This window comes from Lysobacter niastensis (genome assembly GCF_031457115.1).
GTDB classification, from domain to species: domain Bacteria; phylum Pseudomonadota; class Gammaproteobacteria; order Xanthomonadales; family Xanthomonadaceae; genus Lysobacter_J; species Lysobacter_J niastensis_A.
Window position 1 is genome coordinate 1,629,110 of sequence record NZ_JAVDVY010000001.1, and the last position, 229,968, is coordinate 1,859,077.

The 229,968-nt window shown below is 65.7% G+C and carries 207 protein-coding genes, 1 tRNA gene and 2 pseudogenes (2 of these 210 only partly in view); 105 read left to right on the forward strand and 105 right to left on the reverse strand.

Going from position 1 to position 229,968, the window contains the following annotated elements:
* From J2X06_RS07420 to J2X06_RS07430, 3 genes are all read left to right on the forward strand, one after another.
* A protein-coding gene (locus tag J2X06_RS07420) for a TonB-dependent receptor (protein ID WP_310060290.1) crosses the window boundary here: on the forward strand, nt 1-65 show its end. Its footprint begins 2,191 nt before the window's first position; 65 of the gene's 2,256 nt are visible here — the last part of the coding sequence; its start codon lies beyond the left edge, outside the window; it ends in the stop codon at nt 63-65.
* A gap of 399 nt (nt 66-464) precedes the next feature.
* Complete coding sequence (locus tag J2X06_RS07425; protein ID WP_310060292.1) at nt 465-3,068, forward strand: NEW3 domain-containing protein; 2,604 nt, start codon at nt 465-467, stop codon at nt 3,066-3,068.
* A gap of 110 nt (nt 3,069-3,178) precedes the next feature.
* Nucleotides 3,179-6,541, forward strand: coding sequence for a hybrid sensor histidine kinase/response regulator (locus J2X06_RS07430; RefSeq protein ID WP_310060295.1), 3,363 nt, complete (start codon nt 3,179-3,181; stop codon nt 6,539-6,541).
* A gap of 41 nt (nt 6,542-6,582) precedes the next feature.
* On the opposite strand, the gene J2X06_RS07435 is transcribed toward J2X06_RS07430, so the two are convergent.
* On the reverse strand, nt 6,583-7,248 hold the full coding sequence (locus tag J2X06_RS07435; protein WP_310060296.1) for a response regulator transcription factor: 666 nt from the start codon (nt 7,246-7,248) through the stop codon (nt 6,583-6,585).
* 97 nt (nt 7,249-7,345) lie between these two features.
* On the opposite strand from J2X06_RS07435, the gene J2X06_RS07440 reads away from it, so the two are divergent.
* The 8 genes from J2X06_RS07440 (at nt 7,346) to J2X06_RS07475 (ending at nt 14,362) form a co-directional block, all read left to right on the forward strand.
* Nucleotides 7,346-9,169: a 3-hydroxybutyrate oligomer hydrolase family protein gene (locus tag J2X06_RS07440; protein WP_310060298.1), complete on the forward strand. Its 1,824-nt coding sequence runs from the start codon at nt 7,346-7,348 to the stop codon at nt 9,167-9,169.
* Nucleotides 9,170-9,467: 298 nt separating this feature from the next.
* Entirely contained in the window at nt 9,468-10,082 is a 615-nt protein-coding gene (locus J2X06_RS07445; protein WP_310060301.1) for a CDP-alcohol phosphatidyltransferase family protein, read from the forward strand.
* 72 nt (nt 10,083-10,154) lie between these two features.
* Nucleotides 10,155-11,237, forward strand: coding sequence for a class III poly(R)-hydroxyalkanoic acid synthase subunit PhaE (phaE, locus tag J2X06_RS07450; RefSeq protein WP_310060304.1), 1,083 nt, complete (start codon nt 10,155-10,157; stop codon nt 11,235-11,237).
* A complete protein-coding gene (locus J2X06_RS07455; RefSeq protein ID WP_310060306.1) occupies nt 11,238-12,323 on the forward strand; it encodes a class III poly(R)-hydroxyalkanoic acid synthase subunit PhaC in 1,086 nt (361 codons plus the stop codon).
* 191 nt (nt 12,324-12,514) lie between these two features.
* Entirely contained in the window at nt 12,515-13,204 is a 690-nt protein-coding gene (locus tag J2X06_RS07460; RefSeq protein ID WP_310060309.1) for an SGNH/GDSL hydrolase family protein, read from the forward strand.
* A gap of 7 nt (nt 13,205-13,211) precedes the next feature.
* Nucleotides 13,212-13,589 (forward strand): DUF5329 domain-containing protein, encoded by a 378-nt coding sequence (locus tag J2X06_RS07465; protein WP_310060314.1) that lies wholly within the window; start codon nt 13,212-13,214, stop codon nt 13,587-13,589.
* A gap of 99 nt (nt 13,590-13,688) precedes the next feature.
* Complete coding sequence (locus J2X06_RS07470) at nt 13,689-13,886, forward strand: PspC domain-containing protein (RefSeq protein ID WP_310060316.1); 198 nt, start codon at nt 13,689-13,691, stop codon at nt 13,884-13,886.
* Nucleotides 13,887-13,915: 29 nt separating this feature from the next.
* Entirely contained in the window at nt 13,916-14,362 is a 447-nt protein-coding gene (locus tag J2X06_RS07475; protein ID WP_310060319.1) for a hypothetical protein, read from the forward strand.
* A 130-nt stretch (nt 14,363-14,492) separates the two neighbouring features.
* Here J2X06_RS07475 and J2X06_RS07480 read toward each other — a convergent pair whose 3' ends face one another.
* Nucleotides 14,493-15,326, reverse strand: coding sequence for an NRDE family protein (locus J2X06_RS07480; protein WP_310060322.1), 834 nt, complete (start codon nt 15,324-15,326; stop codon nt 14,493-14,495).
* Nucleotides 15,327-15,566: 240 nt separating this feature from the next.
* Between J2X06_RS07480 and J2X06_RS07485 the strand changes: the two genes are divergently transcribed.
* The 17 genes from J2X06_RS07485 (at nt 15,567) to J2X06_RS07565 (ending at nt 30,017) form a co-directional block, all read left to right on the forward strand.
* Nucleotides 15,567-15,773 (forward strand): hypothetical protein, encoded by a 207-nt coding sequence (locus J2X06_RS07485; RefSeq protein ID WP_310060325.1) that lies wholly within the window; start codon nt 15,567-15,569, stop codon nt 15,771-15,773.
* Between the two features lie 163 nt (nt 15,774-15,936).
* A complete protein-coding gene (locus J2X06_RS07490) occupies nt 15,937-17,022 on the forward strand; it encodes an NAD(P)H-dependent flavin oxidoreductase (RefSeq protein WP_310060329.1) in 1,086 nt (361 codons plus the stop codon).
* Between the two features lie 138 nt (nt 17,023-17,160).
* Entirely contained in the window at nt 17,161-18,072 is a 912-nt protein-coding gene (locus J2X06_RS07495) for a LysR substrate-binding domain-containing protein (protein WP_310060332.1), read from the forward strand.
* A 144-nt stretch (nt 18,073-18,216) separates the two neighbouring features.
* The gene (locus J2X06_RS07500; RefSeq protein ID WP_310060335.1) at nt 18,217-18,927 is read left to right on the forward strand and encodes an SDR family NAD(P)-dependent oxidoreductase; all 711 of its coding nucleotides are present in this window, start codon (nt 18,217-18,219) and stop codon (nt 18,925-18,927) included.
* A 42-nt stretch (nt 18,928-18,969) separates the two neighbouring features.
* On the forward strand, nt 18,970-19,200 hold the full coding sequence (locus tag J2X06_RS07505) for a tautomerase family protein (protein WP_310060338.1): 231 nt from the start codon (nt 18,970-18,972) through the stop codon (nt 19,198-19,200).
* 432 nt (nt 19,201-19,632) lie between these two features.
* Nucleotides 19,633-20,301 carry an HvfX family Cu-binding RiPP maturation protein gene (locus J2X06_RS07510; RefSeq protein WP_310060341.1) on the forward strand — a complete coding sequence of 223 codons (669 nt, stop codon included), beginning with the start codon at nt 19,633-19,635 and terminating at the stop codon, nt 20,299-20,301.
* A gap of 101 nt (nt 20,302-20,402) precedes the next feature.
* Nucleotides 20,403-20,867, forward strand: coding sequence for an HvfA family oxazolone/thioamide-modified RiPP metallophore (locus J2X06_RS07515; protein ID WP_310060345.1), 465 nt, complete (start codon nt 20,403-20,405; stop codon nt 20,865-20,867).
* A gap of 85 nt (nt 20,868-20,952) precedes the next feature.
* A complete protein-coding gene (locus J2X06_RS07520; protein WP_310060347.1) occupies nt 20,953-21,438 on the forward strand; it encodes an HvfA family oxazolone/thioamide-modified RiPP metallophore in 486 nt (161 codons plus the stop codon).
* 66 nt (nt 21,439-21,504) lie between these two features.
* Nucleotides 21,505-22,365 carry an HvfB family MNIO-type RiPP peptide maturase gene (locus J2X06_RS07525; protein WP_310060349.1) on the forward strand — a complete coding sequence of 287 codons (861 nt, stop codon included), beginning with the start codon at nt 21,505-21,507 and terminating at the stop codon, nt 22,363-22,365.
* The gene (locus J2X06_RS07530; RefSeq protein ID WP_310060353.1) at nt 22,355-23,125 is read left to right on the forward strand and encodes an HvfC family RiPP maturation protein; all 771 of its coding nucleotides are present in this window, start codon (nt 22,355-22,357) and stop codon (nt 23,123-23,125) included. Before J2X06_RS07525 ends, J2X06_RS07530 begins: the two co-directional genes overlap by 11 nt.
* Complete coding sequence (locus J2X06_RS07535; RefSeq protein ID WP_310060356.1) at nt 23,115-23,783, forward strand: ferric reductase-like transmembrane domain-containing protein; 669 nt, start codon at nt 23,115-23,117, stop codon at nt 23,781-23,783. The genes J2X06_RS07530 and J2X06_RS07535 overlap by 11 nt, the downstream gene beginning before the upstream one ends.
* Entirely contained in the window at nt 23,784-24,206 is a 423-nt protein-coding gene (locus J2X06_RS07540; protein WP_310060360.1) for an organic hydroperoxide resistance protein, read from the forward strand.
* 41 nt (nt 24,207-24,247) lie between these two features.
* The gene (locus J2X06_RS07545) at nt 24,248-24,766 is read left to right on the forward strand and encodes a thioredoxin family protein (protein WP_310060363.1); all 519 of its coding nucleotides are present in this window, start codon (nt 24,248-24,250) and stop codon (nt 24,764-24,766) included.
* Between the two features lie 86 nt (nt 24,767-24,852).
* Complete coding sequence (locus tag J2X06_RS07550; RefSeq protein WP_310060368.1) at nt 24,853-25,593, forward strand: response regulator; 741 nt, start codon at nt 24,853-24,855, stop codon at nt 25,591-25,593.
* Entirely contained in the window at nt 25,590-26,936 is a 1,347-nt protein-coding gene (locus J2X06_RS07555; protein WP_310060370.1) for a sensor histidine kinase, read from the forward strand. The genes J2X06_RS07550 and J2X06_RS07555 overlap by 4 nt, the downstream gene beginning before the upstream one ends.
* A 131-nt stretch (nt 26,937-27,067) precedes the next feature.
* Complete coding sequence (locus J2X06_RS07560; protein ID WP_310060373.1) at nt 27,068-28,279, forward strand: class I SAM-dependent methyltransferase; 1,212 nt, start codon at nt 27,068-27,070, stop codon at nt 28,277-28,279.
* A gap of 256 nt (nt 28,280-28,535) precedes the next feature.
* Complete coding sequence (locus tag J2X06_RS07565; protein ID WP_310060375.1) at nt 28,536-30,017, forward strand: arylsulfatase; 1,482 nt, start codon at nt 28,536-28,538, stop codon at nt 30,015-30,017.
* Nucleotides 30,018-30,146: 129 nt separating this feature from the next.
* Here J2X06_RS07565 and J2X06_RS07570 read toward each other — a convergent pair whose 3' ends face one another.
* Nucleotides 30,147-31,565: a PLP-dependent aminotransferase family protein gene (locus tag J2X06_RS07570; RefSeq protein ID WP_310060378.1), complete on the reverse strand. Its 1,419-nt coding sequence runs from the start codon at nt 31,563-31,565 to the stop codon at nt 30,147-30,149.
* 145 nt (nt 31,566-31,710) lie between these two features.
* On the opposite strand from J2X06_RS07570, the gene J2X06_RS07575 reads away from it, so the two are divergent.
* The 6 genes from J2X06_RS07575 (at nt 31,711) to J2X06_RS07600 (ending at nt 34,904) form a co-directional block, all read left to right on the forward strand.
* Nucleotides 31,711-32,052, forward strand: coding sequence for a hypothetical protein (locus J2X06_RS07575; RefSeq protein ID WP_310060381.1), 342 nt, complete (start codon nt 31,711-31,713; stop codon nt 32,050-32,052).
* 50 nt (nt 32,053-32,102) lie between these two features.
* Nucleotides 32,103-32,309: a twin transmembrane helix small protein gene (locus tag J2X06_RS07580; protein WP_310060385.1), complete on the forward strand. Its 207-nt coding sequence runs from the start codon at nt 32,103-32,105 to the stop codon at nt 32,307-32,309.
* Nucleotides 32,310-32,445: 136 nt separating this feature from the next.
* Nucleotides 32,446-33,255: a transporter gene (locus J2X06_RS07585; protein WP_310060387.1), complete on the forward strand. Its 810-nt coding sequence runs from the start codon at nt 32,446-32,448 to the stop codon at nt 33,253-33,255.
* A gap of 61 nt (nt 33,256-33,316) precedes the next feature.
* Nucleotides 33,317-33,688, forward strand: coding sequence for a DUF1622 domain-containing protein (locus J2X06_RS07590; RefSeq protein ID WP_310060389.1), 372 nt, complete (start codon nt 33,317-33,319; stop codon nt 33,686-33,688).
* Entirely contained in the window at nt 33,685-34,170 is a 486-nt protein-coding gene (locus J2X06_RS07595; protein ID WP_310060391.1) for a YidH family protein, read from the forward strand. The genes J2X06_RS07590 and J2X06_RS07595 overlap by 4 nt, the downstream gene beginning before the upstream one ends.
* 20 nt (nt 34,171-34,190) lie before the next feature.
* The gene (locus tag J2X06_RS07600) at nt 34,191-34,904 is read left to right on the forward strand and encodes a MarC family protein (protein ID WP_310060392.1); all 714 of its coding nucleotides are present in this window, start codon (nt 34,191-34,193) and stop codon (nt 34,902-34,904) included.
* Nucleotides 34,905-34,987: 83 nt separating this feature from the next.
* On the opposite strand, the gene J2X06_RS07605 is transcribed toward J2X06_RS07600, so the two are convergent.
* On the reverse strand, nt 34,988-36,157 hold the full coding sequence (locus J2X06_RS07605) for a c-type cytochrome (RefSeq protein ID WP_310060395.1): 1,170 nt from the start codon (nt 36,155-36,157) through the stop codon (nt 34,988-34,990).
* Between the two features lie 195 nt (nt 36,158-36,352).
* On the opposite strand from J2X06_RS07605, the gene J2X06_RS07610 reads away from it, so the two are divergent.
* Genes J2X06_RS07610 through J2X06_RS07620 form a run of 3 tightly spaced genes read left to right on the forward strand, consistent with a single transcriptional unit; the run spans nt 36,353 to nt 37,567 of the window.
* Complete coding sequence (locus J2X06_RS07610; protein ID WP_310060398.1) at nt 36,353-37,036, forward strand: GIY-YIG nuclease family protein; 684 nt, start codon at nt 36,353-36,355, stop codon at nt 37,034-37,036.
* Nucleotides 37,011-37,229, forward strand: coding sequence for a hypothetical protein (locus J2X06_RS07615; RefSeq protein WP_310060400.1), 219 nt, complete (start codon nt 37,011-37,013; stop codon nt 37,227-37,229). Before J2X06_RS07610 ends, J2X06_RS07615 begins: the two co-directional genes overlap by 26 nt.
* Entirely contained in the window at nt 37,226-37,567 is a 342-nt protein-coding gene (locus J2X06_RS07620) for a cupin domain-containing protein (RefSeq protein WP_310060404.1), read from the forward strand. Before J2X06_RS07615 ends, J2X06_RS07620 begins: the two co-directional genes overlap by 4 nt.
* On the opposite strand, the gene J2X06_RS07625 is transcribed toward J2X06_RS07620, so the two are convergent.
* The 3 genes from J2X06_RS07625 to J2X06_RS07635 form a co-directional block, all read right to left on the reverse strand.
* Nucleotides 37,510-38,955 (reverse strand): PQQ-dependent sugar dehydrogenase, encoded by a 1,446-nt coding sequence (locus J2X06_RS07625; RefSeq protein WP_430539518.1) that lies wholly within the window; start codon nt 38,953-38,955, stop codon nt 37,510-37,512. The two genes, J2X06_RS07620 and J2X06_RS07625, sit on opposite strands and share 58 nt — an antisense overlap.
* Nucleotides 38,956-39,067: 112 nt before the next feature.
* Nucleotides 39,068-40,063, reverse strand: a complete 996-nt coding sequence (locus tag J2X06_RS07630) for a BON domain-containing protein (protein WP_310060407.1) — start codon at nt 40,061-40,063, stop codon at nt 39,068-39,070.
* A gap of 148 nt (nt 40,064-40,211) precedes the next feature.
* On the reverse strand, nt 40,212-40,397 hold the full coding sequence (locus J2X06_RS07635) for a hypothetical protein (protein ID WP_310060410.1): 186 nt from the start codon (nt 40,395-40,397) through the stop codon (nt 40,212-40,214).
* A gap of 217 nt (nt 40,398-40,614) precedes the next feature.
* On the opposite strand from J2X06_RS07635, the gene J2X06_RS07640 reads away from it, so the two are divergent.
* The 5 genes from J2X06_RS07640 (at nt 40,615) to J2X06_RS07660 (ending at nt 45,105) form a co-directional block, all read left to right on the forward strand.
* Nucleotides 40,615-42,291 carry a putative bifunctional diguanylate cyclase/phosphodiesterase gene (locus tag J2X06_RS07640; RefSeq protein ID WP_310060413.1) on the forward strand — a complete coding sequence of 559 codons (1,677 nt, stop codon included), beginning with the start codon at nt 40,615-40,617 and terminating at the stop codon, nt 42,289-42,291.
* A 228-nt stretch (nt 42,292-42,519) separates the two neighbouring features.
* The gene (locus J2X06_RS07645; protein WP_310060416.1) at nt 42,520-42,735 is read left to right on the forward strand and encodes a hypothetical protein; all 216 of its coding nucleotides are present in this window, start codon (nt 42,520-42,522) and stop codon (nt 42,733-42,735) included.
* A gap of 160 nt (nt 42,736-42,895) precedes the next feature.
* Entirely contained in the window at nt 42,896-43,174 is a 279-nt protein-coding gene (locus J2X06_RS07650) for a hypothetical protein (RefSeq protein WP_310060419.1), read from the forward strand.
* Between the two features lie 206 nt (nt 43,175-43,380).
* Nucleotides 43,381-44,577, forward strand: a complete 1,197-nt coding sequence (locus J2X06_RS07655) for a KamA family radical SAM protein (protein WP_310060422.1) — start codon at nt 43,381-43,383, stop codon at nt 44,575-44,577.
* A 303-nt stretch (nt 44,578-44,880) separates the two neighbouring features.
* Nucleotides 44,881-45,105 (forward strand): hypothetical protein, encoded by a 225-nt coding sequence (locus J2X06_RS07660; RefSeq protein WP_310060426.1) that lies wholly within the window; start codon nt 44,881-44,883, stop codon nt 45,103-45,105.
* 34 nt (nt 45,106-45,139) lie between these two features.
* Here the strand turns inward: J2X06_RS07660 and J2X06_RS07665 are convergent, their stop codons facing one another.
* The 7 genes from J2X06_RS07665 to J2X06_RS07695 form a co-directional block, all read right to left on the reverse strand.
* The gene (locus J2X06_RS07665; RefSeq protein WP_310060429.1) at nt 45,140-45,715 is read right to left on the reverse strand and encodes a hypothetical protein; all 576 of its coding nucleotides are present in this window, start codon (nt 45,713-45,715) and stop codon (nt 45,140-45,142) included.
* Complete coding sequence (locus J2X06_RS07670) at nt 45,712-46,344, reverse strand: SCO family protein (protein ID WP_310061319.1); 633 nt, start codon at nt 46,342-46,344, stop codon at nt 45,712-45,714. Before J2X06_RS07670 ends, J2X06_RS07665 begins: the two co-directional genes overlap by 4 nt.
* Before the next feature lie 2 nt (nt 46,345-46,346).
* A complete protein-coding gene (locus J2X06_RS07675) occupies nt 46,347-46,874 on the reverse strand; it encodes a c-type cytochrome (RefSeq protein WP_310060432.1) in 528 nt (175 codons plus the stop codon).
* Nucleotides 46,875-46,891: 17 nt separating this feature from the next.
* A complete protein-coding gene (locus tag J2X06_RS07680) occupies nt 46,892-47,095 on the reverse strand; it encodes a hypothetical protein (RefSeq protein WP_310060433.1) in 204 nt (67 codons plus the stop codon).
* A complete protein-coding gene (locus tag J2X06_RS07685; protein WP_310060435.1) occupies nt 47,095-47,751 on the reverse strand; it encodes a cbb3-type cytochrome c oxidase subunit II in 657 nt (218 codons plus the stop codon). The genes J2X06_RS07680 and J2X06_RS07685 overlap by 1 nt, the downstream gene beginning before the upstream one ends.
* Before the next feature lies 1 nt (nt 47,752).
* Nucleotides 47,753-49,393, reverse strand: a complete 1,641-nt coding sequence (locus J2X06_RS07690) for a cbb3-type cytochrome c oxidase subunit I (protein ID WP_310060438.1) — start codon at nt 49,391-49,393, stop codon at nt 47,753-47,755.
* Between the two features lie 169 nt (nt 49,394-49,562).
* A complete protein-coding gene (locus J2X06_RS07695; RefSeq protein ID WP_310060440.1) occupies nt 49,563-50,390 on the reverse strand; it encodes an alpha/beta fold hydrolase in 828 nt (275 codons plus the stop codon).
* 506 nt (nt 50,391-50,896) lie between these two features.
* On the opposite strand from J2X06_RS07695, the gene J2X06_RS07700 reads away from it, so the two are divergent.
* Nucleotides 50,897-51,586, forward strand: coding sequence for a hypothetical protein (locus J2X06_RS07700; RefSeq protein ID WP_310060442.1), 690 nt, complete (start codon nt 50,897-50,899; stop codon nt 51,584-51,586).
* Here the strand turns inward: J2X06_RS07700 and J2X06_RS07705 are convergent.
* The 4 genes from J2X06_RS07705 to J2X06_RS07720 form a co-directional block, all read right to left on the reverse strand.
* The gene (locus J2X06_RS07705; RefSeq protein WP_310060445.1) at nt 51,532-52,485 is read right to left on the reverse strand and encodes an RNA polymerase sigma-70 factor; all 954 of its coding nucleotides are present in this window, start codon (nt 52,483-52,485) and stop codon (nt 51,532-51,534) included. The two genes, J2X06_RS07700 and J2X06_RS07705, sit on opposite strands and share 55 nt — an antisense overlap.
* Before the next feature lie 113 nt (nt 52,486-52,598).
* Nucleotides 52,599-53,009, reverse strand: a complete 411-nt coding sequence (locus J2X06_RS07710; RefSeq protein ID WP_310060449.1) for a cupin domain-containing protein — start codon at nt 53,007-53,009, stop codon at nt 52,599-52,601.
* Between the two features lie 22 nt (nt 53,010-53,031).
* Entirely contained in the window at nt 53,032-53,445 is a 414-nt protein-coding gene (locus J2X06_RS07715) for a cupin domain-containing protein (RefSeq protein ID WP_310060452.1), read from the reverse strand.
* Nucleotides 53,446-53,543: 98 nt separating this feature from the next.
* A complete protein-coding gene (locus J2X06_RS07720; RefSeq protein ID WP_310060454.1) occupies nt 53,544-54,023 on the reverse strand; it encodes a carboxymuconolactone decarboxylase family protein in 480 nt (159 codons plus the stop codon).
* Nucleotides 54,024-54,233: 210 nt separating this feature from the next.
* Here J2X06_RS07720 and J2X06_RS07725 point away from each other — a divergent pair, with 210 nt between their 5' ends.
* The 6 genes from J2X06_RS07725 to J2X06_RS07750 all read left to right on the forward strand — a co-directional run bounded on the left by J2X06_RS07725 (nt 54,234) and on the right by J2X06_RS07750 (nt 59,571).
* Nucleotides 54,234-54,470, forward strand: a complete 237-nt coding sequence (locus tag J2X06_RS07725) for a sigma factor-like helix-turn-helix DNA-binding protein (RefSeq protein WP_310060456.1) — start codon at nt 54,234-54,236, stop codon at nt 54,468-54,470.
* A gap of 5 nt (nt 54,471-54,475) precedes the next feature.
* Nucleotides 54,476-55,522, forward strand: coding sequence for a LysR family transcriptional regulator (locus tag J2X06_RS07730; protein WP_310060458.1), 1,047 nt, complete (start codon nt 54,476-54,478; stop codon nt 55,520-55,522).
* Between the two features lie 134 nt (nt 55,523-55,656).
* Complete coding sequence (locus J2X06_RS07735; protein WP_310060461.1) at nt 55,657-56,427, forward strand: SDR family oxidoreductase; 771 nt, start codon at nt 55,657-55,659, stop codon at nt 56,425-56,427.
* A gap of 112 nt (nt 56,428-56,539) precedes the next feature.
* Nucleotides 56,540-57,052, forward strand: coding sequence for an Ohr family peroxiredoxin (locus J2X06_RS07740; protein WP_310060464.1), 513 nt, complete (start codon nt 56,540-56,542; stop codon nt 57,050-57,052).
* Between the two features lie 32 nt (nt 57,053-57,084).
* On the forward strand, nt 57,085-58,092 hold the full coding sequence (locus J2X06_RS07745; RefSeq protein ID WP_310060466.1) for a bestrophin family protein: 1,008 nt from the start codon (nt 57,085-57,087) through the stop codon (nt 58,090-58,092).
* A 54-nt stretch (nt 58,093-58,146) separates the two neighbouring features.
* Nucleotides 58,147-59,571 (forward strand): nicotinate phosphoribosyltransferase, encoded by a 1,425-nt coding sequence (locus J2X06_RS07750; RefSeq protein WP_310060469.1) that lies wholly within the window; start codon nt 58,147-58,149, stop codon nt 59,569-59,571.
* Between the two features lie 16 nt (nt 59,572-59,587).
* On the opposite strand, the gene J2X06_RS07755 is transcribed toward J2X06_RS07750, so the two are convergent.
* From J2X06_RS07755 to J2X06_RS07790, 8 genes are all read right to left on the reverse strand, one after another.
* Complete coding sequence (locus tag J2X06_RS07755; RefSeq protein ID WP_310060472.1) at nt 59,588-60,511, reverse strand: TIR domain-containing protein; 924 nt, start codon at nt 60,509-60,511, stop codon at nt 59,588-59,590.
* A gap of 240 nt (nt 60,512-60,751) precedes the next feature.
* On the reverse strand, nt 60,752-61,693 hold the full coding sequence (locus J2X06_RS07760; RefSeq protein ID WP_310060475.1) for an MBL fold metallo-hydrolase: 942 nt from the start codon (nt 61,691-61,693) through the stop codon (nt 60,752-60,754).
* A gap of 60 nt (nt 61,694-61,753) precedes the next feature.
* Nucleotides 61,754-64,393 (reverse strand): LuxR C-terminal-related transcriptional regulator, encoded by a 2,640-nt coding sequence (locus J2X06_RS07765; RefSeq protein WP_310060478.1) that lies wholly within the window; start codon nt 64,391-64,393, stop codon nt 61,754-61,756.
* A gap of 108 nt (nt 64,394-64,501) precedes the next feature.
* Nucleotides 64,502-65,032, reverse strand: coding sequence for a hypothetical protein (locus J2X06_RS07770; RefSeq protein ID WP_310060481.1), 531 nt, complete (start codon nt 65,030-65,032; stop codon nt 64,502-64,504).
* Nucleotides 65,033-65,080: 48 nt separating this feature from the next.
* Nucleotides 65,081-65,578, reverse strand: coding sequence for a hypothetical protein (locus tag J2X06_RS07775; protein WP_310060484.1), 498 nt, complete (start codon nt 65,576-65,578; stop codon nt 65,081-65,083).
* A complete protein-coding gene (locus tag J2X06_RS07780) occupies nt 65,575-66,795 on the reverse strand; it encodes a TIGR03032 family protein (RefSeq protein WP_310060487.1) in 1,221 nt (406 codons plus the stop codon). The genes J2X06_RS07775 and J2X06_RS07780 overlap by 4 nt, the downstream gene beginning before the upstream one ends.
* 158 nt (nt 66,796-66,953) lie before the next feature.
* Complete coding sequence (locus J2X06_RS07785; RefSeq protein WP_310060489.1) at nt 66,954-74,789, reverse strand: hypothetical protein; 7,836 nt, start codon at nt 74,787-74,789, stop codon at nt 66,954-66,956.
* Between the two features lie 96 nt (nt 74,790-74,885).
* Nucleotides 74,886-76,421, reverse strand: a complete 1,536-nt coding sequence (locus J2X06_RS07790; protein WP_430539547.1) for a M4 family metallopeptidase — start codon at nt 76,419-76,421, stop codon at nt 74,886-74,888.
* 353 nt (nt 76,422-76,774) lie between these two features.
* On the opposite strand from J2X06_RS07790, the gene J2X06_RS07795 reads away from it, so the two are divergent.
* Nucleotides 76,775-76,981, forward strand: a complete 207-nt coding sequence (locus tag J2X06_RS07795; RefSeq protein ID WP_310060497.1) for a DUF2092 domain-containing protein — start codon at nt 76,775-76,777, stop codon at nt 76,979-76,981.
* A gap of 36 nt (nt 76,982-77,017) precedes the next feature.
* Here the strand turns inward: J2X06_RS07795 and J2X06_RS07800 are convergent, their stop codons facing one another.
* Nucleotides 77,018-77,821, reverse strand: coding sequence for a DUF5694 domain-containing protein (locus J2X06_RS07800; RefSeq protein ID WP_310060500.1), 804 nt, complete (start codon nt 77,819-77,821; stop codon nt 77,018-77,020).
* Nucleotides 77,822-79,305: 1,484 nt separating this feature from the next.
* Between J2X06_RS07800 and J2X06_RS07805 the strand changes: the two genes are divergently transcribed.
* The gene (locus tag J2X06_RS07805; protein ID WP_310060503.1) at nt 79,306-80,571 is read left to right on the forward strand and encodes a M24 family metallopeptidase; all 1,266 of its coding nucleotides are present in this window, start codon (nt 79,306-79,308) and stop codon (nt 80,569-80,571) included.
* 90 nt (nt 80,572-80,661) lie between these two features.
* Here J2X06_RS07805 and J2X06_RS07810 read toward each other — a convergent pair whose 3' ends face one another.
* The 6 genes from J2X06_RS07810 to J2X06_RS07830 form a co-directional block, all read right to left on the reverse strand.
* Nucleotides 80,662-81,987 carry a DUF1254 domain-containing protein gene (locus J2X06_RS07810; protein ID WP_310060506.1) on the reverse strand — a complete coding sequence of 442 codons (1,326 nt, stop codon included), beginning with the start codon at nt 81,985-81,987 and terminating at the stop codon, nt 80,662-80,664.
* A 125-nt stretch (nt 81,988-82,112) separates the two neighbouring features.
* On the reverse strand, nt 82,113-82,373 hold the full coding sequence (locus tag J2X06_RS18030) for a DUF1214 domain-containing protein (RefSeq protein WP_430539548.1): 261 nt from the start codon (nt 82,371-82,373) through the stop codon (nt 82,113-82,115).
* Nucleotides 82,370-83,257: a DUF1254 domain-containing protein gene (locus tag J2X06_RS07815; RefSeq protein ID WP_310060509.1), complete on the reverse strand. Its 888-nt coding sequence runs from the start codon at nt 83,255-83,257 to the stop codon at nt 82,370-82,372. Before J2X06_RS07815 ends, J2X06_RS18030 begins: the two co-directional genes overlap by 4 nt.
* Nucleotides 83,199-83,504, reverse strand: a complete 306-nt coding sequence (locus J2X06_RS07820) for a hypothetical protein (protein WP_310060512.1) — start codon at nt 83,502-83,504, stop codon at nt 83,199-83,201. Before J2X06_RS07820 ends, J2X06_RS07815 begins: the two co-directional genes overlap by 59 nt.
* Before the next feature lie 373 nt (nt 83,505-83,877).
* The gene (locus J2X06_RS07825) at nt 83,878-84,912 is read right to left on the reverse strand and encodes an aldo/keto reductase (protein ID WP_310060515.1); all 1,035 of its coding nucleotides are present in this window, start codon (nt 84,910-84,912) and stop codon (nt 83,878-83,880) included.
* Between the two features lie 51 nt (nt 84,913-84,963).
* The gene (locus J2X06_RS07830) at nt 84,964-85,875 is read right to left on the reverse strand and encodes an alpha/beta fold hydrolase (RefSeq protein ID WP_310060517.1); all 912 of its coding nucleotides are present in this window, start codon (nt 85,873-85,875) and stop codon (nt 84,964-84,966) included.
* 203 nt (nt 85,876-86,078) lie between these two features.
* On the opposite strand from J2X06_RS07830, the gene J2X06_RS07835 reads away from it, so the two are divergent.
* Nucleotides 86,079-86,951, forward strand: a complete 873-nt coding sequence (locus J2X06_RS07835; protein ID WP_310060520.1) for a LysR family transcriptional regulator — start codon at nt 86,079-86,081, stop codon at nt 86,949-86,951.
* A gap of 64 nt (nt 86,952-87,015) precedes the next feature.
* On the opposite strand, the gene J2X06_RS07840 is transcribed toward J2X06_RS07835, so the two are convergent.
* Nucleotides 87,016-88,440 carry a PLP-dependent aminotransferase family protein gene (locus J2X06_RS07840; RefSeq protein WP_310060522.1) on the reverse strand — a complete coding sequence of 475 codons (1,425 nt, stop codon included), beginning with the start codon at nt 88,438-88,440 and terminating at the stop codon, nt 87,016-87,018.
* Nucleotides 88,441-88,528: 88 nt separating this feature from the next.
* Here J2X06_RS07840 and J2X06_RS07845 point away from each other — a divergent pair, with 88 nt between their 5' ends.
* The 3 genes from J2X06_RS07845 to J2X06_RS07855 all read left to right on the forward strand — a co-directional run bounded on the left by J2X06_RS07845 (nt 88,529) and on the right by J2X06_RS07855 (nt 90,458).
* A complete protein-coding gene (locus J2X06_RS07845; protein WP_310060524.1) occupies nt 88,529-89,191 on the forward strand; it encodes a YczE/YyaS/YitT family protein in 663 nt (220 codons plus the stop codon).
* 107 nt (nt 89,192-89,298) lie between these two features.
* Entirely contained in the window at nt 89,299-90,093 is a 795-nt protein-coding gene (gene bla, locus J2X06_RS07850) for a subclass B1 metallo-beta-lactamase (RefSeq protein ID WP_310060525.1), read from the forward strand.
* Between the two features lie 143 nt (nt 90,094-90,236).
* Nucleotides 90,237-90,458, forward strand: coding sequence for a hypothetical protein (locus J2X06_RS07855; protein ID WP_310060527.1), 222 nt, complete (start codon nt 90,237-90,239; stop codon nt 90,456-90,458).
* Between the two features lie 218 nt (nt 90,459-90,676).
* Here the strand turns inward: J2X06_RS07855 and J2X06_RS07860 are convergent, their stop codons facing one another.
* From J2X06_RS07860 to J2X06_RS07880, 5 genes are all read right to left on the reverse strand, one after another.
* Complete coding sequence (locus J2X06_RS07860; protein ID WP_310060529.1) at nt 90,677-91,567, reverse strand: AraC family transcriptional regulator; 891 nt, start codon at nt 91,565-91,567, stop codon at nt 90,677-90,679.
* Between the two features lie 357 nt (nt 91,568-91,924).
* Nucleotides 91,925-92,818: a patatin-like phospholipase family protein gene (locus J2X06_RS07865; protein WP_310060532.1), complete on the reverse strand. Its 894-nt coding sequence runs from the start codon at nt 92,816-92,818 to the stop codon at nt 91,925-91,927.
* Nucleotides 92,819-92,936: 118 nt separating this feature from the next.
* Nucleotides 92,937-93,890, reverse strand: coding sequence for an MBL fold metallo-hydrolase (locus J2X06_RS07870; RefSeq protein ID WP_310060536.1), 954 nt, complete (start codon nt 93,888-93,890; stop codon nt 92,937-92,939).
* A gap of 29 nt (nt 93,891-93,919) precedes the next feature.
* A complete protein-coding gene (locus J2X06_RS07875) occupies nt 93,920-94,888 on the reverse strand; it encodes an alpha/beta fold hydrolase (protein ID WP_310061322.1) in 969 nt (322 codons plus the stop codon).
* Nucleotides 94,889-95,298: 410 nt separating this feature from the next.
* A complete protein-coding gene (locus J2X06_RS07880) occupies nt 95,299-95,604 on the reverse strand; it encodes a tautomerase family protein (RefSeq protein ID WP_310060539.1) in 306 nt (101 codons plus the stop codon).
* Between the two features lie 312 nt (nt 95,605-95,916).
* Here J2X06_RS07880 and tehA point away from each other — a divergent pair, with 312 nt between their 5' ends.
* Complete coding sequence (gene tehA / locus J2X06_RS07885) at nt 95,917-96,897, forward strand: dicarboxylate transporter/tellurite-resistance protein TehA (protein ID WP_310060542.1); 981 nt, start codon at nt 95,917-95,919, stop codon at nt 96,895-96,897.
* Nucleotides 96,898-96,974: 77 nt separating this feature from the next.
* Here tehA and J2X06_RS07890 read toward each other — a convergent pair whose 3' ends face one another.
* Nucleotides 96,975-97,904: an AraC family transcriptional regulator gene (locus tag J2X06_RS07890; RefSeq protein WP_310060543.1), complete on the reverse strand. Its 930-nt coding sequence runs from the start codon at nt 97,902-97,904 to the stop codon at nt 96,975-96,977.
* Between the two features lie 100 nt (nt 97,905-98,004).
* Here J2X06_RS07890 and J2X06_RS07895 point away from each other — a divergent pair, with 100 nt between their 5' ends.
* The 4 genes from J2X06_RS07895 (at nt 98,005) to J2X06_RS07910 (ending at nt 101,694) form a co-directional block, all read left to right on the forward strand.
* A complete protein-coding gene (locus J2X06_RS07895) occupies nt 98,005-98,457 on the forward strand; it encodes a nuclear transport factor 2 family protein (protein WP_310060546.1) in 453 nt (150 codons plus the stop codon).
* The gene (locus tag J2X06_RS07900; protein WP_310060549.1) at nt 98,454-99,545 is read left to right on the forward strand and encodes a Gfo/Idh/MocA family protein; all 1,092 of its coding nucleotides are present in this window, start codon (nt 98,454-98,456) and stop codon (nt 99,543-99,545) included. Before J2X06_RS07895 ends, J2X06_RS07900 begins: the two co-directional genes overlap by 4 nt.
* Before the next feature lie 39 nt (nt 99,546-99,584).
* On the forward strand, nt 99,585-100,553 hold the full coding sequence (locus tag J2X06_RS07905; RefSeq protein ID WP_310060551.1) for a quinone oxidoreductase family protein: 969 nt from the start codon (nt 99,585-99,587) through the stop codon (nt 100,551-100,553).
* A 130-nt stretch (nt 100,554-100,683) separates the two neighbouring features.
* The gene (locus J2X06_RS07910; RefSeq protein ID WP_310060553.1) at nt 100,684-101,694 is read left to right on the forward strand and encodes a zinc-dependent alcohol dehydrogenase family protein; all 1,011 of its coding nucleotides are present in this window, start codon (nt 100,684-100,686) and stop codon (nt 101,692-101,694) included.
* 128 nt (nt 101,695-101,822) lie between these two features.
* On the opposite strand, the gene J2X06_RS07915 is transcribed toward J2X06_RS07910, so the two are convergent.
* Nucleotides 101,823-102,257: a DsrE family protein gene (locus tag J2X06_RS07915; protein ID WP_310060556.1), complete on the reverse strand. Its 435-nt coding sequence runs from the start codon at nt 102,255-102,257 to the stop codon at nt 101,823-101,825.
* 344 nt (nt 102,258-102,601) lie between these two features.
* Between J2X06_RS07915 and J2X06_RS07920 the strand changes: the two genes are divergently transcribed.
* Nucleotides 102,602-103,528, forward strand: coding sequence for an SDR family NAD(P)-dependent oxidoreductase (locus J2X06_RS07920; RefSeq protein ID WP_310060558.1), 927 nt, complete (start codon nt 102,602-102,604; stop codon nt 103,526-103,528).
* A 103-nt stretch (nt 103,529-103,631) separates the two neighbouring features.
* Here J2X06_RS07920 and J2X06_RS07925 read toward each other — a convergent pair whose 3' ends face one another.
* Nucleotides 103,632-104,060 (reverse strand): hypothetical protein, encoded by a 429-nt coding sequence (locus J2X06_RS07925; protein ID WP_310060560.1) that lies wholly within the window; start codon nt 104,058-104,060, stop codon nt 103,632-103,634.
* Between the two features lie 37 nt (nt 104,061-104,097).
* On the opposite strand from J2X06_RS07925, the gene J2X06_RS07930 reads away from it, so the two are divergent.
* Complete coding sequence (locus tag J2X06_RS07930) at nt 104,098-104,964, forward strand: pyridoxal-phosphate dependent enzyme (protein WP_310060562.1); 867 nt, start codon at nt 104,098-104,100, stop codon at nt 104,962-104,964.
* 211 nt (nt 104,965-105,175) lie between these two features.
* Here J2X06_RS07930 and J2X06_RS07935 read toward each other — a convergent pair whose 3' ends face one another.
* Nucleotides 105,176-106,942, reverse strand: coding sequence for a hypothetical protein (locus tag J2X06_RS07935; protein WP_310060564.1), 1,767 nt, complete (start codon nt 106,940-106,942; stop codon nt 105,176-105,178).
* A 340-nt stretch (nt 106,943-107,282) separates the two neighbouring features.
* On the opposite strand from J2X06_RS07935, the gene J2X06_RS07945 reads away from it, so the two are divergent.
* On the forward strand, nt 107,283-107,402 hold the full coding sequence (locus J2X06_RS07945; RefSeq protein ID WP_310060566.1) for a DNA cytosine methyltransferase: 120 nt from the start codon (nt 107,283-107,285) through the stop codon (nt 107,400-107,402).
* A 1,017-nt stretch (nt 107,403-108,419) separates the two neighbouring features.
* Here the strand turns inward: J2X06_RS07945 and J2X06_RS07950 are convergent.
* The 21 genes from J2X06_RS07950 to J2X06_RS08045 all read right to left on the reverse strand — a co-directional run bounded on the left by J2X06_RS07950 (nt 108,420) and on the right by J2X06_RS08045 (nt 124,959).
* Nucleotides 108,420-108,860, reverse strand: coding sequence for a DUF4265 domain-containing protein (locus tag J2X06_RS07950; RefSeq protein WP_310060568.1), 441 nt, complete (start codon nt 108,858-108,860; stop codon nt 108,420-108,422).
* A gap of 114 nt (nt 108,861-108,974) precedes the next feature.
* Entirely contained in the window at nt 108,975-109,547 is a 573-nt protein-coding gene (locus J2X06_RS18035; RefSeq protein WP_430539519.1) for an HGGxSTG domain-containing protein, read from the reverse strand.
* Nucleotides 109,544-109,858 (reverse strand): hypothetical protein, encoded by a 315-nt coding sequence (locus J2X06_RS07955; RefSeq protein WP_310060570.1) that lies wholly within the window; start codon nt 109,856-109,858, stop codon nt 109,544-109,546. The genes J2X06_RS18035 and J2X06_RS07955 overlap by 4 nt, the downstream gene beginning before the upstream one ends.
* 226 nt (nt 109,859-110,084) lie before the next feature.
* Complete coding sequence (locus J2X06_RS07960; RefSeq protein ID WP_310060572.1) at nt 110,085-111,605, reverse strand: YfjI family protein; 1,521 nt, start codon at nt 111,603-111,605, stop codon at nt 110,085-110,087.
* Nucleotides 111,602-112,141 carry a hypothetical protein gene (locus J2X06_RS07965; RefSeq protein WP_310060574.1) on the reverse strand — a complete coding sequence of 180 codons (540 nt, stop codon included), beginning with the start codon at nt 112,139-112,141 and terminating at the stop codon, nt 111,602-111,604. Before J2X06_RS07965 ends, J2X06_RS07960 begins: the two co-directional genes overlap by 4 nt.
* A gap of 407 nt (nt 112,142-112,548) precedes the next feature.
* Nucleotides 112,549-113,121, reverse strand: a complete 573-nt coding sequence (locus J2X06_RS07970) for a hypothetical protein (RefSeq protein WP_310060575.1) — start codon at nt 113,119-113,121, stop codon at nt 112,549-112,551.
* 92 nt (nt 113,122-113,213) lie between these two features.
* Nucleotides 113,214-114,425 (reverse strand): tyrosine-type recombinase/integrase, encoded by a 1,212-nt coding sequence (locus tag J2X06_RS07975; protein ID WP_310060576.1) that lies wholly within the window; start codon nt 114,423-114,425, stop codon nt 113,214-113,216.
* 177 nt (nt 114,426-114,602) lie between these two features.
* A tRNA-Leu gene (locus J2X06_RS07980) sits at nt 114,603-114,689 on the reverse strand.
* Between the two features lie 48 nt (nt 114,690-114,737).
* Entirely contained in the window at nt 114,738-115,190 is a 453-nt protein-coding gene (locus tag J2X06_RS07985; protein ID WP_310060577.1) for a DUF2214 family protein, read from the reverse strand.
* Nucleotides 115,191-115,538: 348 nt separating this feature from the next.
* Complete coding sequence (locus J2X06_RS07990) at nt 115,539-116,135, reverse strand: cysteine dioxygenase family protein (RefSeq protein ID WP_310060579.1); 597 nt, start codon at nt 116,133-116,135, stop codon at nt 115,539-115,541.
* Nucleotides 116,136-116,325: 190 nt separating this feature from the next.
* Nucleotides 116,326-117,462 carry a homoserine O-acetyltransferase MetX gene (gene metX, locus J2X06_RS07995; protein WP_310060581.1) on the reverse strand — a complete coding sequence of 379 codons (1,137 nt, stop codon included), beginning with the start codon at nt 117,460-117,462 and terminating at the stop codon, nt 116,326-116,328.
* A gap of 65 nt (nt 117,463-117,527) precedes the next feature.
* Nucleotides 117,528-118,520 carry a tetratricopeptide repeat protein gene (locus J2X06_RS08000; protein WP_310060584.1) on the reverse strand — a complete coding sequence of 331 codons (993 nt, stop codon included), beginning with the start codon at nt 118,518-118,520 and terminating at the stop codon, nt 117,528-117,530.
* The gene (locus tag J2X06_RS08005; protein WP_310060586.1) at nt 118,520-118,984 is read right to left on the reverse strand and encodes a cytochrome c-type biogenesis protein; all 465 of its coding nucleotides are present in this window, start codon (nt 118,982-118,984) and stop codon (nt 118,520-118,522) included. Before J2X06_RS08005 ends, J2X06_RS08000 begins: the two co-directional genes overlap by 1 nt.
* Nucleotides 118,981-119,553: a DsbE family thiol:disulfide interchange protein gene (locus J2X06_RS08010; RefSeq protein ID WP_310060587.1), complete on the reverse strand. Its 573-nt coding sequence runs from the start codon at nt 119,551-119,553 to the stop codon at nt 118,981-118,983. The genes J2X06_RS08005 and J2X06_RS08010 overlap by 4 nt, the downstream gene beginning before the upstream one ends.
* Entirely contained in the window at nt 119,550-121,499 is a 1,950-nt protein-coding gene (locus J2X06_RS08015; RefSeq protein WP_310060588.1) for a heme lyase CcmF/NrfE family subunit, read from the reverse strand. Before J2X06_RS08015 ends, J2X06_RS08010 begins: the two co-directional genes overlap by 4 nt.
* A complete protein-coding gene (gene ccmE / locus J2X06_RS08020) occupies nt 121,500-121,964 on the reverse strand; it encodes a cytochrome c maturation protein CcmE (RefSeq protein ID WP_310060590.1) in 465 nt (154 codons plus the stop codon).
* The gene (locus J2X06_RS08025; RefSeq protein ID WP_310060591.1) at nt 121,961-122,140 is read right to left on the reverse strand and encodes a heme exporter protein CcmD; all 180 of its coding nucleotides are present in this window, start codon (nt 122,138-122,140) and stop codon (nt 121,961-121,963) included. Before J2X06_RS08025 ends, ccmE begins: the two co-directional genes overlap by 4 nt.
* Complete coding sequence (locus J2X06_RS08030) at nt 122,137-122,889, reverse strand: heme ABC transporter permease (RefSeq protein ID WP_310060593.1); 753 nt, start codon at nt 122,887-122,889, stop codon at nt 122,137-122,139. The genes J2X06_RS08025 and J2X06_RS08030 overlap by 4 nt, the downstream gene beginning before the upstream one ends.
* A 112-nt stretch (nt 122,890-123,001) precedes the next feature.
* Nucleotides 123,002-123,694: a heme exporter protein CcmB gene (gene ccmB / locus J2X06_RS08035; RefSeq protein ID WP_310060596.1), complete on the reverse strand. Its 693-nt coding sequence runs from the start codon at nt 123,692-123,694 to the stop codon at nt 123,002-123,004.
* Nucleotides 123,691-124,359: a heme ABC exporter ATP-binding protein CcmA gene (gene ccmA / locus J2X06_RS08040; RefSeq protein ID WP_310060598.1), complete on the reverse strand. Its 669-nt coding sequence runs from the start codon at nt 124,357-124,359 to the stop codon at nt 123,691-123,693. The genes ccmB and ccmA overlap by 4 nt, the downstream gene beginning before the upstream one ends.
* Before the next feature lie 42 nt (nt 124,360-124,401).
* Complete coding sequence (locus J2X06_RS08045) at nt 124,402-124,959, reverse strand: DUF3293 domain-containing protein (RefSeq protein WP_310060601.1); 558 nt, start codon at nt 124,957-124,959, stop codon at nt 124,402-124,404.
* Nucleotides 124,960-125,063: 104 nt separating this feature from the next.
* On the opposite strand from J2X06_RS08045, the gene J2X06_RS08050 reads away from it, so the two are divergent.
* The 8 genes from J2X06_RS08050 (at nt 125,064) to J2X06_RS08085 (ending at nt 135,255) form a co-directional block, all read left to right on the forward strand.
* Nucleotides 125,064-126,212 (forward strand): pyridoxal phosphate-dependent aminotransferase, encoded by a 1,149-nt coding sequence (locus J2X06_RS08050; RefSeq protein WP_310061325.1) that lies wholly within the window; start codon nt 125,064-125,066, stop codon nt 126,210-126,212.
* Between the two features lie 16 nt (nt 126,213-126,228).
* Nucleotides 126,229-127,026, forward strand: coding sequence for an amidohydrolase (locus J2X06_RS08055; RefSeq protein WP_310060604.1), 798 nt, complete (start codon nt 126,229-126,231; stop codon nt 127,024-127,026).
* 375 nt (nt 127,027-127,401) lie between these two features.
* Nucleotides 127,402-128,040, forward strand: a complete 639-nt coding sequence (locus tag J2X06_RS08060) for an OmpA family protein (RefSeq protein ID WP_310060607.1) — start codon at nt 127,402-127,404, stop codon at nt 128,038-128,040.
* 223 nt (nt 128,041-128,263) lie between these two features.
* Nucleotides 128,264-128,728 carry an aminoacyl-tRNA deacylase gene (locus J2X06_RS08065; RefSeq protein ID WP_310060610.1) on the forward strand — a complete coding sequence of 155 codons (465 nt, stop codon included), beginning with the start codon at nt 128,264-128,266 and terminating at the stop codon, nt 128,726-128,728.
* A gap of 147 nt (nt 128,729-128,875) precedes the next feature.
* On the forward strand, nt 128,876-131,125 hold the full coding sequence (locus J2X06_RS08070; protein ID WP_310060611.1) for a hypothetical protein: 2,250 nt from the start codon (nt 128,876-128,878) through the stop codon (nt 131,123-131,125).
* A 22-nt stretch (nt 131,126-131,147) separates the two neighbouring features.
* Nucleotides 131,148-132,899, forward strand: coding sequence for a mechanosensitive ion channel family protein (locus J2X06_RS08075; RefSeq protein ID WP_310060612.1), 1,752 nt, complete (start codon nt 131,148-131,150; stop codon nt 132,897-132,899).
* 71 nt (nt 132,900-132,970) lie between these two features.
* Nucleotides 132,971-134,467 carry an NfeD family protein gene (locus J2X06_RS08080; RefSeq protein WP_310060615.1) on the forward strand — a complete coding sequence of 499 codons (1,497 nt, stop codon included), beginning with the start codon at nt 132,971-132,973 and terminating at the stop codon, nt 134,465-134,467.
* Nucleotides 134,468-134,490: 23 nt separating this feature from the next.
* Entirely contained in the window at nt 134,491-135,255 is a 765-nt protein-coding gene (locus J2X06_RS08085; protein WP_310060618.1) for a slipin family protein, read from the forward strand.
* A gap of 90 nt (nt 135,256-135,345) precedes the next feature.
* On the opposite strand, the gene J2X06_RS08090 is transcribed toward J2X06_RS08085, so the two are convergent.
* From J2X06_RS08090 to J2X06_RS08100, 3 genes are all read right to left on the reverse strand, one after another.
* Nucleotides 135,346-137,052, reverse strand: coding sequence for a pseudouridine synthase (locus tag J2X06_RS08090; protein ID WP_310060621.1), 1,707 nt, complete (start codon nt 137,050-137,052; stop codon nt 135,346-135,348).
* Nucleotides 137,045-137,986, reverse strand: coding sequence for an SMC-Scp complex subunit ScpB (scpB, locus tag J2X06_RS08095; RefSeq protein WP_310060624.1), 942 nt, complete (start codon nt 137,984-137,986; stop codon nt 137,045-137,047). The genes J2X06_RS08090 and scpB overlap by 8 nt, the downstream gene beginning before the upstream one ends.
* Before the next feature lie 134 nt (nt 137,987-138,120).
* Entirely contained in the window at nt 138,121-139,050 is a 930-nt protein-coding gene (locus J2X06_RS08100) for a segregation and condensation protein A (protein ID WP_310060626.1), read from the reverse strand.
* A gap of 405 nt (nt 139,051-139,455) precedes the next feature.
* Here J2X06_RS08100 and J2X06_RS08105 point away from each other — a divergent pair, with 405 nt between their 5' ends.
* From J2X06_RS08105 to J2X06_RS08145, 9 genes are all read left to right on the forward strand, one after another.
* The gene (locus J2X06_RS08105) at nt 139,456-139,755 is read left to right on the forward strand and encodes a YciI family protein (RefSeq protein WP_310060629.1); all 300 of its coding nucleotides are present in this window, start codon (nt 139,456-139,458) and stop codon (nt 139,753-139,755) included.
* Complete coding sequence (locus J2X06_RS08110) at nt 139,752-140,048, forward strand: BolA family protein (protein WP_310060632.1); 297 nt, start codon at nt 139,752-139,754, stop codon at nt 140,046-140,048. The genes J2X06_RS08105 and J2X06_RS08110 overlap by 4 nt, the downstream gene beginning before the upstream one ends.
* Before the next feature lie 161 nt (nt 140,049-140,209).
* On the forward strand, nt 140,210-141,232 hold the full coding sequence (locus J2X06_RS08115) for a LacI family DNA-binding transcriptional regulator (RefSeq protein WP_310060634.1): 1,023 nt from the start codon (nt 140,210-140,212) through the stop codon (nt 141,230-141,232).
* An 81-nt stretch (nt 141,233-141,313) separates the two neighbouring features.
* The gene (locus J2X06_RS08120) at nt 141,314-144,352 is read left to right on the forward strand and encodes a TonB-dependent receptor (protein WP_310060637.1); all 3,039 of its coding nucleotides are present in this window, start codon (nt 141,314-141,316) and stop codon (nt 144,350-144,352) included.
* Between the two features lie 72 nt (nt 144,353-144,424).
* A complete protein-coding gene (locus J2X06_RS08125; protein WP_310060640.1) occupies nt 144,425-146,050 on the forward strand; it encodes a glucoamylase family protein in 1,626 nt (541 codons plus the stop codon).
* Nucleotides 146,047-147,375 (forward strand): sugar ABC transporter substrate-binding protein, encoded by a 1,329-nt coding sequence (locus tag J2X06_RS08130; protein WP_310060643.1) that lies wholly within the window; start codon nt 146,047-146,049, stop codon nt 147,373-147,375. The genes J2X06_RS08125 and J2X06_RS08130 overlap by 4 nt, the downstream gene beginning before the upstream one ends.
* Nucleotides 147,375-148,253, forward strand: coding sequence for a carbohydrate ABC transporter permease (locus J2X06_RS08135; RefSeq protein WP_430539549.1), 879 nt, complete (start codon nt 147,375-147,377; stop codon nt 148,251-148,253). The genes J2X06_RS08130 and J2X06_RS08135 overlap by 1 nt, the downstream gene beginning before the upstream one ends.
* A 7-nt stretch (nt 148,254-148,260) precedes the next feature.
* Nucleotides 148,261-149,082: a carbohydrate ABC transporter permease gene (locus J2X06_RS08140; RefSeq protein ID WP_310060649.1), complete on the forward strand. Its 822-nt coding sequence runs from the start codon at nt 148,261-148,263 to the stop codon at nt 149,080-149,082.
* A gap of 2 nt (nt 149,083-149,084) precedes the next feature.
* A complete protein-coding gene (locus J2X06_RS08145) occupies nt 149,085-152,225 on the forward strand; it encodes a discoidin domain-containing protein (protein ID WP_310060651.1) in 3,141 nt (1,046 codons plus the stop codon).
* A 6-nt stretch (nt 152,226-152,231) separates the two neighbouring features.
* Here J2X06_RS08145 and pgl read toward each other — a convergent pair whose 3' ends face one another.
* The 3 genes from pgl to J2X06_RS08160 form a co-directional block, all read right to left on the reverse strand.
* The gene (gene pgl / locus J2X06_RS08150) at nt 152,232-152,972 is read right to left on the reverse strand and encodes a 6-phosphogluconolactonase (protein WP_310060654.1); all 741 of its coding nucleotides are present in this window, start codon (nt 152,970-152,972) and stop codon (nt 152,232-152,234) included.
* A gap of 56 nt (nt 152,973-153,028) precedes the next feature.
* The gene (glk, locus tag J2X06_RS08155; protein WP_310060659.1) at nt 153,029-154,030 is read right to left on the reverse strand and encodes a glucokinase; all 1,002 of its coding nucleotides are present in this window, start codon (nt 154,028-154,030) and stop codon (nt 153,029-153,031) included.
* Nucleotides 154,031-154,234: 204 nt separating this feature from the next.
* Nucleotides 154,235-155,611, reverse strand: a complete 1,377-nt coding sequence (locus J2X06_RS08160; RefSeq protein WP_310060661.1) for a GH1 family beta-glucosidase — start codon at nt 155,609-155,611, stop codon at nt 154,235-154,237.
* A gap of 131 nt (nt 155,612-155,742) precedes the next feature.
* Between J2X06_RS08160 and J2X06_RS08165 the strand changes: the two genes are divergently transcribed.
* The 9 genes from J2X06_RS08165 to gyrA all read left to right on the forward strand — a co-directional run bounded on the left by J2X06_RS08165 (nt 155,743) and on the right by gyrA (nt 170,897).
* Complete coding sequence (locus J2X06_RS08165) at nt 155,743-156,912, forward strand: ABC transporter ATP-binding protein (RefSeq protein WP_310060662.1); 1,170 nt, start codon at nt 155,743-155,745, stop codon at nt 156,910-156,912.
* Nucleotides 156,913-157,068: 156 nt separating this feature from the next.
* Nucleotides 157,069-160,572 carry a chromosome segregation protein SMC gene (gene smc / locus J2X06_RS08170; RefSeq protein ID WP_310060663.1) on the forward strand — a complete coding sequence of 1,168 codons (3,504 nt, stop codon included), beginning with the start codon at nt 157,069-157,071 and terminating at the stop codon, nt 160,570-160,572.
* Nucleotides 160,573-160,743: 171 nt separating this feature from the next.
* Nucleotides 160,744-161,487 (forward strand): cell division protein ZipA, encoded by a 744-nt coding sequence (gene zipA / locus J2X06_RS08175; RefSeq protein WP_310060665.1) that lies wholly within the window; start codon nt 160,744-160,746, stop codon nt 161,485-161,487.
* A 171-nt stretch (nt 161,488-161,658) separates the two neighbouring features.
* Nucleotides 161,659-164,136, forward strand: a complete 2,478-nt coding sequence (ligA, locus tag J2X06_RS08180; RefSeq protein ID WP_310060666.1) for an NAD-dependent DNA ligase LigA — start codon at nt 161,659-161,661, stop codon at nt 164,134-164,136.
* Complete coding sequence (gene epmA / locus J2X06_RS08185; RefSeq protein ID WP_310060667.1) at nt 164,133-165,119, forward strand: EF-P lysine aminoacylase EpmA; 987 nt, start codon at nt 164,133-164,135, stop codon at nt 165,117-165,119. Before ligA ends, epmA begins: the two co-directional genes overlap by 4 nt.
* Nucleotides 165,120-165,298: 179 nt before the next feature.
* Nucleotides 165,299-165,988: a DUF3011 domain-containing protein gene (locus tag J2X06_RS08190; RefSeq protein ID WP_310060670.1), complete on the forward strand. Its 690-nt coding sequence runs from the start codon at nt 165,299-165,301 to the stop codon at nt 165,986-165,988.
* Between the two features lie 124 nt (nt 165,989-166,112).
* Nucleotides 166,113-166,904, forward strand: coding sequence for a DUF3011 domain-containing protein (locus J2X06_RS08195; protein ID WP_310060672.1), 792 nt, complete (start codon nt 166,113-166,115; stop codon nt 166,902-166,904).
* A gap of 70 nt (nt 166,905-166,974) precedes the next feature.
* Entirely contained in the window at nt 166,975-168,033 is a 1,059-nt protein-coding gene (gene mtnA, locus J2X06_RS08200) for an S-methyl-5-thioribose-1-phosphate isomerase (RefSeq protein ID WP_310060675.1), read from the forward strand.
* Nucleotides 168,034-168,281: 248 nt separating this feature from the next.
* Entirely contained in the window at nt 168,282-170,897 is a 2,616-nt protein-coding gene (gene gyrA, locus J2X06_RS08205) for a DNA gyrase subunit A (protein WP_310060677.1), read from the forward strand.
* Between the two features lie 120 nt (nt 170,898-171,017).
* Here gyrA and J2X06_RS08210 read toward each other — a convergent pair whose 3' ends face one another.
* Complete coding sequence (locus J2X06_RS08210) at nt 171,018-171,497, reverse strand: peroxiredoxin (RefSeq protein ID WP_310060680.1); 480 nt, start codon at nt 171,495-171,497, stop codon at nt 171,018-171,020.
* A 145-nt stretch (nt 171,498-171,642) separates the two neighbouring features.
* Here J2X06_RS08210 and J2X06_RS08215 point away from each other — a divergent pair, with 145 nt between their 5' ends.
* Complete coding sequence (locus J2X06_RS08215; RefSeq protein ID WP_310060683.1) at nt 171,643-172,521, forward strand: DnaJ C-terminal domain-containing protein; 879 nt, start codon at nt 171,643-171,645, stop codon at nt 172,519-172,521.
* 74 nt (nt 172,522-172,595) lie between these two features.
* Here the strand turns inward: J2X06_RS08215 and J2X06_RS08220 are convergent, their stop codons facing one another.
* The 11 genes and pseudogenes from J2X06_RS08220 to purB form a co-directional block, all read right to left on the reverse strand.
* Nucleotides 172,596-172,961, reverse strand: a complete 366-nt coding sequence (locus J2X06_RS08220; protein WP_310060686.1) for a response regulator — start codon at nt 172,959-172,961, stop codon at nt 172,596-172,598.
* 72 nt (nt 172,962-173,033) lie between these two features.
* Complete coding sequence (locus J2X06_RS08225) at nt 173,034-174,050, reverse strand: YhdH/YhfP family quinone oxidoreductase (protein ID WP_310060689.1); 1,017 nt, start codon at nt 174,048-174,050, stop codon at nt 173,034-173,036.
* A gap of 121 nt (nt 174,051-174,171) precedes the next feature.
* Nucleotides 174,172-174,765: a TIGR00730 family Rossman fold protein gene (locus J2X06_RS08230; RefSeq protein ID WP_310060691.1), complete on the reverse strand. Its 594-nt coding sequence runs from the start codon at nt 174,763-174,765 to the stop codon at nt 174,172-174,174.
* Between the two features lie 123 nt (nt 174,766-174,888).
* Nucleotides 174,889-175,647 (reverse strand): annotated as a pseudogene (locus tag J2X06_RS08235) (class I SAM-dependent methyltransferase); the annotation flags it as partial.
* A gap of 81 nt (nt 175,648-175,728) precedes the next feature.
* The gene (gene lpdA / locus J2X06_RS08240; RefSeq protein WP_310060695.1) at nt 175,729-177,171 is read right to left on the reverse strand and encodes a dihydrolipoyl dehydrogenase; all 1,443 of its coding nucleotides are present in this window, start codon (nt 177,169-177,171) and stop codon (nt 175,729-175,731) included.
* A gap of 149 nt (nt 177,172-177,320) precedes the next feature.
* The gene (sucB, locus tag J2X06_RS08245) at nt 177,321-178,541 is read right to left on the reverse strand and encodes a dihydrolipoyllysine-residue succinyltransferase (protein WP_310060697.1); all 1,221 of its coding nucleotides are present in this window, start codon (nt 178,539-178,541) and stop codon (nt 177,321-177,323) included.
* A gap of 60 nt (nt 178,542-178,601) precedes the next feature.
* Entirely contained in the window at nt 178,602-181,436 is a 2,835-nt protein-coding gene (locus tag J2X06_RS08250) for a 2-oxoglutarate dehydrogenase E1 component (RefSeq protein ID WP_310060699.1), read from the reverse strand.
* Between the two features lie 231 nt (nt 181,437-181,667).
* Nucleotides 181,668-182,594, reverse strand: a complete 927-nt coding sequence (locus J2X06_RS08255) for a GNAT family N-acetyltransferase (protein ID WP_310060701.1) — start codon at nt 182,592-182,594, stop codon at nt 181,668-181,670.
* Nucleotides 182,591-183,889: a JmjC domain-containing protein gene (locus J2X06_RS08260; RefSeq protein ID WP_430539521.1), complete on the reverse strand. Its 1,299-nt coding sequence runs from the start codon at nt 183,887-183,889 to the stop codon at nt 182,591-182,593. Before J2X06_RS08260 ends, J2X06_RS08255 begins: the two co-directional genes overlap by 4 nt.
* Nucleotides 183,890-184,046: 157 nt before the next feature.
* Nucleotides 184,047-184,451 (reverse strand): VOC family protein, encoded by a 405-nt coding sequence (locus tag J2X06_RS08265; protein ID WP_310060703.1) that lies wholly within the window; start codon nt 184,449-184,451, stop codon nt 184,047-184,049.
* 93 nt (nt 184,452-184,544) lie between these two features.
* Nucleotides 184,545-185,921 (reverse strand): adenylosuccinate lyase, encoded by a 1,377-nt coding sequence (gene purB / locus J2X06_RS08270; RefSeq protein ID WP_310060705.1) that lies wholly within the window; start codon nt 185,919-185,921, stop codon nt 184,545-184,547.
* A 174-nt stretch (nt 185,922-186,095) separates the two neighbouring features.
* Here purB and J2X06_RS08275 point away from each other — a divergent pair, with 174 nt between their 5' ends.
* The gene (locus J2X06_RS08275) at nt 186,096-187,529 is read left to right on the forward strand and encodes a class II fumarate hydratase (protein WP_310060707.1); all 1,434 of its coding nucleotides are present in this window, start codon (nt 186,096-186,098) and stop codon (nt 187,527-187,529) included.
* Nucleotides 187,530-187,557: 28 nt separating this feature from the next.
* Here the strand turns inward: J2X06_RS08275 and J2X06_RS08280 are convergent, their stop codons facing one another.
* The 6 genes from J2X06_RS08280 to J2X06_RS08305 all read right to left on the reverse strand — a co-directional run bounded on the left by J2X06_RS08280 (nt 187,558) and on the right by J2X06_RS08305 (nt 191,914).
* Complete coding sequence (locus J2X06_RS08280) at nt 187,558-188,241, reverse strand: hypothetical protein (RefSeq protein WP_310060709.1); 684 nt, start codon at nt 188,239-188,241, stop codon at nt 187,558-187,560.
* A gap of 41 nt (nt 188,242-188,282) precedes the next feature.
* Nucleotides 188,283-189,101 carry a GIN domain-containing protein gene (locus tag J2X06_RS08285; RefSeq protein ID WP_310060710.1) on the reverse strand — a complete coding sequence of 273 codons (819 nt, stop codon included), beginning with the start codon at nt 189,099-189,101 and terminating at the stop codon, nt 188,283-188,285.
* A 78-nt stretch (nt 189,102-189,179) separates the two neighbouring features.
* A complete protein-coding gene (locus J2X06_RS08290) occupies nt 189,180-190,223 on the reverse strand; it encodes a hypothetical protein (RefSeq protein ID WP_310060712.1) in 1,044 nt (347 codons plus the stop codon).
* The gene (locus J2X06_RS08295) at nt 190,220-191,119 is read right to left on the reverse strand and encodes an ABC transporter ATP-binding protein (protein WP_310060714.1); all 900 of its coding nucleotides are present in this window, start codon (nt 191,117-191,119) and stop codon (nt 190,220-190,222) included. Before J2X06_RS08295 ends, J2X06_RS08290 begins: the two co-directional genes overlap by 4 nt.
* Nucleotides 191,116-191,496, reverse strand: coding sequence for a GntR family transcriptional regulator (locus J2X06_RS08300; RefSeq protein ID WP_310060716.1), 381 nt, complete (start codon nt 191,494-191,496; stop codon nt 191,116-191,118). The genes J2X06_RS08295 and J2X06_RS08300 overlap by 4 nt, the downstream gene beginning before the upstream one ends.
* Before the next feature lie 4 nt (nt 191,497-191,500).
* Nucleotides 191,501-191,914: a hypothetical protein gene (locus J2X06_RS08305; RefSeq protein ID WP_310060718.1), complete on the reverse strand. Its 414-nt coding sequence runs from the start codon at nt 191,912-191,914 to the stop codon at nt 191,501-191,503.
* A gap of 138 nt (nt 191,915-192,052) precedes the next feature.
* Between J2X06_RS08305 and J2X06_RS08310 the strand changes: the two genes are divergently transcribed.
* The 6 genes from J2X06_RS08310 (at nt 192,053) to J2X06_RS08335 (ending at nt 196,925) form a co-directional block, all read left to right on the forward strand.
* Nucleotides 192,053-192,601, forward strand: coding sequence for a glutathione peroxidase (locus J2X06_RS08310; protein WP_310061330.1), 549 nt, complete (start codon nt 192,053-192,055; stop codon nt 192,599-192,601).
* A gap of 104 nt (nt 192,602-192,705) precedes the next feature.
* Entirely contained in the window at nt 192,706-193,641 is a 936-nt protein-coding gene (locus J2X06_RS08315; protein WP_310060720.1) for an FKBP-type peptidyl-prolyl cis-trans isomerase, read from the forward strand.
* A gap of 123 nt (nt 193,642-193,764) precedes the next feature.
* The gene (locus J2X06_RS08320) at nt 193,765-194,559 is read left to right on the forward strand and encodes an FKBP-type peptidyl-prolyl cis-trans isomerase (protein WP_310060721.1); all 795 of its coding nucleotides are present in this window, start codon (nt 193,765-193,767) and stop codon (nt 194,557-194,559) included.
* 79 nt (nt 194,560-194,638) lie between these two features.
* A complete protein-coding gene (locus J2X06_RS08325; protein WP_310060723.1) occupies nt 194,639-195,988 on the forward strand; it encodes a UDP-glucose dehydrogenase family protein in 1,350 nt (449 codons plus the stop codon).
* Between the two features lie 13 nt (nt 195,989-196,001).
* On the forward strand, nt 196,002-196,232 hold the full coding sequence (locus tag J2X06_RS08330) for a SlyX family protein (protein WP_310060725.1): 231 nt from the start codon (nt 196,002-196,004) through the stop codon (nt 196,230-196,232).
* Between the two features lie 9 nt (nt 196,233-196,241).
* Nucleotides 196,242-196,925 carry a DUF2058 domain-containing protein gene (locus J2X06_RS08335; protein WP_310060726.1) on the forward strand — a complete coding sequence of 228 codons (684 nt, stop codon included), beginning with the start codon at nt 196,242-196,244 and terminating at the stop codon, nt 196,923-196,925.
* Nucleotides 196,926-197,038: 113 nt separating this feature from the next.
* Here the strand turns inward: J2X06_RS08335 and metH are convergent, their stop codons facing one another.
* The 3 genes and pseudogenes from metH to J2X06_RS08350 all read right to left on the reverse strand — a co-directional run.
* Nucleotides 197,039-199,726: a methionine synthase gene (gene metH, locus J2X06_RS08340; protein WP_310060728.1), complete on the reverse strand. Its 2,688-nt coding sequence runs from the start codon at nt 199,724-199,726 to the stop codon at nt 197,039-197,041.
* A complete protein-coding gene (locus J2X06_RS08345; RefSeq protein ID WP_310060730.1) occupies nt 199,723-200,826 on the reverse strand; it encodes a homocysteine S-methyltransferase family protein in 1,104 nt (367 codons plus the stop codon). Before J2X06_RS08345 ends, metH begins: the two co-directional genes overlap by 4 nt.
* Nucleotides 200,827-200,896: 70 nt before the next feature.
* Nucleotides 200,897-201,823, reverse strand: a pseudogene (locus J2X06_RS08350) (ArsR/SmtB family transcription factor); the annotation flags it as partial.
* A gap of 152 nt (nt 201,824-201,975) precedes the next feature.
* Between J2X06_RS08350 and J2X06_RS08355 the strand changes: the two are divergent.
* From J2X06_RS08355 to J2X06_RS08365, 3 genes are all read left to right on the forward strand, one after another.
* On the forward strand, nt 201,976-203,136 hold the full coding sequence (locus J2X06_RS08355; RefSeq protein ID WP_310060732.1) for an acyl-CoA dehydrogenase family protein: 1,161 nt from the start codon (nt 201,976-201,978) through the stop codon (nt 203,134-203,136).
* A gap of 251 nt (nt 203,137-203,387) precedes the next feature.
* Entirely contained in the window at nt 203,388-208,421 is a 5,034-nt protein-coding gene (locus J2X06_RS08360; protein WP_310060734.1) for an NAD-glutamate dehydrogenase domain-containing protein, read from the forward strand.
* A gap of 101 nt (nt 208,422-208,522) precedes the next feature.
* Nucleotides 208,523-209,296 (forward strand): NAD kinase, encoded by a 774-nt coding sequence (locus J2X06_RS08365; RefSeq protein WP_310060736.1) that lies wholly within the window; start codon nt 208,523-208,525, stop codon nt 209,294-209,296.
* Between the two features lie 6 nt (nt 209,297-209,302).
* Here J2X06_RS08365 and J2X06_RS08370 read toward each other — a convergent pair whose 3' ends face one another.
* The gene (locus tag J2X06_RS08370) at nt 209,303-210,418 is read right to left on the reverse strand and encodes an alpha/beta fold hydrolase (protein ID WP_310060738.1); all 1,116 of its coding nucleotides are present in this window, start codon (nt 210,416-210,418) and stop codon (nt 209,303-209,305) included.
* A 176-nt stretch (nt 210,419-210,594) separates the two neighbouring features.
* Between J2X06_RS08370 and J2X06_RS08375 the strand changes: the two genes are divergently transcribed.
* Entirely contained in the window at nt 210,595-211,500 is a 906-nt protein-coding gene (locus J2X06_RS08375) for a 5'-nucleotidase (RefSeq protein WP_310060740.1), read from the forward strand.
* Nucleotides 211,501-211,519: 19 nt separating this feature from the next.
* On the opposite strand, the gene J2X06_RS08380 is transcribed toward J2X06_RS08375, so the two are convergent.
* The 6 genes from J2X06_RS08380 to J2X06_RS08405 form a co-directional block, all read right to left on the reverse strand.
* Nucleotides 211,520-212,050 carry a CHRD domain-containing protein gene (locus J2X06_RS08380; RefSeq protein WP_310060742.1) on the reverse strand — a complete coding sequence of 177 codons (531 nt, stop codon included), beginning with the start codon at nt 212,048-212,050 and terminating at the stop codon, nt 211,520-211,522.
* Nucleotides 212,051-212,212: 162 nt separating this feature from the next.
* Nucleotides 212,213-212,776, reverse strand: coding sequence for a DUF2939 domain-containing protein (locus J2X06_RS08385; RefSeq protein ID WP_310060743.1), 564 nt, complete (start codon nt 212,774-212,776; stop codon nt 212,213-212,215).
* A 34-nt stretch (nt 212,777-212,810) separates the two neighbouring features.
* Nucleotides 212,811-213,977 (reverse strand): MFS transporter, encoded by a 1,167-nt coding sequence (locus tag J2X06_RS08390; RefSeq protein WP_310060745.1) that lies wholly within the window; start codon nt 213,975-213,977, stop codon nt 212,811-212,813.
* Between the two features lie 86 nt (nt 213,978-214,063).
* Nucleotides 214,064-215,203, reverse strand: coding sequence for a HupE/UreJ family protein (locus tag J2X06_RS08395; protein WP_310060747.1), 1,140 nt, complete (start codon nt 215,201-215,203; stop codon nt 214,064-214,066).
* Nucleotides 215,173-216,300, reverse strand: a complete 1,128-nt coding sequence (locus J2X06_RS08400; RefSeq protein WP_310060750.1) for a tetratricopeptide repeat protein — start codon at nt 216,298-216,300, stop codon at nt 215,173-215,175. Before J2X06_RS08400 ends, J2X06_RS08395 begins: the two co-directional genes overlap by 31 nt.
* Before the next feature lie 75 nt (nt 216,301-216,375).
* Nucleotides 216,376-217,767: a DUF4331 domain-containing protein gene (locus tag J2X06_RS08405; RefSeq protein ID WP_310060751.1), complete on the reverse strand. Its 1,392-nt coding sequence runs from the start codon at nt 217,765-217,767 to the stop codon at nt 216,376-216,378.
* A gap of 351 nt (nt 217,768-218,118) precedes the next feature.
* On the opposite strand from J2X06_RS08405, the gene J2X06_RS08410 reads away from it, so the two are divergent.
* From J2X06_RS08410 to J2X06_RS08420, 3 genes are read left to right on the forward strand one after another with little or no spacing between them, the layout of a single operon-like run.
* Entirely contained in the window at nt 218,119-218,694 is a 576-nt protein-coding gene (locus J2X06_RS08410) for a sigma-70 family RNA polymerase sigma factor (protein ID WP_310060754.1), read from the forward strand.
* Nucleotides 218,691-219,473, forward strand: coding sequence for an anti-sigma factor (locus tag J2X06_RS08415; protein ID WP_310060756.1), 783 nt, complete (start codon nt 218,691-218,693; stop codon nt 219,471-219,473). Before J2X06_RS08410 ends, J2X06_RS08415 begins: the two co-directional genes overlap by 4 nt.
* Nucleotides 219,474-219,505: 32 nt before the next feature.
* Complete coding sequence (locus tag J2X06_RS08420) at nt 219,506-219,892, forward strand: RidA family protein (protein ID WP_310060758.1); 387 nt, start codon at nt 219,506-219,508, stop codon at nt 219,890-219,892.
* A 28-nt stretch (nt 219,893-219,920) separates the two neighbouring features.
* On the opposite strand, the gene J2X06_RS08425 is transcribed toward J2X06_RS08420, so the two are convergent.
* From J2X06_RS08425 to J2X06_RS08450, 6 genes are all read right to left on the reverse strand, one after another.
* Nucleotides 219,921-220,607, reverse strand: coding sequence for a DUF2461 domain-containing protein (locus tag J2X06_RS08425; protein WP_310060761.1), 687 nt, complete (start codon nt 220,605-220,607; stop codon nt 219,921-219,923).
* Nucleotides 220,604-222,058 carry an exodeoxyribonuclease I gene (gene sbcB / locus J2X06_RS08430; RefSeq protein WP_310060764.1) on the reverse strand — a complete coding sequence of 485 codons (1,455 nt, stop codon included), beginning with the start codon at nt 222,056-222,058 and terminating at the stop codon, nt 220,604-220,606. Before sbcB ends, J2X06_RS08425 begins: the two co-directional genes overlap by 4 nt.
* Before the next feature lie 104 nt (nt 222,059-222,162).
* Nucleotides 222,163-223,536: an FAD-dependent oxidoreductase gene (locus J2X06_RS08435; RefSeq protein ID WP_310060767.1), complete on the reverse strand. Its 1,374-nt coding sequence runs from the start codon at nt 223,534-223,536 to the stop codon at nt 222,163-222,165.
* Nucleotides 223,537-223,619: 83 nt separating this feature from the next.
* A complete protein-coding gene (gene kynU, locus J2X06_RS08440) occupies nt 223,620-224,891 on the reverse strand; it encodes a kynureninase (RefSeq protein WP_310060769.1) in 1,272 nt (423 codons plus the stop codon).
* A gap of 4 nt (nt 224,892-224,895) precedes the next feature.
* The gene (locus tag J2X06_RS08445) at nt 224,896-225,264 is read right to left on the reverse strand and encodes a 5-carboxymethyl-2-hydroxymuconate Delta-isomerase (RefSeq protein WP_310060773.1); all 369 of its coding nucleotides are present in this window, start codon (nt 225,262-225,264) and stop codon (nt 224,896-224,898) included.
* Nucleotides 225,265-225,280: 16 nt separating this feature from the next.
* Complete coding sequence (locus J2X06_RS08450; protein ID WP_310060775.1) at nt 225,281-226,291, reverse strand: amidohydrolase family protein; 1,011 nt, start codon at nt 226,289-226,291, stop codon at nt 225,281-225,283.
* A 684-nt stretch (nt 226,292-226,975) separates the two neighbouring features.
* Here J2X06_RS08450 and J2X06_RS08455 point away from each other — a divergent pair.
* Nucleotides 226,976-227,890 carry a transporter gene (locus J2X06_RS08455; RefSeq protein ID WP_310060777.1) on the forward strand — a complete coding sequence of 305 codons (915 nt, stop codon included), beginning with the start codon at nt 226,976-226,978 and terminating at the stop codon, nt 227,888-227,890.
* 73 nt (nt 227,891-227,963) lie between these two features.
* Here the strand turns inward: J2X06_RS08455 and J2X06_RS08460 are convergent, their stop codons facing one another.
* Nucleotides 227,964-229,968 carry the 3' portion of a hypothetical protein gene (locus J2X06_RS08460; protein ID WP_310060779.1) on the reverse strand. The gene runs 446 nt beyond the window's last position, so only the last 2,005 of its 2,451 coding nucleotides appear in the window; its start codon lies beyond the right edge, outside the window; the stop codon is at nt 227,964-227,966.

Consider the following 229,968-nt stretch of genomic DNA (forward strand, 5'->3'; position numbering starts at 1 on the left):
GCGTGTTGACCGGGTTTTATGGCGCGCCGCGGCAGTACTCGCTGGCGGTGCGTTACGAGTTCTGAGCGGGAAAACGCAGGGGCGACCGGTTTTCATCAAAACGCTCCACCGGGCGTTTCCCGGCGGCCAGGAAAACAACGGCGGGCTTCGGCCCGCCGTTTCCTTTTGTCGCCGATGCGGTTCGAAGCCCCGATTCGCGATGGCGGGCAACTGCGCTTCGCGCAGTTCCTATTTCTGCCCCACGAAGTGAGCACTTTTCTCAGACTTTTCTTATGGTTGGGGAGCACGAAAGCTGTGATTTCTGAACCTCTGTTATTGATGAATAGCGGTTTTTCGAACGCGATTTTTTCATCAGCAGGTTCTGTGACGCGCCACCCAAAACACATCCAAGCCGATTCCTAGCATGCGCTCCGGCTCAAGAGGGGACTGGGCCACTTCTTTTGGCTCATCCGGAATCCGCATCCATGTCTTTCGTTGTTTCGCGTCGCCTGCTTACCCAGTCCGTCCTCTCCCTGTTGATCGTGCCGGCCGGATTCGCCATCGGCTCGGCGCAGGCTGCCACCAACTTCTACGTCCGCACCGACGGTGGCGATGCCACCCAGTGCAACGGCCGCGCCGACGCCCCGTATTCCGGCAGCGGCACCGCGCAGAACTGCGCGTGGAAGCATCCTTACTACGCCCTGCCGAGCAGCGGCACCGCGCGCATTGCCGGCGGTGACACGCTGATGATCGGCTCGGGCGAATACATGATCGGTTACGGCGCGCCCGGCATGGCCGGCACCTGCGCCTCCGGCGACCGCAGCGCGTGCGCGCTCGGCAAGATCCCGAGCGGTACCGCATCGGCCCCGACCCGCATCCTGGGCAACAGCGCCAAGCCGCCGAAGCTGTGGGGCGCCGAGCGCGCCAACAGCGTGCTGAACCTGGTCGGCAGCAACAACGTCGAAGTCGGCTATCTGGAGCTCACCGACAAGAGCAACTGCATCTCGGGCCATACCACGGCTTCGGCGGCGTGCAACAAGACCTCCGCGCCGTACGGCAACTGGGCTCGCGCCGGTATCCAGGCGAGCGCTTCCAGCAACGTGTGGCTGCATGACCTGAACATCCATGGCCTGGCGGCCTACGCAATGAACGCCGGTGGCCTGTCCAACTGGACCATGGAGCGCGTCAAGATGAACGCCAACGGCTGGGCCGGCTGGGACGGCAACGTCGGCACCAGCGCAAGCTCGAACAGCGGTCAGATGATCCTGCGCCAGGTCGAGATCGCGTGGAACGGTTGCGCCGAAGACTGGCAGACCGGCGCGAAGATCAACTGCTGGGCGCAGAAGGCCGGCGGTTACGGCGACGGCATGGGCACGTATTACACCGCGGGCCAGTGGCTGATCGAGGACTCCGAGGTCCACCACAACACCTCCGACGGCGTCGACCTGCTGTATCTCGACGGTGCCGCGGGCACGACGCTGACCGTGCGCCGCCTGCATTCGTATGCGAATGCCGGTAACCAGCTCAAGACCAACGGCAACGCCACGATCGAGAACTCGGTCCTGAATGGCTATTGCAGCTACTTCGCCGGCAAGGACTTCATGCAGGCGGGCGACCAGTGCCGCGCCAACGGCAATGCGCTGTCGATCTCGATGAAGGACGGCAACGTGGTGAACGTGCGTCACAACACGATCATCAGCGAGGGCCAGGGCGCGATCATGAACACCGGCGGCACCGCGTCGGCCAAGCTCACGATCCAGAACAACGCCATCGTCGGCAAGCCGTACTATCTGGCTCCGAGCGCGCTGTCCATCGGCCACATCGTGTACAACAGCACGGCGACCGTGAGCTACTCGGGCAACCTGTTCTGGAACGTCAAGAACAGCCAGTGCCCGTCCGGCAGCGTCTGCCAGGATCCGAAGCTGACCAACGCCAGCCTGGCGACGTTCGATGCGCAGCCGCAGGCCGGCAGCCCGGTGATCGACAAGGTTCCGGTCGTCAGCGGCGTGACCACGGATTTCGTGATGGCTCCGCGTCCGTCGGGTGCACAGGCTGACATCGGTGCGTACGAGGTCCAGACCGCACCGGCTCCCGTCTGCACCGCGGCTGCGCCGACCGTCACCATGACGGGATCGAGCGCCGCCGTGGCCGCCGGCAGCACCGTCAGCTACACCGTCAACGTCCGCAACAACGACAGCGCCCAGTGCGGCAACACCAGCTTCAACCTGGCCCGCACGGTGCCGACCGGTTGGACCGGCGCGCTTTCGGCGGCCAGCATCGCGTTGGCTCCGGGTGCCTCGGGTTCGGCCACGTTGCAGGTGACCTCGGCGGCCTCGGCCGCGCAGGGCAACTACGGCGTCGGCACGGGCATCAGCAGCAGCGTCGGTGGCACGCACACCGCCAGCGCTTCGGCCACCTACGCGGTCGCCGCGCCGGCTCCGGTGTGCTCCCGTGCTGCTCCGACCGTCAGCCTGTCCGGCTCGACCGCCGCCGTGGCTGCGGGCAGCACCGTGAGCTACACCGTCAATGTCCGTAACAACGACAGCGCGCAGTGCGCCAGCACCAGCTTCAGCCTGGCGCGCACCGTGCCGACCGGTTGGACCGGCACGCTTTCGGCGGGCAGCATCGCGCTGGCTCCGGGTGCCTCGGGCACGGCCACGCTGCAAGTGATCTCGCCGGCTTCGGCCGCGCAGGGCAGCTACGGCATCGGCTCGGGCGTCAGCAGCGCTGTCGGCGGCACGCACACCGCCAATGCTTCGTCGACCTATTCGGTCGCGGCTCCGGCCGGCCTGACCGAGACTCTGTCCACCGACAAGACGAGCTATACCCGCGGTTCGACCGTGTCCATGACCTCACGCGTGCTCAATGCCGGCAAGGCGGTCAGCGGTGCCAGCGTGAAGTTCACCGCGGTCAAGCCTGACGGCATCACCAAGATCGTCAGCACGGTCACCACCGACGCCAACGGCTATGCGCGCTGGAACTTCGTCAGCGGCACGGGCCCCAGCTCGATCGGCACCTACAAGCTGTCGGCGCTCGCCACCAGCGGTACGTCGACCACCACGGCCAACACGACGTTCCAGGTCAACTGAACATCGCACAAGCGTCACCCTGAGAGCGCCCGGGAAACCGGGCGCTCTTTTTTTGGCTATCCTGCGGTGGGGTAGGGGCGAATGACGATGGGCGCGATGCACGGTCAAGCATGTTGAGTCTGGCAGTCGTCGCTGTCGCGGGCATCGCATGGCTCGCGCTGATGTTCGGCACGGCGCTTTACGCCGAACGCCAGCCCGCCGCACTGGCGCGACATTGGCGCCACATCTACGCGCTGTCGCTGGCGGTGCACTGCACGTCGTGGACGTTCTACGGCACCGTGACCCAGGCTGCGCGCTACGGCTGGCCACTGCCGCCGACCTTCCTCGGCGCGATCGTGCTGTACGTGCTGGCGTACGGCTTCATGATGCAACTGGTGCGGCTGTCGCGCGAAAGCAATGCGACCTCCCTGGCGGACCTGATCGCCACGCGGCTGGGCAAGGACGCATGGCTGGCCGCCACCGTGACGCTGGTCGCCGCACTCGGGCTGATCCCGTACATCGCGCTGCAGCTGAAGGCCGTGGCGATGAGTTTCGCGATGCTGACCACGCGCTCGCTGGACGAAGCAGCCTCACCATGGTGGCGCGACAGCGCGCTGTACGTGGCGATGGCGATGGCGCTGTTCGCGATGCTGTTCGGCACGCGCCGCGCCCGCGCCGCCGAACACAACCGCGGGCTGGTGCTGGCGATGGCGTTCGAGTCGCTGTTCAAGCTGGCCGCGATGCTGGCACTGGGCGCCTTCGTCTGGTTCGGCCTGGACGCCTTGCCCGAGCCGGCAGCAGCGGCACCGCCGCGCTCGTCGGGCGGATTCGCGCCGCTGGTGCTGCTGGGCGCGCTGGCGATGTTCATGCTGCCGCACCAGTTCCATGTCGGCGTGGTCGAGTGCCGCGACGAGAAGCATGTGCGCACCGCGCGCTGGCAGTTCCCGCTGTACCTGGTGTTGATCGCGCTGCCGTTGCTGTCGCTGGCCAAGGCCGGCGACGCGCTGCTGGGGGCCAGCGGCGTGCCGTCCGATCTGTACGTGCTGGCGCTGCCGCTGTCGCAGGGGCAGCACGCGCTGGCGCTGTTTGCGTTCCTCGGCGGGCTGAGCGCGGCCACCGGCATGGTCGTGGTCAGCACGCTGACGCTGAGCCTGATGATCGGCAACCACTGGTTCGCGCCGGGCCTGTTGCGCGGCGCGTGGTCGCGCGACGACGGCAGCGACCTGCGCGGTCGCGTGCTGCTGCTGCGTCGCGCCGGCATCGTCGCGATCATGCTGCTGGCCTGGGCTTACAGCCGTCTGGTGGTCGGCAACGACGCACTGGCCGACGTCGGCGCGGTGTCGTTCTCGGCGCTGGCGACGCTGGCACCGGCGCTGGCGTTCGCGGTGTGGCGGCCGCAGACGCCGCCGCGCGCGGCGGTGGCGGGCATCCTCGCCGGTTTCGCAGTGTGGGCGTGGATCCTTCTGGTGCCGATGCTGGCGGCGGCGCGCGGCATCACGCCGCCGTGGCTGCAGGAGGGGCCGCTGGGATGGTCGTGGCTGGCGCCGGAAGGCATGTTCGGCCTGACCGGCTGGAGTCGTCTGGGCCGTGCGGTCGGCGCGAGCCTGTTCGTGGGCACGCTGGTCACGGTATTGGTCGCGATCTGGCGACGGCCCGTGCCCAATCGCAGCGATCGCGGCCTGGACGCGCGCACGCTACGCGCCGCCGGCCTGCGCTTCCTGCCTCGCGAACGCGTGACCGAAGTGTTGCGCGATGCACCGGCGAGCGGGGCGGTGACGCCGGTGACCGAGGCCGCCCTTGAGCGCGAACTGGCCGCCGTGCTGGGATCGGCCTCCGCGCGCGTGCTGCTCGACGCCGCGCGTCGCGACACCGGTCGCGACCTGGACACCATCGCCTCGATCGTGGGCGAGGCCACCGCCGATTTCCGCTTCAACCAGCGCGTGCTCGAAGCCGCGTTGCAGAACATGAGCCAGGGCATCAGCGTGGTCGATGCGCAGTTGCGGCTGGTGGCCTGGAACCGGCGCTATGCAGAGCTGTTCGGATTCCCACAGGAGATGCTGCAGGTCGGGCGACCGATCGCCGACCTGGCGCGCTGGGCGCTGCAGCGCCTGCCGCCGCTGGCGTATGGCGACCTCGAGCGTGGCCTGGAGCGACGACTTGCCTACATGCGCGCCGGCACCGCGCATCTGTCCGAGCGCGTGCTGCCCGACGGCACCATCATCGAAATCCGGGGCAATCCGATGCCGGGCGGCGGATTCGTCGCCACCTTCACCGACGTCACCGCGTTCCGTCGCGCCGAGGCGGGCCTGATCCAGGCCAACGAAACGCTGGAGCACCGCGTCGTCGAACGCACGGCGGCACTGGAGATCGCCAAGCGCGAGGCCGAGCGCGCCAACGAGGCCAAGAGCCGCTTCCTGGCGGCGATCGGACATGACCTGATGCAGCCGTTGCACGCCGCGCAGTTGTTCACCGATGCGTTGTCGCAGCAGATTGAAAGCGACCAGGCCGTGGCGGGTCCGCAGCGCGAGACCGTGGTGCAGATCGCCGGCGCATTGGATTCGACCAGCGATCTTCTGACCGGCCTGCTCGACATGTCGCGACTGGAGGCCGGCGGCCTGGTACCGCAGCCGCGTGATTTTCCGCTGGCCGAAGTGCTGGAGCCGCTGGCGTCGGAGTTCGGTGCGATCGCCTCCGCACGTGGCCTGGATTTCCGCTTCGTGCCCAGCAGCGCCTGGACGCACAGCGATCCACAACTGTTGCGCCGCGTGCTGCAGAATTTCCTTGCCAATGCCGTGCGCTATACCGGCCACGGTGGGCTGTTGCTGGGTGTTCGCCAGCAGGGCGATTGCGTGCGGATCGAGGTGCTGGACACGGGCCCGGGTATTGCGCCGGACCAGCAGCAAGCGATCTTCGAGGAATTCCGCCGTGGCGAGGACGCTCCGGGGCAGGGACTGGGGCTCGGTCTGTCGATCGCCGACCGCATTGCTCAGTTGCTGGACGCGCCGCTGACGCTGCGCAGCCGCCTGGGCCACGGCACGACCTTCGCCGTGTGCTTGCCGAAAGTCGTGCGGCAGGCCGTGGCGCTGTCGACGCCCTCCGCCAAGCCTGGCTTGGCCGGACGGCGCGTGCTGCTGGTCGACAACGACCAGGTGGCGCTCGCATCGCTGGCGTCGTTGTTGCGCGGCTGGGGCTGCGAAGTCGCCATGGCGCACGCTGGCACGCAGGCGGAAGCGGCGATGCAGGCCGCAACAGCCGAGTTGTGGCTGTTCGATTACCACCTGGACGACGGCGATACCGGCGTGGCCCTGGCGCAGCGCCTGCGCGAGCGTTTCGGTGCGCAGCCGACGCTGATCCTCAGCGCCGACGGCGGCGAGGCGGTGCGTCGCGACGTGCTCGAAGCGGGGTTATCGCTGCTGGGCAAACCGGCCAAGCCGTTGGCGTTGAAGTCGGTGCTGGATCGGCTGCTCGCTGCGCGGGAATTGCAGCCTGCTTGAGGGCAGGGGGCGCCGGGAATTCCTGCGGGTGCGTCAGCCCATCAACCCGCAAGCTGCCGCGCCGGATCCACCAGTTCCAATTCGCGCAGGACCACGCTGGCCTGCGTGCGGTTGCGCACGCCCAGGCGATCGAAGATCGCCGACAGATGCGCCTTGACCGTGCGCTCCTGCACTTCCAGGCGGTCGGCGATCTGCTTGTTGAGCAGGCCTTTGGCGACCAGCGTCAGCACGCGGAACTGCTGCGGCGACAGACTCGCCAGGCGTGCGGCCAGGTCGGCATCGCCGCTGGCGCTGTGCGTGCGCGCCACCGCGGCGCGCAACGATGACGGCAGCCATTGCTCGCACGCCAGGACCGCGCGGATGGCATCGCGCAGTTCGTCCAGCCCGGAGCTCTTGGGCAGATAACCAGCCGCGCCGTGGTCCAGCGCGCGCCGCACCACGCGCGGGTCGTCGTTGGCCGAGACCACCACCACGGCCACACCCGGATATTGCGCGCGGATCGCAGCCAGTCCGGCCAGCCCGTGGTTGCCGGGCATGTGCAGGTCGAGCAGGACCAGATCGATTCCGGGGTCGGCCTCCAGCGCCGCCAGCACGCCTTCGAGCGTGTCGGTCTCGCTGACGCGCGTGTCGGCCACCGCGTCGGCCGCGGCCTGTCGCAGCGCAGCGCGGAACAGCGGATGGTCGTCGGCGATGAGCAGGGTGGGCATTGGCGCTAGCCTAGCAAGCGCATCGTGGCAGGTGGGGGTCCGCGCACTCGTACCAAAGTACGATGAGACCACGGCCCGCCCTTGCTAGGCTGCGGCCATGATCCATCATCCGTTTCGCATCGCCGCCTCCACGGCGGTCCTCGCCCTCGCGGCCTGTGCCTCGCACACCGCCAAGGAGTCCACCGTGATGTTCAAGGACGTGCGCGTCACCGAGCATCGCGGCAACGACGACCTGCTCACCGCCGGATTGGGCATCGCCGGCCTTCGCGCCATGACGCCCCCGGCGCTGGCCGATGCCGAGCATCCGACGCCCACTGAGCTTCGCCGCCGCGCGCTGTGGAGCAACTGGCGCGGCATTGCCGACCTGGCGCCGGGCGGTGGCTATGGCGAGCTTTACGGAAGCACCGCGGCAGTGCCCGGCCGCGAATTCGGTGCGATGGCGACCGTGCCCGGTGCGGGCCAGCCGCATCGCGTGTTGGCGCAGGTGCCCGATGCGTTCGATACCGGCAAGCGTTGCGTCGTGGTGACGGCTTCGTCCGGTTCGCGCGGTATCTACGGCGCGATCGCCGTGGCGGGCGCGTGGGGCCTGCCGAAGGGGTGTGCCGTGGCCTACACCGACAAGGGCGCGGGCACCGACTACTTCGACCTCGATGCCGGGCAGGGCGTAACGGCCGACGGTACCGTGGCCGCTGCCGACGCGGCCACGCTGGCGTTTGCTCCCGACGTGGCGGTGGGGGAGGCCGGCGTGCGCGGCGTGGCGTTCAAGCACGCGCACTCGCGCGACAATCCCGAAGCCGACTGGGGACGTCATGTAAAGCAGGCCGCGCAATTCGCCCTGCAATCGCTCGACGCTGCATTCCCGCAGGCGGCGCCGTTCACCTTCGACAACACACGGGTGATCGCAGTCGGCATCTCCAACGGCGGGGGTGCGGTGCTGCGCGCGGCCGAGCTCGATGGGGACTGGCTGGACGCGGTGGTCGCCGCCGAGCCGAATATCTACGTCGAAAGCGAGGGCGGCCGAGCCCTGTACGACTACACCACGCAGGCCGCGCTGCTGATGCCGTGCGCGCTGCTGCACATGCAGGGCTTGCCGCAGCCGCCTTTGAGCGCCCAGGTGGCACCGCTGTGGGCGCAGCGCTGCGTCGTGCTGAAGGAGGCAGGCCTGATCGAGGGCAGCGATGCCGCCACGCAGGCGAAGTCGGCCCACGACCTGATGAAGGCCAGCGGATGGAGCGACGAAGCGCTGCGTGCCGGCGCCCTGTCGGTCGGATTCGATCTGTGGCGCGCGGTGGCGGTGCCGTATGCCTCGGCCTACGGCCGGTACATGTTCGGTGAATCCCCGTGCGGCAATCGTTATGCCGCGCTCGATACCAATTTGAGCCCCCGCGTCGCGACCAACGCGGAACGCGCGGCGTGGTGGTCCGATGCCAGCGGTATTCCGCCGGGCGCTGGCGTCAACATCGTCGAGGAACATCCCACCTCGCCGCTGCAGACGCTGCGCTGCCTGCGCGACCTGTGGCAGGGCGGCAGCGCCGACGCGCAGCGCGTGCGCAAGGGCATCGCCGAAACCCGTGCCGGGCTGCCACGCAGCGGGCTGCCGATAGTGGTGATCCACGGTGCTGACGACGGCCTGATACCGATGGCCTTCAGCAGCGCGCCGTACGTCAAGCAGGCGAAGGCGGGCGGACGCGACGTGCGTTACTGGCAGGTGCGCAACGCCCAGCATTTCGACGCATTCCTCGGACTTCCCGATTACGGCGCGCGCTATCTGCCGTTGCTACCGTATGTGTACGAGGCGCTGGATCGGGTCGATGCGCATCTGGACGGATCCGGAGCGTTGCCGGTCGATGCGGTGATCTCGACCACGCCGCGTGGGGCAGGGGCGTTGCAAGCGGGGAATCTGGCGATGCCGGGGCGTTGAGGGTTCGGCGCTGCGGGCTGCCCTCACCCAACTCCTCTCAACTCTGGACACCCTTCGGGCACAGCAGGCGGGAGAGGTCTAAATTCTCGCAGCCGGGTGGAATCGCTCTCCTGCTGCCGGAACCTTCCCTTCTCCCACTCGCGGGGGAAGGCCTGTCCTGAGCCTGTCGAAGGAGGGGCCGAAGGGCGGATGAGGGCGGTTTCCGAAGCGAGATGCCGCCCGCAGATCACCACAACCCTCTTGCCGGTTTAACACCACGTTTGGCAGGCTGTCGCATTCGACGGGCCCGGAGCGCCGCATGTCACGCCACTTCTCGATGCTGCGCGGCTTCCACCTCGCCGACTGGTTCACCCTGGGCAACGCCTTCTGCGGCACCGGCGCGATCTTCGCGGCGATGCGCTTCCTGCAGGACGGAGTGGTGCGCGACCTGCTGATTGGCATGGCGCTGATCCCGTTGGCCTTCATCTTCGACGCGCTCGACGGTCGTGTGGCGCGCTGGCGCAAATCCGCCTCCACGCTCGGTCGTGAACTGGACTCGCTGGCCGACGTGATCTCCTTCGGCGTCGCTCCGGCATCGCTGGCCTACGCCTGTGGCCTACAGGGCGGTTGGGACTGGGCGGTGCTGAGCTACTTCGTCGGTTGCGGCGTCAGCCGCCTGGCGCGCTACAACGTGACTGCCGAGCAGCTCTCCGGCGGAGACGACAAGGTGAAGTATTTCGAAGGCACGCCGATTCCGACCAGCCTGGTGCTGGTGGTGGTGCTGGCCATCGCGGCGTGGCAGGGCGCGATCGGCGACCAGCTGTGGTTCGGCATGGTCAAGCTCGGCCCCTGGCAGTTCCATCCGCTGGTGCTGATGTTCGCGCTGTCGGGCTCGCTGATGATCAGCAAGACGCTGCACGTTCCCAAGCCCTGATCGGGCCACCCGCGGCCGTCGCGGCGCCGCAACACCAGGTTGCTACCATGGCGCCACCAAGTGGAGGCAGCGATGGCGAATCAGGGAATGGACGATTTCGAGGCCTGGACCCGGCGTTACTGGAACGCCTGGGGCGAGGCGCTGCGCGCGGCGCCGATGGCGACGCCAAGCCCGTCCACCGGCGTCCCCGGGTGGAACGAGGCGATGAAGTGGTGGTCGCAATTGGCCCAGGGCGGGGCACAAGGCGTGCCGGGCCTGGGCAACGAGGCGGTGTCGCGGTTCACGGCCCAGGCGCAGGGCTGGTTCGGCCAGATGCAGAAACTGGCGGCGCAGTTCGCCGGCCAGAACGCCAGCGCCGCCGACATCGCGTCGGCCTGGAAACAGGCGCTCGGTGGCGCCGCCGCCAATCCGTTCGCCGACATGCTGGGCACGATGCCCGGAAGCGCACAGACCGATCCGTCGCAATGGTTCGAGCAACTCGCTCCCTGGCTGCAGCAGTGGCTGCAGCAGGGTCAGCAACGGGGGCGCTCCTTACTGGGACTGCCGGCGTTCGGCTTCGCCCGTGAGCACCAGGAACGCTGGCAGCAACTGGCGCAGGCGCAGCTCGACATGCAGCAGCAGAGTCAGGCCTACCAGAAGCTGATGGCCGAAGCCGCACAGGATGCATTCGTCCGCTTCGAGCGCAAGCTGTCCGAGCGCAGCGAGCCGGGGCGTCAACTCGAATCGGTGCGGGCGCTGTTCGACCTGTGGATCGATGCCGCCGAGGAGGCGTATGCGGATATCGCGTTGTCGCCGCGTTTCCGCGATGCCTACGCGGCACTGGTGAACGCGCAGATGACGCTGCGTGCGCGTGTGCAGAAGGAGGTCGAGCAGGCCAGCGCGCAGTTGGGCGTGCCCACCCGCACCGAGATCGACTCCGCGCACCGCAAGATCGTCCAGCTCGAACGCGAACTGCGGCGCCTGCGCGACGCCATGCAGGCCAACGCCGCGCGCAAGGAAAGCGCATCGGCGTCCCGACCGGAGCCACGGGCGGAACGGCCGCAGCCGACGCGCCCCTCGAACAGGGCCTCCGCGCGCCCCGCATCGAAGACCACGGCGAAACCTGCAACCCCGGCTGCGCGCAAGACCGCCAAGCCCACGAAGGAGAAACGCTGAGTGGACGGGTTCAATCCGCAAGGCCCGCTGGCCTTCACTGTCGAATCGCTGGCGCAGGAATCCATGCGCTTCCAGGCCAAGCTGCGCGCCGGCCTGGACACATTGCGCCAGGTCGAGGACGTCGATTACGGCGCGACCACGCGCGAGGAAGTGTGGCGCGACGGCAAAACCGTGATGTACCGCTTCCGCGGTGACCGTGCCGCGACCGCGCGCGTGCCGTTGCTGATCGTCTATGCGCTGGTCAACCGGCCGTACATGGTCGACCTGCAGGCGGACAAGTCGATCGTGCGCGGACTGCTGGAGCGCGGCGAGGACGTCTACATCCTCGACTGGGGCTATCCCGACCGCTCCGACCGCTATCTCGAACTGGAGGACTACATCCAGCGTTACATCGGCGGGGCGGTTGACCACCTGCGGCACGAATACCGGCTCGACGCGGTCAACGTGCTCGGCATCTGCCAGGGCGGCGCGTTCTCGTTGTGCTACAGCGCGCTGAACCCGGACAAGGTCCACAACCTGATCACGATGGTCACGCCGGTGGATTTCCACACCGGCGACAACATGCTGGCCAACTGGACGCGAGGCCTGGACGTCGACCTGTTCGTCGACACGCTCGGCAACGTGCCGGCCGACGTGATGAACTGGTGCTACCTGACGCTGAAACCGTGGCGGCTGTTCGTGCAGAAGTACGTCGGGCTGGTCGACCTGCTCGACGATCGCAAGGCGCTGGAGGATTTCCTGCGCATGGAGAAGTGGATATTCGATTCTCCCGACCAGGTCGGCGAGGCGTTCCGCCAGTTCGTCAAACAGTTCTACCAGGGCAACGGTTTCGTCAAGGGCGGCATCGATATCGGCGGGCGTGCGGTCGACCTGCGCAATATCGACATGCCGGTGCTGAACATCTATGCCGAGCAGGACCATCTGGTGCCACCGGATGCTTCGCGCGCTCTGGCCGACCTGGTCGGCACCGACGACTACAGCGAGCTGTCGTTCAAGGGCGGGCACATCGGCATCTACGTGTCCAGCCGCGCCCAGCGGGAAGTGCCGGGTGCGATCCATGACTGGCTGACGCAACGCGCGCGATAAAGCACGTTTCGATAGTTGTCGTGACTCTGGCCGGCCCTGAATTCTGCCGGTCGCTGAGCCTATCCGCCCCTGAACCGTCATCCTCGCCTTGGCGGGGATGACAATCGACAGTCGCCTCACGACCAGGCACTCGCGCACGGAAGCCTTCGGCACGAAGTGTCAGAATTCCTCATCCCCCAGCGGAATTCCCCGTGCCCAAGTTCTTCCTGGCGTTCTGCCTCGCCTTGCTCACCGCCTGCGCTTCCGCGCCGGCGGCAACCGCCGATACGAGTTCCCCGCAGGCCAGCGACTCCGCGCAGTTCGAGCCCGAGATTGCCGCCTTCGAGCAGGCCGACAGTGTCGTGCGGCGCAGGCCGGGAAGCGTGGTGTTCGTCGGCAGTTCGTCGATCCGGCTGTGGGATTCGATGACGGACGATTTTCCCGGTACGGCCGTGATCAACCGTGGCTTCGGCGGCTCACGCCTGCGCGATGCCACGTACTTCGCCGACCGCATCGTCTTGCCGTACCAGCCGCGCGCGGTCGTGTTGTATGCCGGCGACAACGATCTGGCCGAGGGGCGGACGCCGCAGCAGGTCAGGGACGATTTCGCCGCGTTCGTCGCCAAGGTGCGCGCGTCGCTGCCGCAGGTGCGCATCGCCTTCGTGTCGATCAAGCCCAGCCCCGCGCGCCAGGCACTGCTGCCGAAAGCACGCGAGACCAATAACCTCGTGCGTGCATGGGCAGGCCGGCAGAAAGGCGTGGATTACCTGGACGTGTTTACGCCGATGCTGGCCAAGGGCCAGCCTCGCGGCGAGTTGTTCGTGGAGGACCGCCTGCACATGAACCGCAGCGGTTACGCGATCTGGGCGGGTGTGGTCGGACCCTGGCTGGCTGCGCTGTAATCCGGCCATGAACCGCCTCCTTTGTCTCGCCGCCAACGTCGTTCTGGCCGCGGCCGCCGTGCCGGCCCTGGCCGCGCCGCCTGCCCAGGCCCAGCGCGAGATCGATCGCCTGATCACGGCCCTGGGCCAGTCCGGCTGCCAGTTCCAGCGCAATGGCAGCTGGTACGACGCCAGCGCTGCCCAAGCGCACCTGCGCAAGAAATACGACTGGCTGGTCAAGCGCGACATGGTCGCCAGTGCCGAGCAGTTCATCGAGCGCGCTGGCAGCCAGAGCAGCATCAGCGGCAAGCCCTATCAGGTGCGTTGTGCGGGCCGGCCGGCGGTCACGTCGGCGTCGTGGCTGAACGCCCGGCTCGCGGAGATCCGACGCGCGCCGACACCTTGACGCCGCCCTGTCGCCGCCCTGTGGCATGACCGGTGTCACAGCGCGCCCCGACCCGCGACGGTCTAGACTGAAACTGTCCGCCATCAAGGATCGATCCGCATGAATGCACCGCGTCCCTTCACCCGTTCGCGACACGACCGCATGATCGCCGGCGTCATGGGCGGGATCGCCCAACGCTACGGCTGGAACTCGACGCTTGTGCGGGTGCTCTTCGTCATCGTCTCGATCGTATCGGCGGCCTTTCCGGGCATCCTCGTCTACCTGATCCTGTGGTTGTTGATGCCGGAAGGCGACTGAAGCGCTCGCAAGCACGCAAGACCCACGCCATGCGTCCGTTCCTGATGCGATTGCTGATCGTGCTCGGTGGCCTGTGGACGCTGCCCAACACGGCCATCGGCCTGTTGCTGGGCGCGATAGGCCTGCCGTTCGGCGCGCACGCGCACTGGCGCCGCCGCGATCTTGCGCTCGTGTTCCATCGCTGGCCCTGGGGGCCGGGTGGAGCGATCACGTTCGGCAATGTGATCCTGCACACCGGCGACAACCTGGATTCGCCGTGCGTGACCTATGCGCACCGTGCCGGCCATGGCGACGAACCGGCGATCATGCTCGCCGACCACGAGCGTGCCCACGTCTACCAGTACCTGGTGCTCGGCCCGTTGTTCCTGCCGCTGTACCTCGTGTTCGGCGGTATCAGCGTGCGCAACCGCTTCGAACGCGCGGCCGACCGCTATGCCCGCACCGGTCGCGGCTGGTGGCCATTCAGCGAATCTTGACCGTGCTCTAACGCGTGTTGCGATAGCTTACGACCGTCGGAGAAGGTATAGACGCCAACGTCTTTTACGCTCCGATACGGAAGGCTCAGCCGCTAGAGAGGTGTCATACCTCGCGAAGACTGAGCCTTCTCTATGTCCGGGCCCCGGGGGATCGGACGACTGACTCGGAAGGCGGTGCCAGTCGCAGCGTGGCGGCGGTTTCGCCCAATGGCACTGCATCCGGGCCGAAGCGCCGCTCGACGAAGGTGATCTCGCCCTCGTCGATCATGACCACGCTGCTGCAACGCGTTCCGTAACGGGCGCTGCGTACGAACGGCGGCGACAACGCGCGCTCCATGTCCAGTCCGACGCCGGTGTCAGGCAATTCGGCATCCGGTGCGGGCGTGGTGTCGGCGAGGGCTTCGAACAGCGGCGCTACATCGGCCGGCGCAATATCGCTCGCCGTGTCTTTCCCGGATCTTCGCAGCCACGCATCCAGCGATTGCATCGCCCGCCCGCTCTTGGGCCAGGCGGCGTCGAACGCGCCGTTGGACATCGCGTGCAGGCCCGACGCGACCGAATGCGTCGTGTAATGGGGATGGTTGCCCGCGAATCGCAGCGACTGCCCATCCCATACCAGCAGGTTGAAGCGGCCGTACTCCATGGCGGTGTTCGCCAGCATCGAGAGGAACTGCTCGCCGTCGACGTCGCCATGCACGAAGTCGTGGACCAGCGCGCCACGGGAGCGGGGCATGGGCTCGGCCGACAATCCGGCGCGGACGTTGGTCACCGCCGCCAGCCGGCCACGCGTGGATGCCAGCAGCCAACTGCCTCCCAACTGCAGATCGCGGCCGCCATAGACGTCGGCGCGTTGGGGGTCCGGTCCGGCCGGGCTGGCCGGGCGGGCGTGGAGCTCGTCGCGGTTGGCGATCAGGGCCAGCCGGTAGCGAGGATGCGACTGCCAGGCGATGGCGATCAGGCACATGAGCAGGGTCCCCGGAGTTCCGGCTGCCGTACGTCGGGAATCTCCATGCTCCTGCTCCTGCGCCGGTCGACGGGAGGCCGGCCACCTGACCACAGTATGGCGTAGGGAAAGTCTTACCTCCGTCAGCGTCCTTCGCCGACAGAGTCGCCTACTGAATCCCGGCAATCTGTCGCGTATCACATTTGCGGATGCGCCGCGTTGCCCAGCACGGACGCGCACCCCGGATCACGGAGACGTTGCATGTACCGCGTTGAAGTCTCGCATCAGGACGGACGCCAGCTGGTTCCGCCCATTGAGGAAGCCGACGGCGACTTCGGCAGCGCCGAAGCCGCGCTCGCGCAGGTGCTGCCGCGGGCCAAGCAATGGGCCGAGAGCCGACGCAAGATGGTGTGGCTGCGCATCTACGACAAGGACTCGCGGGTAGTGTTCGGCACGCTGTTGCCCTGAGGTCCGCAAGCCTTCCTTTTCCCGCGTATGCCGGGAACTCTTCCATTTTCCGGAAGACTGACTGCCGGTCGACCTATCTTCGCGAACACAGGTTGCGCGCGTACATTCTCCCGCGTGTTCCAAAGCGAGGGCGTGTTGCGCCCAAGCAACCAGGAGATGGGTCATGCATGCCGGTCCCTCATCGCGACTGCTCGATCTGCTCGGCATCCAGGTGCCGATCATCCAGGCACCCATGGCGGGCGTGTCCTCGCCCGCGATGGCGGCGGCGGTGAGCAACAGCGGCGGCCTGGGATCGCTTGGCGTAGGGGCAATGAGCGCAACCCAGGCGCGTGACGCCGTCCGGCAATTTGGGAGCCTGAGCGACGGGCCTCTCAACGTGAACCTGTTCGTGCATGCACCGGCGAATGCCGACGAACGAAAACAAGCCGCATGGCTGCAGCGCCTGCGCCCCGAGTTCGACCGTTGGGGCTCCCGGACGCCAGACACACTGCAAGAGATCTACAGATCGTTTCTGGTCGACGACGAGATGCTCACCATGCTCGTTGCCGAAAGGCCGCGGGTTGTCAGCTTCCATTTTGGCCTGCCTCGCCGCGAGCAGGTCGAAGCGCTGCGCGCTGCAGGCATCGTGCTGCTGGCGACCGCAACCAACCTGGCCGAAGCCAGGATGATCGAGGACGCAGGTCTCGACGCGATCGTCGCTCAAGGCTATGAGGCGGGCGGGCATCGAGGCATGTTCGATCCCGACGCCGAAGACAGCTGTCTTGGGACGTTGGCGTTGACCCGGATTCTGGTGAAGAGTGTGGGCCTTCCGATCATTGCCGCCGGCGGGATCATGGACGGCGCCGGCATCGCCGCTGCATTGGCGCTGGGAGCCGGTGCCGCCCAACTGGGAACGGCGTTCGTTGCCACCGACGAGTCGCTGGCCGATGCGGGATATCGGGAACGGCTCGCCGGCATTGCCGTCCATCACACCGTCATGACCCGCGTGATCTCCGGCCGTCCGGCGCGCGGACTGGCCAATGATTTCACGCGCTGGGGGATGGCCGTCCCCGATGATGCCGTTCCCGATTATCCGATTGCCTACGATGCCGGCAAGGCATTGAACGCCGCCGCCAGGAGCGCAGGACAAACCGGCTACGGCGCGCAGTGGGCCGGGCAGGGGGCGCCGCTGGTCCGTGCGCTGTCCACCCAGGCATTGATGCGCGCACTGACAGATGAGCTGGCCCGGGCGCGGTCCGACGCCAACTAGCCAAGCTGACCAAACGAGTGGCGCCTTTGCAGCCAGCATTGGCCCATCGTTGCATTAGCATGCATATCGAGCCGTCGTTGACGTTGAGGCCAGATCGACCCGCGACCGGGTCCGCTTCCCCAAGCATGGGTGCTGCTTATGGATCGCATCGAGGCCATGAAGGTGTTCATCGCGGCGCTGGACGAAGGCAGCCTCGCGGGCGCCAGCCGCAAGACCGGTCGCTCCGCCGCGGCGGTGAGCAGGGCCGTCGCCTTTCTCGAAGCCCACGTCGGCGTGCCGCTGCTGCACCGGACCACGCGGTCCATCAAGTTGAGCGAGGCGGGCGAGCGTTATGCCATCGCCTGCAGGAAGGTGCTCCTGGACCTGGAGGAAGCGGACCGACAGGCCGCAGGTGAACGATCGGTGCCTCGCGGCACCCTGACGATCACTTCGACCGTGTTTGCCGGCGTGGAACTGTTGCGCCCGATCGTCGACGCCTTCATGGACGAATATCCGACCGTCAACGTGCGAATGCATCTGCTGGAACGACCGGTCAACCTGATCGACGAAGGCATGGATCTCGCGCTTCGCCTGGCGCACCTGGCGGACTCGACGCTGGTGGCGCATCGCATTGGAGAGGTGAGGCGGATGCTCGTGGCGGCGCCGCGCTACCTGGCGACACATCCCCGCATCGAGGAGATCTCCGACCTGGCCAAGCACCAGATCATCACGACGGCGCACATGGGGCTGGATTCGTGGAGTTTTCCGCCACTGAGCGGCTCCAACATCCCTCGATCGGTATCCTTCACGCCGCGGCTGGTGGTCAACAACGTGCGTGCGGCGATCGCTTCGGCGGTCGAAGGACATGGCATCGCCCGCATGTTCTCCTATCACGTCGCACCCGAAATCGAGCAGGACGCGCTTCGCATCATCCTGGCCGACGAGGAGCCCGAGCCGATCCCGGTCCACCTGGTGTCGCCGTTCGGGCGACTTTCGGTGCCGAAGGTGCGCGCCTTCGTCGACTTCGCCACGCCGCGCCTGCGTGCGAGCTTCGCAAGGCTGACCGCGTAAGCGTCGCAGGCACTGCACCGCGGCGCGGAAGAATGTCTGCCGGATGACGTGGATTCCGCAACCGGCGTTGCGGTCCTAGATTGAGGCTGTCGGAGTCGCCAATTGGCGTGACACCGACTCCCCCTCAGTCTTCGAGTCAAACAAATGAACAGTTCAAACAAGGTTGCCATCGTCACCGGCGCATCGCAGGGCATTGGCGCCGGCCTGGTCCAGGCCTTCCGCGACCGCGGTTATCGCGTCGTTGCCAACTCGCGCTCGATCAAGCCTTCGAACGATCCCGACATCCTCACGGTTCCGGGCGACATCGCCGACCGTGCCGTGGCCGATCGCATCGTCAGCGAAGGCCTGGCGAAGTTCGGGCGCATCGACACACTGGTCAACAACGCGGGCATCTTCCTCGCCAAGCCGTTCACCCAGTACACCGCGCAGGACTATGCCGACAACCTTTCGGTCAATGTCGCGGGTTTCTTCAACATCACCCAGGCCGCCCTGGTGGAGATGGAGAAGCAGGGAAGCGGCCATGTCGTCAGCATCACGACGAGCCTGGTCGATCATGCGATCGATGGGGTTCCGTCGGTGCTCGCATCGCTCACCAAAGGCGGGCTCAACGCTGCCACCAAGTCTCTGGCCATCGAGTACGCCAAGCGCGGCATCCGCGTGAACGCCGTGTCGCCGGGCGTCATCAAGACCCCGATGCACGCGCCCGAAACGCACGACTGGCTGGCGGCGCTGCACCCGGTGGCCCGCCTGGGCGAGATCAGCGACATCGCCCAGGCCGTCATCTACCTGGAATCGGCTGGCTTCGTGACCGGCGAGATTCTTCACGTCGATGGCGGCCAGAGCGCCGGGCATTGACGCACACCGAAACATCACTTCCGTTCACCGAGGAGATCGGCCATGCCCATCGTTACCATCCAGATCACCCGCGAAGGATCCGCGCCTGGCCGTGATACGGCCACGGAAGAAGAAAAGGCCGCACTGATCAAGGGCGCGAGCGAGCTGCTGTTGAATGTGCTCAACAAGCCGCTGGAATCGACCTTTGTCGTGATCGAGGAAGTCCCGTTGGAGAACTGGGGCTGGGGTGGACTGCCCGTTCCCGAGTTCCGACGACGGAAGGCTGGCAAGTGAAGTAACGACCAAAGCGCCGGCCAGACCTCACCAGCCCATGCCTTGCGATCGGGAGATCGCAGGGTGTGGGCTTTTTGTTGTTGGACTGGCGAACACAACGAAGGGGCGCATCGCAATGCGCCCCCGCGGGGAACCGGGGGGCGCATTGGGAGCTGCGCCACTGCAACGGATCCGAGCGAGGCGCGCATGAACCCTTCTGCTGTTCCAGCGAGCCCGTCGCCTCGTGGCCGTTCAGGGCGGCACCAAGCTTTCGCACGTGGCCCGGGATGCAGGAACCCACCGCGACGGGCAGGTTTGTATCCGAGTGTATCCGCCTCAGCGGCAGCCAACTTTCCAGACAAATCCATGGGTTGCGCGACACCTGCGCGATACCTCGCGGCCTCGAAATGGCGCCATCGAAAAACAGCGCCCGGCAGCCCCGAGGAGATCGAAATGTTCAACAACAAAACCCGGACCCAACCCCTGATGTCTCGCGTCGATGGCGTGGGCCAGTGGCTCGCCCCGCTCGGACTGCGCGTCCTGCTCGCCTGGGAGTTCTTCGAAGCCGGTCGCGAGAAGCTGCAGGGCGAGAACTGGTTCGCCGACCTGGGCGACAAATTCCCGCTGCCGTTCTCCCTGCTCGGTCCCAACGTGAACTGGACGCTGGCCACCTGGATGGAACTCGCCGGCGGCCTGGCGTTGCTACTGGGCCTGGGTACCCGTTACGTCGCCGCGACCTTGTGGGTACTTACCGTCGTGGCGATCTATGCCGTGCACTGGCCGTCCGAGTGGTCGAGCCTGGCCGAGTTGTGGCAGGGCTACGCCATCACCAACGACGGCTTCGGCAACTACAAGCTGCCGCTGATCTACCTGGTGATGTTGCTGCCGCTGATGCTGGGTGGCGGTGGCCGCTTCAGCCTCGACCACCTGATCCGCATTCGCCGCAATTCGACCGTCGCCAGCACCGCAGACAACACGGCCTGGGGCCTGGTGCTTCTCGCCATCGGCGTGACCGTGTCGCTGCTGCTGCCGTGGGCCGGCGGTGCGCTGGCGATCGCCGGCATCGCCCTGATGACCTGGCCGCGTCGCACGACCCAGGTTGGCCTGCCCGCCGCGGCCTGAGCGCGCTCTTTACCTGTCCCTACAGCCGTCCTTTTCGAATCGCGCCGCAGCCGTGGCGTCCCCCGCGCGGCGATGCCGTGCGACATCCTGGAGTTATACCCATGTCCCGTAACACCCCCAACAACACCCGTCGTACCGCCGGCATGCTCGGCGTCGCCCTGGCCGGTCTCGTCCTCAGCGGTTCGGCGTTCGCCGTGCAGCCGCTCGCCCAGGGCTACATGGTGGCCGCGAGCCACGCCGCCGGCGAAGGCAAGTGCGGTGAAGGCAAGTGCGGTGCCACCGAAGGCAAGGCGGCAAAGGCCGCCAGTGCGAAGACCGCCGAAGGCAAGTGCGGCGAAGGCAAGTGCGGTGACGCTTCGTTTGCCAAGACCGACACCAGCGACGACGGCCTCGTCTCGCGCGCCGAGTTCCTGGCCGTGGCGCCGACGCGTGGCGCCGACTTCCCGAAGCTCGATGTCGACAGCGACGGCTTCATCTCAGAGAAGGAGGCCTACGACTTCCTGAAGGCCACGTACGCGGCCAATGGCAAGCCGATGCCCGCCGGCCTGTTCGCCAAGATCAAGTAAGACACCTGTCAACGCGCCGGCCGCTTCGTCCACTGAGCACCGCGCCAATTCCGCACGGCTTCGTCGTGCTCCATGGAGAAAAGCAATGTCCCATAACAACACCCCCAACAACACCCGTCGTACCGCCGGCATGCTCGGCGTCGCCCTGGCCGGTCTCGTCCTCAGCGGTTCCGCATTTGCCGTGCAGCCGCTCGCCCAGGGCTACATGGTGGCCGCCAGCCACGCCGCCGGCGAAGGCAAGTGCGGTGAAGGCAAGTGCGGTGAAGGCAAGTGCGGTGCCACCGAAGGCAAGGCGGCGAAGGCCGCAGCTTCGAAGACCGCCGAAGGCAAGTGCGGAGAAGGTCAGTGCGGCGACGCGCGCTTCGCCGCGGCCGACACCGATGACGACGCACGCGTCTCGCGCGCCGAGTTCCTCGCCATCGTGCCGAAGGGCGACGCCGTATTCGCGAAGAAGGACGTGAACCGCGATGGCTACATCTCCGAGAAGGAGTCGTACGACAGCGTCAAGGCGGCCTACAACGAGAACGGCAAGGAACTGCCGAGCGGCCTGTTCCACGACGTCAAGGAGTAAGCGCTCGCCGCTTGCCTGCTGCGCCCCCCGGTTCGCCGTGGGGGCGCCTCTTCCGAGGACCAAATCATGCGCACCATCGATACCCCCACTTCCGCTGGCCTGGGCCTGCGTCGCGGCCTGCTTCCGTCGCTGCTGGCGATGGACGACGGCGCGGTCGACTTCCTGGAAGTCGCGCCGGACAACTGGATCGGGGTCGGTGGAAAGTTCGGCGAACAGCTCGCGCAGTTGTCCGCGCGCTTCCCGATCAGCGCCCACGGCCTGTCGCTGTCGCTGGGTGGCACCGAGCCGCTGGACATGGACCTGCTCAAGCGAACCCGCGAGTTCAACGAGCGCTTCGATGTGGTGCTGTACAGCGAACACCTGAGCTACACGTCCGACGACGGGCAGCTGTACGACCTGATGCCCATCCCCTTTACCGACGAGGCGATCCGCCACGTGGCCGCACGCATCCGCCAGGTGCAGGACGTGCTGGGTCGGCGCATCGCAGTGGAGAACGTGTCCTACTACGCCGCGCCGTACCAGGCGCTGGCCGAGATCGATTTCATCAACGCCGTCCTGGCCGAGGCCGATACCGACCTGCTGCTGGACGTCAACAACCTGTACGTCAATTCCATCAATCACGGTTACGACGCCGAAGCGTTCCTGGCACGCCTGCCGGTCGATCGCATTGCCTCGTACCACATCGCCGGACATTACGACGAGGACATCGACCTCAAGGTCGACACCCACGGTGCGCCGGTGAAGTCCGACGTCTGGACGCTGCTGGCCAGCGCCTACCGCCGTTTTGGCGTGCGCCCGACGCTGCTGGAACGCGACTTCAATTTCCCCCCGCTGCACGAGTTGCTGGCCGAGACCGGGCACATCCGCATGATGCAGATGGCCTATGCCGATCGCGCGCGGTTGCTGGAGCAGACCCGTGCTGCCTGACACTTTGCGGGAGCAGCAGTTCACGTTGGCCCGGCACCTGCGCGATCCGGTCGGCCAACCGCCGCCGCCCGGCATCGAGGAGCGGCGCATCCGCGTGTACCGGGAGCTGTTCTTCAACAACATCGAAGGCTTGCTGGCCAACGGCTTTCCCGTGATCCACGAAATCCTGGGCAAGACGAAGTGGAGGACGCTGGTGCGGGCGTTCTATGCCGATCACCGCAGCCAGACACCGCTGTTCGCCGAAATCGCCGGCGAGTTCGTCGCGTTCCTCGATGGTCGCGCCGACGAAGCCGGCATGCCGCCCTGGCTGCCCGAACTCGCCCACTACGAGTGGGTGGAGCAGGCCTTGTTCGTCAGCGATGCGCAGCCTCCCGAGCATGATCCGGAAGGCGACCTGCTCGATGGCGTGCCGCTGCTGTCGCCGCTCGCGCTTCCGCTGGCTTATCTCTGGCCGGTGGCGGAGTTGGGTCCGTCGTTCGTGCCAGACGCGCCGCCGTCCGAACCGACGACGTTGCTCGTGCATCGCGATGCCGAGCACCAGGTGCGCTTCGCCCGCATCGCGCCGATGGCGTACCGGTTGCTGGTTTCGCTGCAGACCAACGCCTGGACCGGTCGCGAGCACCTGGCCGCGCTGGCGGCGGAAACCGGCAGCGATATCGCCGAGTTCGAATCAAGCGGCTTGCTGCTGTTACAGCAACTGCGCAGCCAGGGCGTCGTCCTGGGCACCCTGATGTCACGGGAGCATGGCAATGAGCGCTAACGGCCGGACCATCAGCGGATGGAAGCTGTTCTGGCTGATCGGTGCGCTGGTACTGGCCATGTCGGCGCTGATCCTGTTGCTTGGCCCCGATCCCGTCGAAGGCCTGCGCTCGGTGATCCGTGCCACCGCGCGCACGTCATTCACGCTGTTCCTGGCGGCGTTCGTCGCCTCGTCTCTGGCCACGCTGGTGCCAAACGCGTTCACACGTGGACTGGTGCGCGAACGCCGCTACGTTGGCCTGTCGTTCGCGTTCTCGCACCTGGTGCATTTCGCGGCCATTGTCGGCTATGGCGCGCTGAACCCGCAGTTCTGGCCCGGGCGCAGTGCCCTGACCAACACGCCCGGCACGATCGGCTACGTCTTCATCCTGCTGCTGGCGGCGACCTCGTTCCGGTACTTCTCGCAGCGCATGACCGCAGCGGCGTGGAAGCGACTGCACACCATCGGCATTTGGGTGATCGCCGTCATTTTCGGCTACTCGTTTTTCAAGCGCATTCCCACGATGAGCGCGCTGTACGCCATTCCGTTCTCGATCCTCTGCGCCGCCGTCGCCGTCCGCCTGGTCGGCAAGTGGGCGCAGGCCACCAGGCGCAGGCAAGCGCAAACCCGTAGTTCCACCCGCAACACCCTCAACCCCCACGTACTGGAGTCACTGTAAATGGCAAGTTCCCTCGAAACCGTCGTGTACACCGCGCATACCCACGTCACCGGCGGCCGCACTGGCACAGGCAAGTCCAGCGATGGCGCGCTCGACGTCACGCTGAGCTCGCCGGGCTCGGGCAAGCCGGGCACCAATCCGGAGCAGTTGTTCGGCATCGGCTACTCGGCCTGCTTCATCGGCGCACTCAACAAGGCGGCCCTGGAGCGCAAGATCCGACTTCCGGATGACGCCTCGGTCGATGCCGATGTTGCGCTCGGCAAGACGGCCACTGGCGAATACCAGTTGGCGGTAACGTTGAACGTCAACCTGCCGGGCCTGGACGAAGGTCTCAAGCGCGAGTTGGTCGAAACGGCCCACCAGACCTGTCCGTACTCGCGCATGACGCGCGGGAACGTGGAAGTGGAACTGGCGGTAGTCTGAACCCGTCCGCTATACGAACTACTCTCCGTAGGAGTCTGGTCATGTGGAAGTCGATCATCGCCGCGCTATGCCTGTGCATCGCCGGCTGCTCGCCGGGCGCGAACGCCGGGCAGGCGTCTGCACCGGCGCCCGCGCCGGAGTTCACAGGCATCGAGCGCTGGTTCAACAGCCCGCCGCTGACCATGGCCGGCCTGAAGGGCAAAGTGGTGCTGGTCGAGTTCTGGACCTACGAGTGCATCAACTGCATCCACGTGATGCCCCACGTGAAGCAGTGGCACCAGCGCTACCACGACCAGGGACTGGTCGTGGTGGGCGTGCATACCCCGGAATACGACGAGGAGCGTATTGCGGCCAATGTGAAGGCGGCCATCGGGCGCTTCGGCATCCAGTACCCGGTGGCGCAGGACAACGGCTATCGCACCTGGGATGCGTACGGCAACCGATTCTGGCCGGCGATGTACCTGGTCGATCGCGACGGCAAGATTGTCTACCGTCATTACGGTGAGGGCGACTACGACGTCACTGAAGCCCGGATCCGGGAACTGTTGTCGTCTCGCTGATCCGTGTGCGCCCTGGCTGTTTCGGCGAGAGGCATAATCGTCCGGCGGAAGCACTCCGCCGGTTCCTCCATCTACCGAAGGATCGCATGGAACACGTAGATCACATCCTGATCGTCGACGACGACCGCGAGATCCGGCAGATGGTCGCCGACTACCTGCAGAAGAACGGCCTGCGCGCCACCGCCGTCGCCGATGGCCGGGAAATGCGCGCATTGCTCGACACACATCCCGTGGACCTGATCGTGCTTGACCTGATGATGCCGGGCGAGGATGGCCTGACGCTTGCCCGCAATCTGCGCGCAGGCAAGCACCGCTCCATTCCGGTGGTGATGCTGACCGCACGCGACGACCAGACCGACCGCATCATCGGGTTGGAGATGGGCGCCGACGACTACGTGACCAAGCCCTTTGCGGCGCGCGAACTGCTGGCGCGCATCAAGGCGGTGATCCGCCGCACGCGCATGCTGCCGCCCAACCTGCAGGTCACCGAGGCCAGTCGCGTGCTGGCCTTCGGACGCTGGCGATTGGACACCACCACGCGCCACCTGCTCGACCCCGATGACACGGTAGTTGCCCTCAGCGGTGCCGAGTACCGGTTGCTGCGCGTGTTCCTCGACCACCCCAACCGCGTGCTCAATCGCGACCAGCTGCTCAACCTCACCCAGGGACGCGATGCCGAGCATTTCGAGCGATCCATCGACCTGCTGGTGAGCCGCCTGCGGCAGCGCCTGCAGGACGACGCCCGCGAGCAGAGCTACATCAAGACCGTACGCAGCGAGGGCTATGTGTTCAGCATGCCTGTCACGCTGGTAGGCGAGGGCGAATGACTACGATGCGCACCCGAGGCGGTTCGCGCTGGCTGCCCAGGACAATCGCCTCGCGCCTGTACCTGATCCTGTTCACTGGTCTGCTGGTCGCGCACGGTCTGTCGTTCGGGCTGCTGTTCTACGAGCGCTACGAATCGGCGACCTCCATGTTGATGAGCAACCTGGAGCAGGACGTGGTGGTGGCGGTGAACCTGCTCGACCAGCTGCCTCCCGCGGAACGCTCGCGTTGGCTGCCGATGCTCAAGCGACGTACCTTTCATTACATGCTCGGCCCCGGCGAGGAAGGCGGACCGGTGGCCGGCGACACTTCGCGCGACATGGTCGACATGATCGCCACGACACTGGGTTCGCGGTATCCGATCACGGCCAATGCCGTGTCGGCCGAGCCGGAGCGGTTCCAGGTGCACCTGAAGCTGAGCGACGGCAGCCCGATGGTCATCGAGGTGCAGCCATCGCTGATGCCGCTGGCGAAATGGCTGCCGTACGTGCTGGTGGCTCAGGTAATTCTGCTGTTGCTCTGCACCTGGGCGGCGGTGCGCCTGGCGACGCGCCCGCTGCAGCGTCTGGCCAGCGCCGCGGAAGCGTTGAGTCCTTCCGGCGACGGGGAGCGCTTGCGCGAAGGTGGCCCCACCGAAGTCGCCAATGCGGTGGCGGCTTTCAACGCGATGCAGGACCGCATCGCCGAATACATGAAGGAGCGCCTGCAGATCCTCGCGGCGATCTCGCACGACCTGCAGACGCCGATCACACGCATGAAGCTGCGTGCCGAGACGATGGACGAGTCACCGGAGCGCGACAAGATGATCGACGACCTTGGGCAGATGCAGCACCTAGTGCGCGAGGGAATCGCCTACGCGCGCAGTGCGCACGGTGCGTCGGAACCCGCGGTCCGGATCGACCCCAACGCGTTCCTCGAAAGCCTGGTCTACGACTACCTGGACATCGGCAAGCAGGTGGCGTTCAACGGCCGCATCGACGGCTCATTGGCCACGCGGCCGCATGCGCTTCGCCGCGTGGTCGCCAACCTGATCGACAACGCCATCAAGTACGCCGGTGCGGCCGAACTGGAATTGCGCGCCGACAACGCGGGAGGCGTACTGATCAGCGTGCGCGATCGCGGCCCGGGCATCCCCGAAACCGAGCTTGGCAATGTGATGGAGCCGTTTTACCGACTGGAGGCCTCGCGCAACCGCGACACCGGCGGCACCGGCCTGGGACTGGCCATCGCGCAACAACTGGCCGACTCCATCGGTGGCACGTTGACGCTGCGCAATCGCGAAGGCGGCGGACTGGAAGCCATCGTGCACATCCGCGCCGGCGGCGTTGACACCACGTCGTCTTGAGGCCTCGCGTTCGCCATGACGCCCGTATCACGGCGGGATGACGATCATCCCGGGTCCGTGGTCTCTCGGCCATGCCTCGCCATCGATGATCGACGGTGCCACAACAGGGTCAAAATCGGGCAGGTGCGAACATGGAAGTCGCGGACTTCTACGAGCGGTATCCCTATCCCCGTCCGATCGAGAGTCTCGAGACGTATCGGCAGCTTTGGCAGGACGAGCAAAGGCGCCGCGCGGAGTACCACCTGTTCTGGCCTGCCAGGCCGTTCCGGGAAGATCAATCGATCCTGGTGGCCGGTTGCGGGACATCACAAGCCGCAAAACACGCCATGCGCTGGCCGCGGGCTCGTGTCGTCGGCATCGACTTCAGCGCGACCAGCGTGCGCTGTACCGAGCAGCTCAAGCAAAAATACGAACTGCAAAACCTCGAAGTCCACCAATGCCCCATTGAGCGTGTGGGCGAGCTGGGTCAAAGCTTCGATCAGATCATCTGCACAGGAGTGCTCCATCACCTGCCGGACCCGGATGCCGGCCTCGCGGCGCTGAGTCGCGTCCTCAATCCTGACGGTGCAATGCAGATCATGGTGTACGCGCCTTACGGGCGCGCCGGCATCTACATGCTGCAGGAGTTCTGCAGGAAACTAGACATCCGGGCCACTGATGACGAGATCCGCAACCTGATCGTCGCGCTGATGGCGCTGCCGCGGGGGCATCCACTGGAAAGCCTGCTGCGCCTGGCGCCGGACTTCCGCGAGGAGGCCGCACTCGCCGATGCGCTCCTGCACCCGCAGGACCGGGCTTATTCGGTGCCGCAGTTGTTCGATTTCATCAGCCGCGCCGGACTGACATTCGGTCGATGGGTGAGGCAAGCCCCGTACTCGCCTCATTGCGGTGCCGTCGCGCGGATTCCGCAGGCTGCGCGGTTTGAGCGGTTGTCCCAGGTCGAGCAGTTCGCCGCCGTCGAATTGTTCAGGGGCACGATGATCCGCCACAGCGTCATCGTGTATCGCAACGACAACCCGCGCAGTCCGCATCCGGTCAGCTTTGACGGTGATGCCTGGCCTGGTTACGTGCCCATTCGAGTGCCAGATACGATCTGCGTTCGGGACAATCCGCCCGCTGGCGCTGTGGCGGTTTTGATCAACCGGACCCACACGTACACCGACATCGTCCTGCCGATCGACGCGGAGGAAGCGCGTCTTGTTGATGCCGTCGACGGGCGCAGCACCATCGAAGAGATCGTCGGTGAACAGGGAATTCATCAAGCTGCGCGCTCATTTTTTCAGCGGCTATGGTGGTACGACCAGGTCATGTTGGATGCGTCGCAGTGTGCGGTTGCCGGGTAGTGGCATGGAACATGCAGTCGAAGCCGCCGTGCGGATCGCGATTCGACATATGAACGACACGTGCGCTTTTTCTTAACGCCGCGGCGATCATTTTTGGTCAACTCGCCGTCGCCACACACGAACTGAACACTTCACCATCGCGCACCCATCGGGGGCGGGCGCCTGCGGTTGTGGATAGAGATCGGCCGCGTCTTGAGTTGACCGCTTCCGACAAGGCCAGCAGCAGGCAATCCAACAAATCGAAAAGGAGCCCTCCATGGCAGCGAACAAGAAACCCAACTTCCTCATCCTCTGGGGCGACGACGTCGGCATCTGGAACATCAGCCACTTCAGCCGCGGCATGATGGGCTATCGAACCCCCAACATCGACCGCGTCGCCGAAGAAGGGGTGACGTTCACCGACTACTACGCCCAGCAAAGCTGCACCGCCGGCCGCGCCTGCTTCATCTGCGGCCAGAATCCGATCCGCACCGGCCTGACCAAGGTCGGCTTGCCGGGCGCCACGGTCGGCTTGCAGAAGGAAGACCCGACGATCGCCGAAATGCTGAAGCCGCTCGGCTATGCCACGGGGCAATTCGGCAAGAACCACCTCGGCGACCGCGATGAGTACCTGCCGACCGTGCATGGCTTCGACGTGTTCTTCGGAAACCTCTATCACCTCAACGCCGAGGAAGAGCCGGAACTGCCCGACTACCCCAAGGACCCGGCGTTCAAGAAACAGTTCGGCCCGCGCGGCGTGCTCGACTGCAAGGCCGACGGCAAGGGCGGGCAGACAATCAAGGACACCGGTCCGCTGACCAAGAAGCGGATGGAAACCGTCGACGAGGAGATCACCGAGCGCGCGCTGGCGTGGATGGAGGAGCAGGCCAAGGCCGATCAACCCTTCTTCCTCTGGTACAACTCGACGGCGATGCACTTCCGTACGCACGTCGCCGAGAAGAACCTAGGCAAGAGCGGGCAGGATCCGTACAGCGACCGGATGGTCGTGCATGACGAACAGATCGGCATGATGCTCGACAAGCTCGATGAGTTGGGCATCGCCGACAACACCATCGTCATGTACTCCACCGACAACGGCCCGGAGAACGACACCTGGCCGGACGCCTCCAACACGCCTTTCCGTGGCCAGAAGGACTCCAACTGGGAAGGCGGCTGGCGCGTGCCGTGTTTCATGCGCTGGCCGGGCAAGATCAAACCCGGATCCGTCCTCAACGGCATCGTATCGCACATCGACATGCTGCCCACGTTCCTGGCGGCCGCCGGCGATCCGGACATCACCGCGAAGCTGCTCAAGGGCTACAAAGTGGGCAGCATGACCTACAAGGTCCATCTCGATGGCTACAACCAGATCCCCTACCTGACCGGGGAGGCAAAGGAGAGCCCTCGAAACGAGATCATGTATTTCAGCGATGACGGCGACGTCATGGCGGTGCGGGTCGGCGACTACAAGTTCAACCTTGCGGTGCAGCGTGCCAACACGATGCAGGTATGGGCGGAGCCATTCGTGAAGCTGCGTGTGCCGCACATCGTGAACCTGCGTCGCGACCCGTTCGAGCGCGCCGACTTCAACTCGAACACGTATTGGGACTGGCTGGTGGATCACATACCGCAGATGTACGTGATGCAGGCGGTGGTTGCGCAGCAGATCGATGGCTTTGAGAAGTTCCCGCCGCGGCAGAAGCCGGCTTCGTTCAACCTGGATGCGGTACTGGCGCAGGTGCAGCAACCAAAAGGCTGATCGCGACCGGATCTGTGGAAGTGGGTCCCGGAATAGCGCCCCGACGCACTGTCGGGGCGCAATAGCGGTGTGGTCGATCGTGCCCGCAAATCGGGGCTGTGCATATCGGGGCTGTGGTTGTGGAGTGCATCAAGCCAGGCTCGCGGCAACCAGTTGCCCGAGCCTGGCCACCGCCGTTTCGACTTTCGCGTCGAACGCATGGCCGTAGTTGAGTCGGATGCAATGCCGGAATCCACGGCTGGCGGAGAAGATCGGCCCTGGCGCGATGCTGATCCCATGCTTCAGCGCCTCGCTATGCAGCGACAACGCGTCGACGCGCTCATCGAGTTCGATCCAGACGAAATAGCCGCCAGTCGGTCGTGTCGCTCGCGTGCCCGCCGGGAAGTGTCGCGCCACCGCCTCGACGAAGGCTTCCTGCTGTTCCTTCAGTGTCCTGCGCAATTGCCGCAGGTGACGCTCGTAGCCGCCGTGCTCCAGGTAGGCGGCCAGAGCGGCCTGTGCGGGTGCCGAGGTGGTGATGCTGGTGGTCAACTTGTGTCGTGCCAGTTCGCGGAAGTAGCGTCCCGGCGCTACCCAGCCGACGCGATAGCCGGGTGCGAGGCTCTTGGAAAACGACCCGCAATGCATCACCAGTCCGTTCTGGTCGTAAGCCTTCGCGGGGGCGGGTCGCTCATCGCCGAAATAGAGCTCGGCGTAGACATCGTCCTCGATCAGTGGAATCCCGTGCTGCGCCAGCAGGGCGACCAGCTCGCGCTTTTTGGCGTCCGGCATGCGGCTGCCGAGCGGGTTCTGGAAGCTGGTCATCAGCCAGCATGCCGCCGGGTGATGCGCCAGGATCGCGCGCTCCAGTGCAGCCAGTTCGATGCCGTCGCGCGGATGGGTGGGTACTTCTATCGCGCGCAATCCGTTGCGCTCGATCGATTGCAGTGCGGCATAGAAGCAGGGCGACTCGATGATCACCGCGTCGCCCGGGCGCGACACCGTCAGCAGGGACAGGCTGAGCGCCTCCATCGCACCGTTGGTCACGACGATCTCGTCGGGCGAGACCTGGATGCCGTCGGCGCGGTATCGCAGCGCGATCTGGCGGCGCAGGGCGGCGTTGCCCGGTGTGAGGTCGTCCAGGAAGGCGCGTGGGTCCAGCACCTGGACGCTGCTCGCCATCGACTTGGCCAGCCGGCGCAGTGGGAACAGCAGCGGACTGGGAAATGCAGAGCCCAGCGGCACGACGTCGCGCTGCATCGTCGACTGCAGGATCTCGAACACGCGTTCGCTGACATCCAGCGTGGCCGCTTCGCCCGAGGGGTGCGAGGGGTTTTCCACCTCGGGCGGCAGGGCCAATGGGCCCTGGGTGACGTAGTAGCCGGACTTGGGCCGCGCGCGAATCAGTCCGCGTGCTTCCAGCAGGTAATAGGCCTGGAACACCGTCGACGGGCTGACCTGGCGGCCTTGGCTGGTCTGGCGAACCGAGGGCAGGCGGTCGCCGGGGCGCAGCACGCCGGCGCGGATCGAGGCCGCGACTTCGTCTGCGAGGGCTTCGTAGCGTTTCATCGGTGATCCGGGGGCCGGGCGCCCAAACTGATATGGTTTTTCGAGCGACAACTGCATCTTACCAATCTGATACGGGTGCCCTAGGCTGTGATACCCCGGCGAGCGTCCGCTTGCCGCTCCCGTTCAAAAGCCACGGCCCCGTTCCATGTCCCCGCAAGTCGAATTCAACCTGGCCCTGATCCTGTTCATCCCCTGGTTCGCGATCCTCGGGGTGCTGTTCTGGTGTTTCCCACGGGCGCCCCGCAACACGGCCCGCAAGCTGTTCGATTCCCTATCGCTGGCGCTGTCGGTAGCCGCGGCCGGCTGGGGCATGCAATGGAGCATGCATAACGCCGATCCGGGTTACGGCCACCTGTGGCCGCAGATCCTGGCCACGTCGGTGTCCTATGGCCTTTTCCTTGCGGTGATGACCGTCGCCGTCATCGTCCGTTTCCGCGTGTTGCGGGCAACGTCCGCGGCCATGCCAATCGATGGCAAGGCGCGTTAAACCTTGAAGCGGCCGCTGCGGCGTCGCCGCGGCCCGATCGGAGTCATCGAATGAAAACCCTGTTCATCGTCGCCTTCCTCGGCGTCATCGTCTACAACCTCGGCGCGGGCCTGTACTACATGCTTGTGGACCACGGCAGCAGCAAGCGCACCGTCAACGCGCTGACCTGGCGGATCGGGCTGTCGGTGGTGCTGATCCTGCTGGTGGCGGCCGGCATGGCGACCGGCGTGATCGAAGGGCATGGCGTAGGGGCCTAGCCCATCGGTGCCGACACCCGATGCGGAAGCACGTCGTCGCCACGAAATAGTCACAAGCATTTCACTCCTCGCTCGGCACCGTTGCGGGACTGCGTTGCCCGCGGAGGCCGCGCGTATCGGGACCAAGGAGTGGCACATGAGTTGCAGGCGAGGTCACGTCGTGGCCGTATTGCTGGTGGGCGCGAGCGCGGCGTTGCCTTGTCGCGCACAGGATGCCGACGAGCTCGCCAAGCAGCTTTCCAATCCGGTCGCGAACCTGATCAGCGTGCCGCTGCAGCTCAACTGGGATGACCGCATCGGTCCGGAAGAGGACGGCGATCGTTACCTGCTCAACGTGCAGCCGGTGATCCCGATATCGATCGGCGACGACTGGAACCTGATCTCGCGCACGATCCTGCCGATCATCTCGCAACGCGACATCTTTCCCGGCGCCGGCAGCCAGACGGGCATCGGCGACATCACCCAGAGCCTGTTCTTCTCGCCCAAGCAGCCCACTGCGGGCGGCTGGGTCTGGGGCGTCGGTCCGGTATTCCTGATTCCCACTGCCAGCGACGACCTGCTTGGCACCGACCAGTGGGGCCTCGGCCCGACCGCAGTCGTGTTGCGACAGACCAAGGCCGGCTGGACCTACGGCGCGCTGGCCAACCATATCTGGTCGGTGGCCGGAGATGACGATCGCGCCGACATCAGCAACACCTTCCTGCAGCCGTTCCTTGCCAAGGGTATCGGCAAGGGCCGCACGTTGAGCGTCAATTTCGAGTCGACCTACGACTGGAAGGCCGAGCAGTGGACGGTGCCGATCAATCTCACCTACGCCAAGGTGAGCAAGGTCGGCCATCAGATGGTGAGCTACACCGGCGGCGTCCGCTACTACTTCGATGCACCCGACACCGGCGCCGAATGGGGCCTGCGGTTCGTCCTGACGCTGCTCTATCCGAAGAAATAGCGCGTTCGCGAATTCGTCGCCGGCGGCCCGCGCCAAGGCGGCACAAGAAGAGGGCAAGGCGATGGAAGAGGCATTCCGCACTGCCGCAAGCTACGTCGCCCTGATGCTGGAATCGCTGTCGGTGATCTTCATCGCTGTCGGCGCCATCGATGCGGTGCTGCGATTGCTGCCGGCATTCCGCTTTCGCCTCCTCACCCATGGCGTGCGCCGCGATGCATGGTTGAGCCTGGCGCGCTGGCTGTTGCTCGGACTGGAATTCATGCTCGCCGCCGACATCGTCGACACCGCCATCTCCCCCAGTTGGGACGACATCGGCAAGCTCGGCGCGATCGCGGTGATCCGCACGTTCCTCAACTATTTCCTCGAACGCGACCTGGATGCCGCCGCGCGCTCCGACGCGGCGCCCGCATCGTCCGACCCGGAGTTGTCATGAGCATCGATCCGACCCCGCCGCCGTTGCCCGAACCGCTCGCCAAGGAGATCGGGAGCAAGCCCGATGCCGCGACCTCGTCGACCGTGCTGTCGATGTACCGCACGCGACTGGCCGGGTATCGCACCGATGTGTCGAAACTGCGTTCGCACCTTGCCAACGAGCGAACGCACCTTGCCTACCTGCGTACGACGGTGTCGCTGATCGGCTTCGGCATCACCATCAATCGCTTCAGCCTCTACCTGGTCCAGCAGAAGCTGGCACCGCCTGAGCACATCGAATTGTTGCGCGGCACGGGCAATGCCGGCCTGGGCATGGTGGTGCTGGGCCTGGCGTTGCTGATCTGGTCGATCTACCGCTATTGGCGGGTGAGCGCGGACATCGATAAGGGACTGTACGTGTCGCGCCAGCGTGGCGTGATGATCACCAGCGTGGGTCTGTTCCTTCTGGGCGGATTGACCGCGCTTTGGCTGTTGTTGTTCTGACCCTGGCCGGAGGAATCGCCATGTCCGCGCACGAGATCCTGATGCTGATGCAGACCGCGGTGACGTCGGCGGATGCTACGCCGGCCCACTACAAGTTGACCTACCAGAACATCTTCCTGATGTTCTTCATCATGCTAGGGCCGATCAAGGCGATCGGTCCTTTCTACGGCGCCACCGGAGCACTGGCGCTGCCCGCGCTACGCGCGCTGGCGTGGAAGGTGTTTGCGTTCGGTGTCGGCGCCGTTCTGCTGGCGGGCCTGCTGGGCAGCCAGTTGCTGCAAAAATGGCAGATCTCCCCAGCGATCATGGAGCTGTCAGCCGGACTGGTGTTCCTGCTGGTCGCGCTGCAGCTGGTGCTGGCGCAATACGGGCCAGCCCCACATCCGGCCGCGCCCGCGGCCACACCTGCGGCCGCGCCTGCGGCCGTAAGTGGGGCGCAGATGATGCATCTGGTCTTCCCGGTGACAGTCACGCCCTACGGCATCGCCGTGCTCATCTCGCTGATGGCATTGAGCGGCAGCTTTTCCCGCTCGCTCGTGATCCTGGCCATTGCGGTGGTCGTGATGGTGCTGAACCTGCTGACTATGCTGTTCGTGCGGCCGATCATGCACGGACTCGGGATGGTGACGTTGCAGGTGCTCGGCGCGATTCTCGGCATCCTGCAGGTGGCACTGGCGTTGCAGATCATGCACGGGGCGCTGCAATCCCTGGGCTATATGGCTGGCGGCAGCTGACCGGGGCGAGACCAGCAGCCGCCGGGTCGGGAGTATCGGCCCAGCGGGTGCTGTCGGATCAGCGTATTGCGCGGAACCATTGCCTAGAACGATTTCAGGTACTCGGCCAGATCGTCCTGCTGTTCGGCGGTAAGGCCCAGCTCCAGGGTCTCGTCGTAATGCGCCACGACGTCCTCGAGGGTGGCCGCGCTGCCATCATGGAAGTACGGCGGGTGCTGCCACAGCCCGCGCAGCGGCGTGGTGCGATAGGCCTTGTTGACGGTGCGCGCGGCATACGCGCCGTCCATGCCGGTTTCCTCAGGTGCGTGCAGCTTGCCCTGGTTGTTGTCGGTGCGGGTCACGCCGACGTGGCAACTGCGGCAGTTCCGATTGAACAGCTTGCTGCCGCGTTGCGCAGCAGCAGCATCGAAGCTGCCCGGAGGAGGCGGCGGAGCCTTCAGACTGATCTGGTAGGCGCGAAGCGCTGGCAGCTTGGATGTGACCAGGTCCGGATCGTGCATCACGCTGATGCCAAGCCGCGGATCTGAGAAGTTGCCCTGACCGCCCATCTGGGTCACGGCGACATAGGCGTTCCAGTACGAGATTGGACCTTCGGCGGTGTAGGTCTCGTTGCGGATGAAGCGCAGGCCGTAAGCCGGTGGCAGCACCAGCGGGGTGTTGAGGCCGTCGATGTTGAAGCGCGGGTCGTACTTTCCGGGCCCCCAGCCGTTGTAGACGGTCTTTGCCTCGTCAGGTACGGCCGGTGACGACGCGATGATCGCGCCGACGTCGAGGTCCCGATTAGGCCAACCGTCCAGGCGTTTGCCGATGCCAGGCATCACGGAGTCGTCGACCGTGGAATGGCACAGCGCGCAGGTGATGCCCAGGCGGGTGACGTGGTTTTCCGAATCGACCGTTGCCTTCAGTCCGACCACGGCGTTCAATTTCAGCAACGCCACCGTCGTGGCGGGATCGTCCAGTTCCACGGTGTCGAGGATGCCGGGCGGCAGCGCGTCGGCATCGACCTTGAGGCCCAGCGACAGCGCCGTGATGGGATCGATGGTCTCGACCACTTCGTGCATGCGTAACTGGTCGGTCCACCGTTGCTCGTCGCCGAACGTGTCGAAGCGGAAGATGCGCTGGCCTTCGGCGATCATCGCCGGCGAAAGTCCCCGGCTGTTCTGGCTGCGCGCCTGCGCGGTTCCTTCCGCGTCGCAGCCTGCTATTGCACTTGTTGCGATGCCGATGACGGCGATGTGAATGAGAGGGTGCATGCACCAGGCCATGGCGATGCTCCTGCATGACGATGCGTGTGTCCAAGACGGCGAAACCTTACTCCTGGAACCATGAAGGCAGCGATACCCGCGTATGAAATTTCAATGATGTTGCCATTAATGGCGTGTGCGGATTGATGGTGCTGTCACGCCTGTGCGTCTATGTACATGGCAAATGGCGAGCTTGAAAAAACGATGAACATGTCCTTCCTGCGCTCATCCGACCCGGACAGCATCCGAAGCGCCAGCGAGGGCCGGTGCTTCCTCTACGTGCTGCCGTGCCGTGATGAAGATCTGGTGAAGCTCGGCTTTTCGCGCAATCCGCTGGCCAGGATGGAGGCCCTTCATCCTCGTTACTTCGATTTCTTCGACATCGATCGCGGATGCCTCGTCGAGACCGACACCGTGCGTGAGGCGCGGCGGCTCGAACTGGAACTGGCGCACGCCATGGCATTGCATAGCGCGCCGCAGCCATTGCTGATCCGCGAACAGGCGGGCGGTGCGACGGAGTGGTACAGGGGAGCCCATGCCGGGCTGCAGGACGCGGCATCCAGAATCGAACGCGAAGGCTTCATCGTGCACCGCCCATTGCGTCCCTGGCTCAGGTCTCAACTGTCCAACCGTCGTGGTGACCTCTTCAGTTGGGGTGAGGCGGTGCTGGCCGCCGTCGAGGGCGAACCCGCACATCTGGATATTTCGGCGTATCGTCCGTTGCGCACGGATGTGCTCGCCGTGCTGGATGCGTACCCGGCGTTGGGAATCGCGCTGGCCCCGCTGCTGCCCGATGCGCTGATGGCGTGGTATCGCGGCGCATACCGTTCCGCCCACCTTCAATCACTACCGGGAGAAGACGATGACGCCTCTGGACAAACCCCTTAGAAGGCAGATCGAAATCGAAGGTGTCCGCTACACGGTGCTGATCGACCCAATGGGTCTGCGGCTGACCGAGAGCGGGCGTCGCAAGGGCATCAGCCTGGCCTGGCGCGACCTGGTGTCCGGTGATGCCGCGCTGGCGACGGCGCTGCAGGCTTCCATGGAGGAGGGCACCGGTCAGTCCGAAGACTCGCCATGAAGTGCAAGGCGCTGCGGTTCGGCAAGGGCTTTCGCGTGGCCTTCGATGCTCGCCGCGCCCAGGCTGCCGAGATGGTGATCGCTCCGGGCGACAGCGAGGGCGGGCCTGACAACCGACACCGCGGAGCGGATCAGTGGCTATATGTGGTGGCGGGCACAGGGCTGGCGATCGTCGAAGATCGGCGCAAAGCGCTCAAGGCCGGTTCGCTGCTGGTGATCGAGCGCGGCGAGCGCCATGAAATACGCAACACCGGTCGGACCTTGCTCAAGACGCTCAACTTCTACCATCCGCCCGCGTTCGACGCCGACGGCGAGCTGCTTTCACCCGGACGTTCCTGAGCGTTGGAAGTCGCGCGCGTGTTCGCCGACGTGATCTTCGCCGGCGTGATCCGCCAGATCACGTTGCCGACATCGTCGGCCACCAGCAAGGCGCCTTTCGCGTCGGCTACGACGCCGACCGGACGACCGCGTGCGTTGCCCTTGTCGTCGAGGAAGCCGGTCAGCACGTCTTGCGGCGGCCCGTCCGGTCGGCCGTTGGAAAACGGGACGAAGATGACCTTGTATCCGCTGTGCGGCTTGCGGTTCCACGAGCCATGCTGGCCGATGAAGGCACCGTGTCGATAGTGGGGTGAAAGCATCGCGCCTTCGTAGAACGACAGGCCCAGCGACGCGGTATGCGGACCGAGCGCGTAATCCGGCACGCGTGCGCGTGCCACCAGATCCGGGCGCGGAGGTTTCGCCCGATCGTCTACGTGCGGGCCGAAATAGCTGTACGGCCAGCCGTAGAATGCGCCGTCCCGCACCTCGGCCAGATAGTCCGGCACCAGGTCGCTGCCGATTTCGTCGCGCTCGTTGACGACGGTCCACAGCGCACCGGTCTGCGGATTCCAGCTCATCCCGTTGGGATTGCGCAGCCCCGACGCGAAGACGCGGTAAGTGCCGCTGGCAGGATCGACCTCGAGGATCGCGGCGCGATCCTTTTCTTCGTCCATGCCGTTCTCGGCGACGTTGCTGTTGGAGCCGACCGTCACGTACAGCTTGCTGCCATCGCGGCTGGCGATGACGTTCTTGGTCCAATGGTGGTTGCGTCCCGCTGGCAACGCGGTGACGACCTGCGGGGGCGCGGTGATCTGCAGCTCCCCCGATGCGTAGGGAAAGCGCACCAGCGCGTCGGCGTTGGCAACATACAAGGTGTCGTCGACCAGGGTCATTCCGAACGGCGAATGGAGATCGCGCAGGAACACGCTGCGCACTTCCGCCCGGCCATCGCCGTCGGCATCACGCAGCAAGGTGATGCGGTTGGCGCTGGGCGTGCCTGCGCCGGCCCGCTTCATCATCCTTTTCATCACCATCCGGCGGATGCTGGTATTTCCCTTCTGCCGAGGTGGCGCATTCGATTCGGCGACGAGCACGTCGCCATTGGGCAGCACGTAGATCCACCGTGGATGGTCCAGCCCCCCTGCGAAGGCGCCTACGGCGAGCCCGGCGGCGGCGACGGGATGTTCGCCCGCGGGCCAGCCAACGGCGGGGGCGACATTGACCGTCGGGAACAGGGTCGGGTGCGGTTCCGGCAGCTTGGGCTTGACGCCAAAGCCGTCGCTGACCGGCAAGGTGGCCTGTTCGCCGCATCCACCCAACGCCAGCGGCAACACCACGCATGCGAGCAGGCATGCAAGCGGGCATGCGAACTTCTCGCTGATCGAGAGGGCAATGTGGTTGGTCGTCATGGGCACGAATCCCGTGCCGCGGACGCTACGACATCGCCGGTGTAGGCGATGTCCATTGAAAGCCGGGGACGCCTGCGCGTCCCCGGCGATTCACACGTCATTGATTCACGCGTCAATGACGCGGAGTGCCCCCGTCGTCGTCGCGTGACGTTGACGCCGTGGTCTTCTGCGACTGCGATTGGCCGTAGGTCTGGCCCGGCGTCTGCCCCGACGTACGTGGCTCGCCCGAAGAGGCCTGACGGCTTTCCTGGCCACGCACACGCAAACGGTTGTCGACGTCCCGCACGCCGCTGCAGGATTCGGCCAGGTCCTCGGCCCGGTGCTTCATGCTGCGGTGGGGGACTTCACCCTCCAGGGTTGCCACCCCCTGGTTGACGGCGACCGTGAGGTTGCTGGCGTCGATCTCGTCGGCATCGGACAGGCGTTCGCAGAGGTCTTCGCGAATACGCTCATCGGAGCGGGTGTAGTTCTTCGGGCCGCGGCCGCGGAAGCCGTGCAGCTGCTCGCCACCGCGTGAGGACGATCCGTAGGACGAGCCGTAATAGAAGCGGGTCTGGTCCTGGGAGCCCTGGCTTTCGCCGCGGCCGTAGTCGCCGTACTGCCCGTACGAAGGCTGGCCATGGGAGCGCTGGGACAAGCCTTCGCCCTGCAGGGAGCGATCGCTTTCCCAGGTCGGCATCCCGCGCGACTGCGAACGATACGGTTCGGAGCGTCCATAGGTGCCAGCAGAGGCGCCCTGGCGGTAATCGTCGCCGCTGTAGCCGCGACCGAAGTCCCGTTGGGAGGTGAACTGCGACGGCGATTGCGGACCATAGCCGCCCGGGCCGCCGTAGCCCATTTCGTAGCCGCTGCCCGACTGCCCGTAACGCTCGGCGCGCTCTTCATCGTCCAGCCAGTCCGAACCGTAGCCCTCGGAGCCGTAGCGCGGCATCGGACGGTCGTCCTCCCTGCGTTGATCAGCGTATTCACGCTCACGGTCCTGGCTTGCGCCGTAGTAGCGCCGCTGTTGTTGCTGCTGTTGTTGCTCCTCGTCACGGCCGGTCCGGCGCCAGGCGCCCTGTTCGGAATACTGGCCGCGGCCGGTGCGGCCCTGTGGATCTCGGTTCATCTCGTTTCTCCTGTCGCTAAGCCAGTCGCGGCCGGCGTCGGCGCACCGCTTGCCGAATTCGACAAGCTCGTGTGCCATCTCGTTGATCTCGGCGCTGAGGCTTCCACGCATCTTCGTGTCTCCGGATGTAGGGCCAGGGGTGCGGGCTTCAGTGATGATCGTCCGACCCGCCGCGCTGCCGATCGCTCCTGGGCGCGCCGGTGTGTTGCTTGTCCTGGCCGGCCCCCTTGTTGTGCTGGTCTTCGCGTTCCTGCTTGCCCTGGGAATGCCGTGTGGTCGTGGTGTGACGGTCCTGCTCGGGACGGGGCGGCTGGGTGGGAGTGCGGTTCTGCATGCGGTGTCTCCGTGGTGGCGGGAACAGCGAAGCGGCTCGCTTCGCGGAGAGGAACCATGCAATCGCCGTCGTTAGATCGGTGCGATGCGTGCGTTAGATGCACTGCCTAAATGCGCGCGCGCCGACCCCGCGGCTGAACCGTTAACCTGAACCCTTCACTTCGGTTTTCGCGGCTGCGTTATATAGAAAAAGGAAACGATCATCTGGGGTAAATCGCGTGAACGGCCGGGAGTTGCTGCAAGCGATCATCGACAGTCCCACCAGTCACGCCATCATGTTCACGGACGTCGACGGGGTGATCCAGCTGTGGAACTCGGGAGCGGAGCGGATATTCGGATACGGCGATGCGGAGATCGTCGGCAAGCCGGCGGAGGTGCTCTTTCTCCCTGAAGAGCGCGAAATGGGCGTGCCGAAAACGGAGATGGAGGACGCCCGCATGCAGGGCTGCGCCGGCGACTTCCGGTGGCATGTCCGCAAGGACGGTTCGCAGTTCTGGGCCGACGGAATGATCTATCCGGTGCGCAGCCGGGCCGGCGACCTGATGGGTTTCGTAAAGATCCTCAGGGACGCGACCGAGCAGAAGCTGATGGAGGAGCAGATATCGAGGCTGGCGCTGGCCGATGCGTTGACCGGAATGCCGAACCGCGCCGAGTTCATGCAACGGTTGCAGGAGGCAGCGGCGCTGTCGGAGCGAAATGGCCACTCGTTCTTCGTGCTCCTGATGGACCTGGACCATTTCAAGAGCATCAACGACCGTCTGGGCCACCTGGGGGGAGACGAGCTCCTGAAGCAAGTGGCGAGCAGAATGGAGTCCGTCGTGCGCGAGACGGATGTGGTGGCGCGGCTTGGCGGCGACGAGTTCGCCATGCTGGTGCTGGATGGCGACGGCCAGCAGTTGGGCGGCGACATCGCCGAGAAGATCCTCGCGGCGATGGCTGCCCCGTTCCAGATTGACGGCCACGAAGCCAGGACCGGCGTCAGCATCGGGATCAGCGTGTTCCCGGACGACACGCGGGATATCGAGCAACTGCTGCGCAACGCCGACGCCGCGCTCTACAAGGTCAAGTCGGAAGGGCGGCAGGGCTACCAGTACTTCACCGAGATCATGGACTTCCGCGCCCACCAGCGCAGTCGCGAGATCACCATGCTCTCGCGCGTGTCGCCGCGTCATTTCTACCTGCTGTACCAGCCAATGGTGGACGGGCAGGGGCAGGTGCTGGGGGTCGAAGCGCTGCTGCGATGCTCGCATCCGTTTTTCGCCAGCTACCCGATAGAACGGCTGGTTGGACTGGCCGCCGAAACGGGGCGCCTGCGCGGGATCGGCGTCCGCTCCGTCGCCAAGGCATGCCACCAGGTGAGCAAGTGGCAGCGCGAAGGCTGGCCGCGATTGCATCTGGTGATGAACTTCTGCCGGGTCGAGCTCGCGTCCACGGGCCTGGCGGCGCGGATAGCCCGGACCGCCGAGCGTGCCGCGTTCCCGTTGGAATGCTTCGAGGCCGACCTGGCGGAGGATCAACTCCATGGCGGCACTCATGACGACCATGCGCTGCGCGAGATCAGGGAAGCCGGGATCAAGCTCACCATCGACGATTACAGTGGGGCGCACGCCTCGCTGCTGCGCCTGTCCACCATGGCCCGCAGGATCAAGATCGACCTGAAATTCTTCCCCGGCATTCCGACCGACCCGCACACCTGCAAGGTGTTGACCACCGTCATCCAGCTTGCGCACGTCCTGGGCCTGCAGGTCGTCGTCGAACGCGTGCAGACAGCGGCCGAGGCGGAGTTCGTACGCGACCGCTGCGATGCCATGCAGGGGTTCTATTACGCCGAGCCTATGACCGTAGCGGAAATGACCGGCTGGCTGGCTTCGAAGAAGACGGGGCTGGTGGCATGACCTCGACCGGTGGCGGCCCGGGGCAATCGATACGAAGCTGTGATCGGCGACGCAACAAGCAAAAGCCGTTCCGTGAGCCGTGTCTCTGCCCCCGGCTTCACTCGGGTGAATACTGAAAAAACACCTGCTGCGAATTTCACGTTCGCAGGGCGACACCACGCGTAAAGAGGATCACGCGTAATCCGTTACGCGGATTTCGGGGACACAGAGGTCGAGGAGAGGCTCGTCATGCTCAATGTGCCGATGGGAGGTGATCTGGATCTGGTGGAAGCGCGGGTCACGCGATTGGCCCGGTCAGCAGTCGTCACGAGCGACCACCTGAAACTGCGCCAGCTCTGGTGCTTGCTCCGTAATGCTGAGAGGGGCGAGCTGGCTGACGACGCACGCGGCCGGTTGAATCGAATGCGCAAAGCCGTGGCGGAGGAACTGGCCAAGATGGAATGACGGCCAGGCATTGATTGGCCGGCACGCGCCCGAACGAGCCTCGGCATCGGGCCGGCAAGGAGTGGCGTTTCGTCAGCGAAGCTGAATTGTTCAGTTGCACCGGCGCTGCAACGGCGGGCGTCGGCTGGAAAACGTTGACGAATGCCTCACAATCCTGACTATGATCGACAAGCTTCCATGGAACGAAATCGAACGTCGCATCCACGCACTGCGCGACGAAATGCCGCTGCTGATCGAACGTTACCCCGAAGCCAGGGAGCTCATGCCCCGTTTCGCCGAACTGGCCGGTGAGATCCTCGAAACCGTTGAAGATTCGCGCGTCGACGAGGCCTCGGTGCTCATCTGCGACATCCTGTTCGACCATGGCTATGTCGACGTCGAGGAGGGAATGCCGGACGCCCGGGATGCGGGCGGCGAAGGCGGCGCAGGGGGCGCGTAGTTCGACAAGGGCCTATCAACAGGGGGCTGCGATCGCTCATACGCCGTTGCCATGCGTGGTTCCAGAACGGAGTCGATGGGCTGCACCTGAACGCGTCGCCACGTCGTCGATGCAAAACAATCGCGCCGCGTTCACGCTGCGCGACGCGAACCGCCACACAATGACGCCAGCCGGTCAGGGAAGCGGGTCACCGCCCCGGAGGCAACATGAACATCGTGGCAGCGCAGGTCAGGCAACGCTCCAGCGAGGCCGATGGAGAGCCTCGCATCATCAAGAGCAGGAAGTTCTACGACCGCGATGCGCTGATGGCCTACGATCCGGAGTCGGAAGACTGGCAGAAGCAGCTGGCTCGCCGCTACGACACCCACTTTGAAATCGCGCACGTCCTGAACAACGTGGAAGACGTGCCGATGTCCACGTACGACACTTTCGACATGAAGGTGACGCCGTACCTGGCCCAGCTGATGGATCGGGATGATCCGAATTGCCCGATCCGCCTGCAGTACCTGCCATCGATGAAGGAAAGCCTGAGCGTGCAGATGGCGCACACGCTGGCCGACGAGCTGGGCGAAGCCGAGGACACCGTGCCCGGCACTTCGGTGGTGCATCGCTATCCGCGTCGCGTCCTGTTCCTGACGACCACGCAGTGCGGTTCGTTTTGCCGCTATTGCACGCGCTCGCGCATTGTTTCGCACTCCGGCGAAAGGGCCATCGGTCGTGCCGATCTGGATGCATCGATTGCGTACATCGCTGGAAACGCGGAGATCGACGACGTGCTGCTGTCCGGCGGCGACCCGCTGCTGTTCCCGGACCGCAAGCTCGATCAACTGCTCGGCCGCATCCGTTGCGAGGCCCCGCACGTCAAGTTCCTGCGCATCGGTAGCCGTCTGCCGGTGCAGCTTCCAACGCGCATCACTCCGGAACTGTGTGCGGTCATCGAGAAGCACGATGTGCAGATGGTGAACATCCATATCAATCACAGCAAGGAAATCACGCCGCTGCTGCGCTCGCGCCTGAAGATGTTGCGCAAGGCGGGCACGATGCTCGGCAATCAGTCGGTGCTTCTCAAGGGCATCAACGACGACGTACGGGTGCTCCGCGATCTGTTCATGGACTGCGTGGCGATGGGAGTGCGTCCGTACTACCTGTACCAGAACGACCAGACGCTGCAGGGCGCCCACTTCACCGTCCCCCTGTCGCGGATGCTGGAGTTGTACGAAGGCGTGCGTGGTTGGATCAGTGGTCCGGCGGTGCCTACGTTCGTGGTGGACGGCCTGGGCGGCCTCGGCAAGATGCCTGTGATCCCGTCCTACGTGGAAGAGCGTGAGGGGCATATCGAGTGCCGCAACTACAGGCAGGAGCGGGTCCGGATGGACTACCTGCTCGACGGTGCCCAGATCTGACGCCTTGGCGGGAAACATGACGCCTGTTGCTGTCCTGGTGGCTACTACCCGATGTGCACACGACGTGACGGATTAGTGACTGGCGCCACAAAGAGTTGAAGCCCGCTGTGCCTAAGCTGTCGCCGCTGGTCGTGGCCCCGAGTGACGACACGCCCTAAGGGGGGGGCGGGTGATGGCAACCCACACACGCAAAGTGTTTACGGAGGCGACATGCTGAGCTTTGCTGTTGGAACTGGATTGGCTGGCCCTCGGACAGGAGCGGTCACGAGCTCGGTCCGAGCGCTTTCGGATCTCGAAGCGAGAATGTCGCGCGGGGCAATCCGCCTGCAGGGCCTTGATCTGTCTCCGATCGAACGCGCTGCGCTGTACACGCTCTTGCAGCGTCGACCGGTTTTCAAATGGGAGCGGGAGGCCTTGACCGACGGCACGACGCGCAGCCTGGAAGAGAAAGGCCTGATCGCTCGCGACGGCGAGCATTGGCAGGTCACCGAGAAAGTGCTCGCCGAAGCGGCGCCCCTGCTGCGCTAGTCAGGGGGGCGTTGCGGAGCGGGGCATGGCGGCCTCAGGCGTTGGAAGAATGGGTGGAGTGAGGACGCTCGCGGAAGGCCAGGACCATCCACGTCGCCGCGCCGGCCACCGCAAGCGCGACCAGGCCCCGGCCAGCCCACGCCTGGTCGCCCAGAAGGTAGGTGCTGCACAGGCGTTCGGGTGCCTGCTGGTACAGGACGCCCGCGGCGCCGGTCATCCACGCCCAGTTCAATACGAAGAAGGCCTGGATCGCGGGGTTCGCTTCGCGTAGCGAAATACGTGTCAGCCATCCGGCCAGCAGGGCCGAGGCGACCTTGAGCCATCCGATGGCGGGATTCAGTACGGCCGCATCGAGCGACAACGGCAGCATCCAGAGCGCGGAGATCACCATGGCCACGCTTAGCCCGCTGAGGCCGCCGGCGTTGATGTTACGAAGCCAGGCGGGTGCTTGCCGGGCCATCGACTTTGCGCTCCACCAGCCAATGGCGAAGAGCAGCGGCAGCTCGAGCACCATGTGGGTGACCATCCGCTGCTCCAGCCAGGGTTGGAACAGCGCGAGCCCCGCCAGTGCGGCGCCGGGAGCCATCGCCTTCCACGACGAACGGGTCACGGCGAACCTACCAGCGCTGCGAGGCGTTCGAACGCACGATCCGCGGCATCCGGATCGAGCGCATCGAACAGGCGGCCGTGCCGGTCGACGAGGAATAGCGCACCGTTGTGCGTGTAGCCACCGGCGCCGTCTGGAAGGACGACGACGCCGAAGGTATCGAGGAGGAGGTCCAGATCTGACGGATCCGCAACGGTCGTGATCGTCCATGTCGCGGCGTCGGCCTTCACTCGCCGGGCATAGCGCGCCAGCTCCTCCGGCGTATCCCGAGCCGGATCGAAGCTGATCGTCACCAGGCCAACCTGCTTCTGCAGGTCCGCATCGCGCAGCCGAGCCTGCAAGTACGCCTCGCTCGAAGCCGTCAGCAAGCACAGGGAAGTGCATTGTGTGTAGACGAGCGCAACTACGGTGTACGGATGCTCGTTGGCGATCTGGCGGAGCTCCGTTCGCTGCCCATGGCTGTCTACGAGTGGAATCGTGGGCAATGCGCGCGGCGACGCTGCCAGCGTCCGCTGTCGGGCTTGATCACTGGTGACGGCACGAAAGCCATGGGTGAGATGGTAAGCGCCGAACACCGTCGCGGCCGCGATCGCCGCAAGCGTCAGCCATGTCGGCAGCATCCGCTGTGCCATCGTCACGGGTTGGCCTCGCCATCCGTCTGCAGCTCTGTCGCGGTCCAGGGAGCACGACGATCACCGGTGCGCATGCGCACGGCGGACACGTCGGCCTCGGTAAGGCGCGATGCTTCGTTGCCCCATGAGTTGCGCGCATAGCTCAGCACTTCAGCAAGTTCGCGGTCGCTGAGGTGGGCGAAGCCGGGCATCAGCCCCGAATAGCCCACGGCGTTGACATCGAGCGGACCGCTCAGGCCGTGCAACGTCAGGGCGATGAGTCGATCAGGGTCGCCGTTCACCCACGGCGAGCCGGCCAGCGGAGGAAAGACCGGAAATCGCCCTTCGCCCGCGCTTTGATGGCAGCTCGCGCATGCCGTCGCGTACAGCGTTGCCGGCGAGTTGCCCGCCGCTTTGGTGGTCGATCGCACCGCGACGGGCGCCTGGAGACGGGTCAGGTCCGTGGATGGACTTATCCGCATCCACAGCACCGCGGCCCAGGCAGCCAACCCAAGGGAAAGACCTCCGATCAAAAGGCGGGGGCGCCCCATGCAGGCGATACCGGGTGCTAGCTGGCCCGCGCGCCATGGGCGGCGGGCGAAGGCTCGGCCTTCGGCGGGATCGAACTTTCCTGACCGGACGCATGCGTGGCGATGTAGTAGATCGCCCACCCGAGCAGTAGGGCGACCAGCGTCAGCAATATCTTCGGAACCGGGCGGTTGAGTTCATGCGGGTCCGGATTCTCGTTGTCGCGGACCGGGGCGGTTTTCATCAGTGTTCTCCTCCTGCAGGCGCACCTTTGCGGAGCGCTTCGGCCACGGCCTTTGCCTGCACCGCGTCGCCGGGCTCGCGGGCTTCGTATTTGCGGCGCATCGCCTTCAGGTAGGCGACCAGATCCTTCGCATCCTGCGTCGGCACTATCTTGTGGCCAGGCGGCGTCGCTGTTTTCGGCAGGGGCACCGTGTACTGGCCGGGCATGACCTCGGCGTCGACGATCGACTCGAACAGGAACGGGAATGCCGGCATCGTGCTCGCCGGCACATAGGCGCGCGGCTGATACAGATGCCCGTAATGCCAGTCGTCTGACGGGATGCGGTCGCCGACGTTGAACAGGTCGGGACCGGTCCGCATGGTGCCGAGCAGCGTCGGACGGTCGTAGAAGTAATCCGCGGCAACCGACGGGCGCCCCCAGCCGCGCAAGGCATCAGCGCGTCCGGCGCCCGTCGCACTGGGCTGTTGCGTATGGCACGCCAGGCAGCCGCTGGAGATGTACACCTGGCGTCCGCGGAGCTCCTGGGCCGTATAGGCCCTGAGCCCGCGTGGCGGTGGCACGTCCTTCAGTTGCAGGAACGGCGCCACGATCATCGCGGCGGTGGCGAGCGCGAGCGTCAGCACCGCGCCGACGACGAGCTTGACTTCGTTTTCCATTTCAGCTGATCACAGTAGGGGAGGCCGGTTCGAGCGTGACTGGAGCCTCCGCGGTTGCTTGAACAGCAAGCGCGTCGGCCTGACGCTGACGCTCGGCCGTCCTGAGCGCCAGGTAGAAGTGAACGGCGAACACGATGTGCCCGATCGTCATGAGCGCACCGCCGACGCTGCGACCGATCAGCCACGGTCGGGTCACCTTCACCGACTCGATGAAAGGCGTGGCTCCGTCAAGAAGGGCCAGGCCCTGGAGTACACCGCCAATGCTGAGCATGACGATATACGTGGCGAATCCCGCTGCCACGAGCCAGAAGTGGAGGGAGATCAACGCCGGCTTGGGCCAGTTGACATCCAGGATGCGGGGCACTGCGAAGTACATGCCGCCAAAAAGAACCATCGACACGAACCCATACATGCCGATGTGGGCATGGGCGACGGTGAAGTGCGTGAAGTGCGTGACGGAGTTGAACGAGCGCAGCGCCTCGAAGGAGCCCTGCACCGAGGCCAGCGTGTACATCATCGCGCCGAACACAATGAAGCGGAGCGTGTGCGAACGCTTGAGCGTGAGGAAATGGCCCTTCAGTGTCAGATGAATATTGGTCGTGAACGCCAGCACCGGCACCAGCATCATCACGCTCTGCACGATCGAGAGGGTGACAAGCCATTCCGGGATGGGACCGCCAATCAGATGGTGCGCGCCCACCTGGCCGTAGAAGAACGCGAGCGTCCAGAAGCCCAGCAGCGACAGGTTGTAGGACTGCACCGGACGCCCGATCACCTTGGGCAGGAAGTAGTAGATGCAGGCGATCGACAGCGGCGTGTAGAACAGGCCCAGCACGTTGTGCCCGTACCACCAGTTCATCGTTGCCTGCTCCACGCCGAAGTGCAGGCCCGGGATGTTGGCGACGATGTACAGGATCGGGAACCAGAACAGCGCGGCGCCCATGTACCAGACCGAGACGTACAGGTGATGCACGCGGCGCTGACGCAGCATGGCCACCATGGGAAGGCCGATCATCATGCCGCCGATCGCGAAGGCCGTCCCGATGTACCAGGGAATCTCGAGCCACTCCATGCCCGTGCTCAGGCCGTTGGCCAAGCCCACGATGCCGGTGATGAGGCCTGCGTTCCAGATGAGCGCGCCGGTGACGATGAGACGGGGGAATTGCAGCGGCGTGCGCAGCAGGCGCGGCAGCAACCAGACCACCAGTCCCAGCAACCCCATGGGCGCCCAGCCGTAGGCGACGAGGTTGAGGTGGATGGTGCGCAGACGACCGAAAGTAAGCCAGGCCTGGCTCACCAGAAGATCGGGCGCATGAAGCTTGATCGAACTCAGCAGTCCGGCTGCAGACGCCACCAGCAGCCACGCCACCGCAAAGGTGAAGAGCACGAACGCCGGCACCGCCGTGGCACGATCCGCCAGGGCGCGGTCGTTCAGCTCAGCCTGCTGCTCGGCGCTGCGTGCGGCCAGGCGCGAGACGCCATTGGCAGGGTCGTCGAAGCGGCCGATCTCTTCCGGCGCGAAGATCACGCCGGCGCCACTGGACTGTTGTTCGAAGAGTCCCTTGCGCAGGGACCAGATGAAAGCGAACAGACCGGCAACCGACAGGATGAAGGTGGCCAGTAGCAGCGCGGAGGGGTTCATGGAACTGCTTGCATTCGGGGGGCGCGTGCAGGCTACGCCTGGCGTATCGGATCCGTAAGGATCAGATGCATGTGCAAAAACCAGATCAGTTGCTTCTATTGGGAATGTTCAAGCGAAACCGGGCCGAGCGGACCGTGCCGGCGAACGCTCGCCGGCACGGAACTGACCCTCAGGCCCGCAGGAACGCCAGCAGATCGCGATTGATCACCTCGGCATGAGTCGTGCACATGCCGTGCGGGAAACCTTCGTAGATCTTCAACGTGGCATTGCGCAGCAGCCTGGACGAGAGCATCGCCGAATCGGCGATCGGCACGATCTGGTCGTCGTCGCCGTGCATCACGAGCGTGGGCACTTCGATGCTCTTCAGGTCTTCGGTGAAGTCGGTCTCGGAGAAGGCCTTGATGCTGTCGTATTGCGCCTTGGCCCCTCCCATCATGCTCTGGCGCCACCAGTTCATCCTCACCGGTTCGGACAGCGGCGTACCGGGACGGTTGAAGCCATAGAACGGGATCGGCACCGTCCAGTAGAGACCGGCCCGGTCGGCCGCAAGCTGCGTGCGGAAACCGTCGAACACTTCGAGTGCCAGACCGCCAGGATTGGCTGCGGTCTTGAGCATCAACGGCGGCACCGCGCCGATCAGCACCAGCTTGGCGACGCGTCCGGCGCCGTGCCTGGCGACGTAGCGCGTCGCCTCGCCGCCGCCGGTCGAGTGACCGATATGGATGGCGTCGCGCAGGTCCAGGTGCGACGCCAGCGCGGCAACGTCGGCGGCGTAGGTGTCCATGTCGTTGCCGGTCGACGTCTGCGTCGAGCGGCCATGGCCACGCCGGTCGTGGGCGATGACGCGGTAGCCCTGCCCGAGGAAGAACAACATCTGCGCGTCCCAGTCGTCGCTGGACAGCGGCCAGCCGTGATGGAACACGATGGGCTGGGCGTCCTTCGGACCCCAGTCCTTGTAGAAGATCTCGGTGCCGTCTTTCGTGGTGATCGATTGCATGTCGTGGTTCCTCGTGGGGGTGGGGGTGCGGCGGGTCGCGGCCCGCGTTGCGGACAGCGGAATGACCGCGATGGTCGCCGCGCCAATGCTCGATGCGAGCAACTGGCGGCGGGACGGATCGTTCGGTCCGGTGGAAGCGGTGGCTCGGTTGGAGCGTTTGCCGAAGAAGATCGGGCGCATCGGAAGGGTCTCGACGGAATCAGGCAATGGGAAGCGCGGAAGCGGGTCGCGTCATGGCAACGAGTGCTCCGTGATGAGCACCATAGAAAGTGGCGGCGGACGGCGGTAGACGCGGGAACGTGCGCATGCTGTTGACCATGGCGCATCAATGAATGTCGTGGCGAGCTGGGCGAATTGATTCCAGGCAGGCAACACCGTGCGCCCGACGACGGACCTACTGCGGCGGGCGGGGGGGAATACGATGAGTCCCCACGGAAGCGTGTGCCAAGGTCTTGCCCGAGTGGCCGTGGACCTGATCGATTCGTCACCCCGAGCGGAGCGCAACCATGCCCTCGTCCAATAACCCCCATTCAGACCCAACGCAAGGCGATTCGCCGTTGCCAAGGCGATTGCTGGCCGGCGTCGCGGTGCCGGACACGCCGCTGGTGGCGCGCGCGATCGAGTTCGCGCGTGAACATTCGGATCCCTACCTGTTCAACCACGTCATGCGTTCGTGGTTGTTCGCCACGTTCATCGCCGAGCGCAAGGGCGAGGCTTACGACGCCGAAGTCGTGGCGGTGTCCGCATTGCTGCACGACATTGGTCTTTCCGGGGCGATGCCCGGGGCGTTCCGGTTCGAAGTGGAGGGCGCCAATGCGGCGCGGGAGTTCGTCCGCGGCCTCGGCGTCGACGAACGTCGGGCCCAATTGATCTGGGACAGCATCGCGCTCAATTCCACGCCGTCGATCTGCCTGCACAAGGAGGCCGAGGCCGCGCTGTGCACGTTGGGCGTGGCGCTGGATTGGGGTGGCTGGGGTTACGACAGCGTGCCGGCCGGACAAATCGCACGAATCGTGGAGGAGTTCCCGCGCCTGGGGATGAAAGAACGGTTCACGAAAGCGGTCTGCGGCCTATGCGAGCGTCGTCCCGAGTCGACCTACGACAACTTCGCGCGCGACTTCGGCGAGCGCTTCGTTCCCGGCTATCGGGCGCCCTCGATGGTCGACGTCCTGTTGAACGCGCCATTCGACGAGTAGACGTCGACGCCAGTCGGGATCGATGCCTGTTGGGCGCTGATGCGTCTGAGCTTTTCCGGGTTGCGCTGCACATGGATCTGAACGATGCGCTCGCCGTCGGTCTCGTAGGACTGCGCGGACTCCAGTACATCGCCGAAGTAGCGCAGTACGCCCAGGCGACCATTGATCGAAGCCAGTTCCAGGCGCAGTTCGTGTTTGCGGCGAAGCGTGCAGGCGAACAGCAACTGGGCGATGCGCTCTCCACCGACCATGGGCTTCGGGAAGCTCGTGACGATGCCGCCGCCGTCGCCGACCAGGGTGGCGGACTCGGCCATCATCGCCTTCATAGCCGGGAGGTCGGCGTCGGACCATGCTTGCGCGAAGCGCCGCATCAGGCGCTGGTGATCCTCGGCCGAGACGACATAGCGCGGTCGCTCCTCGCGCAACTGGCTCCTGGCGCGATGCACGATCTGGCGGCACGCCGCCTCGCTCTTGTCCAAGGTCCTGGCGATCTCGTCGTAGTCGGTGTCTAGCACTTCGCGCAGCAGGAATGCGGCGCGCGCTTCCGGTGCGAGGCGCTCCAGCACCGTCAGAAAGGCGATGGACAGATCGCTCGATGCTTCCTGCAGTTGTTCGGGCGTGGCCGGACTTTCCCCGGTGAGGACGGGCTCGGGCAACCAGATGCCGACGTAGTGTTCGCGATCGGTGCGCGCAAGACGCAAACGATCGATTGAGCGCCGTGTGGTGGCGGTCACCAGCCAGGCCTCGGGGTCGGCTAACTGGCTGTATTCGGCGTCGTTCCAGCCCAGCCAGACGTCCTGGACCACGTCCTCGGCCTCGGCCAGGGAGCCGAGCATCCGGTAGGCCACGCCGAGCAGGCGCGGCCGCAGTCGGACGAAGATGTCGGTGGCGCCTTCCATACAACCTGCAGGTCGGACGAGGAGGCCGGATTGTGACGGAGGCGGCGTTAGGTGGCTGCATGCTTCACCCAGCGCCATCGCCAACGCCAACGCCGTCGCCGTCGCCGTCGCGGTCAGGGGACCGGAATCACCGCAGGCTTGGCGGCATCCTTCAGCAGGAACACGAGGAATCTGGCGGGCTGGTCCTTGCTGGCGTTGCGCCCGACCGTATGCAGGTCGTCAGGCCCTTCATGGAAGCTCTGTCCCGGCGTCAGCGTGACCTCCTTGCCGCCCTTCACGCCCATCACGATCGAGCCTTCCAGCACGTAGATGAAACCGTGTGCGTCGTGGCGATGGATCGGGTCGGCGCCACCAGGCGGATATTCGACGACGAGCGCCAGCACTTCCTTGCCCGGATAGTCAGGCAGTGCCTGGGTCATGACCGGCGTGACGACGGGGGGAGGGGCGTCGTTGCCCTGCTGGCCATGGGCGGCTACAGCGCCCGACCACAGCAGGGCAACCACGCTCAGTGGATGGATGCGCATGGGGATGACTCCTGTGTATCCGTCAGGGGCCCGGGATCACCGCGGGCTTTCCGGCATCCTTCAGCATGAACACGACGAACTTCGCGGGCTTGGTCTGGCTGGCGTTGCGCGAGACCGTGTGCACGTCGCCGGGCTTTTCGCTCCAGCTTTGCCCGGGCGTCAACGTCACTTCCTTGCCGCCTTTCACGGCCATCACGACGGAGCCTTCGAGCACATAGACGAATGCGTTTGCGTCGTGGTGATGGAGCGCGGAAGCGCCGCCCGGCGGGTAGTTGACGGTGAGGACGAGCGCTTCCTTGCCCGGATAGTCGGGCAGCGCCTGGGTCATGACCGGGGTGACGATGGGATGTGGGGCGTCATGGGCTTGCTGGCCTTGGGCGGCTACAGCGCCCGACCACAGCAGTGCGGCCAGGCTCAGTGAATGGTGAATGCGCATTGGGTGACTCCTGCGTTTTCCGACGTGAGGTGGGGATGCATCGAATCCCGCCGGGCGCACGCAGCGCCCAGGGGTTCGACATCAGGAACGCTGGATCCTCAGGACAGCCCTGCCTTGTCCAGCCCGTAGAGCTTGTCGCCGGTCCCCGGCTCGGAGCGGAAGCCGACGCTGATGCGATTCCAGGCGTTGATCGCCATGATGTCGTACGTCAGGTCGACGATCTCCTTCTCGGACAGTTGCGTGCGCACGCTCTCGTAGATGTCGTCCGGCACGCCCTGCGATGGCAAGTGCGTCAGCACTTCGGTCCACGCCAGGGCCGCGCGTTCACGGGGATTGAACAGTTGCGACTCGCGCCAGATGGCGACGTGGTGCAGGCGCAGGGGGCGCTCGCCGTGGATGGTGGCCTCCTTGATGTGCATGTCGACGCAGAACGCGCAGCCATTCATCTGCGAGGCGCGGATGTTCACCAGGTCGCGGATCGACTGTTCAATCGACGACTTGTGTGTCAGCAGGCTGAACTCGACCAACTTCTTGAGCAGTTCGGGAGATTGTTTCTGGTAATCGAGGCGTTGGCTCATGACGAACTCTCCGTTCATGGTGGGGGAGGGCGGGTTGGCATGGCGCCGCCCGGCTTGAGGCCAATTTAGGCAGCGTCGCGATGCACCGGTAGATCGCCGGACGGACGCGCAGTGTTGAGCGCGGCGCACCAATGCAGGGCCGTGTCACAGACCGGGTCGCTGGATCGTCCTTGATGTATGACCACACCCAACGCCCCGGGATCCGCTGCCATGCCTTCGAGCGCCGATCGCGTCTGGTACCTGTTCACGGCCGTGCTGGACAGGTTGCCGCCGGAGGTTCGCGTGGCGTTCCTGCTGCACGAAGTCTTCGAGGCCAGCTACGACGATATCGCCAGGTTGATCGGCCTGCCGGCCGACGCCTGCCGTGCCCACGTCGAGTACGCCCGCGAGCATGCGCTGCCCCTCATACAGCTGCTGGTTGAACCAAAAAAGGCCCCCCTGCAATGAACGCAATGACCCGGATCCCCCCGTCCGTTCAGACCCCGTCGGAGCGCCAGGATGCGTTGACGTCCAGTTTTTCCGCCAGCTATGCCGGCGTCATGGCGTTCATCACGGTCGCCACCGAAGGCAGCTTCGCGCGAGCGGCCGACCGCCTGGGCGTCGGCCGCTCGGCGGTCAGCCGGAGCGTGCAGAAACTGGAGGGACAACTGGGTGCACGCCTGTTCTCGCGGACGACGCGTTCCACCTCGCTCACCGCCGAAGGCGAACTGTTCTTCGAGAACTGCCGCCCTGGCGTCGAGCGCATCCTGCAGGCACTGGAAGAGATGCGCGACCTGCGCGATGGGCCGCCGCGCGGGCAACTGCGGATCAGCTCGCCGCACGGCTTCGGGCGCAAGGTGCTGGCACCGCTGATGCATGAGTTCCGCATGCGCTATCCCGGCATCGGCATCGAGCTGATGCTGGACGAGCGCGCCGCCGACCTGGCCGTCGACCGCATCGACGTCGCCTTCCGCGACGGCCGGCTGGACGACAGCCAGGTGATCGCCAAGCAGCTCATTCCCATGCAGATGATGGTCTGCGCCTCGCCGGACTACGCGCGCCGGCATGGTCTCCCCGAGTCGATCGACGACCTGCACGATCATGCATGCATCAACCGCCGCCTTCCCAACGGCCGCCTGGACAGCTGGAATTTCAAGGTCGACGGCCGTGCCCGCTGCATCACCCCGTCGGGCGACATCGTGCTCAACGACGACGACCTGATGCTGCAGGCGCTGCTGGACGGACAAGGGCTGGCGCAGATGCCGGCGTACCAGGTCTGCGATGCGCTGCGCGCCGGTGAACTGGTGGCCTGCCTGGGCCAGTTCGCGCCCGATGACCGCGGCCACTATCTGTGCTACCTGAGTCGCCGCCAGCTGCCCAAGCGCATCCGCGCCTTCATCGACTTCATCACCACGCAGGTGCGCGCCATGCATCACGACTGCGCCCCGCAGATGGCCAGCATTACCGAGTGCGCAACCGTCGGTGCGCCGCGCGAGGAACCGGTTGCGACCGCTGCGTGACCCGCGGTCGATTGGTGCACTGCAGGCAACACCGTGCATCCGGGTCGATGGCTACTGCAGGGCAGGGCAGGCTCCTATCGTTGGTTCTTCACCCCGGGTTCCCGGCGGCGGTCCCAGACACAAAGAGGTCGAACATGAAATTCGTCGTCATCGGCGGTACCGGATTGATTGGAAGCAAGGTGGTTTCGCGCCTGCGCGGGCAAGGGCATGGCGTGGTCGTCGCGGCGCCGTCGACGGGCATCGACATCCTGACGGGCGAAGGGCTCGACGCCGCGATGGCCGGTGCCGACACCGTGATCGATCTGGCCAATTCGCCGACTTTCCAGGGCGAAGCGCCGCTGGAATTCTTCCTGACCGCCGGGCGCAACGTGCTGGGCGCGGAAGCCAGGGCAGGCGTCGGCCATCACCTGGCGTTGTCCGTCGTCGGCACCGAGAAGTTGTCGTCCAGCGACTATTTCCGCGCCAAGCTCGCGCAGGAACAGCTGATCAAGGCCTCCGGGATTGCGTACACCATCGTGCACTCGACCCAGTTCTTCGAGTTCCTGCCCAGCATCATCCAGTCGGGTGTCGAGGGCGACACGGTGCGCCTGCCGTCTGCCCTGGTGCAGCCCATCGCCGCCGAGGATGTGGCCGATGCGGTCACGCGCCTGGCGCTGAGTCCGCCGGCCAACGGCAACGTCGAGATCGCCGGGCCGGAACGCGAGCCGATGTCCGATCTCGCGCGGCGCTTCATGAGCATCATCCAGGACACACGCGACGTCGTCGGCGACGCGCATGCCCGCTACTTCGGCGCCGAGTTGGAGCGCGACACACTGGTGCCGGCAGGTTCGTCCTGGCAGGGCGCCATGAACCTGGAGCGCTGGGTCGAACAATCCGGGTACGCGAGCAACGCGAAGCGCGCGTAAGCACGAAGCGTTACGGGCGCCCGGCCCGAGTGCGCATGGAAATGCAGGGTAGGCGACGCGACCGACATGGCCGCGCCGCACCCAACCCCCACGACAAGGACACCACGATCCCATGAGCCCGTTGCAGCCGCCACCGACCAACCTGCTCGACAAGTACTACGGCGAGGAAGCCCTGGCGCTCTATACCGGCCGCGTGCGGGTGACCGGAGGCGAAGCGGGGCACGGGCGCGCTTCGGGGGTGGTGAAGTCGGACGACGGTGCCCTCGACGTGAACCTGCGAATGCCCATCGAGCTCGGAGGCCCGGGCGGTGGCAGCAACCCGGAGCAACTGCTCGCAGCGGGCTATGCCGCCTGCTTTCACGGCGCGCTGACGCTGCTGGCGAGCCGGGCCGGCGTGGAGCTGACGGATCCGGTCGTGGACGCGGCGGTGACGTTCGCGCGCGACCCCGTCGACGGGCTGTTCCTGTTGTCGGCCGACATCCGCGTCAGCCTGCCCGGCGTCGACCGGGCGCTCGCCGCCGAACTGGTCCGCAATACCGAGCGCATCTGTCCCTACGCCAAGATGTTCCGTGATGGCATCGATCACGTGGTGGCGGTGGCCCACGAACACGAGCCGCCTCGATAGCGCGACGAAAACCCTTCCAGGAGTAACGGTCCATGCATATCGGAAAATCGTACAAACTCCCGGAGTTCCTTGCGTGGACGCGCCGCACGATCTACGTGCTCGCCGTGCTCAGCGTCGCGCCGGTGGCGCTCTACCAGCTCGCCGGCCTGAAGTGGCTGGCGATCCCATGGGGCATCGTGTTCCTGCTGGGCGCAACGGTTGCGCTGTCGGCGGGCTTCAAGAACGCCCAGGCTTACAACCGCCTGCAGGAGGCATTGCAGGTATGGGAATCGATCGTAAGCAGCAGCCGCATGTGGGGCGCGATGTGCCGGGACTATGTCGCCGACCCTGGGCTTGCCCGCCAGCTGGTTTATCGGCATCTGGCCTGGCTCACCACGCTGCGCCACCAGATGCGCGACGTGAAAGCGTGGGAAACCATGGGCAAGGCGCAGAACGTCGAATACCAGCGCCGGTACGCGATTCCTGAGCGCGAGCAGACGCTCGAATCCGAGCTGATCCGTTATCTCCCGATCGGGGAAACAGATGAGGTGCTGATGTCGAACAGCCGGGCATTGCGGGTGCTCGCGCTGCAGAGCAGGCAGATGAACGGGCTGCTGGCCGAAGGCAGTCTGACGACGCAGCAATTCTGCGAATTCCAGGCGACGGTGCGCCAGTTGATCGAGCAGCAAAGCCGCAGCGAGCGGATCAAGAACTTTCCCTTCCCGCGCCAGCACGCCTTCATCAACTCGCTGTTCGTGCGGATCCTGTGCATCCTGCTTCCTTTCAGCATGATCGGCGAGTTCGAGCGCCTGAACGATGTCGTCGACGGCTGGGCGAAAGGCAACATGGTCTGGCTGAGCGTTCCGCTGAGCCTGCTCATCCTGTGGATGTACACCTCGCTGGACCAGGTCGGGGAGAGCACCGAAAACCCGTTCGAGGGTGGTGCCAACGACGTGCCGATCTCGCACATCTGCCAGGAGATCGAGATGGAGATGCGGGAGATGCTCGGCGAGGCCAACGTGCCGGCGCCGGCCACGCTGGAAGGCGACATCGCGGTATAGAAGCTGCCGCACGGTCACACCGCCGGTCACACCCTCAGGGAGTCTGCTTGCGTCATGCAATGTCTCAGGAACATCCTGCTCAACACCGACAGCTACAAGGCCAGCCACTGGCTGCAGTATCCGCCGGGTACCGACGCGACGTTCTTCTATGTCGAGTCCCGCGGCGGCCTCTACGACCGCACGCTGTTCTACGGCCTGCAGGCCATTCTCAAGGAATACCTGGCCAGGCCGGTCACGCAGGCCGATATCGAGGAAGCCCGCGACTTCTTCGCCGCCCACGGCGAGCCGTTCAACGAAGCCGGCTGGCACTACGTCATCGAACGGCATGGCGGGCACATGCCGATCCGCATTCGCGCGGTGCCCGAAGGCACGGTGGTTCCGACGCACCAGGCACTGGTGACGATCGAGTCGACCGATCCCGATGCGTACTGGGTGCCTTCCTACCTCGAGACCATGTTGCTGCGCCTGTGGTACCCGGTCACGGTGGCGACCATCAGCTGGCACGCCAAGCAGACGATCCGGCAGTTCCTCGAACGCACCAGCGACGATGCGGCGGGGCAGTTGCCGTTCAAGCTGCACGACTTCGGCGCCCGTGGCGTCTCCAGTGCCGAGTCGGCCGCGCTGGGCGGTTCGGCGCATCTGGTCAACTTCATGGGCACTGACACCGTGTCGGGCGTGCTGGCGGCGCGTGCGTACTACCACGAGCCGATGGCCGGTTTCTCGATCCCCGCGGCCGAGCACAGCACGATCACCAGCTGGGGCCGCGAGAACGAGGTCGAGGCCTATCGCAACATGCTGCGGCAGTTCGCGAAGCCGGGTTCAGTCGTCGCGGTGGTGTCCGACAGCTATGACATCTACCACGCGATACGCGAGCACTGGGGCCGGACGCTCAGGGACGAGGTCATTAAATCCGGCGCCACGCTGGTCGTGCGTCCCGACTCCGGCGATCCGGTGGACGTGGTGCACCGATGTCTGGTGCTGCTGGACGAAGCCTTCGGCCACACCGTTAACGGCAAGGGCTACAAGGTGCTGAACCATGTCCGCGTGATCCAGGGCGACGGCATCAACCCGAACAGCATCCGCGCCATCCTCGAACGTGCGACCAGCGCCGGATACGCCACCGACAACCTGGCCTTCGGCATGGGCGGAGGGCTGCTGCAGCAGCTCAACCGGGACACGCAGAAGTTCGCCCTCAAGTGTTCGGCCGCCCGCATCGACGGTCGCTGGATCGACGTCTACAAGGACCCGGTCACCGACAGGGGCAAGCAGAGCAAGCGTGGCCGCATGACATTGCTGCGGCACCGCGAGTTCGGCACCTTCCAGACCGTGCCGGTGCCGCCCGAAGCCGAATCGGTGGCCGATGTGGTCAAGCCGTTGGGCTATGACGATGCGATGGTGACGGTGTGGGAAAACGGACGCCTCGTCCACGACTGGACCTTTGCCGAGGTTCGCAGTCGCGCCGACGGCACACGGCTCTAGTGCACCGATTGCACTTTCACGCGTCCTTGATCGACTCCCAATACCCCAGGCGCTCGGCGAGCAGCTGGGCGCGTTTCCCGGCGTCGGGCCCATCCAGGATGACCAGGTCCTCGGGATCGGCGCGCAGGTAGATGCCCGACGTGCGTGTGACGTTCGGGTTGGCGTCCGAAGAAGAGGTCCAGTTACCGGCTGCGCGATCAGCGGATTCCATCCGGATCTCTCCCGTCCCGTCCAATCGGGGCGCATTCGGCTGCCTGGGGCGTTCGCCCTTCCAGTAGTAAAAGACGCCGGGCGGGTCCTTCTTTTCCCTTGCCGCTTCGCTCCAGTAGCGCGCCGACAGCGTGCCATCGGCCTGCCACGAGCGGCCGTTCACTTCGAGCATCCCGTCGCGATCCCGCGAGATCCGCAACAGGCTTACGGCCGAAAGCTCCTCGGAGCGCTCGGTCAAGGAGAACTGCCACCACAGGCCCTCGACGCCGGCGATGCGGCCCTCGCTCTCGATCGCCTTGCGAAGTTGCTGGTTGATGCTCCGCATCTCGGCAGCGGTTATCGCCGCCTCGTACCGTATGCAGGTGAGGCCGAGGAGATCGCTGGGAAGTTTTGCGCCGCCGGCGTGGAGAATGAAAGTCCGGCGCATTCCCAGGACGCCGCCGAACAATCCGGCCTCGAAGACGACGTTGTCTCGCGGAGAAGCCTGGCCAGCTGCGTTGGGATCGGAAGGGGCCGGGCTGTTGGTGGTCCAGTCGTCCTGAGCGAACACGAAGGCGGCGAAATCGACCTCGCGCACGAGTTCGAGGAGCCGCTCCAGCGTCGTGGTCCCGGGATTGAATGAATCAGTCCAGGGTTCTACATGCGCGACGTCCTGGAGACCGCGCGTCAGTCCCTGCAGGAGCTTGGCCTGCTTTGCCGATGAGCCCAGGAAGATGCGGGGCTTGTCCATCCTTTTCCTCTCGACAGGCGGTTTGACCGGGTCCGTGGCTGTTGCCGATGCGCGCATCCAGGTGAGGCCACGAACCGAGCGGGTGTCGCCCAGGTTAAAGAAACCTGGATAGTTCCGCACCGTCAATCGCCCGGTTGCGATAGCGCCTCGATCGCCAACTTACTGGCGACGTCGTGATCTGCATGTCGTGAAATCCGACGACCTTGGAGACTTGCTGGCCCTTGGCGAGGACTGCCTAGCTCAGCGGTCGGGCACCCACACGAAGCTATCGCCCTGGACCTTGATGTGTCCCAGGCCGGGGAAGGGGAAATGCACCGCGTAGACGTGGAGGTTCTCGTCGGCAGCACGCTGCAGCAGTGCGCGCCGGCTGGCCTGTGCGAGCGGTGCATCCTGGTCGTATTGCACGGTCCAGTCCGGGCGCTGCACCGAGATCACGTAGTGGTGCGCGGCATCGCCCATGTAGAGCAAGCGCTCATTGCCCGACGCGATCTCATAGGCGCTGTGCCCTGGCGTGTGGCCGTCGACGGCCACGGCGGTGACCAAGCCCGGCAGGATCGCTGCATTTGGCTGGAAAGTCGCAACCTTCGGCGTGATCGCGGAAACCAGGGTGGCGACATCGGCCTTGACTTTCAGGGCCTCCCATTCGGGTATCGACAGATGGATGGTGGCATTCGGGAAGGCGAGCGCGCCTTCGGGAGTCAGCAGACCGCCGACGTGGTCCGGATGCCGGTGCGAAAGGAAGATGTCGGTGACCTGTGACGGCTGGACGCCGGCGGCTCGTAGCGAAGCGGGCAGGCGGCCGGCGCGCGCGAAGGTGGCACCCGCCGCGCCGGTGTCGAACAACAGGATCCGCGCGCCGCTGCGGACCAACAGGGGCTGGATGCTCAGGTGCAATACGTCCGTCGGTTGTCCCGCGGCGGCCAACAGCGCGGCGACCTGGTCGCTCGGCTGACCGATGCCGAAGGTCTTGCCATCGTTTGCGACGTCGATGTCGCCGTCCTTCAGTGCGAAGGCGTCGAGCGTGCCGATCCGGAAGCGGAACACGTCGGAATGGGCGGCCGGGTGCGTGGCCGCGGGCGCGACCGGAGTGCCTGTGGCGGCGGGCTGCGGCTTCGAACATCCGGACAGCGTTGCGCCAGCCAGCAGCGCGATCATCAGCATTGAGAACTGGATGCGGAGCATGGGGTGCCTCGATTTGGGAGTGGGCCGCGAAACGCGAGGTCTATTCTTTCCGTGCGCGTGTCAGGGCTGGATCAGTCCCAACAGGCGTGCTCTGTCCACCGCATGCCTGCGGGTGCTGGCAGACAATTTCAGATAGATGTTCTTCAGGTGCCACTTCACCGTTCCCGGGCTGATGTCCAGGACAAGCGCGATCGACTTATTCGACATGCCACGGGCGATCAGGCTCAGGATTTCGGATTCCTTCGAGGTCAGCACGCCATTGTGGATCGGGACCGACCTGACGGCAGCGGGTGGCGCGGCGCCCTCGCGCTTCACAGCCCGAGCGTGCTTGGGGTCGATGATGCCGGCCTCCCATTTGCTGGCCATCTCCAGCGCGAGCGGGTGGGCATGGGTCAGCAGCCAACCGTCCCCGGCCAGCGTGGCCAGATTGATGGCCTCCCTGAGCAGCGGAATGGCCTCTTCGCTTCCGCGCTTCCAGGCGACGACCGAACGCAGCACCATCACCGAGCGTGCTTCACCGCCGCGGTGCAACTGGGTGGCCAGGGCGTCGGCGGCATCCAGCAGTTGTTCGGCTTCATCCACGTCATTGCGCATGAGCGCGGCATCGGCCTTGGCGACCGAAGACACGAGCTGGATTTCTGGCCGCAGCGGGCGTAGCTCTTCGCGTTCGAACTCTGTGGCGATCGCGTCCAGCTGACGCGTCAGCGCGGCGATGGTCTCGTGGTTGTGGCGCAGCGCATGGATGCGGATGCGCTCGGCCACGCTGTACACGGACAGGCGTGGCAGGCGTTCGCGAGCGGCCAGCGCGTCCAATCCTTCCAGCGTCCGCAGCGCACGCTGCTCGTCGCCGTCGCTGAGAGCGATCCGTGCCAGCGTCAGGTACGCCAACACTATGTTGTCGGGGAAGCCCCAACGCTCGATCACGTCGAGCCGGTTGGCGAGCAGGGATTGCGCGGCCAGGGGCTCCCCCTGCCGCTGCAGGGCCGCGGCCAGCACGGACGCAAGCAGGCAGGCGATCATGCTGCGGCGTCCGTCCGGCTCGGCGTCAACCTCCGCAAGCGTGGGACGTATTGCTGCGGCCGCCAGATCGGGCTCGCCATCCCACAGATGGCTAACGCCCCGCAGTACTCGCGAGAATCCGGCGGCCAGCTTCAACGAACCCGTATCGCCGTGGGCCAACGCCTGAGCCACCAGCTCCCGCACCTCACGGGTGCCTCCGGCATGCAGCACCGACAGAGCGGTGACGTTGAGGTATGCCATTGCGAACAGAGGCTCTGCGACGCCATTCACCAGCGGCTTCCAGTTCGCCAGGACCCACGGAACCAGGCCAAGGTGGTCGGCATAAGCTGCCGCAGCGGTGGCGGCCCTCAGGGCCGACACGCGCAGCGACGGTGCCGCGGACGGATCGTCGATGACCTCGCGCGCGATCGCCAGCGCTTCTTCGTGGCGGTTGGTAACCGCGAGGATCATCGCTGCGCTGATCCGTAGCTCCGCATCGCGGGCGAGCACGGCCGCGGGAATGCGTTCAAGCCATTCCTTGGCCTCGACGACCTTGCCCTGCACGCCGAGCGTCCACAGCGACCGGGCCGCATAGCCCTGGGCAAGCACTTCATCACCCGCCGCCAGCGCGTGGTGGGCCGCCTGATGGAAATTTTCGCGATCGGCGTGCCAGTGCGAGACGCGCCCATGCAGTTGGGCCCGTTCCGCGGCAGGCAACTGCTCGAATCGGCTGAGGAGGAAGTCGCGCGCTAGCGAGTGCAGGCGGATCCAGTCGCGATCTTCGCCGACCATCATGATCGGGGTCTCGCTGATGAGCCGTTCGAGTTGCGCGGCGCCGTCCGGCTGACCGCTGACCAGTTCGCAGAGTTCGATGTTGATGTTGTTGAGGATCGAAATGCGCGTCAGCAACGCGACCATCGACGGCGGCAACCGCGACAGCATCGACTCGACGAAATAGTCCTGCAGGTGCCCGCGCCGGGCCGAAAAAGTGCGCACGGCCGAGCTGGGGTCCGCGTCATGTTCGACCGAGGCGATCGCCAGTTGCAGCCCGATCGGCCATCCCTCCGTCGCCTCGTGCAGCAGCGCGCGCTCGTCCAGGGTGAGGCGCGGGCCGAGGTTTTTCTCGAGGATCGCGAGCGACTCCTCGAAGCGCAGGCGCAGATCCTCTGCAGACAGCGTCGCGAGCTTGCCCTTCGCCGCCAGTTCGGCGACCTGCAGTGGCAGCGCCACGCGCGAGGAAATCACCACGCTCAGGTTCGCCGGGGCATTCAGCAGCAGGTACTGGACGGGGTCGCGCAGCGTCGCATCCGGCAGGCGCTCGGCGTCGTCGATGATGATGACGGTCTGGGCGCCGCGTTGGGCGATTTCGGACAGCAGGTCGGTCAGCGCCTCGATGCCGTAGCGGCGGCTGCGATCGTTTCTGCCGCTCGCGCTGCGAACCGACCGTGAGAGGGCCGTGACGAACCTGGCGGGATCGTCCTCGGCGTCGGAACCGAGCCAGGCGACGACGGCCCCGTTCTCGAGCCATCGGCGTCGCCATTGCAGCAGCAGCGTCGTCTTGCCGAAGCCGGCAGGGGCGGCGACGAGGATCGCGGTGCGCTCGTGCACCGCATCCCAGAACTGCAGCAGGCGCTCACGATCGATCGCCGCTCGCGACAGGCGCGGCGGCGTGATCTTGAGGATGATTTCGGACTCGGACATGACGGGACGTCTGGACCGGGCGAGACCGCGAGCCCGCAGATTACCCGATTGTCCAGCTGGCGTCCGTGGCCGCTCTAGGGCGGCCTCCACCGAGTCCATGGGCTTTGATTACGCGGCTTTGGCAACCTGCCGCCGTTGCACCAGCGCTACCGGCGGCAACAGTCGCGCATCTTCGAAATACGACGCTCGAAGCTGCAGGCCCTTGGGCGAGTAGCCGATGAACGTCGAGTCGGCCGACGGCTCGTACGCGCGGTTGTAGTGGGTCGCCAGGAAGCGGTTCTCCAGTTCCAGCAGCACGCCCAGGCTCTCGGGCTTTTCCAGTCCGGCGTTGTGCTCCTGCAGCAGCTGTCGGGCCTGGTTCAAGAACGCGATGGCCTTGCCCTGGCCGCGGAAGTCCGGGGAGAAGAACTGGCGGTAGTAGTACATGGGCTGGCGTAGTCGCGGCAGCACGCGCACGAGAGCGGTGCCCACGGCGCAGATCGCGCCGTCGGCATCGCGGGCGATGCACACGGCCTGGCGCGCGCGGGCGGCGGCCCGTGTGGCGTCAGGGATGGCGCCGTGGCGTCCCCACAGCTCGACCAGCTCGGTGGTGAGCTCGGGGGTGACGTTGTTCCAGACAGGAATGATGTCGAACGACATTTCAGTTACTCGCTATATTCGTTGGGCTAGGGCAGGCGTGCGCCTGGCTCACTTCTTGGCCGGGGCCGCTTTCTGCGCGGCAGCCTGCTGCGACGTCGCCATCGCGCGCACTGCCGCCACGTACTCCGCGAACTCCAGCTTGCGGTTGGTGTTGCCGTCGAAGGTCGACAGCGTCGGCGCCAGCGCGCCGGCGCGCTTGACCAGCGCGAGCTTGTCGTACTCGGTGGGCTCGATCGCGCCGCTGCGGTCGCTGTCGACCGACTGGAACTGCTCACGCAGGCGCAGCTCGATGGCAATCGCCTGCTGCATGCGGGCATAGCCGACCTGGAATTCCGCCAGCGACAAGGCCTTGTCCCGGTTGGTGTCGAGCGCGGTGAAGGCCTGCTCGCCGGGATTCTGCTTGGCGGCCGGTTGCGACGCGACGGGCCGCATCGCCGACGCCTGCACCGCGGCCGGCTTCGGCGAAGCGGCGCGCGCGGCCGTGTGCAACGAGCCCACAACGAGCACGAGTGCGACCATGGAGGTGGAAAGCCTGGAAATGTTCATGCTGCGGCGGCCTCCGCTTCCACGTCGGATTCGAAGGTGATGAGTTCGCGGATCTCCGCGGTACGCAGGCCGACCATCATCGGGTTGCGCACGTTCGGCAGGAACGTGACGTCGAACAGCTCGGTGACGTCGCCATCGAAACGGATCCAGTTCATCACGTCGCCGTTGGTCAGCGACACGATCTGCACACCGCACCACGGCTCCGCGTCGCGCTTGCGCAGTTCCTCGTCGAGCTGCAGGCCCTCGAAGCGCTGGTTGCGCGGCTTGGACAGGCCGACCGCAGCAACGTTGCCGACGATCGACAGGCCGCGCAGGAAGCCCGGGAAGAACGCCAACGGCACGAACTTCTTGTTTTCGAAGTCGACCCAGCCCAACTGGCCGGTACCGGCGTTGAGTACCCACAACTTGCCGTTCGCCCAGCGCGGCGAATGCGGCATCGACAGGCCCTCGCAGACGATCTCGTTGGTGGTGATGTCGATGACGACACCGCCGTCCTGGCGGCGCTCGCGCCAGCCGTCGACGCTGTCGCTCTTGCACACCGCGGTGACGTACTTCGGCTCGCCGTCGACCATGGCCAGGCCGTTCAGGTGGCACCGGTCCTCGGGCGCGAGCTTGCTGATGAAGTCCGGCTTCCAGATCGCCTTGAAGCTGTGCGTCTGGCTGAGTTCGGCCAGGCACGAATACTTGGTGTTGACGAAGACCACCTTGCCGTTCTTGCGGATGCCCAGCTCGTGGATGTCCACGTCGCCGATCGTCTGCGCGTTGCGCGGGACGTAGCACTTGTCGAACTGCTGGTGGATCACCTCGTTGGGGCGCAGCACGTTTTCGAACCGCCACAGCTGGAACAGGCTGCCCAGGTAGATGCGCTGGGCGTTGCCGACGATGCCCATCGCGCGCTCGAAGATGCGCTCGAAGAACGACACGCGGCCCTGCTTGTCGCTGCCGACCAGGTAAAGGCGCCCGGACTGGTAGGACGAGATGCCGAGCGAGATGCGGTTGCTGGCCAGCCACTGGGCCAGGCCGCGCGAGCACGTCTTCTCGACCTTCAGCTGGGTCAGGTCCCGCGGCTTGGCCGCAGCCGGCGCCTGCTGCGCTGCAGCGGCTGTCGCTTCCGCACTCACCGTCTGTGCTGCCGTATCGGTCGCTTCCGCGCTCACCGCTTGCGCTGCGGTCTCGTTCGCTTCCGTGCCCTGCTTGCTCGAACTCTTTCTTGCCATTACTGCTACTCCTCAATGCCCGGCCACAACGGTCGGGGTTGCTAAAACCTCTTTCCGATGGCGTGTGCCGTCGGACGGTGACCACTTTCCGAGCAGCTCATCGCCGCCGGACTCGAATCCGTTCCGGCGGCACGCGGCCGCCGGAACGCTTTGCTGCCTTACCAGTCGTAGCGCACCACCAGCTGGCCGCCGGTGACGCTCTGCATTGCACCGCCGTCGGTCCAGTTCGCGCCGCCGGTGATCGACAGACCGCCCGTGCGGGCACCCAGTCCAAGCTCGACCATCGCGCTGGTGCCTTCAGTGCTGGTGTTGCCCTGCAAGCCGCCGTTGACCGTGTAGTCGAACTCGCCGTCGAACTCGCGGATCGCATTGAGCGAGCCGTAAGGCGTCAGCACCCAGTTGGACGCGTCGAAGCTCTTGTCGAGTGCCATGCCCAGGCGGCCGACCGAAGAGGTGCCGCCGTGGTGAACGAAGGTGGCCTGCTCGGCAACCAGCGGCGAGAAGTCGTCGACGTCGGTGTGCGTGTACTGCGCCTGCGGTACGAGGTTGATGCCCGAGAACGACCAGCCCGTGAAGCCGGCCTCGACGTTGAACGCCGTGGCAGAGGCATCAGCCTTCAGCTCGCCCGCCGGGTAGCGCAGGCGTGCATCGATGTCGAGCCAGCGCATCGAGGCGTCCACGTAGAAAGCGTTGGCCATCCACGTGCCGTACACGCCGTAGCCGTCGCCGTCGAGGCGGTCGCTGCCGGCGCCGTTGCTCAGGCGCTGGCTGCCTTCAGACTGGGCCAGCAGCACGCCCACCGCGAACTGCTCGCCGATGCGCGTATCCACGCCCAGCTCCCAGCCGTTGTTCGACTGATGGAAGCCGAAGTCGCCGCCCGCGCCGAAGTTGCCGCCGTGGCTCGGATCGACGTCACCGCTCTGGGTGAAGTAGCGCACCCACGGAGCCACGCCGACGTCGCCGCCGTTGCGCGGCACCACGCCCATGCGCTGGCGCCAGGTGCCGATCTGGGCGTTGAGCAGGCTCTGCGCGCCCGGGGCGAGGGCAGCCGCCGTCGAACCGGTGTCGTTCACGCCGGTGACCTCGATGCCCAGCGAGAGCACGTCCTGCGCCGCTGCAGTCGCGCCGGCCTGGGACTTGAGGCTGAAGTCGACGGTCAGGAAGTCGTACGGGACATAACGGACGTTGCCCAGCGCGAACTTGCCGGCCTCGATGTTGCCGCCCACGAATGCCAGCGGGATGTCGACGGTCGGTGCGCCCGGCAGGGTGCTCAGGTCGACGTTGATGGTCTGCGAGGTCGAGCCGTTCACCACGCCACCGACATACAGGTGGTCGCTGGTCTTGTGCAGCGCGCTGACGTCGAGGTTGATGGTGCCCTGGCCAGCGAAGTCGCCGACGATGGTCAGCACGTCGTCCGGCGCGCCGTCGCGGAACTCGACCACGCCGTTGTTGCGGAACGGCTGCGCCATCCCGATGGTGTTGTCGCCCATCGCGACGATCGTGCCGAAGTTGTCGAAGGCATTCCTGCCCGCGCCCAGCCCCACGTTGGCGCCGTTCATCGAGATGGCGCCGTGGTTGACGATCAGATCGTTGCCGGCACCGAAGTTCGACGTGCCCACGGCCAGCCAACTGGCGCCGGCGGCGTTGTCGAAGCGGTCGTCCAGATCGCCGGAGGTGATCGCGCCAATGATCGAACCGCTGTTGGCGATCGAGAGCGAAGCCGAAGCGCCGGAGGCGATCGCCACGCGGCTGCCGTTGCCCATCGCGGCAATCGTGCCCGTGTTGGTCAGCGACGTGCTGCCGTAAGCCTCCATCGACACGGCGGTCGCGAAAGCCTTCGAACCGCTGGTGGTGGCGACGATCGAGCCGGTGTTGTCGAACTGCAGGCTGCCGGTGCCCGACAGCAGTACGCCGTACGCGCCGGTGGCCGTGGTGCCGGTGGCCGAGGCCGAGATCGTGCCGGTGTTGCGCAACGAGGACGGAACGTCGAAGCCGCTGGCCTGCAGGCCCGTGGCAAACGCATCGCCCCCCTTGGCGATCGCACCGATGGTGGCGGTGTTGCTCATCAGGTTGCTGCCGGCGTTCTGCATCGACACGGCGGTCGCGTTTGCGCTGGCGCCGTTGGCGCTGGCGACGATCGACGCGGTGTTGTCGAACGCGATTCCGGCGGTTCCTGCCAGCGTCAGGCCCCATGCATCGGCAGCCGTGGTGCCAGTGGCCGAGGCCGAGATCGTGCCGGTGTTCTGCAGCATCTGGATGCCATCGGCCTGCACGCCAACTGCCAGCACGTCGCCGCCCTTGGCGATCGCGCCGAGGGTGCCGGCGTTGGTCAGGGTGGCGCTGCCGTAGGCTTCCATCGAAACGGCGGTCGCAAAAGCATTCGCGCCGTCGGCGGTGGCCAGGAGCGAGCCGGTGTTGTCGAACTGCAGGCTGTCGGCGCCCGACAGCAGCACACCGTACGCGTCGGCGGCCGTGGTGCCGGTGGCCGAGGCCGAGATCGTGCCGGTGTTCTGCAGCGTGAACGGCGTCTGGAAGCCATTGGCCTGCATGCCCATGGCCAGCACATCGCCGCCCTTGGCGATCGCGCCGATCGTGCCCGTATTGGTCAGCGGGGTGCTGCCGTAGGCCTCCATCGACACGGCGGTGGCGAAGGCATTCGCGCCGTCCGCGGTGGCCACGATCGAACCGGAGTTGTCAAACGCAAGGGTGCCGGTGCCCGACAGCAGCACGCCGTACGCGTCGGCGGCCGTGGTACCGGTAGCCGAGGCCGAGATCGTGTCGGTGTTCTGCAGCGAGAGCGACGTCTGGAAGCCATTGGCCTGCACGCCCGTGGCCAGCACATCGTCGCCCTTGGCGATCGCGCCGAGGGTGCCGGCGTTGGCCAGTGCATGGGTGCCGTCGGACTCCAGCGATGCGCCGGTTGCGGTCGCGGCCAGGCCGTAGGCCCCGGCAACGATCGAGCCGGTGTTGTCGACCTGGACGCCGTAGGCGCCGTGAACGACCACGCCGCTGGCGCCGGCGATGTCGCCAGTGGCCTTGGCGCCGATGACGCTGCTGTTCAGCAGCGTTACATCGCCGTAGAAGCTGTTGGCGAGGGCGCCGACGGCGAGGGCGTCATCGGAGTCAGTAACGGCACTGATGTGGCCGGCGTTGGTGATGCCGGCCGTAAGCGCGCCGAGCGCCACAGCGCCGTAACTGTGGCCAACGCCGCCCAGCGCGTTCGCCGTGGCAATGACGTCGCCGCTGTTGTCGATCAGCGAATTGCCGCCGACCACCTCGATGATGGGATTGTCCCAGTCGCAGGTGTATTGGTCGCAGTTGTAGGTGACCGTCTGGTGCAGCGCGAACGCATAACTGCCGACCGCCCAGGCATTGCCACCGGCCGCCGAGGCACTGGCACGGATGTCGCCGGTATTGGTGGTGACGGACTCGTCCTGATTGCGCACGAAAGTTCCGTACGCCGATGCGTAGCCGAAGTCGGCGCTCGCGGCGGCCTCGATGCTGCCGACGTTGTTGATCGTTCCATTCGCGATCCCGGAGTTATATCCGATGGAGCTGCCGAAGGCGGTGGCCACGCTGCCGATCGGCATCTCCGATCCATCCGGAGTAACGACGGCGTGGGACACGATGCTGCCCGCGTTGTAGGTTATGGCGTATTCCATTCCGCCGCGGAAGGTCTGGGTGCCGAACGAGCTGGCGCGCCCTGCATTCTGGTCGTCTTGCAGGCTGCCGACGGAAGCCGATGCCACGATGCTGGCACCGGCCTCATTGACGACGTGGCTGCTGTACTTGCCACGAGCGATCACGCCGTAGGCGGCGACGTTGCCGAATTCGGCGTCTGCAATGGCGGTGACGTCGCCCGCGTTGACGATGGCCGCGTCGTATTTGGCGTAGGCGTAGATACCAGTCGCGCCGGCACCACCCTGGGCCCAGCTGATGCTGTTCTCGGCGATGGCGATGGCATTGACGTCGCCGTTGTTCACGACCAGGGCATCGCCCTGCATGCTGGCGTTGACGACGATGCCGCCCGCGCCGGAGGCGCCGTAGAAGGTATCGAACGCGTTGGCATGGCCGTAGGCGGTGATGGTGCCGTCGTTGACGACCTCGACGTGGTACAAGCCGCCAGCCTCGACGCCAAGCGCGAATGCGCCGCCGAAGAGTTCGGCATCGACGGTCGCGGTAATGCTCGCGTCGGCGGCGTTGTGGATCGACGTGTAGGTAGCGTACGCCTGGACACCGGTGGCGTAGCCGATACCGCCAAGGTTGGACGCGTTCGCTTCGATGCGGCCGTAGTTGGAGAGCGTGGCTTCGCCGCTGCCGTACGGAGCCAGCAACTGTACGCCGGTGGCGTCCGCATAATTGACGGAGACGTTGACGATGCCGCGTTCGGCACGGGCATTGGCACTGATGTCGCCGTGGTTTACGAGCGAGGAGGTACCCGCAATCGACCTGACATAGGCGCCGATGGTGTCGGCCACGCCGATGTCCGTCTTGGAGTAGGTCGAGATCGAACCTTCGTTCTCGATCGATGCACTGCCGTACACGCCCGCCAGGCTTACCGCGCCCCAGGATCCCGCATACCCCTGGCTGGTTTCAGCCGAGGCGGTGATGCTGTTGGAGTTGGTGATCGTCGTTTCGCCATAGCCGTACATGCTCACGGCCACTGCGCCCAGGGCCTTTGCCACCAGGAACCCGTAGGTGCCGCTGATGTCGGTCGTCGCCGAGGCCGAGGCGGAAATGGACCCGCTGTTGTCCACGATCGAGTCGTAGTACACGGCCAGGTTATAGGCGCCGAAAGCAACGGCTTCGTACTGGCCGTACGCTGCCAGCGTGCCGTCGGCGACGGCGCTGATGCTGCCCTCGTTGACGGTGATCGCGTCGAACGCCGACGCGTTGTACAGGCCCCTGGCGCTGGCCTCTCCGCCGGTCGCTTCCGCGGAAATCGTCCCGGTGTTGGTGGCTAGCGCAGTGAAGATGCCCACCGAGGAAGCGCCGGTTGCGCTGACCAGGCCGCCGTCCGCAGAGGCAGTGGCCCGGATGTCGGCGGCGTTGTAGAAGGAGGCGCCGGTGTAGCCGAAGGAATCGGCGCCGTATGCAATGGCGGTGCCGGCGTCGGCGATGGCGCTGGCGGTGAGGTCGCCGTAGTTGTTGATGGCCGAATTGCTGCCGTAGACCCCCGCGCCCGTCGCAACGGCCTGGCCGTCGACGGTGGCGGCGGTGGCAGCGATGGAGTTGTCGTTGAAGATGGTCGCCACGTCCGCGTACACGAACGCGCCGGTGGCATGCGCATTGCCGGCCGCCGACGCGTCGGCGCTGATGTCGCCGCCATTGATCAGCAGACCGACGCCGACGTAGCCTCCGCTCACCAAAGCCCCGTAAGCAGTCGCGTCCCCATTGACACTGCTGCTCCGGCCGGAAATGGCGCCGTAGTTGTTCAGCGAGGCCAGGTTCCCACCGCTGACATAGGCGCCCATGGCAAGCGCGTAGCCGTCCTGCGCGTTGGCGACCGCGCCGATGACGCCTCCGGTCTCATTGGTGAGATAGGAGTACTGATTCGACACGTTGTTCACGCCATAGGCGACTGCGAAGCCGCTATCGACATCGGCACGGGCGGTGATGGAGCCGCTGTTGAGGACGCTGGCGGTGTACGGGGCGAAGGTGTAGCTGCCGGTCGCCGTGGCCGACAGAACGCCGTCGGCGGCGGCACTGATGCTGCCCTGGTTGGTGGTGACCGCGTCTCCATAGACGACCGACACATTGACCATGCCGGTGGCGGCAGCGTGATCTCCGCTGGCTTCCGCGACGATGGTCCCGGTCTCGGTATTGGAGGCGGAGGAACCGAAGTAGTAACCGATGGAGCCCGCGCCCAGTGCGGACGCCTCGCCACCGATTGCGCTGGCGCTGGCGTGGATGTCGTCGGCGTTGTAAACGGACGAATCGAGCAGGCCGAAGGAGTAGGCGCCGGCTGCCGTGGCGATGCTGCCGTAGCCGTTGGCGCTGGCGCTGGCCGTCAGGTCGCCATAGCTGAAGATGGCCGAATTGACGCCATAAATCTTGGCGCCCGTCGCAACCGCCATCCCCCCGTCACCATCGCTGCTGGCGCTAACGACGGTGCTACCGTCGTTGAAGATGGTCGCCACTTCCGAGGTCACGTACGCGCCCGTGGCGAACGCCGTACCGCCGCCCGTCGCCGAGGCGTCGGCGCTGATGTTGCCGCCGTTGGTCAACAGACCGATGCCCGCGGCGCTGCCGAGAATGAGGGCACCATAGGAATACGCGTACCAGCCCGCACTGTTCGCTTGGGCGGAGATGTCGCCGTAGTTGAGCAGGGTGGCCACTTCAGGGGCGGAAACATAAGCGCCGAAGGCGAGCGCCAAGCCGCTCTGCGAGTTCGCAACGACATCGATGTCGCCTTCGGCCTCGTTGAGGACGTAGGACGATTTGCCAGCCGTGCTGAGCACACCCGCAGCCGAGGCGCCCGCGCTGCCATCGGCGTGGACACTGATGTTGCCGGCGTTGTAGGTATTCGCGCTATACAGGTCGGAGTTGTTTTCGACACCGATTGCGAAGGCTCGGCCGGCGGTGGCCGTGGCCATTGCGGAGATCGAGCCGTCGTTGTCCGCCGTGGCGAAGGACCCCGTGGAATAGTTGATTACGCCGACCGCCCGTGCGCCGGACGTGCCACTGGCCGTCGCGTAGATGCCGCCGGCATTGGACGTAGCCGCACTCCCGTAGCGGACAGCCCCGTTGTTCACGGCCTCGGCAGTGACGTAGTCACCGATGGCTTCGGCGTAGATCTTCCCGTCGCTGGCATTATCGGTATAAGCGTTCCCGTACCGGCCCCTCGCCAGATTGAAAACGGTCAGCGCGACGGCAAAGTCGGCGTCGGCTTCTGCGGAGAGCGTCCCGGTATTGGTGACGGTAGCGTCGCGACCACCGCTGTAACCGTAAGCGATCGAGTTGATGGCGCTGGCATATGCCGAACCGCCGTGCGCCTGCGCGCTCGCCAGGATGTCGCCGGCGTTGTCGACGGTCGACCCAGCGGCGTAGCCGAAGGAGTAGACACCGCTTGTACGCGCCACGCCGTCGTCCGCCTGGGCGGCGGCCTGGATGTCGCCCTCGTTATGGACGGTTGGCCCGACCGAATAGCCGAAGGCGTAGACCCCCCTGGCCCGGGCATAGTAGCCATCGGCATTGGCCGTTGCACTGATGCCGCCGTCGTTGGATACGACGGTCTCCATGGAGTTGATCCGCACCGCGGTCGCGTAGGCGCCAGTGCCCCAATAGCCAGCACCCACGCCGGCGTCGGCGCTGATGTTGGCGCTGTTGTCGAGGCTGGCGCTATATCCGTCAAAGATATCGAGGGCGAACACGTTGCCGTAGCCGCTGACGCTGATGTCGGTGCTGTTGTCGATCGCCATGAGGGCGTTGACGTCACCGAGGTTCGCCGCGAACGTGTCATCCGCCTGGTTGTCGATGCCGATGTCACCGCTGAGCGAGAACGCATTTCCGGCGATGAAGTCGTGGATTCCGGCGGCGGCGCCAGCGAACGCATCGCCACCTTCGACGAGCGTGACGTCATAGACGCGGCCGACATCCCACGCCTCGACACCGCCGTTGGTGTCGATGACGGTGCCGGCGTAGCTGAGAACCGAGACATCGCCAGTCCAGGCGGCATTGATGCCGGTCGCCGCCGAGTTGACGCTGGTGGGCGACTGGTCGCCCGGCACCACGGTCAGGTCGACTGGAGGCACGAAGTTCGTGTCCGCGACGGTCTGACTAAACTGATTGAAGCCGCCATGGCATGCGTATGCATGGCTGGCCGTGTCATAGCTGCAGGCACCCGCGGCCATGCCGGCGACAGGGGCGGACAAGGCCAGCGCCGCGGCCGATACGGCGAGTGCGGAGCGGATGGCGCGGGTTACGGGCGCGACCTTGGGGGCCGCGTGGGCGCGATCCTGGCGCTGGCGAGCGTTGCTGGCAGATCCGTTCATTACTTCCCCTGACTACTGCTTGCTGTATGTGGATTCAGCGCACGGCATGGCGAAAGCGGCCCCACCCCGGGGGCCGCTTCATGCCGAACGAGAGACTCAGTTGACGCTGACCGCGGACCAGGCGGCGGCAACGGTGTTGGCTTCGGCCGAACCGATGCCGTACAGGTCGTTGGCGGCGTTGATCGTGGCGACGCGCGCGGCGGCGTAGCCGGTGTCGGAGGTGAAATACACCGTCAGCGCGCGGTACCAGATCTTTCCGGCCTTGTCGCGGCCGAGGCCGGCCACGGAACCACCGTTGCAGGTCGGCGCAGCGTGGTTGACGCCGCTGAAGGTCTTCGCGCCGCTGCCTTCGGCCAGCAGGTAGAAGAAGCGATTGGCGACGCCTGACGAGTAATGCACGTCCAGGTTGCCGAGGTCGCTGGCGTAGCAGTTGGGCGAGCGGGTGTCGGCGATCGGGTTGTACATGTAGCGCAGGGCGCGCTGGTTGGAACTGCCCGGCACGTTGGCGGCGTAGATCTCTTCGCCGATCAGGTAGTCGGGGGTGTCCTGCGGATTGTTGGCATGGAACTCGACCATCGTTCCGAAGATGTCCGAGGTGGCTTCGTTGAGGCCGCCGGACTCGCCCGAATAGATCAGGCCTGCCGTGCGCGAGGTGACGCCATGGCTCATCTCGTGGCCGGCGATGTCGAGCGAGACCAGCGGGCCGACCGTGGTGCCGTTGCCGTCACCGTAGGTCATGCAGAAGCAGGCGTCGTTCCAGAAGGCGTTGGCGTAGTTGAAGCCGTAGTGCACGCGGGTGAGGGCACCCTTGCCATCGTCGGCGATGCCGTTGCGGTTGTGGATGGTCTTGTAATAGTCCCAGGTCGTCGCGGCGCCGTACTGCGCGTCGGCGGCGATCGTGGCCGCGTCGGACAGGGCGTAGTTGCCCCAGACGTTGTCGGCGTCCTTGTAGATCTGGCCGGAGGTGCGGCTGTTGGACGCGTCGATGACGTACATCCTGCCGCGCGTCGGATCGCGCATCTCGAAGCCGCTGAAGAGCGAATTGGTGGTCAACGTGACGTCGCCCGAGTACATCGTCTTCGCCACGCCGGAAGCGGCGGCGGTTTCGTGATTGCTCCAGCGATCGAGGATGCGACCATTCTGGGCGTCGACGATGTAGGTCATGTCAGCACGGCTGTTGCTCAGGCTGACCTGCCAGGCCAGGCGGGCAGCGCCGGCACCGCGTGCATAGACCACCAGCGAGCGCTGCGGCGCGCCGGCGAAGTCCGAGCCGAATTCCGTACCCGCGGCGACGACGGCGTCGTTGGCGGCCAGCTTCGGCTTGGTGGAGAGGTTCAGCACGGCGCGCTGCGCGACAGATGCAGACTTGAGCTGGCCGTTGCGCGAATGCATGACGACGTCGCCGCCGATCACCGGAAGACCGGCATAGGTGCGGTCGAAACGCACGTGTTCGGTGCCGTTGGCGTCGACGATCACGTCGCGCGCCTGGAAAGCGTCGTTGACGGACGCACGCGTCACCGCGGCGTGGTTGCGGATCAAGCCGAGAGCACGGCCAACGACGGGAGGCTGGGCCGCGAATGCGCTGCCGCCGAACGCTGCCAGAACCGCTACCGAGAACAACCTGGACTTCAATTGCATGGACATACCCCTGGGTTTGGCGACTTCGGATGGCGGGGGGTCCATCGCTAATTCGCGAGAAGGGCAAGTGAACCAATAGCGGCTCTCTCAGGTGCCCTCCCACGGCGGGAGGGGCTGACCCATTCAGCGAAGTTTTGTTGTATTCGGCTCAGGGGAATCCGTGTTCAGGTGCCCACAGGCCCGTCTGGCGTGCCGCCATCGCCGGGCGCTGCAAGGACTGCCCTTATTCGTTGATGATCGCTACCCGCGCCGCGCCGTGAGGGGGAGGCCGTCGTGGTATTGCGCGCTCCCCGAGATATTCAACCTGCGCTCCCCGCTTCACAGGCGATCACGAGGCGTCGGACTACATGAATCTGCCTTGCAAGCTCGTCATGGTCGACGCGGCGGATGCGGGTCTGCCCGGTTACGCGGCGGAATTCAGCTGGGGGACGACGCAATCCACGGATGATGTCTTCCGTTTTACGCCGCAAGAGAACGTCGACAGAGTTGAACTATCGGAAATCGCGGACAGCGATCCGGTACCGGGACCACCGCTCACACGGCCGACAAAATGATTCAGTCCCGAACCATGTAGGAACTATGCCCGGTGCTTAGCGCGCGACGCGCGGGGTGTCGGGTAGGTAGTCATTGGCTTCGACCAGTTGTACGCCCGGCGCCTCGGCGATGCAGCGGCGCAGCAAGTACGCGTGGCCCTGGCCGTAGAACACTACCGCACGGTGCCCCGGCGGCAGGCTCTGGAGCAGGCGGGCGCAGATGGCGAGGTTGCGTTTGGCCCACTCGGCATTGAGGGTGACGCCCGGCTGGTCATCGCCGTCGCCGAAGCGCAGCATTTGTGTGTAGAAGCCCTGGCCGGCGGCGATCTCGCCAGGCTGGTTCATCGAACGCAGCACCTGACCGATGCTGCTGTCCCGCTGTTGCGCAGTGATCCGACCGGTAATAGCCATGGCTTGCTCGAGTAGCTTCGCGAGATCTGGCCCGCGGCCGTGCGCCTTGGCCCAGGCCTGCACCGCCTCGAACGGGAAGTCGCCCGGCACGTCCAGGCCGTGCACGCGCTTGAGTTTGCGCTGTGCCGCCAGCCGGAAGCCCAGCTGCACCACCTCGTTGCGCGAGGGCGGCAACGTGCCGGCTCGGTATTGGTCATAGGCAGTATCGGTATCCGACGCCGACCATTCCACGCCGACGTAGTCGGGACGGAACCTCGCCAGCGCGTCGGTAATCGCCTGCAACTCGGCCTGGCGATCGGGACTGGTGACGTCCACCGCCTCGACGTTGCTGAGGTCGGCGCCGGGATTGGAGAAGTGGTAGGTGCCGACCAACAGCACCTGCGCCGGCTCGGCGGAATGGGCCGACAGTGCGGCCAGCAGCAGGCAGGGCAGGAACCCCCAGCGTTTCATGTGAACTTCCGATTGATCTGTAGAACCTGTTCCTTAGTTTATGCAAGGACGTAGTGACTCACGCCACCGTTCGTCGATTTCCCTCCGCGATAAGGTCTGGCCCAAGCGCACATTCCCGTTCGGCGGATGAGTGCGCACAGTGCATATCGCTGAGTACGTGACTGGCAAGCTTTGGAACTTCGGATTCTGCGTAATCGTCCTGGTTGGCGGTCCCGGAGGTTACAGCCCAGCTGCGAAGCGGCTAATTGATAGGCGAGCTACCAGTGGCGTCACAGCCACCGCGTACTGGCTTAACTGTGCCGCCATCAATGGTGTATGGGTACAGGCCAAAATGACCCCAGCCGCCGCCAGTGCGGAACTTACCCTCAACGACGGCCCAAGTTGCTCGAGGTTTGCGCCATGTACTGAAGGGCAGGCAGATGTCCGAGTATGGAGTGACCCAGATGGTTGCATTCGGGTCATCCAAGCCTGGGGCGTTCACGGCTTGCGACAGAGTGCACGTATCCTGGTCCGCGATAAACCATCCGCAAACACGAACATTGCGGTCATTGAACCGATCAGGCATGGAAAGCACCCCTTCGACGGAGTGGTATGGCCCATATGGCCCGCCAAGCGACGCGCAGCCAATCAACGCAGCAGCGAACAGCACAAGTGAACGTTTCATGCGCGCCTAATGCCTGAATTAAGCCGAGCCGAGAAGCGGCTTCGGCTTGAATGAATGTTAGCGGGCAGTGACACGCCAGTGCACTCCACGCGACCCCGTTTGATGCACCCCAACAAAAACAGAAGTTGGCGAAACATCTGTTGGGCAACTATAGATTCTGTACGAGTGTTGCAGCTCGGTGCGCGTGGGCCACCACGACTGCTCAAAGCGCGCGGGTAACGCGGCGCCAAGCTTCACCGGCCGGCATTGGCTGGGCAGGCGCCAACCGCCGCCAGGAATGTTGAACGCCAAGGCGCTCTCATTTGTGTCGATGTCATGGACCTCCCGGAGGTCCGTTGCCTTGGGGGGCAGCCAATGAGGAACCCAGCCGCTAGAAACACCGCCACGGGATGTCGCAGCAGCCATGCTCGGATATGACGTTTCCACAACCTCTATCAAGTCGCAGCCGGCCAAGGCTGCGACAAGAATGATGGCAAGTCGCGATGATCTCGCCATGCCCGCTAACTACCCAATAGACGGATCCGTGGGGGGCCGGTTAGACATCCAACGCCACACTCCGCCGAATTGGATGTAACCCCTTGAACTGGCGTGAGCTTATGGAGTCACGGTCCGCCTAACAAGTCGACGCATAACCGGACCAGCGGACCCAGCAACCGCGCTGAGTTACCGACATGGGGAGCAGGGGAGCTGCGTAATTGCGAAGCAAGCGAGCGACGCGCTCAAATTACATCTGATTGAGAAGCGGCAGGAGGGCGAGGCAGTCACGTCGCCGACTCGGCCTCATACTGCGAAGTATCCTTAGCATCGGTCCGGAGTCCTCATGCGTCGTCGCGACTTCCTCACTGCGGCTGCAGCTGCCACCGGCGCCGCGTCCGGCGCCCTCATGTTGCCCGGCCGGTCGGCTCAGGCGGCGCCTGCTGGGAGGGGCGCATTGACCTCCATGACTACTGGCGCCAAGCCGATTTCGGTTGAGGAGCGCCTTGCGCGGATCGCCAAGCTGCAACGGCTGATGGTCGACCAGAAGATCGGCGCCCTGATCCTGGAGTCGGGTTCGAGCCTGGATTACTTCACCGGCGTCCAGTGGCATCGCTCGGAGCGTCCGACGGCCGCCGTGATCCCGGCTCGGGGTGATGTCGTCGTCGTGACCCCGGCCTTCGAAGAACCCTCGATCCGCGAGACCCTCGCAGTGGGCGGCGACGTGCGGCCCTGGAATGAGCATGAAAGCCCGTTCGCGCGCCTGGTTGGCGCGCTTGTCGACCGCGGCGTTGCCTCCGGCCCGATCGCCTTCGAATCCACCACGCGCATCTTCATCGTCGACGGGGTGCGCGAGGCAGGCGCCGGGGCCTACCGTGTGGTTTCCGGCGACGCCTTGGTCAAAGCCGTCCGGTTGATCAAATCACCGGCCGAACTCGCGCTGATGAAAGCCGCCAATGACGTCACCCTGGCGGCGCTGCGCCACGTCCATGGCAAGGTCCGCCCCGGCATGCGCCCTGACGAGATCGGCGCCATGACCGACGCCGCCACCGTGGCCCTGGGCGGTGTGCCGGGATTCGCCCTGGTGTTGATCAACGAGGCCAGCGCCTATCCGCACGGCTCAAAACTGCCGCAGACCGTGCGCGAGGGCTCGGTCATCCTGATGGACGTGGGCTGCAGCGTGCATGGCTATCAGTCGGACATCTCGCGCACCTGGGTGATGGGCCAGCCAACCGCGAAACAGCGAAAGGTCTGGGATACGGTCAAGCGCGGCCAGGAGCTTGCGTTGGCGACCGCCAAGCTGGGCACCCCGGTGGGCGCCATCGACGACGCCGTGCGCGCCTACTACGGAAAGGAAGGCTGGGGTCCTGGCTACCACCTGCCCGGACTTCCTCACCGCACCGGCCACGGCATCGGCCTGGACGGCCACGAGCCGCCCTATCTTGTACATGGCGACGCCACACCGCTGGCGCCCGGCATGTGTTTTTCCGACGAGCCGGGAATCTATATTCCAGGCGAATTCGGAATCCGGCTGGAAGACTGCTGGCACATGACCGAGACCGGTCCGAAGCTATTCACGGAGCTGGCGAGGTCGATCGAAGATCCGATCTGATCGGATTCGCGGTAAGTGAGCGGCATGAAGTGGAAGCCATTGAGCGTCCGCTTCCGACCCGAAGCGGACATTGGGATCAGGGCGATACCGCTACTCGACCACTTCGATGTCGCCCGGCTTCCAGCTCTTGTCGATGGCCGCTTCGGTCGGTGCATACAGGCGCAGGATCGCGAAGTATCCCTTGCCCGGAACGGTCTCCATCCAGTTCGCGTCCTTGCCCGTCGGCGCTTTCGGACCGAGGTAGAGGTCAGTGGTGCCGTCGGCGTTCTGCTTCGGTTTGTCCCGCGAACCAAGCGACGGGAATGGACGGCCGCTCGCATAGCCGGAGGCATTCTCCGCTTCGTACAACGTCACGGACCAGAAATTTGCCGCCGGAACATCGGGCGGCAACTTCAGGCTGTAGTTCTTGTCTCCCGACAGCGGCGTCCCCCGGCTGTCCGTAAAGGCGATCATGTATTTCGCCCCCTTGCCGGGAATCTGCGACAGCATGCCGGGGCTGATCGAGTAGTAGTCAGTGAAGAACCAGATGCGGGTATCCAGGTCGGTATAGCCGTCCGCCGTCCGGCGCCATGCCAGGTCGAATGGGCCGCCCGGATTCTGCGGCGTTCCATCGGCCACCGGGTTGACCCAGCGGCGATCGGGATAGACACGGAAATCCCGTCCGGCGAGTTTCTCTTCGAAGCCGATCACCCGGCTCATCCTGTAGGCCGTCTTCGCGGCCTTATCGAGAATGGCGCGCGTGCCGGCGTCGGGATTGAAAGGCTGTCCCTTCACGATGCCTAAGCCCGCCAGCATGCCGAGCCAGTCCGGATCGGCCAGGTTGCTACCTTCGCTGTCGACCAGCTTCTTCAGTTCGTCGAAGGCGGTCGCGTCGCTGATCGGCAGCATGTTCACTGGCTTGCCCGATGCATCCGGGATCTCCATTGGCTTGGGAGAGGTTGCTCCGAGCGGGTAGATCCTTGCGCCTTCCATGGTCGCGACCGCACCCGACAGGTCATTCGGATCCTGATAGAACGAGCGCAGGAACACGAACACGTTGTTGGTGCCCGAGCGGTACACGTAATAATCCGACGGCACGCTGCCCGTGTAGCCGGGCGGAAGGATCAGGAACTTGCCGCCCTTGCCGCCGTCCGGTCCCGGCAGTCCAACGTCCCCGAAGAACTTGCCGCCGTCGACCGGTATCGGGCGCTGCCAGAAATCCAGCAGGATGCCCTGCAGCCCGGGTGGGGCCTCGAACACCATCCGGCCGTCCCTGCCAAGATCCAGGTAGCTCATCGCATAGATGACATCGGAATTTGGCGTGGTGACCCGCGTCTTGGGATCGAGGCGCTTCTTCCACACGGGCAGCACGTTGTAGCCCGCGCCGAAGGTTTTCTCCGAGCCGACCTTCATGCCGAGCGTGTTGATCAGGGGCAAGGCCCACAGGTAGGTCTGCGTGGCGCGCTGGAAGAGAAGTTCTTCCTTGAGCGCGGCGGCCGTTTCCGTCGTCGGCTGCCATCGACGAAGGGGAGGTTGGCAATCTGGTCGATGCGCGACATGAGTTAGATCCTTTTGATCGCCGGCGGCTGCCAGGCTCCACCCGTGATGCCTTCCTTACCCCAGTACGCGCGGATGTATAGCGAGAAGTTTCCGTTGGGTGCGGGCAGCCAGTTCGATTCCTTGTCCGCGCCGGGCGACTTCGCGCCAACGTACACCGTCAGCGAACCGTCATCGTTGCGCTTGAGGTTCTTGTTTTTCGTGCCTACCGAATAGCGGTTGAGCGCGTTGGGATGGGACAGGTGTTTTTCGTTGTACAGCGTCAGCGACCAGAAGCCCGCACCGGTGGTTCCTGGCCGGCGGCGAAGGTCACGGCATAGTTGCCGCTGCCCGTGAGCGGCTTTCCGTCGCCGTCGATGTCGGTATAGAAGTACTGCGTCTCGGTCGGCTGGTTGTCGAACATGTTCGACCGCGCGGTGCCGGTGCGGTTGTAGTAGTCCACACCGGTCTGCGCGTTGTTGACCGAGCGGTTCCAGTTATTGCGGGCTGGCTTGCCGTTGAACTTCCACTGGAAGAACGGCTCGATGACGTTCTGTTCCGTTTCCTGCGCCACCTGGTCCAGTTGCTGTTTGATCGCCGGATACTTGTCGGCGGCGGCCATCAAGGCGCGGAACTGCGCGTACAACGCTTCCTCGCCGGGCATCGGCGGCACGATGGCGAGGACGACGCCGAGCTGGTCCGCGTCGAAGAATTTCTCCGGCACGACCCACTTGGTCTCGCCATCGCTCTTCGGGCCGGGAGAGGGAATGACTGGCAACGTCGCCCAGTCGATGGTCTTCATCTTGCCGTCGAACTGCGATAGAGGGTAGGCGACGATCTGGTTGACCACCGGCTGGATCGCCTTGCGGTCTTCGGGCGTGTCGTCCTGGAGCACGCGCGGGACCACGTTGGCCAGCTCGGTCGCGCTGCGCACGACTTCGGTGATGCCGGCAGGCACGTCGCCTTTCCAGTTCGGACCGGCCAGCAGGTAGAAGCCCGGCTTGGTGCCGTACGGCTTGCCGACCTGGCCAAACTGGTTCGTGCGCGCGTCGTAAAGCGCATATACCCAGAAGCGGTCGCCGAAGTCCGGGACCTGAATCACCGCCGGTTCTTCATCCCAGCGAGAAGTAGCCCAGGCCGTAGACCACGTCCTGGTTCGGACAGGTGACAAAAGTCTCCGCCGGGTCGATGTAGTCGTGCAGCATGCCGAGCTGTCCGCGCGGCGAGACAGGCAGGATGCCGTCCAGCAGGCCCGGACTTGGCGCTTTGGTGATGGTGGCGCGTCGATTGATCTGGTTGACCATCGGCCAGCCCCACACGTAGGCCATCTGGCCAACAGTCTGGACGTAGCCTTCGTGCAGCAGCGAGTCGTTGTCCGGCTGAGCCAGAGTTGCCGACTGTGTTTTTTCGCTGGACATCGGGACGCTCCGGCCCTTTGGGGGAGCTGGCGAGTCTTGATCTGGACGCGTTTAGACGGCGTGACGTGGCGATGACCGCGTCTGGCCGATAGCGGACTCTATACTTCCACGACACTCCGCACACGTCGTCGTCAGCCCTATGTTGGCTGGACTGCAACGGAACTTCCTGGTGCGTTAGACAACAAAAAACCCGCGTTTCGGCGGGTTTTTTTCCTTAACCGAGTTGTCCTGGGACTGCTTGGAACTCTCTGGTGGTGCGGAAGTGGGACTCGAAGGCCGCTAAATGCCCTGGGTATCGGGCCTTTGCATGCTTAATGACTTTTGAGTACCCCCACGGATACCCCCAAACGGAGGTGGAGAGGCGCCGCCCACCTCAACGAATGGCGCGGGACGTTCCGTCAATCAGCTCGGGCTTTCCGCCTGCGAGCGCTGGCGCCGTGGCGGCCACTACGTCGTGGGGGAAACCAAGCGTGATGGCGCTTGCGGCATCCAGTCGCTCGATCTGCGCCGGCGTCAGCCGGACATCCACCGACGCTAGGTTGTCGGCTAGCTGTTCCGCGGTGCGCGGTCCGATGATCGGCAGCGTGCCCTTGGCGAGAACCCACGCGATGGCCACCTGTCCAGGCGAATGACCGGTCTCTTCAGCGATTGCCAACACCTCATCGACCGTCGCGGTCTTGCGCTGGTTGCTCTCGTCATGGATGACGACACCCAGGCCCTGCGCGCGGCCCGTTTCGCCTTTGCGGTACTTGCCTGTCAGCAGGCCGCCACCGAGCGGTGACCATCCAACCGTGCCCAGATTGAACCCTGCGGCCATCGGTAACAGTTCGCGCTCGGCTGACCGCTCCACCAAGCTGTACTCCAACTGCACTGCCGAAATCGGCGACCAACCCCGCAGCTCGGCCAGCGTGGCGGCGGTGGCCACGCGCCAGGCAGGGAAGTCCGACAATCCCGCGTAAAGGACCTTTCCCGACCGGATCAGGTCGTCGAAGGCGCGTGCGATTTCGTCGACCGGGGTTACGCCATCGGGCATGTGCGCCCACAACAGATCGATGCGATCGGTCTTCAGGCGCTTCAGGCTGGCTTCGACCGAGCGGAACATGGCCTTGCGGCTGTTGCCCGAGCGGTGGAATCCGGCGTCCGGTGCATCCCCGAGCGAAAACTTGGTGGCCAGGACGATCTCGTCGCGTTCGCCGGCAATGAAATCGCCAAGCATCGTTTCCGACTGGCCGAACTGGTACTGATCGGCAGTGTCGATGAAATTGCCACCGACTTCGCGGTAGCCGGTGTAGATCTTGCGGGCTTCATCCTGGTCGGAGCCATAACCCCAGCCCTTGCCGAAATTGCCGGTGCCCAGGGCGAGCGAGGAAACTCGAAGGCCGGTGTTGCCGAAGATGCGGTAACGCATGACATGTTCTCCTGACGGCAGGCCGGCTTCGCGGCCTGCCCGTCGTTGTGGTTACTTGGACGTGCGTGCGATGAAATCGGCGACGTACTCGGCGGACAGCTCCGGGTACTGGTGCTGCGGGCCGTGCCCGGATTCCGGATAGAAGACGAACTGCGCGTTGGGGATCTGGCCAATCAAGGGGAACCAATTCTGGCCGGCGGTGCTGGCGTCGTGGTCGCCACTGATGACCAGCATCGGCGTACGCGACTGGGTGAGCTTGGCGCGGCGTTCCAGCTTGTCTTCACCGAAGACTTCGGCCGCCTTCAGGTAGACCTGGAACTGCTCCAACTTGGAAGGAATCGTCGACACGACGCCCGGTCGGGCATAGATGCGGTCGCGGGAGGCCTTGGCCGCGGAACGGCTGAACTCGGACTTCGGATCGAAGAACAGCACTTCCTCGTCGTCGAGGTCATTGACCGGCTTCATGGCGCGCTCGATGAAGACCTGCTGGATCGGAATCTGGCCGGGGCCCGGGGGGTTGGTGCCCACCAGAATTGCGTGGGTCACGCGCTCGGGCTTGTCGAGCAGCAAGGTCTGCGTCGTGAAGCCACCCCACGACCAGCCAAGCATGGCGAACTTGTCCAGCTTGATGGCGGTGGTGAAGTCGTTGACGAAGCTGGCGACCTTACCCAGGTCGTCGGGCAGCGTGCCAGTCGAGTAGCCGACGCCGGGATAGTCGAAAGTGATGACGGTGTGGCGCTCGGCCAGCTTGTCCAAGAAGAGCGGATCCCACGTGTCGAGCGTGCCGCGCATGCGGTTGGCCAGGACGATGGGGCTGCCCGAGCCGATCGAGCGATAGGCAATCTTGTTGCCATTGACCTGCACGTACTGGTTCTGGGCAGTGGCGGCGGTCGTGCTGGCATGGACCGGGGAGGCCGCGGCAGCAGCGGCCAGCACGAGGGGGGCGATGAGCATGGCGTTCATGGTGGTTGATCCTGTAGGAGAGGGGGCAAAGCAGTAGGGGCGGGGCCGTCCTGTCTTGGCTCATCCGCCGAGGGGCTGGCGGAAACGTCGTCCGATGGGGCACTTTTTACGCCTCGCAGTGCGTTGCGAAAATAGCTACGATGGCAATCACACGTTGCAGAAAAGCAACGACGATGGCACACCGTTTGCTAAGGGCGTGGCCCATGAAATTCGACTGGAACGACATCCCTTTGCTGTTGAAGCTCGCCGAGTCCGGCAACATGGCGCAGACGGCACGCGACCTGGACTTGGTGACTTCCACCGTCAGCCGCCGGGTCGCGGCAGCCGAGCAGGCCTTGGGCATCCGCCTCTTCATTCGCGACCACGCCGGCTATCAGCCGACGGCGGGAGGGAAGGTCTTGCTGTCCCATGCCGATACGATCGTCGACCGCGTCCAGACGATGCTTCTGGAAAGCAAGGAAGAAGCCCAGGACGTTTCCGGTGCCGTCAACATCACGGCGATTGACGTTTTGCTGAGTCATTGGCTGGTGCGACATGTGCCAGGACTGTTGGCCGAGCACCCACGTCTTGAGCTGAATCTCATCGGCGACTTTCGGGAACTGTCATTCACCAGGCGCGAGGCGGACCTTGCCATTCGCCTCAACCGGCCCACCGCGGATGCAGCCTTGCGGATGCGCAAGATCGGGAAACTGGGTTTCGCCGTGTACGGGGCCGAGAACTTCTCGGGCGCGGCGCGAAAGGAATGGCCTCACCTTCCATGGCTATCTTTCCCGGACGAGATGTCCAAGCTGGCCGAGATGCAATGGCTGGCAAAGATCGGACCGGCGCAAAAAATCCGGCTGACCAGCATCTCGATGATCGCGCGCGCCTGCGAAGCGGGAGTTGGCATCGCGCTGCTCCCATGTGTTGCCGGAGATCGCCTAAACCTGATCCGACTTCAAGAGGAGCCTGAGTCACAGCGGGAGCTTTGGTTGCTCAGCCACAAGGACGCAGGCCAGGTAGCGCGGTTCCGCGCTGTATCGGAATGGCTCGGCGAAAAAGCAGAGCAGGACGCAGCCTTGCTCGCGGGGACTTAGCGGGAAGCTCGAATGACCGCTATTGGCCGGAAGCGGTCATTGGCAGAGCCCCGCGAAGCTCGTTCTAAAGAATGACCATCCGCGAGCCTTCCGGGCGACCCGAAGCCCGGGCCGGCGCCCTCGACCAAACATCCGCGATGCGCCGGACGGCCTCGATCAACTCCTCTTCCGGTCGTACGTAGGGGATGCGCAGCCACTGATCGTTGCCACCTTCGACGCTGAACATCGGGCCGGGTGGGACGTGGACGCCAACGGTCTCCAGGTTCGCCGCCAGTTGCGTAGCGCTGCCCCCCGGCAACTGCAGCCACAATGTCATTCCACCTTCGGGCAGCCGGAAACGCCAGTCCGGCAGTCGTTCGCCGATGGCGTGGGCAAGGACATTGCGACGCTGGCGAAGTTGCGCGCGACGCATCGCGATGACATCGCTGTCGTCCAGCAGTTCGGTGACCACCAATTGGTCGAAAAGCGCCGTGCCCAGGTCGAACTGCAATCGGGCCTTGATGAGCCGATCGATCAGGTCGTGCGGAGCGCGGATCCATCCGACGCGCAATCCGCTCCACAGCAACTTCGACACGCTGCCGATCGTGATGGCGCCTGGCGCGTGCGCGGCGAAGGGCAGGGGCATGCCGACGTCTGTCAGTGCGATGGCCTGCAGCGATTCGTCGACGACCGGGGTCGTGCGCGTGGCATGCAGCGCGGCGGCATAGCGTGCGCGCTGGTCATCGCGCATCAGGAAGCCGGTGGGATTCTGGAAGTCGGGGATCAAGTAGGCCAGGTGCGGCCGCGTCTGCCGCAGTGTGGCCTCGATGCCGTCCAAGTCCCAGCCTTCCTCGTCCAGCGCATCGCCCATCGGTGACGCGACCAGGCGCGCGCCGCCCAGGCGTAGTGCTTCGATGGCGTTGGGGTATACCGGCGATTCGATCATCACCCGGTCGCCGGGTCGCGACAGTGCGCGTGAGACGACGGCCGTGCCCGCCAGCGCGCCGGAGGTGACCATGATCTGTTCGGGATCGGTCGGCAATCCACGCCGCGCGTACATCTGCGCGATCAGGGCGCGCAGAGTCGGCAGGCCGGTGGGACGGTGGCCGTCGCTTCCCAGGTAGCAGGGCAGCCTTTCGAGAGCGCGTTCGTAAGCCGAGGCGATGCCCGGAATGGCGGCCGTAGCGGCGCAGTTGAGGTCGATGGCGCCTTCGGGCGCGTGCTCGCTGGCGAGCGAGCGCAGCGAGTGTTCGTGCGCGCGCCGGCGCTCGTCAGGGACGGCGACGAACGTGCCCGCACCTTGGCGCGCAGTCGCGAAACCCGCGGCGACCAGGTCCGCATAGGCGCGGGTCACCGTATTGCGCGAGACGGCAAGCGCCTGCGACACCGCCCGTTCGCTGGGCAAGCGCGTGCCCAGGGGAATACGGCCGTCTCCGATCAGTTCCTGCAGGACTTGGCGGAGCCCACGGTAGGCCGGCTTGCGCGGGAACTGGCAGATCAAAGTGGCCAAGTGTTCTGGCGTCAGGGATCGATTCATAAGGCCACTATGGCCAAATTGGATCTACGTGGAAGTGCCAATCGTCCAGATACTGGCGCCCATGAACCCCAATACCTCTCCCCTTGGGCTGGCCAATCTCGGCCCCCTCGACCAACTCCGGGCCGGCCGCCTGCCCGAACGTCTCGCGCGTCTGCTGGCTGGCCTGTGGCTGTACGGCGTGTCCAACGCGCTGTTGATGGAAAGCGCGCTCGGCGGCTCGCCGTGGGTCGTGTTCCACCAAGGCGCGACGCTGCACCTGCCGCTGTCGCTCGGCGTGGTCATGGTCCTGGTCGCCGTGGCGGTGTTGCTGCTCTGGATCCCGCTGCGGCAGATGCCTGGGCTGGGCACCGTCGCCAACACGCTGCTGCTGGGGCCTTTCACCGACTTCAATCTTCGGATGTTGGATGCGCCCGAGTCATTGCCGTTGCGTTGCGTCTACGTGGTAGGTGGAGTAGTGGTCTGTGCGCTGGCGACTGCGCTCTACGTTGGTGCGCAACTCGGTCCCGGGCCGCGCGACGGTCTGATGACCGGATTCGCGCGCCGCACGGGTCGGTCGATCCAGCGCGTGCGCACCGGCATCGAGATCGTGGTGCTGGCGATGGGCGTGTTGCTGGGCGGCACGGCCGGCGTGGGCACCCTCGTGTTCGCGCTATGCGTGGGGCCGATCACGCAGTTTTTCATGCGTTATCTGGTGCTGCGCCTGGAGGAGCCGGCCGATGAATGAAGTAGTAGCTGGCGCGACTAAGAGTTCATTCAAGCCCGAAGCCGCTTCGCGGCGCGACTTAATTCAGGTGTTATGCCGCTCTCCCAAATGAATCCTCAGGAACCAGCATGTCTCTTGTCAATGGAGCCGTTTTTGCCTTACTCGTTGGTGTTACGGCGATATCAGTATCCAGTGCCGCTGCGCAGACCACGAATGCGGCGGCAGATGCCCCGACTATCGGGATTCCCGCCGACATAGAGATCCGCGAGGTGCGGTCCGGCGTGTGGGTTCACACCTCGTACTACACCTATCCCGGCGGCACGCGTTATCCCGCCAATGGCCTCATCGTCCGTGAAGGCAATGACCTTCTCCTTATAGATACGGCATGGGGGGAACTCCTCACGCTTACCTTACTCAATCAGATCGAGGCGAAAATCAAGCTTCCTGTCCGTCGTGCCGTCGTGTCCCATGCCCACGGGGACCGTATTGCGGGCGCTGACGTACTCGAAGCACGGGGCATTGAGGTTTACGCTCTGCCGCTGACTCAACAGCGAGCAGTTGGGGAAGGTATGCCAGTCCCAGACCACACGTTGGCTGGGCTGGACACGCTAGGAGCAAGCGTTCAATTCGGCCCCGTCGAGCTTTTCTACCCCGGGCCGGGGCACGCGCCGGACAATCTCATGGTGTGGGTTCCATCCCAACGCGTACTGTTTGGCGGGTGTGCTGTGCGCGCTGCCGCTTCTGATTCGCTCGGAGGCATCGCTGACGCGAACATGACGGCGTGGCCAGAGGCCATCCGCCAGGCGCGCGCCCGTTACGCAAAAGCGAAGGTCGTCGTTCCGGGGCACGGAGAGGTAGGCGGACCAGAATTGCTTGATCACACTCTCGCGTTGCTCAAGGAATTGCGTGAGGCTGGACAATAAGTGCAACCTGTCGAGCGCCATAACAATTCGTTCAAACCGACGCGGTTCGCGGCGCGACTTACCTCAAGCGTTAGGGCTCATTCCGAGCTTCATCAGCTGTCGAGCCTCAATCCTCTTATGGCGTGCCCTCATCGGAGATCCATGTGAACTGGAACAAGTTGATTCGGCAGTCCCACCGCTGGCTGTCCATCGCTTTCACCGCGACCGTCATTGCCAACTTCGTTGCCTTGGCACAGTCGGGGGGCGCAATGCCCCCGCCTTGGATCACCTACTCGCCACTGCCACCACTTGCATTCATGCTGCTCACAGGGCTGTACCTATTCGCGCTTCCATACATTGCCACGCGCCGCAGCAACGTGAATTGACGCTCCAAGTGCAACGCCCCTGAGAGGTGTTGCGTCCGCTTCTGGCCGATAGCGGACATTAGGCAGCATCGCCGCCATGGAGGCGGTACTGGGCCAGATCAACGACCACGCCTCGGACCAACTTCCGCTTCGGCTGACGCCGTGCGCGCGCGGTCACGGCGTTCGTCCAACGACTGGAAAAGGTCGGCCCGCGTAATTCGCGAACCTGCGCACTTTAATCAGTGCGTAGCGTTGCGATAGGCGCGCGGCGAGGTTCCCGCATAGCGCCGAAAAGCTGTGGAGAATGCTGATAGGGAGCTGTATCCGACGGCCGCCCCCACGTCGCTTACAGAAAGCGGAGTCGACCTGAGCAAATTTGACGCGGCGAGTATCCGCAGACGGGTCAGATATTCGTACGGGGCCACCCCGGTAGCAGTTCGGAACGCAGTGCAAAAATGGAATCTACTTTGGTTAACAATGTTTGCTAATTCCTGCAGAGTGATTTCTGAACCAAGTCTCTCTTGCATATATGCAACAACACGCTTTACTTGCCAGGGAGCAAGCCCATGCTGTTTCTGGGCAAAGGGATAAGCGAGCGTGGAGTGACCGCGAAGAAGCGCGATGCAGAGCAGGTCTAGTGCCCGCTCCAGGAAGATAATGCCGTGCGGTCCAGGCGTGCTGACCTCATCGCGGATGACCTGCATGATTCCATATAGCTTTGGATCTACGTTGTTCACTCTGTCAATAAGCTCGAACGGACGTCCTTCAGCCAGGAGGTCCGCGCACCCTAGCAGCCGGTCATGGCCCAAGAAGACGTTGGATACCTGGACACGACCATCGACGCGCCAGTAACCGCCGTGACCGCGTGCGAGTATGTTTAGGCCACCGCGTTGATTGGGTGCTGACAACTGCTCGCCACCCAATCTCGCCACGGCGTTGCCTGAGCCGGAATGGATTGCACAAATGACGTGATCTTGCATGGGCTGCGCATCGTCCTCATACGGATCTGGCGCCCAGATGCCGGTGACGCGCGTTCTGCCGTGTAGCCACGACTCAAGAACCGGTGGCCCCATTCCGCCGGCAATACGCGTGACTTCTTCATTAGTCTCGCGAAGGACCCGCGTCGTCATGTCGGCAGCCAACCTGCATGGGTAGCGTTGGTTATAAATGCGCCGTGGCGGGTCGGTCAATGCCCAAGCCTGGATCGCAGGAAGGTTGTCAAAAACCGTGCCAGTCACCCATGTTACAAACTGTCCTGAAGGGCTGCGGTCTGCGATTAGGGACCCCGAACAACGTAGCGGTCGAACGTGCGCCTTTTCGGCGAGTAGATGGCCCCCCTTAGACGCTCATGGCTCAGGAAGACATTGAAACATCGGTCCTGCATAGGCAGGGCTTTTGTATCGAAGGCCGCATCCTCCATTCCGGCCGGTGCGTGCAGGTCATACGGCGCGTTGATTCGGTGGCAGCGTGCCAATACTGCGCAGCAGCTATGGTCGGCGGGCTCCGTGCTGATGTTCGTAAAGCTGTCCTGGAATCTCCCCAGATTCCAGCCCTCCAGCTTCGAGCCAGACACGTGTCGACGTGCGCGCTCTGGCGATCAAGTCTTCCGCAGCGGAATAGTCATACGGCGAAGTTGCGAGCGGGCAAAGACTTGGGACGATACGTAGTTCGATGTGGCTTGCCATCCAGTGTTCGGCGTCACGGGTCAACTGTCCAGCAACCAGCTTTGACACCGCGTGCATCGCTCGCGCAATTGCCCCTTGCGGCGCCTTCTTCGGAACGCACGTGAATCCGGTGGGCAGCACCACGACACGCTTGGCGCCAAGGGCAACTGCGACCGAGATGGGCGCATTGTTCGCAACGCCTCCGTCCACCAACATATGAGAGCCAATCTTGACCGGTGGGAACACGCCGGGAATGGCAGTGCTGGCAAGCACGGCATCGACTACCGATCCTGCCGATAGAACGACTTCCCGGCCATTGATGATGTCCGAGGCCACAATGTGTACAGGTATGGCCGCCGATTCAAGCTGCGCGTAGGAAAGATGTCTCTCAAGCAATTCGCGCAAACCACGTGAGTCAACCAGATATCCTCGGCGCCCGAAAAGTCCCGTGATGATGCTTCGTAGTTCGATCGGCAAGATCTCGCGCCGTCGGATCGAGCACCAAAGGGCACGCAGCCGTTCGACCCCGTCGCACGTTGGGTCGCCCGCGAAGTAGGCGGCGTTGATGGCGCCCGCCGAGGTGCCAACGACAAACGCCGGCGCTTCATCCCAAGCTAGCAGTGCTTCAAGCATCCCCACCTCGACCGCGCCGAGGCTTCCGCCTCCAGCCAGGACGAAAGCTGTCGGCGATGGTCTGTTGAACTGTGGAGCATCCATGGCTCTGGCCCCGCTTCCTCTGTGAGGTGGAATAGCGTGCTCTGGACGATGCGTCTTGTTCCGCATCAAAGCCCGTGCCGCTGCGTTCGCTGGCAACCCAGCGGCACTGGCGGAGGACCTATAGGCCGTCGTAGACCAGGCGGGTGAAGAAGGCCGGGTCAATCAGGAACTGCCCCCACTTGGCGTCGTAGTCCGCCGATGGCTTTGCCGCAATGACCGCATCGCGATCCTTGCCTTGACCTTTAAGTTTGGCGACATTGTCCCGGATCGTCTTAAGCATTGCCCGGTATTCCTCAAGTTCCGCACGCGTCGCCGCGGGGCCATGGCCCGGAATGATGATGGTGTTGGGCCCGGCCATCTTGAGGCTGAGATCAGCCGCACGAATCATTCCGTCGATGCTGCCGCCGTGTTCGTTGTCGATGAACGGATAGATGCCATTCCAATAGGTGTCGCCGACGAACAGGACGTCTGCATTCTTGAAGTGCACGTACAAGTCGCCATCCGTGTGCGCTGGGGGAATGGCGACAACGTCGATCTTCTCGCCGCCAACCGTGTACTGCTTGCGAGTGCTTACCAGAACCTTGGGCTGGCCCGAAGCGGCTAGAGGGTGGAAGGTGTAGCTCCAGTCGTCGACCCGCTCGGTCTTCGCCACATACGCGGCCGTTCGAGGGTGGGCGATGATCTCGGCGCCGGCGTCATGCAGCCACGGGTTTCCGTCCGTGTGATCCCAGTGCCAGTGCGTGTTGACTACGCGTGAGACTTTGGCAGGGCCAAGTCCCGCCAGGGCCCGCGACAGCTTGTCCTTCGAAATGGAGATCCCGGCATCGACCATGAACTTGTCGGCAGGGTTAACGAGGACTCCGATGTTGCCGCCGGAGCCTTCGAGCATCGAGACTCCGCCGCGAAGTGGAGTTACCTTGATCTCCGAGCGTTCAGCCTCGGCATTGATCTTAATTACCGGACTGTCCTGCGCCCTCGCCAGCGCCGACCATGCGAAAGTCGATGCAATCAGCGCGGTACCAAACGCGGAGCGCGCATTTCGGCCGAGTAAATTGGTGTGGGAGCTGTACATGGATGTTCTCCTCGGTATCGGCGTGACGGTTAGGACCGAATGAACGCGAGCAGGTCCGCGTTTAGGCGATCCCGGTGGGTATCCGTTAGGCCGTGCGGCGCGCCTTCGTAAACGACCAGCTTGTTGTTCTTGATAAGCTTGGTCGACTGACGGGCGGCTGCAACGATGGGAACGACCTGGTCGGCGTCGCCGTGAACGATCAACGTCGGGATGTCGAACTTCTTTAAGTCTTCAGTGAGGTCTGTCTCTGAGAAGACCTTGATGCACTCGAAGGTGCCCTTGTAGCCACCCATCATTCCCTGCAGCCACCAGAAGTCGATCAGACCCTGCACAGGCTTTGCGCCGGGCCGGTTGAAGCCGTAGAACGGGCCGCTCGGAATGTCGATGAAGAACTGCGAGCGGTTCTCCAGAAACGCCTTGCGCAGTCCGTCGAAAGCCTCGATGGGCGTGCCAAGCGGGTTGGCTTCGGTCTTGAGCATCAGCGGTGGGATAGCAGAGATCAGAACTGCCTTCTTCAATCGCTTCGTCCCGTGCCTTCCGATGTAACGTGCGACCTCCCCACCCCCAGTGGAGAAGCCAATCATCGTTGCATCCTTGACGTCCAGGTGATCGAGCAACTCCGCCAAGTCGTCGGCGTAGGTGTCCATGTCATTCCCTTCGGATGGCTGAGCCGACCGTCCGTGGCCGCGGCGGTCATGGGCAATGGCACGAAAGCCATTGGACGCCATGAAGAACATCTGCGCTTCCCAACTGTCCGAGGACAGTGGCCAGCCGTGACTGAAGGTGACGACCGGACCGGTGCCCCAGTCTTTGTAGTAGAGCTCGGTTCCGTCTTTGGTAGTAAAAGTGCCCATCGTTGCGCTCCGGGTGGGGGAAGGAGGAGGGGAGGGAGTGGGGACGCTGGTAGGAGGTTCCTGGCTGCAACCTGCGATTGGCAATTGCAGCGCGATGGCTGCGAACCCACTGCTGACGAGCAGCGCCCGACGGAGCTGGTCGATATTCCCGTTACTGGAGGGGGCGTTCGGGGTCATGATGAACTCCAGGGGTCAGCAGTTATTGGTGCCGCGGATCCGTTCTTAGCCATGTGCATTGCGGAAAATGGTTTGTCGATTGCTATGCCTGTGGGCTAAGGAAAGACCACCTTGATGGCGTTGGCGTGGTCACCGTCATGAAGTGTTCGAACGTATGCGCAGGCCGTGGTTAGAGGGCAACAGGCTGATATCGACGAGGCAAGCAGGCGCCACGGCGAGAACCAAGTCAATGCAGAAAGCGCGATTCGATCCTGCGATCCGCAACAGAACAAAAGCTCAGCGCAACCGCACGAAACAAGCCGAGTCAGCGCGCCGTGCATGTGCGTTGGGAATACGTTGCGTTCTGCACGGCCGTCACGCACGGGCGCCGCGGGCTGTCAGACATCTGCCCGTGGCGGAAGCTGTGCGGCAAACTCCGGTCGCGTTGTCGGATGCCCGTCGATCATTTCGTAAGCCTGTTTCGACCGGCCCAGAGTGTCCAGAAGGGAGCGTGGGCCCTCGAACGGCCGGCCGCCGATGTGCCAACCGTCGGTGTGCAGCTCTTCTATGAGCACCCACACTACTTCCCGAAAGGCTTCCGAGCCTTCGCATTGCACCATCACATCCGTGATCTGCTTGGCCATCTCGTGCTTTTGCTCGGGGGAGAAGACGCCATCTACGAGTTTGATGTTGACGAACGGCATGGTTGAGCACTCCTCTGGGGGATCGAAAGATGCTTGGTGGACTTCTTGACGCGCGGGATAAGAAGGCGCGCAAGAGGCCAGGTTGGTCAATACAAACGGACGCCGTTTCGCAGAGGGTCGCAATCTGGGATAAAAAACACGCAACCGCACGAAAGTCGGCGTGTGCACCGACGCATACACTGCGGGCCAACAGTCTTCGCGACTATTTCAATGAGCGTGATTGAGGTCGAAGAAGGCGCTCTTTGGCCATCCATATGCATGGACATCGCACAGATTGATGCGTCCATCCCTCCGCATACACGGAGTGCCACAATGCCCTTCAAGTCCGCCATCCCCGCCTCGTTCTTCGGTATGGTTCTCGGCATCGTGGGCTTGGGCAGCGGCTGGCGCGCAGCTACGGCGCTGTGGGGCGTTCCCGCCGCAATTGGCGAGAGCATCATGATTGCGGGCGCCGCGGTGTGGACGGTCCTGGCGATCGCATACGGCCTGAAGTGGCTGCTCCACCGCGAGGAAGCGCTCGCTGAACTACGACACCCGATCCAGTGCTGCTTCATCTCGCTGGTGCCTGCCACGACCACGTTGATGGGGCTAGTGCTTGCGCCGCACCATCGTGGCAGTGCTCTCGGGCTGTGGCTTACGGGCACCCTTTGTCAGGTTGCGTTTGCAGCCTATCGCTCCGGAGGGCTGTGGCGGGGAGGCATGGACCTTGAGGCGGTGACTCCGATCGTCTTTCTGCCCTCGGTTGCCGCGAACCTGATTAGCTCGATTGTCGCCGGCGTGCTTGGCCTGCAGTCCTGGGGCCTGCTGTTCTTTGGAATGGGCTTCTTCAGTTGGGTGGTGATCGAGTCGGCTATCGTCGTCCGCCTGTGGACGGCCCCGCCTTTGCTGCCGCCGCTCCGACCCGCGCTAGGCATTCACATGGCGCCGCCGGTGGTGGCGACGGTGGCGTACTTGGCCAACACCAGCGGACCACCTGATGCTTTCGTACAGGCGATGTGGGGTTACGGCCTGCTCCAACTGATCATGCTTGCGCGCTTGTTGCCTTGGGTTGGCGAACAGGCGTTCTCGGCGTCCTACTGGGGGTACAGCTTCGGCGTCACCGCTATTTCGACCGGCGCGCTTCAGATCGCCGCGAGAGAGGGGGGCGGCGCAATCGCGAACTTGGCATCGGTGGTCTTCGTTTTAAGCAACGTCGCGATCGCTGTGCTGGTGGTCGGTACGCTGACCCGGCTCTTTCAGAGGCGCTTGGTTCCGCCGCCCCTCACGGACAAACGAGTGGGAGAGTCGCGATGATGCCCGCCATCCTTATTCCGACAGCAGGGCTTGCGCAGCCAGTGATCGGCTTTACGCGGTCGCGCGAAGGAAGGGGCTCAGATCGTATCGGCTTCCGCCAGGAGGGCCCTGCGAAAAGCGCCGGGCGTAGTCCCAGTCTCACGCTTGAAGACGCGGTTGAACGCGGCCACGGATTCGTATCCCACGCGTCGCGAGACCTCCGAGAGCGAGGTGTTGCGTTGCTGAAGCAGGCGCACGGCTCGGTGAACCCGCCAGCCCGTCAGGTATTCGAGCGGAGGTTGGCCGACGACGGCCTTGAAGCGGGACGCGAACGCAGAACGAGACATTCCGGAGGCTCGGGCCAAGGTTTCCACAGTCCACGCCGCTGCCGGGTCTGCATGCATTGCCTCAAGACTGAGTGCCAAGTGCCGATCGGAGAGCGCTGCCAGCCATCCCCGCGTCAGGTCATTAGGCTGCACCGAGTACGCACGGATGGCATGCACGAACAGCAGTTCGAACAGACGGCTGATAACCGCTTCCGAGCCCAGTCCGGGGCGTTCGGTTTCCAGAGCCAGCAGCTCCAGCACGGACTGGAACGCGAGGCTGCGGCTCTGATCCAGCTTCAGATGAAGCAATTTTGGAAGCACGCCGACCAATGGCCGTACCTCGGCCGCGTCGATGTCGAAGAAGCCACTGACGAACGTGGTTACGGCGCCACCACCGCCGACTTCGATGCGATTGCCGACACGCAACTTTTCGACCTCGATGCAATCGATGGTGCGCGAGTCCTCGTGATCGAACATCCGGTACGGCTCGGCGTCAAACATGATGAAGACATCGCCGCCGCACAGGGCGATCGGCTCGGGGTGCGCGGGCGAAGTGAGGATGGCCGAGCCGCGCACGACCAGCACGAACTTCACTACCGGGTCGCCGCTCGATGCGAATCCCCAGGGAGCGCTCGCGTCGAGGCGAGTGAACTGAGCCGCGCGGATGTTCATTCCGGCCAAGATGTCGGTCAAAGGATCCACGTACGTTCACCACCGTGTACGACTGAGCAATAAATATGGACTGTTCGATATAGATCGTCCAGACGACGCACCATAGCATGGACGCCCAACGAGGTGACACATGAATAGTGCAATTGAGCAGATAAGGGTGAGCAAGGCGCGGTATTGCCGTTACCTAGATACCAAGCAGTGGAACGCCTTCGCTGCCTTGTTCACCGAGGATGCAACGGCCCGCATCGTTGCCCCCGACGGCGGATTGATCGCGGCGTTCGACTCGGCATCCACGTTCGTTGGCGCAGCCCGACAGTTCCTCGAGAACGCGCAATCAATCCACCAGGTGCACAACGACGAGCTCGCGATCTTATCCCCGAATGAAATTACGGCGATCTGGTCAATGGAGGACTACATCGTGTTCCCCACCGCATCGGCGAATGAACCGGCCAGCGTCCACGGCTACGGCCATTACCACGAAACGTGGCTCCGCACGGACGGCACTTGGCGGATTGCACGGCTCGAGCTGCGGCGGACCATTTTCGAAACCACATCAAAAACTGCAGCGAGTGATCTGCCATGAATGCCACTCCCATCCGTGTCGGCATTATCGGCGTCCACCCCGATCAGGGATGGGCGAGCGCGGCGCACATTCCCGCGTTGCAGCCGCTATCCCAGTATCGCATCCAGGCGATAAGCCATCACGACGCCGACGTCGCCAAAGCGGCGGCCGAGAAGTTTGGCGCTCCAGCGTACTTTGATTCCAGTGACGCGCTCGTAGCTCAGCCGGATGTGGACCTCGTTGTGGTTTCAGTCAAGGTGCCGCGCCACCGTGACCTCATCACTCAGGCGCTTGAAGCGGGCAAGGCGGTGTTTTCCGAATGGCCGCTCGGCGTCAACCTTACCGAGGCGCAAACACTGCGCGATCTCGCCAAAGGCAAAGGCCTCGCGACCTCGATAGGCTTGCAAACTCGAGCTGCTCCGGCCTTCGCCCATGCGCGCGATTTGATCCGCGACGGCTATGTCGGCGAGGTGCTGTCGGCCACCATGATCGGCTCGGGCATCATCTGGGGCGATGCCATGAGCGAAGGGTATGCCTATACCCTCGATGGGGCGAACGGTGCCGCCATGGTAAACGTGCCCTTCGCGCATTCCATCGATGGTCTACTGCATGCGCTCGATGCGCGCTTCGAGTCCGTTTCGGGACTTCTAGGCAACGCGCGCCACACAATTCGTATGGTGGAGACCGGCACCGAACGTCCACTCTCGGTCGCCGATCAGATCCAGGTGGCCGGTAGGTTGACCAATGGGGCCGTTGTCACCGCGCACTTTCGCGGTGGTCTCTCACGCGGTACGAACTTCCACGTCGAAATCAATGGATCGCAAGGCGATCTGATCCTCGCCAGTCCAGTGGGCTACGTCGGTATTGGCGGAACCCGCGTGATGGGCGCGCGTCTTGCAGAGACACTCCACGAGCTGGAAATTCCGGACGCCTACAACCTCTACCCTCAGGTCGCAATGCCGGCACAGAACATCGCCATCAGTTACGCGCGGTTGGCGTCGGACTTGCAACAGGGCACCCACCTCAGCCCCACATTCGCCGATGCCGTGGAACTGCACCGCCTGATCAGCGCCATCGAACGCAGCGAAGGCGTGCCGCAGCGTCTGTGAGCGCCGCCATTGGTCCGAATTACAGCGAGAGCACGAATCATGAAAGCCATTGCCATGTCGTCCCCTGGTGGCATCGAGGTCCTCACGATGCTCGATGGAGCCGAACCCGTCGCCGGTGCAGGGCAGGCCGTTGTGGAGGTCGCCGCCGCGGGTGTCAATTTCATGGACACCGGCGTACGCCGCGGCCAATTCTGGACGGACATGCCCAATCCCAAGGTGCTGGGCGTCGAAGGCGCGGGCCGCGTACTAGCGGTCGGCCCCGGAGTCGAGGAAGTACGGCCGGGTCAGCGGGTGGCATGGGTGTATGTGCCCGGTAGCTATGCCGAGCGCCTTGCCATGCCGGCAGGTGCGTTGGTACCAATTCCCGACGGGATCGACGATCGCACCGCCGCGTCGCTGATGATGCAGGGCATCACGGCGAGCCACTTCGCGACGGATTTCTATGCGATCCAGCCCGGCGACATCGCCCTGGTGCACGCCGCGGCGGGTGGTGTCGGCCTGCTGCTGACCCAGATCATCAAGCTACGCGGCGGTTATGTCATCGGCCGCGTGTCCCATCCCGACAAGGTCGCGGCCGCGAAGGCCGCCGGCGCGGATGATGTGGTCGTGGATGCTGTCGGGCGGTTTGGCCAGGAGGTTCTGCGCCTAACCGACGGGGAAGGGGTGCACGTCGTATACGACGGTTCCGGCCCGGTGACGTTTCAGGACTCGCTTGCATCGCTGCGGCGCAATGGCACGTTCTGCTGGTTTGGCCCGGTGCTGGGCTCGCCTGGCGCTATCGAACTTACGAGCCTGCCGCGCAGCATCAAAATCGGTTACGCGGTCTTCCTGGATCACGTCCCCACGCCTGCGCTTCTGCGTGCCCGTGCCGGCCAACTGTTCGACTGGGTGCTCGACGGTCAACTGAAGGTGGCTATCGGGGCCACGTATCCTCTTGCCGCAGCAGCACAGGCCCATGCCGACATGGAGAGTCGCCGAACGACCGGCAAGCTGCTGCTGACGCCATGAAGTCGCGTAGGGCGTGCAGGTACGGAAGCACGCAGGACAGCACCGTTTCCGAGGTCGATTCGCTACAGACAGCGCACTCACCATTGTTCCGCTTGATCACACAGTTCCGCCGCCATTTCGGGAGATCCTCATGAACGCCATCGACTTTCCATCTTCCATGCTCGCCTCGGTGCAAGAGTCCGTAGGTGAGCCGATGCGGGTGCGGTCAGTGCCAGCCCCCAAAGTCGAAGCAGGGCAGGTCCTCGTCCGGGTGCAGGCTGTTGGTCTCAATCCGCTGGACACCAAGATCCGATCCGGCAAGGCCGGGCACGCGCAGCATCCCTTGCCTGCGATCCTCGGAATTGACATGACTGGCGTGGTGGTGGCGGTCGGCAACGGCGTTCAGGAGTTCACCGTCGGCGATGAGGTCTTCGGCATGACCGGCGGCGTGGGCGGAGTTCAAGGCGCGCTAGCGCAGTACGCGGTCGTGGATCCGGCGCTGCTAGCGCACAAGCCGAGCGCTTTCACGGCGCGTGAAGCCGCTGCGACCCCGCTGGTGTTCATCACCGCATGGGAAGGCTTGGTGGATCGGGCGCACGTCGGCCCGGACAAGAAAGTGCTCATCCACGGCGGGGCAGGCGGCATTGGTCATGTCGCTATCCAGATTGCCAAAGCGTTTGGCGCCACTGTTTACGCGACGGCCAGCCCCCCGCATCGCGCCTACATCGAGAGCCTCGGCGCCACGTTCATCGACTATCAGCAGCAGAGTGTCGATGAGTACGTTGCGAAGTACACCGAGGGCGACGGCTTCGACATCATCTTCGACACGGTAGGTGGCGCGACGCTGGACAACTCATTCCAGGCAGTCCGTCGCTATCACGGCCATGTGGTCAGTGCCTTGGGGTGGGGGACCCATTCCATCGCACCGCTGTCCTTCCGCGCTGGAACGTACTCCGGTGTCTTCACGCTGATGCCGTTGCTGAGCGGGCGCGATCGCGCGCACCACGGCGAGATCATGCGTGAAGCGGCCCGTCTCGCCGATGCCGGGCAGCTACGTCTGCGCATCGACCAGAATCGGTTCACCCTGAACACAGCCGAGGAGGCTTACCAATACCTCGAGTCCGGCGATGCCGGCGGCAAGATCGTCGTCGAGGTTGAGTAGGTTTACAGGTCACGAGGGACGGTTTCGCGCGGCGAACCGAGTACTCCGGCGAGACGCTAGAGCTGCATCGCGCGTTCGAGACTCATGCGGCGGCCTGCACGGCCGCCACATAAGTTCGAATGCGTGAATCACGATTCGGAGACTTTGACGAAACCTTGCTGGACAAGCTCAGTGGTCCTTGCCATGGCATCGGTGTTGATCTTGATGCCAGCGAGCGTGTCGGAATTGGTCCAGCCATGCGCCCGCGCGGTCGCGCCACACAGTTCGACCTGTACGCCGCCGGCCATAAGCTTCTTGACGATATGCTTATAAGGATTTCCAGTTTCAATGTTGCGCTCCCCATTGTACGACTGGTCGTGCAGCGTCACGTGTCCGGCATTCGTATGGAAGATCGCGACCACTTGGGCCTTCGCGTTCCAGTTCGCGACGTCGTCCATGAGGAGGTCGAGGTGAAACAAGGCAGCTGGAAGGTCACCTTCGAACGAAAGCGACGCGATGCTGAAGACGTTCTTGACCTCGCTCAGCTTGACGGGAATGTCGATGTGAAGTTCTTGAGATGCCATTGCAATCCTCCGTGTGGGCTTGAACCAACTGGCCGATCAACTGATATGGGGCGTCAAAAGTGTCGGCAAAGTCAGCAGACGCCCACGCAAAAGATGAGTCAATGTCACGCGCCTGGTCGTAGCTATCAGTTAGCAACTAAGAAAAAGCTATGCGCAATGTTGCGAAACATGGGGCGACGAGAAGCCGGCCTTGGCTACTACACTTGGTCAGCAGCAAGAGCGCATGACGTCTTCGGGACTTAATGGCATTTCCGCGCATTCATGAGCCCATTCTGTAACCGGAGCTGCGCCGAGCCGTTGATCACGCCGCGCGCCTTCGGTGATTCGTCGCTGTTGGAGTTGCCATGACAAGATTTCGTACTCCGTTCGATTTCCATTCCACTGCCGACCAGATCCTTGAGGGCGTCGACCTGTCCGGACGACGCGCGATCGTGACTGGCGCCTCCTCCGGCATCGGCATCGAGACGGCCAGGGCGCTGGCACGGGCCGGCGCCGAAGTGACCTTGGCCGTGCGCAACGTCGAGGCGGGGCGGAACGTCGTGAACCAGATCGTTGCAACCGACGATAGCGCTCGGTTGCACGTGCGGCCGCTGGACCTGTCCGACCTCGATAGCGTCCACACCTTTGCCCGCGGGTGGTCGGGCCCGCTACACATCCTCGTCAATAACGCCGGAATTATGGCTACACCAACACTAGAGAGAAGTGCTGGCGGGTGGGAGGGACAGATGGCCACCAACTATCTTGGCCATTTCGCGCTGACGTTGCGGATGAAAGAGGCCTTGGCAGCAGCGGGTAATGCGCGCGTGGTATGCCTGAGCTCGAGCGGCCACCTGCTAGCACCGGTCATCTTCGGCGACCCACACTTCCGGTTTTTGCGCTACGACCCGCTCACGGCGTATGGGCAATCGAAGACCGCCTGCGTGCTCATGGCAGTAGAGATCACGCGCCGTTGGCGTGACGCGTACGGCATCCAGGCCAACGCGCTTAATCCGGGTGCGATTGCAACTAACCTCCAGAAGCATACCGGCGGCCTTAAGACTCCAGAGGCGCGTCGGAAAACGGTAGAGCAGGGCGCTGCGACTACCGTGCTGCTGGCCGGCTCACCGCTGCTATCGAGCGTAAGCGGCCGGTACTTCGAGGACTGCAACGAAGCCCAGGTCGTTACGGAACGACCGGATGACTACAGCGGCGTGGCATCGTATGCGTTGGACCAGGTTAGCGCGGAGCGCTTGTGGGAGTTTTCAGTTCGGTCGTTAAACACCTCGCGCTGAAGTATGGATTTCCGGTGTCTGAGTTCAGCGCCACGGCGGGCCGAACGCGAGCGCCCTCGGGTGCCCCCGGTCAATGCCTCACACAGCCCACGCCCACCCGCATTTAACGAACAGGGAGAGCCGCGCGCGGTTGCAATCCGGGCGCGGGGCTGCGACAACGACGGACCTCCGATCGGGTCCGCCCATGTCCTACGTACGCTGCGTTCGCGGTATCGCCTCGGGCGTCGAGTATTCCGCCGACGTACCGATGAACCTCGATCCGGTCGACGGCCGGCCGGTCGAGATGGTGCTCGACCTCGAGCGACTGGCGCGCGAGAAACCAGATGCGGCGTGGTATCGCCCGCAGCGTCGCGACCTGTGGCGCTTTGGCGCGTTGATGGCGCTCGATGCCGATGATCCGGTCGACGCCGCGCATCTCGTCCCGCTCGGCGAAGGCGCGACGCCGCTGCTCGATTACTCGACGCATCCGGTCGCGGCAAAGGCGGGCCTTGCGCTGCAGCTCAAGGACGAAGGCAAGGCGCATCCCGGCCACGGCGCGAACCCGACGCAAAGCTTCAAGGATCGGGGGTATGGCGATGGTCGCCGCTCAGGCGCGACGCCTGGGCCTGACCAAGCTCGCGGTGCCGACGCAGGGCAACGCCGGCGATTCGCTGGTACGTTACGCGCTCGAAGGGGGACTGAGCGTCGTTGTCGCAATGCCGGACGACACGCCGATGCCAATTCTCGGCGGCGTCGCCGCGGCCGCCAAGCGCTATCCCGATCGGGTGATGCTTGAGCTGGTCGGCCCGACCATCCGCGAGGCCGGCGCGTTCCTCAAGGAGCGCTACATCCCAAATGGCTGGTTTTCGGTCGCGACATTTCAGGAACCGGGGTGGCGGATCGAGGGGAAGAAGTCGCTCGGCCTCGAACTCGCTGAGCCGGTGCCGGGCGAAACACGCTGGTCGTTGCCCGATGCGGTGATCTATCCCACCGGCGGCGGCACCGGTGTGCTGGGCATGTGGAAGGCGTGGGACGAGCTCGAGGCAATCGGCATGATCGGTGGGCGACGCCCGCGCATGCTGTGCGTGCAGAGCGCAAGAACTGCCCCGCTCGTGCGTGCGTTCGACGACGGCGCGGCGGACACGACAGTCGTCGAGGCGGGCCAGACCCTCGCGGTGGGTCTCAACGTGCCCGGCGGCGTCGGTCATTTCCGCGTGCTGGACATCATCCGGGCGAGCGGTGGCGCGGCGGTCGCGGTCGATGAAGCTGAGATCGAAACCGAACTCGCAGCGTCGTGGCGCCGCACGCACGACTGGATCTCGCCGGAGGGCGCAGCCTGCCTCGCGGCCCTACCGCAGCTACTCGACCGCGGCCTCGTCCGGCGCGGTGAGCGGGTGGTCGCGGTCAACACCGGCTCCAGCGAGAAGTATCTGCCGACGCTGCGCCACCTGCTATGACGGCGCCAGAACCGCTCCAACCTGCGGTCGAGGACACAGGCCAGCCACCTCGCTGCGGACACTGCCGGCGTTGCCGCCGCGTCTGCCGTGCCTGTCCACCGGGCGCCGGTCCACGTGTAAAAGCGGTCCGGTCCTCGCGAGCCGCTTACGAGTTAGCGGGCCGCGACATACCCCCACCAACGACCAGGTCGTTGGCTGGGGCTTTGGCGTATCACGGGTTCGCCAGCTTTTCCTTGCTGTCGCTGTAGCGCACCGAATGGAAGACCTCGTTGCTGATCGCGCTGCACCAGCCCGGTTCCCACGTGCGTCCCGGGTTGAGGCCGTAATTGGCCTGGCAGTTCCAGCCACGGTCGGTCATGAAGCACATGCGCACGTCCACCGGGTAGTCGCACTGGTTCGCCACGATCGCCTTGGTGCCGGTCTTGTCGCCGCAGCGGTGAGGACTGGCCTCCGGCGGCGTGAGGCAGGTGTTGGGGTCGTTGCGCGTCGAAGCCTCACCCACTGCCGGCGATTCGCTCTTCAGCGTCGACGCACCCGAAGCGCGCTCCCACGAACCCGTGCCCGATCCGGACAGTGACCGATAAGCCGTCGTCGCCGGCGGTGCGGATGCACTGGACGCCGTCGTCGGTGCGGCGCTGGCATAGGTCACCGGCTGTGCGTCTTCGCGTTCCTTCGCTTCGCGCGCCGCCTGCAGCTCGGCCTGCTGTTCCGCAATATGGCGCAACTGTGCCTGCATCTCTTCCTGCTGGGCATCGGCCTGCGCCTGCTGGTACTGCGCCTCGGCCACGCCCTGCTGCAGGCCGCTCATGATGGCGCCGAACATGGCCGCATCCTCGGCCTCGCGCTCCGCGCGCCGTTGCTGCTCCCTCACCTCATCTTCGGCAGCCAACAACTTCTGCTCGCTCCGGTTCGCCTCGTTGTCGGGGTAGTACTCCCTCGAGTCGAAGTACGAATAGCTGCGCCCGCCCAGCCGCATTCCGCCGTTCTTCCACTCCTGATAGTCGTCGAAGCCAGGCCGATCGAGTTTCGCGGTGAGCGTATGGCGCAGCGTGCCGCCTTGGACCGTGAAGCTGCCCGGGTACGTCAGCTCCATCACCAGCGAGCCATCGCTCGCCAGATGGGCGATGGCGCGCTTGGTCCGCTCCGGAAGCTCGAGGAACTGGAGGGTTCCATCCGGACCCGCGCGCAGGCGCGCCGTACCCCAGAAGCCGGTGAGGATGAAGACGTTGCCGTCCTCGGCGAGGCCAAACGACGCCGAGCCGTAGTGGTAGACGAACGCCTGCCCGACCAGTGCCGTCATCGGGCCGAAGAGGCGACGTGCCCGCTCTTCCGGGCGTTCGTCACTGACGGGCGCTGCCGCAGCGACCTGGGCAACCGGGGCCGCGGTCGCGACCGGAGCGGCAGCGAGGGCTGTCGGTGCAGTCGGTGCAGGCGCCTGCGATGTCGCCGCATAGGCCGCCTCAGCCGGCGCATCCGTCTTCGACGACGGGTAGCGCGTCCACGCGGTGGCGGCATCCTCGGAGACGAGGACGCCATCGCGCACCTTGGCGCGGCGCGACTCGAACACGCCTTCCGGCGTCAGCACCACGTGGTAGGTCCACTTGATCAACCCCTTGCCGACGAAGACGATGCTGCCGTCGGACTGGAGCGTCCCCGCCCATTCCTTGCCGCCCAGCACCGACGACTTCAGCAACAGCTCGCCGGGGCGCTCGCCGAGGGTGATCCGATTGGTATAGGCGGCGTTGTCCTTGTCCTTGTTCGGATTGATGTATTCCTCGAGCAGCTCCGTGCCTTCCTGGCTCCAACGCCAGCGCATCCAATAACCGCCCGCGTCGTCGGGCTGTCGCGTCGTACCGGCCAGGCGCTGGTAGACGCCCCACTTCGACGCATCGACTTCCCCGGCGTTCGCGCCCAGCAGAGCGCCCAGCCACAGTCCCAGCGCCAGCAGCGTGGCGCCCCAATTCAGTTTTGATTTCATGTTTCCCCCTTGCCTGCCAGCATATCCATCGACCGGCATGCGCGCGACTTGAGCAGGCTTCTCCGCGAGGGCGCGTGCGGCCGGTGGCCTGGACTCGTGACGCGGGATGTCCGCTTAGGGTCGGAAGCAGCCGTCCGCCAGGCCAACGGCGCCGGCAGCACCGTTGGCCCATCTCCCTTAGGCTTCCGTTTGCTCCGCTAGCTCAAGGGCGTCATCGACCTCGATTCCGAGGTAGCGAACTGTGCTCTCCAGCTTCGTATACCCCAGGAGCAACTGGACGGCACGTAGGTTCTTCGTTCGGCGGTAAATCAAGGCTGCGTTGGTTCGGCGCAGCGATTCTGTGCGTGAGGCGGCTCGCCTGCAGTCATTCCCTGATGGATTCAAGTTCAGCGGAACCATGAATCCAGCGTTCAAGCAGATCGGCAATGCGGTTCCTCCGTGCGCTGCAGCTCGCCATTGAAGGTAAGCGATCGCCTACCGGTAGAGCCGGACGTGCCGCGGAATAGGTCTCGCGCCGGGTCGGTAGCATGTGCAGGACTCTATGAGTGCCGCTTTCGTACACAAACCGTACACGGGCATTTGCCGTAAAAACAAAAGGCCTAGCCTTGCGGCTAAGCCTTTGCTTTTATTGGTGCGGAAGTGGGACTCGAACCGTTGACGAAAGTGGCGCAATTTTGTGTGGTTTCTCTTGCTACTGCGGTTGACGTGCCCCCGAATATGCCCCCGGAATGGGCGGGCTTGGGTGACGTAGAATGCCCCAGCGGCAGCTAAAGGTTGCGGCATTTCGCGATATGCCTAGGGGGAGGCATTTTATGAAGGCATGGGCGTTTCTTCTCTTACTTTCTGCGCCGGGTGTGGCGGTAGCGAACGGTACCGCGCCATTCTGCGTGTACAGCAACGCGCCACCGATGTGCTTCTACCACGACGTTCAGACCTGTCAGGCGGAGGCTCGGCGCTTCAACGGGATGTGCGCCCTAAATCAAGTGCAGCAGCAACCCCAGGCGCCTCAGGTGGCTCCTCGCGCGCCGATCAATCTGCCTCCAATCCAGAATTGGAACATTGGGGAATCATTCCAACGGGGGTACGAGCAGGGTCAACGGAGGCGGCAGGAGCGGGAGGCTCACGAGGCAAGGATGCGACTGATTGAGGCGCAGATCGAGGCGATGAAGGCGGAGCAAGAGAGTGTCCAACACGCACCCTATCTGTGCCTGGACGGTGATCGTTGGTACGAGTCTGCGGAGCTCGGGCCTGCCTGCGTTGAGTGGACGCCACTTGATGGGCAATAGGGTCGACCGGCGGCCCCGGCGCCAAGAGGGGGGCGGGCCAGGATTGGAAGCTTGGGAGGATTAATGCCGCAATGAGTGCCGTGCAGAAATCGCGGTTTGATGAGTTCGTGGAATGGCATAACGCCTGAATTAAGCCGAGCCGCGAAGCGGCTTCGGCTTGAATGAATTGTTAGGCGCATGATGGGGGAGCCTCACGAGCGCCTCCAAACCGGAAAGGCAAGATCAAGCCCTGTGCTCTCAGCCGTGTCCAGCAGAGTGTTTAGCTCTTGATCTGGAACGTGCGGCGGAACATCAACGGCATAAAGCGAGAATCTTTGCAGGCCCTCGGTTGAGCAGCCGATGTCCCTGAGCTGAGCAAGGATTGGATCAGCGTCTACTTGAGTGTTGTTGAGAATCCAAATAAGGGAGTGATCGGATGGCTCAGTAACCTGAAACTCAAAGATATGGCCGTTGACTGGGTCAGGTTCAGCCTCAAAGATGTCGTTAACCGCAAGGCCTTTGATGAAGAAAGGCGCATTTCGAAGCTGAAATGAAGCTCCCACCAGGTCGCACCAGACAGCTTCACTTGAAATAGGTGGCCAATCGCCATCTATCTCGAGTGAAAATTGAAGCTTGCGAGTAAGTTCGGTCATGCGCCTAACTACCTAATAGACGGACCCGTGGGTCCGGTTATACATCCGGCGACACATCCTAAGAAGCGGATGTAACCCATTGATTTCAAGTGAGCTTATGCAAACTCGGTCCGGCTAACAAGCCGGCGTATAACCGGACCCAGCGCGGACCGTTGCCGAGCGGTTCTGCTTAAGGTTTGCCAGCGCGCGTGTCTTGCCCTCGGCCGTGCGAGGGCCGGTAGATCGGCCGCCATGGAACCTACAGCGCCGCTTTCCAGGCTCGCTCTTGGCTTGGCAGGGTCGGCCGTCGCGGTGACGCCTGGCACCGCACACTACCCGCCGCGCCGACTGCTTCGCCCGGTTATGAGCGAGCCACGTCGCGGCCCAACTTGGCAGGTTTGCATCGAAGTCATACGCGCGCGCGCGGAATGGTTGGCAAATTCCGGCCGCTTCCGCCGAAGTCATGGGCCGTTCTATTCCGCCTTTGTTTATTCCGGCCAAAACTGCCCACTCGGCCACGATGGCATCGATGACAGCGCTATTTGTCGCCGCCGCCGATCCGCGTCGGACAGTCGCCCGCTTGGCTTTGATGATCGCCAACGCCTCTGGCCCTGGCATGTAGTCGATCCGGATCATCCCGGCCCGTCGCTTGCGTTGCAGGCGGGCCAGGTGCGCCCGGTTCTTGCTCAGGTAGCCATCGCCCATCATTGTTCCCCTCTGTCAGCAGGCGGGCGCGGGATCGGTCGCCCGGCCTTGCGGCGAAAGCACCAAGGGCAGGCGATCAAACGCGAGGGCGCTTCCGGCCACAGCCAGACCGGCCCGCAGCCGTCGCAGTGAGCCGCTTGGGTGTAGCTCGCAGGGACGATGCCGGCGTCCATGTCTGCGCCACGGTGCAGCACGCGCAGGTAGGCCCGCAGGGTGTCATCCGGCAGGCCGTCGCAGGCAGCCACGTCGGCATCTGGCAGGCCCAGCGCCAGCGCGGACGGAAGCATTTCGTCGGCGGCCAGGCGCAGCAGCAAGGTGCGCGACTCCGAGCCACTTTTTGGGGACTGACAAAACCCCGTCGGTGCGTCATTCGCGGCCAGCAGGGGCGTGCGATGGGGATTCTCGGACCTATCCCCTCTGCGACTCTCGCGACTCTGCGACTCTAGGGCCTCATCGCCGGGAAAAGTCGCAGGTGTCGCGGAAGTCGCAGACTCGCCGATTTCTGAGCCTACCCGCAGCGCATCCAGTAGCCGCCCCATGTCAGCGGCCCTCATTGGCGGGAACGATCCGCCAAACGTGGCGACGGTGTGCGCCGTCCAGGCGCCTCCCGCCCTCGATAGGCTCCGCCCAGCCGGCCCGGACAAGCTCGCCAATAGCGCGCTGGAATGCGTCACGTTCCCGGATGCGGCTCGGCCCCTTGTTCAGCACCAGCCGGGAATAGATTGTGCTGCGCCCCGTCGCGTGCGCCCATTGCAGCAGGGCGTCGGCGTCGCGGATTTCCGGGGATAGCTCCGCCGTCCCGGCCAGCCGGAGGGCTTCGTTCAAGTGCCACAGGGCCAGTTCGCCGGCTCTCTCCATCGTGGCCTTGCCGATCCTGTTCGCGTCCGGATTTTCCAGCAGGGTTAGCACGCCCGCGATGCGTAGCGCCTGCTCTGGCGTCTTGCTCGCCCAGGGCTTTACTTGTGCGAACCGCCCGGACGGGCCACAGTGCCCTTCCACGGTGTCATGCAGCGTGCGCCATGCCGCGAATGCGTCGGCGTCCAACACGAGCGCGCGGGGGGCCAGTTCCTGCCGTTGTCCCTCGGCCAGAGGCAGCGCTAGCCGATGCCGTACCAGCAGGATAGTGGCCAGCCGTTGCACGGCAGGGTCATCGCGCAGGCTTTCGGCCTGATATGTCCGCGTCCCAGCCGTGCCTTCCGGCCATGCCAGCAGACAGCGCGCAAGGAATCCTTGCCCGGCCAGCACGTCATCGGACAGCGCACGTTCGGCAATGACTGGCTGCGCCAGCAGGTGCAACGCGAACCGGCGTCCGTACAGCTTCGCTGCGCCGTCGCCGCTGCGTACTCGATCAAGCTCGCCCCTATCCCACAGCTTGCACAGCGTCGCGGCGGTGCGCATCACGCTTTCCTTCGCCATACCGTGCCCGCCGAATACCAGTGCCGCCTCATCGGTGAACGCGCCGATGGCCGGCCTGCCTTCGCTCAGCAACCGGAAGATCCCTTCGGCGGTGAAGTCGGCGGCCGTCACGCGCGGCAGCAGTGGCACAGGTGGAGCCGGCCCCAGCTTGCGCAAATTATCGGCCATACCGTCGCCATTGGCCTTCTTTGCCTCAGTCTTTGCGGCATCACGTCGCGCTTCCCATTCGGCCACGTCTGCGGCGTGCTGTTCCGAATCTTCGGCATAGGCATTTGCCAGTTCCTTTTCATACTCCCGCGCCGCCCGCATCGCTTCCGAATCCACGGCGGACTTGCGTTCGCCCGATTCGGCCACGCTGAGCACCCAAAGGGACAGGGGGATTGTGCGTCCGTCGATATGCACGTCGGCTTGTGCCTGTGCCGCCAGCGATGCCGCCGCAAGCAGCGAACCGCCAATGATCGCGTCCGGTGCCTGTATCACTCGGCGGATGGACTCGGCGGCCGGCTTCAACACGTCGCCCAGTTCGGCCAATGGGTACGGCTCAGGGGGCGGCGTCGGCCTGCGCAGCGGTTCCGGTGCGCTGCGGTATGCCACAGATTCCAGCGTAGCCAGGGCGCGCGCTTCAATCGAAGAAATCGCGCTCATGCCGCCGGCCTCCAAGAATTCGCCTCGACCATGACGGCAGCGGCCCTGTCGATACGCTCCACGGCCAGCGCGACGCGCCTATCGTCGTCCTCGCTTAGCGGTTGCCAGCGGGCTACCTGCGCGGCCGCAATGCGGACTACGGTCGCCTCGATGGAAAGCACGGCCAATGCGGACGCCCAGCCGGCCTCCCGGATCGCGCGCCGCGCCCTGCGCCTTTCTTCTGGCGATTCCGGCAAGTGCCGGGGTGGTTGCAGATCGGCCCAGGTCAAGCCAACGGCGGCCAGGATCGCGGCTGCGTCGCCGCAGCAGAAGCAATGCAGCAGCACGCGGCCTTCACTCTCGGCGATAGCCAGTTTGCGCGACGTACCACCACAGGCCGGGCAGCGCGCGCGCCAGCCGTTGCCGCTTCTCTGGACGCCCTCCACCCGTTGCAGCAGCGGTTCCGCGCTGGCATTCTGGACATGGAATCGCTCGCCGCCATTCCTTGCGCCCCGGCCGTTCACAGCGGCCGGGGCGCGTTCGTTCTGGTAGGTCATGCCGCCGCCTTTGCGCTGGCGACGCTCTCGATCAGGGCTCGTATGTCCTCAACTGCCCACGCCGTAATTCGTGGCCCTAGTGCGCGTGTCGGCTGCGGGTAGCGGCCGGAGCGGACGCCAGCCCACCAGGTCGAACGGGATACCGGAATCAGGCCCGGAGTGCCCGGGCGGTCAACCGTTGCCGGCTTGCCGACTATCTGCCACAGGCGCAGGTAGCCAGTTTCTGGGAGGTGGTTGGAGATTTGCATTGCGCCGTCCTATGTTGGCCGTTATTGGCTGGACGGTTCAGTACAGTAGGTTTGAAAAGTTCTGCGAATAGCTGCAGTCCACTGCGGGAAATGGGTGGCGGGAACTGCGTAAAAGCCCTGAAAGGTGTGCGCAGAAAGGGCTCTAGTGGGTGACGGGAATTATTTTCTTGGCCCTGTCGGTAGGCCGTCGGCGCGCAGGATTGTTGCCATGACTTGCGCGTTTCGCTCGGCGACGCCTTGCTCTTTCAGCCATGCCACAACAGCATCGTTCGTCGGCGCGGTCGATGCATCCTCCGGGTCGTAGAGCTTCCAGAACCTGTCTGCGGCAGCGGACAGCTTCCGCAACAACTGGGTTTCATGCTCGCCCCACGGCCAGCGACCAGCCGGCGCAGCGGACGCGGCCGGCTCCGGCTTAGCCGCCTTCGGAAATTCATCTGGGAAGGTGAAGGGTGACGGCAGGGATTCGCCCCATGCCCGAAACTCGGCCAGCTTCACCCCTGTGCTAAACCCGCGTACATAGTGGCGATCTTCGACGGTGGCATAGGTCGGCAGCGTGCCATCTTGTATATGCGAGCGCGCGATTTGATACCTAGCATTCGCAAATGGAAGCTGCCGTATTTCAGTCTCATCCTTCCCTCTTGGGTCAATGCCGCATGACAGCAACACCGCAGCCTCCAGCCGTACCGTGGCAACGTTTCCCCAATAGCTCCAGATGCTTGTCGCTTCCGTCATGCGCACCCTCACGCCCCCTGATAAGAGGCCGCGCCAGCGCCGGCAGGGTGACCGGCGTTTTCGCCCCGTCGGGCTAGGCGCGGCTGCGCGGTTTATCCGGCCTTGCGTCTAAATCCAATCACCTTTCCAGTGTCTGCGCGTAGCGAGTCGAGATAGTCGGCCCAGCGCTGCATCGCCACCTTGCGCTCGTCAAGGAACTGAGTGCGGTCGTAGGCTTTCTGGATTTCATCCTTCTTCGCGTGGGCTAACTGGGCTTCCAAAACGTCCGCCGCGATGTTCAGCCGTTCGCGCGCTACGGTGCGGAACATGCCCCGGAAGCCGTGAGTCGCGTGCACGCCTTGGAACCCCATCTTGCGCAGGGCATTGCTCAGGCTGTCGCGGTGCAGGTGTTCGGTGGCCTGTTGGTACAGCGGCGGGAATACGTAGCGCTTTCCATCGGTATAGATCAGCAGGCCGCGCAGCGCTTCCACTGCCTGCGCCGGCAGGGGCACGATATGAGCATGCCGAGTCTTCATTTTCGCGGCGGGAATGGACCACTCGCCCGCATCCAGATCGACCTCGGCCCACTCCATCCTTGCTACCGTGCCGGGGCGCTGGGCGGTCAGCATCGCGACCTTGAGCGCAGCGCGCGTTACCGCGATGGGGTAGTCCTCGATGGCCTTAGTCAGTTTCCGTACGTCGGCCAGGTCTACGGCGGCGGGAATATGGCCCTTTTCGGCTTTGGGCAACACGCCACGCAGAGACAGCAGTCGGCCATCCTCGCGTAGTCCTTCGTGGATCGCATGGTTCACGATGTTGTTGAGGTAGCCCCGTGCCTTGGCGGCCAAGGATGGGGGAATGCCGGCCAATGCGTCGGCCGCTTGTTTCGTCGTCAGTGTGGCAACGGACTGACGGCGGAGGGCAGGGGATAGGTAGGTATCGACCACGTAGGCCGCCTTCCGGTGTGTCTCATCCGCCCATCCTGGTTTCATCTTTGCCAGCCACGACGAGGCCACCAATGGGAAGACTGAGTAGGCCGCACGCTTGGCGGATGCAGTTCTCTCGGCCTTGGCTGCGCTTGGGTCGATACCGTCCCGCAGCAGTGCGCGCGCCTTGGCAGCCTTGTCGCGCGCCTCGGCAATGTTCACCTCCGGGAAGGCGCCGAATGCCAGCCGCTTCTCCTTGTTGGCGTGCCGGTATTTCATGCGCCACAGACGCGAACCGCTGGGCATCACCTCCACGTACAAGCCGTTGCCGTCGAAGTGCTTACCTTGCTTCGCATTCTTTACGTACAGCGCCGTGAGCTTGCCGTTTCCTGTCGCCATGCTATGCCCCCAGAATTGGGCACAAACCCCGCAGGGGTAGCCCATGCCCCCAAGCATGCCCCCGGTCGGGGCCGGATTCAATGGGACGGCCTTGGACGGTGCAGAACTAAAAAGCCCCGCGTTTGCGGGGCTCTTCGGGGATTCCGGGACTTCCTTGGACTTCCTGAAATCTTGCGATGGTGCCGGAAGTGGGACTCGAACCCACACGCTTTTAAGGGCGGCGGATTTTGAGTCCGCTGCGTCTACCGATTCCGCCATTCCGGCGCGGGCGCGCAGTATAGCCGACGCGGCCGCCTTGCTGCAGCCAGGTGCTCAGAACCCGCCGTAACGAGCCATGGCCGCGGCAAACACGAAGATCGCGGCGAGCAGGACCAGTTCGAAGCGGACGATGCCCCGCATCTTTCCGACTTCGGCCGTATCGGGCAGGTAGGCGGGGTCGGCCGCCAGCGCCTTGCGCCAGCGCAGGAAACGCACCGTCGGCAGGATCGACAGCAACCCGACCAGCAGGAAGGCGCCGATCTTGGCGTGGAACCAGGGGTTGTGCAGGTAGAAGTCGTAGGCCTTGATGCCGAAGGCGATGCGCGAGACGCCGACCGCGATCAGCAGCATCGCGCACAGCCCGTAGCCGAGGTCGATGCCGGCCAGGCGCTGCATCGTGCTGCGGTCCACCGTGCCGCGCAGCAGCACCGATTCGGCGACCAGCATCGCGACGATGGCGTAGACCAGCAGGTGGTGCAGGGCGGCGAGCAGGAAGTCGGTCATCATCGGGGAGGCCCGGCAGGACGGAGCGGCGAGCTTAGCCGATGGCGGCGATGGCTTCCGGGACGTTCGTCCGGCGACTGCGCTGTCGCCTGGGGAATCCGCAAGCAACGACCGCTGGGATGACGGTCAAGGTCGTGGAGCTTTCGTTGGGATGATGGCCAAGGTCGTGGATCCCAGCTTCCTTGGGGATGACGACCAAGATCGTTGTCGATGACTCGCGGCGGTGTTGTCGTCGCGCCGTCATTCCAGCGAAAGCTGGAATCCATTTTGCGTTCGCCGTTGCTCCACGCCGGGGCGAACGGAGCGGTGTTTGACACGAGGCATGCAGCCGCAAGCGACCAACCGAGAAACTCAGGCCGCTTCGTCGGTCTTGAGTTCCTTGGCCACGCGCGCGAACCATTCGCCCTCGTTGGGGACGAACATCGAGCACGCTTCCATCGGTGCCTTGTAGATGTGCAGCGACACCGCGACGGAGTTGTCGCTGGCGTTGCGGATGGTGTGGTACTCGTGCGGCGGGATCAGACTGCCGGCGCTACCGGGGCCGGCATGCATGCCGCCGGCGGCACGGAAGCGGAAGCGGTCGCCGTCGCGCTCGAGCAGTTCGAACTGGGTGATTTCCAGTTCGCCGTCCCACACGCCCTCGACGCACCAAAGCCCGCAGTGATCGTGAACCGGCGTGCCCTGGCCGGGCCCCCACGTCATCGCGACCACGCTGTAGCCGTGGTTCGGGCTGCGGTAGATCTCGCGGCGCGCGTAGTGGTCTTCGATCGGGTCGTGCACGCAAGAGGGCAACTGCACGTCGCGGTCGCGGATCATGCAGCACAGCGTGCTGCGCAGCGCGGCGGTGACGGCATGCTCGTCGCCGGCGACAACCGCGGCGTCGATGGCGGCGACCAGCTTGTCGTGGCCGGGAAAATCGAGGTCGGGCAGCGCGTCGTTGGCGTTCATGCTGCAATTCTACCGTGCCGGATACGGTCGAAGCTTGAGTGTGATCAAACTGTGGCGGCCGAGTTGGCGCGATTCAATTGCACGATTCAGACTCGGCCCGTTGCGATACGCAAGCGTAGGGCGGATTTTGGCTCGGCCGACGGAGATATCTGAAACAACGGCAGACCATGTCGCGGCGGGCCAGGCCCGCCTACAGCCTTTCGAGGAAGCCGGCCACGGCCGGGCCGAAACGGGCGATATCGACCAGGAACGCGTCGTGTCCCTGCGGCGAGGGCAATGGCAGAAATTCGCTTTGGGCGCCGCCCGCGCGGAGACCGTCGGCGATCTCCTCCTGCTGCTGCAACGGGAACAGGATGTCGGTTTGGACGCCGATCGCCAGCGCCTTCTCGACATGGATCGCGGCCAGTCCGGCGCGCGTGTCGGTATCGCCGGGATTGCCTGCGCGATCGGCGCAGTACTCGCCCACATCGAACCAGTCCATCGACCGGCTCAGGTACAGGTAGCAGTTGGGGTCGTAGCGGCGCACGAAGCGCCGCGCATGCCCCTCGAGATAGCTCTCGACCTCGAACTCCAGGCCGAACGGGTCATCTTCGGCGCGATCGGAATCCAGGCGCACGCGGCCGAAGCGACCGTCCCACTCCAGCGCGGAGCGGTAGGTGATCACGCCAAGCTTGCGGGCCATGCGCATGCCCGATTCGGGATAGCGCTCGTCGTCGTACTGGCCGTGGTTCCAGTTCGGGTCCAGGCGGATCGCCTCGCGTTGGAGCGAACGGATCGCGATCGAGAACGGCAGCGCGCGCGCCGCGCCGGAAATGTTGATGTGGCTGCGCGCCAGGCCCGGGTGCCGCAGCAGGAACGCCAGAGCGGTCATGCCGCCCATCGAGTTGCCGATGATGCAGGCGAGGCGCTCGATGCCCAGCTCGCGCACGACGTGCGCGGCGGCGTCAGCGCCGTCTTCGACGGACAGATCGGGGAAGTCGAGGCGATACAGGTGCCCCGTCTGCGGATTGATCGATGCCGGACCGGTGGAACCCTTGCAGCTGCCCAGCGAATTCACGCAGATCACGAACCAGCGATCGCTGTCGATCGGCTTGCCCGGGCCCAGCATCGGTTCCCACCAGCCCGGTTCCCGATTGCCCGCGTTGCTGGCGGCATGCGCGTCGGGCGAGAGGCCGGTGACGATCAGGATGGCGTTGTCGCGCGACGCGTTGAGTACGCCCCAGGTTTCATAGGCAACGCGCGCCCCGTGCAAGGCACCGCCGCGCTTCATCGGGAACGGCGAGGGAAGATCGAGGAAGCAGGTGCCAGGCGGGATGAATTCGGTCATGAGCAAAGCTTAACGGGGCGACGCCGATTCGGGCACCCCGTGGTCATGACGAAGGCGCCGGAGCTTCAGGGACGAATCTGATCGATGACCAGCTCGATCACGCCTGAATCCTTGCCAGCGGGCCTGGCGACGGCTTCCAGGTCGCCGGTCTGCGGCATTGCATCGCCACTGGCCGAAACACGTGCCAGCACTTCGAAGCGATCGAGTTGCGACAGCTTCATCGTCGGCATCGGACTGTCGCCGTCGTCCAGCGTGACCGCGACGGGGAAGCCGCGGGCGGGCAGTTTTTCGACCGCCACCGGCATCGGCGGGCCGCCGGACTGGCGCGCGATGACGAACAAGGTGGCATCGGCGGGCAACTTCGCCGCCAGCGCTGGTGCCAGCGATACCTTGACCTTGAGTCCGCCGGGCGCATTCGCCGCGACAGGCAGTGGCGACAGGCCGGCCTCGCTTCGCGCGGCATCGATCTGCTCGCGCAGACTCACCGCGGTGCGCGCATCGACGATCGCCAGCAACGGTTCCCACGTCTTCGCCGCCTCGGCCGGCTGTTTGGCCTGGCGTTGGGCGATGCCGAGGAACCAGCGTGCGCGCTGGTGCATGGGCTGCGCGGCGAGGGCGCGGTTCAACATCGCCACGGCTTCGTTATCGAACCTGCGCTCCGGTGCTACGAGGGCGCGCATTTCAGCGGCCTCGGCAAGCAGGTCCGGATCGTCCGGCATGAGTTTCAACGCGCGAACCGATGCGTCGCGCGCCTGGGTAGCCCGGCCTTCGGCGAGATAGGCGCGGGAGAGCAGCCGCCAGCCTTCGACCTGGTTCGGATCGCGCTCCAGCTCGGCTTCGAGCTGGCTGATCGCGTCGTCCAGCGATTGCGGTGCACGACGCTGCGCGGGGTCGAGCGCGCCCGGCGAGCCGATGGCGAAGTAGAGCAGGCCGGTGGCCAGAGTCAGCCCGGCGACGGCGCCGAGGCCCGCGACGGGACGGGTGCGCCACAGCGGGCGCAGCACGTAGCCCAGGGCGAGCACGGCCAGCGCGAGGCCGGCGATCACGAAACCGGTCATTACCATTCCTGCTCGTCGTTGTTGTCCTGGCGCGCGGCCGGCGTGCCGCGCGCGCGACGGCGCACCGCGCCGACGACGATCGCGCCGCCTGCAAGCAGCACCAGTGCCGGGCCGAACCACAGCAGCCAGGTCTTGGACTCGACCTGCGGCCGGTACAGCACGAACTCGCCGTAGCGCTCGACCAGGAACTGCTTGATCTCGCGGTCGGTCTTGCCCTGGCGCATCAGTTCCAGCACTTCGCGGCGCAGGTCGACGGCGATCTGCGCGTTGGATTCGGCCAGCGAGTTGTTCTGGCACATCACGCAGCGAAGCTCGGTGACCAGCGCGTTGAAGCGCTTCTCCTCGGACGCGCTGGTGAACTTCAGCGGCGTGGCGTCGCTGGCGGGCTGGGCGGATGCGTTGAAGGCCAACAGCAGCGCCAGCAATGCCGGGGCGATCAGGCTGCGCACGGTTCGCAGACTCATCGCGCCTTCTCGACTTCCGCCAGCTTCGGCAGCAGTTCGTTCTGGATGACCGCGTCCGTCATTGGCCCGACGTACTTCCAGCGGATCACGCCCTTGCCGTCGACCAGGAAGGTTTCCGGCGCGCCATAGATGCCCCAGTTGATGGCGACCTTGCCGTCGTAATCGGTCAACACCATGAAGTACGGGTTGCCGAACTGCTCCAGCCAGCGCAACGCGTCGGCGTGCTCGTCCTTCCAGTTGAAGCCGATCACGCGCAGGCGCTTGCTCTCGGCGAAGCGCGTCAGCACCGGATGCTCGTCGCGGCAGGCCGGGCACCAACTGCCCCAGACGTTGAGCAGGTACGGTGCGCCGAGCAGTTCCTGCGACGTCACCAGACGACCGGGTTCGTGCAATACCGGCAGGCGGAACGCCGGCGCCGGCTTGCCGATCAGCGGCGAGGGCAGGGCCTCGCGATTGGGGTTGCGGCTGAGCATCACGCCGGCGAACAGCAGCACGCCGAGCGCGGCAACGATGATCAGCGGCAACCAGCGCATCGTGGACTTGCGGGTCTGCGGTGCGGCATCGCTCATCGCGCGGACTCCGGAAGCATCGAAGGATTGTCGACGCGGCGGAAACGCCGGTCGGTCGCGGTCACCAGGCCGCCGAGCATCATCAGCAGGGCGCCCGCCCAGATCCAGCGCACGAACGGCTTGACGTGCACGCGCAACGCCCAGCTTCCGCCACCGAGCGGCTCGCCCAGCGCGACGTAGAGATCACGGCTGAAGCCGCGCTCGATCGCCGCTTCGGTCATGACCTGGCCGCCGCTGACGTAGGTGCGCTTCTCCGGATGCATCACGGTCAGCGGCTTGTCGTTTTCGAACACCGCGACGGTGCCGCGATCGGCCTGGTAGTTCGGGCCCTGCGAGTGCACCGCGCCCTCGAAACGGAACGCGTAGCGGCCCAGTTCAACGGTCTGGCCCGGGGTCACCGCCAGTTCGCGCTGCTGGCTGAGGCCTTCGGTGAGCAGCGCGCCGATCAGGAACACGGCGATACCGAAATGCGCCAGCGTCATGCCGAGCATTTCCGCGGTGAATCGATTGCCGGTGGTCTGGCTGCGCAGGCGCGAGACAACAAAGCGCACCGTGCCGAGCAGTACCCAGGCGGCCCCCAGCACGCCGGCGGCCACTTTCCACGGCCCCTGCGGTGCGAAGAAGTACGCGATGGCGCCCGCGACCAGCGCCAGTCCGGCCCACGGCAACAGCATCGCCAACGGTTTGGATACCTGCTCGCGCTGCCAGCGCGTGACTGGACCGAACGGCAGCAGCGCCACCAGCGGCGCCATCAGCAGCACGAACATCAGCGCGAAGTACGGCGGGCCGACCGAGATCTTGCCCAGTTCCAGCGCATCGGCCAGCAGCGGATACAGCGTGCCCAGCAGTACCATCGCGCAGGCCGTGGACAGCAGCAGGTTGTTGGCCAGCAGCAACGTCTCGCGCGAGGCCGCTTCGAACGGCTTGCCGGCATCTTCCGCCGACGGCGCGCGCAGCGCGTACAGCAGCAGCGAGCCGCCGATGACGATGCCGAGGAAGGCGAGGATGAACAGTCCGCGCGCCGGATCGGCGGCGAACGCGTGCACGCTGGTCAGCACGCCCGAGCGCACCAGGAACGTGCCCAGCAACGACAGCGAGAACGTGGCGATGGCCAGCAGCAGCGTCCAGCCGCGGAAGCTGCCGCGCTTCTCGGTCACCGCCTGCGAGTGCAGCAACGCGGCGCCAGCCAGCCACGGCATGAAGCTGGCGTTCTCGACCGGGTCCCAGAACCACCAGCCGCCCCAGCCCAGTTCGTAATACGCCCACCACGAACCCAGTGCGATGCCCAGCGTCAGGAATGCCCAGGCGACGTTGGTCCACGGCCGCGTCCAGCGTAGCCAGCGCGCGTCGATGCGCCCGTCCAGCAGCGCTGCGATGGCGAACGCGAACGGTACGGCGAAGCCCACGTAGCCGACGTACAGCATCGGCGGGTGGATGATCATGCCCGGGTCCTGCAACAGCGGATTGAGGTCGCGGCCTTCGGCGGCGGCCGGCAGCAGGCGCCCGAACGGGTTGCTGGTGAAGATCAGGAACGCGAGGAATCCGGTGCTGACCACGCCCATCACGCCGAGCACGCGGGCAATCACGTCGTTGGGCAGCGCCCGCGAGAAGCGCGCCACCGCGCCCGTCCACAGCGCCAGGATCAACGCCCACAGCAGCAGCGAACCCTCGTGCGCGCCCCACACCGCGGTGTAGCGGTAGATCACCGGCAGCAGCGAGTTGCTGTTCTCGGCGACGTAGCGCAGCGAGAAGTCCTGGCTGACGAAGCCCCAGGTGAGGATGGCGAAGGCAAGGGCGACCAGTGCGAGCTGCGCATACGCCGCCGGCCGTGCGATCGCCATCCACGGTGCGACGCCGCGCTGCGCGCCGGCCAGCGGCAGCGCCGCCTGCAGGACCGATACCAGCAGCGCCAGGATCAGGGCGACCTGGCCGAGTTCAGCCCACACTTACTTCGTGCCCTGTGCGGTGGAAGCCGGCACGTCGTGTTTCTTGTGTGCCATGCCCATCTTGTCGGCCACTTCCTTGGGCATGTAGGTCTCGTCGTGCTTGGCGAGGATTTCCTCGGCGACGAAGGTGTCGCCCTGCATGCGGCCGGTGGCGACCACGGCCTGCTTCTCGCGGAACAGGTCGGGCAGGATGCCGGTGTAGACCACGGGCAGTTCGGCGTCGCCGTCCATGACCTTGAAGCGCGATTCGAGCGAGCCCTGCGTACGCTGGAACGATCCGCCCGCGACCATGCCGCCGAGACGGAAGCGGGCGTGGCCGCCGGCTTCGCCGCGCAACACTTCGCTGGGCGTGTAGAGGTAGGCGATGTTGCGTTGCAGGGCCATCGCGACCAGCGCGGCGGCCAGGCCGGCGGCCACCACCAGGGCGATGACCCACAGCAGGCGGCGGCGACGTACAGGATTCATCGGATCAACTCGTTCGTTACGGTCTTGCCGGTGGCAGGACGGGAGGCTTCGCGTGCGGCGCGCAGGCGCGCGCCACGTAGTTCGCGGCGGATCTGCAGATGGGTGGCGACGAAATCCCAGCCCAGCACGATCGCGAACACCGCGTAGGCGGCGATGACATAGTTCAGGTAACTCACGCTCGGCCTCCATGAGCAAGCGCACTCACCCACGCCTTGCCGGCCTCGCGACGCAGATTGTCGGCGCGGGCGCGGGCGAGCAGCGCGCCGATGAACCACAGCTTGGTGCCGACGATCATCCACACCAGCGGCGGGATCATGCTGGCGTCCATGCTCGACTCGCCGAGCAGGCGGATGGTCTGGCCCTGGTGCAGCGAGTTCCACCACACCACCGAATAGCGGATCACCGGCAGCAGCACCACGCCGACGATGGCCAGCAGGCCGGCGGCGCGCGCGGCGGAGCGGCGGTCGTCGATGGCGTGATACAGGCCGATCACGCCCAGATACAGGAACAACAGGATCAATTCGGTGGTCAGGCGCGGGTCCCAGTCCCACCACGTGCCCCACATCGGCTTGCCCCAGATCGAGCCTGTCACCAGTGTGATCAGGGTGAAGGCAGCGCCGATCGGCGCGCACGCCATCGCCAGGATTTCGCACAGCTTGATGCGCCAGACCAGTGCGATGGCGGCGTAGATCGCCATCAGCCCGAATACGGCCATGCTCATCCAGGCGCTGGGCACGTGGATGTAGAGGATGCGGAAGCTGTCGCCCTGCTGGTAGTCGGCCGGCACCTGGAACAGGGCGCCGTACAGGCCCCAGGCCATCACCAGCAGGCCCAGTCCATAACCCCACGGCGCCCAGCGCGCGGCGAAGCGGTCGAAGTAGGGGGGCGAACCGAGTTTGTGGAACCAGCGCAGGATCGGATTCATCGTTTCTCAGCCCGCTCCCGGGCGTAAGGCCCGGGTGGCGGCAGGATTGTCGCGACCCGAAGTGTGTCGCGGCTTGATCTGTCTCAATTGAGGCGCGCTTGACTCAGCGCGCCTAGCCGAGCGCAATCCGGATCGCCGCGGCGGCCGCCAGCGGCGCCAGTACCAGCGCGACCGCCAGTCCCGCGCCCAGCAGCAGCAGCGCGCCGACCGGGTCCAGTCCCTGGGCTGCGGCGGCCACGCTTCCCGCGCCGAACACCAGCACGGGCACGTACAGCGGCAGCGCCAGCAGGGCCACAAGTATACCGGAGCGCCGCATCCCGACCGTCAGCGCAGCCACCACCGCACCGAGCAGACTCAGCAAAGGCGTGCCCAGCGCCAGCGAGGCCAGCAGCACCGGCAGTTGCTCGCGCGGCAGGTGCAGCAGTTCGCCCAGGAAGGGCGTGGCGACCAGCAATGGCAGCGAACTGGTTGCCCAATGCATGAACGTGCGCACAGCCACCAGCCACGCCAGCGGCACCGGCGCCAACATCCACTGTTCCAGCGAACCGTCCTCGGCATCGCCGCGGAACAGTGTGTCCAGCGCCAGCAGTCCGGCCAGCAGCACCGCCATCCACAGCACCGCGCCGGCCACCTTGGACAGCGCTTCCTTCTCGCCGCCCAGGGCGAGCGCGAACAGCACCACCACCAGCAGGGCGAACATGGCCGGCTGCAGCGCATCGCCTCGGCGGCGCCAGAGCAGGCGCAGGTCGCGCGTCAGCAGGGCGCGGGCGGCGGTGGCCAGGCCGGGCAGGGCTGCACCGTTCATGCGATCTGCTCCCGCAGTTCCAGGCCCTGTTTCTCCATGACCAGCATGCGTGTGCGCACCGGTGGCGCGGCGTAGGCGCCATGCGTGGTGACCAGGGCGGCGCCGCCTTCGCGCAGGTGCGCCTGGACCATGCGGTTCACCAGCTCGATGCCGTCCAGGTCGAGGTTGGCGTAGGGCTCGTCCAGCAGCCATAGCGGCGCGGGCGACATCCACAGGCGCGCCAGCGACAGGCGCTTCTTCTGCCCGGCGGAAAGCTGGCGGGCCAGCGCGTCCTCGAAGCCGGCCAGGCCGACAATGGCCAGCGCGTTCTCGGGCAGCTGGGCGCGGCGGCGACCGTGCAGGCCGCACAGGAAATTCAGGTTTTCCAGTGCACTCAGGTCGGCCTTCAGGCCGGGCAAGTGGCCCAGGTAGGCGATCGCGCGTGCCCGCCGCGCCGGGCCGGCGGGATGGCCGTCGATGTCGATCTCGCCCTCGTCGGCGCGCAGCAGGCCGGCCAGTACGCGCAGCAGCGTGGTCTTGCCTGCGCCGTTGTCGCCCTGGACCAGAAGCGCCTCGCCGGCATCGACGGCGAATTGGAGCGGACCGAACACGGGCTCGTCGTTGCGCGCGAAACGCAGGCCGCGGGCAGCGATCAGCGGCGGGGCAGGTCGGTCAGGTGGGGTCATCGGTCGGCTGGCTACGGCACAGGCGGCCGCGAAGCCGACATTTTATGCGAGACGGCAGCCAATCCCGCGTGCGTCGACGGCAGCGGCCTCGATCCAGTCGGTATGCGCCCCCGTCCGCGCGGAGGGTGGGCGCGGCATCAGCATGTGCAGACGAACTGGCTCACCGGCTCGCCAGGCCAGCACCCCGGCCTGGCCGAATTCGAGCGCCAGGCGGTGCAGCTCGTTCTCGTCGAGCCCGGCCACCAGCCAGCCCGGTTCGCGCCATCCGCCGCCGGGCCCCTGCGCCCAGGCGGGGTGACGGACTGCTCCGACGGCATCGAGCTGGGCGACCAGCAGGGCGTCGGCGGCCTGGTTGGCGGTATCCGAGCGCGGCTCCGAGGCCGGGTTCCAGGCGGTGATGAAGGCGTAGTGTGGTGCCGGCGAATAGGCCTGCAGGTCGCTGGCCTGCTGGCCGACGCGCAGCGGCAGGGTGTCGCCGTCGAGCACGACGACGTACTCCGCGGCGGCGTAGGCGGTGGCCAATTCGGCGGCATCGACGATCTGCAGCTCGCGCATGGCGCGAGTGTCGGCCCGTGGCGATGTCAGCGCAATGACAGTCATGGGGCGGGTGATGACCGATCGTCATGACGACAGGCTATGCCGGTCCGTACACTCCACGCTCCGGCATCATCCCCACACTCACTCTCGGCTCGATCCCGCCCGCAATGACCCTGGAAACCAAACTGCCGAAGGTCGGCACGACCATTTTCACCGTGATGTCGCAGCTCGCGATCGAGCACGGCGCCGTCAACCTCGGTCAGGGCTTTCCCGACTTCAACGTGCCCGAGCGCCTGATCGAGGCGCTGGACCGGGCCATGCGCGAGGGCAAGAACCAGTACGCGCCGATGACCGGCATCCCGGCGCTGCGCCAGGCGATTTCCGCCAAGACCCAGCGCTGCTACGGCTACCGGCCCGATCCCGATGCCGAGATCACTGTGGTATCCGGCGCCAGCGAAGCTATCTTCGACGCGGTGGCGGCGGTGGTGCACCCGGGCGATGAAGTGATCGTGCTCGACCCCTGCTACGACTGCTACGAACCGGCGATCGACCTGGCCGGCGGTCGCGCCGTGCATGTGCCGCTGGATCCGCGAACGTTCGCGCCGGACTGGAACCTGATCCGCGCCGCGGTCACGCCCAAAACCCGGCTTTTGATGATCAACTCGCCGCACAATCCGTCCGGCGCGATGTTCACCGTCGACGACATCGCCGAGCTGACCGCGCTGCTGCGCGATACCGGCATCTACCTGTTGTCGGACGAGGTCTACGAGCACATCGTCTTCGATGGCCGTGTGCACGAATCGGTGTTGCGCTACCCGGAGCTGCGCCGTCGCGCGTTCGTGGTGTCCAGCTTCGGCAAGACCTACCACTGCACCGGCTGGAAGGTGGGCTACTGCATTGCTCCGGCCGAGTTGTCGACGGAGCTGCGCAAGGTTCACCAGTACAACACTTTCTGCACCTTCGCCCCGGCGCAGTGGGCGTTCGCCGAGATGATCGACGCCGAGCCCGGGCACTACGAACAGCTCGGCGCGTTCTACGAGGCCAAGCGCGACCGTTTCCGCGAGCAGTTGCTGACCACCCGCCTCAAGCCGCTGCCGGTGCCGGGCGGTTACTTCCAGCTGGTCGATTACTCGTCGGTCAGCGATCTCGACGATGCGGCGTTCTGCCGCTGGCTGACCGTGGAGAAGGGCGTGGCGGCGATTCCGCTGTCGCCGTTCTACGAATCCCCGCCGACGGGTCAGCGCCTGGCGCGCCTGTGCTTCGCCAAGAACGAGGCGACGCTGGATGCGGCCATCGAACGCCTGCAGAAGCTGTGAGCCAGGAGTGATGCCTATGGAAAACCTCCGCGTATCCCTCATCCAGGGCGATACCCGCTGGCTCGACCCGGCCGCCAACCGCGACTACTACGGCCGCCTGATCGCACCGCTGCACGGCACGACCGACCTGATCATCCTTCCGGAAACCTTCACCAGCGGTTTCTCCAATGAGGCGATCGGCAGCGCCGAGACCATGGACGGCCCGACCGTCGCCTGGATCCGCGAGCAGTCGGCCCGGCTGGGCGCGGCGGTGACCGGCAGCGTGCAGTTGCGCGCCGGAGAAGGAGTGTTCAACCGCATGCTGTTCGCCACGCCCGACGGCCAGCTGCGCACCTACGACAAGCGCCATCTGTTCCGCTACGCCCGCGAGCACGAGCGCTACGCCGCCGGCCGCGACCGGCTGACGGTGGAGTGGAAGGGCTGGCGCATCTGCCCGCTGGTCTGCTACGACCTGCGCTTCCCGGTGTTCTCGCGCAACCGCTTCGACGTGGAGCGCGACCAGCAGCTCGACTACGACCTGCTCCTGTACGTCGCCAACTGGCCGTCGGCGCGCAACTACCCGTGGAAGACGCTGCTGCGGGCGCGGGCGATCGAGAACCTGTGTTTCGTGGCGGCCGTCAACCGCGTCGGCACCGATGGCAACGGCCTGCACTACTCAGGTGACAGCGCCGTGATCGATTTCCTGGGGCACCCGATCAGCGAGTGCACCGACGAGGAGGTGGTCGTCACGACCACCCTGCAGGCGGCCGAACTGCTCGCGCACCGCGAGCGCTTCCCGGCCATGCTCGACGCCGACAGCTTCGAGTTGAGGTAACCGACGCCTGTCGCCACCACGCGCAGGGCGCGTGGTGCACTGCATCGTGTGCGGAATCTTCGGCCACTTCCTGTCGCGAGCGTGAACGATCGCGACGCCGTCGCAGCGAAAAATACGAAACGTGTGCGAGTTGGCGTTTGACGGCGCTGTCGCGCGCATTCATACAACGCGCCGTTAACGTTGCCTGTGCGATTGATACTGCTCGCTCAACTTCCTGAATTGCCGTCTTTATCACTTCACAACGTAGTCACCAGTAAAGGTTGCGCCAAGAAGAGAGCAGAAACATTCCCCAACGGGCTGCAGCGACTTCCCCCGGTCCTGTATGCAACCTCCGCGCGCCCGCTGCGCGCGCGGCCTTCCAGAAGGAGACATGTCATGGCCATTCGCGCACTACGCCCAGTCGGTATGGCCGTCCTAGTGACGGCCGTTACGCTTGCCGGCTGTACCAACTACATCAAGCGGGACGAGTACGATCCCGCCATCGCCGAACTGCGGGCCGCCGACCAGCGCATGCAGTCGCAGATCGATGCGTTGTCGCAGAAGTACGATGCCCTGGTCACCCAGGTGGCCGGTCGCATCCGTGTCGAAACCGGAGCCCATTTCGCTACCGGCGACGCCACGCTGGGCGAGGAGGACAAACCGCTGCTCGACGACTTCGCCAAGGCGATCAACAGCAGTCATTCCGATGCCGTCATCACCGTGGAAGGCTTCGCCGATCCGGCCGGGTCCGCCGGCTTCAACAAGAAGCTGGGCATGCGCCGCGCCGAAGCGGTCCGCGATTATCTGGTCGGTACCGTCGGAATGCAGGCGGGCCAGGTGCGCGCGGTGAGTTACGGCGAGGCCACCAACCGGCAAGTGCGTCCGGGCGCTACCGGCGATGCCGGTCGCGACAACCGCCGCGTCTCGCTGGTGGTCGACTACGCCGGCGGCGGCGGGCAGTCCATGCCTGCTACACCGATGCAGCCGGCTGAACCGGCCGAAGCAACCGAACCGCCGCCGACGCCGGAAACCTGACACTCGGCAGGAACGGTTTCGCGAGAGGCGGAGCGGCGCCGCTGCCGCTCCGTCGTGGGAGAGCGTTGGACGCCCGACATGCGGGCTTCCTTCCTCGGCCGCAGCGACTACACTGACATTGCCGCGCGCAACGCGCGGCACGAACCGATCGACAAGGACGCCGACGCGCGGCGTGTCCGCCATCGGGCTTCGCATCGCGCCGGCTCCGCATGAGGAGTCAGCCATGTCGTTACCAAGACTCGAAGAATTCCTTCATTCCAACCACGTGCCCTACGACACGATGCGGCACCCGCACGCGTTCACGGCGCAGGCGACCGCCGCCAGCGCCAACATCAGCGGCAAGGAAATGGCCAAGACGGTGATGGTGAGGCTGGACGGCAAGCTGGCGATGGCGGTGCTGCCCGCCAACGAATGGCTCAGCCTGGCGAACCTGCGCGATTGCGCCGGCGCGAGCGAAGCGGCCATCGTCACCGAGTCGGAGTTCAAGGACCGTTTCCCGGAGTGCGAAGTCGGAGCCATGCCGCCGTTCGGCAATCTCTATGGCATGGACGTGTATGCCGCCGACAGCCTGGCCGAGGACGAGCACTTCGCCTTCAATGCCGGCAGCCATCGCGAGCTGATGCGCATGGACTGGCGCGATTTCGAACGCCTGGTGCATCCGCGGGTCGCGCACCTGTCGCGCCAATGAGGCGTCCGCGACGGTCGTGCGTCGTCGCGCCGCCTTCACGAACGGCCCACCTACGCTGGGAGAGGGGCGCTTGGCCGGCCGAACATCCGCACGTTGATCGTTAGCCCGGGCAGGTCGTCATGACGCGACCAAAATCGGCTGGGGCGCATGGTCAGGATTGCATGGATCGAGAAGTCGCTTGGACCATGGCGCGACCGGATTCCACCGGGGGCAAGGCCGTGGCTGAAGCGCGGCGCACTGGCGTTGCTGCTGGCATACGGTGCCTACCTGGTCCTGGGCAACCTGTTCCTCAATACGCCGCTCGGACCTTGGACGGCCAACCGTAAGCCCGAGAAGTTCCAGATAGACTGGGGCCCGGGCATGACCTGGTGGCCGGGCCGGGTGACCGTGTGGGACGTGAAGATGAAAGGGCAGGTCGGCCGCACCGTCTGGGCGGTCCAGGCCGGCAAGGCGAGCGGTCGAGTCGCGTTGCTGCCGCTGCTGCACAAGGAGGTGCGTGTCCCCGATGTCGAAGCCCGTGACGTTACCGGCGACGTCGAGCAGGTGAAGGTGAGAAGGCCTCCCCCGGAGGCGCGAGCCGGCGGCTGGGTGCTGAATTTCCAGCGCATCCACAGCGATTCGATTCGCGGCGGCCGCTTCGCGCAACTGTCGCTCGAAGGCGAGGGGAGCGCCGAGGTCGGCCTCTACAAGCAACTGCGCGGTGGCGCGCTCGAATTGACGCCGTCGTGGGCGCGGTTCGCCAAGGCGCGCCTGCTTTACGGCAAGAGTGAATTGCTTCGCGACGGCGTGCTCGACGCGCGCTTCGCCATCGCCCGGCACACGCGCAGCCAGGCGCCCGGTATCCGCAAGCTGTTGATGACCGATGCCGATCTCACGCTGGACGGCCGCACGGCCGGGCTGAACGTCGTCGCCGATCCGGCGGGGAAAATCGACGTTTCCACGGTGCCGGCGAAGGGAACCGCCCGGGTCAGGCTGGGTTTCGCCCGTGGCTCGTTCAAACCCGGCAGCCAGGTGCGCTGGCACATGCCGATGACCGGCACCGACAGCCTGGGCAGGGCGCGCGCGCAGTCGTTGGACCTGCAACTCGATGTCGACCGCGACACGATGCGGGTCAAGGCCCAATCCCCTGCGCAGCAGAACGGATCGGTGATGCTCGATGCCGATCTGCGGATCCGCGGCACCGATATTCCGCTGCAGGATTTCAAGCGCCTGCTGCCGCGGAGTTCGGGGCATGTCGTAGCCCGTTGGCAGGTGCCGTCGCTGGGTTGGCTGGCAAAGCTCTTCGCCGACGCCCCCTGGTTGTCGCTGGAAGGCGCAGGCATCGTCGATGCCGATGTGCGCGTGGTCGATGGCAAGGTCGCCGCCGGCAGCCGGGTGGGCGTGCCCGAGGTACAGGCCGTCGCATTGGTCATGGGCAATCGCATCCAGGGTCGCGCGCGTGCCGAGGGGCGTCTCGACGTCAGCAAGGACGACGAGCTTTTGCCCAAGCTCGACCTGGTCATGGAGGACTTCAACATCGCCGCCGAACGTGCGCCCGGAAGCCCCTATGTGGTCGGGCGCAACCTGCGGCTCAACGTCGAAACCCTGTCGGGCCTGGAGCGCGCCCAGGTCAGGCGGCCCGGTGGGCTCAAGCACGTCACCGAAACGCTGAAGGCGCGCCTGACCTTTGACGACGCGCAGGTCCCCGACCTGCGCGCCTACAACTACTACCTGCCCCAGGCGCACATGCGGTTCGATGGAGGCTCCGGCCTGGTCAGCGGCGATCTCAGCCTCGATACCTCCGGCAACATCGGCCAGGGCCGGGTGCACGTCAGGGGCAATGGCGCGCGGATGCACATGGCAGGAATGGCGCTGCATGGCAATGTCGACATCGATACCCGGTTGCGCAGTGCCGACCTGGTACGCCACGACTTCAACCTGGATGGCAGTCGGATCAACTTCACCGACATCAGCTTCACCGAGCCCGGTGGCGAATCGCGCAGTGGCTGGTGGGCGCGCATCGAACTCGATCGCGCGCGTCTGGACTGGGACAAGCCGGTCACCGTCAACGGCACGGCGCAGGTCGTCATGAAGGACGTGGGCTTCCTGCTTTCGATGTTCTCGCGCCAGCGCGAGTATCCGAAGTGGATCTTCAAGCTCATCGACTCCGGGCAGGCGCGGGCGCACGGCAACGTGCAGTGGCACGACGACACCCTGGTGCTGGATCGCATGGTGGCCAGCAACCAGCGTTACGAGGTGATGGCGGGCCTGCGGCTGCGCAACGGTTCGCGCAAGGGCAGCCTGTTCGCCAACTGGGGGGTGTTGAGCATGGCGGTTGAGGTGAACAACGGACAGCGCGACTTCCACATGCTGCACGCGCGCAAGTGGTACGACTCGCAGCCGGCCCTGCTGCGCTGATTGCGGGAGCATTGGGACGAGCATGACGACCGACCTGCTACCGGAGAAGAGTCCTGCGATGCGCATGCCTGGCGTGCCGGTTCGTGGCCTGCTGGCGCGCGGCCTGCTGTGGCTGATGCTGGCGAGCGGGCTGGCCTGGGCCGGCACCGTGTTCGCTGCCGCGCCTGCAAAACCGACGATGCCGGGTGCGGCCGGGCCCGCGCCGGAAACCACGGCTTCGGCGCCGGTGCGGGTGTGGAACCGGGATCTTGTGACGCTCAATACCCCCTACCGCGGCGTGACGCCGCAGATGCGGGCGAAACTCGCGTCGGAGCGGATCGCCGAATCCATCGACCAGATCGACCCCAACGACCTGCGCGCCGACTGGGCGCGGGTAGGCAGCGATACCGGAGTGCTGTTCACCTCGGGCACCCAACTGCTGTTCGCGTTGCGACCGGGCGATGCCGGCGCGATGGACCGGGCGGAACTGGAGCGTCTGGCTCCCCAGGTGCTGGAGCGTTTCAGGCAGATCCTGCGGGAACGAAAGAGCGCACGGAGCCCCGCCGAAATGATGCGCAATTTCGGACTGGCCGCACTGGCGACGCTGGTGTTCGCGCTGCTGCTGTGGCTCATCGCGCGGGCCAGCGAATGGCTGCGCGAACGGCTGCAGGCGGCTGCCGTACGCCGCGCCGCTTCCGCGCGATTGCGCGGCTTGGATGTGCATGCGGTGACTTCGACGACGCTGCGCCACGCCTTCCGCGGGCTGCGCCTGTTGCTGGTGCTGTTCGCGACCTATGTCTGGCTGGGCTATGTGCTCACGCGCTTCCCCTACAGCCGGCCATGGGGACAGGCGCTCGGGCACTACCTGGCGGAGGCGGCTTCCGAACTCGCTACCGGCTTCGTCCACCACATTCCCTCGCTGCTGATGCTGGTGTTGATCTTCCTGGTCACGCGTGGCGTGGTGCGCCTGGTCGGGATCTGGTTCCGCGGCGTGGAGACCGGGACGTTCGAGGTCGAATGGCTCGAGCCCAGCGCTGTGCCCACCACCCGGCGCCTGGCGAGCTGGGTGATCTGGCTGTTCGCCATCACCGTGGCCTATCCATACATTCCCGGCTCCAAGACCGACGCTTTCAAAGGCGTGAGCGTGTTCGTCGGCCTGATGCTGTCGCTGGGATCGGCCGGCGTGATCAGCCAGATCGTCAGCGGTTTCGTCGCGCTGTACTCGCGGGCGGTGCGACCCGGCGACGTGGTCCGTATCGGCGAAGAGGAAGGCGTGGTGACCCATATCGGCACGTTCTCGCTCAAGCTGGTGACGCGCACGCGCGAGGAAGTCACCATTCCCAACAGCACGCTGGCGACCGTGCCGGTGCGCAATTACACCCGCCACTCCGCGCATGACGGCCTGGTGGTCACCACCAGCGTCGCCGTCGGCTACGACGCGCCGTGGCGGCAGGTGCATGCGCTGCTGCAGTTGGCGGCAGCGCGCACGCCGCAATTGCTGGCCGGGCACAAACCCTTCGTGCTGCAGTCGGCGCTGTCGGATTTCTACGTGCAGTATCAACTCAATGTCGCCGTGGCCGATCCGAAGGAGCGCGTGCACGCGCTGTCGCGGCTGCATGCGGAAATCCAGGATGCGTTCAACGAGTTCGGCGTGCAGATCATGTCGCCCAACTTCGAGGCGCAACCCGAGCACAAGGTATGGGTTCCGCCGGAGCAGTGGCATTCCGCGCCAGCGACCCAGGATTCGCCGGCCCAGGCCGGCGGCGGGCGGGGCGAGGAGGGAAGCGGTACCTGAGGGCGGCGCTTCGGGCCAACCTGTCGGCGAGGCACTTCCGCCCCGTTAACGGGCCTTGGTGTTAACTGCCGTTGACGACGATCGGCGTGGCGCCGGTCGCCGGCATCGCGATGAGCATGAAGCCTCGAGCCTGGTGCCTGGCCGGCCTCCTGTGGCTGGTTCCGGTACTCCACGCCGCTCCGCCGGTTCCCGTCGGGGCCCGCGGAGAAGTGGTGCTGCTCGACATCAAGGGTGGCATCGGTCCGGCCACGCGCGATTTCGTCATCCATGGCCTCGAAAAGGCACGCGACCGCAATGCGCGCGCGGTGGTGCTGCGCATCGACACGCCGGGTGGACTGGATGCCGCCACGCGCGACATCAACCAGGCCATCCTGGCCTCCGACGTGCCGGTGATTGCGTGGGTCGCCCCCGAGGGCGCGCGGGCCGCCAGTGCCGGCACTTACATCCTCTACGCCTGCCATCTCGCGGCGATGGCGCCGGCGACCGCATTGGGCGCGGCGACGCCAGTATCGATGGGCGGGCCGGGACCGGGGCCGATGCCGGGCGCGGAACCCGCACGCAAGCCCGAGCAGCCACCCCCCGGCACGAATGGAAAGCCCGACGCGAATGCCAAGCCGGACAGGCACGAACCGCCCGATGCGATGTCGCGCAAGGCCGTCAACGACGCCGTCGCCTACCTGCGCAGCCTGGCCGAGTTGCGCCAGCGCAATGCCGAGTTCGCCGAGGCGGCGGTGCGCGATGCGGCGACGCTGACCGCGACCCAGGCGCACGCGCAGGGAGTGATCGAAATACTGGCGGCGGATCTACCCGCGCTGCTGCGCCAGGCCGACGGACGCCGGGTGCGCCTGGCGCATCGCGAAGTCGTTTTGGCCATCGCCGGCCAGCCGGTGAACAAGCTCGAGCCCGATTGGCGTTCGCGGCTGCTGGCCGTGATCACCGAGCCCACGGTGGCCTACCTGTTGCTGCTGGTGGGGCTGTATGGCCTCGTGTTCGAGGGCTACAGCCCCGGCGCGGTCCTGCCGGGCGTGGTCGGTGCGATCTGCCTGCTGATGGCGCTGTACGCACTGCAGGTGCTGCCGGTGAACTACGCCGGCATCGCACTGATCGCGTTGGGGGTGGTGTTGATCGCGGTGGAATTCGCGATGCCCAGCTTCGGCGCGCTCGGCATCGGCGGCGTCGTGTCGCTGGTGGTGGGTTCGTTGATCATGTTCGACACCGATGTTCCGGGCTACGGTGTGCCGGGACGACTGGTCGTCGGAATAGGGGGCGCCAGCGCCCTGGTGTTCATGGGCATGATCTGGCTGGCGGCACGCGCGCGACGGCAGCCGGTGGTCACCGGGGTGGAAGAACTGGTCGGTCATACGGCCGTGGCGACACGCGATTTCCAGTGGCGTGAGTTCGACGGACGCGGACAGGTGCGCATCCGCGGCGAGGACTGGCAAGCCGTCTGCGACCGGCCAATCAGCCGTGGCCAGCCTGTGCGCGTGCTCGCACTGGACGGGCTGGTGCTGCGGGTTGCGCCGATGGGCGAACCGGCGGTCCAGACACGAAACGGCGATCCCACCTGAGCAATCCATCCGAGGAGTCGGCCATGTACCTGCCCCTGTATTTTCCGTTGATCCTGCTGGTGGCCGTGTTGGCGGCCAGTGCGATCAAGGTACTGCGCGAGTACCAGCGCGGCGTGGTGTTCCAGCTCGGCCGTTTCTGGAAAGTGAAGGGGCCCGGACTGATCGTGCTGATTCCGGTGGTGCAGCAGATGGTGCGCGTGGATCTGCGCACCATCGTCATGGACGTGCCGCCGCAGGACGTGATCTCGCGTGACAACGTCTCGGTGAAGGTCAGCGCGGTGGTGTACTTCCGCGTGGTCGATCCGCAGAAGGCGATCATCAACGTCGAGCACTTCTACGAGGCCACCAGCCAGCTCGCCCAGACCACGCTGCGCTCGGTGCTGGGCAAGCACGAGCTCGACGAGATGCTGGTCGAGCGCGACAAGCTCAACGACGACATCCGCACGATCCTCGATTCGCAGACCGATGCGTGGGGCATCAAGGTCGCCAACGTCGAGATCAAGCACATCGATATCAACGAGACCATGGTCCGCGCGATCGCGCGCCAGGCCGAAGCCGAGCGACTGCGTCGCGCCAAAGTGATCCACGCCGAAGGCGAGCAGCAGGCCGCGGAGAAGCTGGTCGAGGCGGCCAAGCTGCTCGGCGGCGATCCGCGCGCGATCCAGTTGCGCTACCTGCAAACGCTGACCGAGATCGCGGGGGAGAAGAGTTCGACGATCGTGTTTCCGCTGCCGATCGATCTGATCGAGTCGCTGAAGGGGCGACTTGAAGGCGACAGATCAGGCTGACTTCGGTTTCCAGCCCGACGTAGTCGCACTGACCAAAAGCACGAAGGGCGCTTGCGCGCCCTTCGTGTGTTGCATCTGCGTCGGTCTCGCTTACGCGCCGCCTCGCGGGCCACGTCCGCCGCCGGGGCGACCGCCACCGCGCGGACCGCCGGGTCGCGGAGCGCCACCCGGACGATTTCCACCAGGACCACCAGGACGATTGCCGCCCGGACGGTTGCCGCCAGGACGATTGCCGCCAGGCCCACCGCCGGGGCGTCCGCCCGGACGCGGTGCGCGCGGCTTGTCACCGTACGGATTGAAACTGCCCGGATTGGCGTGGTCGGACGGGAAACTGGGGGCGTTGCCCGGATGTCCGTACGGACGCGAGCTGCGCTGGCCCTGACCGCCGCCGCCGGGACCGCGTCGCTCGCCCTGGCCACCGCCGCCGGTACGTTCACCGCCGTAGCCGCCACCGCCCGTGCGCTCGCCGCCGTATCCGCCGCCGCCACCGGGGCCGCGCTCGCTGCGACCCTGATAACCGCCACCGCCGCCCGGACGACCGCCGCCACCGGGGCGGCCACCGCCGCCGGGCTTGCCGCCGTAGGGCTTCCTGGGGCCGCGTGCACCGTCGGGATTGCGATGACCGCTGGGGCCGGTTTCGACGCCATCGGGCACGTACCAGGTACGGAACGCCGCCGGATTGCCTTCCGGCAACGGCTTGGGTCCTTTTTCCTTGCGCTGCTTGAACGGCTTGTGCGACTGGTTGGCCGCGGCTTCGCCGCTGACCGTCAGGCCGCCGTGCTTGCGCGGACCGCCGCGACCGCGGCCGCCGCGTTCCTCGCGCACGTGATCGAACCGGCGCAGTTCGCGGCCTTCGTCTGCGGTGTTGTGGCCGCCGACATAGCCATGGGCTCGTTCGCCGCCGCCGAAATGCAGGGTCGACTTGGTGGCCTTGCGCTGGCCGATCACCGGCTGCAGCGTCAACGCCGACGGCATGCCGTCTTCCAGGCCGAGCTTGCTGCGCAGCGATTCGACCGCTTCGCTGGCCAGCTCGCGCGACTGGCCGCGCAGCAGTTCGCGCGGCAGCGACACCTCGCCGTAGCGCACGCGCTTGAGGCGGCTGACCTGGCAGCCCTGCGATTCCCACAAGCGGCGCACTTCGCGGTTGCGGCCTTCCTTCACGACCACGCGGAACCAGTCGTGCGAGTCGCTGCCGCCGATGCGCTCGATCTCGTCGAACTTGGCCGGGCCGTCTTCCAGCGCCACGCCGCGGGCGAGGCGGTCGACGATGTTTTCCGGCACGTGCTCCTGGCCTTCCGGCGCACGCACGCGGCAGACGTACTCGCGCTCGACCTCGAACGACGGGTGCATCAGCGCGTTGGCGAGCTCGCCGTCGGTGCTCAGCAGCAGCAGGCCGGTCGTATTGATGTCGAGGCGGCCGATCGCGATCCAGCGCGCGCCCTTGAGCGCGGGCAGGGCCTCGAAAATGGTCGGACGACCTTCGGGGTCCTCGCGCGTGGTCACTTCGCCTTCGGGCTTGTTGTACATCAGCACGCGGGCCGGTTCGGTCAGCGCGCTGGCCACGAACTGGCGACCGTCGAGTTCGATCTTGTCGCCGCTCTTGACGCTCATGCCGACCTGCGCGGTTTCGCCGTTGACCTTGACCAGGCCGTCGGCGATGCGCTGCTCCAGCGCCCGGCGCGAGCCGAGGCCGGCCTGGGCGAGGACCTTGTGCAGGCGCTCTTCCAGGCGCGGGGCTTCGGCGGTGGTGTCGGCGCCGCGCTTCAGGGTGAGCTTGCGGCTCTTTTGCTCAGTCATGTTTCTGTTGCTCCGACTCGGCCAGTTCGGCCTCGTCTGTGTCCTGCTCGGGAACGGTCGTCGTCTCGACGGCGTAGGTGTCTTGTTCGGGATCGTTCACGTCCGCCGCGCGCTCGCCCGGCGCGGCTTCGGGTGTGCCCTCAAGGGCATGTTCGTCTGTGTCTTCGATGGTCGCGTCCGCGACCATGTCTGTGTCGGCGTCCGCGGCTTCTGCCGGCGCATCCTCGTCCTGCGTCACGGCCATGTCAGCCTGCGCCTCGGGCAAGCCCAAGTCGTCATCGGTCCCGATGTCATCGGCCTCGACGTCGTCGCCCGCATCGTCGGCATTGGAGGCTTCCGCCTCGCCGGTGGCGATGCCGCCTGCCGCGATCGGGGCACCCTCGAACTGCAACTGCGGCTCGAGCTCGCCGATGTCCTTGAGCTCTGACAGCGGCGGCAGCTCGTCCAGGCGCTTGAGGCCGAAGTAGTCCAGGAAGCCCTTGGTCGTGCCGAACAGCGCCGGCTTGCCGGGGACGTCGCGGTGGCCGACGACGCGGATCCACTCGCGCTCTTCCAGCGCCTTGATGATGTTGCTGTTGACCGCGACGCCGCGGACCTGCTCGATCTCGCCGCGCGTGATCGGCTGGCGGTAGGCGATCAGCGCCAGGGTTTCCAGCGTGGCGCGGGTGTAGCGGGTCTGGCGCTCGGTCCACAGGCGCGCCACCCAGGGGTGCACGTCGGCCTTGACCTGGAAGCGGAAGCCCGAGGCCACCTCGACCAGTTCGACGCCGCGGTCGGCGTTGGCCTCGCGCAAGGCTTCCAGCGCCTGTTCGACGCTGTCGGCCGGCGGCGGCTGGTCTTCCGGGAACAGCGCGTTCAGTTGCGCCAGCGTCAACGGCTGGTTGGACGCGAGCAGCGCGGCTTCGACGATGCGGGTGATTAACTGTTGGTCCATGAGGAGTGGTTTGCTCTCTGGCTCTTGTCGCTCATTGCCGAAAGCGGACATCGGCGATGGGCTGGTGCTTCATTGATATCGAAAGACGCTGGATCGCGGGGTTGGCGGTCGGGGTAAGGCGATCGCCACGTGCGTCAGGCGTTTGAGTCATCGTTGGCGGCCGGCTCGTCGAACTCGCTGCTCAACTCGATCTCGTCGCCTTCGTTCAGCAGCGCCAGCGACTTGACGTAGATCGGCATCAGCGGGCCTTCCTGGATGATTTCGACCAGTTGCTCCTTGGCCAGCGTCAGCAGGCCCAGGAAGGTCACGACCACGCCAAGCCTGCCTTCTTCCGCGGTGAACAGCGACTCGAATCGGTAGAAGGCGCCGTCCTTCATCCGCTCCAGCAGCTCGCCCATGCGCTGGCGCACGCTCAGCGCGTCGCGCTTGATCGCGTGCTGGGTGAACAGCTCGGCACGCTTGAACACGTCGTGCAGGGCCAGCAGCATTTCCTTCAACTCAACCGGCGGCGGCAGACGCACCGCGGCCCGGTCGGGGACGAAGGCCTGCACCGGCGCGGTGTCGCGCTCCTGACGGGGCAGCGCGTCGATGTCCTCGGCTGCCTTCTTGAAGCGCTCGTACTCCTGCAGTCGGCGGACCAGGTCGGCGCGCGGGTCGTCTTCCTCGCCTTCCTCGATGGCCGAGCGCGGCAACAGCATGCGCGACTTGATCTCGGCCAGCATGGCGGCCATGACCAGGTAGTCGGCGGCCAGCTCGAAGCGCATCTCGTGCATGGCCTGGATGTAATCGACGTACTGGCGGGTGATGTCCGCCACCGGGATGTCGAGGATGTCCAGGTTCTGGCGGCGGATCAGGTACAGCAGCAGGTCGAGCGGGCCTTCGAACGCCTCGAGGATGACTTCGAGCGCGTCCGGCGGGATGTACAGGTCCTGCGGGATCTGCAGCACGGGTTGGCCGTGCACCATGGCAAGCGGCATTTCCTGCTGCTGCGGATGCGCGGAGGCCTGGGGCGGGCCGGCCACGTTCTGCGGATCATTCGCGTCGGATGCGCGTTCTTCGGTCATTCGGGAGCGGCCCCTCCGGGCCGTCGGCACTGCTATCGCTACGATGCTGGCGGCCTGGGATGGCTGCCATGGGGTGTAACGCAACTTGAAGTCGGGATTACTTGATGTCGGGACCGCTAAGTCGACTGTGCTGAACCCGAACGGCGGACGGCCTTCGCGTCACGCGGTGGGCGTGGCGGGGGGCGATCACGGTTGCGGGCGCGGGCCGCGGAGAGCAGCGACGCACCATCTAGGTACGTGCGTGGCGACGGTGTGGGGTCCCGGTCGCGACGGGCCGCTGCGTCCGGCCTCGTGCAATTGGAAGCTAGGGTACGGCCTCACCCTCACGGTGTCCAGCGGCGCGGAGGGTGGGGCTGGCTACAATTCATGCAGGCCCCGCCGGGGGCGACAGGAAGCTGCAAACCTATGTGGTACGTGATCGAGGGGTACGACGGAACCGATGTATTGGCGCAGAGGCTGCAAGCGCGGCCCGAGCATCTGGCGCGGCTGACCGCGCTGCGCGACCAGGGGCGCCTGCTGCTGGCAGGCCCTTGCCCGGCCATCGATGCCGAAGATCCGGGTCCGGCCGGTTTCAGCGGCAGCGTGGTGATCGCCGAATTCGAATCGCTCGAGGCGGCCCGTGGCTGGGCGCAGGCCGATCCCTACGTGGCGTCCGGCGTCTATCAGCGGGTCGAAGTGCGGCCATTCCGCAAGGTCCTGCCGTGACCACAGACCCGCTGCCGCGCGACCAGAGAGTGGCCGCCATCCGACGCGCGCTGGAGGCGGCGCTTGCCCCGCTGTCGCTCGAAATAGAGGACGAGAGCCATCGCCATGCCGGGCACGCCGGCGCCGCCGACGGACGCGGCCACTTCCGCGTCGACATCGTCAGCGCGGCGTTTTCTGGGCTCAATCCTCTCGCCCGCCACCGCGCCGTCTATTCCGCCGTGGGCGAGTTGATGACGACCGACATCCATGCGCTGGCGATCCGTGCCCGCACGCCAGACGAAGCCGCAGGCTGAATCGCATGTCACATGTCGCGGCGCAGCATCTCGCAGGGCCCGAAAGGCAAGCCTGACGGGCTTTTCAGTGCCCCGGAGTCACATTTCTAACGAGGTCTTTACACTTCGCTTTGTAAACGTTTACATTCGGGCCCGCTTCCACCGCGGAGGGCGGGCAGGACGTGGCGAACGTAACGATCAAGGATGTGGCGCGCGTGGCCCAGGTGTCGGTGGCCACCGTATCGCGTGCGCTCAATGGTCACGGCAACGTGGCCGAGGAGGTGCGCAACCGCGTGTTCGCCGCCGCCCGCGAGTTGCGTTACACCCCGCATGCCGCGGCGCGAAGCCTGAGCAGCCGCCGCACCCAGACACTCGGCGTCGTTCTGCCCGACCTGCACGGCGAATTCTTCTCGGAACTGATGCGCGGCATCGACCAGGTGGCGCGCGAGAACAGCCTGCACCTGCTGGTCTCGAGCTACCACGGCCATCCGCAGGAGCAGGGCGCGGCGCTTCGCGCGATGCGCGGCCGCGTCGATGGCCTGCTGGTGATGTCGCCCTACATGGACGCTCCGGCCGTGCTCGACGACAGTCTGCCGCTGGTGCTCATCAATTCGCAGTGCGCCAGCGAAGGCGTCGCCTCGCTCGGCGTGGACAATTATGGTGGTGCGTTCACGATGGTCGAACACCTGGTGATGGGCGGGCATCGCCGCATCGCCTTCATCGCCGGGCCGTCTGACAACTTCGACGCCCATGAGCGCCTGCGTGGCTACCGAGACGCGCTGGCCAGATTCGCGCCGGAAGCGGAGCCGTGGGTCGTGGCTGGCGATTTCGACGAGGCCTCCGGCCACCGTGCCGGACTTGTCCTGCTGGAAGCCGCGCATCGCCCCGAAGCGGTGTTTGCCGCCAACGACATGATGGCGCTGGGCTGCCTGTTCGCCCTCGCGCAGACCGGCGTGCAGGTACCGGGCGACATCGCCCTGGCCGGCTTCGACGACATCCCGATGGCGCGCTACGTGCATCCGAGCCTGACCACCGTGCGCGTCAACATTGCCGAACTCGGCGCGCGCGCTGCGCGGATGCTGATCGCACAGGTGGCCGAAGGAGTGGTCGTGTCGCCCCGGCCGAAAGCGCTGGTGCCGGAACTGATCGTGCGTGAGTCCAGCGCACCTGCATGGCGTCGCCGTGCAGGTCCTGCTGGTTCCTGACGAAGGAAGCGTCGTTTTTTTGTCCCGTGATGTAAGCGATTACAACAAATAGAAAATTCATTTTGGGGAGAGAGGTAACTCATGAGTTCCGTTCGGTATCCCACGCATTCGCAACGACACCCGCACCGCACGCTGCTCGCCTGTGCACTGGCCAGTTGCCTGGTCATGGCGACGCCTTCGGTCCTGGCGCAAAGCACCGCTGCAACCGTGCGCGGCCAGGTCCTGGCCGACTCGGTTCCTGCCGCCGACGCGCAGATCACCGCCACCAACGTCGCCACCGGCCTGACCCGCAAGGTCCAGGCATCGGGCAACGGCACCTACAACGTCGGTGGCCTGCCGCCCGGGACGTACCGCATCGACGTCGTTGCCGGTGGGAAAACCAATTCGCAGACGATCACGCTGCAGGTCGGACAGACCGCCACGCTCAACCTGTCGACCGGAGGCGTCGCCGAAACCGCGGCGCCCGGTGCCGCGACGACCATGGAAGCGGTGACCGTCACCGCAACGCCGGTGTTCGAGACCAAGACCCCCGAGGTCGCCACCTACATCTCGCAGGTGCAGATCGAGTCGCTGCCGCAGGCCTCGCGAAACTTCCTGGCCTTCGCCGAGATCGTGCCTGGCATGCTGTTCGATCGGCGCGCGAGCGGCGCTTCACAGTTGCGAAGCGGTGCACAGAGTTCCAACGGCATCAACGTCTTCATCGACGGCGTTGGCCAGAAGAACTACGTGCTCAAGGGCGGTATCGGTGGCCAGGACCAGAGTCCGGGCAATCCGTTCCCGCAGCTCGCGATCGGCGAATACAAGGTCATCACGTCGAACTACAAGGCCGAGTACGACCAGATCAGCAGCGCCGCGGTGACCGCGGTGACGAAATCCGGCACCAATGAGTTCCACGGCGATTTCTTCTGGGACAAGTTCAACATCCCCGAATGGCGTACGCAGACGCCGGCCGAGGAGCGCGCGGGCAATGGCAAGAGTCCCTCCGGTGAAACCCAGTACGGCGCGGCATTCGGTGGCCCGATCCTGCAGGATCGTTTGTTCTTCTTCGTCACCTATGAGGCCAAGGAGTTCGAGTTTCCCCAGACCATTGCGCCCGGAGCGCTCGATCCAGGCTACGCGCTGACGCCAGACCTGTTGGCCCTGACCGGCCCCTCGTCGACTCCGTTCGATGAAGATCTGTGGTTCGGCAAGCTGACCTGGCAGGTCAACGACAACAACCTGGTCGAGTTCAGTGCGAAGGTCCGCGAAGAAGAAGAGATCAAGGACATCGGCGGCCAGAACACCGAAAGCTACGGCAAGACCAACATCAACGACAGTACGCGTCTTGACCTTCGCTACCAGTGGAGCAGCACCGACTGGCTCAACGATATGCATTTCACGCATGAGGACGAGCAGTTCAATCCGCGCGCGATCACGCTCACGCCGGGCTTCATCATCCAGAACTCCCAGCGCGGCGGCGTGCTCAATGTCGGTGGCGGCCAGGACTTCCAGGACAAAGGGCAGAAGGGCTGGGGTTTCCAGGACGACCTGACCTGGACCGGCCTGGACGGCCACACGATCAAGGGCGGCTTCAAGTACAAATCGGTGGAGATCAACGCGTTCGAGCAGCAGCCTTTCAACCCGCAGTTCTCGATCAACCTGCCGCGTAACGTGGATGCCGGCGGCACCTCGCTGGGCACGTTCATTCCCTATCAGGTGCGCTTCGGTGCGCCGCTGCCTGGGGTGGATGACCGCAACATCACCTCGACCAACAAGCAGTACGGCATCTACCTCCAGGACGACTGGGAGGTCAATGACAAGCTGATCATCAACCTCGGCCTGCGCTACGACTACGAGAGCACACCTGGTTACGAGGACTTCGTGACGCCGCCCGACCTGGTGGCCGCGCTGCGCGGCTGGTCGAACATTCACCAGCCGGGCGTGGACTACGACATCGAGGACTACATCAGCAACGGCCACAACCGCGATGCCTACACCGACTCATGGCAGCCGCGCCTGGGCTTCTCCTACGACCTGTTCGCCGACCAGCGCCACGTGATCTTCGGCGGCGCCGGCCGCGCCTACGACCGCAACCTGTTCGACTACATCGCGCTTGAGCAGTCCAAGAGCACGTTCCCGTCGTACACCATCAATTTCTTCGGTGTGCCGGGTGCGCAGTGCAGCACGCCGGGCCCGAGTTGCGTCGCGTGGGATCCGAAATACCTCAACCGGGAGGAACTGTTCGCGCTGGTCGCGGCCAACCCGAACCTGGGTTCGGAGGTCAACCTGATCAACAACGACATCAAAGTGCCGTACTCCGACCAGTTCAGCCTGGGCATGCGCAATACCGTCACTCTGGCCGGACAGGACTGGAACACCTCGGCGGCGGTCGTCCACATCGAAAGCCACGACGGCATCATCTTCTCGCTCGGCAACCGCTATCCGGACGGCACCTTCTACGGTGCCGGTCGCACCTTCGGCGGCGCTCCATTCGGGCAGCCAATCCCGGGTTTCGGTTCGCTGATCAAGGCCGACAACGGGGTGGAGACCGACCTCAACCAGTTGCTGCTGTGGGCCGAGAAGCCGCTGACGGGCGAATCGCCGTGGGGCGTGACGCTGGCCTACACGTACACGGATTCGGAAGAAAATCGCGTCAACGCAGCCAATTCCGACGAGCACTATGTGTTCGATTATCCCAACCTGGACGATCATCCCTGGGTCAATTCGATCGGCATTCCGAAGCACCGCTTCGTCGGCACCGGCATCTATCAGGCCTGGGGCTTCATGTTCTCCACCAAGGTCACCTGGACCAGTCCCGTGGCGAAGGACGTCCTGAACTGCACCGCGCCGACCGCCCCCGGCCTTGATGACTGCGCCTTCGGAACGTTCGAAGGTGTCTACTTCGATGACGCCGACTTCTTCCAATGGGATCTGGCTATTCAGAAGGAGTTCGACACCGGCGCCGGGCTGAAGTACCGCGTCCGCGGCGACGTATTCAACGTTACCGACGCGCGCAATTGGACTACCTTCAACAACTTCAAAGGTGTCGATGGCGTGATCAACCCCTCGTATGGCCAGCACAACGACGAAATCGTTCCGCCGACGCGATCGTTCAAGCTGTCGTTCGGTATTTCCTGGTAAAGCTCGCATCCCCGGCCGCACGATGCGGCCGGGGACCGCGATGCCGACCTCCTACACTCAGAAGACGTAGTGATGCTGGATAAGTTCCATCGCAACTGTCTGCTGGCGCTGCTGGTCGTGGCGCTCGTCGTGGCGGGCGGCTGCCGCAAAACCGAGCCCGCCTCCACGGCCTATCCCATCGAAACGCCGCCGCCGGTGCACATCGAGCCGCTCAAGGAGACGCGGCCCGATTTGCCGCCGCTTTTCCGCGACATCGAGAAGCGCACGTTCCAGTTCTTCTGGGACACCACCAACGAGCGCAATGGCCTGACGCCGGACCGCTATCCGTCGCGGCCGTTCGCCAGCATCGCCTCGGTCGGCTTCGCGTTGACCGCGTATCCGATCGGCGTGGAGAAGGGCTGGATCAGCCGCAACCAGGCGGTGGACCGTACGCTGCTGACGCTGGAATTCCTGAAGAAGTTGCCGCAAGGCCCGCAGGCGACGGGGAAGGGCAGATACCACGGGTTCTACTACCACTTCCTCGACATGCAGACCGGTTACCGCTACGAGAGCTGGGTCGAGCTGTCGAGCGTGGATACGGCGCTGCTGATGATGGGCGTGCTGTTCGCGCAGTCGTATTACGACCAGGAGGACCCGCGCGAGAAGAAGATCCGCGCGCTGGCCGACGAGCTGTACCGAGGCGTCGAGTGGACCTGGCTGCAGAAGAACAAGCCGCTGATCTCGATGGGCTGGTTTCCCGAGAGCGGCGTGATCCAGCACGATTGGATCGGCTACAACGAGGCGATGATGCTGTACATCCTCGCGCTTGGCTCGCCCACGCATCCGGTCGGGCCGGAAGCCTGGGCGGCGTGGAGCCGGTCCTACAGCGACAGCTGGGGCAAGTTCCATGACGAGGAGTACCTGTCCTTCGGTCCGATGTTCGGCCACCAGTACAGCCATGTCTGGATCGACTTCCGCGGCATCCAGGACGAGTTCATGCGCGAGCGCAAGATTGACTACTTCGAGAACAGCCGGCGCGCGGTCTACGCGCAACGTGCCTATGCGATCGCCAATCCGATGCGCTGGAAGGGTTATGGCGACAACGTCTGGGGCCTGACGGCCAGCGATGGACCGCAGCACACGATGCAGGAATATCAAGGAGAGGAGCGCCAGTTCCGCCACTACTCGGCTCGTGGCGCCGGCCTGCGCGATACCTTCGACGACGGCACCATTGCGCCCACTGCGGCGGTGGCATCGCTGCCGTTCGCGCCGGATATCGTCATTCCGGCCACGGTGCAGATGCACCAGCGCTACGGCGAGTTCCTGTATTCCAGTTATGGGTTCCTGGACTCGTTCAATCCCAGCTTCGACTACGACATTCCGCTCAAGACCGGGCGCGTGGTGCCCGGCGAAGGCTGGGTGGCGAGCGATTACATCGGCATCGACCAAGGGCCGATTCTGACGATGATCGCCAACTACCGCGACGAGTTCGTCTGGAACGTAATGAAGCGCAATCCGTATATCCGCGAGGGACTGCAGAAGGCAGGATTCACCGGCGGCTGGCTCGAGCCGGCGGTCGGACCTGAGGTCAAGGCGGAGCTATTGCCGGCGGAACAGACCGCTTCGACCGAACAGACCACGCACGTGGACAAACCCGCTTCGGCTGATAAGCCGGCGCCCGCCGACGAGCAGGCCAAGGCGGCGGGTCCCTCGCGATGAGCATCGCGCCAGGTGTTCCCGCTTCGTTCCGGGGCTGTCTAGCCCGCGCGCTGTCGTGGATGCTGGCCTCGCTCATGCTGGCGCTGCATGCAGGTTGCTCCGGCAGCCGCGATGACCGGCAGGTCGTGCGCTTCTGGGCGATGGGCTACGAAGGCGAGGTAGTGGCCCAGTTGCTGCCGGAGTTCGAACGTCGCAACCCCGGCATCCGGGTCGAGCTGCAGCAGCTTCCGATCACCGCGGCCCACGAAAAGTTGTTGACCGCCTATGCCGGCGATTCACTGCCCGACGTGGGCGCGATAGGCAATACCTGGGTTTCCGAGTTCGCGCTGCTTGACGCCTTGCAGGCGCTGGACGCGCGCGTGGCGCAGACGCCGTCGCTGCAGGCGGGCGATTACTTCCCTGGTGCGTGGGACACCGGCGTCATCGACGGCACCGTGTACGCGGTGCCCTGGTACGTCGAGACGCGGCTGCCGTTCTATCGCCGCGACCTGGCCGAGCAGGCGGGCGTGATGACGCCGCCCCGGACCTGGGATGAATGGAAACGCGCGCTGGCCGCGATCAAGCGCGAGGTGGGGCCGGACCGCTACGCGATCCTGTTGCCGCTCAACGAAGCCGAGCCGCTGTTGAACCTCGGCATCCAGTCTCCCGAACCGCTGCTTCGCGATGATGGCCGCTACGGCAACTTCCGCAGTCCCGGCTTCAAGCGCGCATTGGCGTTCTATCGGGACATGTTCGACCAGCGCCTGGCTCCGGTCGCCTCCAATCGACAGATCGCCAATGTCTGGGACGAGTTCGGTCGCGGCTACTTCAGCTACTACGTCAATGGACCCTGGAACATCGCCGAGTTCCGCAAGCGCCTGCCGCCGCAACTGGCCGGATCGTGGATGACGATGCCGTTGCCGGGCGAGCAGGGCCCGGGCGCGTCGGTGGCAGGCGGGGCGAGCTTCGCGGTGTTCAAGAAGGCCAGGCAACCCGAGGCGGCGTGGAAGCTCGTGGCCTACCTGTCCGAACCCGAAACCCAGGTGCGCTTTCACGCGCTGACCGGGAACCTGCCGTCGCGGCGCAGTGCCTGGCAGGCACCGGCGCTGGCCAACGACCCGTATGCCGCGGCGTTCCGCGACCAGCTCGAGCGCGCGCGGCCGGTGCCTAAGGTGCCGGAATGGGAGCGCATCGCCAACGAGATCAAGCTGGTCGGCGAGGAACTGGCCAATCGGAGGTTGAGTGTCGACGAGGCGGCCACCGAACTGGATCGTCGCGCAGACGCCATCCTGGAGAAGCGTCGATGGATGCTCGATCACCACACCATCGCGGGAGCGGCGCCGTGATCCGCCCTTCGACCGCAGGTTGGTTGTTCGCCGGCCCCGCGCTGGCGGTGATCGCCCTGTTCTTCGGTCTGCCGGTGCTGGCCGCGTTCGCGCTGAGCCTGACCGACTTCGACATCTACGCGCTGGCCGACACCGGCAACCTTCGTTTCGTCGGGCTGCACAACTATTGGCAGTTGCTGCACAACCCGCTGTTCTGGAAGGCGCTGGGCAACACGCTGTACTTCGTCGTGGTCGGCGTGCCGTTGTCGATCGCGATGTCGCTCGGCGCGGCCTTGTTGTTGCACTCGAAGCTGGGTTGGCTCAAGCCTTTCTTCCGAACGGCCTACTTCGCACCGGTGGTGACCACGGTGGTGGCGGTGGCGGTGATCTGGAAGTACCTGTTCCACACCCGCTACGGGCTGGTGAACTGGGCGCTGTCATACCTGGGCGTGGATCCGATCGACTGGCTGGGCGATCCGCACTGGGCGATGCCGATGATCATCCTGTTCGCGGTGTGGAAGAACTTCGGCTACAACATGATCATCATCCTGGCCGGGCTGCAGTCGATCCCCGAGGACCTTTACGAGGCCGCGCGCATCGACGGCGCCACGCCGGCGCGGCAGTTCTGGTACGTGACGTTGCCGATGCTGGGGCCGGTGCTGCTGCTGGTCGGCATCCTGACGGTAGCCGGTTACTTCCAGCTGTTCGCCGAGCCCTACGTGATCACCCTGGGTGGCCCGCTGCAGAGCACGGTCAGTGTGCTGTACCTGATGTACGAGGAAGGCTTCAAATGGTGGAACCTCGGCAACGCCTCGGCGGTAGCCTTCCTGCTGTTCGTCCTGATGACCGCGACGACCAGCGGCCTGCTGTGGTTCGCGCGCCGCAAGGGCGTGGAGTGAGGTGCGCATGAGTCCTCGTCTGGCCAAGGCCATCATCAACGGCCTGCTCGCCGGTCTGGCGGTGCTGAGCCTGGCGCCGCTGCTGTGGATGTTGTCGGTGTCATTCATGCAGCCCGGTGAGGCCAGCCATTTCCCGCCGACGCTGCTGCCGGACAATCCGACGCTGCACAACTACCACGAGCTGTTCTCGCGGGTCGGCATGGGCCGCTACCTGCTCAACAGCTTCCTGATCGCCAGCCTCACCACGCTGATCGCATTGCTGCTCAACACGATGGCCGGCTACGCCTTCGCAAAGCTCCGATTCGCCGGCCGCGATCGCGTTTTCCGCATCCTGTTGGGAGCGCTGGTGATCCCGGCGCAGGTGACGATGATGCCGTTGTTCCTGATGCTCAAGGAGGTCGGGTTGGTCAACAGCTATGCCGGCGCGATCGTGCCGGGCATGGCCGGCGTGTTCGGCATCTTCCTGGTTCGCCAGTACGCGCGCTCGATCCCGGATGAGCTGCTGGAGGCGGCGCGGATCGACGGCGCCGGAGAGGTGCGCATCTTCTTCCAGATCGTGCTGCCGGTGCTCAAGCCGATCCTGGTGACGCTGGCGATCTTCGTATTCCTGGCGTCATGGAACGACTTCATGTGGCCGCTGATCGTGCTGACCGACAGCGGCCTGCACACGCTCCCCGTGGCACTGGCGACGTTGTCGCGCGAGCACGTGCAGGACAACGAGATGATGATGGCCGGCTCGGTGGTGACCGTGCTGCCGGTTCTGATGCTGTTCCTCTTATTGCAGCGCTATTACCTGCAGGGCCTACTGCTGGGAAGCGTGAAGGGATAGGCATGAAGCGTTTTGCTGCATGGTCGGGGCTTGCCCTGGTCCTGGCCGCGGTGGGCGCCCCGGCGTTCGCGCAAGGCAACGCGCGCAAGCTCGACGACTTCGAACAGGTCGGCGCCTGGACCGTCGCCACGTCGGACCAGGTCAGCGGAACGTTCCGCGTGGCGGAGGGCCATGACGGCAAGGCGCTCTGCCTGGATTACGACTTCAACGACGTTTCCGGCTACGCCGCCATGCAGCGCGAGCTGCCGCTGGACTATCCGGACAACTACGCCTTCGCGTTCCAGTTGCGCGGGGATTCGCCGGCCAACGACCTGCAGTTCAAGCTGGTCGACGACAGCGGCGACAACGTGTGGTGGGTCAACCGGACGCACTTTGAGTATCCGAGGCAATGGACGCCGGTCGTCTACAAGAAACGGCACATCAGCCGCGCCTGGGGGCCCGCACCGGATCCGACGCTGCGCCACAGCCGCAGGATCGAGTTCACGATCTACAACCGCGTCGGCGGCAAGGGATCGGTGTGCTTCGACGAGCTGACGCTGCGCACGCTGCCGCCGGAGGACCATTCGCCGCTGACCGGGCAGGCGGCCGCGACCGCCCGGGAATCCGGCGCTCCGCCTGCGAACGCGATCGACGGCAATCCCGCCACGGCCTGGAAGGCGCCGCTGTCCGCCTCACCGCAGTGGCGCATGGACCTTCGGCGCACGCGCGAGTTCGGCGGCATCGTGCTGCGCTGGTTGCCCGGACTGGCGAGCACTTCCTACCGCATCGAGCTGTCGGATGACGCCCGCGCCTGGCGGATCGCGCGCGAAGTGACAGGCAGCGACGGCGGAAACGACTACATCGCATTGCCCGAGTCCGAAGCCCGATACCTGCGCCTGACGACGCTGGCAGGCGAGGGGACTTCGATCGGGTTGGCCGAATTCGTCGTACAGCCCCTGGCTTTCTCCGCCACGCCCAACGATTTCCTCAAGGCCGTCGCCTCCGAGGCGAAACGTGGCTCGTATCCGCGGGGCTTCAGCGGCGAGCAACCGTACTGGACCATCGTCGGCATCGATGGCGGCGACGAGCAGGGCCTGATCGGCGAGGACGGCGCGATCGAGCTGGGCAAAGGCGCCTTCAGTATCGAGCCCGTCGTCATGACGCCCGCCGGCATTGCCGACTGGTCGAACGTGGATTCGAAGCAATCTCTGCAGGATGGCTACCTGCCGATACCCAGCGTGGAATGGCGGCGCGACGACCTGCGGCTGCGGATAACGTCTTTTGCGCAGGGGACGCGCGCGCAATCGCAGTTGGTCGGCCGCTACCGCCTGACCAACCCCACGCAAGCTCCGCTCGACTACACGCTGATGCTGCGCATACGGCCGTTGCAGGTGAACCCGCCCAGCCAGTTCCTCAATACGGTCGGTGGTGTCAGCCCGATCCACCGCCTGCGGATCGCCGATGGCCGCGTGGAAGTCGAACAAAGGCCCAGGGTGGTTGCCTTCCCGATGCCTCACAGGGCTCACGTCACGACGTTCGATGCCGTCGACGCGCCTGCGCAATGGCGCGCGGATGCCGTTGCCGTCGACGATCCGACCGGGTTGGCCAGCGGCGCGATGTCCTACACCGTGCGCCTGGGGCCCGGTGAGTCGTTCGAAACCGACTGGATCGCGCCGCTGACCGGAGACTTTCCCGCGCCGCTGGCGGCAGGGGACGCCGAGGCGATGCAGCGACAGGTGGCCGCGCAATGGCGCGACAAGCTCGACCGCGTGAAGCTGCGCGTGCCCGAACAGGGCCAGAAGGTTGTCGACACGCTGCGTACGGGCCTGGCGCACATGCTGATCAGCCGCATCGGCCCGCGCCTGCAACCGGGCACGCGCTCGTACTCGCGCGCCTGGATCCGGGACGGCGCGATGATCGGCGAAGGCCTGCTGCGTATGGGGCGCGAGGACGTCGCGGAGGAATTCCTGCGCTGGTATGCGCCGTACCAGTTCAACAACGGCAAGGTGCCATGCTGCGTCGACAACCGCGGCAGCGACCCGGTGCCGGAGAACGACAGCCACGGCGAGTTGGTCTTCACCGTCGCCGAGGTCTATCGCTACACGCGCGACCGCGAACTGCTGGAATCGATGTGGCCGCACGTGCAGGGCGCGGTGAAATACATGGACCAGTTGCGCCTGAGCGAGCGCACCGAAGCCAACCGCGCCAGGGACCCCGCCTTCTACGGGATGATGCCCGCGTCGATCAGCCACGAGGGGTACTCGGCCAAGCCGATGCACTCCTACTGGGACAACTTCTGGACGTTGCGCGGCTACAAGGATGCCGTGGAGATCGCGCAGTGGCTGGGACGCGACGCCGATGCCGTGCGCCTGGCCGAGGCTCGCGACCAGTTCCGCGAAGACCTGTATGCCTCGCTGCAGGCGGCGACACACCGGCACGGCATCGATTACCTGCCAGGGTCCGCGGAACTCGGCGATTTCGACGCTACGTCCTCGACGATTGCCCTGGCGCCGGGAGGAGAACAGGCGCAATTGCCACAACCGTTGCTGCAAAACACCTTCGAACGCTACTGGCGCGAGTTCGTCGCACGCCGCGACGGCACGCGCGAGTGGCGGGACTACACGCCCTACGAGCTGCGCACCATCGGCAGCTTCGTGCGCCTGGGCTGGCGCGAGCGGGCGCATGAAGCGATGGCGTTCTTCTTCGCCGACCAGCAGCCACGCGCCTGGAACCAGTGGGCGGAAGTGGTCTCGCGCACGCCGCGCACACCATTCTTCGTGGGCGACCTGCCGCATGCCTGGGTCGAGTCCGACTACGTGCGATCGGCGCTCGATCTGTTCGCCTACACGCGCGACGACGACCAGTCACTGGTGATCGCCGCCGGACTGCCGACGGCGTGGCTGGACGGCGAGGGCGTCGCCGTGGAGGGCCTGCGCACGCCGTATGGTGCGCTGGGCTACACGATCAGGCGCGAGCGCGACCGGCTGGTACTGACGTTGTCGCCGGGATTGAAGTCGCCTGCGGGAGGCATCGTGTTGCGCTGGCCCTATCGGCAGAAACCGGGCCAGACGTCGATCGACGGCAGGCGGGCGCAATGGCAGGGCGACGAGCTGCGCATCCGTGCGACGCCGTCGCGGGTCACCGTGACGCTCGCGCCGCCCTGAGCCGCTCTAGGCGCACCAGTGAACCTGCAATGGCGGCACTTCTCCGCCGCCCAGCGCCGCCAGCACGGGCCATCGCTTCACGTCGCCGTCGGCCAGGGCCTGCTCGAACACTCGGCGCTTGCTTGCTCCCTGGATCAGAAGCACCCGCGCGTGGGCAGCGGCCAAGCCTGCCGGGGTCAGGCTGATGCGTCGGTGCCAATTCCGGGCGCCTGGGCAACCGGTGGCGTCGACGGCGGCATAGGACTGGCGGCTGGCGAGCACGCGATCGAGGTCGGCCATGCCTGGAAACAACGACGCAGTATGTCCGTCATCACCCATGCCGAGTACGGCGACTGCGGTCGGCTGCTGCGCATGCGCATTGGCGATGGCGACGGCCTCCTCGATGCGTCGTCCTGACTGGGTCATCGCTTCGAACCGCGCCGCGGCGGCGTGGTGGTGCAGCAGGTGCGTACGGACCAGTCGCGCGTTGCTGTCGGGATCGTCCGGAAGCAGCCAGCGTTCATCGACCAGCGCCACGTCCACACGCGGCCAATCCAAAGGCGCCTTGGCCAGGGCCTGGTAGACGGGCGCAGGCGTCGTGCCGCCGGACAGCAACAGGCGCGAGCGCGGTCGCAGGGCCAGGTCGCGACGAAGCTCGGCTGCGATTGCCACGGCACTCGCCCACACCCATTCGTCGGTGCTCGCGTGAACGAACAACACGAACCGGTCGCCAGATTCGATCGGTTTGGAGGCGCTTGGGCTGACCATCCTTTCGATCTTCGCATGTGGCGGTTCTAGACCGCGTTGATGGGTGGAAAGCCGTGTTAAGGCGTTTGCTGCGCCAGCGCGGCGGCACCCAGCAGCCCTGGCTGGGGATGCACCACCGCCAGCGCCGGCACGCGTGCCATCACCGGGGCGAAACGGCCCTTGAATTCGAAGCGCTGGCGGAAGCCCGAGCGGGCCAGCGTCGGCAGCAGCTTGGGTACCAGGCCTCCGGTCAGGAACACGCCGTCCCATGCGCCCAGCGTCAACACCAGATCGCCCGCTGCCGCGCCGAACACGGCGCAGAACACGTCGATGGTGCGCAGGCTGCGCGGGTCGCCTTCGCGGGCGCGCGCGGTGATGTCTTCGGGCTTGAGCGGACCCGGACTTTCGCCGGCGATGGCGCTCAACGCGCGGTGCAGGTTGACCAGGCCCATGCCGCTGACCAGGCGTTCGTTGGAGACGCGCCCGAACTCGGCCGACAGGTGCCTGAGGATGTCGATTTCCTCGGGCGTGTTCGGGGCGAAGCTTACATGGCCGCCTTCGGTCTGCAGCGGGTAGTAGCGGCCGTCGCGACGCAACAGTCCGCCGACGCCGAGGCCGGTGCCGGCACCGATGATCGCGTACGTCTTGTCGCCGCCGTTGTCGGGCGACCAGGTCGCGCCGCCGATGGGAATGACATCATCCTGCGTGAACAGCGAAGCGGCCATCGCCTGCGCGGCGAAATCATTGACCAGCCGCAGCGAGCGAAGTCCCAGCGCCTGCGCGGTGCGTTGCGCCGAAATCACCCAGGGATGGTTGGTGATGCGTGCTTCGTCGCCGTCCACGCGTCCGGCCACCGCGAACACGCCGGTCAGTGCGCTTGCACCGGTGCCCACGCTCGTGCCGGAGCTGTCGAGATAGTGTTGTGCCGCGTGCGCCAGCGACGGAAAGTCGGCCACCGCGAATTCGCGCACGCTGTCCATCAGCAGTGGCGTGCGCGAATCCTGGCGGGCCAATGCGAAGCGGGCATTGGTCCCGCCGATATCGGCGAGCAGGGCGTCGGCGGAAGCGGGAGCGTTCACGGAATCACCAGGTCGAATCGGTCGGGGCAAAAAACCCGTTCGCCCGCAGCGTAATCGACTCGCGATCACCCTGTCTGCCGATTGCTGCGCCACGACGGCGCGATCTTCGATGAATACGAAATCAGTCCCGGCCATGCCGGGAAAAAGGCCCGGAAGAAGCCCGCTGCCGAGGAAGGGAAGCAGCGGGCCCCGTCCGGAACAAGCTCAGTAGGGCAGTGGATCGGCCAGTTTGCGGCCGTGCGTGCGGATCACCTCGGAATACCAGCGCGCACTGTCCTTGGGCGTGCGCTCCTGGGTGCCGTAATTGACGTGCACCATGCCGAAGCGCTTGGAATAGCCCAGCGACCACTCGAGGTTGTCGAGGAACGACCAGAGCATGTAGCCGCGGATGTCGACGCCAGCCTGGATCGCGTCGTGGATGGCGCTCAAATGCTTGCGCAGGTAGTCCATCCGCAGCGGGTCGCGTACGCGGCGGTTGCCGGCGGCATCGACGTCTGCGGTGGGCGGATCGAAGAAGGCTGCGCCGTTCTCGGTGATGTAAACCGGCAGGTCGCCGTAGGTCTGCTTGAACCACAGCAGCAGGTCGGTCAGGCCTTGCGGGAAGACTTCCCAGCCGGTTTCGGTATAGGTGCCCAGAGGCTGCTTCACCACGCCGGTATTAAGCGGGTAGCTGGTCGCAGCCTTGGTGACGCTGCGCGTGTAGTAGTTGATGCCGACGAAATCCAGCGGTTGCTTGATGAGCGCATAGTCTTCGGCCGGCCACTCCGGCCACGCTTCGCCGAAGATTTCCTTCAGTTCCGGTGGGTAGTGGCCGAGCAGGGCGGGGTGCAGGTACTGCTCGTTCATGTAGGCGTGGGCGCGACGCACCGCGGCCTGGTCTTCGGCCGAATCGGTGGCTGGATACTTCGGTTCGATGTTCACCACCAGGCCGATTTCGTGCTTGCCGATCTCGCGGTACGCCTTCACCGCGGCGCCGTGCGCGCGCATCAGGTTGTGCGAGGCGATCGGCGCTTCGAACCTGCTGCGATGTCCCGGCGCCAGCGCGCCGTGCAGGTAGCCGCCGTCGGTGACCACCCACGGCTCGTTGAGCGTGACCCACTTCTTGACCCGTCCGTCGAGTGCGCGGAACAGCACGCTGCCGTATTCGGCGAACCAGTCGGCGATGTCGCGATTGAGCCAGCCGCCGCGGTCGTCCAGAGCCGCCGGCAGATCCCAGTGATACAGCGTCAGCAGCGGCTCGATGCCGTTGGCGAGCAGTTCGTCGACCAGTCGCGAGTAGAAGTCCAGGCCCTTCTGGTTCACCCGGCCAGTGCCTTCGGGCAGGATGCGCGACCACGACACGCTGAAGCGATAGGCCTGCAGGCCGAGCTCACGCATCAGCTTCACGTCGTCCTTCCAGCGGTTGTAGTGGTCGCAGGCAACGTCGCCGGTGTCGCCGTTGAGCATCATGCCCGGCGTGTGCGCGAAGCGCGTCCAGATGCTGGGACCGGCCCCGTCCGCCAGCGGCGAACCTTCGATCTGGTGCGCGGCGGTGGCCGCGCCCCACAGGAATCCTTGGGGAAAGACGGGGGCGTCACTCATGGGGCGAAGTCTCCGGGCGCATCTTGCACGATGGATAGGCATGTAAACGGTTACATGGCAGGATAGCCGAGGTCGGCGACAATTGTCATCGTCGACCGCGTCCACCCGCTATACGGATTTCAGGGGAACTCATGGCGAAGCTCACGCTGGATCGTCTGCGCAAGGTCTATCCCAACGGCTTCGTTGGCGTTGACGACGCGAGCTTCGAGATCCACGACGGTGAGCTGCTCGTGCTGGTCGGGCCTTCGGGCTGCGGCAAGTCCACGCTGCTGCGGATGATCGCGGGCCTGGAGGCGATCAGCAGCGGCGAGCTGCGTATCGGCGACCGCGTGGTGAACGAGGTGGCGCCGAAGGATCGCGATATCGCGATGGTGTTCCAGAGCTACGCGCTGTATCCGCACATGAGTGTGGCGGAGAACCTGGGTTTCGGCCTGAAGCTGCGCGGTGCCGGCAAGGCCGAGGTCGCTGCGCGCGTGCGCGAGGCCGCGGCGATGCTTGAGCTGGAGCCCTTGCTCGACCGCAAGCCGGCCGCGCTGTCCGGTGGCCAGCGCCAGCGCGTCGCGCTGGGGCGGGCGCTGGTGCGGCAGCCGCAGGTATTCCTGCTGGACGAGCCGCTCTCCAACCTCGACGCCAAGCTGCGCGCCAGCACCCGCGTGGAGATTTCGCGCCTGCATCGCCAGCTTGGCACCACCATGGTCTACGTCACCCACGACCAGGTCGAGGCGATGACGCTGGGCCAGCGCATCGTCGTGCTCAAGGATGGGCGCATCCAGCAGATCGACACGCCCATGGCGCTGTACAACCAGCCGGCCAACCTGTTCGTCGCCACATTCCTGGGAAGTCCCAAGATGAACCTGCTGTGGGGCGAAGTGGTGGAACGCGAAAGTACCGACCTGGCCCTGCGGATCTCCGACGGCGTGGAATTGCCGCTCCACCCCGAAGGCGCATTGCGCGAGCAGGTGCGCGGCTACATCGGGCAAAAGCTGACGGTCGGACTGCGTCCCGAGGATCTGCACTTGGCCGAGGCGGGCCCGGGCACGCTGTCGGCGCATGTGGAGGCGGTGGAACCGGTCGGCAACGAGGCCTTCCTCGATCTGGGCTGCGATGGCTGCGAGTTGATCGTGCGCCTGCCGCCGCATGACCTGCCGAAGGTCGGCGATACCGTCCACCTCGGCCACGTCCCTGCCCGCATGCATTATTTCGACCCCGCCAGCGAGCGACGCCTCGATGGCCTTGGCGCCGCCGTTCCGGCGGCCTACGACGGGACCGCCGCGCAGGCGCCTGTCGCCCGCGACGCCTGATCGGGACGGCCGTTGAAGGCCCCGCTATACTCGCGTGAAGATACGGTTGAAGGACCGTGCGTCTCCCATATGAATCAAATGGTTGGGAGACAAATTTAATCCCAGTTGGTAATAACGGCCGCGCCTGCGAAGCGCCGCCAGAGGCAACCCCGCCGCATGCGTCTGTCCACGATCAAGCTGTCCGGTTTCAAATCCTTCGTCGATCCGACCACGCTGCATTTGCCGAACAACATGACCGGCATCGTCGGTCCCAACGGCTGCGGCAAGTCCAACATCATCGATGCCGTGCGCTGGGTGATGGGCGAAAGTTCGGCCAGCCGCCTGCGCGGCGACTCGCTGACCGACGTGATCTTCGCCGGCTCCTCCGCGCGCAAGCCGGTGTCGCAGGCGATGGTGGAGCTGATCTTCGACAACTCCGACCACACCATCACCGGCGAATTCGCCGCGTTCAACGAGATCTCGGTCAAGCGCACCGTCAGCCGCGACGGCACCAGCCAGTACTACCTCAACGGCGCCAAGTGCCGCCGCCGCGACATCACCGACCTGTTCCTCGGCACCGGCCTGGGCCCGCGCAGCTACTCGATCATCGAGCAGGGCATGATCAGCCAGGTCATCGAGGCCAAGCCCGAGGAACTGCGCGTCTATCTCGAGGAAGCCGCCGGCATCTCCAAGTACAAGGAGCGCCGCAAGGAAACCGAGACCCGCATCCGCCATACCCGCGAGAACCTCGACCGCCTCAACGACCTGCGCGAGGAAGTAGGCAAGCAGCTCGAACACCTCAAGCGCCAGGCGCGGCAGGCCGAGCAGTACCAGGCCATCCAGGCCGAACGCCGGGTCAAGGACGCGGAGTGGAAGGCGCTGGAACACCGCGCCCTCGACCAGAAGCTGCAGGCCCAGCGCGAGAAGCTGAGCCAGCAGGAAACCCGCCTGCAGCAGCTGATCGCCGAGCAGCGCGAAGCCGAGCGCGAGATCGAAGTCGGCCGCGTCAAGCGCGAAGAGTCCGCCGAGTCGCTCAACAAGGCTCAGGCCGCCAGCTATGAGGTCGGCGGCACGCTGGCCCGCATCGAACAACAGATCCAGCACCAGCGCGAGATGACGCAGCGCCTGCACAAGGCGCGCGACGAGGCGATGGCGGCGCTGGCCGAACTGGGCGAGCACATCGGCAGCGACCAGTCGCGCCTGGACGTGCTGCGCTCGGCCGTGGCCGAGGCCGAACCGCGACTGGAGCAGCTTCGCGAGGACGACGAGGCCCGCCAGGAAGCGCTGCGCGATGCCGAGCAGAAGCTCAACGACTGGCAGCAGCGCTGGGACGAGCACAGCCGCGCCCAGGCCGAGGCCGCCCGCGCGGCCGACGTCGAGCGCACCCGCATCGAGCACCTGGACCGCCAGGTGTTCGACGTCGACCGCCGTCGCGCCGCGCTCAACAGCGAGCGCTTCGGGCTCGACGTCAACGCATTGGCCGAAGCTTTTGCCGCGTTGCAGGAACAGCACGAGACGCAGAAGTTCTCGATCGACAACCTCAGCGAGGAGCTGGAGACCCGCAAGGGCACGCTGGGTGAACTGCAGGAACAGCAGCGCTCCGCCCAGTCCCAGCTGGCCGACGTGCGCAAGAGCGCGCAGGCCGCGCGTGGCCGCCTGTCCTCGCTGGAGACGCTGCAGCACGCCGCGCTGGGCCAGGAGCAGGGCGCCGCGCTGAGCTGGCTGCAGGCGCGCGGACTCGACTCCGCGGCGCGCGTGGGCGAGAAGCTGGTCGTCGAGGACGGTTGGGAAAACGCCGTCGAAAGCGCGCTCGGTCAGTTGATCGAAGGCGTGCTGGTCGAATCGCCGGAAACGCTGGTCGATGCGATCGGCGAACTCGGCGAAGGGCGCCTGGCCCTGGTCGATCCGCATAACGATGCGGTCGAGTTCGCCGCGACCTCGCTGGCTTCGAAGGTGCGCGGCCCGATCGCGATCCGCCGCATCCTGGCCAAGCTACATGCCGCCGAAACGCTGTCGGAAGCACGCGCGATGCTGCCGATGCTGGGCGATGGCGAATCGATCATCACCCGCAACGGCGAGCGCCTCGGCGCCGGCTGGGTGCGCGTGCTGCGCTCCGGCGCGGCCAAGCAGGGCGCGCTGCTGCGCGAGCGCGAGATCCAGACGCTGCGCGGCGAGATCGAAACGCTGCAGAACCGCGAGCGCGAACTGGACTCGATGCTGGTGCAACTGCGCGACCGCCTGCTTGCCGCCGAGCAGCAGCGTGAGGACGCGCAGCGCACGCTGTACATGGCGCACCGCAGCGTGTCCGAACTGGCCGGCCAGCTGCAGAGCCAGCAGGGTCGCCTGGATTCGGCACGCGGCCGCATCGAGAAGATCGACGCCGAGCTCGAGCAACTGGGCGAAACGCTGGAAAGCAGCCGCGACCAGTCCCGCGAAGCACGCAACCGCCAGGAAGAAGCGGTCGTGCGCATGGGTGAGCTGGAGGATGCGCGCCAGCAACTGGAAGCGCAGCGCCGCGCCTTCGGCGAGGCCCGCGACCAGGCCCGCAACATGGCGCGCGAGACGCGCGACACCGCCCATGCCCTGGCGCTGACGCTGGAATCGCAACGCACCCAGATCACCGCGCTGTCGCAGGCGCTGGACCGCATGGGCGGCCAGCGCGGCCAGCTCGACTCGCGCCTGGGCGAACTGTCGGCGCAGTTGGCCGACGGCGACGTCCCGGTGCAGACGCTGGAGGAGCAGCGCCAGGTCGCGCTCGAACAGCGCGTAATCACCGAGCAGAACCTCGCCCTCGCGCGCACCACGCTCGACGGCATTGACAACGACCTTCGCCGCTTCGAGCAGGTCCGCCACCAGCGCGACGACCAGGCCATCCAGCAACGCGAGGGCATCGGCCAGCGTCGCCTGGAGCAGCAGGCGCTGGTGCTGAAGGCCGAGCAGCTGGCCGCGGCCGTGACCGAAGCCGGCTTCGTGCTCGAGGACGTGGTCAACACGTTGACCGAGGACATGGATCCGCAGGTCTGGGAACGCACCGTCGCAGAACTCGATGGCAAGCTGCGGCGCCTGGAGCCGGTCAACCTGGCCGCCATCCAGGAACACGCCGAGGCCGCGCAGCGCAAGGAATACCTCGACGCGCAGTTCACCGACCTCACCACGGCTCTGGAAACCCTGGAAGACGCGATCCGCAAGATCGACCGCGAGACCCGCGGCCGCTTCAAGGACACCTTCGACCGCGTCAACAGCGGCGTGCAGGAGCTGTATCCGCGCCTGTTCGGCGGCGGCCATGCCTACCTGGAGCTCACCGGCGAGGACCTGCTCGATACCGGCGTGTCGATCATGGCGCGCCCCCCCGGCAAGCGTGTGTCCAACATCTCGCTGCTGTCCGGCGGCGAGAAGGCGATGACGGCGGTGGCGCTGGTGTTCGCGATCTTCCGCCTCAATCCCGCGCCGTTCTGCCTGCTCGACGAGGTCGACGCGCCGCTCGACGAAGCCAACGTCGGACGCCTCGCGCAGATGGTCAGCGAGATGAGCGAACAGGTACAGTTCCTCTTCGTCACCCATAACAAGGCGACGATGGAAGCCGCGCAGCAATTGTCGGGCGTGACCATGCGCGAGCCGGGCGTCAGCCGCCTGGTGTCGGTCGACCTGGCCGAAGCTTCGCGCCTGGCCGGTGTGGCCTGATGCTGGAATGCGGGAAATAGGGAGTAGGGAAATGGGGAGCGGTCGCGTGCGGGAATCCAGTTCCGCCCAAGTCTTGGACAACACCCCGTTTTTCGAAGCCGTTTCCCCGTTTCCGTTGTTGGACGGCGCCATCGGGCCGTCCCGTTCCATCCCCGCCGTAAGGAGCCTTCAATGTCAGATGTGACCATGCTGCGGATCGGAATCCTGATTGCCGGCCTGATCCTGATCGGCGCGATCGTATTTTTCGGTCGCCCGCGCAAGCCGGGGCAGGGCAAGCGCGTTGCGCGCGATGGCGGTCCCGACCTGGCGCGTCACGAGCCGACGCTGAGCGAACAACTGCAGAGTGAACTGGGCGGTGAGGGCAGCCTGGGTGGCGAGACGACCACGCAGGCGGAGCTGGAGCTGTTCGACCACACCCTGGAAGGCGGCACCAACAGCGAACTCGGCCGTCGCGCCACCGAGGAATTCGACAAGATCGTCACCCTGTACCTGGCCGCGCGCGCCGGACAGAAGCTGCACGGTCCCGACATCGTCGTCGCCGCCGAGAAGGCCGGCCTGGTCTACGGCCACATGGGCGTGTTCCACCGCCTGGTAGAGAATCACCCCGAGCGCGGCCCGGTGTTCAGCGTCGCCAACATCATGAAGCCCGGCAGTTTCGACATGGCGCAGATCCAGGCGCTGGAAACGCCGGCGATCGCGTTCTTCCTGACCCTGCCTGCGCCGGTCAACGCGCTCGATGCCTGGGAAACCATGCTGCCGACCGCACAGCGCATGGCCGAGCTGCTCGAAGGTGTGGTCCTGGACGATTCGCGCAACGCGCTCGACCGTCAGCGCATCGGCCAGATCCGCGATGAGCTGCGCGCCTACGACCGCCAGCGCGAAGCTCCGCCGCTGACCAAGCCGGCGCGCTGGTAAGCACCAGGCGCGGCTCCACGAATTCTCCGGCTCCCGGAGGTCGTCGTTGTGCAAAGCCCGGTCCAGTTTGCAGTCGCGCTTGCCTATCCTGGACGACGGCTCCAGCAAGAGCAGAATCAGGATCAACATGGATCCCGGCTTTCGCCGGGATGACGGCGTAAGGATTTGTACGTGCCCAAGTCCGATTCCAATCCGGCCATCCGCATCGACGAACTGCGTCGCCAGCTCGACGACGCCAACTACCGCTACTACGTGCTCGACGATCCGACCATTCCGGATGCCGAGTACGACCGGCTGTTGCGCGAACTGGATGAACTGGAGTCCGTGCACCCGGAGCTGGTGACGCCCGATTCGCCGACACAGCGCGTCGGCGCCACCCCGTCGGGTGCGTTCTCGGAAGTCCGCCATGCGATCCCGATGCTGTCGCTGGGCAATGCCTTCAGCGACGAGGAGATCGTCGATTTCGAGCGTCGCATCGAGCAGAAGCTGGGGCGAAAGCGTCCGAAGTTCTCGGTCGAGCCGAAGCTGGACGGCCTGGCCATCAGCCTGCGCTACGAAGACGGTCGCTTCGTCCGCGGCGCCACCCGCGGCGACGGCGCCACCGGCGAGGATGTCACTGCCAACCTGCGCACGATCAAGGCGATCCCGCTGCAGTTGCGTGGCGAGGGCTGGCCGGAAGTGCTGGAAGTGCGCGGCGAGGTCTACATGCCGCTGGCGGATTTCCGGCGCTACAACGAGCATGCCCTTGAGCACGGCGGCAAGGTGCTGGCCAACCCGCGCAATGGCGCGGCCGGTTCGCTGCGCCAGCTCGATCCGCGCATCACGGCAAAGCGCCCATTGGCGTTCTACGCCTATGCAGTCGGCGAGGTCGAAGGCGGCGACCTGCCCGACACGCATTCGCAGACCTTGAAACAACTGCGCGAGTGGGGGTTTCCGGTGAGCGTTGAAAGCGCGGTGGTGGCCGGCGCCGACGGTTTGCTGGGCTACTACCGCGAGGTCGGCAAGAAGCGCGACAAGCTGCCGTTCGACATCGACGGCGTGGTGTACAAGCTTGACGACTACGAAGGCCAGCGCGAGATGGGCTTCGTCTCGCGCGCGCCGCGCTGGGCGATCGCGCACAAGTTCCCGGCGCAGGAACAGATGACGGTCGTGGAGTCGATCGAGGTCAACGTCGGCCGCACCGGCGCCGTCACGCCGTGGGTGCTGATGCAGCCGGTGCAGGTTGGCGGCGTCACCGTCACGCGCGCCACCCTGCACAACGCCGACCAGGTCGCGCGGCTGGACGTGCGCAACGGCGACACCGTGATCGTGCGGCGTGCCGGCGACGTCATTCCGGAAGTCGTGCGCGTGGTGCCCGAACGCCGTCCCGCCGGAACAAAACCGTGGTCGATGCCGGGTCTGTGCCCGGTGTGCGGGTCGGAGCTGGTGCGCGAGGAAGGCGAGGCGGTCTGGCGTTGCTCCGGTGAACTCACCTGTGCCGCGCAGCGCAAGGAGGCCATCGGCCACTTTGCCTCGCGTCGAGCGATGGACATCGAAGGCCTCGGTGAGCGCCTGATCGAAATCCTGAGCGACTCGGACTCGATCCGCAATGTCGCCGACCTCTACCGCCTGACCCTGGACGACCTGCTCACCGCCAAGGCGCTGCTCGATTCGGATTCGGCGGAAGGCTTCGTGGAGTTGCTCGGGAAGAGTGCGAGCCAGCTGACGTACCAGGATGAGGTCGTATCGGATTTCTCGCCGACGGCGTGGGAAAGCCTGGCCGAATGGAATCAGCGGCTGCCTTCCGGTTACGCCGCGAAATGGAACCGGGCCAAGGTCGCCACCAAGTGGGCCGAGAACCTGGTGGAGGCGATCGACCGTAGCCGCACCACGACGCTGGAGCGGTTCCTTTACGCGCTGGGCATCCAGCACGTGGGCGAAAGCACCGCCAAGGCTTTGGCGGGCTGGTTCGGCGACATCGAACTGATCCGCCACCTGCCGTGGCCGCTGTTCAAGCGGGTTCCGGATGTAGGCGGCGAAGTCGCCCGCTCGATCGGCCATTTCCTCGACCAGCCGGGCAACCAGCAGGTGATCGATGACCTGCTCGAACGCGGCGTCACCATCACCGACACGCATCCACCGTCACCCAAACTACGCGATGGCCTGACGCTGGCGACGCTGCTGCAGGACCTGGAAATCCCCAAGGTCACCAAGGTGCGCGCCGAGCAGTTGGCCGCGGCATTCCGCGGCGCCGATGCGCTGCTGGACGCGCCCGAGCACAACTACGTCACTGCCGGCCTGCCGGCCGACAGTGCGCGTGGACTGGCCGGCTGGCTCGAAGACGAACATCACGCGAAGTTGCTCAGCGACAGCGCGGCGGCGTTGACGCGCCTGCTGGAACTCACGCCGGCCGCGGCCGCCGCGGTGCAGGGGCCGCTGGACGGCCAGACCGTGGTGCTCACCGGCACGCTGACAGGACTCAGTCGCGATGAGGCCAAGGCCAAGCTGGAGGCGCTGGGCGCCAAGGTCGCCGGCAGCGTGTCGAAGAAGACCAGCTTCGTCGTCGCCGGCGAGGCGGCCGGCTCCAAGCTCGACAAGGCGCAGGAGCTGGGCGTGGAGATCTGGGACGAGGCGCGGCTGCTCGCCTTCCTTGCCGGGCACGGTGTATGACGCAGGACTGGCGTCCTTCCGCGGATTTCGAGGCGCTGCGCCTGCGGGCGCGGTTGAACGCTACGATCCGCGCGTTCTTCGCCGAGCGCGGTGTGACCGAAGTGGAGACGCCGGTGATGTCGGTGGCCGGCAATACCGATCCGAACATCGCCTCGTTCTCGCTGCAGTTCAGTGGACGCACCGACGGCGCGCCACGCACACGGTGGTTGCGCACTTCGCCGGAGTACCCGCTCAAGCGCCTGCTGGCGGCCGGTTTCGGCGACTGTTACGAGCTCGGGCGAGTGTTCCGCGATGGCGAGGCCGGCGGACGCCACAACCCAGAATTCACGATGCTCGAGTGGTATCGACTGGACTGGGATCATCGTCGCCTGATCGAGGAAACCGCCGAACTGGTTCAGTCGGCATTGGCGCTGGTCGGGCGCCGGGCCACGCTGTCGCAGATCGGCTACCACGAGCTGTACCGCCAGCGCCTGGGCATCGATGCGCACACGGCGAGCGAGCAAGCACTGCGCGAGGCGATGGGCGACGTCGTGATCGATCCGGCCGGGCTGACCCGCGACGACTGGCTCGACCTGCTGATGACGCATCGCCTGCAGCCCTCGTTCCCGGCCGACCAACTGCTGGCGGTGTACGACTATCCGGCCTCGCAATGCGCGCTGGCGCGCGTGCGTGGCGCCGAGGCCGCCGGTGACGTTCCGGTAGCTGAACGCTTCGAGCTGTACCTGGGCCCGCTGGAACTGGCCAATGGCTACCACGAGCTGGCCGACGCGGCCGAGCAGGGCCGCCGCTTCGATCGCGACCGGGCCCTGCGCCGGGATCGCGGCGATGTTCAGCCACCGCGCGACGAACGGATGCTGCAGGCGCTGGCGGAAGGATTTCCGCATTGCGCGGGCGTCGCCCTGGGGGTCGACCGCCTGATGATGGCGATGCAGGGCAGCGACCGCATCGGCGACGTGCTGGCCTTCGATTTTTCACGTGCGTGACAGGATGCTCACGACCGATTTCTCACATGCGTGACAGGATGCTCACGACGCGACTGTGATATTTGGCTAAAGGCGAGTTTCTTAATGGGATTTTTCCTTGCTCGCGCTACAGTGATCCAGCGGAAACCGCGTTGGGGTGGGTAGTGTTGACAAGAAGGTCGACGGCTTGGTGTGCGGGGGTGATCGTCGTGCTGATGGTCTGGCCGTCGGTCAAGGCCGCTCAGGAAACCGTGCGCCGTGACAGCGAGCGCCGTGTTCGTTGTGAATCCACCGACGGCGCGGTCGAGCGATGCCTGGTGGATACCCGGCGCGGCGTGCGCCTGTTGCAGGAACTCTCCGAAGGCGTGTGCGCGGAAGGCCGTACCTGGGGCGTGGAAGTCGACGCCATATGGGTGCGAGACCATTGCCGGGCGGAATTCCTGACCGGCTTCGGCGGCAGCGGCATCGACACGGGCTATACCGATCGCGTCGTGCGTTGCGAATCGCGGGGCGGTCGCTGGAATCAGTGTCCGGCCGAGACTTCCACCGGACTGGAGATGGTTCGCCAGTTGTCGAAAAACCCGTGCATCCGTGGCCAGAACTGGGGCTGGGACAAGAGCGGCGTCTGGGTATCGGGTGGCTGTCGCGCCGAATTCCGTGCGGTGGGTCCCGCAAGTGAGCGCAAGGCGAAGGTCCGCATCATTCGCTGCGAGTCCCGGGACGGCAGGCCGCAACAGTGCCAGGTCGATACCGGCGGCATGGTGAAACTGCGTCGCCAACTGTCCAAGGCGCCATGCGTCGAAGGCAAGAGTTGGGGGCACGACCGCGGCGGCATCTGGGTCGAGCGCGGTTGCCGCGGCGATTTCGAGATCGGCGGCGGAGGCGGCTGACGTTCCAGGTTAAGCAATGCCTAAACGCGAAGTGCAATTGGATGCGTGCTGTCGAATCTCCGAGGGTGTCCATTCAGGAAGCTTGGCTAAAGTGAATGCGACATTTGGCACAGGGGAAACGAGCATGACCACGTGGGTATCTGCATCGGCTGCATGGACCTCGGCCGCATTGGCCGTGGTGATGGGGCTTGCGACGTCTTCGGCATCGGCGGCGCCGCAATACGCCAGCGACCGCTACGAGGGCAGCTACGGCGCGACCACCGTCCGTTGCGATTCCAACGACAACCGCTACCGCCGTTGCCCGGCCGATACCCGGCGGGGCGTGCAACTGGTCCGTCAGTACTCGGACTCGCGATGCATCGAGGGCCGGACGTGGGGCTACGACCGCGACGCGGTGTGGGTCAGCAGCGGGTGCCGCGCCGAGTTCGCCATGGGGCGGGGCGGTTGGAACGATGGCGGGAACCACGGAGATGGCAACTACGACGGCGGCAACCACGGCAACACCGTACGTTGCGACTCCAACGACAACCGTTACCGCCAATGCCCGATCGACGCGCGCCGGGTAGTCCTCGTGCGCCAATACTCCAAGTCGCAGTGTGTGGAAGGACGCACCTGGGGTTATGAGCGCGGCTACGTCTGGGTGTCCAGCGGTTGCCGCGCGGAATTCGCAAGCCGTAGCGGCGGTGGCTGGAACGGTGGCGGCGCGAACAACGGCCAGGGCTGGGGCCAGGCACAGACGCTGTATTGCGGGTCGGACGACCGACGCCAGCGCCGCTGCAACGTCACCATCCGCCGCGATGCGCGCATGACCCGGCAGATGTCCAAGGCCGCGTGCCTGGAAGGTCAGAGCTGGGGATGGGACCGCGACGGCATCTGGGTGTCCAACGGGTGCCGCGCCGAGTTCGCGGTGCGCTAGGCGTCGGCCGGGAAGGGAAGAGATCCCGGCTGAAAACCGTGGAGTCCGTCGCAGCCGGTAAACTGGCGGCATGACCGACGCCATCGATTTCGACCGCTACGACCGCATCCGCCCGATCCGCTGGACCGGCGATTCCCTGGAACTGCTCGACCAGCGCAAGTTGCCTTTCGTGGTCGAGTACGTGCGTTGCGACGACAGCGATGCCGTCGCCGCCGCGATCCACGCGCTGACCGTGCGCGGCGCCCCGGCCATCGGCATCGCCGCGGCCTGGGGCGTGGTGCTGGCGGCGCGCACGGTGGATGCGGCGGACGGTGCGCAGGCCGTGGCCTTGCTCGAACCTGCCATGCAGCGACTCAACGCCGCGCGTCCGACCGCGGTGAACCTGGCCTGGGCGCTGGCCCGCATGCGCCGCGTGCTCGCCGCCGCGGGCAGCGACTGGCGTGCCGTGCTCGAACGCGAAGCGCAGGCGATCGCCGAGGAAGACCTGGCTGCCAACCGCCGCATGGGCGCTCTCGGCGCGGCGCTGATCACCCCTGGCAGTGGTGTGCTGACCCACTGCAATACCGGTTCGCTGGCCACCGCCGGCTTCGGCACGGCGCTGGGCGTCATCCGCGCCGGCGTCGCCGAGGGGCGCATCGACAAGGTCTACGCCGGCGAGACCCGTCCGTGGTTGCAGGGCGCGCGCCTGACCGTGTGGGAGCTGCAGCAGGACGGCATCGTGCCGACCCTGATCGCCGACTCCGCTGCCTCGCACCTCATGAAGACCGGCGAAGTGCAATGGGTCGTGGTCGGCGCCGACCGCATCTGTGCCAACGGCGATACCGCCAACAAGATCGGCACCTACCAGCTGGCCATCGCCGCCCGCCACCACGGCCTGAAGTTCATGGTCGTCGCCCCGTCCTCGACGGTGGACATGGATACGCCGTCGGGCGATGCCATCCACATCGAGGAACGCGACCCGGGCGAGCTGTTCGGCGTCGGCGGCGTGCGCACAGCGGCGCAGGACGTGGGCGCCTGGAACCCGGTTTTCGACGTCACCCCGCACGAGTTGATCGACGCGATCGTGACCGAGCGGGGGGTGATCGAGCGCCCGGATGCCGCGGCGATGAAGGCGGCTTTCGGCGACTGAGAGCAGGGTTGTCCAGAAAACTGAAAAAATCCCCGCAAGTGCTTGTTTCTGCGTGAGAATCGCGGTGCCGTGAACGGCCTTCACGTGCTATCATTTCGTGTCCTTTTGATGCCGCCGCGCGCGGGCTGAAAACAGGCCCGGCACGGGCGGTTTTCGACCGCGTCCGCAGGGGCGCCGACAGGTAGTCGCGAGACCCCTCGCAAGCGCCGCGCCCACGTGTGCGGACGATCAACCAGCACGGAATCTCGATGGCCGAACTCGCCAAGGAAATCATCCAGGTCAATCTCGAAGACGAGATGCGCCGCAGCTATCTCGATTACGCGATGAGCGTGATCGTGGGTCGCGCGCTCCCAGACGTCCGCGATGGCCTGAAGCCAGTGCACCGCCGCGTGCTGTTCGCGATGAACGAATTGGGTGCGCACAGCAACAAGCCGTACTACAAGTCGGCGCGTATCGTCGGTGACGTCATCGGTAAGTACCACCCGCACGGCGATACCGCGGTGTACGACACGCTGGTGCGCATGGCGCAGCCGTTCTCGCTGCGCTACCTGCTGGTCGATGGCCAGGGCAACTTCGGTTCGATCGACGGCGATAATGCCGCGGCGATGCGATATACCGAGGCGCGCATGTCGCGCATCAGCCACGAGCTGATGGCCGACATCGACAAGGAAACCGTCGACTTCCAGCCCAACTACGACGAGAAGGAACTCGAACCCACCGTCATGCCGACGCGGGTGCCGAACCTGCTGGTCAATGGTTCGGCCGGTATTGCGGTTGGCATGGCGACCAACATCCCGCCACACAACCTCAACGAGGTCGTCAACGCGACGATTGCGCTGATCGACCAGCCCGAGATCGACGTCGACGGCCTGATGGCCTACATCCCCGGCCCGGACTTCCCGACCGCAGGCATCATCAACGGCACCGCCGGGATCGTGAACGCCTACCGCACCGGCCGCGGCCGCGTGCGCATGCGCGCGCGCGCCGAGATCGAGACCGCCGACAACGGCCGCGAAGCGATTGTCGTCACCGAGATCCCGTACCAGGTCAACAAGGCGCGGCTGATCGAGAAGATCGCCGAGCTGGTCAAGGAAAAGAAGCTCGAGGGCATCAGCGAGCTGCGCGACGAGTCCGACAAGGACGGCATGCGCATCTACATCGAGGTCAAGCGCGGCGAATCGGCAGACGTGGTGCTCAACAACCTCTATCAGCAGACGCAGATGGAGTCGGTGTTCGGCATCAACATGGTGGCGCTGGTCGATGGCCGCCCGCAGTTGCTGAACCTCAAGCAGATCCTCGAAGCCTTCGTCCGTCACCGCCGCGAAGTGGTGACCCGCCGCACCATCTTCGACCTGCGCAAGGCGCGCGCCCGCGCGCACATCCTGGAAGGCCTGACGGTCGCGCTCGCCAACATCGACGAGATGATCGAGCTGATCAAAACCTCGGCCAACCCGAACGAGGCGCGCGAACGCATGCTCGCCCGCACCTGGGAAGCGGGGCTGGTCGGCGCGCTGCTGGCTGCCGCCGGCAGCGAGGCTTCGCGTCCGGAAGACCTGCCGCAGGGCGTGGGCCTGATCGACGGCCGCTACCAGCTGACCGAGACCCAGGCCCAGCAGATCCTGGAAATGCGCCTGCACCGCCTGACCGGCCTGGAGCAGGACAAGCTGACCGAGGAATACAAGCAGCTGCTGGAAACCATCCGTGGCCTGATCGAGATCCTCGAGAACCCGGATGTGCTGCTCGACGTCATCCGCACCGAACTCAACAACCTCAAGGAAGAGTTCGGCGACGACCGCCGCAGCGAGATCCGCGCCAGCGAGGAAGATCTCGACATCCTCGACCTGATCGCGCCGGAAGACGTGGTGGTGACGCTGTCGCACGCCGGTTACGCCAAGCGCCAGCCGGTCAGCACCTACCGCGCGCAGAAGCGCGGCGGCAAGGGCCGCAGCGCCGCCGCGACCAAGGAAGAGGACTTCATCGACCAGCTCTGGCTGGTCAACACGCACGACACATTGCTGACCTTCACCAGCGCCGGCCGTGTGTTCTGGTTGCCGGTGTACCAGTTGCCCGACGCCGGCCCGAACGCACGCGGCCGTCCGATCATCAACTGGATCCCGCTGGAAGGAGGCGAACAGGTCCAGGCCGTGCTGCCGGTGCGCGAGTACGACGATAACCGCTACGTGTTCTTCGCCACCCGCAACGGCACGGTCAAGAAGACCCCGCTGACCGAGTTCGCGTTCCGCCTGCAGCGCGGCAAGATCGCCATCAACCTCGACGAGGGCGACGCCCTGGTCGGCGTGGCGCTGACCGACGGTGATCGCGACATCATGATGTTCGCCAGCAACGGCAAGGCCGTGCGCTTTGCCGAGGGCGAGGTGCGCTCGATGGGTCGTACCGCGACCGGCGTGCGCGGCATGCGCCTGGCCGAAACCGAGGACGGCGAGAACAGCGCCGAGGTGGTCAGCCTGATCGTGGTCGACGGCGAGGGCGACATCCTCACCGCCAGCGCCCGCGGCTATGGCAAGCGCACCCCGGTGTCGGAGTACCCGCGCAAGGGCCGCGGCACGCAGGGCGTGATCGCGATCCAGACCAGCGACCGCAATGGCTCGCTGGTGGGCGCGATCCAGCTCAGCGACCACCACGAGGTGTTGCTGATCTCCGATGGCGGCACGCTGGTGCGTACCCGCGCGGCGGAAATCGCCCAGGTCGGCCGCAACACGCAGGGCGTGACCCTGATGCGCATGGCTGCGGACGAAACCCTGCAGGCGATCGAGCGCGTGGATGCTTCGCTCGATTTGGAGGCCGAGGAAGTCGAAGGGCAGGTTGTCGTAACGGCCGAGGTCGAGTCGGGTTCGACTCCGTAATCCCGCTTCACATTCCGTACTGAAGACGCCGCCTCCGGGCGGCGTTCTTTTTGCGAAATTCGGTGATGGAGCGCAACTGGAACATCCGCCTTGAATTGCCAGGGCGCCCGGAAGCCCGCCCTACGGCAGCTGCGACAGCAGGTGCTCGGCCGAAGACACACGGAATTCGCCCGGAGCTTCGACATAAAGCTGGCGCACGACGCCATCTTCGGCGTACAGCGCGAAGCGGCGCGAGCGCGTGCCCATGCCGTAGGCACTGGCGTCGAGTTGCAGGCCAAGTGCGCGGGTGAAGTCGGCGTTGCCATCGGCCAGCATGATCAGGCCGTCTGGCACGTGCTGGTTCTGGCCCCAGGCCTGCATCACGAACGGATCGTTGACGGCCATGCACGCCACCTCGACGCCCTTGCGGCGAAATTCCTCGAAGTGCTGCACGAAGCCGGGCAGGTGCTTCTCCGAGCAGGTCGGCGTGAACGCCCCCGGCACGGCGAACAGCACTACCTTGCGGCCGTCGAACAGGGCCTTGGTGTCGATGGTTTCCACGCCCTCCCGGATGCGCTGCAACACGACTTCGGGCAAGGGTTCGCCGACCTGGATGCTCATGGGATGCTCCTGTGGGGATGCGTAGAGTCTAGGCGCCCGGACGTTAATGTGGACGTCACGACTTGAAATTGGCGTGGTCGCTGCCATTGTGGGCGACACTGTCGCCGTGCCCGGCGAACCGCAGGACCGGTCAGAGGAGCCGTCGATGCAATTCAAGGATTACTACGGGACTCTGGGCGTCGAACCCAACGCGGGCGAAGCCGAAATCAAGACGGCCTACCGCCGGTTGGCGCGCAAATACCATCCGGACGTCAGCAAGGAGGCTGGCGCCGAAGACAAGTTCAAGGCGGTCAACGAAGCCTACGAGGCACTGCGCGATCCGGAAAAACGCGCCGCTTACGACCAGTTGCGCGCGCGGGGCTATCGCCCCGGCGATGACGTGCAGCCGCCGCCCGGTGGATTCGGCAGTGGCCATGGAGGCGTCGATTTCGAGGAGATCTTCGCCGGCGGCGGCGCCGGTGGAGGATTCAGCGACTTCTTCGAAAGCCTGTTCGGGCGCGGTGGCGGTTTCGGTCAGCGCGGGCCGGCGCCGCGCGGCGATACGCGCGCCAAGCTGGCCGTGCCGCTGGAAGCGGTCTACGACGGCGGCTCCGTGCGCATATCGGTGAACAACAAGACCCTGGACGTGCGCGTGCCCAAGGGCATCAAGCCGGGCCAGAAGATCAGGCTGGCCGGCCAGGGGCCGCACGGCGACCTGTTGCTGGAGATCGAATACGCCGCGCATCCGCAGTTCGAGGTCGACGGCCGCAACGTCATCCACGTGCTTCCCGTGGCGCCTTGGGAGGCTGCTCTGGGTGCGACGGTCAGCGTGCCGACGTTGGGCGGCCGGGTGGAGCTGAAGATTCCCCCGCAATCGGAAGCCGGCCGCAAGTTGCGCCTGCGCGGACGCGGACTGCCGGGCGACCCTCCGGGGGACCAGATCGTCGAGATGGAAGTGTTGTCGCCGCGCCCCCATACCGACGAGCAGCGGGCGGCCTACGAAACGATGCGTGAGGCGTTCGGCGACGACTGGCGCCGCGCGTAGCAGGCGGGCCAAGGCCCGCCCTGCGCATCGTGAAACCGGGTACTTTCGTCCAGCTTTTGCCGGAAGAGGCCGACTTACGCGGGCAGCAACTGCAGGATGACTTCGGCCAGGTCGCCTTCGCTGAAAGGCTTGGTGAGGTACGCCTTGGCGCCCTGGCGCATGCCCCAGACGCGGTCGGTGTCCTGGTCCTTGGTGGTCACCAGGACGATGGGGATGTGCTGGGTGCTCGGATCGCGGGTGATCGAGCGGGTGGCCTGGAACCCGTTGAGGTTGGGCATCACCACGTCCATCAGGATCAGGTCCGGCAGCTCGCGCTTGGCCGCCTCGACTCCCGCCGCCCCGTCTTCCGCGGTGACGGCTTCATGGCCGAGCTTCTCGACGATGCGGCGGATGCCCATCAACTGCGACGGCGAATCGTCGACGATCAAAATGCGCGCCATGTGGTTCCCCCATAAGACTGTGGCGATTGTAGCGAGGGCCATACTCCCCGCAAAGACGTGTACACGTCGCGCTCAGAGCGTGACCAGCGTCCGCCCGAAGGAACCGCCGGCAAGCATCGTCGCGAACACGTCGGGAAGTTCGGCCAAACCTGCTTCGCGCGTGCAGATGCGGTCGAGGTGGCGGGGCTTCCAGTCGCTGGCCAGATGCTGCCAGACCGCCTCGCGGATGTCGCGGGCGGTGCCGGCGGAGGCCACGCCCAGCAGCGATACGCCGCGGATGATGAAAGGCATCACCGTGGTGTCCAACTCGGGCGATGCGGCGAGGCCGGCGCTGGCGACGTTGCCGTAAGGCGTGGTCTGGGCCAGCAGGCTGGCCAGCATCGGGCCGCCGACGTTGTCGAGGCCACCGCCAAAGCGAGCCGATTCCATCGGTCGTGTGGTGGCCAGGGCATCGCGACCGAGCACCTGCGTGGCGCCGATGGAGGTGAGGTAATCGGCGTTTTCGGGCTTGCCGCTGATCGCGTGCACTTCGAAGCCGGCGCGGCTGAAAATGTCCACGGCCAGCGAACCGACGCCACCGGTCGCGCCGGTGACGGCGAGCGGACCGAGGTCCGGCGTCTGCCGGTTCTCGCTCATGCGCAGCAGCGCCAGCGCGGCAGTGAAGCCGGCCGTGCCGAGGATCATGCTCTCGCGCAGGCTCAGGCCCTTCGGCAGCGGGATCACCCACCGCGCTTCCTGGCGGGTGTACTGGCTATAGCCGCCGTCGCGCGTCTCGCTCAAGCCACTGCCCGTGACCAGGACTTCGTCGCCTTCCCTGAACTTCGGGTCGGTCGATGCGACGACGTGGCCGGCGACATCGATGCCGCCGACGAGCGGGAAGCGCCTGAGGATCTTGCCTTGGCCGGTGCCGGCCAGCGCGTCCTTGAAGTTGACCGAGGAGTAGGCGGTCTTGATGACGACCTCGCCGGGAGCGAGGTCGTCGAGCGATATCTGCTCGATGCCGCTGCGGTAACCGGCGGTGTCGCTGTGGATGCGGAAGGCGTTGAAGGTATTGGGAGTGGGCATGGGCGTGGACTTTTGAGTCGTCATCCTGGCGAAATCCAGGATCCATTTTGCTCTAACGGCAACGGCAAAATCGATCCAGCATTCGCCGGGACGACGTCCCACGAGGTTCCGGCACCTCGCGATACCAGAAAGTACGTCCAACCCCTTAACGCAGCGCCTTCCTGCGCTTCTCATCCATCCACTTGTCCGCCTGCGCCGGCTGGTAGCGCTGCATCCACTCCAGCATCGCGGTGAGATCGTCGCCGTGCCACAAATCGCGACGCTGGTCGGCGTGCAGAAAGCGCTCCTCGACCATCCTGTCGAGCATCGCGATCAGCGGCTCATAGAAACCGTCGACATCGAGGAACGCGCAAGGCTTGTCGCCAATGCCGAGTTGGCGCCAAGTCAGCATCTCGAACATTTCGTCCAGCGTGCCGAAGCCGCCGGGCAGGGCGATGAAACCGTCGGAGAGATCGAACATGCGCGCCTTGCGCTCGTGCATCGAGCCCACGGTTTCCAGGCGGGTGACGCCACGGTGCGCGACCTCCCAGTTGACCAGCTGCTCCGGGATCACGCCCACCACTTCGCCGCCGGCTTCCAATACCGCATCGGCCACGATGCCCATCAGGCCGACGTTGCCGCCACCGTAGACCAGGGTCAGGCCGTCCTTCGCCAAGCGCGTGCCGAGCGCGATGGCGCGTTCGGTATAGATCGGCTTGGCGCCGGCGTTGGAACCGCAGTACACACAGACAGAACGCATGGAAGTTTCGACCCTTGTGGTTGATCAGTTCGATTTCAGCAGCACGATGCCCGCCATGCGTCGCCCTTCTTCCTGGCGCCGCTTGGACTGGAACTTCGACAGGAACTTCCAGAGCCATGCACCGGGCATGGTCCGGTTGAGGCGGAAGGATTCGTCCCACGTCGAGCGGAACTCCGCCTCGCGCCAGCCTAGCGGTGCGAAGAACGCGGTTCCCTCGGCCGGGCCGAATCGGAACGGAGCATTGCCCTCGCGAAGTTTGGGCGACCAGCGACGTTCCAGCAGCTTGAGCAGCATGGGTGAAGCCAGGTCGGTCAGCCACCACGTGGCGCGCGCAACGTCGTGCAGGTCGCGCGCCAGTTCGGCGACCTGGTCCGGTTCCAGATAGATCAGCAGGCCTTCGGTGATCGCCAGCACCGGCCCCTTTTCGGCGGCACGGGCGAACACCGCGCGCCGTGCCCCGGCGTCGCGCAGGTCGGCGGGAATGAATTCCAGCGCGCAATGCGGCGTTTCGCCGGCCATGTTCTCGCGGAAATAATCGACCATGTCCGGCAGGTCCACATGCAGCCAACGCAATGTCGGCGGCAGCGCCAGTCGATAAGGGCGTGCGTCGAGTCCCGCGGCGAGATTGAGCACGGTCGCCGCGCCCTCGTGCACGCAGCGCAGCACGATCTCGTCCATTACCGCGGTGCGCACCACCATCGGCCAGCTCATCGATGCGCCGCGCGGCAGCGCCTTGACGATCGCCTCGCCGCGTTCGCCGCCAAGGCGGCGGGCGTAGGGGTCGTCGAACAACGCATCGGGCCGCTCGCTTTCCATCGCGCGGTAGATCGCCACCCATGAGGCGGTATCGGACACGTTGCGGATCGGATTGCCTTCAGTCATGGCGACGCCTCGCTGAAAAACAAAAGGCCGCCAGCACCGGGTGGGTGATGGCGGCCCTGGAACGGCTCATGTCGCGACCGGTCAGTTCGCCTTGTGGATCGAACGCTTGGCGACGGCCATGGCCGCATCGTGGACGGCTTCGGACAGCGTCGGGTGGGCGTGGCAGATGCGCGCGAGGTCGTCGGCCGAACCGCTGAACTCCATCGTCAGCACGCCTTCGTGCACCAGCTCCGACACGCCTACGCCGACCAGGTGCATGCCGAGCACGCGGTCGGTCTCGGCATGCGCGATGACCTTGACGAAGCCGGCCGGCTCGCCCATGGCCACGGCGCGGCCGATCGCCGCGAACGGGAAGCTGCCGGTCTTGTACGGCGTGCCTTCTTCCTTGAGCTGCCCTTCGGTCTTGCCGACCCAGGCGATTTCCGGTTCGGTGTAGATCACCCACGGAATCGTGTCGAGGTTGACGTGACCCGGCAGGCCGGCGATCAGCTCAGCCACGGCGATGCCTTCCTCGAAGCCCTTGTGTGCCAGCATCGGGCCGCGTACGCAGTCGCCCACAGCCCAGACGCCGTCGACGCCGGTGTGGCAATGCGCATCGACCTCGATCATGCCGCGCGCATCCAGCTTCACGCCGGTGCCTTCGGCCAACAGGCCCTTGGTCGCGGCGCGACGGCCGACGGAGACCAGCAGCTTGTCGACGACGATGGTCTTTTCGCCTTGCGCGTCGGAGTAGGTGACTTCGACTTCCTTGGACTTGCCTTTACCCTTGACTTCGGCCTTGCTGACCTTCGCGCCGAGCTTGATGTCCAGGCCCTGCTTCTTGAATTCCTTGGCCGCGGTCTTGGCGACCTCGGCGTCGGCGAGGGCGAGGAAGTCGGGCAGGGCTTCGAGGATGGTGACCTCGCTGCCCAGTCGCTTCCACACGCTGCCCAGCTCCAGGCCGATCACGCCAGCGCCGATCACGCCCAGGCGCTTGGGAACGGCGGTGAAGTCGAGCGCGCCGACGTTGTCGACGACGGTGTCGTTGTCGAACTTGGCGAACGGCAATTCGATCGAATCCGAGCCGGCGGCGATGACCACGTTGGTGGCCTTGAGCTCGACCTCGGAGCCGTCGTGCTGCCTGACCTTGACCACGTTGCCCGGCTGCAGCTGGCCGAAGCCGTAGAACGGCGTGACCTTATTGGCCTTGAACAGCATCGCGATGCCGCCGGTGAACTGCTTCACGATCTTGTCCTTGCGGCCAATCATCGTGCCGACGTCGATCTTGGCATCCTTGGTGGTGATGCCGTGCTCGCCGAACAGGTGGTTGAGGTTGTAGAACTGGCGCGAGCTGTCGAGCAGCGCCTTGGACGGGATGCAGCCCACGCGCAGGCAGGTGCCGCCGAGGGCCGGCTTGCCGTCCTTGCCGAGCGCGGCGTCGATGCAGGCGGTTTTCAGGCCGAGCTGCGCGGCGCGGATGGCGGCGTGGTAGCCGGCCGGGCCGGCGCCGATGACGACGACATCGAAATTCTGCTGTTCGCTCATTTTCTTTTCCTGCTTTTCCTTCTCCCTGCCGGGAGAAGGTGCCCGAAGGGCGGATGAGGGTCGGCGGAGCGGGGTGGTTGGAACTGGTCGCGAGCTTGCCGCGCCCTCACCCCAACCCCTCTCCCGCGGCGGGAGAGGGGCTCGGCGCATTACATGCCGAGCAGCATGCGGTGCGGGTTCTCTAGCTGGTTCTTGATGTCGACCAGGAACAGCACCGCTTCCTTGCCGTCGATGATGCGGTGGTCGTAGGACAGCGCGATGTACATCATCGGCGCGATCACCATCTGGCCGTTCTCGGCGATCGGGCGTTCCTTGATGGCATGCATGCCCAGGATCGCCGACTGCGGCGGGTTCACGATCGGCGTCGACATCAGCGAGCCGAAGGTGCCGCCGTTGGTGATGGTGAACGTGCCTCCCTGCAGGTCCTCCAGCGCCAGCTTGCCGTCGCGCGCCTTCTTGGCGTAGTCGGCGATGCCCTTCTCCACGTCGGCGAAGCCCATGCGCTCGACATTGCGCAGCACCGGCGTGACCAGGCCCTTGTCGGTCGACACCGCGATCGAGATGTCAGCGTAGCCGTGATAGATCACGTCGTTGCCGTCGACCGAGGCGTTGACCACCGGGTACTTCTGCAGCGCGTTGGCGGCGGCCTTGGCGAAGAAGCTCATGAAGCCGAGCTTGATGCCGTTGGCCTTCTCGAACTGCTCGCCCAGCTCCTTGCGCATCGCCATGACCTTGCCGAGGTTGACCTCGTTGAAGGAGGTCAGCATCGCGATCGAGTTCTTCGACTGCATCAGGCGCTCGGCGATGCGGGCGCGCATGCGGGTCATCGGCACGCGCTCTTCCGGACGCGCGCCGCCGGCGACGCCGGCGGTCTTGCCGCTGGCGTAGTTGACCAGGTCTTCCTTGGTCACCGCGCCGCGACGGCCGGTCCCTTCGACCTGCGACGGATCGATGCCCTGGGTGACGGCGGTGAAGCGCGCGCCCGGCGGCAGTTCAGCGGCGGCGGCCGGAGCGGCGGCGGGCTTGGGCGCCTCGGGCTTGGGCTGCACCGGCTGTGCCTCGGCGGTGGTGGCGGCGACGTTCTTGGCGTCCATCGCGGCCTTGCTCTCCGGGGCCGGTGCGGCCGCGGCGGCGCCTTCCTCGACGACAGCGATCAGCTGCTGGCTGTTCACGGTCGTGCCTTCGGGGAACTTGATTTCCTTGATCACGCCGTCGACGGGCGAGGGCACTTCGAGCACGACCTTGTCGGTCTCGAGGTCGACGATGTTCTCGTCGCGCTTGACGGCGTCACCGACCTTCTTGTGCCAGGTGGCGATGGTGGCGTCGGAGACGGACTCGGGCAGGACAGGAACTTTGATCTCGGTGCTCATGGTGCGGGCATCCTGGATTGCGTAATGAATGAGTGGCGCAAAAGTGGCGGGCGTTGACGGTTATTCGACGGTGACTTCGCCGCGCAGCGGGTTCATCAGGGCGTCGGCGACCAGCGCGGTCTGCTCGGCGACATGGTCGGCGAGGTGACCGGCGGCCGGCGACGGCGAGCGTGCGCGGCCGGCGTAGTGCAGCGTCTGGCCGGAATGCATGCAGGCGGCCAGGTGGTGGCGGATCTGGTACCACGCGCCCTGGTTCTGCGGCTCTTCCTGGCACCAGACCACGTCGGTGGCCTTGGTGAAACGCTTCAGTTCGGCCGTCAGTTGCGGACGCGGGAACGGGTAGAGCTGCTCGATGCGGACGATGGCGACATTGCCCAGGCCCTGCTTCTGCTGCTCTTCCAGCAGGTCGTAGTAGACCTTGCCGCCGCACACGACCACGCGCGTGACCTTCTTGGCGTCGGCGCTGGCGTCGGGAATCAGCTGCTGGAACTCGCCCTTGGCCAGTTCGTCCATCGTCGACACGGCCAGCTTGTGGCGCAGCAGCGACTTGGGCGTCATCACCACCAGCGGCTTGCGCGTGGTCATGCGCATCTGCCGGCGGATCATGTGGTAGGCCTGCGCCGGCGTGGTCGGCGTGCAGACGATCATGTTCTCCAGCGCGCACAACTGCAGGAAGCGCTCCAGGCGCGCGGAGCTGTGCTCCGGCCCCTGGCCTTCGTAGCCGTGCGGCAGGAACAGCGCCAGGCCGCACAGGCGGCCCCACTTGGCCTCGCCCGACGACAGGAACTGGTCGATGACGACCTGCGCGCCGTTGGCGAAGTCGCCGAACTGCGCTTCCCAGATGTCCAGCGTGGTGGGGTCGGCGGTGGCGTAGCCATACTCGAAGCCCATCACCGCTTCTTCGCTGAGCAGCGAGTCGATGATGGTGACGTCGACCGGATTCTTGACCAGGCGACGCAGCGGCAGCACGTACTCGTCGTTGGTCTGCTCGTGCAGGATCGCGTGGCGGTGGAAGAACGTGCCGCGGCCGCAGTCCTGGCCGACCAGGCGCAGCTTGTAGCCCTCGTCCAGCAGCGTCGCGTAGGCGAGGTTCTCGGCGAAGCCCCAGTCGCCGCCGAGCTCGCCGGCCGCCATCTTGCGGCGGTCCTCGTAGATCTTGGCCACGCGCGGGTGCAGCTTGAGGTCGGCCGGGACGTCGTTGATGGTCGTGGCCAGCTTGTCGAGCTTCTTGCGGTCGAAGGTGGTGTCGACCGGATCGCTCAGCTTGCCCGACAGGTACTTCGACCAGTCGATGGTGAACTCGTCCGGCTTGACCTCGACCACCTCGGTGGTGACCGCGCCGTCGTCGAGCTTCTGCCGGTAGCCGTCGACCAGCGCCTGCGCCTGTTCGGCGGCCAGCGTGCCTTCCTCGACCAGCTTCTGCGCGTAGAGCTCGCGCGGCGTCTTGTGCTTGCGGATGATCTGGTACATCACCGGCTGGGTCGCTGCCGGTTCGTCGGCCTCGTTATGGCCGTGGCGGCGATAGCAGACCAGGTCGATGACCACGTCCCTGCCGAAGCGGTTGCGGAAGTCCAGCGCCAGTTCGGCGCAGAACACCACCGCTTCCGGGTTGTCGCCGTTCACGTGCAGCACCGGCGCGCCGACCATCTTGGCCACGTCCGTGCAGTACAACGTCGAGCGCGCATCCTGCACGGCGCTGGTGGTAAAGCCGACCTGGTTGTTGATGACGATGTGCAGCGTGCCGCCGACGGCGAAACCACGCGCCTGCGACATCTGCAGCAGTTCCATCACCACGCCCTGGCCGGCGAACGCGGCGTCGCCGTGGATCAGCACCGGCAGCACCTGCTCGCGACCCTTGTCGCCGCGGCGGGTCTGGCGCGAACGCACGCTGCCCGCGACCACCGGGTCGACGATTTCCAGGTGCGAGGGGTTGAACGCCAGCGCCAGGTGCACCGGGCCGCCCGGAGTGGCGACGTCGGCGGAGAAGCCCATGTGGTACTTCACGTCGCCCTGGTGGGCCAGGTCGCTGTGGACGTGCTCGAACTTGCCTTCGAACTCGTCGAACAGATGACGCGGCGGCTTGCCGAGCGTGTTGATCAGCACGTTGAGGCGACCGCGGTGGGCCATGCCGATCACCACGTCCTTGGCGCCCTGTTCGCCGGCGCGGCGGATGGTGGTGTCCATCAGCGGGATCAGCGAGTCGCCGCCTTCCAGCGAGAAGCGCTTCTGGCCGACGTACTTGGTGCCCAGATAACGCTCCAGGCCATCGGCGGCGGTCAACCGCTCGAGGATGCGCTTCTTGTCCTCGGCCGTGCGGCCGAACTTGCCGCCGGCTTTTTCCAGGCGCTCGTAGACCCAGCGACGCTGTTCGGCGTCGGTGATGTGCATGAACTCGGCGCCGACCGGGCCGGTGTAGGTGGCCTTGAGCAGGTTCAGCAGGTCGCCTAGCTTCATGCGGTCATGACCGCCGACGCCGCCGGTGCTGAACTCGGCCTTCAGGTCGCTTTCGGACAGGCGGTGGAAGGCCAGGCCGAGGTCCGGGGCTTCCGGCTTCTGCCACAGGCCCAGCGGGTCGATGTCCGCTGCAAGGTGACCGCGCGAGCGATAGGCAGTGATCAGTCGGCCGACCTGGCGTTCGCGTTCGTCGCCGGCGCCAGCGCCGGTAGCCGCGACCACGCCGCGCGAGGCCTGACGGGCGGCCTCGGCGATCTGGTCGATGACCGCCGAATGCGGCACGTCACCGGCTTCGCGACCCTTCAGGCCGTCGAAGTAGGTCTTCCATTTGGGCCCGACACTGTCGGGAGAAACCAGGTACTGCTCGTACAGATCCTCGATGTAGGCGGCGTTGGCGCCGAGTTGGGAGGACTGGGCAAACTGCTTGAGAAGACTGTCCACGATGGCGATCGGGCAACTCGATGGGAGAGGGTGGAAAGGCCTGTCTGGACACTGCGCGGGGGCGCATGCGGCTATTCAGGCACTTAAGACTCGGAATTATAGCGGGACGATGTGAGTCAGCGGCTAACACTTATGTCGAAAGGCCCACGATGGCCAATCCATGACAGGAGGTTGGGCCCCGGGCCGCCGCTTCAAGGCGAGCAACCGGGAGACGGTCCTGTCCGGGCCGGCCTACAGCCCCAGCGCCCGGAATTCCGAGCACGGGCGGGCCCGCTCCCAGACCGGTTCGAACAGGGCATGCAGTTGCCGGACCCGGGCCGGGTCGTCCATGCGGCACTCGCCCTCGAAGCGATGGCCCAGCGCTCGGAAATACCAGCCGCCGCGGTCGTTGGCGGCGTAGGCGGACGGGTAATCACGGTCGATCGGCTCCTCGATGGCGCGAAACGCGAAGGCAGTCGTCAGGCGCTGGCCCAGGCCCAGCAGTGGAGCCAGGGCCCGCTGCGGCGTGGCCGTGTCTTGCAGCAGGATCCGGATCTCGCCGCCTCCGGTGGCGAAGCGGCGCAGGGCGGAGACGACCTCGGACTGGTCCAGCAGGCCCGGATCCAGTTCGCGGCTGTAGATCAGCAATTGCCGGCGCGCCCCGGCGATGACGCCCAGCAACGCGGCCTGGGCGGCCTCGCGGCCCTCCACGGGCGTGGCCGCATCGAGCCGGCGCCGCATCGACTGGTGGTCGATGCCGGCCTCGACGAAGCGCGGGTCGTATGGCACGAAGCCGTGGCGGGAATAGAAGGTCAGCGCGGATACCTGCGCATGCAGCGAGACCTCGTGCCAGCCCAGTTGGCAAGCCTCCTCCACCAATGCCTGCAACATGGCCTCGCCGACGCCGCGACCGCGCCAGTCAGGGAGCACCGCCATGCGGCCGATGCGCCGGTCCGGTGTCAGGCGACCCGCGCCTATCGGCTGGTCGTCGGCGTCGCGGGCGATCACGTGCCGGCACAGCGGATCGAGCGCGTCGCGTTCGATCTCCGCAGGCACGCCCTGTTCGACGATGAAGACATGCTCGCGCACCGCATGCAGGTCCGCACGCGCATCCGCGAATTCGACGATGGCGACGGTGAATTCCCCTGCGGCCTGTGCCTGGCTGCCGTTGATGCTCATTCTTCTTCCTCGTCGCCCAGCGTCAGATGGTAATGGCCCGCCTGCAGGAGTTCGAACACGCGATCGCGGCCGGCCTCGGACAGCGCGGCATAAGCGGCGCCATCGAGTGTTTCCGAACCGGCGATGCGCTGCGCATCGTCGGCCGGAAGCAGATGTTCCTGGCCGCTCACGAACAGGCGCGCAGGCGCGTTCTTTCCGTGCGCTCGGCGCCAGGCCATGCGCGACCACGGGTGTCGATGCAGCGTGGCGCCCTGTTGCAGGTCCCATTCGATCTCGATGCGCGAGCGCTGCTCGCCGCCGGGATGCACTTCGCCGGCGGCGCGGTAGACGGTGATGAATCGGCCGAACCAGTCGCCGAGGCGGTCCGGGTCGTTCATGCGCAACAGGTTCAACGCTTCGACGGCGCGGTTCATCGCCGCCACGTCGATCTCGTTGGCATCCGCCGGAGGCGCCAGGTCGGGATCGCGGTAACGCAGGGCCTCGTCGGCATCGGCCGCCAGGGTGTCGACGAAGTCGCCGAGCAGTTCCGCGGCAGACGGCGCGCGCATGCCGACGGAGAAGGTCAGGCAGGCATCCTGCGCAACGCCATGGTGCGGCACGCCGGGCGGCAGGTAGAGCATGTCGCCGGGGCCGAGCACCCATTCGTGCGTCGGAGTGAACTCACGCAGTAGCTTGAGTTCCACATCGTTGCGGAAGCCGAGCGGCGGATTGGGGCCGTTATCGATCTGCCAGCGGCGATGGCCCTGCGCTTGAAGCAGGAATACGTCGTACTGATCGACATGCGCGCCGACCGAGCCGCCCGGTGCGGCGAAGGACACCATGATGTCGTCGATGCGCCAACGCGGCAGGAAAGGGAAGGCCTGCAGTACCGCGGCGACGTCGGCGTCCCACTTGTCCACGTCCTGCACCAGCAGCGTCCAGTCCTGGTGTGGCATGCCGGGGAACTCGTCCTCCGCGAACGGGCCGTGGCGCAGGGTCCAGCGATCGTTGGCGCGGTCGTGCATGACGATGCGCGACAACGCGGCCTCTTCGCAGGCCAGGCCGGCCAGGTCCTCGGGCTGGATCGGCGACTCGAATGCGGGGAAGGCATTGCGGATCAACAGCGGTTTTTTCTGCCAGTAATCGCGAAGGAACTGCGCGGCGGGCATGCCGAGCGGGGGCAGGTTGGCTGCATCGACCTCGATGGGGATGGAGGCGGTCACAGCGGTCTGCTTGCCCGGCTTCTTCGCGGGGCTGGTCTGCTTTTGCGGCTTGGTTTGCTTCGCCATGTGTTCTTCGATCTCTTTATGTTTCATGCCGTCGTCCGGCGTCAGGCCGGATCGCCTGAGTCCAACGCGTGGACCCTTGGTGTTGCTGTAGCTACGCCATGGCGGCGGTTATCCGGCCGGCATGTCGTCCATCCCGTGGAAGGGGTGGAACATTAGGAAATCGAAGCGGAACGCGGCATGACGATCAGGAATGCGTGGCGATCTCATCGTAACCGCGGCCCCGGAACTGCAGCAGGCACCAGCCGTGGCCAAACGGATCGGCGACCGTCACGATGCGGCCCCAGTCGGCTTGGCGGATCGCGCCTTCCTGCACGGCACCGGCGTCCAGTGAACGGGCGAGCGCGACGTCCAGGTCGTCCACCACCACGTCGCAGTGGATGGGCGTCCAGTGCCGCACATAGTCGCGGGCCATGGCGCCGGCGCCAATCGTGCCGGCGTCTTTTTGCAGCAGGTAAATGGGCGCCTGTGCACCCAGCATTTCGACGCCGGCGCTGCCGAAGCGGCGCGCGGCCTTCAACCCGAAAGCGGTGCTGTAGAACGCCTCGGCCGAGGCGAGGTCCGCGACGTCGATGTTGAGCAGCAGGTGCATGGTGTTTTCCCTGGTTGCGCAGTTCGTTGCCGCTTCCTTGCCCTCACCCCGGAGCGCTTGCCCCGACCTGATCCGGGCGGATGAGGGGCTACGTCAGATCTCGCGCGCCAACCGCTCCGCCAAGCCGGTGTAGCTGCCCGGCGTCATCTCCATCAGGCGCTGCTTGTCCGCCGCGGGGAGTTCCAGCGACGCGATGAACTCGCGCATGGACGCCTCGTTGATGCCCTGTCCCCGGGTCAGTGCCTTGAGCTGCTCGTACGGGTTCGGCAGGCCGTGGCGGCGCATCACCGTCTGCACGGCTTCGGCCAATACTTCCCAGGCTGCGTCGAGGTCGGCCGCCAGGCGCTCCGGGTTGGCACTGAGCTTGCCCAGGCCGCGCTGCAACGCATCGAAGCCGATCAGCGCATGCCCAAACGCGGTGCCCAGCGCGCGCAGCACGGTGGAGTCGGTGAGGTCGCGCTGCCAGCGGCTGATCGGCAGCTTGGCGGCGAAGTGCTCGAACAGCGCATTGGCGATGCCGAAGTTGCCTTCGGCGTTCTCGAAGTCGATCGGGTTGACCTTGTGCGGCATCGTCGAGCTGCCCACTTCGCCGGCCTTGACCGCCTGCTTGAAATAGCCCAGCGAGATGTAGCCCCACACGTCGCGGCACAGGTCGATGCAGATGGTGTCGATGCGCTTGGCCGCATCGCAGACCTCGGCGATGCCGTCGTGCGGCTCGATCTGGGTGGTGTAGGGCTGCCAGTTCAGTCCAAGCGAATGCACGAAGTGCTCGGAGAACTTCGCCCAGTCGACATCCGGATAAGCGGCGACGTGGGCGTTGTAGTTGCCGACCGCGCCGTTGATCTTGCCCGGCATGCGGGCGCCGGCCAGGGTCTCGCCCTGGCGCTGCAGGCGGGCGACGACGTTGGCCAGTTCCTTGCCGACGGTGGTCGGCGAAGCGGTCTGGCCGTGCGTGCGCGACAGCATCGGCAGCGCTGCATGTTCGTGCGCCATCGCGCGCAGCTTCTGGATCAGCTCGTCGAGCTTGGGCAGCAGTACGAACTGCCGCGCCTGGTTGAGCATCAGTGCATAGCTGAGGTTGTTGATGTCCTCGGAGGTGCAGGCGAAGTGCACGAACTCCAGCGCCGGCCCCAACTCGGCGTCGTCCTTCAGGCGCTCCTTGATCAGGTACTCCACCGCCTTGACGTCGTGGTTGGTGGTGCGCTCGATCTCCTTGACCCGCGCGGCATCGGCGGGCGACAGGTCGTCGGCAAGCGCGCGCAGGCGGGCAGCGGCGGCTTCGGAGAAAGGCTTGAGCTCGACGATGCCCGGCTCGTTCGCCAATGCGAGCAGCCATTCGACCTCGACCTTCACGCGCGCCTTGATCAGGCCGTACTCGGAAAAGATCGGGCGCAGCGCATCGACCTTGCCGGCATAGCGGCCATCGAGCGGGGACAGGGCGAGCAGCTGGGTTTCGATCTGGCTGGACATGGCAGGGGCATTGGGAAGCGAGCCCGCCATTCTACAGCCAGCCCGATCAGGGCCTGCCGGCCGGCTTTTCAGCCCTCCGCGGGGCGGGCGGACCGTGGGGCAGCGTCACCGGTGAAAGCGGCTTGCGCACCCACGGCGTAAGCTGCGGCCAAACGATGGATCGAGGACACCGCCATGGCCACCAGACGCGCCCGCAGCCCGCGCTTTCGCACCGAACACGACAGCATGGGCGAGCTGCGAGTGCCGGCCGATGCGCTGTGGGGCGCGCAGACCCAGCGCGCGGTGCAGAACTTCCCGATATCCGGTCGCCCGATGCCGCGGGAGTTCATTCGCGCGCTTGGGCTGATCAAAGCCGCCGCGGCCGAGGTCAATGGCGGGTTGGGTCTGCTCGGCAAGGGCGCCGCGAGCGCGATCCGCGCGGCGGCATTGAGCGTGGCGCAGGGCGAGCACGATGCCCAGTTCCCGATCGACGTGTTCCAGACCGGCTCGGGCACGTCGAGCAACATGAACGCCAACGAGGTCATTGCCACGCTGGCCACGCGTAGCGGCAAGGCGGGTGCCAAGGCCGTACATCCCAACGACCACGTCAACCTCGGCCAGAGCTCCAACGACGTGATCCCGACTGCGATCCGCGTCTCGGCGCAGATCGCCACCGTCGAGCAACTGCTGCCGTCATTGAAGCACCTGCGCAAGGCCATCGAGGCCAAGGGACGGGCGCTGGGCAAGGTCACCAAGACCGGCCGCACCCACCTGATGGACGCGATGCCGCTGACCTTCGCGCAGGAGTTCGGCGCCTGGGCGGCGCAACTGGCCTCGGCGCAGGGGCGTATCGAGGATGCGCTCAAACGCCTGCGTCGCCTGCCGATCGGCGGCACCGCCATCGGCACCGGCATCAACGCCGATCCGCGCTTCGGCAAGGCCATGGCCAGGTCGCTTTCGGTGTTGTCGGGGACGAAGTTCGAATCGGCTGACGACAAGTTCGAAGGCATCGCCTCGCAGGACGATGCGGTCGAGCTGTCAGGTCAGCTCAATGCGCTGGCGGTGGCACTGATGAAGATCGCCAACGACCTGCGCTGGATGAATTCCGGACCGCTGGCGGGGCTGGGCGAAATCGAACTGCCGGCATTGCAGCCGGGCAGTTCGATCATGCCGGGCAAGGTCAATCCGGTGATCCCGGAAGCGACCTGCATGGTGTGCGCGCAGGTCATCGGCCATCACGCCGCGATTACCGTGGCCGGCCAGAGCGGTAACTTCCAGCTCAACGTGATGCTGCCGCTGATCGCCTGCGACCTGCTCGATTCGATCGGACTGCTGGCCCGTGTCATGCGCCTGCTCGCCGACGATGCGATCGCCGGAATCAAACCGCGCCAGGACCGTGTGCGCGAGGCACTGGACCGCAATCCGATCCTGGTCACCGCGCTCAACCCGATCATCGGTTACGAGAAGGCAGCGGCCATCGCCAAGCAGGCCTACAAGGAAGGACGCGCCGTGCTCGATGTCGCGGTCGAGGCGACGGGTTTGCCGGAGAAGGAATTGCGTCGACTGCTGGATCCCACGGCCCTGACGCGCGGGGGCATCCAGCAAGGCGGAGGCGGTGGCGGCGGTTGACGCCGCCACGCCCTAGCGAACAGTCGGCTTACTGCCTGGCCGGTTCCTTGGACGGCTCCGCGGCCGCCTTGGCTGCGAAGTTCTCGTGCTTGGTGCCTTCGCGCTCCACCACCTCGTCGCGGCAGTCCTTGATGTCGTCCTGGTCCATCGTTGCGTACGGCGCGAATTCGGGCAGCGACGCCTTCAGCTTCTGCTGCGACGCCATCATCGCCGGCAGCTTGTCGCACAGCTTCAACGCCGATGCCTTCATCTTGCCGGCCTCGGCTTCGACGCGCTTTTCGATCTCGTCGGTATTGCCGGTGAATACGCCCTTCAGCGCCTCGCCCATGGCCTTGGTGGCCAGGTCCGCGCCCTGCATGCCGACTTCGGCGCCGGCCTCGGCCAACGCGATGATGTGGCCACGATGTTCAAGCAGCAGCTTGCGCTGTTCGGCCGTGATGGTGATGGCTCGGCCGTCGATGAGCAGGTCGCCCTGGGGCGTGATCTCGGCTTTTCCGTGCTGCCCATGATCGTCGGAGATCGAGATGTTGCCTTCGGCCAGCTCCTTGCGGACTTCCTTGAGCGCTTCGCGGGTCGCCTTGGAAATCACCGAGGCGGTGGGCTCGACGTGATCGTTCCCGGCCGGAGCCGGGGCCTTGGATTCGCAGGCGCCGAGCAGCGGCAGGCTGGACAGCAGCGCGGCGACGACGAGGGTGCGGACGGAGGAGTTCATGGCTTGTGTTCGCTCAGGGTAAGTGGAAGGCGTTGCCTTGATCACTGCTCGGGCAACGACACGCCGCCGGCGACGGCGCTGTGGTCCACCGAGCCGCTGCCGACGGAACGCACCGAAAGGGCACCGCGCACATCCCGGACGTCGAGGTCGCCGGAACCGATACTGCCGACGTCGACGTTGCCGCCCACGGTTTGCAGTTCGACGGTGCCCGAGCCAACGCTCTTTACTTCGGCGCCGCGCGCGATGCGGCGGGCGCTGATGTCGCCGGAGCCGACCGACCGGACTTTCAGTTCGCCGATGTCGTCCAGTTCGATGTCGCCGGAACCGACATGGGCCTCGACCAGACCGCGAATGCCGCGGGCCTGGACGTCGCCGGAGCCGACATCGGCGCTCAATGAGGTCGCGCCGACCACGACCGCATCGCCGGAACCCACCTTGAGCTGCACCGGCATTCCCGCGGGAATGTCGGCGGTCAACGTCAGGTAGGAATAGTGGTTGCCAAACAGATGTCGACCCAGCGACGCGGTGTCCTTGAAGAAGCCGTTCTGGATCTGCTCGCGCTGGGCGCGGACCAGCAGCTTGTCGCCGCTGCGCTCCTGGGTCAGCGTGAGCAGCGGCAACTCCTGCTCATCCGAACTGCAGGCCTTGCCCTGGACTCCACCGCGAGCGTTGGCCGAAGCGTTGACTCGCAGGTCGTGGGGTCCGATGTCGAACACCACGGCCTTCACACCGGTGAGGTCCAACTGCAGGTTGCGAGGCTGCGAGTGCGGGCAATGGCGGTCTTCCTGGGCGGCGGCATCGTGTGCGGCCATGGAAAGGAACGATGCAACGGCAAGGAGGACAGTGTGGCTGGGACGCATGGCTCGGATTCCTTCGTGGACTGGGCGTTGTGATGCGGGACCGCGACCGATGGTTGCAGTCGCGGTCCCGAGCAGGGCTCAGCCCTCGTCCCGCCAGCGGCGCAGGCGGATCGCCGCGATGATCATCAGCACGCCGGCCACCACGCCGAGCCAAAGTTGCGGCGTTGCCAGGACCGAATACATCGTGCCCAGGTTGACCACCGAGTGGATCGCCTGCGGGCCTTCGACATTGACCGGACCGATATTCGCCGCGTCGAACCAGCTGGCCGGTGCCACGCTGAGCAGGGCGCGGGCCACGACGTTCTTCCAGAACCACACCGACTCCAGGTTGAAGGCGTGCATCAGGTCGAACCAGCTGACGAAGATGCCTGCGAACACCGGAATCATGATCGCCCACAGGAACGGCTTGCTCTTGGCCCAGGCCGAGCACAGCATCAGCCAGCCCACGGTCGGCATCGCCCACAGCGCGTAGATCGGGAGAGAGGCGATCAGGTGTGCGGCCACCTTGAGCGGACTGGCCGGCGCCCACAGCAGCGTGGCCGGATTGCCGCCGTGCATGAGCACCACCAGGCTGTACAGGATCAGCGAGCCGAACATGGTCAGCACGGCGGCGCCAATGGCAATCGCCGGAGCCATCACGGTGGCACTGAGCACTTTTGACAGCACGGTGTCGCGGTCGGAGACGGGCAGCGACTTCCAGAACAGCACGCTGCGGTCCTTGCGGTCGTCGTACAGGCTGCCCAGGCAGTAGAAGAACACGACGAAGGCCAGCACCACGAAGGGCCACATCGCCGACATGTACAGGCTGGCGTCGAGGACCCCGCCGAACTCGCGCAGCTCGTCCGGGCTGAGCTTGTCGGTCAGCTGGCCCAGGTTCAGTCCGTTGAACTTGAAGCTGCCGCCTTCGACGTTGATCGTGGCCTGATCGGGGACCTTGCGCAGCATCACCTCGCCGGCGCCGATGCCCATCAGGCTCAGCACCAGGAAGATCGCGCCGGCGACCAGCGGGGCCCAGAAGAAGCCGCCCTTGTGCTCCCAGAACTCGCGCTTGAGCAGCAGCTTGAGCTTGTGCGTGGGGTGGGCCACCGCGGCATGCGGATGGCTGGCTGCAATGGCGTTCATGCGTAGGTCCCCTTCATGGTGGCGACGAACAGGTCGGCCAGCCCCGGCGTGCGGGTTTCGCCGAGTCCGGCGAGCTGGTCGTCCGTGGCGCCGTCGAACAACATCACGGTCTTGCCGAACGGCAGAGCGCGCTCGTCGATCGGGTTGAGCGCGCGGGCCAGCTCGAGCTTGCCGGCATCGACCATCACCTCGGTGAAGCGCTCGCCCAGGTGTTCCATGTCGTGGTTCAGCACGATCTTGCCGTCGCGGATGAACATCACGTCGGTGAGGATGTGTTCGATCTCCTCGACCTGGTGGGTGGTGACGATGATGGTCTTCTCCTCGTCGAAGTAGTCCTCCAGCAGGCGCTGGTAGAACTGCTTGCGGTAGAGGATGTCGAGGCCGAGCGTCGGCTCGTCCAGCACCAGCAGTTTGGCGTCGATCGCCATCACCAGCGCCAGGTGCAACTGCACGATCATGCCCTTGGACATCTCACGTACGCGCAGGTTGGGCTTGAGCTGGGTGTGGGCGAGGAAACGCTCGCACTTGGCGCGGTCGAAGCGCGGGTGTACGCCGGCGACGAACTCGATCGCCTCCTTGACGCGGATCCAGCGCGGCAGCACCGCGACGTCGGCGATGAAGCACACGTCCTGCATCAGCTCGTCACGCTGCGTGCGCGGGTCGCGGTCGAGCACCGACAAGTCGCCCTCGAACGGAATCAGGCCGAGGATCGCCTTGAGCGCCGTGGTCTTGCCGGCGCCGTTGGGGCCGATCAGGCCGACGATGCGACCGGCCGGGATCTCGAACGCGGTGTCGTCCAGTGCCACCTTGTTCTTGTAGGCCTTGCGCAGGTGCCGGGCACTGACCACGTTTCGGGTCTGGGTGCGGGCGCCGCCGTTGTATGCGATGTCGTTCATGGCACACCTGCCGCGCCGTTGCGGCCGCCGGTTGTCATCAGATCTTCCATGCTCAGGCCCAGGCGCTGGATGCGCTCGAGCACCAGCGGCCATTCCTCGCGGAGGAAACGTTCCCGCTCGTTGACGAGCAGTTTCCTTGCTGCCTCTTCGGTCACGTACATGCCCAGTCCTCGGCGTTTTTCGACTAGAGCCTCGTCCGCCAGTTCCTGATAGGCGCGCGAGACAGTGATGGGATTGAGCTGATACTCGGCCGCGACCTGCCTCACGGAGGGCAGGGCGTCACCGGGCTTGAGGACCCCGTCGAGCATCATCGCTACGACGCGCTCCTTCAACTGGCGGTAGATGGGAGCGCCGTCGCTCCACTGGATGGCGGTCATGGGATCAGCCCTGCGGTGCGAATGAGAAGTAAGGCATGGCTAGAGTCTGGCGGCTCCGGTGACGGGTCTTGTTGGCGGAACGAGGCGAGTCGTTGGTGGCGTCGGCCTGGTCGATCTCGCGCAGGGAACTGGTCAGCGCCGCGGCGGTGGCGATCTCCGCCGTGAGGGCAGCGGCATCGGCCAGCGTTTCGACGTGGTCGGCCCGGCGCTCGATACTGCGGGTCAGGGCCTTGGCGCGTTCAGCATTGTCGACGCCGGCCTTGGCGGGGAGGTAGCTGAAGCCCAGGGCTCCGACCTGCACCTGGATTGCTTCAGGCTGCGGATTCAGCGTGGTCGGGCTGGCCAGCATCAGGCCCAGCGCCAGCGCGGCGCCCGTGGCCAGCATTGCGGTGTACGAGTTGTGGAGCCTGCGGTTCATGGCGAACATCCTGCTCGTTGGTAGACCGGTGTTGTAGGCAACTATAACACCAAAATACGCTCCGTCAAGCCAAGGCCACCCAACTGAAGTCATACTTCGCCCGCTCCCTGAACGAGACCACCGATGCGTCCCCAAACCCTGCTTGTTTCGGCCGTCCTGGCCCTGTCCCTGAGCGCCACGGCTGCGCTGGCTGCCGCCAGCCTGCTGTCGGGTAGCTATCGCCCCTTGGCCGGCAAGGCCCCGGTCGACCTGGGCAAGACCTATCGGGGCGACGTGGTGCTGGTGGTCAATACCGCCAGCAAATGCGGCTACACCCCGCAGTTCGAGGCGCTGGAAGCGATGCACGCCAAGTACAAGGGCGAGGGCTTTGCGGTGCTGGGCTTCCCCTCGGGCGACTTCAAGGCGCAGGAATTCGAGGACGAGAAGCAGATCCAGGAGTTCTGCACGCTGACCTATGGCGTGAAGTTCCCGATGTTCCAGAAGGTGCATGTCGTGGGCGACGAAGCCACGCCGCTGTACCGCACCCTGGCCAAGGCGTCCGGCGAGGCGCCCAAGTGGAACTTCCACAAGTATCTGCTGGGTCGCGACGGGCAGCTCGTCGCCAGTTTCGGCAGCAAGGTCACGCCAGACGATCCGGCCGTCGTGGCTGCCATCGAAAAGGCGCTGAAGGCGCCGCGCTCGCGCTGAGCATTGCTGGATGCAGGAAACCCGCAATTGCCGGCATTGCCGGCGATCGCGACAATACGTGACCCGGCACCGCCTCCGCGGTGCGCGACAGGAGTAGGAACCCGATGAAGGCTTTCGTGCGCGGCGCAGCCGTGTTGCTTACCACTGCGGCCACGCTGATCAGCGCCACCGCAATTGCCCAGGACAAGACCGTGCTGACCACCGACCGCGAAAAAGCCAGCTACATGGTGGGCAGCGACATCGCCCAGTCGATCGCGCCGGTGGCGCCCGACCTCGACATCGCCGCGTTCCAGCGCGCCGTCGACAACGCTTTCGCCGGCAAGCAGCCGCTGATCACCGAGACCGAGGCCAAGACGGTCGGCCAGTCGCTGATGCTGCGCATCGCGTCGCGCGCCGGCCAGGCGCCGGCCGACGCCAAGGTGCCGGACGTGGCGAAGGACAAGGTCGGTTACCTGGTGGGCGCCGACGTCGGCCGTTCGCTGGCGCCGATCAAGGACGAGCTGGAAGTGCCGGTGCTGGTGCAGGCCATCCGCACGTCGTTCGCCAAGGGCAAGCCGCTGCTGAGCGAAGCCGAAATGGCGACGGTGCGCCAGGCCTTCCAGCAGAAGGTGCAGAACAAGATGATGGCGCAGGTCGCGGAGCTGGCCGAGAAGAACCGCAGCGATGGCGCGGCTTTCCTCACGCAGAACAAGGCCACCAAGGGCGTGTTCACGACCGGCTCGGGCCTGCAGTACATGGTGCTGCGCCAGGGCGCTGGTCCGCGTCCGAAGGCCACCGATCGCGTCCGCGTGAACTACCGCGGCACGCTGCTCGATGGCACCGAGTTCGACAGCTCGTACGGCCGCGGCCAGCCGGCCGAGTTCGCGCTCAACCAGGTCATCGCAGGCTGGACCGAAGGCGTGTCGATGATGCCGGTCGGCAGCAAGTTCAAGTTCTGGGTTCCGGGCGACCTGGCCTATGGGCCGAAGGGCATGCCGCAGGGCGGCATCGGTCCGAACGCTACGCTGGTGTTCGAAGTCGAACTGATGGCCATCCTCTGAGCTGACTTTCGGCAATGATGTTCATGTAACACCCGTCGTTCAGCTCGTGGCTGGCAGCTTGTCTGGCTGTCGGCTGCATCCGCGGTCTGCCACGTTCCAGTACGTCTCCAGGAGTCCATTTAGATGTCGATCAATCCGTACCTGCGTCATACCGCGCTTGCACTCGCCGTGGGTTCGCTCGCGCTGTTTGCAGCCGGTTGCAACAAGTCCGCCGACAAGGCCGATGCCGACAAGACCGCTGCCGCGGAAGCGGGCAAGCCCGCCGACGGCAACGCCATTGCCGGGCTTCCGACCGAGAAGGACCGCGTCAGCTACATGATCGGCATGGGCCTGGGCAAGTCGCTGGAGCCGATCAAGGACGAGATCGATTTCGACGTCGTCGCCAAGGCCGTCAAGAGCTCGCTGGCCGGCGAGAAACTGCTGATGGACGAGAAGCAGGCACAGCAGATCAACGAGGCCTTCATGCAGAAGATGCAGGCCAAGCAGATCGCCGAGATGATGGCCAAGTCCAAGAAGAATCTCGAGGACGGCCAGAAGTTCATGGCCGAGAACGGCAAGAAGCCGAACGTGAAGACCACCGCTTCGGGCTTGCAGTACGAAGTCGTCACCCAAGGCACCGGTCCCAAGCCGACGGCCAGCGATGTCGTGCGCGTGCATTACAAGGGCACGCTGCTCGACGGCAAGACCTTCGACAGTTCCTACGATCGCGGCGAGCCGGTCGTGTTCCCGCTCGGCCAGGTCGTGCCCGGCTGGCAGGAGGGCATTGCGCTGATGCCGGTTGGCAGCAAGTACAAGCTGTGGATCCCGGCCAAGCTTGGTTATGGCGAGAAGGGCACGCCGGGCGGTCCGATCGGTCCGAACGCGACGCTGGCCTTCGAGGTCGAACTGCTCGAGATCGTCAAGCCGGGCGCCAAGTAAGGTCGCAACCTCATGACGCCGGCGGTTCGCCGCCGGCGTCTTCCATTTCAGCTTCAGTGTTCAGCTCTCGGGAATCCGCATGCGCGTCACCATCTTCGGCACCGGTTACGTCGGCCTGGTCACCGGCACCTGCCTGGCCGATGTCGGCCACGACGTGGTGTGCGTGGACATCGACCGGGCCAAGGTCGACGGACTCAACCAGGGCGTGATCCCGATCTACGAGCCGGGCCTGGAACCGATGGTCAAGGCCAACCACGCCGCCGACCGTCTGCATTTCACCACCGACGCCGCGACTGCGGTCGGACACGGCGACGTGATCTTCATCGCCGTGGGCACGCCACCGGACGAGGACGGCAGCGCAGACCTCAAGTACGTGCTGGCAGTGGCGCGCACCATCGGCCGCCACCTGGGCGGGCCGACGGTAATCGTCAACAAGTCGACCGTGCCGGTCGGCACCGCCGACAAGGTGCGTGCGGCGATCGCCGAAGAACTGGCTGCGCGCGGCGCCGACATCGCCTTCGAGGTGGCCTCCAATCCCGAGTTCCTCAAGGAGGGCGATGCGGTCAACGACTGCATGCGTCCGGACCGCATCGTGATCGGCGCCGGCAGCGCCGTGGCGGTGGACAAGCTCAAGCGCCTGTATGCGCCGTTCAACCGCAACCACGAGCGCATCGTGGTGATGGACGTGCGTTCGGCCGAGCTGACCAAGTACGCGGCCAACGCGATGCTCGCGACCAAGATCAGCTTCATGAACGAGATCGCCAACATCGCCGAAAAGGTGGGCGCGGACGTGGAGATGGTGCGCCAGGGCATCGGCTCGGATCCGCGCATCGGCTGGCATTTCATCTACCCGGGCGCCGGTTACGGTGGCTCGTGCTTCCCGAAGGACGTGCAGGCGCTGGAGCGCACCGCGCACCAGTTCGGCTATCGCGCCGAACTGCTGGGCGCGGTGGAATCGGTCAACGACCGCCAGAAGGGCCACCTGTTCGAACTGATCGAACGCCATTACGGAAACCAGGCCGCGCTGCGCGACAAGACGTTCGCGGTGTGGGGCCTGGCGTTCAAGCCCAATACCGACGACATGCGCGAGGCATCGAGCCGCCGCCTGCTGCAGCAACTGTGGGATGCCGGCGCCAAGGTGCGTGCCTACGATCCCGAAGCCGGTCACGAGGCGCAGCGCGTCTTCGGCGAGCGCGACGGCCTGGAGCTGTGCGATTCGGCCAACGCGGCCCTGGTCGGCGCGGACGCGCTGGTGGTGGTGACGGAGTGGAAGCAGTTCCGCAGCCCAGACTTCGAGCGACTGCGCGCAGCGTTGGCCGACCGGGTGATCTTCGACGGCCGCAACCTTTACCATCCCGATGAAGTCGAAGCGGCCGAATTGGCCTATTACGGCATCGGCCGCGGTCGATCCGTAGCCTCGGTCGAATGACGGAACCGAAGCGATGAGCACGCCGCTGGAACAACGCCTGATCGAACTGGAAACGCGCCTGGCGTTCCAGGAACACGCCCTGGGCGAGATGAGCGACGCACTGGCCGCCGCGCGCGACGAAGAGGCGCGCACCGCGCTGCTGTTGCATCGCGTGCTGGAAGAAGTCCGGCAGCTGCGCAGCGCCATGGCGGCCAACCCCATCAGCGCCGATCCCTCGCAAGAACCACCCCCGCCGCACTACTGATCCGGAACTATGAGCGACAGCCTCCGCGACCAACTCCTGGGACTGGGTTTCAAGCCAGCACCCAAGCCCGAGCGCCCTGCGCAGCAAAAGTCCGGCAAGCCGTCGGGCCCCGGTGGCCAGGCGCCGCGGCCGGATGCCGGTCGCAACACCAAGCCGGCAGCCAGGAAGCCGCCGCATGGGCATGCGCGGCATGGGCAAGCACGGCATGGACAAGCGCCGCAGGGCCCTGCGCCGCAGAGACAAGGGCAGGGCAAGCCCCGCACGCGCGAAGACATCGATCTGGCCAAGGCGTACGCGATCCGCGCCCAGCGCGAGAAAGACGAGCGCATCGCCGCCGAGGCTGCCAAGCAGGAAGAGGCGCGCCTGCGTCGCGAAGCGCGAGCCAAGCTGGCCGAACTGGTCAAGGACAAGGCGCTCAACGATCCGGCTGCGGATATCGCGCGCCATTTTCCCTACGGCGGCAAGATCAAGCGCATCTACGTCACCGAAGTGCAGCTGAAGGCGCTCAACGCCGGCGAACTCGGCGTGCTGCAGATGGACGGGCGTTACCTGCTGGTCGATGCCGCGCTGCTGGCAGAAGCCGAAGCCGTGTTCGCACCCTCCATCGCCCTCAAGGTCGATCCGAACGCGCCGGCCGGGGACGACCCGTACGCGGATCCGAAGTACCAGGTACCCGACGACCTGGTCTGGTAATTCGCGCCAAACTCCGTACGCCAAACCCGACGCCGCCGCAGACGCGACGGCGCATTGCATCAAGCCCGTTACGGACTCCCGATGTCGCTGCGGCGCCGTATCGGCGCCGCGACTCATTCCGGGTCGTAGTCCAGGTTCGACGCCAGCCAGCGCTCGGCCTGGGCCAGGCTGACGCCCTTGCGGCGCGCGTAATCCTCCACCTGTTCCTTGGAGACGCGACCGACGACGAAGTACTGGCTGTCGGGATGGCTGAAGTAATAGCCGGACACGGCCGCCGCCGGGTACATCGCGAAGCTCTCGGTCAGGCGCACGCCGGCATTGTTCTCGGCGTTGAGCAGGCGGAACAAGGTGGCCTTCTCGCTGTGCTCCGGGCACGCCGGATAGCCGGGGGCGGGTCGGATGCCACGGTAGGACTCGTGGATCAGGGCGTCGTTGTCCAGCGTCTCATCGCCGGCGTAGCCCCAGAATTCCTTGCGCACCCGCTGGTGCAGGCGTTCGGCCAGTGCCTCGGCGAAGCGGTCGGCCAGTGCCTTGAGCAGGATCGCGTTGTAATCGTCGTGATCGGCTTCGAACCTCGTGACGTGCTCCTCGATGCCGATGCCGGCGGTGACGGCGAACGCGCCGATCCAGTCCTGTCGGCCGCTGTCCTTCGGAGCGATGAAGTCGGCCAGACAGAAGTCGGGACGTTCGACCGGCTTGTCGACCTGCTGGCGCAGGAAATGCAACGTGGTGGCTGCGCCACCGGCGTCCACCACGACATCGTCGCCGGTTGCATTGGCGGGCCACAGGCCGAACACGGCCCTGGCCGTCAGCCACTTCTCGCCGACGATCTTCTTCAGCATCGCGCGTGCATCGCGGTACAACTCGCTGGCGTGCGCACCGACGATGTCATCGGTGAGGATGGCCGGGTACTTGCCGGCCAGTTCCCAGGTATTGAAGAACGGCGTCCAGTCGATGTACTCGACCAGTTCGGCCAGCGGATAGTCGTCGAATACATGCAGGCCCGGCTGCATCGGCGCGGGCGGCGCGTACTGGTCCCAGTGACCATCGAAGCGTTGGCCGCGGGCCTTCCCGAGCGAGACCAAGCGCTTGCCGTCGCCGCGCTGCTTGTGGCGCTGGCGGATCTCGGCGTAATCGGCGTCGTTGGCGGCCACGAACGGCGCCCGCAGGTCGTTGCTGATCAGCGATTGCGCCACGCCGACCGCGCGCGAGGCATCCTTCACCCACACGGTCGGCGACTGGTAATGCGGGTCGATCTTCAGCGCGGTGTGCGCACGCGAGGTGGTGGCGCCACCGATCAGCAGCGGAATCGCGAAACCTTGCCGCTGCATCTCGCGGGCGACGTGGCTCATCTCTTCCAGCGACGGCGTGATCAGACCGGACAGGCCGATCAGGTCCGCGTTCTCGGCCTTGGCGCGATCCAGGATGGTCTGCGCCGGCACCATCACGCCCAGGTCGACGACCTCGAAGTTGTTGCAGGCCAACACCACGCCGACGATGTTCTTGCCGATGTCGTGGACGTCGCCTTTGACCGTCGCCATGACGATCTTGCCGTTGGACTTGCCGGCATCGCCCGTGCGCAGCTTCTCGGCCTCGATGTAGGGCAGCAGGTAGGCCACCGCCTTCTTCATCACGCGCGCGGACTTGACCACCTGCGGCAGGAACATCTTGCCGGCGCCGAACAGGTCGCCGACCACGTTCATGCCGTCCATCAACGGCCCTTCAATCACGTCCAGCGGACGCGTCGACTGGCTGCGGGCTTCCTCGGTATCGACTTCGATGTACTGGTCGATGCCATGGACCAGCGAGTGGGACAGGCGCGCACGCACCGGCTTGTCGCGCCAGGCCAGGTCCTCGACCTTCTTTTCGCCCTTCTTGCCCTTGAAGCGGTCGGCGATCTCGAGCAGTCGTTCGGTGGCGTCGCTGCGACGGTTGAGCACGACATCCTCGACGCGCTCGCGCAGGTCAGCCTCGAGGTCGTCGTAAAGCGGCAGCGCGCCGGCATTGACGATGCCCATGTCCATGCCGGCCTTGATGGCGTGGTACAGGAACACGACATGGATGGCCTGGCGCACCGGCTCGTTGCCGCGGAACGAGAACGAGACGTTGGAAACGCCGCCGGAGATATGGCTGAACGGAAAACGCCGCTTGAGTTCGCGCGCGGCCTCGATGAAGGCCACGGCGTAGTCGTTGTGCTCCTCGATGCCGGTGGCGATCGCGAACACGTTGGGGTCGAAGATGATGTCCTCGGGCGGGAAGCCGATCTGCTCGGTCAGCAGGCGATAGGCACGCGAACTGATCTCGACCTTGCGCTCGATCGTGTCGGCCTGGCCGGCCTCGTCGAAGGCCATCACCACCACGGCGGCGCCGTAGCGGCGCACCAGCCGCGCCTGGCGCAGGAACTCGGCTTCGCCTTCCTTCATCGAGATCGAGTTGACGATGCCCTTGCCCTGCAGGCACTTCAGGCCGGCCTCGATCACGCTGAACTTCGAACTGTCGACCATCACCGGCACGCGCGCGATGTCCGGCTCGGCCGCGATCAGGTTGAGGAAGGTCACCATCGCCTGCTCGGAGTCGAGCAGGCCCTCGTCCATGTTGACGTCGATCACCTGGGCGCCATTCTCGACCTGCTGGCGCGCGACCACGACGGCTTCGTCGTAGCGACCTTCGAGGATGAGTTTCTTGAACTGCGCGCTGCCGGTGACGTTGGTGCGCTCGCCGACGTTGATGAAGTTGCTTTCAGGCGTGATCTGCAGCGGTTCCAGGCCGCTCAGCCGGGTCTGACGGGTCAGTACGCTCATGCCGCGGCCACCTCCAGCTGCGGCAGGGTGCGCGGGGCATGCGGTTTCACCGCCTCGGCAATCGCGGCGATGTGCGCCGGCGTGGTGCCGCAGCAGCCGCCGACCAGGTTCAGCAGGCCCGCCTGTGCGAACTCGCCCAATACGGCGGCCATGTCTTCGGGCGTCTCGTCGTAGCCGCCGAAGGCGTTGGGCAAACCGGCGTTGGGGTGGGTGCTGATGTAGGCGTCGGCGACTTGGGACAGCACGTCGACGTGCACGCGCAGGTCCTTGGCGCCGAGCGCGCAGTTCAGGCCGATCGCCAGCGGCTGCGAGTGGCGCAGCGAATACCAGAACGCCTCGGCGGTCTGGCCGGACAGCGTGCGTCCGGAGGCGTCGGTGATCGTGCCCGATACCATCACCGGCAATCGCGCGCCGCGCGCCTCGAACGCTTCCTCGATGGCGAACAGGGCCGCCTTGGCGTTGAGCGTGTCGAACACCGTCTCGACCATCAGGATGTCGGCGCCGCCGTCGATGAGACCGTCGGTCGCCTCGCGGTAGGCCACGCGCAGTTCATCGAAACTGATCGCGCGAAAGCCCGGTCGGTTGACGTCGGGACTCAGCGAGGCGGTGCGGCTGGTAGGGCCCAATACGCCGATGGCGAAACGGGGACGGCCCGGGTCCTTGGCCTGCGCCGCATCGCAGGCGGCCCGGGCCAGGCGCGCGCCGGTCTCGTTCAGTTCGCGTGCCAGGTGCTCCAGCCCGTAGTCGGCCAGCGACACCGTGGTCGAGTTGAAGGTGTTGGTCTCGATCAGGTCCGCGCCCGCGTCGAGGTACTGCGCGTGGATGTCGCTGATGATCTGCGGCTGGGTCAGGCTGAGCAGGTCGTTGTTGCCGCGCTGGTCGCGCGAGCAGCCGCAGCTTTCGCCATGGGCATGGTCGGCCAGCGCGTAGGCCTGGTCGTAGCCGTGGGCGAAACGCTCGCCGCGATAGGCGGCTTCATCGAGCTGGTGCTGCTGGATCATGGTGCCCATTGCGCCATCGATGACGAGAATGCGCTCGGCCAGCAGGCGTTGCAGCGCATCGGCGCGTTGCGGGTTGATCCAGGGGAGATGTGCGGTCATGTCAGTTCTTCTTCGCGGTGGGGCGCGCGTTGGTCTTGTCGGCGTGCTTGCGCCCGGAAGCGGCTTCGGCCGGCTTGTGGGCGATGAGCGCGATGACTTCGAAATGCGGCGGACGACGCTCGCGGGTGACGGTCTCGCAGCTGGTCACATCCAGTCCGGCCCGTGACACGAACTTCTGCAGGTCCTTCTCGGCGAATCCGAGGTTGACGTGTCCATAGGCCTCGACGACACCGCGGTGCTCGTGGCGCGCCAGGCTGGTCAGCAGCAGGCGTCCGCCGGGACGCAGCACGCGTGCGGCCTCGGCCACGGCCTGGGCCGGCTGGTCGGCGTAGGTCAGCGCATGCATCAGCACGACCAGGTCGAAATGCGCGTCCGGAAAAGGCAGGGCGTGCATGTCGCCTTCGCGCACCTCGACATTCCTGAGCTTGCGCAGCCGCTCGGATGCGGCCAGCACGACCTTGGTGCTCGAGTCCAGGCACACGTAGCGGTTGGAGTGCGGCGCCAGCAGTTCGGCCAGCACGCCGTCGCCGGAGGCGATGTCGAGCACGTCACCGGGTTGGAGCAGGGGCAGGGCGGAGCGCGCCATTGCTTCCCAGGTGCGGCCGGGCGAGTAATGGCGCTCCATGTCGCCCGCCACCGTGTCGGCCCAGTTCTGGTCGGCGGCCCGCGAGGCGAGCACGTCGGCCACCCGTTCGGCGTCCTGGCGCAGCAACGGATCGTCGCTGCCTTCGCGAAGGGTTTGCCACAACGACTTCTGCGCACTGTCGAGGGCGCCATCGTCGAAGCGGTAGTAGGCCGACACGCCGGCGCGACGGTCGCGGACCAGTCCGGCTTCCTTCAGTTTTGCCAGATGCGTCGAAACGCGGGGCTGGGCGAGGCGGGTGATCGCCGACAGTTCGGCCACGGTCAGCTCTTCCCGCTCGATCAGCGCCAGCAGCCGCACGCGCGTGGCGTCGGCGAACACCTTCAGTCGGGACGACCAGCCTTCCAGGTCCATATGCTTTATCAACCTATCGCGATATAGCGATAAGTGTGGTCCCCGGGGCTGCGGCGGTCAAGTTTTGGGAGGCCGGGTGGTGGGGTTATTCACGCAGCACGGATACAATTCGCGGTCTGCAAATGCCCAACAGCTAAAAACGAGGTGCCGACGTGGATTTTCGCTTCACCGAAGAGCAGTTGATGATCCAGGATGTGGCCCGCCGCATCGCCCAGGAAAAGATTGCTCCCAGCGCCGAGCACCACGACCAGACGGGTGAGTTCCCGCTGGAAAACATCCGCACCCTGGGCGAAAACGGCCTGATGGGCATCGAGGTGCCGGCCGAATACGGCGGCGCCGGCATGGACCCGATCAGCTACGTGCTGGCCATGGTCGAGATCGCCGCGGGCGATGCCGCGCATTCGACCATCGTGTCGGTCAACAATTCGCTGTTCTGCAACGGCATTCTCAAGTTCGGTACCGAGGCGCAGAAGCAGCTGTACGTCCGCGCGATCGCCGAAGGTCGCGAGATCGGCGCTTTCGCGCTGACCGAGCCGCAATCCGGTTCCGACGCGACTGCCATGCGCTGCAAGGCGGTCAGGCAGGCCGACGGCACCTACGTCATCAACGGCAAGAAGAGCTGGATCACCTCCGGCCCGGTCGCCAAGTACATCGTGCTGTTCGCGATGACCGAGCCGGACAAGGGCGCACGCGGCATCACCGCGTTCGTGGTCGATACCGCCAAGCCCGGTTTCCATCGCGGCAAGACCGAGCCCAAGCTCGGCATCCGCGCTTCGGCCACCTGCGAGATCGAATTCGCCGATTACGTCGCCCAGGCCGACGAAGTGCTCGGCGATGAAGGCCATGGCTTCAAGATCGCCATGGGCGTGCTTGACGCCGGTCGCATCGGCATCGCCAGCCAGGCCATCGGCATCGCCCGCGCCGCCTACGAGAAGACCCTGGAGTACGTGCGCGAGCGCAAGGCCTTCGGTGCGCCGATCGGTACCTTCCAGATGACCCAGGCCAAGATCGCCGACATGAAGTGCAAGCTCGACGCGGCGTTGCTGCTGACGCTGCGCGCGGCTTGGCAGAAGGGACAGTTCGAGAACGGCGGCGCGCGCTTCAGCAACGAGGCCGCCATCGCCAAGCTGACCGCATCGGAAGCGGCCATGTGGATCACCCACCAGGCCGTGCAGATCCATGGCGGCATGGGTTATTCCAAGGAAATGCCGCTGGAGCGCTATTTCCGCGACGCCAAGATCACCGAGATCTACGAAGGCACCAGCGAGATCCAGCGACTGGTCATTGCCCGCAACGAGACGGGCCTGCGTTAAGCCAGGCCCGAGCCGAGCACGTCATGAAGCGTTTCGGATCGTCACGACCCACCGCCTGCCCTGTGGACCGCGGTGGCGGTCATTACCTCTCCGACCACCGCAGGGTCGCCGCGCACCATGTGGACGTTGACGCTCTGCGTCCTCCGCTCCCGGTGTCGCGACAGGCTTCGTCCGCGTCAATTCCGTACTGAACCGTATCCCCCCTGGCCCGCGCGAAAGCGCGGGCCTCATTCCATCGGACATCCGTTCCCATGAGCCCCAAACGCAACGCTGCAGCCAAACCCGCCGCAAAAGCATCGCCGGCCAAGGCATCGCCTGCCAAAGACATCACCAGCAAAGCCAAGCCGGCCACGAAGGCGAGCAACGGCATCGTCTCGCTCGAACCGATCCTCACCGCGATGCGCAAGCGCGAGCCCAAGGCGCGCCACGCCGAGGCCGAGGCCTTCATCAATTCGTTCTACAAGCGCATGAGCAGCGACGAGCTGCCGCAGCACAGCGCCGAAGGCTGGGCTGAGCTGGCCACCGACTTCCTCGATTTCGCCCGCTCGCGCAAGCCGGGAGCGGCGCTGGTGCGCCTGTTCAATCCGACCATCAAGAGCGAGGGTTGGGAATCGACCCACACCGTCGTGCAGATCGCCAACGACGACATGCCGTTCCTGGTCGACTCGGTGACGATGGCGCTGGCGGAGCTGGGAATCGGCGTGCACGTGCTGGGCCACCCGGTGGTGACCTTCCAGCGCGACAAGGCCGGCAAGCTGGTCAGCGTCGGCGAAGGCGTGCCCGAGTCGCTGATGCACCTGGAGATCGACCGCCAGCCCGCCGAGGCCATGCCGAAGATCCGCAAGGCCGTGGAAGCGGTGCTGGCCGACGTGCGCGCCGCCGTGCGCGACTGGCCGCAGATGCGCGCGAAGATGTTGGAGGTGGCCGAGGACCTGGGTTCGCGCAAGCTGCCGGTCAGCGACGAAGGCAAGCGCGAGGCGCAGGAGTTCCTGCGCTGGGCCGCCGACAACCACTTCACGTTCCTGGGTTACCGCGAGTACGAAGTCACCGGCAAGGGCGACGCTGAAGTGCTCGGCGCGGTCCAGAGCAGCGGCATGGGCCTGATGCGCGGGCAGGACGCGGGCAAGCCGCGCCCGCTGACCTCGCTGGCGGCGCATTACATGCCGCAGTCGGGTTCGGTCGATGCGCTGATCCTGACCAAGACCAACGCGCGCGCCACCGTGCACCGTCCCGGCTACATGGACTACATCGGCGTGCTCAGCTTCGACGCCAAGGGCAAGCCGATCCGCGAGGAGCGCTTCCTCGGCCTGTACACCTCCAGCGCCTACAACCGCCGCCCCTGGGATATCCCGCTGGTGCGCCAGCGCCATGAATACGTGATGCAGAAGTCGGGCCTGGTGCCCAACAGCCACAGCGGCAAGGCGCTGCGCCACATCCTGGAAAGCCTGCCGCGCGACGAGCTGTTCCAGTCCACCGAAGAGGAACTGCTGCGCACCGCGACCGGCATCCTCGGCCTGCAGGAGCGCGTGCGCAGCAAGCTGTTCCTGCGCCGCGACCGCTACGGCCGCTACTTCTCGGTGCTGGCTTACATCCCGCGTGATCGCTTCAATACCGACGTGCGCCTGCGCATCGAGGAGATGCTCAAGCGCGAGCTTCACGGCGAGCATATCGACTCCTCCGTGAGCCTCGGCGGCGAGTCGCCGCTGGCCCAACTGCACCTGATCGTGCGGCCGATGTCCGGCGAGGTCATCGACGCCGACAGCAGCCGCATCGAGGTCGAGCTGGCCGCGATCGTCCGCAACTGGCAGGACGACCTGCGCGAGCAGCTGATTGCCCGTCATGGCGAACACCGAGGCCTGGCGCTGACCAGCAGCTATGGCCGTGCGCTGCCGGCGGGCTACATCGAGAATGTGAGCGCCGGCGTCGCAGCCGACGACGTCGATAACCTGTCCGCACTCAGCGGTCCGGACGACCTGCGCCTGAGTCTGTACCGCGCGCATCGCGGCGCGGGCGGACTGCGCTTCAAGTTCTATCGCCAGAACGACGACATCCCGCTGTCGGATGCGCTGCCGATGATGGAGAACATGGGCCTGCGGGTGATCTCCGAGCACCCGTATCGCGTGGTCGTCGACGGCATGCCGCTGTTCATCCAGGACTTCGAGGTCGAGACCGCCATCGAAAACCTGGACGTCTCCAGCCTCGACGAAAACTTCGAACAGGCCTTCGCCCAGATCTGGCGCGGCAACGCCGAGAACGACGGCTTCAACCGCCTGATCCTGACCGCCAACCTGTCCTGGCGCCAGGTCGCGATGCTGCGCGGCTACTGCAAGTACCTGCTGCAGGTCGGCGTGCCGTTCTCGCAGAGCTACGTCGAGGAGACGCTCAACCGCTATCCGCTGCTGGCGCGCCTGCTGGTGGAGCTGTTCGAGGGCAAGTTCGACCCGGCTACCGGTCGCGAGAGCAAGGCCGAGATCAAGGCCGGCATGGACCGCTTCACCCGTCAGCTGCAGGCCCTGGCCCGTGGCGACGAGTCGGCCCTGGCGACACTGCAACCGGTCATCGATGCGCGCGCCGGCAAGCGTGAGCAGCAGGTCGATGTCACCCGCACCGCGCTCAAGAGCCTGTTCGACCGCGTCGCCAGCCTCGACGAGGACCGCATCCTGCGCAGCTTCGTCGGCGTCATCGACGCCACGCTGCGCACCAGCTATTACATCCAGTACAAGGACGGCGTGCGCGCCGACGGCGGTCCGGCGGACTACATCAGCTTCAAGTTCGATTCGTCCAAGGTGCCGGACCTGCCCAAGCCGCGTCCGTACCGCGAGATCTTCGTGTACGGCCCGCGCGTGGAAGGCGTGCACCTGCGCTTCGGCCCGGTCGCCCGCGGCGGCCTGCGCTGGTCGGATCGCCGCGAGGACTTCCGCACCGAGGTGCTGGGCTTGGTCAAGGCGCAGATGGTGAAGAACACCGTGATCGTGCCGGTCGGCTCGAAGGGCGGCTTCTTCTGCAAGCACCTGCCGGATCCGGCGGTCAACCGCGACGCCTGGTTCAACGAGGGCGTGGCCTGCTACAAGCGCTTCATCAACGGCCTGCTCGACATCACCGACAACCTCGTCGAAGGCAAGATCGTGCCGCCGTCGAACGTGGTGCGCCATGACGGCGACGACCCGTACCTGGTCGTCGCAGCCGACAAGGGCACCGCGACGTTCTCCGACATCGCCAACGGCATCGCCCGTGCGCACGGCTTCTGGCTGGACGATGCGTTCGCCTCCGGCGGCTCGGTCGGCTACGACCACAAGGGCATGGGCATCACCGCCAAGGGCGCATGGGAGTCGGTCAAGCGCCACTTCCGCGCGATGGGACGCGACAGCCAGACCCAGGACTTCACCGTCGCCGGCGTCGGCGACATGTCGGGCGACGTGTTCGGCAACGGCATGCTGCTGAGCAAGCACATCCGCCTGGTGGCCGCGTTCGACCACCGCCACATCTTCCTGGACCCGAACCCGGATGCGGCCAGGACCTTCAAGGAACGCGAGCGCATGTTCAAGCTGCCGCGCTCGAGCTGGGACGACTACGACAAGTCGCTGATCAGCAAGGGCGGCGGCGTGTTCGCGCGGTCGGCCAAGTCGATCCCGCTATCGCCGGAGATCAAGGCCGCGCTCGGCATCGAGAACGGCGTGACCGCGATGAGCCCGGTGGAGCTGCTCAGCGCCATCCTCAAGGCGCCGGTCGACCTGCTGTGGAACGGCGGCATCGGCACCTACGTCAAGGCCAGCAGCGAAACCAACGCCGACGTCGGTGACCGCGCCAACAACGCGTTGCGCGTCAACGGCCGCGACCTGCGCTGCAAGGTGGTGGGCGAGGGCGGCAACCTGGGCATGACCCAGCTCGGCCGCATCGAGGCCGCGCATCACGGCGTGCTGCTCAACACCGACTTCATCGACAACTCCGCCGGCGTGGACACCTCCGACCACGAGGTGAACATCAAGATCCTGCTCAATGGCGAGGTGCAGAAGAAGAAGCTGACGCTGCCGGCGCGCAACAAGCTGCTGGCCGACATGACCGACGAGGTCGGGCAGCTGGTGCTCAACGACAACTACCGCCAGAACCAGGCGATCAGCCTGATGGAGCGGATGAGCGTGCACCGCCTGGGCTCCAAGCAGCACTTCATCCGCACGCTGGAGTCGCAGGGCCTGCTCGACCGCCAGATCGAGTTCCTGCCCTCGGATGCCGAGATTGCCGAGCGCAAGGCACGCGGCCAGGGCCTGACGCGTCCGGAACTGGCGGTGCTGCTGTCGTACTCCAAGATCGTGCTGTTCCAGCAGTTGCTCGATTCGGACGTTCCGGAAGACCCGTACCTGTCGAAGGAACTGGTGCGCTACTTCCCGAAGCCGCTGCAGGCCAAGTACGCCAAGTCGATGGAAGGCCATCGCCTGAAGCGCGAGATCATCGCCACCGCGGTGACCAACTCGATGGTCAACCGCATGGGCGCCACCTTCACCCTGCGCATGACCGAGGACACCGGACGTACGCCGGCCGAAGTCGCCGAGGCCTACACCATCGCCCGCGAGGCGGTCGACGCACGCGCCCTGTGGGCGCAGATCGACGCGCTCGACGGCAAGGTGCCCGAGTCGGTGCAGGTCGATGCGTTGCAGGTGATCTGGCATCTGCTGCGCTCGCTGTCGCGCTGGCTGCTGTCGCGTCCGGGCAAGATGCCGGAGATCACCACGGCGATGGCGCGCTACAGCGACGGCCTCAAGGCCGTGCGCGCTGCGGTGCCGGGCGTGATGACCGCTACCCGTCGCGATATCTATGCCGCACGCCTCAACGAGTGGAAGAGCAAGGGCGTGCCGGCGGCGCTGGCCGAGCAACTGGCGGCGTTGCCGGTGCTCGAGTTCGGCTGCGACATCGTCGAGATCGCGCTGGCCCGCAAGCTGTCGCCGGTGGAGGTCGCCAAGGCGTACTTCGCGCTGGGCACCGCGCTGAACATCCCGTGGCTGTACGAGCAGGTCGAGCAGTTGCCGGTGGATGGTCGTTGGCAGGCGCTGGCCCGCGGGTCGCTGCGCGACGAGTTGGCCTCGCAGGCGCGGACGCTGGTCTCGCAGATCCTGGGCGATGGCGGCAAGAAGGCCGCCGACGCCAAGGTCGAGACCTGGTTGAAGCGCGACGATGCCTCTCTGCGCTTCACCCAGACGATGTTCGCCGACCTGCTGACCCAGAAGTCGCTCGACTACCCGACGCTGTCGGTCGCGGTGCGCCGCCTGGCCCAGCTCGCCGCCGCGGGCTGATCGAAGGGTCATGAGTTGCGAAGGGGCCCGGCCGATGCCGGGCCCTTTTCGTTTGATAACCGCGACCGGGTTATGCTGCGCGCATTCAGCCGGAGCCGCCGATGACCGCGACGCCTCGCATCGCCTTCCTCGCCAGTCCCGCGGACGAAGCGCAAGGCGCGCTCGCCGAACTGGTCGCACGCCATGGCCAACACGAACCCGCCGATGCCGACATCCTGGTCGCGCTGGGCGGCGACGGCTTCATGCTGTCGACGCTGCACCGCCATGGCGGACTGGGCAAGCCCGTATACGGGATGAAGCTGGGCACCGTCGGCTTCCTGATGAACCACCATGACGGCGACGGCCTGATGGAGCGCCTGCACGCGGCCGAGCCGGCGGTGCTGCGGCCGTTGGAGATGATCGCCCAGACCGAGTCGGGCGCCACGGTGGGTTCACTGGCCTACAACGAGGTTTCGCTGTTGCGCCAGACGCGCCAGGCCGCGCACCTGCGCATCGATCTGAGCGACCAGACGCGCCTGGACGAATTGATCTGCGACGGCGTGCTGGTGGCGACGCCGGCTGGCAGCACGGCTTACAACTTCTCGGCGCTGGGCCCGATCCTGCCGCTTGGGGCCAACGTGATTGCGCTGACCCCGATCGCCGCGTTTCGCCCGCGACGCTGGCGTGGCGCCGTGCTCAAGGCAGACACGGAAGTGAAATTCCGCGTACTCGATCCCTACAAGCGCCCGGTCAGCGCCACGGCCGATTCGCACGAGGTGCGCGACGTGGTCGAGGTGACCATCCGCGAGTCGCACGACCGCACCGTGACGCTGCTGTTCGATCCCGAGCACAACCTCGAAGAGCGCATGCTGGCCGAGCAGTTCACCAGCGGCTGAGCGCGGTCATCGTCCATTCGTGGCGCTGCTTGCGCCGGTCGCCAGCGGTCGCACGAACTGCAGCAGGCTGACCAGCGTCTTGCCGGGTTCTTCCCACGGAATCATGTGGGCTGAATGCTCGAACCAGACGCCCTGCTTGTAGGGCGCGCGTACCTGATCGAGCCATGCCTGCGTCGGCGACGAGGGCGTGGTGTAGTCGTGGCGTCCCATGAACATCACGACCGGGATCGGGAACGAGCGGACGCCCTTGAAGTCCACGTCGAGGAACTCGGGCAGCACCTTGCCCAGCGTCAGCACGTTGCCCTGGTCGATCGCGCAGCGGTCGCGGTCGTCGTATTCCGGAGACAGGCGCGGGCCGCGGTAGTAGTAGTTGGAATCCTCGCGGTACGCCGTCAGGCCGCCGTAGAACTGCGGCCAGGTGCGCGCGATGATGATCCGTTCGCGCGTGACCGGCTGGTTGCCGGGGTAGGGGCCAATCGACTCCAGTTCCTTCACCGCCGCCTGGTTGCCGTGCGCCCGGGCCTGCGCAAGTCCGTAGTCGTAGCTGATGCGCTCGTTGTCGCGGGTATTGATGACCTGTCCGATGCCCACGTAGGCGTAGAACAGGTCCGGGCGCTGGATCGCCGCCTTCATGCCCACGATGGTGCCCCAGCTGTGTCCCATCAGGATCAGCTTGCGCTTGCCGTAACGGGTGCGCACATGCTCGGCTACCTCGATCGCGTCGTCGACGTAGCGCGAGATGCGGATGCTGTCGACGATCGAGTCCGGCGACGCTTCGCTGTAGGTTTTGCCGGCACCGCGCTGGTCCCAGTTGACGACGGTGAAGTACTCCTCGATCGGCCGCTGGAACTGCCAGAGCGTCGGCGTGACGGGGGAGGCCGGTCCGCCGTGGACGAACAGGATGATCGGGTTGTCCCGATCCTGGCCGCGGACCGTGAGCCATTGGTCGATGCCGCCGATACGGGTCTTGTAGGATTCCTGCACGCCGGTCGGCGAGACGATGCGGTTGAGATCGCGGATGATCTCGCGCGCCGGTTCATACGATGACCGGTCCGGGCATTCCTGCGCCATCGCGCCCAGGCTGCCCGTGAGCATCAGCAAGGCGAGCATCATTTTCTTCATGGGTTCCCCTTTCAGGCGGGCCGTGGGTGCCGCCCGTGTTTCGGACCTCCAGGTCGACGCGCCGGCCGACCGCGATCGGCAGCCGCGCAGCGCGTTTCCCTGGCGCTTGGGGAAGCTGATACGGCCGAAGCGCGCAAGGTTGCACCACCGACCGCGGGACCGGGCACAATGGCCCCATGCCCGACCGTGATGCCGATCCCCTGATCGTCGCGATTTCCTCGCGAACCCTGTTCGACATGGAAGACAGCCACGCGCTGTTCGAGCGCGAGGGCATCGACGCTTATGCCGACTTCCAGCGCAGCCACGAAGACGACCTGCTCGAACCCGGCATCGCCTTCCCGCTGGTACGCAAGCTGTTGGCGCTGAACGAAGGCGCGCCGCCGGATGCGCCGCGGGTCGAGGTGATCCTGATCTCGCGCAATTCCGCCGACACCGGCCTGCGCATCTTCAATTCCATCGCGCACCACGGCCTGGCGATCAAGCGCGCGGCCTTCAGCAATGGCGCTGCGCCGTATCCGTACATCCGCCCGTTCGGCGCGGACCTGTTTCTTTCGACGCATGCCGAAGACGTGCGCAATGCGCTGGCGGCCGGCATCGCCGCGGCAACGCTGTTGCCGGCCAAGGCCCCGCAGCATCGCCACGACCAGTTACGCATTGCCTTCGACGGCGACGCGGTGATCTTCGGCGACGAAGGCGAACGCGTATCGCGTGAAGGCGGCCTGGCGGCATTTGCAGCGCATGAGCGTGAGCATGCGGGCGAACCGTTGTCGGGCGGACCGTTCCGCGGTTTTCTCGATGCGCTGCATCGTCTACAGGCTGCGTTTCCCACCGGACAGGACGCGCCGATCCGCACCGCACTGGTGACGGCGCGCTCGGTGCCGGCGCACGAACGCGTCATCCGCACCTTGCGCGAATGGGGCATCCGTCTGGACGAAGCGCTGTTTCTTGGCGGACGCGCAAAAGGCCCGTTCCTGGAAGCCTTCGGCGCCGATATCTTCTTCGACGATTCCGAACACAACATCGTCTCCGCCCGCGACCACGTCGCCGCCGGTCACGTGCCGCACGGCGTCGCCAACCGCTGATCGCCTCTGATCGCCCGACTCAGTCGTCGTTGTCGTGGCCGTTACCGTGGTCGTGTCCCAACTGGCTACGGATCTCGCCACCGGGGTAAGTCACGGTATGCACGTTGGCATACGCGAAACCGCCGCGTAGCGCGCGGATCAACTCATCCAACTGACCCGGGGCGACGCCCTGCCCGTTGGGACCCACCACGTCTGCGGCTGTAATGGTGCCGGTAATTACCGCCGGCGGGGCCGGGCAGGGCTGCGTGCCCACCGGTCCGTTACCCAGGTTGGTGCACAGGAATGCAGCGATGCCTCCGTTGACGCTCTTCTGCCCGATATGGATGTGTGCCTGGAGCACATTGCCGCCTTCCAGATCGGCATAGGCGAGCTCGTACTGGATGGATTGCCCGTCGTTGGTGACCCTGGCTTTGAACCCGCCGCTCGCACCCGTCGATATGGCCGGGACTTCCTGTTCGCCCACCAATTCGGCCTTGAACACCTTGTTGTCTGCCTGCGCCGCAGTGATCGGAAGCAGCGCGGCCATCGCCAATAAAGCTGTCAATCTCATTTCGTCACCTCGTCAGACGCTCGTGAGCCCGTTCGGGGAGGATCCTGTGGAGGACGCCGACGCATCCGCGGCAACGCTGCGCCCGGCACCGTGAGACAGGGGTGAAGCCCCCGGCGGTCATCCATCACGCAAGTTGACGCGCGGGTGCACCCGCGTAATGGATCAATGGGATGGGTTCTGCGGATCGTCGAAAGGCAGCCGGATATCGTCCAGTTTCCAGCGCAGGCCGCGTCGATGCAGCACGAACACCACCGGATCGCCATCGCCGCTGTGCACCGTGGCAGTGAAACGCGAGGGCGACTCGAAGCGGTATCGCGCGTCGCGCAACGGGTCCGGCGGCGCGGTATGGGCAAGGCTGTCGTTCCGGTCGATACCGCTGCCGGAAAGGCGGTGCAGCAAAACACGTCCTTGCAGGACGGCGCCTATGCCGGCGGGAGTGGCGAGTGCATCCACCGTACCGCCAATGGCGCTGTTGGCCAGTCCCAGCGCGATCGCTGCCCATGGGTTGTTCTGCATGTCCGGGCCGGCACGCCGCGCCAGGTGATCTTCGACCTGCGCTCGCAGGTTCTGTCGCAGCACGGGGAAGTCGATGTGCTCCGACAGCGCCGCCGTGTCTTCGGCCTGGATGGCTTCGCGGATCGCGTTGACCGTCATGAACGGTCCCGCCGCGAGCCAGCCCAGCGCGGCAAGCAGGGCGATCACCAACAGCGCGAACCACTTCTTCATGTGTCGTCTCGGTTCTGCCAATGCATGGACCAGATCAGGAAGCGGCCGATGCGGCCCGTGCGGCACGCATGGGCAGCGCATGCGCGAGCAGCGCGCCGATGCTGACCACCGCGCCCGCCAGGAAAGCCGCCTTGCCGCCGCCCAGTTGCCATGCGACCGCCGCCACGCCGGCACCAGCGACGCCGCCGATGCCGCCGCTGAAGCCATACAGCATGCCCTGCGCGGCGGCCATGTCGCGCCGCTGCGGGAACAACTCGGCCATGCGCCGCATGCAGCCGGCGTGGAATGCCGCGAACCCCAACGCATGCCCGGTCTGCGCCAGGGCCATCCAGGCGAACGACGATCCGAACATGGCCACGATCGACCAGCGCAGGACCGTCGTGGCGATGCAGACCGTCATCAAGCGATGCGCGCCATAGCGCTGCACCAGGCGCGGCGCGACCCAGAACATCACGATCTCGCACAGCACGCCAATCGCCCACAGCGAACCCACCGCGAATCCGTCGTGGCCCTGCGCCTGCAGGTGCAGCGTGTAGAACACGTAGAACGGCCCGAAGCCCAGTTGCATCAGCAACACGGTCACCAGCAGGTGGCGCGTGCCGGGACGGCGCCAGAGTCCCTCGCGTGCGGTGGTGGCTGGCAACGCGACGGGGTGGGGCCGGTCGCCGCGATGCAGCCAGGCCGCCGCCACGGTCAGCAGCAACCAGGGCAGGGTCAGCCAGACGAAGGCGTCGTTGCCCAGTCGATCCAGCAGCCAGCCATAGCTGCCGGCCACGATCAGGAAGCCGATCGAGCCCCACATCCGGATGCGGCCGTAATCGTGGTTGCGATCGCCCAGCGTCGACAGCGTCATTGCTTCGAACTGCGGCATGACCGCGTTGAAGCACACGCCAAACCAGGCCATGGTCACGAACAGCATGATCCCGGAATCGAATCCGGCGAAACCCGCAAAACCCAGCATGGCGAGGACGCACCCGGCCACCAGCCAGCGCCCGGGGAACTCACTGCGCGCGCTCAGTCGCGCCCATGTCGGCGGCGCGACGATGCGTCCGCCATACCACAGTGCCAGCATCGCGCCGACGACGTAGCCACCGTGGCCATTGGCCGAGACCCACCGGCCGATATAGGGCGTGTAGGCCCCCAACGCGCCGTAGTACCCGAGATAGAACAGCGCGTAGCGGCGGAAGTCGGCGGGGGACAAACGGGCAGGATCCGGGAACGAATTGCGCGGATTATGAGGCCTGCGCACGTCCCGGTCCGTGACGTGTGCTGTCGGTTGCGCACTCGTCAGATGAACGTGCGTTGCCACACCCACGATGCCGCCACCGCCCCGATCCCCAGCGAGAGCAATGGCATGGCCGCGCCGACATACCAGCGCTGGCGACGCAACAGGAACAATCCCGGCAGGACAGCGCAGACCAGCGCCAGTTGTCCCAGTTCCACGCCCAGGTTGAAGCCGAACAGCGCCAACAGGCGCGTGCCGGACGGAAGGCCCAGTTCGCCCAGGGCGCCGGCAAAGCCGAACCCGTGGATCAGGCCGAAGCCGAATCCGACCGTCCACGCACGCCGTGTCACCAGCGGATGCACGTTGTTGATCGCGGCCAGCAGCACGCTGAGCGCGATGGCCGGCTCGACCCAGCGTGAGGCGGGCGTGACCCAGCCCAGCGCCGCCAGGCTGAGCGTGATCGAGTGCGCCAGCGTAAACGCGGTCACGATGCCCAGCGCCTGGCCGATCACTTGGCGAAGGTCTTCCGCGGGAAGCCACTGCCGTCGCTGGCGCAGTAGCGCGGCGGGAAGCAGCAGCGACAGCAGGAAGGCGATGTGGTCGTAGCCGATCAGGATGTGATGGAAGCCTTCGCGGAAAAAGTCCGCGAACGTGCGACGGGGAGCGTCGCCCAGTACGATTTCGCGCGCATCGGCGCGGATCGTCGCGGCGCTGACGACCGCGCCCTGCCGAAGCGTGACCAGCGCGCGATGTTGCGGATCGACCGCGAACAGCAGGCCATAGCGGACTCGTACAGCCGAGGCCGAAGGACATCGTGCGTTCATTCGCATCGTCGCGTAGGCCCCGTCGTCGTAGTGGCGGGTGGCCAACCCGCCTGGCTCCAGCGTGCAGGTGCCGGAATCGGTCGAGAGCGAGAGCCCCGATGCGATCCACCGATGGAGCGGTCGCTCGATCGCGCGCAGCTCGCCCCAGGTCACCCGTTCGTCGCGATCGGCATCCAATGGCAGCGAGAGGGCGAGGTCACGGATCGCCAGGTCCACTTCGACCTGAGCGTTGCCGTCGGGCATCCGCGTGATGTCCAGGTGCGAGACCGACAGCGTGTGCGCATGCAGCGATCCCGCCACGAGCAACAACACGCCCAGCGACACGCGTGGCAGGAGCCTGGGCAGCATCAGCGTGCGACCTCCGGCGTCGGCGGCCATGGCAAGTGCCTGGACGTGGTCCAACGCTGCAACTCTCGCAGCACATCGCTCCGTTTCGCGGCAATCGCGGCGCGCCGGAGCAACTCGACGTCCTCGAAATCGCGCTGACCGAGGAAGTTGCGTTGCGCCAGGATCAACGCCGCATCCGGATCTGTGCGCGTGGAAAGCATGAACTCCGCCTCGTCGCGCAGCTCAAGCGGACTTCCGGCCGTACGTGCGGCGGCAAAACGCCGCGCCTGGGCCTGAACCAGCGGTGCGGCGGTCTGCGGATCCAGGCGGTAGGCGGCCAACGTGCGCTGCAATCGCAGGCCGTCATGCTCGGTCTGCACTGCGAGCAAGCGCAGCACATCGCGGTCGCGTCCGACGCTGCGCAGGTAGCGTGCATACGACGCCAGCGTGCGCACGTCGTCCGGCACCAGCGCCAGCGCACGCTGGAACCACAGATCGGCATCGCCGTCGCCCGCACGCGCCGCAACTTCCGCGCGCATCACCAGCGCATAGCGCCTTTCGTCCACGCCGGAGTCGCCCTGCAACCAGTGGTCGAGCGCGGCCGCCGCCGCGGGATATTGGCCATTGCGCAGCGACAGCAGGCCCACGCACAGCAGACCGTCGCCGGCATCGATGCCCAGGACCAGTGCCGCGCAGTCTCCGCGGGCCAGTTCGAGCCGCCCAAGCACCACCTGGATCTGCGCGCGCGACAGGCGCGCCGTGGCGTTGCGGGGAGAGCGGGCGATCAGCCGGTCCAGCCAGGCCACAGCGCCTTCGAAGTCGTGGCGATGCTGGGCGCTGAATGCACGCATCAGCAGTACGCCGTCGACCCTTTCCGGCATCCGCGCCAGCAGTGCATCCGCGCGTGTGGCCAGCCGGGCATCACCCGTACGCGCGGCCGTGGTCAGGAAAACACGCGCCTGTGCCGTCGACGCCACCGGTGTCTTGACCGGTACCGCGGACAAGGCGGCCGGCATCAGCTGCGCGTATCCACGTGGCAGCCGGGCGATGACGCTATCGGGGTCGTCGGGCACCACCGCCGGCGGGCGCTGAGCCCAGGCGGCGGACGTCATCATCAGGCCGGCGATGAGGAGCCATGCACGGAACATCTTTCCTCCCACGCAACCCGGCAGCATCGTCCGGCTGTCGGGTTGCGACGCATGAAGCGCGTGGTGCTCAGGCACTCAGTTGCTCGGCGAGCCCGGTATCGGCGTGTTGAGATAGGGGAACGTCGATGCGAAATCGCTTGCCTTCAAGGCTGCGCCATCGGTGTAGGGCAACTGGCCGGAAGGCGCCTGTGCCGCGGTAAGCAATACGCCCATCGCCACGCGAAGCTCGATGTCGACGACGTCGTCTCCAGGCCTGCGTCCGTTCGGGAAGCCAGCGGTATCGCCGGCGAGCGCGCCCAGTGTCTGCTGCGCGGCGGCCGTCCTCGGTGCGATCGACGTGTTGAGCCGCATCATTTCCGCAGGCTTGACCGTCGCGGGCTTGTTGAGTCCCGGCAAGCCGGTCAGGAATGCGGCGACCAGATCGGTACGCGGATACAGGGTCGGCGCCTGCACGCCGAACAGCACCTGCAAAAGGATGGGAAGGGTCGGGTTGGTCACGTACTTGGCGAACGCCGCGTCGTTGGCCGGCAACGAGGCGTTGAACCTGTCCTTGTCCGGCAGTCCGATCACCACCTCGTTCACCAGCGGCGCGGACAGGCGCGACACCTGCCGGTAGTGGTCGCCTGTACGGGTGTAGGCCGTGGTCCAGGCGCCGATGATCGGATTACCGGACTGGGTCAGGCAGGCGATGGGAAGTTCCAGCGCGATCGTGGTGACGTTGGCATCGTCCAGCAGGTTGCGCTCGCCATCGGGCGGGCCGACCGGATTGGTGTTGACCAGGTCGAACACCTCGCCCAGGTTGACCGCGAAGCCGTCCTTGCGCTGTCCGACGAACACCCGGCCTTCGCCGGCGCACCGGTTCACGCCGATGCGCGATATGTGGCCGTTGGCATAGGTGGCGTAATCGGCGATGGACTTGGTGCCGATGTTATCGAAGGGTTTCTTGAACACGGCGCCGCCGGTGCCGAGGTTGCGCGACACGCTGTACCGGCCGTCCTCGGTAACGGCGACCATGATGTAGGACTCGTCCACGTTGCGATTGGCCTCCTGCGCCGCGCTGGCGCCGAAGGGGCCGATGTTGCTCAACGGCACGGCCACGTTGATGCCGTTCACGGGCACCGCGAGGTTCTTGTAACGGTTGAAGAACTTGAAGAAATAGGAGACATCCGCCCTGGCATCGCCGTCGTTGTCGATGTGGATGGCGTAGAGCGCCTCGGGATCCATCAGGAAATAGTTCGGACCGCCGTAGGGCGCCTGCAGGGGCTGGTAGTTGGCGAGCAGGGTGACGTAACCGGCGCGGCCGGCTTCGTAGCTGCGAAACATATAGAAATCGGTGCCATCGACCTTGGGGGACTGGGTGATCAGCGGCGCTTCGCGGTGGCTGGAGCCGAGCGCTGCGCCGGCGATGCCCGCCAGGCCCGCCATGGCGACGGCGAGCGTGGCGCGTTTGAGGGTGGAGGGTTTCATGGGGTGTTCCTCGAAGGAGGAGGGTTCGGCGATAAACGCAGCGCTCCGCCCATGCCTGGCATCTGTCGCGCTGCCTTCGTGATTACGGTGCGGCGGCGCATCCGGATGCAGCCGCCTGTCGCGGATGGCGGATCTCGTCGAGCCGCGGCATTTGCCGTGAGCGGATGCGGTTGGCAACTGCATCCGGATTCAACATTGGAACGTACTGGCTATCGAGGCGCCCGAGCGGCGCCGGAAACGGGCAGGCGCTGGCCGAGGCGATGGCCGCATCGCGTTGGTCCCAGCGTCATCGGTACGCCGCGCCGTGCGCGCTACGTCTTCGTCTTCGTCTTATTCGTGCCAGGTAACCGGATGCCCAGTTCACAACTCCAGCGCAGCGCCGATCCCAGCGGAGATCTGGCTGAGTTGCTGGCCGGTGTCGCCAACGGCAGCCGCAGCGCCTTCGAGGCGCTCTACCACGCCACGTCGAGCCGCCTGTTCGGCATCTGCCTGCGGCTGATTCCCGACCGCGCCGAAGCAGAGGATGTACTGCAGGAGGTCTACACCAGCGTCTGGAACAAGGCCGCGCAGTTCGACGTCGCTCGTGCGAGCGCGATCACCTGGCTTGGGATGATCGCGCGGCACAAGGCGATCGATCGGCTGCGCGCGTTGCCGGCATCGCATGGACAGGCGCCGATCGAACTTGCCGAGAAAATCGCCGATCCGACGGCCTCGCCCCTGCAGCACGCCGAAGCGCTGACCCAGCGCGAGCGGTTGGAGGGGTGCCTGGAGCTGCTGGACGACCGCCGCCGCACGCTGATCCGCACGGCCTTCTTCGAAGGCGCCACCTATGAGGAACTGGCGGCACGCAGTGGCTCGCCGCTGGGCTCGGTCAAAAGCTGGATCCGCCGCGGCCTGATGCAACTGCGCACCTGCCTGGAACCATGAACACCCGCGACCCGCGCTACGACGAAGACCCGGGGCACGAGCCGCCCGGCGCGGATGTGCAGGCGGGCGAATACGTGCTGGGAGTGCTCGACGCAGTTCAGCGCCGGCAGGTGCAGGCGCGGATCGAGGTCGACCCGGCGTTCGCGCGACTGGTCGCGGGGTGGGAGCAGCGCCTGGGAAGCTGGCTGGACGCAGTCGAGCCGGTTGCCGCACCTGCTCACGCCTGGCCGCGCATCCGCACCCGGCTGGGCTGGTCGCCGGTGGAGGGAGGCAAGCGCGGCGTGTGGCAGAGCGTGGGGTTCTGGCGTGCGATGACCGCGGTCGCCGCTGCGGCCGCGATCGCGGCAGTGTTCCTCGGCCGTGTGCCGCAAGCACCGACACCGGTAGCGCCGCCTGCACCGCTGCCGCCTCCGGTGGTGGTGGAGCAACCCGCTGAGCCGGCGCGACCGGTCATCACGCTGGCGCGCGAAGACGGCACGCCGGGCTGGCTGGCCTCCGTGGACGTCGACAACGGCACGGTGCGGATGGTGCCCGTGCCCGCCCCAGCCGACGCGCAGGGGCGCGTGCCGGAGCTGTGGCTGATACCGCGGGGAGAGGCGCCGCGTTCGCTGGGACTGCTCACCATGGACAAGACGCAGTTGGTGGTCGTGCCCAAGGCGTTGCTGCGCGCATTGGCGAAGGGCTCGACCCTGGCCGTCTCGCTGGAGCCGCCGGGCGGCGCACCGCAGGGCGTGCCGACCGGGCCGATCATCGCCAAGGGTGGCATCGAGGCGATCTGAGGTCGGCGATGCCCATCGAAGGAGAGCCCTACATGACCGAACGAAACAGCGTATCCACGGGCAGCCCTTACGAGCCGATCATCGGGATATCGCGGGCCGTGCGGATCGGGAGCGTCATCGCGGTGGCGGGAACCGCGCCATTGGGACCGGATGGAAAGACGGTGAGCATCGGTGACGCGGCGGGCCAGGCACGGCGATGCCTGGAGATTTCCAGGCTCGCCATCGAGCAGTTGGGCGGCCGCCTGGACGACGTCGTCCGCACCCGGATCATGCTGACCCGTATCGAGGACTGGAAGGCCGTAGCGCAGGTGCACGGCGAATTCTTCGGCGCCATACGTCCAGTCAACACCATCGTTCAGGTCGTGGGATTCATCGATCCGCAATGGCTGGTCGAAACCGAGGTAGACGCGGTGCTTTGACGCGCGCCGACGTCTTCACATCACGGCGCTAGAACTCCAGGTCCAGCGCGGCGCACAGATAGTCGGTGAACGGGCCGAGCCCGGAGAGGTCGGTTTCCAGCGTCTTGAGCAGGCGCGGGCCCGTCATGACGTCGTCGTCGATGGCGCGCAGCGCCACGAAGTTCTTGCGCTTGAGGTCGTCGGCGAACTCGAAGTCGTCGGGGAATCCGCGCGGCATGCGCGTCAACGTCTCGCTGTCGTCCAGGTCGAAGCGGCGGCGGAACTTGCCCTCGTGCGCGGCCGCCTTCCAGCTGCCGGGATTGTCGAGGATGAAATGACGCACGCGCCGCAGCGTGTCGGGCTGCGGATGCCACAGGCCCGAACCAATGAAGCAGTTTCCCGGCTGCAGGTGCACGTAGAACGACGGCGCCTCGATCTGGCGTCCGCGTTCGTGGAACAGGCGCGCGCCCTGCCAGGACTTGTAGGGCGTCTTGTCGTTGGCGAAGCGCGTGTCGCGCTGGATCCGGAACAATGAGCCGCCGATGCCCTTGGGCTCTGAGCGATAGTGCTCGCTGACGCCTTTGAGCACCGGTTGCAGGTCGGTCAGCAGATGCTGGAAAGGCTCGCGCACATGCGCGTCGTAGTCGCCCTTGTGCGCATGAAACCACTCGCGGTTGTTGTTGCGGGCCAGCCCGCGCAGGAACTTGAAGCTGGCATCACTGAAATAGCGGCTCATGACACAGGTTCCATCAGTTCGTTGCCGATCTCGCGGCCCCAGCCTTGCAGGCGATCGAGCAGGGCGAGCTTGGCGGCATCGTTGGCATGCGTGGCGCGCAGCGCGGCGATCTCGGCGTCGAATCGTTCGAAGTTGTATTCAGAAAGTCCGGACTCGGTGCACAGTCGCTGGCGACGATACGCGTTCCAGCGGTCGCGCTCGTCATTGGAGAGGGTTTCCGGCCAGTTGCGGGCGCGATACCGGAACAGCAGTTCGGGCAGTCGCGCGTCACGGAAGCCGAACTCGCGCTGGCCCAATACCTGCGGGGACGTCGTGCGGACCTGCGCGAACAGACGCTTGTCGCCGTCGCCGATGAAGCTGTCGTAGAGCGAGGCATCGGCATCCGAAGGCTCGCGCGCGCGGTCGCTGCGGAACACCTGGCGGACTTTCTCGACCAGCTCCGGGCCGGCTTCGCGGATCATGGCGGCGCGACGGTCCGTTTCGGACGGATCGATGCGCAGTCGCTCGAAGTCAGGCGCGCGCAGGTGGTCCCACGCGACCAGCGCCGGGCAACGGTTGAGGTGGATTTCCTTCAGGGCGATGCGCTGTTCGCCCTCGGGCAGGTCGGCGAACGGCGTGTACAAGCGGTCGGCGATGTCGTCGGCCGACAGCCGTAACAGTGCCTCCGGATCCTGGTCCAGGTCGAAAGCAATCACGCGGCTGTCGATGCGCGGATGTCGCGCCACCGGCAACACGGCGGCCGAGCACATCCGGGCCGCCGGGAATCGCTGCGAGACGTGCAGCACCGGCGTCATCGCGATCACGTCGAGCAGGCTGGCGGCATAACGCTTGTCGCGCAGGCGCAGGGCGTAGTCCCACAGCCGCGGCTGTGCTGCCTTGAGCTTTCGTGCAAGCCCGATCAGGGCGCGCACGTCCGACAATGCCTCGTGGGCGTCGCCCTCGCGCACGCCGTTGGCTTCGGCCAGGTGCTCGAGCTTGAACGAGGTCGCGCCGTCCTCGCGTTGCGGCCACCACAATCCATCCGGTCGCAGCGCATGGGCCAGCCGCAGCACATCGAGCAGGTCCCAACGCGAATTGCCGCCGCGCCACTCACGCTCGTAGGCGTCGTAGAAGTTGCGGAACAGGCCGTAGCGGACGAACTCGTCGTCGAAGCGCAGAGAGTTGTAGCCCAGGCTGCAGGTTTCCGGCCGCGACATCTCGTCGAAGATCAGCGCGAACGCTGCGGCTTCGCTCATGCCCTCGCGCAGCGCTTGCTGCGGGGCTATGCCGGTGATCAGCGTGGCGACAGGCGAGGGCAGAAGGTCGTCGGCCGGCTGCACGAACACGCTGATGGGGTCCTCGATCTGGTTGAGGTCGGCATCGGTACGGATCGCCGCGAACTGGGCGATGCGTGAGGTGCGCGGGTCGGCACCGAAGGTTTCCAGATCGTAGAACAGGAAGCTGGCCGGCATGGAGTGGGTCGTCTTTCCTATGGGGTTGGCCCGTGCAAGCGAAGCGCGGACTCGGGACTATTGCGCAACCCGGGTGCGCTGCACTTGCGTGAGAGTCATACGGATCAGCTGGCGGGCAGGGGTGACAGCCGCTCGCGTACTGCAGCGTCCACCATCGACCAGTCCAGCGTGTCCAGGCTGGCATGGCCGCGGGTCAGTTCGACCAGCAGCTCGCGCTGCATCCGGCCGCGCTCGAAAGCGGTCGCGTAGGGCAGGCGATGGAAGGTCACCATTGAGTAGCGCGGCATGAAGCGGTCCGGGTGCCGCTCGCCCAACTTGCGTTCGAGGGCTCGCTGCAGCAGGTAGTCCTCGTCGTCGACGCGGTCGCGCATCTCCAGGTAGTTCTCCAGCGCCATGGCCTGGATCGCGCGGGCGTTGGGCAGGCGCTCGGCCTGGAACGCGGCGAATGCGGCGGCGCGATCGGGCTCGCGGTCCAGATGCTCGGCTAACGCGACGCAGTCCTCGAAGGCGCAGTTCATGCCCTGGCCGTGGAACGGCACCATCGCATGTGCGGCATCGCCGACCAGCACGGCGCGATCGTCCAGGTGCCAGCGGTCGAGGTAGAGTGTCGCCAGCAGGCCGGCCGGATTGCGCTCGAAGTCGCGCTCCAGGTTCGGGATCAGCGGCACCGCATCGGCGAAGTCGCGTTCGAACAATGCCCGCGCCTCGGCGCCGGTGCGCACGGTGGCGAAGCTCGGATCTCCCTCGTTGGGAAGGAACAGCGTGACCGTGAACGTGCGCCCATCGTTGGGCAGGGCGATGCACATGTAGCGGCCACGAGGCCAGATGTGCAGGGCGTTGGGCTCGATGCTGAAGCCGCCATCGGCGGTCGGCGGAATCTCCAGTTCCTTGTACGAATGGCCGAGGAACTCGGTGCGCTCGCCCAGTTCGGTCTCCGTGGAAAGTGCCCCGCGCAGCGCGGAACCGGCGCCATCGGCACCGACCAGCGACACGAAGGTTGCCTCGTGCGTGCTGCTGTCACGAGGGTCGATGAAAGTGGCGCTGCGCGAGTTGAAATCCACGCTCGACAGGCCGCGATTGAAGTGCAGCTTCGCGCCAGCGCGCTCGGCGATATCGAGCAGGATCACGTTGAGCTCGCCGCGATGCACCGACGAGATGACCTCGCTGTCGTCGCGACCGTAGCGCTGCAGGTCGGTGCGCCCGTCGAGGAAATGCACCATGCGCCCGCGCATCATCACCGCGTGCGCCATCACGGCCTCGTCGGCTCCGGCCAGGTGCAGCGCGTGGCGCCCGCGCTCGGCCAACGCCAGGTTGATCGAACGGCCGCCTTCGTAGCCCTTGATGCGCGGATCGCCGCGCTTTTCGAAGACCTCGACCTCCCAGCCGCGCTGAGCGAGCAGGGTGGCGAGTACGGCGCCGGCAAGGCCGGCGCCGATGAGGGTGATGTGTCGGGTGCTGGGTTGCGGCTGCGAACTCATCTGCTATCTCAGGTTGTACTGCCCTCGTCATCGGCCGTGCCAGGCTTGATGTCCGGTCTCCCGCCTTCGCGGGCACGACAGTTTTACTGTTGTTTCCATTCCTCAACCGTTCGTACGAAGCGCAGCACGTCGGCGTAGGTGTTGTAGAGCGGGGCGGGCGAAATACGGATGACGTCCGGTTCGCGCCAGTCGCCGAGCACGCCGCGGCTGGCGAGGTACTCGAACAAGGCACGACCGCGAGCACGGCCACCGATCACCCGCAGCGACAGCTGGCAGCCGCGGCGTTCGGGCTCGGCGGGCGTGACCACCTGCAGCGTGTCGGACAGGCGCAGCTGGATCAGCGATTCGAGATAGCCGGTGATCTGGCGCGACTTCGCGCGGATGGCGGCCATGCCGACGCGATCGAACAGCTCCAGCGACGCGCGCAGCGGCGCCATGCCCAGGATCGGCGGGTTGCTGAGCTGCCAACCCTCGGCGCCCGCCGTCGGCACGAATTCCGGGCCCATGCGGAAGCGGGTGTCGACGTTGTGTCCCCACCAGCCGGCAAAACGCGGGCGGTCGGTGCTCGCATGGCGCTCGTGGACGAAACAACCGGCCACCGCGCCCGGGCCGCTGTTGAGGTACTTGTAGTGGCACCACACGGCGAAATCGGCATCGCTGTCGTGCAGGGCCAGTTCGAGGTTGCCGACGCCGTGTGCCAGGTCGAAGCCGCACATTGCGCCCTGCGCATGCGCCAGGCGCGCAATCTCTTTCAGGTCGAACGCCTGCCCGGTGCGGTATTGCACGCCGGGCCACAGCACCAGCGCCAGGCGCGGGCCATGTTCGGCGATGGCGCGTTCGATCGCCGCCATCGAGAACGTACCGCCCGGTTCGTCCGGTTCCAGTTCGATCAGGTCGGTGGCGGGATCGAAGCCGTGGAACGCGACCTGCGACGCCATCGCATGCCGGTCCGACGGAAACGCGCCAGCCTCCATCAGGATCACCGGGCGCTGCGCCGTGGGCCGGTAGAAGCTGACCATCATCAGGTGCAGGTTGACGGTCAGCGTGTTCATCGCCACGACTTCGACCGGCTTGGCGCCCACCAGGCGCGCCAGTTGTTCGCGCACGAGCTCGTGGTAGGACAACCACTGCGCCTGGCCGGTGAAGTGGCCTTCCACGGCTTCGGCAGCCCACTTGTCGAGCACTTCTTCGACATGCGCGCGCGCGCCGCGCGGCTGCAGGCCGAGCGAGTTGCCGACGAAGTAGGCCTGGTCGGCGCCGTCGTGCTTCGGGATCAGGAACTGCGCACGCATCTCGCGCAAGGGGTCGGCGGCGTCGAGCGCGCGCGCGTGGTCTTCGGAATACAGGTCGGTCATGGGTTCAGGGCTGGCTCGCATCGATGACGAGCTTGGAGTAGGTGCCGGCGTCCAGCTCGGTGACTTCGACACAGAGCTGGGTGGCGGGGTGGTGGGAGGGCAGCTGCGCCTGCAACGCGGTAACGATCGTTTGCGACAGCGCGCGGCGGGTGGTCTCGTCGCGGCCGGGCAGCACTTTCAGATGGGCATGCACGAAGCCCCGCTCGACGCCGGCGGTGCCGACGCGGTAGTGCTGCAAGGCCAGCGCACGACTCTTGATCGCGGACTCTTCGAAGTGTCCGCTGTCGGCCAGTCGCCGGTTGAGGTCGTCCAGCGCTGCATCGGCGTCGAATCCGGCGAGGTTGGCGGTGTAGTGCAGGGTCAGGTGCGGCATGGCGGCGTGCTGCGAATCAGGCGAAGCGCGACAGCGGCAAGCCCAGCCACTCCAGCGCTGTGCCGTGGTACAGCCGCGCCTGCTCGGCGTCGGACAGCGGCAGCGCGGCGATGCCTGCGCCTGGTTCCTGCTCGCCAAGCGGGAAGGGATAGTCGGTGCCCAGCATCACCCGATCCACGCCGCAGGTGTCGAGCAGGTACTGCAGCGCGCGCGGATCGGCGACCCAGGAGTCGAAGAACATGCGGCTCAGGTATTCGCGCGGATTGCGGGGGTTGTCGGTGGCCACAAGGTCCGGGCGCATGTTGAAGCCGTGCTCGATGCGGCCGATCGTGTAGGGGAAGCTGCCGCCGCCGTGGGCCATGCAGACCTTGAGGTTGGGGATGCGCTCGAGCACGCCGCCGAACACCAGGCAGCAGGCCGCGCGCGACTGTTCGGCCGGCATGCCGACCAGCCAGGGCAGCCAGTACTTGGGCATCGATTCGGCCCCCATCATGTCCCACGGGTGCACGAGGATTGCCGCGCCGAGTTCGCCGGCGGCCTGGAAGAACTCGAACAGTTCCGGTGCGTCCAGGTTCCAGTCGTTGATGTGGCTGCCGATCTGCACGCCCTGCAGGCCGAGCTGGTCCATGCAGCGTTCCAGTTCCTGGATCGCCAGTCGCGGCGACTGCAGCGGCACCGTGCCGATGCCGGCGTAATGCCGCGGATAGTCGCGACAGGTCTCGGCCATGTGCTCGTTGAGCGCCTGGTGCAGTTCCAGCGCGTGGTGCGGCTTGGCCCAGTAACTGAACATCACCGGCACGGTGCTGAGCACCTGCACCTGTACGCCAAAACGGGCGTAGTCCTCCATGCGTTCCTGCGCGTCCCAGGTCTTGGACCAGATCTCGCGGAAGAACTTGCCGTCCTTGTAAATGCGATGGCGTCCGTCCTCGGTGTGATGGATCACCGGAAAGCGGTCGTCGCCGTACTTGCGCGCCAGGTTGGGCCAGTCGCGCGGGAGGTAGTGGGCGTGGGTATCGATCTTCAGCATGAACTTCTAGAAGCCTTTACTGGCAATGGTTTCGGCGTCAGAAGGCGGCGAAGCACAGGATTTCACCCGCATCTTCCCCCCTGTTTGCCCGGCGCTGCAGGTAGCTCCATACGATACCCGACAAGCCGTATGGGTATGCAGCGGGGCCGTGCCAGCTGCGATTAGCTTGCCGGGCGAGCGCCGACTTGTCCCCCCACCCCGTGGGGGTGCCCGGCCCGCGTTCCAATTTCTTATTCCTGCCGGCCCGACAAAATTCGGCATCGCAGAAACCTTTGGGCCACGGCAAGGGTAGGGCAGCGGCATCTGGCGTCCCGTACAACATCGACCTCCGCGACCAGCCCCAGAACGATCCGACCCGTTCGTTCACCCAGCACCTTGGTGGGCGCGACTTCCGAAGCAACTTGCTGAGCCGCCTTATGGCACACAGCCGCCATCAGGGCGTTGTGACACTGACTTGGCTAGGCACTTGAGCAGCTAGACGGATGACAGCGTTCGACCCGAAGCGGTCCCGCATGGGATTGATCCAAGGTCAAGCGAACTGGCAGCGCTTCATTGTCTATTTACGCCGCCGCGAGCCCAATGCCAAAACCCTATTCAGCCGGGTAAGGGAGAAGCGCCATGAGATGCTCAGCCGTGCTTGCGTTGGCGACGGCTTTCTACGCCGTTCTGCCTGCGAGATCCGGCTTGGCGCAGCACTGCGCTTCTGCGTCCGCCGTGCTCATCCTCTCAGTAATCGCACCGACCGCCCACGCGCAGGACATTGAGCCGCGCGCCTATTCCAATGCGCCGGTCGGCGTGAATTTCATGATCGCAGGAATCGTCGGGACGCGCGGCGGACTGTCAACCGATCCTTCAATCCCATTGACCGACGCGCGCCTGGAAACGTCGAACATTGTCCTTGCCTACGCAAGAGTGCTCGATGTTGGCGGAAAGTCCGGCAAGTTCGACATCATCGTGCCTTACACGCGGCTCGATGGTTCGGCGAACTACCAGGGCGATCCCGTCGAACGCGACGTTGCCGGATTCGGCAGGTCAGCGTTCCGGCTGTCGGTCAACCTCTTTGGCGCGCCTGCGCTGTCGATGCAGGAATTTCGCGGCTGGAAGCAGGACCTGATCATCGGCGCAAGCCTGCAGGTGTCGCCACCCGGTGGGCAGTACGACGGCAGCAAGCTCGTGAACATCGGCAGCAACCGCTGGTCCTTCAAGCCCGAGATCGGGATTTCGAAGGCGCGTGGGCCGTGGACGCTGGAGGCCCAGGCGGCGGCTACGTTTTTCACCGACAACAACGACTTCTTCGGCGGCCGTACGCGTTCACAACGTCCGCTCTACTCCATGCAGGGTCACGTGATTTACAACTTTCGCTCCGGAAAGTGGCTGTCGGTCGACGGCACATGGTTCGCCGGCGGCCGCTCGACCATCGATGACAGGTTGAGCAACGACCTGCAGCAGAACTGGCGCATGGGAATGACACTCGCAATCCCTGTGGATCAGCTGAACTCGATCAAGTTGTCCGCCAGCAGCGGCGTGTCCGCCCGCACCGGGAACAACTTCGATGCTATCGGCCTGGCTTGGCAATACCGTTGGGGAGGAGGACTGTGATGGGCACGAACGAACACAAAGGCGGGGAAATCCCCGCCTTTGTGCCAAACCAACGAGAGCGTAGTACTGGAACTTACTGGAACTCGCAGCGACCGAACTTGGCGCCGGCAGCCACCTTGTCGCGCAGGCCACCTGGGAAGCCGGTCATCACGTCCTGGCCGTTCTCGCAGACGTAGACCTGCTCGGCCCTGACCATCCAGGTGTTGGCATTGCCGTTGACGCCGCCGACCCACTCCTTGCCGGACGCACTGACCGTGCCCGTGCCATCGAACGGGATGGCGTCAGCCTCGACCACGCCCTGCTTGCGCAGGAATTCGCGCATGCGCATCCAGCCCAGTCCCTCGATCCAGATGGCGCCAGCGAAGCCGGTTTGTGCGCCGCCTGCACGACCGATCATGACGTCGCCCTTGTCGTTGCTGCCCGTCACGTTCAACGGCGCGTAGCCGTACTGCTGGAACATGGCCTCCGCGGCCCCCGGTGCGGCGCACATGTCAGCGCCCGTGCTGAAGCTGAAGTAGGGCACGTCGATGCAGTAGCGCAGGCCGCCGATATTGGTGAACGCTTCCGCGCCGGTGCCGCGCATCGCGTTCCACAGCAGCATGGTCTTCTGGGTCATGCTGTACATCGGCACGCGCGTGCCGTCGTAGTTGGAGGTGTACAGGTCACGCGCACCCACCAGCTTGCCCAGGTTGATCATGTTGCCTTCATCGACCCAAGCTACGGCCTCCGCCAGGGCGGCAGTGCCGACGATCACGCGGCCATTGCCGGAGATGCTGTTGGCGCGGACGTAATTCGGAACCGTTGCGAACTGCGTGGGCAACTCGCGCATGCCGCGCTTGGCATCCCACACGAACGGCATGATCTCGTTCTTGCCCTGCCCGGTGCATTTGCGATCGCCGTTGCGGTCGATATAGGCCAGGCCCACGACCTTGCTGGCCGAATCGTCCATGGCGAACGGGACGGCCGCTTGAGTGCCGAAGGTTGAGGTGCCGCCACAGGTGTTGCCGTTGAGGTCGCCCAGCCAGATCGGGACATCGCCGTTGAGGATCACCGGCTCCCGGAAGGCGTTGCCGGCCTTGGCTGCGGTGACCAACACGCGGTTGCCGTTGCGGTCCATGGTCGCATTCTGCGCCGCAAAGCCCGGCGGCAGCAGCGAGTAGCCCGTCTTCTCATCCCACTTGACCGGCGTGCTGCCGGCAATGCCGATGGCACTGCTGCCGCTCTTGGAGATCTGTTGGATGACCACGCCGGGCAGCGGGCTGAACTGGACGCCCTTCGTGTAGCCGTTGTAGGTGATGTCCGCCTGCTTGGTCACGCCGGCTTCGGCCAGGATCGGAGTGGCGTCGCACGGGGTATCCGTCGTCGGGTCGCTGCCTTCGGCCACGTTCCAATATTCGCCCTGCGACACCAGCGGCTGCGGCGTGGCTGGGTAGCCACCGGCCACGATCGGCTCGATGTAAACCACGTAGCTCTGGCCGGGCGTCAGGTTGTTGATGGTGAAGGTGCCATCCGGACCGATCTCACCCTGCGACGCGGCACCGGTCATGTTCGACACGGCGTCGAACAGCGGGTTGTCGATGTTGCGGGCGATGACGTTGATGCCGCTGTACTCGTGGCGACCGTCCTTCAGGCGCAACACGCCGCTGATGGAGCCGCGGGTAGCCTTGTAGCTGGCGGTCGGATACAGGTTGGAGATGCCGGCGATGTCGTCGGGCATGTCGATCGTCGACTGCTCGATGCCCGCCGGGGTCTTGTGGTTGAGGAACGGGTACATGGTCTCAAGCATCGCCGGATTGGCACGGTTGATACCGGTGGCCGTGGCGGGGTAGTCGAAGCGGTGGACCGGGGCTACGCATTTCGGCACGCCCGGGTAATACGGCATGTTGGTCAGGCTGCTGTAAACCATCGGGCCGTTGACCTGCGAGTGCGACAGGTTGATGGCGTGGCCGAACTCGTGGGTGAACACCGACGCGACAAACTTGCCATCGATGTCGTGCGACCACACGTTCCAGCCGTTCATCACGGCGGTGGCTTCGATGATGTTGCCGTTCTCGTCGCCGAACTCCGGGAAGGCGATG

Bases quoted from the DNA above. Each gene is read 5' to 3' on its own strand.
- J2X06_RS07425 (WP_310060292.1), top strand. From the start codon at position 465: ATGTCTTTCGTTGTTTCGCGTCGCCTGCTTACCCAGTCCGTCCTCTCC.
- J2X06_RS07430 (WP_310060295.1), top strand. From the start codon at position 3,179: ATGTTGAGTCTGGCAGTCGTCGCTGTCGCGGGCATCGCATGGCTCGCG.
- J2X06_RS07435 (WP_310060296.1), bottom strand. From the start codon at position 7,248: ATGCCCACCCTGCTCATCGCCGACGACCATCCGCTGTTCCGCGCTGCG.
- J2X06_RS07440 (WP_310060298.1), top strand. From the start codon at position 7,346: ATGATCCATCATCCGTTTCGCATCGCCGCCTCCACGGCGGTCCTCGCC.
- J2X06_RS07445 (WP_310060301.1), top strand. From the start codon at position 9,468: ATGTCACGCCACTTCTCGATGCTGCGCGGCTTCCACCTCGCCGACTGG.
- phaE (WP_310060304.1), top strand. From the start codon at position 10,155: ATGGCGAATCAGGGAATGGACGATTTCGAGGCCTGGACCCGGCGTTAC.
- J2X06_RS07465 (WP_310060314.1), top strand. From the start codon at position 13,212: ATGAACCGCCTCCTTTGTCTCGCCGCCAACGTCGTTCTGGCCGCGGCC.
- J2X06_RS07470 (WP_310060316.1), top strand. From the start codon at position 13,689: ATGAATGCACCGCGTCCCTTCACCCGTTCGCGACACGACCGCATGATC.
- J2X06_RS07475 (WP_310060319.1), top strand. From the start codon at position 13,916: ATGCGTCCGTTCCTGATGCGATTGCTGATCGTGCTCGGTGGCCTGTGG.
- J2X06_RS07480 (WP_310060322.1), bottom strand. From the start codon at position 15,326: ATGTGCCTGATCGCCATCGCCTGGCAGTCGCATCCTCGCTACCGGCTG.
- J2X06_RS07485 (WP_310060325.1), top strand. From the start codon at position 15,567: ATGTACCGCGTTGAAGTCTCGCATCAGGACGGACGCCAGCTGGTTCCG.
- J2X06_RS07490 (WP_310060329.1), top strand. From the start codon at position 15,937: ATGCATGCCGGTCCCTCATCGCGACTGCTCGATCTGCTCGGCATCCAG.
- J2X06_RS07495 (WP_310060332.1), top strand. From the start codon at position 17,161: ATGGATCGCATCGAGGCCATGAAGGTGTTCATCGCGGCGCTGGACGAA.
- J2X06_RS07500 (WP_310060335.1), top strand. From the start codon at position 18,217: ATGAACAGTTCAAACAAGGTTGCCATCGTCACCGGCGCATCGCAGGGC.
- J2X06_RS07505 (WP_310060338.1), top strand. From the start codon at position 18,970: ATGCCCATCGTTACCATCCAGATCACCCGCGAAGGATCCGCGCCTGGC.
- J2X06_RS07510 (WP_310060341.1), top strand. From the start codon at position 19,633: ATGTTCAACAACAAAACCCGGACCCAACCCCTGATGTCTCGCGTCGAT.
- J2X06_RS07515 (WP_310060345.1), top strand. From the start codon at position 20,403: ATGTCCCGTAACACCCCCAACAACACCCGTCGTACCGCCGGCATGCTC.
- J2X06_RS07520 (WP_310060347.1), top strand. From the start codon at position 20,953: ATGTCCCATAACAACACCCCCAACAACACCCGTCGTACCGCCGGCATG.
- J2X06_RS07525 (WP_310060349.1), top strand. From the start codon at position 21,505: ATGCGCACCATCGATACCCCCACTTCCGCTGGCCTGGGCCTGCGTCGC.
- J2X06_RS07535 (WP_310060356.1), top strand. From the start codon at position 23,115: ATGAGCGCTAACGGCCGGACCATCAGCGGATGGAAGCTGTTCTGGCTG.
- J2X06_RS07540 (WP_310060360.1), top strand. From the start codon at position 23,784: ATGGCAAGTTCCCTCGAAACCGTCGTGTACACCGCGCATACCCACGTC.
- J2X06_RS07545 (WP_310060363.1), top strand. From the start codon at position 24,248: ATGTGGAAGTCGATCATCGCCGCGCTATGCCTGTGCATCGCCGGCTGC.
- J2X06_RS07550 (WP_310060368.1), top strand. From the start codon at position 24,853: ATGGAACACGTAGATCACATCCTGATCGTCGACGACGACCGCGAGATC.
- J2X06_RS07555 (WP_310060370.1), top strand. From the start codon at position 25,590: ATGACTACGATGCGCACCCGAGGCGGTTCGCGCTGGCTGCCCAGGACA.
- J2X06_RS07560 (WP_310060373.1), top strand. From the start codon at position 27,068: ATGGAAGTCGCGGACTTCTACGAGCGGTATCCCTATCCCCGTCCGATC.
- J2X06_RS07565 (WP_310060375.1), top strand. From the start codon at position 28,536: ATGGCAGCGAACAAGAAACCCAACTTCCTCATCCTCTGGGGCGACGAC.
- J2X06_RS07570 (WP_310060378.1), bottom strand. From the start codon at position 31,565: ATGAAACGCTACGAAGCCCTCGCAGACGAAGTCGCGGCCTCGATCCGC.
- J2X06_RS07575 (WP_310060381.1), top strand. From the start codon at position 31,711: ATGTCCCCGCAAGTCGAATTCAACCTGGCCCTGATCCTGTTCATCCCC.
- J2X06_RS07580 (WP_310060385.1), top strand. From the start codon at position 32,103: ATGAAAACCCTGTTCATCGTCGCCTTCCTCGGCGTCATCGTCTACAAC.
- J2X06_RS07585 (WP_310060387.1), top strand. From the start codon at position 32,446: ATGAGTTGCAGGCGAGGTCACGTCGTGGCCGTATTGCTGGTGGGCGCG.
- J2X06_RS07590 (WP_310060389.1), top strand. From the start codon at position 33,317: ATGGAAGAGGCATTCCGCACTGCCGCAAGCTACGTCGCCCTGATGCTG.
- J2X06_RS07595 (WP_310060391.1), top strand. From the start codon at position 33,685: ATGAGCATCGATCCGACCCCGCCGCCGTTGCCCGAACCGCTCGCCAAG.
- J2X06_RS07600 (WP_310060392.1), top strand. From the start codon at position 34,191: ATGTCCGCGCACGAGATCCTGATGCTGATGCAGACCGCGGTGACGTCG.
- J2X06_RS07605 (WP_310060395.1), bottom strand. From the start codon at position 36,157: ATGCACCCTCTCATTCACATCGCCGTCATCGGCATCGCAACAAGTGCA.
- J2X06_RS07610 (WP_310060398.1), top strand. From the start codon at position 36,353: ATGAACATGTCCTTCCTGCGCTCATCCGACCCGGACAGCATCCGAAGC.
- J2X06_RS07615 (WP_310060400.1), top strand. From the start codon at position 37,011: ATGACGCCTCTGGACAAACCCCTTAGAAGGCAGATCGAAATCGAAGGT.
- J2X06_RS07620 (WP_310060404.1), top strand. From the start codon at position 37,226: ATGAAGTGCAAGGCGCTGCGGTTCGGCAAGGGCTTTCGCGTGGCCTTC.
- J2X06_RS07625 (WP_430539518.1), bottom strand. From the start codon at position 38,955: ATGACGACCAACCACATTGCCCTCTCGATCAGCGAGAAGTTCGCATGC.
- J2X06_RS07630 (WP_310060407.1), bottom strand. From the start codon at position 40,063: ATGAACCGAGATCCACAGGGCCGCACCGGCCGCGGCCAGTATTCCGAA.
- J2X06_RS07635 (WP_310060410.1), bottom strand. From the start codon at position 40,397: ATGCAGAACCGCACTCCCACCCAGCCGCCCCGTCCCGAGCAGGACCGT.
- J2X06_RS07645 (WP_310060416.1), top strand. From the start codon at position 42,520: ATGCTCAATGTGCCGATGGGAGGTGATCTGGATCTGGTGGAAGCGCGG.
- J2X06_RS07650 (WP_310060419.1), top strand. From the start codon at position 42,896: ATGATCGACAAGCTTCCATGGAACGAAATCGAACGTCGCATCCACGCA.
- J2X06_RS07655 (WP_310060422.1), top strand. From the start codon at position 43,381: ATGAACATCGTGGCAGCGCAGGTCAGGCAACGCTCCAGCGAGGCCGAT.
- J2X06_RS07660 (WP_310060426.1), top strand. From the start codon at position 44,881: ATGTCGCGCGGGGCAATCCGCCTGCAGGGCCTTGATCTGTCTCCGATC.
- J2X06_RS07670 (WP_310061319.1), bottom strand. From the start codon at position 46,344: ATGGCACAGCGGATGCTGCCGACATGGCTGACGCTTGCGGCGATCGCG.
- J2X06_RS07675 (WP_310060432.1), bottom strand. From the start codon at position 46,874: ATGGGGCGCCCCCGCCTTTTGATCGGAGGTCTTTCCCTTGGGTTGGCT.
- J2X06_RS07680 (WP_310060433.1), bottom strand. From the start codon at position 47,095: ATGAAAACCGCCCCGGTCCGCGACAACGAGAATCCGGACCCGCATGAA.
- J2X06_RS07685 (WP_310060435.1), bottom strand. From the start codon at position 47,751: ATGGAAAACGAAGTCAAGCTCGTCGTCGGCGCGGTGCTGACGCTCGCG.
- J2X06_RS07690 (WP_310060438.1), bottom strand. From the start codon at position 49,393: ATGAACCCCTCCGCGCTGCTACTGGCCACCTTCATCCTGTCGGTTGCC.
- J2X06_RS07695 (WP_310060440.1), bottom strand. From the start codon at position 50,390: ATGCAATCGATCACCACGAAAGACGGCACCGAGATCTTCTACAAGGAC.
- J2X06_RS07700 (WP_310060442.1), top strand. From the start codon at position 50,897: ATGCCCTCGTCCAATAACCCCCATTCAGACCCAACGCAAGGCGATTCG.
- J2X06_RS07705 (WP_310060445.1), bottom strand. From the start codon at position 52,485: ATGGAAGGCGCCACCGACATCTTCGTCCGACTGCGGCCGCGCCTGCTC.
- J2X06_RS07710 (WP_310060449.1), bottom strand. From the start codon at position 53,009: ATGCGCATCCATCCACTGAGCGTGGTTGCCCTGCTGTGGTCGGGCGCT.
- J2X06_RS07715 (WP_310060452.1), bottom strand. From the start codon at position 53,445: ATGCGCATTCACCATTCACTGAGCCTGGCCGCACTGCTGTGGTCGGGC.
- J2X06_RS07720 (WP_310060454.1), bottom strand. From the start codon at position 54,023: ATGAGCCAACGCCTCGATTACCAGAAACAATCTCCCGAACTGCTCAAG.
- J2X06_RS07725 (WP_310060456.1), top strand. From the start codon at position 54,234: ATGCCTTCGAGCGCCGATCGCGTCTGGTACCTGTTCACGGCCGTGCTG.
- J2X06_RS07730 (WP_310060458.1), top strand. From the start codon at position 54,476: ATGACCCGGATCCCCCCGTCCGTTCAGACCCCGTCGGAGCGCCAGGAT.
- J2X06_RS07735 (WP_310060461.1), top strand. From the start codon at position 55,657: ATGAAATTCGTCGTCATCGGCGGTACCGGATTGATTGGAAGCAAGGTG.
- J2X06_RS07740 (WP_310060464.1), top strand. From the start codon at position 56,540: ATGAGCCCGTTGCAGCCGCCACCGACCAACCTGCTCGACAAGTACTAC.
- J2X06_RS07745 (WP_310060466.1), top strand. From the start codon at position 57,085: ATGCATATCGGAAAATCGTACAAACTCCCGGAGTTCCTTGCGTGGACG.
- J2X06_RS07750 (WP_310060469.1), top strand. From the start codon at position 58,147: ATGCAATGTCTCAGGAACATCCTGCTCAACACCGACAGCTACAAGGCC.
- J2X06_RS07755 (WP_310060472.1), bottom strand. From the start codon at position 60,511: ATGGACAAGCCCCGCATCTTCCTGGGCTCATCGGCAAAGCAGGCCAAG.
- J2X06_RS07760 (WP_310060475.1), bottom strand. From the start codon at position 61,693: ATGCTCCGCATCCAGTTCTCAATGCTGATGATCGCGCTGCTGGCTGGC.
- J2X06_RS07765 (WP_310060478.1), bottom strand. From the start codon at position 64,393: ATGTCCGAGTCCGAAATCATCCTCAAGATCACGCCGCCGCGCCTGTCG.
- J2X06_RS07770 (WP_310060481.1), bottom strand. From the start codon at position 65,032: ATGTCGTTCGACATCATTCCTGTCTGGAACAACGTCACCCCCGAGCTC.
- J2X06_RS07775 (WP_310060484.1), bottom strand. From the start codon at position 65,578: ATGAACATTTCCAGGCTTTCCACCTCCATGGTCGCACTCGTGCTCGTT.
- J2X06_RS07780 (WP_310060487.1), bottom strand. From the start codon at position 66,795: ATGGCAAGAAAGAGTTCGAGCAAGCAGGGCACGGAAGCGAACGAGACC.
- J2X06_RS07785 (WP_310060489.1), bottom strand. From the start codon at position 74,789: ATGAACGGATCTGCCAGCAACGCTCGCCAGCGCCAGGATCGCGCCCAC.
- J2X06_RS07795 (WP_310060497.1), top strand. From the start codon at position 76,775: ATGAATCTGCCTTGCAAGCTCGTCATGGTCGACGCGGCGGATGCGGGT.
- J2X06_RS07800 (WP_310060500.1), bottom strand. From the start codon at position 77,821: ATGAAACGCTGGGGGTTCCTGCCCTGCCTGCTGCTGGCCGCACTGTCG.
- J2X06_RS07805 (WP_310060503.1), top strand. From the start codon at position 79,306: ATGCGTCGTCGCGACTTCCTCACTGCGGCTGCAGCTGCCACCGGCGCC.
- J2X06_RS07820 (WP_310060512.1), bottom strand. From the start codon at position 83,504: ATGTCCAGCGAAAAAACACAGTCGGCAACTCTGGCTCAGCCGGACAAC.
- J2X06_RS07825 (WP_310060515.1), bottom strand. From the start codon at position 84,912: ATGCGTTACCGCATCTTCGGCAACACCGGCCTTCGAGTTTCCTCGCTC.
- J2X06_RS07830 (WP_310060517.1), bottom strand. From the start codon at position 85,875: ATGAACGCCATGCTCATCGCCCCCCTCGTGCTGGCCGCTGCTGCCGCG.
- J2X06_RS07835 (WP_310060520.1), top strand. From the start codon at position 86,079: ATGAAATTCGACTGGAACGACATCCCTTTGCTGTTGAAGCTCGCCGAG.
- J2X06_RS07845 (WP_310060524.1), top strand. From the start codon at position 88,529: ATGAACCCCAATACCTCTCCCCTTGGGCTGGCCAATCTCGGCCCCCTC.
- bla (WP_310060525.1), top strand. From the start codon at position 89,299: ATGTCTCTTGTCAATGGAGCCGTTTTTGCCTTACTCGTTGGTGTTACG.
- J2X06_RS07860 (WP_310060529.1), bottom strand. From the start codon at position 91,567: ATGACGACGCGGGTCCTTCGCGAGACTAATGAAGAAGTCACGCGTATT.
- J2X06_RS07865 (WP_310060532.1), bottom strand. From the start codon at position 92,818: ATGGATGCTCCACAGTTCAACAGACCATCGCCGACAGCTTTCGTCCTG.
- J2X06_RS07870 (WP_310060536.1), bottom strand. From the start codon at position 93,890: ATGTACAGCTCCCACACCAATTTACTCGGCCGAAATGCGCGCTCCGCG.
- J2X06_RS07880 (WP_310060539.1), bottom strand. From the start codon at position 95,604: ATGCCGTTCGTCAACATCAAACTCGTAGATGGCGTCTTCTCCCCCGAG.
- tehA (WP_310060542.1), top strand. From the start codon at position 95,917: ATGCCCTTCAAGTCCGCCATCCCCGCCTCGTTCTTCGGTATGGTTCTC.
- J2X06_RS07895 (WP_310060546.1), top strand. From the start codon at position 98,005: ATGAATAGTGCAATTGAGCAGATAAGGGTGAGCAAGGCGCGGTATTGC.
- J2X06_RS07900 (WP_310060549.1), top strand. From the start codon at position 98,454: ATGAATGCCACTCCCATCCGTGTCGGCATTATCGGCGTCCACCCCGAT.
- J2X06_RS07905 (WP_310060551.1), top strand. From the start codon at position 99,585: ATGAAAGCCATTGCCATGTCGTCCCCTGGTGGCATCGAGGTCCTCACG.
- J2X06_RS07910 (WP_310060553.1), top strand. From the start codon at position 100,684: ATGAACGCCATCGACTTTCCATCTTCCATGCTCGCCTCGGTGCAAGAG.
- J2X06_RS07915 (WP_310060556.1), bottom strand. From the start codon at position 102,257: ATGGCATCTCAAGAACTTCACATCGACATTCCCGTCAAGCTGAGCGAG.
- J2X06_RS07920 (WP_310060558.1), top strand. From the start codon at position 102,602: ATGACAAGATTTCGTACTCCGTTCGATTTCCATTCCACTGCCGACCAG.
- J2X06_RS07930 (WP_310060562.1), top strand. From the start codon at position 104,098: ATGGCGATGGTCGCCGCTCAGGCGCGACGCCTGGGCCTGACCAAGCTC.
- J2X06_RS07935 (WP_310060564.1), bottom strand. From the start codon at position 106,942: ATGAAATCAAAACTGAATTGGGGCGCCACGCTGCTGGCGCTGGGACTG.
- J2X06_RS07950 (WP_310060568.1), bottom strand. From the start codon at position 108,860: ATGACCGAACTTACTCGCAAGCTTCAATTTTCACTCGAGATAGATGGC.
- J2X06_RS18035 (WP_430539519.1), bottom strand. From the start codon at position 109,547: ATGATGGGCGATGGCTACCTGAGCAAGAACCGGGCGCACCTGGCCCGC.
- J2X06_RS07960 (WP_310060572.1), bottom strand. From the start codon at position 111,605: ATGAGCGCGATTTCTTCGATTGAAGCGCGCGCCCTGGCTACGCTGGAA.
- J2X06_RS07965 (WP_310060574.1), bottom strand. From the start codon at position 112,141: ATGACCTACCAGAACGAACGCGCCCCGGCCGCTGTGAACGGCCGGGGC.
- J2X06_RS07970 (WP_310060575.1), bottom strand. From the start codon at position 113,121: ATGACGGAAGCGACAAGCATCTGGAGCTATTGGGGAAACGTTGCCACG.
- J2X06_RS07975 (WP_310060576.1), bottom strand. From the start codon at position 114,425: ATGGCGACAGGAAACGGCAAGCTCACGGCGCTGTACGTAAAGAATGCG.
- J2X06_RS07985 (WP_310060577.1), bottom strand. From the start codon at position 115,190: ATGATGACCGACTTCCTGCTCGCCGCCCTGCACCACCTGCTGGTCTAC.
- J2X06_RS07990 (WP_310060579.1), bottom strand. From the start codon at position 116,135: ATGAACGCCAACGACGCGCTGCCCGACCTCGATTTTCCCGGCCACGAC.
- metX (WP_310060581.1), bottom strand. From the start codon at position 117,462: ATGACCGAATTCATCCCGCCTGGCACCTGCTTCCTCGATCTTCCCTCG.
- J2X06_RS08000 (WP_310060584.1), bottom strand. From the start codon at position 118,520: ATGACCGGTTTCGTGATCGCCGGCCTCGCGCTGGCCGTGCTCGCCCTG.
- J2X06_RS08005 (WP_310060586.1), bottom strand. From the start codon at position 118,984: ATGAGTCTGCGAACCGTGCGCAGCCTGATCGCCCCGGCATTGCTGGCG.
- J2X06_RS08010 (WP_310060587.1), bottom strand. From the start codon at position 119,553: ATGAGCGATGCCGCACCGCAGACCCGCAAGTCCACGATGCGCTGGTTG.
- ccmE (WP_310060590.1), bottom strand. From the start codon at position 121,964: ATGAATCCTGTACGTCGCCGCCGCCTGCTGTGGGTCATCGCCCTGGTG.
- J2X06_RS08030 (WP_310060593.1), bottom strand. From the start codon at position 122,889: ATGAATCCGATCCTGCGCTGGTTCCACAAACTCGGTTCGCCCCCCTAC.
- ccmB (WP_310060596.1), bottom strand. From the start codon at position 123,694: ATGAACGGTGCAGCCCTGCCCGGCCTGGCCACCGCCGCCCGCGCCCTG.
- ccmA (WP_310060598.1), bottom strand. From the start codon at position 124,359: ATGACCCCACCTGACCGACCTGCCCCGCCGCTGATCGCTGCCCGCGGC.
- J2X06_RS08045 (WP_310060601.1), bottom strand. From the start codon at position 124,959: ATGACTGTCATTGCGCTGACATCGCCACGGGCCGACACTCGCGCCATG.
- J2X06_RS08050 (WP_310061325.1), top strand. From the start codon at position 125,064: ATGACCCTGGAAACCAAACTGCCGAAGGTCGGCACGACCATTTTCACC.
- J2X06_RS08055 (WP_310060604.1), top strand. From the start codon at position 126,229: ATGGAAAACCTCCGCGTATCCCTCATCCAGGGCGATACCCGCTGGCTC.
- J2X06_RS08060 (WP_310060607.1), top strand. From the start codon at position 127,402: ATGGCCATTCGCGCACTACGCCCAGTCGGTATGGCCGTCCTAGTGACG.
- J2X06_RS08065 (WP_310060610.1), top strand. From the start codon at position 128,264: ATGTCGTTACCAAGACTCGAAGAATTCCTTCATTCCAACCACGTGCCC.
- J2X06_RS08070 (WP_310060611.1), top strand. From the start codon at position 128,876: ATGGTCAGGATTGCATGGATCGAGAAGTCGCTTGGACCATGGCGCGAC.
- J2X06_RS08075 (WP_310060612.1), top strand. From the start codon at position 131,148: ATGACGACCGACCTGCTACCGGAGAAGAGTCCTGCGATGCGCATGCCT.
- J2X06_RS08085 (WP_310060618.1), top strand. From the start codon at position 134,491: ATGTACCTGCCCCTGTATTTTCCGTTGATCCTGCTGGTGGCCGTGTTG.
- J2X06_RS08090 (WP_310060621.1), bottom strand. From the start codon at position 137,052: ATGACTGAGCAAAAGAGCCGCAAGCTCACCCTGAAGCGCGGCGCCGAC.
- scpB (WP_310060624.1), bottom strand. From the start codon at position 137,986: ATGGACCAACAGTTAATCACCCGCATCGTCGAAGCCGCGCTGCTCGCG.
- J2X06_RS08100 (WP_310060626.1), bottom strand. From the start codon at position 139,050: ATGACCGAAGAACGCGCATCCGACGCGAATGATCCGCAGAACGTGGCC.
- J2X06_RS08105 (WP_310060629.1), top strand. From the start codon at position 139,456: ATGTGGTACGTGATCGAGGGGTACGACGGAACCGATGTATTGGCGCAG.
- J2X06_RS08120 (WP_310060637.1), top strand. From the start codon at position 141,314: ATGAGTTCCGTTCGGTATCCCACGCATTCGCAACGACACCCGCACCGC.
- J2X06_RS08125 (WP_310060640.1), top strand. From the start codon at position 144,425: ATGCTGGATAAGTTCCATCGCAACTGTCTGCTGGCGCTGCTGGTCGTG.
- J2X06_RS08130 (WP_310060643.1), top strand. From the start codon at position 146,047: ATGAGCATCGCGCCAGGTGTTCCCGCTTCGTTCCGGGGCTGTCTAGCC.
- J2X06_RS08140 (WP_310060649.1), top strand. From the start codon at position 148,261: ATGAGTCCTCGTCTGGCCAAGGCCATCATCAACGGCCTGCTCGCCGGT.
- J2X06_RS08145 (WP_310060651.1), top strand. From the start codon at position 149,085: ATGAAGCGTTTTGCTGCATGGTCGGGGCTTGCCCTGGTCCTGGCCGCG.
- pgl (WP_310060654.1), bottom strand. From the start codon at position 152,972: ATGGTCAGCCCAAGCGCCTCCAAACCGATCGAATCTGGCGACCGGTTC.
- J2X06_RS08160 (WP_310060661.1), bottom strand. From the start codon at position 155,611: ATGAGTGACGCCCCCGTCTTTCCCCAAGGATTCCTGTGGGGCGCGGCC.
- J2X06_RS08165 (WP_310060662.1), top strand. From the start codon at position 155,743: ATGGCGAAGCTCACGCTGGATCGTCTGCGCAAGGTCTATCCCAACGGC.
- smc (WP_310060663.1), top strand. From the start codon at position 157,069: ATGCGTCTGTCCACGATCAAGCTGTCCGGTTTCAAATCCTTCGTCGAT.
- zipA (WP_310060665.1), top strand. From the start codon at position 160,744: ATGTCAGATGTGACCATGCTGCGGATCGGAATCCTGATTGCCGGCCTG.
- epmA (WP_310060667.1), top strand. From the start codon at position 164,133: ATGACGCAGGACTGGCGTCCTTCCGCGGATTTCGAGGCGCTGCGCCTG.
- J2X06_RS08195 (WP_310060672.1), top strand. From the start codon at position 166,113: ATGACCACGTGGGTATCTGCATCGGCTGCATGGACCTCGGCCGCATTG.
- mtnA (WP_310060675.1), top strand. From the start codon at position 166,975: ATGACCGACGCCATCGATTTCGACCGCTACGACCGCATCCGCCCGATC.
- gyrA (WP_310060677.1), top strand. From the start codon at position 168,282: ATGGCCGAACTCGCCAAGGAAATCATCCAGGTCAATCTCGAAGACGAG.
- J2X06_RS08210 (WP_310060680.1), bottom strand. From the start codon at position 171,497: ATGAGCATCCAGGTCGGCGAACCCTTGCCCGAAGTCGTGTTGCAGCGC.
- J2X06_RS08215 (WP_310060683.1), top strand. From the start codon at position 171,643: ATGCAATTCAAGGATTACTACGGGACTCTGGGCGTCGAACCCAACGCG.
- J2X06_RS08220 (WP_310060686.1), bottom strand. From the start codon at position 172,961: ATGGCGCGCATTTTGATCGTCGACGATTCGCCGTCGCAGTTGATGGGC.
- J2X06_RS08225 (WP_310060689.1), bottom strand. From the start codon at position 174,050: ATGACGACTCAAAAGTCCACGCCCATGCCCACTCCCAATACCTTCAAC.
- J2X06_RS08230 (WP_310060691.1), bottom strand. From the start codon at position 174,765: ATGCGTTCTGTCTGTGTGTACTGCGGTTCCAACGCCGGCGCCAAGCCG.
- lpdA (WP_310060695.1), bottom strand. From the start codon at position 177,171: ATGAGCGAACAGCAGAATTTCGATGTCGTCGTCATCGGCGCCGGCCCG.
- sucB (WP_310060697.1), bottom strand. From the start codon at position 178,541: ATGAGCACCGAGATCAAAGTTCCTGTCCTGCCCGAGTCCGTCTCCGAC.
- J2X06_RS08255 (WP_310060701.1), bottom strand. From the start codon at position 182,594: ATGAGCATCAACGGCAGCCAGGCACAGGCCGCAGGGGAATTCACCGTC.
- J2X06_RS08260 (WP_430539521.1), bottom strand. From the start codon at position 183,889: ATGAAACATAAAGAGATCGAAGAACACATGGCGAAGCAAACCAAGCCG.
- J2X06_RS08265 (WP_310060703.1), bottom strand. From the start codon at position 184,451: ATGCACCTGCTGCTCAACATCGACGTCGCGGACCTCGCCTCGGCCGAG.
- purB (WP_310060705.1), bottom strand. From the start codon at position 185,921: ATGTCCAGCCAGATCGAAACCCAGCTGCTCGCCCTGTCCCCGCTCGAT.
- J2X06_RS08275 (WP_310060707.1), top strand. From the start codon at position 186,096: ATGGCCACCAGACGCGCCCGCAGCCCGCGCTTTCGCACCGAACACGAC.
- J2X06_RS08280 (WP_310060709.1), bottom strand. From the start codon at position 188,241: ATGAACTCCTCCGTCCGCACCCTCGTCGTCGCCGCGCTGCTGTCCAGC.
- J2X06_RS08285 (WP_310060710.1), bottom strand. From the start codon at position 189,101: ATGCGTCCCAGCCACACTGTCCTCCTTGCCGTTGCATCGTTCCTTTCC.
- J2X06_RS08290 (WP_310060712.1), bottom strand. From the start codon at position 190,223: ATGAACGCCATTGCAGCCAGCCATCCGCATGCCGCGGTGGCCCACCCC.
- J2X06_RS08295 (WP_310060714.1), bottom strand. From the start codon at position 191,119: ATGAACGACATCGCATACAACGGCGGCGCCCGCACCCAGACCCGAAAC.
- J2X06_RS08300 (WP_310060716.1), bottom strand. From the start codon at position 191,496: ATGACCGCCATCCAGTGGAGCGACGGCGCTCCCATCTACCGCCAGTTG.
- J2X06_RS08305 (WP_310060718.1), bottom strand. From the start codon at position 191,914: ATGAACCGCAGGCTCCACAACTCGTACACCGCAATGCTGGCCACGGGC.
- J2X06_RS08315 (WP_310060720.1), top strand. From the start codon at position 192,706: ATGAAGGCTTTCGTGCGCGGCGCAGCCGTGTTGCTTACCACTGCGGCC.
- J2X06_RS08320 (WP_310060721.1), top strand. From the start codon at position 193,765: ATGTCGATCAATCCGTACCTGCGTCATACCGCGCTTGCACTCGCCGTG.
- J2X06_RS08325 (WP_310060723.1), top strand. From the start codon at position 194,639: ATGCGCGTCACCATCTTCGGCACCGGTTACGTCGGCCTGGTCACCGGC.
- J2X06_RS08330 (WP_310060725.1), top strand. From the start codon at position 196,002: ATGAGCACGCCGCTGGAACAACGCCTGATCGAACTGGAAACGCGCCTG.
- J2X06_RS08335 (WP_310060726.1), top strand. From the start codon at position 196,242: ATGAGCGACAGCCTCCGCGACCAACTCCTGGGACTGGGTTTCAAGCCA.
- metH (WP_310060728.1), bottom strand. From the start codon at position 199,726: ATGAGCGTACTGACCCGTCAGACCCGGCTGAGCGGCCTGGAACCGCTG.
- J2X06_RS08345 (WP_310060730.1), bottom strand. From the start codon at position 200,826: ATGACCGCACATCTCCCCTGGATCAACCCGCAACGCGCCGATGCGCTG.
- J2X06_RS08360 (WP_310060734.1), top strand. From the start codon at position 203,388: ATGAGCCCCAAACGCAACGCTGCAGCCAAACCCGCCGCAAAAGCATCG.
- J2X06_RS08365 (WP_310060736.1), top strand. From the start codon at position 208,523: ATGACCGCGACGCCTCGCATCGCCTTCCTCGCCAGTCCCGCGGACGAA.
- J2X06_RS08370 (WP_310060738.1), bottom strand. From the start codon at position 210,418: ATGAAGAAAATGATGCTCGCCTTGCTGATGCTCACGGGCAGCCTGGGC.
- J2X06_RS08375 (WP_310060740.1), top strand. From the start codon at position 210,595: ATGCCCGACCGTGATGCCGATCCCCTGATCGTCGCGATTTCCTCGCGA.
- J2X06_RS08380 (WP_310060742.1), bottom strand. From the start codon at position 212,050: ATGAGATTGACAGCTTTATTGGCGATGGCCGCGCTGCTTCCGATCACT.
- J2X06_RS08385 (WP_310060743.1), bottom strand. From the start codon at position 212,776: ATGAAGAAGTGGTTCGCGCTGTTGGTGATCGCCCTGCTTGCCGCGCTG.
- J2X06_RS08395 (WP_310060747.1), bottom strand. From the start codon at position 215,203: ATGGCCGCCGACGCCGGAGGTCGCACGCTGATGCTGCCCAGGCTCCTG.
- J2X06_RS08400 (WP_310060750.1), bottom strand. From the start codon at position 216,300: ATGTTCCGTGCATGGCTCCTCATCGCCGGCCTGATGATGACGTCCGCC.
- J2X06_RS08405 (WP_310060751.1), bottom strand. From the start codon at position 217,767: ATGAAACCCTCCACCCTCAAACGCGCCACGCTCGCCGTCGCCATGGCG.
- J2X06_RS08410 (WP_310060754.1), top strand. From the start codon at position 218,119: ATGCCCAGTTCACAACTCCAGCGCAGCGCCGATCCCAGCGGAGATCTG.
- J2X06_RS08415 (WP_310060756.1), top strand. From the start codon at position 218,691: ATGAACACCCGCGACCCGCGCTACGACGAAGACCCGGGGCACGAGCCG.
- J2X06_RS08420 (WP_310060758.1), top strand. From the start codon at position 219,506: ATGACCGAACGAAACAGCGTATCCACGGGCAGCCCTTACGAGCCGATC.
- J2X06_RS08425 (WP_310060761.1), bottom strand. From the start codon at position 220,607: ATGAGCCGCTATTTCAGTGATGCCAGCTTCAAGTTCCTGCGCGGGCTG.
- sbcB (WP_310060764.1), bottom strand. From the start codon at position 222,058: ATGCCGGCCAGCTTCCTGTTCTACGATCTGGAAACCTTCGGTGCCGAC.
- J2X06_RS08435 (WP_310060767.1), bottom strand. From the start codon at position 223,536: ATGAGTTCGCAGCCGCAACCCAGCACCCGACACATCACCCTCATCGGC.
- kynU (WP_310060769.1), bottom strand. From the start codon at position 224,891: ATGACCGACCTGTATTCCGAAGACCACGCGCGCGCGCTCGACGCCGCC.
- J2X06_RS08445 (WP_310060773.1), bottom strand. From the start codon at position 225,264: ATGCCGCACCTGACCCTGCACTACACCGCCAACCTCGCCGGATTCGAC.
- J2X06_RS08450 (WP_310060775.1), bottom strand. From the start codon at position 226,291: ATGCTGAAGATCGATACCCACGCCCACTACCTCCCGCGCGACTGGCCC.